Genomic DNA, 168407 nt, shown 5'->3' on the forward strand with positions numbered 1-168407 from the left:
CCCTCTTCCCCGCCTCTTCCGGCCTTCGCGCCAGCCTCCCCTCCCCGCGTCCCGCGCACATCCGCCGCACGCCCAAAGATTGGACATCGCGGCACTGTCACCAAAATTTCATTTAATTCATCCGATGATATGCCGTTAAGTTCATCGTCTTCGCCCGTTCCGGCCTGTCCATGTCCGCTCCCGCGCCACACCTGCACGCGACGCCTGGCGTCGGGGCGCTGATCGCCCAGCGCCAGCTGCGCGCCGTCTTCCAGCCCATCGTCGATTTCGAGGATGGCGCGATCCTCGGCTATGAAGGCCTCATTCGCGGGCCGGCCGGCTCGCCGCTCGAAACGCCCGCCGCCCTCTTCGCGCGCGCCGGCGACGAACAGTGCACCGCCTCGTTCGAACGCGCGGCCGCCCGCACCTGCATCGAAACGTTCGCCAGGCTCGACTGCCCCGGCAAGCTGTTCCTCAATTTCAGCGCCGACGCGCTGCGCCAGCTCACCGCCGCCGGCGACGCCGCGCTCGCCCTCTTCGACGGCCCGATCGACCCCACGCGCGTCGTGATCGAGCTCACCGAACAGAGCGCCATCCACGACTTGCGCAACTTTTCGCCCGTCGTCGAGACGCTGCGCGCGGCCGGCGCCCAGTTCGCGCTCGACGACTACGGCACGGCCAACGCCAGCCTCAACCTCTGGGTGCAGTTGCAACCCGATGTCGTGAAGATCGACCGCTTCTTCATCCACGACATCGCCCACGACGCGCTCAAGTTCGAAGCCGTGCGCGCCATGCAGCATTTCGCGCAGGCGAGCGGCGCACGGCTCGTGGCGGAAGGCATCGAGAACGCTGCCGACCTGATCGTGCTGCGCGACATGGGCATCGACTGCGGCCAGGGCTTTTTCTTCGGCCGCCCCAACGTGGAGCCGCTGCGCGTGCTCGCACGCGAAGCGCGCGAGGCGATTCGCGCGGACCATATCGCCGTGTTCCCCGAGGCCACGCGCAGTGCCGCCACGCAGCCCGCGGGCGGCGGCGCGCCCGCCAGCAAGATGCTCGTGCGCGCGCCCGCGCTGCCGCGCCAGGCGACCAACAACGATGTGCTCGACCTGTTCAACGGCCAACCCGACCTGCACGCGGTGGCCGTGGTGGAAGACGAAGCGCCTGTCGCGCTCATCAACCGGCGGGCGTTCATGGACCGCTATGCGCTGCCGTATCATCGCGAGCTGTTCGGCAAGAAGGCCTGCCTGCAATTCGCCAACGCGCAGCCGGTGCTGATCGAGCAGTCGATGACGGTCGAGCAGATGGCGACGCTGCTCGTAAGCGACGACCAGCGCTATCTCGCCGATGGCTTTGTCATCACCGATAACGGCCGCTACGCCGGCCTCGGCACCGGCGAGAGCCTCGTGCGCGCCGTGACGGAGGTGCGCATCCAGGCTGCGCGCTATGCGAACCCGCTCACCTTCCTGCCGGGCAATATCCCCATCAGCTCGCATATCGAGCGTCTGCTTTCGCACGACGCGGGCTTTCACGCGTGCTACGTCGACCTGAATCTGTTCAAGCCCTTCAACGATCAGTATGGGTATTGGCAAGGCGACGAGGTGCTGAAGTTCGCGGCGACAGTGCTCGCCGACGCCTGCGACCCCACACGCGACTTTCTCGGCCACGTGGGCGGCGACGACTTCCTGATCCTGTTCCAGAGCGAGACGTGGCGCGAGCGCGCGCGCCAGGCGATCGAAACGTTCAACGAGGGCGCGCAGCGCTTCTACGCACCGGGCGACCGCCTCGCGGGTGGCATTCACGGCGAGGATCGCCACGGCAACGCCACCTTCTTCACCTTCGTGACGATGGCGATAGGCTGCGTGCGCGTGGCACCTGGCGAGGGCGCGCAGCACAGCAGCGATGCCATCGCCTCGCTCGCGGCCCTCGCCAAGCGCCGCGCGAAACAGGAAGCGAGCGGGCTCGTCGTGATCGACGGCAGCGCGAGCGCCAACCTCCTCCCCACGCTCGGCTCGACATCAGGCGAAGCCGCCGGCGCGTCATAACGGCCTGAACCTCCCCTGCGGCAGCCCAGAATATGAATGGGCCGGCCGCGCGGCTCATGCCGCGCGCCGGCCCGTTTTACTTTCGTTGCCTGGTTGTTGCGCCGTCGCTAGATCGTCCCCATCAAGACCAGCACGACCACCACGACGACGATGATGCCGAGCGTGCCCGAAGGCGCATAGCCCCACGAGCGGCTATGCGGCCAAGCTGGGAACGCGCCAATGAGCAGCAGGATCAGAATAACCAGAAGCAGGGTGCCGAGCATGATGCCTCCGTATGTTGAATGTTGGCGTCCGCCTCTCCGCAACCGTCGTGCCCGCACTCGTTTAGCTAATTTTACTAAACATGAATGTTTGCGTTTATTTCATTGTTTACTGGTATTTACCTGGAATTCGAGGCGTAGATTCGGGTTTTTTGAACAGATTTTTACTATACAATCGCCGCACACCTGACCACACCCGGAACGCTCGCCGCGCCACCGCCAGCCAGGAATCATGGGGACAACCATTCGTGACGTCGCGCAAGCCGCCAACGTGTCGATCGGCACGGTGTCGCGCGCGTTGAAAAACCAGCCGGGCCTGTCCGAGGCGACGCGCGAGCGCATCGTCGAAGTCGCGCGCGCGCTCGGCTATGACTGCGCGCAACTGCGTCCGCGCATTCGCCGGCTCACCTTCCTGCTCCACCGCCAGCACAACAACTTCGCGGCCAGCCCGTTTTTCTCGCACGTGCTGCACGGCGTGGAAGACGCCTGCCGCGAACACGGCATCGTGCCCGCGCTGCTCACCGCCGGCCCCGCCGACGACACCGCCCAGCAGTTGCGCCTGCACGCGCCCGACGCCGTCGCCGTGGCGGGCTTCGTCGAGCCGGAAATGCTCGCCGCGCTCGTCGCCCTGCAACGCCCGCTCGTGCTGATCGACCTGTGGGCGCCGGGTCTGCGCTCAGTGAATATCGACAACGCGGCGGGTGCCGCGCTCGCCATGCGGCATCTGTTCGAGCTGGGACGGCGGCGCATTGCGTTCATCGGCGGCTCGCTCGCGCACTACAGCATCGCGCAGCGCGCGCTCGGCTACCGGCGCGCGTTCTTCGAGGCGGGCCTGCTGTTCGACCCGTCGCTCGAAACGACGATCGACGGCGGGCTCGATCCCGACACGGGTGCGTCGCTCGCCATGCAGCGTTTGATTGACGCGGCGCGCGCCGCATCGCGCCCGCCGCCCGACGCCCTCTTCGCCTACAACGACGCCGCCGCGCTCGCGGCCATGCGCGTGTGCCTCGCCAATGGCCTGCGCGTGCCCGAGGACATCGCCATCATCGGTTTCGACGATATCGCGGGCGCCACGCACGCCACGCCGCCGCTCTCGACGATCGCCGTCGACAAGGAAGCACTCGGGCGGCGCGGCGTCGAGCTGCTGCTCGAAGAAACGCCTGCCGCGAGCGAAATCCGTTTGCCGGTACAGCTCGTCGCGCGTGCGAGCACCCTGGGTGCGGCGTCATCGAATCTCGTCGCCCCGCACACCATCCGTCACGCAGCAAGCACGCCACAGAGCGCCTGACGCGCTGCTGAAACACGCTGAACACACATTGAAAATACGCTGAAGCCACGTCCAAGCCAGAAGAGAAAGCCATGACGATGACCGCCGACACCGCCTCCTCCGCCACCGCACATCCCGTCGCCGCGCCGGGCGTCGCGAGCTTTCGCGACCGCGGCTTCCTGCTCGGCCACGTCCAGGACACGCTGCGCTTCTACGCGCCGAACGTGCTCGATCCATCGGGCGGCTTTTTCCACTACCTCCGCGACGACGGCTCGATCTACAACGCGCACTCGCGACACCTCGTGAGTAGCTGCCGATACGTCTTCAACTATGCGATGGCGTATCGCGAGTTCGGCGATGCGCAGCACCTGGAGTACGCACGCCACGGCCTGCAGTTCCTGCGCGAGGGCCACTGGGACCCGCAACTGCAGGGCTACGACTGGGAGATCGACTGGCGCGACGGCAAGAAGCGCGTGCTCGACGCCACGCGCCACTGCTACGGCCTCGCGTTCGTGCTGCTCGCCTACGCGCATGCGGCGATGGCCGGCATCGAGGAAGCGCGGCCGATGATCGGCGCGACCTTCGATCTGATGGAACATCGCTTCTGGGACGGCGCGGCGGGCCTCTACGCCGACGAGGCGAGTGCCGACTGGATCGTCTCGGGCTATCGCGGCCAGAACGCCAACATGCACACGACCGAGGCGCTGCTCGCGGCCTACGAGGCGACCGGCCATCTCGTGTATCTCGACCGCGCCGAGCGCGTCGCCTCGAACATCACGCTGCGCCAGGCGAAGCTCTCGCAAGGGCTCGTGTGGGAACACTTTCACGCGGACTGGTCGGTGGACTGGCACTACAACGAGGAAGACAGCTCGAACATCTTCCGTCCGTGGGGCTTCCAGCCGGGCCACCAAACGGAGTGGGCGAAGCTGCTACTGCTGCTCGAACGTCACCGGCCGCTGCCCTGGCTGCTGCCGCGCGCAATCGAACTGTTCGACGCCGCCATGGCGCACGCCTGGGACAACGATCACGGCGGCCTCTACTACGGCTTCGGCCCGGACGGCACCGTGTGCGATCACGACAAGTACTTCTGGGTGCAGGCGGAAACCTTCGCCACGGCGGCGCTGCTCGGCAAGCGCACCGGCAACGAGCGCTTCTGGGACTGGTACGACGAAATCTGGCGCTACAGCTGGGCGAATTTCGTCGATCATCGTTACGGTGCGTGGTATCGCATCCTCACCTGCGACAACCGCAAGTACAGTGACGAGAAGAGCCCCGCCGGCAAGACCGACTATCACACCATGGGTGCGTGCTACGAAGCGCTGAACGCGCTGCCCGGACGCGGCATGGCGCCGGTCGCGGGCCGCGAGGAAGCGACCGCCGCCGCTGGTGGCATGACAGGCACGAGCGGCCAGAACTAAACAGAGGAACACGACGATGAGCACCTGCAGCACCGGCCCGGACTTTTCGTCCGGCTTCCCGGCCTTCATCTCGGCCGGCGACATCCTCACCGATCTCGTGCGCACCCCCGCGCCCGAGGGCACGCCGCACGCTTCGCAGCCCGGCTCACCGGGCATGGACTCGCACTGGCGCGCGCATCCTGGCGGCGCGGGCTGGAACGTCGCGCGCGCGGTCGCGCGCCTCGGGCTGCCCACGGCGAGCGTGGGGGCGCTCGGCGTCGACAACTTCTCGGACGAACTCTGGAACGCGAGCGTGGCCGCCGGTCTCGACATGCGCTTCATGCAACGCGTGGAGCGCGCGCCGCTGCTCGCGATCGTGCATCAGACGCATCCGCCCGCGTACTACTTCATCGGCGATAACAGCGCCGACCTCGCCTTCGATCCGGCGAAGCTGCCCGAAGGCTGGCGCGCGCACGCGAAGTGGGCGCACTTCGGCTGCATCAGCCTCGTGCGCCAGCCGCTCGGCGAAACGCTCGCCACGCTCGCCGCCGAGCTGCGTGCGGCCGGCGTGAAGATCAGCTTCGATCCGAACTACCGCAACCTCATGGCGCACGGCTACGAGCCGATCCTGCGCCGCATGGCCGCGCTCGCCGATCTGATCAAGGTCTCCGACGAAGACCTGCGCATGCTGTTCGCCGGCAAGAGCGAGGCCGAAGCCATCGAAGCCGTGCGCGCGCTCAATCCGGCCGCCACGCTGCTCGTCACGCGCGGCGCGCAGGCTGCCACGCTCTATGTGGGCAACGAGGTGATCGAGGCGGCGCCGCCGCGCGTCGAAGTGGCCGATACGGTGGGTGCCGGCGACGCGTCCATCGGCGGGCTGCTGTTCAGCCTCATGAGCGCGCCGCAGCGCGACTGGCGCCAGCATCTCGCCTTCGCGCTCGCAGCGGGCGCGGCCGCCTGCCGCCGGCCCGGCGCGCATTCGCCGACGCTCGACGAAGTCGTCGCGCTGCTCGCCGACTGAAGGCGCACGCGGCGCACTGCCGGACACCGCGCGGGGCTGACACGAAAGCGCCGCGCCGGCGTCATATGCGTGTCCCGCAGCCGCGCGGGCAACGTGCTAGCATGGAATTTCCCTCTTGTTGCGGGTCAGGCGCGACGTTCGCACGCCTCATTCCACGCGGCCCGTCGAGGGGTTTCCTTCCACGAGGAGCACGTTATGGAAGACGTCAGCTACACCAAGGGGATCTACACGGCGGTCGCCTCCGTGCGGCCCATGAACGCCGGCCAGTACCAGGGCCTGGTCTCCCTGGCGCGCGACGACGGCGAGGAACTCGAAAACGCGGTGTATGAAGTCGAAGCCGCATCGGGTACGCCGGAAGAGGCTCTCGAAGAAGCCAAGGCGCTGGCGCATCGCATTCTTGGCGAACTCGAACTGTAGATCGCCGCGGTGAACCCAGTGCCCACTCAGGGACTGCCGGCAGCGCTGCATGAGACGGGGGTGCTCTGCATGGGACCAGAGTCAGCGTTAAGGCGCCAACTCTGGTCGACAGCCCTGCATGGGACCAGAGTAAGCGCTAAAGCGCCAACTCTGGTCGACAGGAGGTTAGCCATGTCCGAACAGCTCTTTCTATACGGCGTCTACGCCATCCACGTGCATCCCCTCGAACTGCAGGGCGCTCGCTGGGACGCCGAGTATCAGATCACGCATCGCGACAAGGCCGTGCAGCCGTGGGTCACGGTCGGCGGCAACGCGGGCTTCGAAGCGCCCACGCAAGCCGTGGACGCGGCGCGCCGCCAGGCCATTGCCGATATCGAACACGGCGCGGGCATACCGAAGCCGCACGGGTTTCCGTAAGCCTTTCGTTCGACGCTGGTCCTGCCGCGTCTCACACCTGCTCTCGTAGCGCCAGCCGCGCGTCGCGCCTTGCCAGCACCCGTTGGCGTCTCCCCGCTTTGGCGTGCACTGTAGCCCCTTCGCCGCGCGCTCCACCTGCCCGCTTGTCCTGACCCTGCGGCATTGCTACGCTCTTCTCCTTACTTCAGATCCGCAGGGACCATCATGACGTCCGAGACGCCGGAGCGCTTCGCAAACCAGGAAGCTGCCCAGCAAGCCGAATCGGCACCCGAGGCTTCGCCCGGCGTGGACATGGCGGCCTGCAAGGCCGAAACGCCCGCGGGGCCGAGGCAAAAACCCAGACGCGGCACGCCGCGCAAGCTGACGATGGGCTCGCGCGAGGTGCTTGTCTACGGCATGCCGCAGGCCTGGGGCGACTTCTACCACACGGCGCTCACCATGCGCTGGCCCACGTTCTTTGCGTCGCTCGCGGCCCTCTTCCTGTTGATGAACGGCGTGTTCGCGTGCCTCTATCAGCTCGGCGCCGCCCCCATCGCCAACCAGTACCCGCAGGGCTTTCTCGGCGCGTTCTTCTTTAGCGTGGAGACGCTCGCCACCGTCGGCTATGGCGACATGCATCCGCAAACGCTCTACGCGCATATCGTCGCCACGCTGGAAATCTTCGTCGGCATGTCGGGTATCGCGTTGGCGACCGGCCTCGTATTTGCGCGTTTCTCGCGGCCGCGCGCGAAGATCATGTTCGCGAGCCAGGTGGTGGTGCACCCCATCGAAGGCCGCATGACGCTGATGGCGCGCGCCGCCAACGCCCGCCAGAACGTGATCGCCGAAGCGGGCGCGAAGCTGCGGCTCATCCGCATCGAGACCTCGTCGGACGGCTTTCGCGCGAGGCGCATCCACGACCTCAAGCTCGTGCGCGACCAGCATCCGCTGTTTACGCTGGGCTGGAATCTCATGCACGTGATCGACGAGTCGAGCCCGCTCTACGGTGTCACGCCCGAGACGCTGGCCGAGCAGCACGCCACGCTGCATGTCGTGATCGAGGGCTCCGACGAATCCACCGCACAGACCATGCAGGCGCGCTTTAGCTGGTCGGACCAGCAGATCCGCTGGGGCTACCGCTACGTCGACCTGATGAGCGACGCGGACGGCGTGAGCACGATGGACTACACGCACTTTCACGATGTCGTGCCGTTCGATCGGGCGAAGCCTTACGCACCTCGGACGCTCTGATGGATTAGCCCGAAGGCCGATCCAGACGGGCTTACGGCGGGGAAGGGAAAATCTCTCTCCAAATTCGCCCGACGCGGGTAGGCTCTCGCGCGAATAGACCGCAGCGCCGGAGAGTTAGCAATAAATTTCCGTCATTGGCGAGAAAAAATAGAGTCTCTTTCGCCGCTCTCTTCGGAGGGCGTACGACAGCAATAGCTTTGCATAGGACCGCAGTAAGCGCTGAAGCGCTAACTGCGGTCGATACATGGAGACTCCCCCAATGACCGCGCGCCCCGCGTTCGGCGACACGCCCTCGCCGCTTGATACGCCGCCCCTCGCTGATTACAAGCTCACCGACAACCTCACCGCCACGCGCGGCCGCATCTTCCTGACCGGCACCCAGGCGCTGATCCGCCTCGCGCTCATGCAGCGCGCGCTCGACCGCGCGCATGGCCTGAACACCGCGGGCTTTATCAGCGGCTATCGCGGCTCGCCGCTCGGCATGGTCGATCAGCAGGCATGGAAGGCGAAGAAACTGCTCGAAGCCGCCGACGTGCGCTTCCTGCCCGCCATCAACGAGGAGTTGGGCGGCACCGCCGTGCTCGGCACCCAGCGCGTGGAAGCGGACGCCGAGCGCACCGTCGAAGGCGTGTTCGCGATGTGGTACGGCAAGGGCCCGGGCGTCGATCGCGCCGGCGACGCGCTCAAGCACGGCAACGCCTACGGCTCGTCGCCGCACGGCGGCGTGCTCGTGGTGGCTGGCGACGACCACGGCTGCGTGTCGTCGTCCATGCCGCATCAGAGCGACTTCGCGCTGATGGCGTGGCACATGCCTGTCGTGAATCCGTCGAACATTGCGGACATGCTCGAATTCGGCCTGTATGGCTGGGCGCTCTCGCGCTACTCGGGCGCGTGGGTGGGCTACAAGGCGATTTCGGAAACGGTGGAGTCGGGCTCGACCGTCGATCTCGATGCAATCAAAACCGACTGGCAAGCGCCGGATTTGGCAACTGCGGGTTTTACGCCGCCGCCGGGCGGCCTGCACAACCGCTGGCCCGATCTGCCGAGTCTCGCCATCGAGCAGCGCCTCGCCGCCAAGCTCGACGCCGTGCGCCACTTCGCGCGCCTGAACAGCATCGACAAGTGGATCGCGCCGAGCCCGCACGCGAACGTGGGCATCGTCACCTGCGGCAAGGCGCACCTGGACCTGATGGAAACGCTGCGCCGTCTCGATCTCACCATCGAGGACCTGGATCGCGCGGGCGTGCGCATCTACAAGGTGGGCCTGTCGTTCCCGCTGGAGATGTCGCGTATCGACGCGTTCGTCTCGGGCCTCACCGACGTGCTCGTGATCGAAGAAAAAGGCCCGGTGATCGAGCAACAGATCAAGGACTACCTCTACAACCGCAAGGAAGGCGCACGCCCCACGGTGATCGGCAAGCACGCCGAAGACGGCACGCTGCTGCTCTCGGAGCTGGGCGAGCTGCGCCCCTCGCGCATCCTGCCTGTCTTCGCCGCGTGGCTCGCGAAGCACCGGCCCGCGCTCGACCGCCGCGAGCGCGTGGTCGATCTCGTCGCGCCGCAAATCCTCTCGAACGCCGCCGACGCCGTGCGCCGCACGCCCTACTTCTGCTCGGGCTGCCCGCACAACACGTCGACCAAGGTGCCCGAAGGTTCGATCGCGCAGGCCGGCATTGGCTGCCACTTCATGGCCTCGTGGATGGAGCGCGACACCACGGGCCTGATCCAGATGGGCGGTGAAGGCGTGGACTGGGCGGCACATTCGATGTTCACGAAGATGCCGCACGTGTTCCAGAATCTCGGCGACGGCACCTACTTTCATTCAGGCATCCTTGCGATTCGCCAGGCGGTGGCGACGAAGACCAACATCACCTACAAGATCCTCTACAACGACGCCGTGGCAATGACGGGCGGCCAGCCCGTGGACGGCAGCATTTCCGTGCCGCAGATCACGCGTCAGGTGGAGGCCGAAGGCGTCTCGCGCTTCGTGGTGGTGAGCGACGAGCCCGAGAAGTACGACGGTCATCACGGCCTGTTCCCGAAGGGCACGACGTTCCATCACCGCAGCGAGCTTGATACGGTCCAGCGCGAACTGCGCGAAACGCCGGGCGTGACCGTGCTGATCTACGACCAGACCTGCGCCGCCGAAAAGCGCCGCCGCCGCAAGAAAGGCGAATTCCCCGACCCGGACAAGCGCCTCTTCATCAACGAGGAAGTGTGCGAAGGCTGCGGCGATTGCGGCGTGCAGTCGAATTGTCTGTCGGTCGAACCTGTGGAAACGGAGCTTGGCCGCAAGCGCCGCATCGACCAGTCGTCGTGCAACAAGGACTACTCGTGCGTGAACGGCTTCTGCCCGAGCTTCGTGACCATCGAGGGCGGCAAGCTCAAGAAGGCCGCAGGCGCGGCGTTCGATCCGCAGGCGCTCGCGGCGCGCGTGAATGCGCTGCCGGTTCCGGCCACGCAGCTCGACAACGCGCCCTACGACATCCTCGTGACGGGCGTGGGCGGCACCGGTGTCGTAACGGTGGGCGCGCTCATCAGCATGGCCGCGCATCTGGAAGGCAAGAGCGCTTCGGTGCTCGACTTCATGGGCTTCGCGCAGAAGGGCGGCTCGGTGCTCTCGTTCGTGCGCTTCGCGGCGACCGACGCGCTGCTCAACCAGGTGCGCATCGACACGCAGCAGGCCGACCTGCTGCTCGCCTGCGACATGGTGGTGGGCGCCAGCGCCGACGCGCTGCAAACGGTGCGACACGACCGCACGCGCATCGTCGTGAACACGCATGAGATTCCGAACGCGTCGTTCGTGCAGAACCCAGAAGCGAACCTGCACGCCGATGCGCTGCTCGCGAAGATGCGGCACGCGGCGACGAATGGCGCAACGTCGGCGCAAGATCCGCTCTCAGCTTGCGACGCCCAGGCGCTCGCGCAGCGTTATCTCGGCGACACGATCGGCGCGAACATCGTGATGCTCGGCTTTGCGTGGCAACTTGGCCTCGTGCCGGTTTCGTTCGCGGCGCTCACGCGTGCCATCGAACTGAACAACGTGGCCGTGCAGGCGAACCTGTTCGCGTTCTCCATCGGCCGCATGGCCGCCGCCGACCCGGCCGCGCTCGAAGCGCTCGACACGCAACGTGCGGCAGCCGCGAAAGCCACGGCGCGCAAGCTCACGCAAACGCTCGACGAACTGATCGCCGACCGCGAAGCGCGTCTGCTCGCTTATGGCGGCGCGAGCTGCGTGAAGCGTTATCGCGCGCTGGTCGACGCCGCACGCAACGCCGACAAGCGTGCTGAGAAAACGCTCGCGCGCGCCGTCGCGACCACGTTCTATCGGCTGCTGGCCGTGAAGGACGAATACGAAGTCGCGCGCCTGCACGCCGACCCGGCGTTCCGCGCCGCGCTCGAAGCACAGTTCGAAGGCACGGCCGGCAGCGATTTCACCGTGAAGTTCAACCTCGCGCCGCCGCTCATCGCGCGCGAGAAGAACGGCCAGCCTCCGCGCAAGATGCAGTTCGGCCAGTGGCTGTGGAGCGCATTCGGGCTGCTGAAGAAGGGCCGCAGCGTGCGCGGCACGTGGCTCGATCCGTTCGGCAAGACGCTGGAGCGCCGCATGGAGCGCGCACTCGCCGGCGACTACGAGGCGACGCTGCGCGGTGCGTTCGCAAGCCTCACCGCCGAAAACGCAGACGACATTGCCAAGCTCGCCAATCTGCATCAACGTGTGCGTGGCTATGGGCACGTGAAGCTTGCGAACCTCGCGGCGGTGAAACGCAGCGAGCGCGAACTGGCGGCGCGCCTTGCCATCGACGTGAAGACGAGCACGGCAGTGCAAGAGGCACTCGCGTCGTTCAAGGGCGCGGGCGCGTTGCGCGGCATTCCGGTGGTCGTGGCGAAGTAAGCTGAGGTGAAGCTGGCAAGCGCGCGCCGTTCATCTGAATGGCGCGCGCTTTTTTTATGAATCAGGCGTCGAGCAAGTTCCGCACGCGCAGCACCTGGCTTTCGTCGACGGGAGCGAGCCCTCTACCGTCAACGCGCACGCCCGAGCCAAAGTGAACCGCGCGCAAGCGCGTCGCGCTCACGAATTGCGCAACGCGATCGACCCTCAGTCCCGCGCCCGCGAGCACCGTGCAATGCGTGTGCGCCGCACGCTGCACGAGCGTTTCGATTTGCGCCTGCGCGTCCAGCACCGAAGGCTTGCCGCCCGACGTGAGGACGTTCGTCACGGCGTCGAAACCGAGCAGCACGTCGAACGCTTCGTGCAGATCGCGCGCTTCGTCGAACGCGCGATGAAACGTGAGCGGCATGCCGTCGGCGGCGTCGATCGCGCGCTGCATTCCTTCGCGATCCACTTCATGCGAAGGCGTGAGCATCCCGATCACGACCGCATGCGCGCCCGCGAGCTTCGCGGCGCGCACGTCGCGCAGCATGACCTCGTAATCGTTCGAATCGTAAACAAATGACCGGCTGTGCGGCCGCACGATCACGTTCACGGGAATCGCCACCGCCGCGACCACGGCTTCGATCATGCCGATGCTCGGCGTGAGGCCGCCCTCGCCCATCGCGGTAACGAGTTCGAGACGATCCGCGCCGCCGCGCTCAGCGGCTTGCGCATCGGCGACAGTGGTCGCGATGACTTCCAGCAGAACCCGTTCATGTTGCATGTTTGCGCGCCATGTCGTGAAGAACACGACATGATCGCAGATGCACGCCTACTCGAACCAGTCGATATCGCCGCACAATACGCACAGGCGCTCGCCCACCTGCACCGCCATCGAAAGCGTCAAGCACGGCAGCGCCTCGTTGATCGACAGATACGGTCCGGTCACGTGCACGCGCCCCGGCGTCACGAGCGCCGAGCGGAAATACGGCCTGCGCAGCCAGCTCGCGCCTTGCGCGTCCTCCAGCGGCAAAAAGCGCGCATCGCGCTCCGCGCGATCGACGCGCAGCACCACGTTGCGGCCCGCCTGCCTGCCGTTCGAATCGAGCAGATAGCAGCGCGCCGCATGATCGAGCGCGAGGAAGTTCCAGCACACCTCCTCCAGCGGTTCGCCAGCCGAGAGCCGTTCGGCCGCGCGCTCGAACGCACGCTGATAAGGCGCCAGGCGATTCGTCTCGCCGCGTTCGCGCGTTTCGGTCTGCTGACGAAAACGCTCCGTCGCCTCGGCGATCACACCTTGCGCCTGGGCGGCGTCGGCGAGTCCGGGCGCTGGCCGCGCGAAGAAGAAGCCCTGCACGAAGTCCGCGTTGCACGCGAGCGCGAGCTGCGCCTCGTGTTCCGTCTCCACGCCTTCGATCAGCACGAGCTTGCCCGCGTCGTGCAGGAGCGCGACGAGCGCGGGCAGCGTTGCGGCCATGTCGGCGCGATGCTGCGCGTGCATGAGCATGATGCGGTCGAGCTTCACGATGTCGGGATTGAGCTGCCACACGCGGCCAATATCGACGTTGCCCGCGCCGAAGTCGTCGAGCGCCACGAGAAAGCCACGCTCGCGAAACGTCGCCACGGCCTGCGCGAGGGCGTCGAGGTCCGTCGCCTCGTCCTCCAGCACCTCCAGCACGACGCGCCGCGGCGCGATGTTCAGCCGCCGCAGGTTCGCGAGCAGCGCCGCCGAGTGATACGCCTCGATCAGCGTGCCCGGATGCACGTTGAGAAAGAGCCACTCGCGCTCCGCGCCGAGCAGCGCGAAGTTCTCCAGATGCAGCCCCTGGGCGAGCCGGTCCACCAACAGCGCTTCGCCCACGCGCGCGGCGTCGCCGAACACGTCGAGCGGCGAGACCGGGCGGTCGAGTGGATCGTGCGCGCGCAGCAGCCCTTCGTAGCCCACCGCACGCATGTGCGAGAGGCTGAACACCGGCTGGAACACGCTCGTGAGCGTGAGGTCGCCATGGTGTGCGCTGTAGCGCTGCAGCCCCGAAGTGACGCTGAGATCGAAGCCGTGGGGGGCCACGGCTGTTTTGTCCTGTTGCTCTGTGATCATGCCATCCTCTAGCGCGTAGGAAGGACGCTGCAGTCCGCACAGCCTCTGCACGGCCTGCGCTTTCCTCCATAGCCTGATTTTCGTTGCGTCACAGGAGGGATCAAGCAAGGTCCGTGCTCGCTCGCACTGCGATCTGGCACGCATCGGGAAATGCGTTCGCGCCCATCGCGTGCGCAGCGATTGGGCACGCCATGCACCACGCGAGACATCGCACGGCGCACCGATATCGTGCGCCTTTCCACGCGCCTTTGCTTTAATCGTGGCGCACACAAGGCGGACAAATTGCCGCATTTTCGGCAAATATCGGGCTTGCCACGCATTCGCCGTGCGCGCTTCGCGACGGCTTACAGACGCGTCGGGCTAAACTGTCCCTCGACCGGCGCGCCCCTCTCTAATGCGCGCCAGAACGCAGTGCCGCACCGCGCGTGAAAAGAGGCGTCCGTCCCCTCTTCAGCGCTTCCCCGCCTGTTCCGTTTGGCCCCCGCTACGTTTTTCGATGGACATCCTCTTCACCGTTCTCATTCTGCTGCTTGCTGTCGCCGTGTCCGGCGTCATCACGCGCACCGTGCCCCTCAAGCTGCCGTTGCCGCTCGTGCAGATCGGCATTGGCGCGCTTCTCACGTTTCCGCTCGTGAATCCGCACGTCACGTTCGATCCCGACATCTTCATGGCGCTGTTCATTCCACCGCTGCTGTTCGCGGATGGCTGGCGCATGCCCAAACGCGAGTTCTTCATGCAGCGCCGCGCGATCCTCATGCTCGCGCTCGGCCTCGTGCTGCTGACGGTCGTCGCCGTGGGCTATTTCGTGCACTGGCTCGTGCCGCAGATCTCGCTGCCCGTGGCATTCGCGCTCGCCGCCGTGCTCTCGCCCACCGACGCCGTCGCGCTCTCGGGCATCGCGGGCAAGGACCGCATTCCCGCGCAGCTCATGCACATCCTCGAAGGCGAAGCGCTGATGAACGACGCCTCGGGCCTCGTCGCGCTCAAGTTCGCCGTGGCGGCCGCGCTCACCGGCTATTTTTCGCTGCGCGCGGCGGCGCTCAGCTTCGTCCTGATCGCGGCGGGCGGTCTCGCGCTGGGGGCGGCGATCGGCTGGCTCTTCAGCTTTGTTTCGGAGCGCTTTCTCAACGTGAACGAAGACGGCGACCCCGCGCCCGGCGTCGTGCTCACCTTGCTGATTCCGTTCGCGGCGTATCTGTTCGCCGAGCACCTCGACGTGTCCGGCGTGCTCGCGGCCGTTTCCGCCGGCATGACGATGAACTACACGAGCATCGCGCACAAAGGACCGGTGTCGACACGCGTGCGCGCAACGAGCACCTGGTCGATGATCGAGTTCGTCTTCAACGGCATGGTGTTCACGCTGCTCGGCCTGCAGTTCCCGGGCATTCTCGGCAAGGCGCTGCTCGACGCGCACCACACGAGCAACGTGCAAATGCTGCGCCTCATCGGCTATATCGCCGCCGTGCTCGCAGCGCTCTACGCCATGCGCTTCGGCTGGGTGTGGCTGCTGCGCTGGGTGGCGAGCCGCCGCGCCGCGCGTCACGGCGTGACGAACGCGGTACCGGGTCTGCGCACCGTGGCGATCACGACGGTGGCGGGCGTGCGGGGCGCGGTGACGCTCGCGGGCGTGCTCTCGCTGCCTGTGGCGCTCGCCAACGGCAGCCCGCTGCCGGGGCGCGACAGCGCCATTTTCATTGCGACAGGTGTGATTCTCGCGTCTCTGCTGGTGGCGATCGTGGGCCTGCCGCTCTTGCTGCGCGGCGTGCGGCGCGGCGCGCAGGGACCGCACGCGGCCGAGGAGCGCGCGGCGCGCATCCAGGCGGCGCAAGCGGGAATCCGCGCCGTGGATGCGGTGCACGAAAAGGTGAGCGAGGATCTCGACGAATCGCAGGCCGCCTACGCCGCCGACACGACCGCGCGCGTGATGGACACCTACCGCCGGCGCCTCGCCTCGCTCGACGCCGACCGCGACCGCAGCGCGAACGCGCGCCGCGCTGACGCGCTGGAACTGGAAATGCGCCTCGCCGGCGTGCGCGCCGAACGCGCGACGCTGCTCAAGCTGCGCAACCTGATGCAGATCAACGACGAAACGCTGGCGAAGCTGATGCGCGAAGTCGATCTTTCGGAAACCGCGATGACGACGCGCGGGCGCAATCGCAACTGAGCGCGCGCCTCGCGCAGAGTAGAAAAACGGGAGAAAGAAAACGCGGCGCCGAGGACCGGCGCCGCATATCGCGCTAAGGCGGTGAGGCTTAAACCGCCGCTTCCTGCGCCGGTTTGCGGCGCAGCAGCGCGTAGAGAATGATCGCGCCGAACGTGGCGGTGCCGATGCCGCCCAGTCCGAAGCCGCCGAGCTTGAGCGAGAAGTCGCCCGCGCCGAGCACGAGCGTGACCGCAGCGACGATCAGATTGCGGTTGTCCGAGAAGTCCACCTTGTTGACGACCCAGATACGCGCGCCCGTCACGGCGATCAGACCGAACACGACGATCGAGACGCCGCCCAGCACCGGGCCCGGAATCGTCTGAATGACGGCGCCGAACTTCGGCGAGAAACCGAGCACGAGCGCGATGACCGCGGCGATCACAAACACGAGCGTCGAATAGATTTTCGTCACGGCCATCACGCCGATGTTTTCCGCGTAGGTCGTGACACCCGTGCCGCCCGCGAAGCCCGAGACAATCGTGGCGAGCCCGTCGCCGATGAACGCGCGGCCCACGTAGCGGTCGAGGTTGTAGCCCGTCATCGCGGAGACAGCCTTGATGTGGCCGAGGTTCTCCGCCACCAGAATCACGGCGATCGGCACGAGCAGCGTCATGGCGTGCGGGTCGAACACAGGCGCGGTGAACTTCGGCATGCCGAACCAGGCGGCGTTCCCGACGATCGAGAAGTCGATCGGCTTGCCCATGCCCATGCCGTTCGTGACGATCGCGTAGATCACATAGGCGATCAGGAGGCCGACGAGAATCAGCAAACGCTGCAGCGTGCCGCGCGTGAACACCGCCACGCCACCCACGCAGAGCACGGTGACGATGGCCATCCACGAGTCGAAGATCGAGCCGCTCACGCCCTTCACCGCGATGGGCGCGAGATTCAGCCCGATCACGCAGACAATCGCACCGGTCACCACCGGCGGCATGAGCGTTTCGATCCACTTGGTGCCGACAGCCGAGACGAGCAGGCCGATCAGCGTATAAGCCACGCCGCACGCGATGATGCCGCCGAGCGCGACCGGAATGTTGGGATTGGGTCCCTGCCCGCCGTAGCCCGTCACGGCGATCACGAGACCGATGAACGCGAAGCTCGAACCGAGATAGCTCGGCACGCGCCCGCCCACCACCACGAAGAACAGCAGCGTGCCGACACCCGACATGAAAATGCACAGGTTCGGGTCGAAGCCCATGAGCAGCGGCGCGAGCACGGTCGAGCCGAACATGGCGACGACGTGCTGCACGCCCATGGCGAACATCTGCGGCCAGGCCAGCCGCTCGTCGGGGGCCACGACGCTGCGGGCGTCACCCGTCTGCGCGCGCCAGCGGGGGAAATAGGAGTCGGACATGGGTTCCTCTTGTCGGCGTGATTTGCGGTTTTGGTTCTGGTTTTGATCGTTGGCGCGCACGCATCGATGCAACGGCCGCCCTTGATGCAGGTCAGGCGGGAGTGTACGGAGCCGCAATCGGCGTGGCAAGCCGGATGTCGGGCGTCCGAAACCACCGCGGCAGCCGTCGACGTGAGTTATGAAGTCAACATCGAATGGAGTTTCAGATTCCTCCTATATGGAGGGTGGGATGCCGGATTTAGACTGGCCTTGCTGCGTGACCCCCACGAGAGTTCATGCAGAGTTTGTAAGTTGTAAACTCTCCGACTTCCCCGCTCCTGCCCCCCGCTGGAGCGGTTTTTTTTGCCCGCGCAATTTGAGCCCTTCGCCCGTTCAGGCGAATGCGGCTTCCGCCAGTTCCCGCGCATAGTCGCGCACGTCTTCCGGCCAGGGCGCGCTAGCCGCTTCGAAGCGGCTACGCTCGCCCGCGTAAAGCGCGCGCAGCGCCTCCTCGTAATCCGGAAGATTGCCCGCCAGTGCAGTCATGAAGCGGTGCGCGGCTTCCTGGGCCGCGCGCACGCGTTCGCGTGCCTCACTCGCATGGCGCGCGGCGTCCACGAGTCGGCGCAGCACCACCGAGGCCCCGCCAGGCTGCGCGCCGAGCCAGTCCCAGTGGCGCGGCAACAGTGTCACCTCGCGCGCCACCACGCCAAGCTTCGGGCGGCCGCGGCCGCGCGGTGCGTCGTCCGGGGCTGCTTCGTCGACGACGTTCGGCGCGGCTGCACTTTCCGCACGGCTCGCCTGCGCGACGATGCGCGCCTCGATGTCCTGTTCCGTGCCGCGCAAATCGAATTCGACCGGGCGCGCGTCGCGGTCGTCGAAGACCAGCACCGGCGCGCCGTTTTCGTTCCCGTTTTCATTCACTTCGCGCTCGAGTGCCGCCTTGACCGCCAACGCCACCTGAAGCGGCGCGCCGCGCGCGATCAGGCGCGCGCCCGCAAATGCCGTACAGCCGTTCGCCACCACCATGGTGTTCTCCGTCTTGATATCCAATGATGAGCGAATATTATCCGGGTAAATTACATTACGCAATATCATCCGGGTAAAATTTGATTGCGGTCAGCCGGAGCGGCCTTCGACATCCGCACCGCGCGTGTCGTCGGTCGTAGCGGGCAGCCACGCCGCCACGCGGTTGCGGCCCGAGCGCTTGGCCGTGTAGAGCGCCGCGTCGGCGGCGTCGGTCAGCGCGCGCCAGTCGGCAAACGCGCTTTGGGTCGTGCAGGCCACGCCCACGCTCACGGTGAGCACACCGTTCGGGCTGCCGGCGTGCGGCACCGCCAGCGCCTCGATCGCGGCGCGCACCTTTTCGGCCAGCGCGAGCGCCTGGGCCTCGCCCGTTTCGGGCAGCAGCAGCACGAACTCCTCGCCGCCATAGCGCGCCGCACAGTCCGCCGCGCGGCGTGCGTGTGCGCCGAACGCGTGCGCGACGGCCGCGAGCGCGTCGTCGCCCGCGAGGTGGCCGTAGCGGTCGTTGTAGAGCTTGAAGCGGTCCACGTCGAGCAGCACGAGCGCGAGCGGGCTGCCCGAGCGGCGTGCGCGCGCCCATTCGTGGTCCGCGCGGGTTTCGAACGCGCGCCGGTTCGCGAGCGACGTGAGCGCGTCGGTGCCCGCCTGCACGCGCAACTCCGCCTCCACCGCGCCACGCTGGCGCAACTGGCGCGTGAACATCAACGCGAGCGCGATCAGCGAGATGTCGAGCATCGACGTGAGCGTGCCGATGATCCACGCGCGCACGCGCCATTCGCGGTAGATGTCGTCCGCCGCGACGGCGACACTGAACACGAGCGGATAACCCTCCACGCGCCGCAGCGCGAACCAGCGCCGCACGCTGTCTACCGGGCCGAGCGAAAAGAAACCGCTAGCCTGCGATCGCTGGAAACGCTGGAAGAGCACGGATTCCGCAACGCTTTTGCCGATCAGCGCCGGATCGTACGGGCGGCGCATGAGCAGCGTGCCGTCGGCGAGCGTGAGCGCCACCGCGCCGTTCGTGCCGATGTCCACGCCGCTGAAAAGCTGCCGGAAATAATCGAGCCGCATTGTGCCGACCACCACGCCCGCGAACGAGCCGTCGGGGTTCGAGAGACGGCGGCTCAATCCGATGGTCGCGTTGGCCGGCCCGTCGCGTGGAATGAACGGGTGGCTCACAAAGAGGCCCACGTGCGTCGAGTCGCGCTGCGCGATGAAATAGTCGCGGTCGGCCACATTGAGCGCGCGCGGCGGCACCGAGCGCGAATCGAACACCACGTCGCCCGCCGCGTTGGTGACGAAGATCGCGCCGAGATTCTTCGCCGTGGCCGAGCGGTCGAACAGCAGGTTCTGGCGGATGTCGGCGGGGAGCGAGGCGAGCCGCGGATCGTCGATGGCGTCGACGACGGCCTGCAGCGATAGGTCGTAGACGTCGAAATTGCGCGCCGTGTCGCGCTCGAAAAGCAGCGCCATATTGGAAGCGGAAGCACGGGCGCTCGCGAGCGCGTCGTGCCGCATCTGCGCCATGACCCATGCGGCGATCAGCGTCAGCGCTGCGGCCAGCGCGATGCCGATGGCAAGCACGGCGTTCGGTCGGCGGATCATCATCTCGGGCCTTCGGGGGCTGGCCTTGCAGTGGCGCCGGTTGCCGGGCGCTTGCCTGCGCCCGACCGTGGACGATGCCCGACGCCGCGCGCGCCGGGATGCAGTCGAGTGTATAACGGCCGGCGGGCGCATGTTGTGCGTATGCATTCATCCTCGCATGCCGCATCAGGCGTGGCTATGCGGGCAAGTCCGGTCGAGGGTGGCGTTTGGGGCGCGGCTCGATTTTTCGCCCTATTCTCCTGAATAAAGTGCGTTTCGAGAGGCGTGCGTTTTGTTAGTCTGGATTCCTCTGCTTTATGGCGAGTCTGCGTATGCGCTTGTCATGCGGCGTGGTCAGTTGTCGCGCACGCCAACGATGGCGCGCGCCTCGATCCACGCTCGCCACTGGCGGCCGAAGTCGAAAGCCGGGTCGATGTCGAACGCTTGCGCAAGCGCGTTGTCGAGCGTGGCGCCGTCGCGCAGCGCCACAATCGCCGCGTGCGCGGCGTGCGTGTGCACGAGCGCCGTGGGCCGCCATTGCGGCCGGACCACGAGCGCCCACGACGGCACATCCACACGCGCAGGCCAGACGCCGCCCGGCTGGTGTGCCCGCCAGATCGCCACGGCATCGAAGCGTAAAGCGAGCGCGGCGCAGGCGGGGTGCACCGCGAGACGCGCTCGCGCAAGGCGCTCTGCGCCGAGCGCTTGCCATTGCTGCGCGTTGATAGGCGTGGCGTTCGCTGCGTAGCTGGCTACGTGCAGCGCCCATTCGAGTCGCGCGACATCGCCGAAATACGCATAACGTGCGTCGGTCTCGTAACGCTCGATGAATTCGGGCAGTTGCGCGCCGAAGCGGTTCAGATCGGCATCGCGCGAAGGATGCGCGCGCGCATAGGCTAGCGCGAGTGCGTCGAACCAGGTCTCGCCGGTCAGGGCCGCGAGCACCGGATACGCGTTCGCGAGCGCAAGCCGCCGCGCCACGCGAGCGTTGCCGCGATACAGGCCCATGCGCTCGTGCAGCAGCGCGGCATCGGCGGGAAGCAGCTCGCGAGCGAGCGCCGCATCGCCCCTGGGATCGTCCAGTGCTGCGGTGAACGCCTGTTGCGTCGCTTCGAGCGTGTTGCGCACTGTCATGAGCGCAGCTCGGTTGCGTTGCGCGCGTGCTTCGCGAAGCGTTCGCGCGCGAGACGCGCCTCGTCGAGCAGCACTTCGAGCGCCGGCACCGCCGTGTCCCACTCGATGAGCGTGGGCGTCGCGCCAAAGCGCTCGAGCGCGGCCTCGAACAGCGACCAGACCGCCGGCGCGACGCGCGAACCGTGATCGTCGATCACGGCAGCGGGCGTCGCGCGATGCCCCGCCAGATGAATCTCTCCGACGATCTGCGGCGGCAGCATGGCCATGGCCGCCAGTGCATCCTCACCGTGGTTGCATTGATTCACGTAAAGATTGTTCACGTCGAGAAGCACGCCGCAGCCCGTGCGCTGCGCGAGCGCGGCGAGGAATTCGGCCTCGCCGTAGCTATCGTTGCGAAATCGTACGTAGGTCGAAACATTTTCGATCAGCACGGTACGGCGCAGCGCGTCCTGCATCTGCGAGACGCGCGCGCTCAAGTGATCGAGCGAGGCTTGCGTGAGCGGCATCGGCAGCAGATCGTGCAGCGCGCCTTGCGCGCTCGCGCCCCAGCAGAGATGCTCGGAGACAACAGCAGGCTCGATGCGCGCCACCAGCCGCGCGAGCCTCGCGAGATGCGCCGTATCGAGCGGCGCAGCCGAGCCGAGCCCGAGCCCCACGCCGTGCAGGCTCACCGGCAAATCGCGGCGCACGGTTTCGAGCACGTGCAGGTCGTAACCGCCTTCGCCGAAGTAGTTCTCGCTGTGGACTTCGATCCAGTCGACCGCAGGCGGCCCCGCCATGAAGGCCTCGTAATGCGCGTGACGCAGGCCAATGCCCACGCCACTCAGTGCATCTGGCGCGCTCATCTTGCGCGTCCCGCGTTGCGCGCCGCCTCAGCCGCGAGGCTCATTTTTCCGGCATGCCGCCAAGCTTCTCGCACGTGCCCTTCGGCATGGTCTTGAAGTCGCCCTTGTCGTGATCGACCTTGGCCTGGCCCGCGCAGTCGTGCACGCCGGTCTTGCTCGAACAGTCGTTCTGGCCGGCCTTGGCGACGCCGTAGCAATTCACGGTGTCGTCCGCCTGGGCCACGCCCGCGCCGGCCGTCGCAAGACCCGCGAGTGCGGCGGCGATCAGCGCCTGGCGGCCGAGAGAGTTCTTCATGGCGTTTCTCCTTGAATTTCGAAATGGGTTTCGCAGTAAGCGATCGGGATACGCAGCCGTCGCAACGCGCGGCCTTCGACGCCCTATTTTGCCTCACCGGGCCGCACCCGGCCCGTCCGAAGCGCCGCAGATCGACGGAATTATTGCAATATCAGTAATGATGTTTGCTGAATCGCGGTATTTTTCTTTGAAGAGCACTGCAATAAAGTGTCATCAACGGTTCGAACAACACGATTGTTACGGATCGACAACATAATTTTCGGAGGTTGTTACCATGAAGAATCTGATTGCTGCTGCACTCGCCGCTACCGTGCTCGCCGCTCCGGCCCTGTCGTTCGCACAAGCCGAACAAGCGCCCGTGACGCGCGCTCAAGTTCGCGCCGAACTGGTTCAGCTCGAAAAGGCCGGCTACCGCCCGAACCTGTCGAGCCCGTACTATCCGGAAGACCTGCAGGCTGCCCAGGCGCGCGTCGCCCAGCAAAACGGCGCAGCAGAAGCCACGGCCTACGGCGCATCGACGAACGGCAGCGCCCAAGCCGGCACCCGCGCACCGAACATCAAGCCGACCTACTTCGGCCAGTAATCGCGGCTCACACGTAGTGCCGGCGCACTACGCGAGCAACGCCTGGCGGGCCCGCTCTCCCGATTGGGAGAGAGCGGGCCCGCCGTGCATTTCTGCGCCGCGCGTGCAACGCGCGCGGCAGAAGTAAGCGGCACGCCCACGAAAACCTCCGCCGCCGGAAATCCGGTGGCTTTGCCCGGACTACGGTCCGGGCCTTTTTCCTCCCTCCCTCTCGCGACGCATGCGGCCCGCTTTTTAGCGCGGGCCGCGCGCGCAGGCGGCGCGCTCGCAGGGCCTAAAAGCCGTGGGTGACGAGCGAGAGCACGGAAAGATCGGGGTGCGTGCCGTCGATGATGCTGCGGCCCACATGCACCGCCTCTTCGGTGGCGTCCTGCTCGCTGCGCCAGGTTTCGTCGCCGTCCGCGTGATAAGTGACCGTGTGGCCCGGCTTCGCTGGATTCGCGCCGGGATGGCAAACGTAAGCCGTGTAGGTGTAGCGGTTCGCGCCTTCGTCGGTTGGCGTAGCGCTAACGTGAATCTCGAAGCCTTCGTAGTCGACCTGATGCATCGCAAGCGGCTGAGCGCTCATGGTGACCTCCGGGTGCCGCGGGTGAGCGGCTGCGGGCTATCCGGCCAATGGGTATGCGGCCAGGTGTTCGGTATTGATTCGGTATTGGGAAGTTTAGGCGATGGGTCCCGGGCGGGTGGCCTACTATTGCAGGGCGATCCACCACCCTGGGAGCTTAGACATGGCATCGAACACCGTCCGCCTGCATCGTGTGCTGCGCGCGCCGCCCGAGCGCATTTATCGCGCCTTTCTCGACGCCAGCGCGGTCGTGAAATGGCTGCCGCCCAACGGCTTCACCTGCACCGTTCATGAACTCGACGCGAAGGTCGGCGGCCGTTACCGGATGTCGTTCAAGAATTTCACGGCCGGCCACGGTCATTCGTTCGGCGGCGAATATCTCGAACTCGTGCCGAACGAGCGTTTGCGATACACCGGTGTGTTCGAGGATGAGCACCTGCCCGGCACCATGCAGACGACGGTGGAGCTGCGCGCGGTGTTTTTCGGCGCGGAAATGACTGTCGTGCAGGAAGGCATACCGGAGATCATTCCGGTCGAGGCGTGTTATCTGGGCTGGCAGGAGTCGCTGGCGTTGCTCGCGAAGCTCGTCGAAGCCGAAATCAACCAGTAAAGAAAAAGGGGCGCTCGCGCCCCTTTCTTTTCACCGCGTGCTGCTTCAACACCCGAGTGCGCAGCCGTCCTTGCGATGATCGGACGCGCCGGTCAATACACCCCGCTCCCAGTCGATGCGGATAGCCTGCGAACCGCCAATCGGCCCAGCAGCAGGCACGAGCTTAAAGCCGCGATCCGCGAGCACCGCGCGCGTGGTGGCGGGCAATGTCGATTCCATTTCCACGGTTCCCGTGCCTGGCCGCGGAAAGACACGCGGCAGATCCATCGCCGCCTGCATGTCGAGGCCGTAATGCAGCACCTTCGAGAGGAAGTGCGCGTGGCCCATGGCCTGATAGTGGCCGCCCATCACGCCGAAGCTCATCTGCACGCGGCCGTCGCACGCGACCATCCCGGGAATGATGGTGTGCAGCGGACGCTTGTGCGGCGCAATCGCGTTGGGGTGTCCTGGCTCGACCGAGAAGCTCATGCCGCGGTTGTGCAGCATCACGCCGGATTCCTTGCCCATCAGCCCGCTGCCGAAAGGATAGAACAACGAATTGATGAAGCTCACGCAGTTGCGGTCGCGATCGACTACGGTGATGTAGACCGTATCGCGGTGCTCGACCTGGGTGAGCGCGGCGGCGGGGTCCAGGACGCTTTCGAGGTCGATGCGGCTGCGCAGGCTGTCCACATAGTCGTCGGAAAGGAGGCGATCGACATCGACGCTGCCATGCCGCGGGTCGCCCAGCACGGCGTCGCGTACTGCGTAGGCGAGCTTCGCCGCCTCGATCTCGCGATGTAGACGGTCGGGGTCGAGCGGGCTGCCTTCGGCGTCGTATTTGTCGAGCAGGCGGAGCAACAGCAGCGCGATGACGCCCTGCCCTGCCGGCGGGCATTCGATCACGTCGTAGCCGCGGAATTTCGCGCGAATCGGTGTGACGTATTCGCCGCGGAATTCGGCGAAATCTTCCAGTGTGTGCAAGCCGCCATGCGCCTGAAGTTGCGCGACGAGATCGGCCGCAACGGCACCGCGATAGAACGCATCGCGGCCCGATTCGGCGATGGCGCGCAGCGTGTTCGCGAGGCGTGGCTGACGGTGAGTCGTGCCCGCGCGCGGCGCAGCGCCATCCACGAGCATGGTTGTGCGCGCTACGGCGTCGCGCGAAAGCGTTTCCACTTCCGCAGCCCAGTCGTGCGCGGTGCGCGGCGCGACCGCATAGCCTTCTTCAGCGAAGCGGATTGCCGGAGCCAGTACGTCGCGCAGCGGCAAGTGGCCGTGATCGCGATGGAGCGTGGTCCATGCGTCCACCGCGCCCGGCACCGTGACGGCGTGCGGCGAGTGACGCGTGATGGTTTCCACGCCCATGGCGCGCAGACGCTCGGCGCTTGCGGCATCGGGGGCCCAGCCGGAGCCGTCGTAGGCGATCACGTCATCCGTGCCGCCGCGCGAATAGAGCGCGAAACAGTCGCCGCCTATGCCCGTCGAACCGGGTTCGACCACGCACTGCACCGCGCACGCGGCAATCGCGGCATCCATGGCGTTGCCGCCGGCGGCGAGAATCTGGACGGCGGCGAGCGTGGCGCTCGGGTGCGAAGTCGCCGCCATGCCGTTGCGAGCCATGACGAGCGAGCGGCCCGGCGTTTCGAAGTTACGCATCGAAGCGTTCTCCTCTTTGGTGTCCTGACGATGTGTTATTTCAAGTGACGCAGCATTGCGGCTACTACCTACGCAGATGCAGGCATGGCAGTTCGCAACGTACGCTTCAAGAACGTCTGCGTGCGCGGATGCGAAGGCGCGGTGAAGATGCGCTCGGGCGGTCCCTCTTCGATCAACTCGCCCTGGTCGAGCACGACCACGCGATCGGCCACCTCGCGAGCAAAGCCCATTTCGTGCGTGACGACGACCATCGTCATGCCGTCTTCCGCAAGCTCCTTCATCACCTGCAGCACTTCGCCCACGGTTTCCGGATCAAGCGCGCTGGTGGGCTCGTCGAAGAGCAGAACTTTCGGCTGCATGGCAAGTGCGCGGGCGATGGCGATGCGTTGCTGCTGGCCGCCGGAAAGCTGCGACGGATAGTGGTCGGCGCGATCGGCAAGTCCTACGCGGGCGATCAGCGCTTTTGCCTGCTCGATCGCCTCTTCGCGCGGCATCTTCAGCACATGAATAGGCGCCTCGATCACGTTCTCGAGCGCCGTCATGTGTGGAAACAGATTGAAGCGCTGGAACACCATGCCGATATCGCGGCGCTGCCGGGCGAGCCGACGTGCGGAATCGCGCGCCAGCGTGCCGTTCGGGCGCTCGACAAAGCCGAGCAGATGGCCGTTCACGCGCACCCGCCCGCTGTCGTACGACTCGAGCAGATTGAGGCAGCGGATGAACGTGGTCTTGCCCGACCCCGACGAGCCGATCAGCACCACCACTTCCCCCTTCGCGACGCTCAACGAAATGCCGTTGAGCACCTTGGTCGAGCCGAACGACTTGTGAATGTCCGACGCCTCGATGACGATTTCGCGTGCTTCGTTCATGTCAACGCTCATGTCAACGCCCCCGCAGCAGTTTCATCGTTTGCGCGCCGAACAGACGCGTATTCGCAGCCGGCTTCGCCTCGCCACGGCCGAAGTGCGCTTCGAGCTGCCGCTGCACGAAACCCCAAAGCGTCGTGAGCGCGAGGAAGTAGATGCCGAGCACGAGATACAACTCGAACACGCGGAAGTTCACCGAGGTGATCATCTGCGTGCTGAGCAGCAGTTCCGGCACGCCGATCACGCTCACGAGCGTGGTGTTCTTGAGCATGACGTTGAACTCGTTGCCGAGCGGCGGCACGATGACACGGAACGCTTGCGGCAGCACGACACGGCGCATGAGCAGCACGGAAGACATGCCGAGCGAGCGCGACGCTTCATACTGCCCACGATCCACCGAACTCAAACCCGCGCGAATGATCTCCGCCTGATAGGCCGCCGAATTCATGCCGAGCGCAAGCACGGCTGCCTGAATGTTGCCGGGCAGCGAGATGATGCCGAAGTCGAGATCGTGAAAGTGAAAAATGTTCGCCGCGGCAAACGCGGTGTACAGAAACACGATCTGCATGAGCAACGGCGTGCCGCGCATGACCCAGATATAGCCGCGCGCGAGATACTGCACGGGCAAACTCGACGAAAGCCGCATGAGCGCAACGATCAGACCGAGCGTGGCACCGAACACGACCGCGCAGGCGCTGATCGAGAACGTGAGCCACAACCCGTGCAGATACGCCGGGCTCGGGTCCAGCAGGAATTTCCGGAAGATTTCCCAACTGAAATTCATGGCGTCACCCCGCGCTCACAGGCGATCGTTTTCGAGCTTCCAGGTCGCGAGCATCTTGCCGTAGCGATCGCTCTTGACGAGATCGGCCACGGCCTTCGCCACCGCTGGCGAAAGCGGCTCGCCCTTGCGCGCGCCAATGCCGGTCGCAATGCGATTGAAGCCCGGCACCGCCTCCTCGAACATGTCGCCCGAGACCTGCTGGAAATGCGCGGCGCTTTCCGCGGTGGTACCGTAGGCGTCGACCTGATTCAAGCGGAATGCCTGAAATGCATCGGCATCCGAACTATAGACAACGATGTTCATGGGCGGCTTGCCTGCAGTTTTGAGCTTCTCGTTCTCCTTGTCGAGCAGCGTGCTGATGGTCGTGCCGTTGAGTACCGCGACCTTCATGCCCGAAAGATCGTCGAGCGAGCGCACGTGGCGCGGGTTGCCGCGCGGCACCATGATGGACTGGCTCGAATACATGTAGTCGACGATGTCGACGATCTGGCGGCGCTCGGGCTTGTCGAAGAGCTGGCCGATCACGAGATCGCATTGACGCGCCTGCAGCGCCGGAATTTGCCCGCTGAACGACATGACCTTCCACTCGACCTTGAGATTGCCGAGCTGCTTTGCGACGTCATGCGCCACATCGACGGAGAAGCCGCGCGGCTGCTGATTCTCGTCGTAGGACGCGAGCGGCGGCGCATCCATGCTCGAACAGTAGGTGAGCGTACCGCCTTTCACGAGACCCAGATCGGCGGCCTGCGCCGCGGAAGCGCCGGCAACCTGCGCGAGAAGCGCGAAGCCTGCACAGGCGGCGAGACGAAGACGCTTGAACTGTTTTGCTGACATCGAGAGGCTCCTGGCTGAATGTGAGCTGCGTGAGGTACGACGACAGTTAGGACGCCGACGCGTTACGCTTGTGACGCGGGCGATTCTAGGAACTTGATGATCTGGGGAACGGTTGATTCGAGGTGCTCGCGCAGCGCCTGCTCGGCTTGCGCGGGGTCGCGGGTGCGCAGCGCGTCGATGAGGATCTGGTGGGCGTCGCGCGCGCGTTTGCGTCTGAAGGTCGCTTGCTCGATCCATAGGCGCATGGGGCCTTCGATCAGCGTGTAGAGCGAGTGAATCTGCTGGTAGAGGCGCGTGCGGCCACTGATTTCGCACAGGTATTCGTGGAACGCGCAGTGGCGTTGGACCCAGGTATCTGTGTCGCCTACGCAGGCGTCCATGTCTTCCAGCAGACGTTGGAGCTTGGTGAGATGCGCTTCGGTGCAGCGGGGGGCGGCTACGCGCATGGCCAGGCATTCGAGCGCGATGCGCATGTCGAAGATGTCCTGGACTTCTTCCACGGTCAAGCCGCGGACGATTGCGCCGCGGTTTGGGCGCTGGATGATCAGGCCTTCTGTGTGCAGTCTTTTTAACGCCGCTCGCACTGGCATGCGGCTCATTGAGAGTTCTTCGGCAACCGTCTCGGCGACGATGCGCTGCCCTGCAGCGTAGCGGCCTTCGATGATCGCTTCCAGCAGGAAGCGGTAGGCCTCCTCCTCGGCGGTTAAGGCCAGACCGGCAGTGCTGCGGACGTTGGTGGCAGGCATTTTTGTGCGCTTGATCCGTTTTGTGCGGTGCGGAAGGATGCCATTGCGGTTGCTGAGTCGTTGGGGCAGATTACTCCAAGTGGATTTGTGGATCCAGTCTTTCAAAAAAGATTTGCGGAGTGTGGCTGTAGAAGGCGTGAAGGCCACGAACCCTGTGGGTTCGTGGCCTTCTTTGTGGCTTGCGGGCTTTGGTCTGACGGGTGGATCAATCCGGGGTGATCACCAGCTTCTTGTCTTCCACAGTGATTCGGACGCGCTGGCCCGCTTCAAAGCCTGCGACTTCGAGCCATCGGCCGGATAGCTTGAGCCAGGGGTAAAGCGGCGGGTCATTTCTTGCCCGCGAGCTGGACCTGCGGTACCGCCAGGACTCCTGGATGGTTACGCGGCGCTCGGGATGTGCGTGCGATGCATTAAGATTGGCGTCAGCCATGGTCAACTCCTGTGTTGAGTTGGTTTTGGTCAGCGGGCTGTGAGTGCTGGTAACACTCATGGCCCGCGCTTCGCTTACTGCATTGAGACTCCTTCTACTTCCGTGCCTGTGCTAGCACGGTTTCCAACATTTGTGAGACAAACTGCTGTTTGGGCTTGGGGAGTTGTTCGATTGCGGCGATCTGACGTTGTAGGACAGACATTGATCTGTACCCGGCCACCGGCACGCCGAGCGGCTTGCCCAACAACTCATCGGCAGTGAACATCAACAGCTCCGCTAGCGTGGGCAACATGGACGCTGGAACGCGCGAACGCCCACCTTCGTAATGAGCAAGCGTTTGCTGGGCGATGCCGAGTGCTTCGGCCAATTGCTGTTGGGTCAGGCCGTGCGCTTTGCGCGCGCTGGCAATGCGCTCCCCGAGTTCGCGGAAGAATTGTTCATCTTTCATGTTCGGGCCTCGCGGACGAGCGTAATAGCCAACGCCGAATATATAAGGATGATTGGTTAGGTCATTCTATAGAGAATAGGAGTGCGAAATACTGGATTTCGCTTATCAAAATTTTCTTTTTATATTTGTTTGACTCAAGACAGATCGATGATGTGCGTCAGATCGCAGATCCGCTCTTGAATGAAAGCACATTGTGCGTACGGTTCCCGTTACTGCACGGCTCGCCCTCTACTGGGCAGGTTGCCTGAAGCGCAGAGGTCAACACCGGCGATGCTGGTTACGCGACGAAATCCAACGCATACAGTGTGATCGACATCACCATCACAATGCAGGTCCCACCTGTCCATTTGCGTGCGGGCCATCTCTTCCACGCTACTGCATTGAGAATGGCAAGAGAAATCGCTGGTGCCAGTAGATAGGTGATGAGAAAGGGCGAGACCCACCAAGGGGCAGCGCATTTTCCGAGTTCGTGGCAACCGGTAGCCACAGCATTCGGGTGCATAGTCCAATGGAAATACTTCAAGACATGTAGACACACCCACGTTAAGGCGAATCCAGAGAAGAACCCCACAAGGCTAACGAGACACCTTGTCAATTGCCCCCCCAAAAGAAGATATCTTTTGCCTCCAAGCCATGATCAACTGACGAACTGTGTCACTGTCAAGGCCACACCGCGGCGTAAAAACCAAAGTAATAAAGGACCGTGAAAGTGGCGCGCAGGGCTATCGAGGTGACGCGTGAGGATGCAACGGCATTAGCTTCTTTGAATCCAGCGATAGCCCATAGCAAGCCAGGCCCAACAACGAATGCGGCAATAGCTATGTAGCCCCAAGCCGACACGTTGCAGTGCTCGATATCCCAACACTCGTGCCAACTGGTACTAAATAGTGGCAGTGATAGTTGCCGCGACAATTTACTGAACCACAACGCTGACTGCCATGACAATAGAAGTCCGACAGACAGGTAAACGATCGATAGGGCGACACGCTTCACTTGATTTCCCAAAAGAGAATTTGCTTAGCCTTTCCCAAGTCTGCATACCACGCGGAAGATACACCCAGGGTAAAGCGCATGAAGGAATTCACACGACCCTCCATACCTGGGGACGTCAGCTTTTTCCCGTTCCATAGATCAATATGATCTCCCGTTGTTCGACCATTCTTGTCAGTTTTACGCGCCCAATATACCGAAAAAAATACAATCCCCGTACGGCCCCGAATTTTTTCTTGCCAGTCGCTCCGCGTGATGTCCTCCGGCGTCGGAAGACCGGCGAAGGGTTTCAGCTTTAGCCAGTGCGCCATTTCGCTAGCACGTAGCGCCGTACGCTTGCCATCGATGCGGATCTGTCCTTCGCCGAGGAAGGACTTCATCTCAACACCTACATTGTGCAACGTAATGCTTAGTCGAATCGCACATTGATTGTCGGCATATGGCGGCACCTCGCCGGTCTTTGAATCGCGGAATGGATCTTCCTCATCCGGATACGCTGACCAAAGCTCTTGGAATGAGACGGCCCTCAGCTGCACCTCCTTTATCGATCCCGGCGTCGAATTCGTCTGTACGTGTGTTTTCTTATTCGGCATTACTTCCACTCCTCGTATCTCAGGGCTTCGTCGCACCATGAATCGTGTAGGTATCGCAGCCGTGGTCGAGCAGATCGCCTTCGCGTACCGCATAGTAGATGCTCATCGCGACTCCTTCCGCTTACCCGTCTCGATCTGCCTGTTTCGCCAGTGCTTCGTCGCCCCAATAGACCGTGTACCGCTCTGCTTCCCTGGTAGCGATGCGGGGAAGAAGCCCGCTCGAATCAACGCGGCCGCTGTACGCGCCGCCGGAGTCCGTTTCGATGTAGTAGGGATACCCGGCGAGCGAGGCACGAGCCATAACCGCGCGCACCTGTTCGTCGCAATCCAATATCGATGTGGCGGCGCTCGATGTGCGGACAGAGCCTTTGCCAGTCAGTGCCGCCGCTTGTTCCCCGGTGAACGTCATGCTCATTCCGCGCTCCGCGTAGAACACGGGCGACGGTTCGCAACCGCATATGTTGATATCGCCGCTAAGTGCCCACGGCTTTCCGTTTGATGCAGTGCCCGGCCAGCGCGGCCCGCGTGGAGCAATGTAGCCTTCCTGTTTGCACGCGGAACAGTACGTCGACATACCAAGCGTCGCGATCTGAACGCTTGGCGGCGGATTGGAACAGGTGCAGTCATCTAGCCCCTGAGTAATCACCGCGCTCCCCGCGCGGTCTCCCCTCGCGAGAAAATAGCGAATCATGCGCGTTCACTCTCGCGCTTGATCAGGGCTTCCGTCACGGGTTCGTAGGTGTCGGGATGGGCGCCGCCGTCGCGCTCGGGGCTATGCGTGATGGTGCCGCCGTTATCGAGCGTGCTGCCGACGTAGGCGAGTTGTGCAAACCCGCGATTTTCTCTAAGAACGAGGCCGCTCGTAATGCGTGCGGTGGTAGCGTCCGGATAACAAATCAGATCGCCGATTTGCGCGATCCTTATGTCTTCGCCATTGCTGCGCCATTTGCCTCCGGGCTCGCGCAGGACCCCGCCGCGTGCGGTGGCGGAGCCGTATAGCGCGAACCGCCAGCATGGCTTGGGCGACGGCGGCAAGTAGAACGGATCGAATAGGCCTGCGGGCTTTTCACCTTCGGGAACAAACAGGCCGGATATTTCATCCTCCCATGGTGTGAACACGATGCGATCGCCGTTGCTGAGGTGACTGCCGACCAGCGCGGCGGACTTTCCGTCATCGACAAACAACGCGCCCGCACCGTCGATGATTGCCGCTTCGCTACCATCGTTATAGGTGACGACATCTGACACTAGTGCGGCTCTAAATCCGCAAATGACAAGACCTGAACTCGCGTGCGTGATGTAGCCGCCGCGCTCGGTGCGTGCGCCGATGGTTGCGAATGTGTACAACGTGCCATTGCGTTTTTCCTGTTCCGACATTTCCGTGGCTCCACGATGTTGGCGAAAACGGCCGGCCCGGCTTTGCGACCGGTGTCTAGACGGGCGAAATGTTTCGCCCGATCAAATGATCGTCAGGCCGAAAACGTGGAGATGAAATCGGATACGTCTGAAAAAATAGGGCTACACGCTGCCTATGATCCGGAGGACACCGGCTGGTGTATGCGGATTGATATTCGTTAATTCCGTCGGGTTGCACGACGGGGTTCGCCACTCTTTCGGGTGTGGCGGAATGGCTTCGACGGAGGTCCTCCATTAAGCGTGCCGTCACCATTCACGCTGTCGCACGAAGCGCGGAGGAGGATCGAACTCCCGACCTTCGCATTGCGAATACGAACAAGTCGACATTTCTTGAGATGGATTGAGATTGAGCACAATTCATAATCCATTGTATTACAAGGAAAATTCTCCGATCAACTGCACATTGGCGTTGATCGATATACCTCCACTGCCTCATAATTTGGTTACATGGCGGGTTACATGGTCGGTTACACGCCGCCCACACAACGAGGAGGTTGGATGGCGAAGGTCAATTTCACGGCGGCTCGTGTGGAAGCGCATCGCTGCGAACCCGGCAGATTCACCGAAAAGGGAAACCTCATAGAGCAGTCGTTTCTTTGGGACAGCAAGACTCCCGGGCTCGGCTTGCGGGCCACGGTTGCCGGAGCGAAGTCTTACATTTTCCAAAGCAAGATGCATGGTTCGACCGTACGGATCACGATCGGCGACCCGAGGAGTTGGACGATCGATCGAGCGCAGGAACGAGCGCGAAGCCTCCAGACGCTAATCGACAGCGGCATCGATCCGCGGGAACATGAGGCCGAGCAGAAGGCAGCGCACGAAGCGCGGCAGACAGCCAAGAAACGTCAAGACGTGACGGTCGGCGAAGCATGGAAACAGTACCTCGAGCACCTTCGCACGAAGATTTCCCCGAAGACGAAAAAACCTCGATCGGAAAGGTACATCATCGACCACATAAACCTTTCCTCGCCGGGCGGCGGCATCGCCAAACGCGGCGGCAAAGAAAAGGTACGGGGCCCGTTGGCGCCCCTCATGAAGCGCAAGATGTCGGAAATCACAGCCACGAGCATGGCCAAATGGCTCGAGGGCGAAATCCCGCGAGGACCGACAAATGCGGCTCACGCCTTCGGTCTTTTTAAAGCCTTCATTCGCTGGTGTGACACACACGAGACGTACGCAGGCATCATCCCGCACGACACCTACGCATCGCCCAAGGTCAAGGGCATCCTCCCTCGCAGCGCCGCGAAGGACGACTGCCTGCAGCGAGAACAGCTGTCCGTTTGGTTTAGCGCGGTACGTGGCATCGCGAATCCAGTCATCAGCGCATACCTTCAAGGCCTTCTGATCACGGGAGCCCGGCGGGAAGAGCTAGCCGCATTGCGCTGGGGTGACGTGGACTTTCGGTGGCGGAGTCTGACGATGAACGACAAAGTCGAAGGTACCGGCGGTCGAACTATTCCGCTCACTCCGTATTTGGCGAGCCTATTGCTGAATCTAAAGCGACTGAACGAAACCTGTCCTAACAAACGCCAGCGCGCGCGTCTCACACAACGGGGCGAGGAGTGGGAGCCGTCCGAGTGGGTATTCGCCAGCAAGACTGCGTCAGATGGGAAGATTGCAGAGCCGCGTCATGCGCATAATCGCGCGTTGGCGCCGACAGGCTTGCCACATGTCTCGCTCCACGGTCTGCGCCGATCGTTCGGTACGCTTTCAGAGTGGGTCGAGGTTCCTGTTGGCGTCGTCGCCCAAATCCAAGGACATAAGCCCTCGGCAATCGCCGAGAAACATTACCGACGCCGCCCTCTTGATCTTCTGCGAATGTGGCATGACAAAATTGAGGCGTGGATGTTAGAGCAAGCCCGGATCGAGTTTGAGTCGCGTAAGTAATGCCATGTAGAGCGTTCACCTGCGCGCAAGCGGCCGGCCCTAGCTGTCAAGCTAACAACGGCGGATATCGGCGCCTTCTGCAATCGTCGTCGCTCAAATAGCGCCAAGTGTTAGGCGGTGGGTTGAATTCCCGCCGCCTACGCGGCAACTCTAGGATCAAGCGAACATCTGCGCATACACGTTTTCGCCAAAAGGTGCTCCCCGGATTGTTCGGCGCACTTGCAAAGTTGAGGATCGAACTCCCGACCACAATACACCGAATGATCGACCGAACTCCAAAGAACGGATGCCCCCAAAAGTGCCCCCAACTGCAATTGGCTGCCGAACTCATGCTTTCCCGGCATAGTGCCTTCCATCCGTCGTGTCGACACACGGCATGGATTACGGCAGCAGCGCGCCGGGCTCCTGACTCCGGGCATCGTCGGAAAGATCAGGAGGCAGCTGAATGATTCACTCGACGCCTAGCGCCTTGAAAACCGCATCGACGGGGTCCGAGTAAAAGCTTGTTTGGAACTTCGCAAATAGCTCTCCGGGGACCGATGGGATGTCGGTCACGCTGGACATCGGCAGCAAGATCCGCTTTGCGCCGGCATCGAATGCTACTTGCAGGCTCTCTGCAAGATTTCGCGCCTGGGCGATCGTGCCGCCCAAGGTCATGTCGCCCATCACCGCCAACTGGCTCTGCAGTGGCTTGGCGAGCGCCGCCGAGCAAAACGCAATGAAGCTCGCGAGCGTCACCGCGTCCGGGGCGCCCGCGTTTTGGAGCTCGACTAGGTGCAGGTGAAAGTCGCGTTCCGTCGGATGAATCGAGACGCTGACACGGTTGGCGTTGGCTTTGAAGTAGTCGAACGCCACGCGAACATGCTCTCGCGACAGCGAGCCAGACACTGATAGCTTTCCACTGCCGGCCAACGCCTGAACCTCCATTCGGTAGACTCCGGGCATTTCGGCCTGGGCCATGGCGATGGTGTGCAACACGCCAGGTTGCAGGCGCCCCTCCGGAATGATGCCGCCGCCGGTCTGCTCGGGCACAGCGACAAACCGCTCCTGCATGTCCTCGAGATCGATGTAGGAGAAGTGAACGTCGTAGAACTCCATGCCGCCGATCTTTTTCAACTGCTCCTTGACCCGTCGACGCGTCTCCAAGGCGTATTCGAGACAGCGGCGCACCGTCTCCTTCTCGTATTCGCCATTGGGGCAAATCAGTTTGAGCAGGCCCGAGACCGTGCGACGGACGGCAATGGTGTCGCGCTGATTAAGGTTGTTGCCGAGCTTGAACCACTTGTCGATCGCGTCGGCAAAGCTTCGCTTGCGCATTTCGCGCACCCACTCCGCCAAGTAATCGACAATCAACCCGTATTGGTTCGTGAAAAACTCCGGCCGCATCTTGGGGATTTCCCAACCGGGCACATACGCATGAAAGCGGTCGAAGAAGGCGGAGTCAATCATTGCATCCGGGAACGGCGCGAGCAGATGGCTCGTCTTAACTAGCGACTCGATGCTTTGATTGATGTTGCCCACGAAGACCATGGACGCGCTCGCGTTGACCGAATCGCGGCCTCGGCTGAACGAACCGGAGGCCATGTAGTCCTTCATGATCTGGACGCCGTCTTGGTCTTTGAAGCTGATGCCCGCGACCTCGTCGAAGGCCACGACGTCCCATAACCCCACCAGCCCGACTTTGCGGGCGCTCATGTTGTAGAACAAGTTGGCCACTGTGGTCTGCCCGCCAGAGACGAGGATCGAATTCGGGCTGATTTCCTTGTAGATGTGGCTTTTCCCCGTGCCACGCGGCCCGAGCTCGCAAAGGTTGTAGTTGTTTTCCACCAGAGGGACCATGCGGGCCAGGAGGTGCCATTTGACCCGCTCCTTGAAGCATGTGGGCTCCATCCCCGTCGAGCGCAGCAACGTGTCGATCCATTGCTCTTCCGTGAAGTTCTTCCTCGCCGAAAACAACTCCTCCATGTCGAGGCTGGGCATTTGAATTGGCTTCAAGTCAGCCACGGCGAACGGCGACGACCTCTGATTTTCCTCAAAGTAGTAGCGCAGCGTCACGATGCACCAGATCCCGCCGACGAGCAGTTTCTCGTATTGGCGAACGTAGTGATCCGGCACCTCCGCGTTCTTGATGCCGAGGTTCGAGAGCAGCGCCTCGTACGCGTCGCGGCTTTCGTTGAGCTTCACGGTGACCTTGTCGATCACCTTGAACGACCCGAGCTCGCGAATCCTGCTCTTGACCTTCTCGGCCTCGTCGGGCCGCACGTAGTTCTCGGCCAGGATGCGCTTGACGCCGTCGAGCCCAACGCGAATCGTCTCCGGATCGTCGGAGGCGCAATACATTCCCAACAGGTATTCGAGCACGTAGACCGGGACGTTCGCACCCTCTTTAATCAGCTTCGTGAGGTCCTTGCGCACCACCCGCCCCGCGAAGTTCGCGTTCAGCAAGGTGTCGAGCGAGCGATCGCCAACCGTATCCACGGTCGCCTTGTCCACCAGGGGCTGTGAGCTTGGTTCTGCCATTGCTCTCTCTAAAAATCGTTGCTGAACGCCAAGTCAATCCGCACCGGCACGCGCCACGCCTCGGCTTTCGTCTTCGCGTCGCGCGCCACGAGAAAGTAGTCTTTCGTCCGATCGTGCGAGCCGGCCTGGATCGTGAGCATCACCGAGCGCTTGCGCTCGTCGAGCAGCGGCGAGGCGCTGTCGAACGTGATCGTCTGCTCGTCGCTCACCGGCGTGTCGCCGTCTCGAATAGAGAATATTAACGTGACAGGCAGCACGCGCTCCGAGATGGCCTCATTTTGAATGAACTCGAAACGCTGTTTGTTCGTCACCACACGGTTGCTCGACCCCAGAGGACTCACTTCCACTGACTTCGTGCGGACCTTCTCGGACTCGCTTTCCTTGACCACAACGACCGGAACGGCGATCTCCTGCGGCATCGCGCTGCCGTGCACAAACCGAGCGCCACCTGAAAAGTGAAAACGCCCGGCGGCTTTCGGCGCCCAAAAGTCGATGCTCCCCTCACCCGAGTCCGTGCCGGCCGTCCGCTCGGTGGAACCGCACCATGCCTTGGGCGTGCTCCCCATGCCGCGGCCGAGAATGTAGCGCTTCTTCGACTTGATGGCGCCCTCGGGTTCGGCACCAAGCACGGAGCGGTCCGCCTCTTCGAGCGCCGACTCCTGATACAAAAAGCCATGGTCCGCTGTCACGAGCACCGTCGAACCATTGAGGCTATTGACGATGAAGTTGACCGTGTCGGCCAGTTCTTTGATCGTCTGAGCCGTCGCCTCAAAGGCCTTCGTCTCGGTCGCGCGCTTGTCGCCGATCGCGTCGATGCGATCATGGTAAATGTAGACCAGCCGGTGCGGCTTGACGAACTCGCGACCGCGCTCTTTGCCTTTCTCCATCAGTTCGTCGCGGCCAATGGCCACGCCGTCGTGCTGCGCGAGAATGGCCGAGCGCTGTTCGAGCGTGGCCGACGGCTTCGCGTCCACCATCACGTCCAAGTTGGCATTCGACTTGTAGGCCAGGCGTTCGTGCGGCAAGAGACTCGCCATCCCAAGCGTTGTGTAGCTCGGCAACACGCCGAGCATCGCGTCGAGTCGCGCCTTCACTCGATTGCGCGAATTGAGGTCGCGCGTGAGCTCCTCGGCCGCCTCGTAGCGGAACGCGTCGGAAATGATCACAAAGACCCGCTTGGCGTTGTCGAATTCGGGCTGGACCATCCGAGAATAAAACGCCTGCTGATTGACCACGTCGGGCAGCGTCCAGGTGTTCAGCAAGCCACCATCGCCTTCAATCACTGACGCCCAGGCTGATGCCAACTGCCCAATGAACCACCCCGAATAGGCGTCCTCCATCCGATCGCGCAGCTCGTGCAGGAGCGCCCACCCCATCGGCTCGACTGATTCCGTCGCTCGCATAAACCACCGATACAGCTGGTCGAACCGGAAAATATCGGACCGGTAGGCGCGAAAAGCGGTCGACGCATCGGGGAAGCTGAACCCTGCGGCATGCGCCGCCTGCAACTCGAAGAAGCCGGCGGCCGCTTCCAACGCGTCGTAGCTCGCCGCAAGCGCTCGCGTCGAGTCGTTCGCGCCCGCCAGCAGAGGGTTGGCCCAGTGGCCGTCGCGCCGCCGGGCAATGAGCGCGCGAACGGAGTCCATGTTCGCGCCGCCGCCCGCGATGATGCGCGACTTGAGATCCGCAATGACGCGCTTTTCGACATCTTCGAACGTCATCGAGTCGATCAGATCTTCGGCGCCCATCGGGCGAATCAGATCCACCACCCGCAGGTCATCGGAGACGATCGCCGAAAGAGCGTCGTAGCTTCCATAGTTGGCCATGTCCGAGCGCCAGCGGTTCGCAAAGACCGTCGAATGGGCCGCAAGGGCGCGTTCGCGAATAAGCAAATGCTGCAACGGCGCCGGAGTTGAATGGACGTTGTTGCAAAAATCAGTCGCGAAAATCGCGTAGAGAAGGCTTCGCAGGCTGTGCGCGTCGGGCGTCGCCTCCCGGTATCCGAACTCCCGCTCCGTCAGCGCCCAAAACGCGTCCGACAGCTCGTTCGATTCAATTTCTGCAAGCGCCCTGGGGGTGGCGTCCAAGTCGCCCCCTTCGTTCGCGAGGCTCGCAAACACTTTCAGAAAGATGCTCGACGTCTCCGGCGTCTCGGCGCGAACGGCCACAGCGAGCATTTTGCGATCAAGGTCGTCCGCCGCGTCGGCTGGCTCCGTCCAACGCTTCAATCGATCCAGGCGATCACGAGCGCGCAGAAACTTTGCGCGCCGTTTCAGATGGCCGCGAAGCGCCTGCGTGGTGAGGCCGAGCTCGTCCAACTGCATGGAGGCGGTGTCCGCTCTAAAGGCCTTGCCCCGCAATCGGGCGTCCAACAACCAATCGGCCGAGGGCGCCGGCTCCGCAAACGGCGCGTAAAAGAGCCATTGCGCGCCACGTTCGCGTTCGATCGCAATCTTCGCCTGCAACGCCGACGCTTGGTCGAGCCGGACCACGCGAACGCCAGGCAAATCGAGCTCATCGACGTGCGCGGCGAACTCCCCGTCCGTGTCGTTCCAGAATACGAGCGAATGCCCCTCGGCAAAGAGCCGGGCCAGCGCCGGGAAGAATGCCAATTGTCCGCTACTCATCACTGGCACCGGAGATCAGTTTGACATCCGCGACCAAATCACCAAACTTCGCGTAGTTGGTCTTAACGCCGTCATCCAAGTCGATCGTTATGCGCATGTCGGCGTAGTGGCGCAGCTTTTCGTCATAGGCCAGCAACTCCGTCTGTTTCTTCCGCAACACGTCGATCTGCTTTTGAATCCTGTTGCGCACAGCGGTAGATGCTGCGGCTACCGCGTCCCTCTCGAGCATTTCCAATCGAGCCGTTAGCCGTGAGAACAGGGGAACAACATACTCGGATCTCAATCGAGAAAGCGTCCCTTCATTATAGCGGTGCATGTAAACAAGCGCCCTAAAGGCTCCCTGCCGGCCACTAGAAAATAGCCAGTAGATTGGGCGCCGCTTATACAGTTGCACGTGATCCTTGTAGAACTCATCAGCCAAATACCGTCTGACTGTTTCGTCCGCCGACTCCTCAGCCTTCTGGCCGAGATGTTTCGATAGCCAGTCCATATTTTCCGAAACGGAATCGCTGTCCCATATTATCGAAACAAATTCCTTGATTCGTTGCGCACAATCGTCTTCAAACCAAGGCATATCAGTGGCCGGCACAATGCCATCCGCGTCGGCAGAAAAAGCTTCATAGCGCTCGGGTTGGAATCCGGAATTCCCTGCACCTGCATACACCAGCCCATCGCGGCCCAAGCTATATCGCCCCATCATGCAACCGACGGCATAGGACACAAATTCTCGACAGTTCTCGGCTGGATCTGCGCGTGACAGGGTTATCTGTTCTTCCGGCACTTCAGTCGGAAGTTCACCCCTCAATGAATAAGCATCTACAAATAATTCATTGTTTAGCTCTTCAAGCTCCTTTGTGCGAGCAATCGCTCGCTGCTGATTCGCAGCATATTTTTGCCAAGCCTCTCGTAACGTCCTCGCTTCAAGGCTTTTCCTCACGAGCGGCGAAGCAGCGAAATCCCACGACACTTCGCGTGAATCCCAATCAGAGCGAGCGATCGAGATCAACTCGTCCGCCGCAGAAAGATCCATAGCCGCAAGTTTCCTTGGGAATGGTAGCGTGGAAAAATAGCCAACATGAAAATGAATTGTCGGATTGAGCACCTTACTCACAAAGTTATAGAAAACGTTATTCCCCATAAGCAAAAACAACCGCAAATCGGCATCCTTCTTGAAGATGGCCGGTGCGATAACGTTTGGTATAAACCCAACCCCATCGTAGCGAAAGGCATTTGAGGCCGACGTGACGTCAGACCAGCTTACGCACTCCTTAAAGTAATAATCCGTGCCCTGCGGACGAGACTTGACCTTGCCGTTCTCGTCCTTAAAGTTTCGGATCTCTTCACCGTCGTTTTCCCAGTTAACCACCCACTCACGGTTTCCATACCACTTCTTGAAATCACCGCCCTTCTGATGTGGGAACCATCTTTTACCGGACGTAGCTGCTTCGGCGCGCGACTTGACTCCGAAACCGATCCGATCAAAGCTCACCTCTTGCCACATCCTCAGAAAGCGATCGTTGTCCGCCGTGGCTAAGCTTTGCCTGGCGTCAACGAATTCGCCCATGGAGGGATTATCCGAGAAGATGTTGCGAATCTTGTCGCTTATCCAATAGGCAACGGGACTGCCCGGGATCTTGCGAAAATCAACGGTGGAGGCCTCAAACGTTTTCGCGGTGTGGAACGCTTGCTCCAATTCGCCATTCGAAGCGACGCTCCCTTGCTTGTCGAAAAGGCGTTTGTAGGCGCCTCGATAGCCGGGCTGCTGCTCCGTTCGGAACGTGAAAGCACAACTGCCAAAATCCGACCCAAACACCCCACGTCCGTTGTGCGAAAAGGTCTCGATAGCCACATTGTCGAAGAACCAACTTCGAAAACCCTCAAACGTGGACAAGAACATCCAATTTGGAATGGTAATCATGCCAACCGCGCCGCCCGGTGCCGCGAAGGCCACGTTACGGGCGATAAAACAGGCATAAAGGTCACCCTTTGCGTCCTTGTAGTGGGCTTCAACAAACTTCTTGAGCTGCCCGCTGTAATAGCGCGCCCCCATGTATGGTGGATTCGCAACAACGACATCGAATCGGTTGCCGAGAATGAGCGCTTGTCGCATGAGCGGTAAGAGATCTTCAGCATATGCCTTCGCATAGAGGTCTCCGCTGTCCATTGCCTTGCCCAGACCTGCTGCAACGGATCCCAATCGGGCATGCAGCTCACTGGGGATTTGAATCAAGGAGCCATGCACTTTCGCGCCTAAAAACAGGCGCGAAATCTCAACGATTTCCAGCTTTGAAATCCCAAAGGGCGCAAGATGGGTGGCGCTCTCATTCACGTCCAGTGCACCGCTTTCGTGCAGCGCCAAAACGTTGAGCTGTGGTGGGTTCTCTAAGAGTCGACGGTCGTCCGCTCGAGCCTTCATCAAGAGCGCGAAGCCCGCCAGCTGGGCTGCGCGATCGTCAATATCGATCCCGTGGAGGTTCTTTTCCAAAATAAGCCGAGGAATGTCTCTCGGGCGGTATCCGCGCTCTAAATAAATCGCCTTGAACAGGTCATAGGCCTCGACCAAGATATGCCCCGACCCACACGCGGGATCGATGAACTTGATGGTCTCCGGATTGAGCCGCCCGCCGTCTTCGGCAACGCGCGCAGCCACCAGAGCGTCGACGCTAGCTTGGACTTCCTCTGCCTGCTGCGGCGGATCCATCAAAAACGCCCACTCGGCCCGCGAGCTTGAGGTCGGGTTCGCCGCCGCCCATAGGCGCCCCAACGTGTTTTGCGCCAGGTATTTGACAATCCAGTTGGGTGTGAACAACTGGGTTGCGGCCGGGATGTCCTCATTCTTCACCACCTTGCCGATAACCTGATCTTTCTTCTCGCTGATGTAGAACTGATAGAGCCAGCCAACGGCTTCAATCTGCCCCCAATCCTCTTCAGGGACGCTCTCCACGAGCTTTGCCACGATCGAATCGGTGCGCAGCAAATTTTCGGGCAGCAAGAGCTCGGTCTCGTCGTCGATGCGTTCGAACAAAAACGGCATCGATCGCGACAAGTCATTACACTGCGCCACCAGCAACAGCTTGTAGAGCTCGTTGTCCTGTGTGCCAGCCAATTGCATCTCGCGTGCCGTTTGCTTGTTCAGCCCGGGCAGCGACACGTCGCTGGCATTGCGCAGAATTTCGGGCCCCCCGCCATCCCGGCTCGACAGCACGCGCCAGCCATGATCGAGGTATCCGTGGAGCTCCATGAAGCGCAAGGCGGCGAATCGATTGAACCAGGTGTAGGCCACTTCTTCCATTGCTTGCTCGAAGCCGCGACGCTCAATATGCCGCAGAAGCTTCTCGCGTTGCGCATTGACCTTCGCGGGCCACTCGCGCCCCTCGATGATGACCAAGTCGCCGCGCACGCTGGCTGGCGCAGCGCCCGCCGCCGAGATACCCAATAGATTCGCCCGCGCAGTGACGGCGGAGAGAAAATCGCGGCGCGCCTGAGGCGCATAGGCTTTGAGATTTGCTTTGTTCATGTGGTAGTTGAGCCTCGCATCCAGGCGTTACTGCAAACGCGCGCGGTGGCCCGCCGCGATGGCCGAGAGGAGCTCATGGCGGAGGCTTTCAATAAATTTCTCAACGTCGTCTGGGCTTTCGAGGTAGGTTTTGCCGCTCAGCTCGCTAGGACGCACAACTTTGATCGGACGCAGCGAAACAGCCGCGCTGGCCCCATTCGCGCCATTCGTTTTGTCACTTCCCTCCTCTGGTGCGCCATCAGCCAGCGGCTTGACCGCAGCCTTGCTTGTCTCGTTGAACTTGGCTGCGCGCGCGATCTTGTCCATCGCTTCGTCGAGAAGATCGCCGGCTCGCCCCTGCAAAAAGAGAATGCGCGGAATGCTGACCAAACCCGCCAACTGGGCCTTCAACGATTGAAGCGGACTGAGCGCCGCATTGCGCAGACTCGGGTCCGCCTGGGCGGCATCGAGTGCCTGCTGCGCCTCGCCAATCTTCTCGTCAATCGAGCGAAGCGCGCGCTCACGCCGCTCGCCCGCGATCGCATCGTTCACCTTCTCCACCGCCGCAACCAACCCTTCAATCCGACTGATCATCCCGTATGGCTCGGGGTTGCAGTGGATCATCTCCAATTCTGAGAGAGCGGCGGCCGCCTCCGGCACGTTGAGCAATGCCTCCTTGTTGTCGGAAAAGCTCGCAAGGGCATCGAGCAGGCGAGACCAGACGGGAACCTGGTTCTTGTAGAACCCAAGCACGTCATGCACGTCGTCGGCCAGATCTTGCCAGTCATTGCGAGCCTGCACGAGCGCGTCCAAAAATTCGAAGGGGTCGCGCAGCGCGAGTTGTCGATCGATCGCGATCAATGCCCGCACAATCTGCGTGCCGCCAGGGTAATCCTTGTGCTCGGCTTTGCCCCTCGCTCGCTCGAGGTCCGTTTTAAGCTGGGTCAGATGGCTGCGGAACTCCGCGACGAGCGCGTCTTCCTCCTCCGGCGGCATGGTCGCAAACATGTCGCGATGCAACTCACGCGCGGCGGTGCGCGTCAGAGCATCCGACGTCTTGCGCTTCAGGATCGAGACGGTTTTAAAGCGGGCCGCTTTCGTCAGTGGCTCGATCGCCCCCAAGGAGTCTAAATCAGCTCCCTCCATCACGAGCTTGATCTCGCCCGCCATGAACAGTCGAGCCACGAGCAGGACAATTTCCCACTCCGGCTTCCACCCCCAAGGCACCCCCGAGAAGCGGTCGATGACGTCGGAGAGGAGCACGCGGCTGCTCTTAGCGACCACGTCGAGGTATTGACGCATTTCCGCCAACGCCAAGGCATTGCCGTCCTCGCCGCCCAGCGCCATGCGTTGCTGGCCAACCGTGTCGGCCGTGAGAATCGCGCGAATTTCCGCGATCGGATCGGTTTGACGAACCTTGATGTAGCTGAGCTTCGAATAAGTGTTGGAAACCAAATAGTTCAGCATTTCGTCGAGCACAGCCGGCGGCGACTGCGGCTTGACCGACAGTCGCTGCCCCAACGCATAGAAGTCGCCCGTGCTCATCATGTCCGTCAATTGCACGAGGAGGCGCGCTCGCCGGTCACGGTTCTCGTCCTTTCGCTCGTAGAGAATTCGTTTGAGCGAAGCCGTCGCCGTGTCCGCCTTCGGCGCGATGTATTTCTCGATCTGCAAATACGTTTTGAGCTCGACATAGACCCGAGGGTCGTTGCTCATGCGCAGCAAAGCCCGACCGGAGCCCTCAGCGCTCCGTCCGATGCACCGCGCCTCGTGCATCATCTCGTAGTCGACCCCTACGGGAGAAATCACCTCGAAGGTGAGCGCGGCATTTGCCAACTTATAAGGAACGCTATCGAGCAGCCGGTTGAACTCGTAATCGCTCTTCGTTTCGCGATGTCGAACCTTCGTTTGACCCGCAAGAATCTCGTCAAACACGAGCTCGGCAACCAGCCGAGAGATTTCTGCTTCCGAGACGTTGACGGACTTGACCTCTTGTGAGACGTCACGCTCTTCGTTGGTCAGGAAAAACCACAGGTCGCCGTTTCGGCTCACCAGGTTTTGCCGCTCCAACCGCAAAAGCGAAGCCTCAATGTCCCGCTTGAACGCAAGCTTGTCCGCGTCGACGCGATTCAAGCAAAGCGTCGCGAGGTTGTCGATTGTGCCCTTCACCGCGTCCGCGTAGCGGATCAAGAACAACGTTCGAAGAAGCTTCCCGTCGAACTTCTCGAGCGCCGGATTGGACTCTGCTTGATCGATAGCGCGCTTGACCGAGGAATCCAGGAAGCTCTCGATTGCGGGATAGAAGTCGTAGAGAGGCACAAGTGCATCCGTCTCTTCATCGCGGTTGCGGTTGGCCGCCGTTTGAAACGCGTCGAGCATTGAGCGCTCGCCCCGAGCCAAGTGCCGTCCCGTTGCCCCAACCTTGCGTATCGACTCGAAGACTTTTTGCAGCAACTGAAATTGGTAAGGGGCGAATGGATAGTGAGTGGCGAAGTCCGCAGCATCGCGAAAGCGCCTAAAGGCCACCGCATGATCGGCAAACGAGACCTGGTTATTGATGATGTCGCCCTTCTCCTTCCAGAGCGCCTCAAGCTCGGCCCGCGCTTCCGGCTTCTTTTCGAGCAAGCGATGCGAAATGACCTCGTCCGTGTTCGAGCTGGACAGGGACAGTCGCGTGTGAAAGCGACCGGTAATTTTCGAGAAGTCATTGGTTCGCGCCTGATTGGCTTCACCCAAGGTCGCGTCGATGTCCTCTTGGCTTGTGACGATCACCCACGCCCGCCCCTTGCACTCCGTCCCGAGCTCTTCGACGATCGTCTGCAAGTTCAGCATCAATTGGGTGTTCTTTCCGATGAACTGCCCCACTTCATCGACCAAAAAGACGATACGATGCTTGGGTCCCTTCGCGTCCAAGTATTTGCGCACCAGGGCGGCAAACCCCTCAATGTTGATCTTGTAGGATTCGCGCGCGTTATCGAACCATTTCGCTGCCGACTCCGGCGACATATCCAACGCTTGGCTGAGCCCGGCAATCACATCGTCGCGCAGAAAATCCACCGCGTCACGTTCGTGCTCCCAGTCGTTGCCGTTCGCAGCCTTGAAGGCTTGTTTAAAGACGTCATAAGCGCCCTTGGAGATGAGATAGCGCTCCATCTCGGCCACATGCGGCGCATCCCCCGAAAGCCCTTGCATTTCGTTAAAGACACGCAAAAACACCTGCAAGATGGCGTCGCGATCTCCCTTGGAATCCGCCTTTGCATCAATGTTGAACAAGATCACATCGGTGTCGCCCGTGACAGCGCGCCGAATGTCGCTCACAAGCATGGGGTCTTTGATTTTTGAATCAAAAAATTCAATCGCTCGACGTGAGGGCTCGTCGCCAGGGTGGCTCGCTTCGAGGTTCGACAGCAGATACGACAAAATCTTAATGAAGTGCGACTTACCCGACCCGAAGAACCCCGACACCCAGACCCCCATCCTAGCAATGATGCTGGGGTCGTTCGGGTGGTCTGCTGTCGCGAGGTAGGCGTCGAAGAAACTGCGCAGGTATTGCGTGACCTCTTTGGTGGTCACATATTCGTCCAACTCCTGCCAGACGCTGGCTTCGTCGCGTTGGTCCGCTTTGATGACGCCGTTAATCGGCCGGTTAATTGGCTTTACAAAAAGCTCTTGGATTTTCATCGGTCCCTCGAAGCATTAGGGCACCAGGCTGAAAGCCCGGTAATAGTTGTCGTCGACAAGCGTGTTGAACAACCGGAGCGATTGCCCGTCGTATCGGCCCGGATAGAACATCAGCAACGGCGTGTTGCTCATGTGGGGGTGCAGCGCGGAAAGAAGCGTGTGAGTGCGTAGCATCGGATAAACGGCACCGACGCCTTTCACGATCAATAGGTCGAGGTCCTCGACGCTGAACTGCTCGACGATCCGCGCGGCGAGGCGATCCTCTTTGAGCACGGAGCGCAGCGACGTCAGCAGAGCGTCGTCGCCTTTGGTCCGTTGCATCTCGAACGCTTTATCCAACAAGCGGCGATCTTCGAGCAACCCAATCACGCACTCAAATAGATCCACCGTTGCAAAACGCAAATCGGGCGTTTGCTTACGAACGCCGGGCTCGATGACTTCTGCGAGCCAGCTGCGCACCTTCATTTCCTGATCAGGCGGGTAGTCAAAAATCCAGAATCCAATTTCGCCGCCCGCCCCTTCGTTTTCGAGCACATCGGCAGACAGCATGCGCGGCAGCACTTGATTCAATCGGTCGTCAAAATTGGCGCTCATGCAAGGTTCTCCAAGCGCGCGAGCGTTTCCGCATCGCCGAAGCGTTTGAGGTAAGCCTCGGCCCGAGGGTGCACCAAGGGCGGTGTCAGACCGCGCCGGCCGGTGGAATCGAGGTATTTGGCTTCGAAGAGGATGCGGACGATGACTTGAAAGAGCTTCTCGCGGGTTGACTCAGCCCACCGCGCGACCGCGTCATCGCGGTGCTCGCACTCAGCGAGGAAGCCGTCCCATCGGTGATGACTCAGATTCTTTTCGAGGTGCCGCAGATCCACCGCGTAGACATCGCGCATGAAGTCGCCCAGCAGCCGGCTGTGACGGATCGCCGCGGAGAGCAAAATCTGTCGGCAAAGCTCGATGTCGCCTTCGGCCACGAGTCGAATGCCCTCTTCGTCCAAGGTCTGGAGGCGACGGCGTATCAAGCGCGCTTGACGCTTGGCAGTGGCCGGCTTCTTCTGCAACAAATTCTCGTCGTTCAGGGCCGCTTCCCATTGCTCGTCGCTGGGTCGCGAAAGCAAAAGGGTCGCGATCCGCCGGCTCTCCGGAATCATCAGCGACCCGGCGGAGATTTCGGCGTTATAAATTCCCACAGCCGACTTCCTCAACAAAAGCCTCGGATGACGTGGGGTGCTTTGACCCCGCTGTCGGCTTTGCACATGGCCGATCGCTCCCGTTTTGATCACGCTTTCCATCCATCTTCTGGCTATCTCAGAATTCGCCCCATGCTGCGTCTGTTGCGTGCAGCTGCAGGCTTGAAGCGGCAATTATCGCGTACTTTCCGCTCGTACCCGAACAAAACCGGGACGGATTGCAGAGCTTGGCCGAGGTATTCTCCACTGCCGCAGCATCGCCGGACGAGCTTCACCGTAAACGGTCTACCGGGACCGGGAGACGACCAGGCATGCCTGGAACAGTGCAAGCTCTCAGTCCCGAGTACGAGCGACGAGGGGTGCCACAGGTCAGCGCATTGCTCGCGTTCGAACGCAGCGCCGCTTGAAAGGGCCGGCTCTCCATCAAACCCTAATATTCAGACTACCCAGAGCAAGTCTCGCGACCGTCTCTGCCGCATTCAAAATCGACGGCATAAATACGACGGTTTACACACAACGAATTTGTTGTGTGTAGGTGATCTCATGCTATCAAACTCAATCATTAGCACTGACCGGCAGGCCAGAGAGGTGGCTGCTGCCATCGAGCAGGTCAGCCGCGCCCTCCCCTCTGAACAGCCCCTTCTAAAATCCATCGTCGACGGCTTACCGCGCGCAGTGACTGATGGTGTCCGCGGCCTCGCTTCGCTGAGCCACCGAAATATTCGCTCACGAGTCTATTGGCACTAAGGTGACTTCGACGGAGGCTGTTTCGTCGCAATTGAGACTGATCCAGAAGGTTGGCGGGCCTTCGGACGGTAGCTCTGCGCCCGAGAGGATCGGATAGGCCAACCTGGCTTGCCGGCAGCCAAAGCGGATCATGTAGGCGAGCACCTGACGCACATCCGACTCGTCCACTCCCCAATCTGGACGCGCGGGCCGCAACTCCTTCCACTTGGCGTCGACGATGGCCTGCGGCGATCCAGCGCGCCGGTCGGTCTTCTCGGACCAAAGCTGGACATCGGGCATCAACCGAAACGCTTGTATGGCGCTGCCTGATCCGGGAGGCGCACCGATGGTAGGGCCAATTGTCGCTAGGCGCCGTACCGCGCCTTTAAGCTGCACGGCGATACCCTCGGGTGCGTTGGCGCGTTCGTGTCGGGCGACCCAGTGCTCGAAGAGGGTCTCCATGTTGAAAAGGAGTGCCGGGGCTGGTGACGAACCGGCCGCAAGTGATGGCGAAAGTACGTCAAGCAGAAGTTGCGCCCAGCGCAGGGCTTCGTTGTAGCGAGTGGTCTCCCGGGCGCGTTTTAGCTTGGCCACGCTCCCGGCGTCCATCCGGACCAAGGTGACGTCGCTGAAGAAGGCACGCGCTTCAAGCCACAGGCGTTCAGTGGAGCGCTTGCGCAGGTGCGGACGGCACCGCTCAATGGCCGCGAGGAGCGCTTGATTGTAGGGGTTATCAAGCGAGAGGTCGTCTCGGAAGCAACGCCAGAGTCCAGGGCGCGACGCCGCCAGACGCTCCGACTCGAAAAGCAGCAATCGGCCGCGCAGCACCGACTGGTCGTCCACCGTCTCAACGTAGCGTGTGAGCAGCCCGCCCTTGGCCACACGCAGAGCTTCCCGAAGGAAGCTGCGGATAAACAGGTCCAGCAGTGGCGCCCGGTCCGATGCCTGTGGCGCGAGGTCAATCGGAGAAATGGGCAGGTTCTCACCACACTGGAGCAGACGTAACAATGCACGACGCGCACGCGCTAGGCGCTCCGGTCGCGACCCGGTGCCCGCGAGGCTAGCGGCGTTGGCGCGTGTCTCACCCAATCCACCCCATACCTTGGGAAGGATCTCAAGCGTGGTGACCTCGGCCCCCGGCTTCGGGCTCGCACCATCCCCCAACCGGCCACTAGGCAGGCGCACCAAACCGCAGTGCATAGAGAGCGCGATGCGCTCGCCCTCGCGTACGCAGAAACCCCGTTGTACGCTGTTGAGTTTCACGAGGGTCAATGCTTCCGCCTCGGTCACCAGCAAAGGCTGATCCTCGTCACGTGAGAACTCGCTCGCGAGCTGACGCTGGCGTGCAACCTGTTCATCGGTAGCGACCCGCAGGCTCTCGCGTTCGAATACGGCCAGCGAAAATCTCGACATCGTGCTCTCGATCAAGCTGTACGGGCTGATGCGTCCGCGCCCGCTGGATTTGCGTCAGCCGCAGCGGAACCTAGCTCTTCTGACCTTTCGTCTTCAATTCTTTTGAACTCTTCGGGGTCTTCGAACTCCTCCTCGCCTTCTTCCTCCTCATCAGAAGAGACAGGCACTGGCAGGTCGCCGATAGCGGCGGCGAGCAACTCACCTCGCAGGTAACCGCGCCAGCTAGACGGGAGTCGCGTGATGACGCAAATACCGAATAAGTTTTCCGATCTCTGTCTTCATCTCAGCGCTTTGCTAGATAGCAACCCTGCGGAGGCGGTAAGACGAGCCCGAAAAATCGTAAGCGATCCATTATCGCCGTCCCTCTGAGTAGTGGACAGGCGCGTTGATTCGTGGAGTGGATATGCTGCGAATCAGTTCTGGGGGGACGGCATCCGCCAAGGCACGAGCGCCTCGTAGTCGTCGGCGGTCTTTGCCAGAGGCAGGCGCTCGAACAGCCAGGTCAGGTAACGGTATGGATCGATACCATTGGCCTTGCAGGTTTCAACGAGACTAAAGAGATTTGCGCTGGCATGTGCGCCGGCAACCGTATCTGCGAACAGGAAGCCCTTGCGTGCGACGACAAACGGGCGAATGGAATTTTCACAGAAATTGTTCGATGCCGGCCAGTCGCCGTTCTCGAGGTAACGCACAAGCTTCGGCCACTGCTCACGCAGATAGGTCAGTGCCCTGCCAAGCAGGCTCTGGGGCAGCACCCCTGTAGACTGCTCGATCATGAGATCCTTGATGACCTGGAGTACGCGGGCGCTATAGCGTTGACGCAGGCGATGACGCCGGTCTGCATTCCACGTTTTACTGCGTGCCTCGGCGGCAAACAACTTGCCAAACAGCTTGATGAAGCGTGTTGCAAGCAGATCCGGCGTACGTGCCGCCTTGGGAACATTTTCCTCGGCCTTGACGAAGTAACGTCTCGCGTGAACGAGGCAACCAAGGTGCACGAGCTTGTAGCGCTCGGCGATACCGTTATAAGCCTCGTAGCCATCGGTCATCAGCGCAGCGCCTTCCTGCACGCCGGCGAACAGCCTGTCAGCCAGCTTCGCCCCACGACCCGGCGTGTAGGTATAGCAACAGATCGGGATTCCCGTGCCCGTCATCTGACACCACAGGTAGCTCTTCGTCTGTGGCTTGCGCCCTTTCTCCTTGAGCACCTGGAAGGTCGTCTCGTCAGCGAGGATCACCGCTGACTCAAGCAGCGCGTCGCGCATCAGGTTGATCACCGGCTGCGTTGCGAGGCCGACCTTGACCATGCTGGCCGCGATCGTGTTGGACGAGATATCACCACCGAAGCGGCGAAGCAGGCCAGCCTGACGATACAGCGGCATGCCAAACTGGAATTTACCCGCCGCGATCCAGGCAAGTGCGGATTCGGTCAGGAGTCCTCGTGGGATGATACGCGGTGGCGCCGGTGTGACCTTGATGCCCAGATCACAACACGGGCATGCATACTTGACCCGCTGATGCTGGATCACGCGTAGCTGCTCAGGAATCACGTCGAGTTGTTCGCTGATTTCCACGCCAAACTCGACCAGGGCATGGCCGTCGTTGCTGCAGAAACGCTCGGCCTCCGGAAGTTCGTGCCGACGGATCACGCGGGGCAGACCGGGATCGAGGGGCTTTCGGTGGCCGCGCTTTTTGCGTGTATGCGCACCGACCTTCGTTTCGGGCGTATCTTCCTGGGCGGGTGCCGCATTCGCGCCCAGCGCCTCAGCTTCGTTGAACAGCCCGAACTGTTCCGGATCCCGTGCTTCGCTCTTTGCGCCAAACAGCTCACGCCGGTAGGCACGCAGCCGTTCCTCGGCCAGGTCGCGCTCCGCGCTCACCAGACGCAGCATGCTGCAGGTTTCCTCGTGCTCGCGCTCAAGGGTGGCATACGCCTCGCGCATGGCGAGTAACGCATTGAGTTCGTCAGCGGAGATCGTGATCTGGGCGGGCATGCCGGATTAGACCATGCATGCTCGCCCATGTTCAGCTCACGCGCAAATATTCCTCCCGTGGATATCCGCGGATCGAAGTGATGTCATCGCCATCGAGCAGCGCGTGCAGTGCCGCCGACGTCAATGCCACGACTTCGGTCTTCCTGTCGGGCCAGATAAAACGGCTTGTTTCAAGGCGCTTCGTCATCAGCCAGAAACCACTACCATCCCAACCGATGATCTTGACCCTGTCACGACGGCGGTTTCCGAAGATATAAAGAGAGGAGTCCATCGGGTTCAGATGCATGGCCTGCTCGACGAGAATCGACAGGCTGTTCATGCCGTAGCGGAAATCGACGGGATCGCGGTGCAGGTACACCCTCAGGTTTTCGTCGAAGCGGAACACGGCATCCTCCCGAGCATCTGGACTACGGTGGTCAGTTCCTCGACGCTTGCGTCCCCGATGTCAAACTCGACACCATTGGACAGGCGCACATGTAACGTGAGGACCATCACCGGCACCGCAGGTGGAATTGGAAGCGCCGACGGCACCGCAACGACGGGCACGAATGGCGAAAGTGCTGGAGTCTGCACCGTCGGCTTGGTCAAATCCAGGCGTCCGTCTGGTACGCTGTCGATCACCTCGCTCGCGGGCGGTGACAGTTCGTGCTCCCTGGCAATGGTGTCCTGCGGTGTCTGCGCGGTGTTTTTTTCACGGTCCAGCAGGTATTTCGTGATCCACTTGCGCAGCAGGTTGGCGTTCACCCCATGCTCCTGAGCCAGACGGGCAACCGACATGCCTGAGCACAGCGCCGCCTCGATGAGTGCGCGCTTGCCTTTCTCGTCGTACTGCCGCCGTCCGTCGCGGCTCTGACGCACTACTTTCAACTCTGAGTTTTTTTCGGCCACAGGTGTCCACCTCCAAAGTAGGTGGACACCTATGCTCCTCGCTCCTGCGGCTTACTGCCAGACGTCAAAGATGGATCGCTTACGAAAAATCGACCTTGATGGACCCGATCGTTTCAGTCTAATGAGCTTGCGGGCGGCGATTCTGGTTGATGGTGGAGCGTTAGTTGGGGAGCAGGAAGCAATTGAAGAAGGCCTCGCGTTATTTCGTGAGCTTCATGGCCAATTTCCCAAGGATGCTGACATCACCTACAACCTGGCAAACGGGATTGTCGTTGCTATAGGCAATCCGCCCCGCGACCAGGATTGGCTGGATCATCAGGAACGTACTCAGGAACAACGGGCCGAAGCGCGACGTTGCTATTGGCGAGTAGCACAAGACCAGAATGCGGATCCATCGGTGCGAACTCAGGCCTGGACCAACCTCGCCAACCAGTTCGGCAACAGCTATCGGCTTAGTGAAGCCCATGATGCGCGCCTCGCTGCACTCAAGATCGATCCGGAGAACGGGGTTGCTGCGAGTTCTGCGGCCCGTGACCTGCTTTGGCTATTTAAACAGGGCAACTGCTCGGACATGACGCGCGACGAGGCCATCATGCTGGCCAAAGTCGCGCATCGTCATCAGGATCGAATCATTCAGTACGCAGGCGCTCAGGCGGCGAACCAAATTGCAGCGTTCGCCAACGAACTTGGCGACCCGCCACAGCGATCACCCCACACAGATCCATTCATCAGTTGGGTGGAACACGAGCGCCTGACGCTCGCACCGGTCGTTGAACTTGTCGACCCCTCCTTGAGCAAGTTGGACTGGCTCGTGCTCCCCGGTATCTTGGAGCGCGGGTCTGGAACGAGCGGAAGGCCTCCGCCCGTGTTTGCCATGTTCAATGTGCTAAAGAGCGATTTTATTCTGGCGCGTGATTTGGCATGGCGAGCTATCGACGTAAGCGCTTGGCCGACGACGGGGCGATTTGCGGACACCCTCGACTATGCCACCTACGGCCCGGATACCTCTGCGCTTATCCTGGCACACCGTACGGCTTTGGACCTGCTCGACAAGGTTGCTGTAACCGCAAACCACTACTTCCAGTTCGGACAAGCACCGGACAAGGTGTACTTCGGCAAGCTGTGGCGAGGAGCCCATGACAAGACGACTGGCCGACCTCCACTTGCCAAAGCAGTTGACGCGACCATACACACCGGCGTCAGCGCCCTCTATGGCCTTGTGGAGCTTGCTGACGACTATGACAGCAAGACCGGAATCCTCCGTCCACAAAAGGACCTCCGCAACGCCGGCACTCACCGATTTGTAGTGTTGCATGATTTCGGCGACCCGACACATAGCAGACAAGCGCCGGAAGTGGAGCATCATCGCCGTGAGCAGTTCAATCAGGAAGTATTGCACGCCCTGCGCGTTGCCAGGTCGGCCATTCAGATGCTTGCACTTGCGATTTCGCAGCACGAACGAGGTCTCGCTCTACGGACAGGCGGTATTGTAGGATCGCTGACTGTCCATGATCACGATTGGATTCGAGGACGTGAGGATTGAGTGCAAAAGTAACGTCGAGATCGCGTCCTCGGGGAATTCGAACGTGGCGGGGTTACCGCCCGTGATCGAAACATGCAAAAAAATAGAGAGCATGCGACAAACGGCAGGTGTGCCGGATGTCGCAGCTGCCTATGCCGTACGTGCCTACCAAGGACGCGATCTTTTGGTTGCAGATCGCCCTTCAAGTTGGCTACCGAGGAGGAAATGGAGCACAACTGCATGGGGGTGATAGCAGGCCCCGGTCTCAGGCCAGATGTATGTTCACTTCTGAAGGCTCGAGAGGGCCAGGTCTTGCGATCTTCTCAAGCCGGTAGCCGTAGCTATAGGAGGGAAGAAGGCAAAAACCATTCTGCGGGCGAAGGTCCCCATGCAGGTCGGTGTCGAGCATCTCAAGCAACGGTTCAGCAAACGTGAGGCCGTGGCGTGTCGCAAGCTCGAGGAGTGCGTCGTTCAGGTCAATGCAAAGCGCACGCCGCCACAGCGGGGTCCGGGGCGAGACGAGCGTGCGGGCAGCGAGTAGCAGCAGTTCCACGGCCTTATGCCGGATCGAATCCGGACCCTGATCAGGTTTGGCCCGATCTGTTCCCATCGTGGTGTTCCGTATGGCGATTCCCGGCGTGCGCGAGCGTAGTGTGACATGGTGCGCCGCCTAAGCCAGGTGGAATTGGGAGCGTTGACACTGCATCGCACTCCTGCGGAAGCGCAGGGGAAACAGGCCGGTGCGGACGGGCTCAGGCGACAGGCTGCTGAACGGGCCTGGAGCGTCGCACGGCCTCCGGCAGGTCGTTCAGGCAGTAGACGATGTAGAACAGCGAGAAAAAGAACGTCCACAGCGGATTGAGCCGGTAGCTCGTGATCTGCCATTGATTCACGACTACGCTTTCGAGCGTTGCCTTTGCCCGGAATGCGAAGACGATCCACATCACGCCCATCGCGAGTGAGGTCAGTACCGACAGGCCGACAATGTCATCGGAATCGACCCAGCCGCCGAAGAACTTAAGAAAGAGCGTGGCGCTCAGCAGTGCCACCTGTGTCACTGAAACCCAGTGCGGGATGAGCTCCGCGCCGAGTGCTTCGTTGATGCGCTTCTCGCGCATCGAGAGGTACATGACCGGCCAGATGCCGAGACCGAAGATGCCGACGGTGACAAAGAGCGGGAACACCGTGTGGGCGGCATTCCGGACGTTTTGGGCTTGTTCCTGCATGACTGCTCCTTAATTGAAGTGTCTACTCTACAAGTAGCGGTGAGAAAAAGCCTGCCGTTGCGGTTCGTCACATCGACAGGAAATAGGGAATACAATAGATTGTCGAGTATAGACGACAAATCTAGACGTGTTTACAACGTCGAGAATCAGTCGTCAAGCGGGCATGCTGCACGCCATGACTACTAGGCGCTCACCTCCTCCCGCCGCCCGTCCGGCCCCGATCTCCGTTGCTCTCGGCAAGCGGATCAAGCAGTGCCGGCATGACGCCGAGAAATCGCAGGAGACACTCGCCTTTGAGGCGCACGTTGACCGCACCTACATCTCGTCGATCGAACGGGGCATTGCCAATCCGTCGGTGGAGACACTGGCGAACATCTGCTATTCGCTGGGCGTCACGCTTGCCGAGCTGTTCACGCCGCTCGACGGTGTATCTCTTAAGCCGACCGGTGAGCGCCGCGCGAACGCGGCGACCCCGCCCGAGATCAAACGTAGCCGCCTGCGCTGACCGGGGTGCGGATCGAGACGACGCCTTCAAGGGTGACGGCCAGCCTGACGGCCTGCGACTGATAGCGCGCCCGCCCGTTACCGTGCAGATCGATGCGTGCATTGAATCCTGCCAGTCTTGGCTCACTGCCCGCCGGATCGAGCATCAGTAGTGCGTGAGGTTCGAAGGTTCGGCCTTGCAGACGACCTTCCATGCCGACAGCCAGCGCGGCACGCCACTTGACGGGGTGTCGCTGACGCCAACCGATGATGACGGGGCGGCCTGCCGCCAGTTCGCGCGAGGTAAATCGCAGGATGGCGGGCGCCGGTCCCGCCCGCACCACCGGCTGTACGCCAAGGTTCAGTTCCCACACGAAGCTCTCCAGTTCCGAAAGCGTCAGCCCGTGCAGGTAATGCGGCCACGCGTGATCCCAGACTACACGCTCGTTTCCGCTAACGTGATACGGCACATCGACCGGATCGGACAGCTTGCCGAGCAGCGCGAGCGCCATGGCGACGTAGTGCAGCGTACTGCCGCCGTCCCAGTGACCTTGCCGGCTGAAGAGCGTACCTCCATGAGCAAGCGTCAGTTGCTGGCCGAGCCGCGATCCCGGATGAAATTTCTGGAGCAACATCTCAGTAATCGCCCGGCAAGAGAAACGTGGTGGCGGAGCGGTCCCACTCGGTTATTACCCAGACGACCTGCTGGTTCGGTAGGAGGTAGCTGGACAGGATGCGCAGCCCAGCGTCAATCGACAGCTCGTTCTGCTGGCGGTCGGACTCGGACAGCTCGCCCCAGTCGCCGCGAACGTGACGGGTCAGCAGGTCGATGATCGATACCTGCGCCCTCGCGATGACTTCCAGCGCGTCCGGCGTGGCAAAGATCCGGCCGAGCTTGAAGCGCGGACTGGCGTGGTAAATCGAAGGCAGATTCATGAGGGACTTCTCCTGAAAACGGGCGAGCACGTGCCGCCAGAACTGGCCGGATGTGCGCGATGAAAGGAAAGGAAGCCGGCGCGAGGCGCCGGGTATGAGTCGGCTGGTCGGGTTACGAATCGTCGGTGTCGGATGTCGACGCGACTCCAACGCCTAATTGGGCGAGCACCATCTCCGAGTGGGTCCGAAGCGCGGGCAGGATGTCGCCAGCCCCGGGCATCGACGCGAGCTTGCGTACTAACTCGCGTTTTTTATATTGCTCGTAGCAGAGGGCCGCAGCGATGCTGATGGCCGTAACGCCAGCCACGATGCCTAGCCCTCTTACGAGCGGGCCAGGGCGTAGCGGGAGATGGATGAAACGGATTGCGGGCATGGAGCCTCCAGATAAGGGACGAGCGTGGACCTCCGGCAGAACCGGATGTCAGGTCGTTGAAACAAGGGAGTGGATTGAGACGGGGGACGCAGGGTACGTCCGGGAACTACCGCACTTCTGAGGCAAGCGCGTTCGGGTAGTGCTTCGCGAGAATCACATTCATCTTCTCGACCAGCTCGAGCCTCTTGAACGTCAGGTGGCCGTTGCCGTTCTTGAACCAGCGCAGATGCAGATAGTCGTTCCCGGCTTCGGTATGCCGTTCATGCTGCGCGATCGAAACGAGGGAATATGCGCCGTGCCGGTGATCGGGCTCCGGCTTGCCGTCCAGCACGCAGAACACCCGGATCAGGTCGTCCAGCTCATTGGTGACACGGTGATTCGTGCTGCCCTGCGAGAGCAGGTATTTGACGATGATCCGCTTGCCGAACTTGAACGGCTGATTGGTCCTGTAATCCCACGACAGCCTGCGAAAGCACGCGAGTACGCCGCGCTCGAACATGTCGCCGCGCGCGCCGTACAGTTGCGTGAAGGTGGCTTCGATGTTGGCGGCGGTCAGCTCGGGCACGTCGCCGTCGGCAAGCTGCCTGTCCCACTGCTCGCGGGCCTGTGCGTCCATGAAGGTGCGCAGGCCCGATTCTGACAGCAGGTAATTCCAGCCACGCACGTCGATGACGCTCACGATGGCGGCTTCGGCTTCGTCGCGCTTTGCATAGTCTCCAGTAACGGTGGGTCTGCCACGACAGGCGTAGGCGTCGTCGAGCACAAGCCTCGGAAAGCCAAGATGCGCTGCCCTTGCAATCTGTTCGGCTTCGCTGAGCAGATCGAGGGCGGAGCGGATGCGATCGACGACGGCGACGCGCTGGTTGGCGAGGTTGGTGATGCTGATACTTTTGACGAGATCGGTTGCGGTGTCCATGAACCTCCTGCCGCTTGGGCTGGAACGCGTTGAAAGGAAAATGCCGGGCACGAGTCCCGGCGCTTATGCCGGTACGTTGCGTTCGGCGAGTTGACGGCGCAGCGCCACCGCCCGCGCTTGCGAGCAATTGAGGTATCGCCTGATGTCGGCCACAGTTGGTCGCACAAATCCGGCAGCGACTTCCAGGGCGAGCCGCGCCACGTCGTCATCGGTCGAGTCGGCAACCGGTAACGGCGTGACGGGACCGTCAGGGGACGCGTGACTGACTTCCTCGGTTTTGTGACTTGCCGCCTCGCTCGCGTGATTCGCGATGACCGCTGTTACTTCGGGCTGAGACGCGACAGGACCGTCTGCGACCGGCATGACTTCTGACGCAGTCACGCCATTGGCGGTGGTGACCGATACCGACGGCGACTGCCGAAGCGCGACCGTCCACAACAGGCAGGCGACGCCCTCGAGCACAGCTGCGAACGCCAGTCCCGAGAGCAGGTCGACGCGCGCAGTTGTCGTGCCGAGTAATGCTGCCAGCCGCGACGTGACCGGATCAGCGAGCAACGCGTCGCGCTGCGTGGTGACCCGGTCGCGCTCGGCCTCGATGCGTCGCACATCGTCAGCCTCCGCGTTGAGCGCATCAAGCCTCGCCGTGAGCATCGTGCGACGGCCATCCAGCGTTCGGCAGTCACCCGAGCAACGCCTGGCGTCGATAGTCGTGAGTTGCGCGATCACGGTTGCCCGATCTGCCATGACGACCGTGAGGCCGCGGCCGGTCATGACAACAGGCGCAGTTGTCACAGTCGACGCCCGCAGTGCTCCCGCATGCCGCTGAGCGAGCAGAAAGAAGCCTGCATGCCCATCGCACACGGCCACGAAACATGCGAGCCACAGGACGCTGCCCACGCTGCGTGCGACCGCCGACGCTCCACGTGTGAGGGCCGGCAGCAGGTGGGCGCTCACGACGAGCACGATGCCGAGTGCGATCCAGACAGCCCGTTCGGGCAACGTACCGCCACGCTGCAACCCGGCCTGAACCGAGAGGCTGACTGCCGTGCCCGTGGCGCCGACCGCGAGTGTGACCGCCCATCGGGACATGGCCGTCATGCCGCCGCTCCACCGAGCAGCACGGCCTTGCGCTCCAGCTTGTCGCGCAGTGTCGTGGGTGTTGTGGCGGATGCATCGGTCAAAGCCCCCTCCTTCGCATCCTCACGATCGGAGGGGATGTTGGGATAGAACTCTTCTGCGACCGCTGCCCGCTCGTCCGGACCATCCTCGAACGCGCCATTTGCAAACCCCGCGCGAGCCGCCGCATCGAGCGCTGCCTGATCGAATCCGGCGGCCCGCCGTCGCGCATCGAGTTCTTGCGCCTGGCGCAGCGCGTCTTCCAACGTGCTGCCTGAACGCACGCCCAGATCGACGTAGTAGATCGGACTCCGGTAGCTCTGCGTCGTCGACTTGCCGCGCAGCTTCAGTTCAAGCGGCAGGCAGGCGAGCAGGTTGCCGGACACGGCGCGGAAATAATGGAGCCTGGCCGAGAGAGCCCGGATCGAGTTGAAGGACGTGGTGCGGAGAATGAAACTCCCCATCTCGTCTTCGTCGCCAATGATCACGTTTAGCCGCGCATACGGCTTGCAGCCGCCTTGCTGACCGAACGCACAACCATCGGGCGACGGGCAGGACAGACTCTCGATGCCGTTCCCGTCCTTGCCGACGCGCCGGCACGCCTCACCATTTCCGACACACACCGGTCGCCCGGTATCGCGATCGAACAGGCTGTAGTCCGCGCGCAGGTTGAGGTCCGGATCATTGAACAGCACGCGAACCGGAATCGACCTCAGCTTGCCCGTCGTTGCCTTTCTCAGCGCCTGATCCGCAGGATGTAGCATCCAGCCATCCCGGTTCTGAACCTGCGTCGTGAGCGTGAACTGATCGTCCTTCTCCGGCAGTCGCTTGCCGTTCTTCTCGCAAATTTTGCCGATCGAGATGCGCCCTACAACAGGCGGCGTAATCGCTAAACCTTTAAGCATGGTGGTCCTCCGAATTGAAAGTGAAAGGGCAATGCGAAATCAGGTGGAGATGAGGAAGCGCCGGGAACCGGGTTTCGAGGTGGCGTACTGCGCCTCGAACTTGGGGTGATCGACGAGCAGGCGTTTCAGGTCAATGGTGGATGAATCCTTGCTGCGCCTGAACGACACTTCGCCGGTCTCGAACACCGCGCGGGTCGCTTCGCCCATCGCCTGCTGGATTTGCTGTTTGAGCTGTGCTTCAATCGCCTGACGAGCTTCAATCTCGTCCCTCACGGCAACAAGGTCGGCGAATACCGACGACAGACGCCGATCGTCTGTGAAGTCGACCGTACCGCCGTGCCCGGGATACAGGTGACGTAGCGTTCGATCAGCCGATTCCGAGCCATCGGACGGCGGCGGAGTATCCGTCTCGACGTAGTGCCAGAACCTCGCTTCGAGTTCGATCAGCCGGGCGATGAGCGCGTCATCGCGCTCGATCCGAAAGACCTCTAGCGCCTGGCCGCACAACAAAACAGCGACATGCGCGGCCTGCTTGCCGGTGACGGCCAGCTGGTGCTGCACCTGGAGTTGCACATATTCCGGTACCCCTTCCCGCCAGAGTCGCGCGCCGAATTCGCCCGCCGTTTTACACTCCAGAATGGAAACGTCACGCGCGCCGACGATTTCCCGGTCGAGATTCGCGAGCATGAAAGGAATCGTTGGATGCCTGAGCACCGCGTTGACCTTGCGCACGCGGTTGCCCGTCGTTTGCGTGTATACCGCCGCAACGATCGGCTCCAGTAGCGTTCCCCAGTAGGTCGGCGAGGTTGTGTCCGCCGGATCGGGACGCGGCAGACCGTCGGCACGCCCGGTCTTGTCGAGCCAGAGCTCAAGTGCGCTCATGTAGGGATTCAGGCCAACCGCTGCGGCGGCATCCGAACCGCCGATGCCCGTTCGACGAACGGCGAGCCAGTCGTCCCGGCTCAACTCCTGTGTCTTGACGAGCTTCAGCGCAGGCTTTCGCGCGCGTGGCCCTTCAGGCTGGATAGCACTCACGAGACCTCCAGAAATGGAACGACCCGGCAGGCGAACCTGGCCGGGCCGGGATTGAAAGACGCATAGAAGTTGCGCGACTACACGACAAGCCGGAGCACTTCATCCCACGCGCGCTGTTTGAGGTTGGCGCCCGCGCCGAACCACGCGGCATCGAGCCTGTGGTCGTCGCTGCGGGCGCGACGGTGGTGGTCCACGTACTCCGTTACCGCATTCAGCAATCCCCACGCAGTGCCAGAGGCGGACGCCAGATCCGCGCCCTTGCCACGTCCCGCGTAAAGCTGGCCGACCGCCTTGATCGCGCGTTCGTTGACGGCAAGCGCCTCACGATCCGCGACGTTGGCCGTGGGATAGGTCAGCACGCGCCGCAGGAACGCTTCGGCCGCAGCGTCGGAGACCTTGCGCTCAGCGAGCGCCTTGGTGCGCGCCATAAACGCATCCCACGACGACACCGCAATCCCCAATTGCCGTTTTACCGCCTGCGCATCGAATTGGCTGCGGTGACTGATCTTCACGGCGCCAACGTTGTCGCCAAGCGCGATTTGCAGGGTGTTGTTGCAGACCACGCGTACGCTGCAGAACTGCGCCGTGGTGGCGAGCGTGCCGTCACACGCAGTGGCAAGCAGCAGATAGCCGCTAACCTCGTCGCGGCCTTTAAGCGTGGCGGACTGGCCAGTGCGCGCAAGTGCCCAGAGTTTGCGCCCCTCCTTCAGGACTCCTGCTGTTTCGAGCTCGAAGCCCGAGGACTCGGTGAGATCGCGATAGAAATCCAGCACCTCGCGCGGTTGAACCACCTGATAGCGAGCGGACACGACGGACAGGGGGGCTTTGGTGTCAGAGCGGTAGAGGACCTTCTGTTCGGGAAACGCGTGGATCGAGCCGAGGTTTTTGCTGCCGGCGACGAAGCGCACTTCGGCTTCCTCGATACTCCAGTCCATGCCGGCGGCTTTGGCCCACACTTCGAGTGGCTGCTTCGGGGCAAGCTTTTGGCCGAGGCCATGCCACGGTTGCTGGCCCGTGTAGGCCATGGTCTGAACGAGATGCATGTTGACTCCTGGGTAGAAAACAAAGGCATAGAGCCCGGCACAGGGCCGGGCAGGAAGAGTGAAGATGATGGGTATGAAAGAGGCGGAACAGCTCAGTCGGAATGGACGGTGAAAGTGCGTCCGCAGGCAAGACATCGCCAGTTGTCGAGGACCTTCTGGTCGAGGGCTTCGCCTAGAGCCGCGCCCGTAGCACAGCCCGCGGCTCCAGCGACGAGTCCGGCGAGGATGGCGCCTGCGATGCTGCCGCAGACTGCGCCGACGGGGCCACCGATCACACCAAAGACCGCGCCTGCCTCTGCGCCCGAGAGTGCAGCAGCGATCGTGCTGGTTGCGCCCGCCGCAGCACCGACGGCGCCGAAAATCCGTCTCGCGATGTGGCGTTGCACTGTCCGGGGCGACTCGCACTGCGGACAGGGAAAATCGCCATCGGCAGAGCTCGCGCGAAAGCGCGGCGGTTCGTTGGCATCCGACTGAGGTAGTCGCAGCGGACCGTACGGCCCCCCTTCCTCCTCGTCGTCGAACGGGATGAACGGGGGACGGTCATGCATGCGTACTCGCCTCCTTGCGAACCCTGTCGACGTACTTGTGGAAACAGGTCGAGCAGAGTGCTCCGCCTGCAAAGGCGAGCGCGAACGCGGTCAGGTAATCAAAGGGAGAGGGATACAGCATCGCGAACTCCTGGAAGAGAACGCCGATGCAGGGCTGCACCGGCGAGCCACCGTAATGGCCGGGCTCGCAGCGGTCATATATGGCTCAGATTCTTTTGAATCGTCGGAAGGGCTGGTGAGTGGGCGTCACGGACGCGCAGCGCGGGAGGCGTGAGAGCGCTGTCGCCATCTGACACGATCGGGATGCCCAGGCCTGCTCCTGACTGGTAGTATTCAGGCCGACAGCGCCCTCTCTCGGGTCAGGACCATCATGGATTACCGCGTCAGCTACGAACACAGCCTCAAGGACAAACCTGATGAGTTCATCGTCCACGTTCCGTCACAGCTTGTGGAGGGAATACCAGCCAACCTGCCCCGCGCGCTCCTGCCGGAGTACATCACCGGCCTGATTCTGAAGCGCTCGCCGCAGATCGGGAAAATCCGGCATCTCCGGATTCTTTAACGAACGAAAATAAGCAGTACTTGGGTCGCGACGAGGAAAAGCACAGAACAACGTATGATCGAAGCCCGGAATCTCAGGATCATGCCGATAGGTGATCTTGACATCTATTATCGTTGCCATACCCGCGACACCACGTCGCGCAGCATTCACATCGATGGCGCAACGATCTACACACTGGATGTGCGCGGCAGTATAAAGCCGGCATTCGGAACCAACACCGTGGGTGCATTTGAGAGCACAGACAAGAGATCGCTCGTTGCGTGGATCGACCCTGTATCAGGTGAGTTCATCACTTGCGACCCAACAGTCTACGACTCATTTCTTGCCATTCCCGTCCTGACCATGATGGCAGTGTTCGCGACGGCTGCGTTCCATCTTCCATTGTTGGTAGTTGTTCCCCTTGCAGGCATTGGCGTCATCTGGGCGACAAGACGCATCTTCGCGGGACGTGGGAACAACGCGAAGCTGGAGTCTATGCTTCGCGAAGAATTCAGTAAACGACGAGATAAGATGCACTAGGAGGCTCTGCACGCACAATTGAACTCCGCGCAACTCACCTCTCATCGACACAGATCAAGAAAATTCAATGAAAAACAAAGTCTTCGATTGGCGAGCCCGTCAAAGTTGGCTGGCAAGCATCCAGCACTACGCCGATGATCTTCTGAGACCATCTATCCAGAGCTGGATCGCGCACAACAGACCGAAATGTTGGTCCGACGACATGTCATGGTTGCCGGATTCCGAAGACGTCGTCCCCGAATTCGTTTCGCGGTTCGCGACCTATTACGGCTACTTCAAAGGCTTTCATGGTTGTCGCCCGCTGACCTTGTCCAGCTACTACGAGCAGGGCCTGGTGGGTCAAGACAGTGCGGAACTGTTTGCGACTTTCCGCGAGATTTTTTCCGATGTTCCCCGAGACAAGGTAGACCGCGTTATCGAGGAGTTTGCGGATCGCGGTCTCCGGGAGCGGGGTGCAATCTGGTTTGTCGGCGACGATGCTTCGTTGATCGAAGACTGCGGACACTATGCCATTCAGGGTAGTGAGTTCCTGATGGCGCTGGCCGCAGCACTATGCGGTCCAGACGCTGGCGAAGACTACCGATTCCGCCTGCGCCAACATGGAGTTCCGACGATCCTGGAAGTAGACATGCCTGCATCGTTCGTTCCCCCTGAACAGCGGAATGAGGTTGCGGCAATGGTGCTTTCCGCATGGGGACAATCGGTAGCCCGTCGTCCGTTGGGTCTCGAAGTGGAGCCATGTTACGTCGTCCGCCGGGATATCCCTCCCGATTGCATCAAGTCGCATTATCATCCTCAACGCATACGCGATCCTCATCAAGGCTTTCGAACCTACCAGAACCCTGCGGTGACCTGCGACGTATGTGGATAGCAGCAAGTCGAAGAGGATGACAGAATGTCGGTATTGAGCTTTCTGACGAGCACAGCCAGCAACGCGATACTCGCTCCGATCGAACAAGCGTCGATTGACGTCTCGATTGCCAGCCTGCAATCCCGGATGGCGCAGCACTTTGCCCCCGGAATGATCAAGCAGCACTTTCGTTTCGGATCGTCAACACGGGGCACCATCTTGCCGCGCGCGATGGACGAGCAATCGGACATCGACTACATGATCGTTTTCAATGACGGCAATGCCACACCGCAGACGTACCTCAGCCGCCTGAGAACCTTTGTCGAAAAACGTTACCGCTCGTCGGAAATCTATCAATCCAACCCAACCATCGTTCTCGAACTGAATCACATCAAGTTCGACCTGGTGCCCGCGACTACGGCCTGGCTCAGTGGACTGCGAATCCCGAGCGGTCCGGACCGCTGGATGAGCACAGACCCCAAGGACTTCAACGGCGTACTCGAAGCGAAGAACAAGGCAAACAAGTCGCTGATCAAGCCGACCATCCGTTTATTCAAGTACTGGAACGCGGCCAGCGGGTACCCGTTCGAGTCTTACGCAATGGAGAAATGGGTGTGTGGTCTGAATTTTTGGGTGCAATCCAACCAGAAGGATTACTTCTTCGCCGTTTTCGACAGCCTGAGCACCAGCTGGTCGCAGCCGCAACGAGTGAATGACGAGATCAGCCGTGCGAAGAAGATCGTCGCCAACGTCAGACAGTTCGAGAAAAGTGACATGCAGTTGAAGGCAGAGACTGAAATCAGGCGGCTATTCCGACTCTAATCTGCCACACAGTCAGGAGAGCGACGCATATGTTCGAAGCGTGACGGTGCTCCACTCTCATCACTACCACGTCGATTGTCACGATACGAGCGATCACCGGGCGCGACTCGCTCTCCTGATCGCGCTGTCAAAGCTTGAGCAGCGCCTTGATCGAGATCCACTCTTCCGAAATCGACGGGTTCAATTTATCGAACGTCCCTGACGAAAGCGTGATGCCAGCCGTTGATTTCGCCGCTTCATACGACGTCAACGAATCGAGAGCCATCGCGGCAAACGTCGAGGCAGCGGGACGAGATTGAAACAATCGGTACACGTCGCCGTATGTCTTCTCGAATCGCATCCTCAACCACTCGAGTCGCAACCAGCGGGATACCAGCTGCTCGCTGAAGACCACCTGCGACGCTGCCAGAATCACGCCGAGATCGGACTGGCGATTAATTACACAGACGAGCCAGAGCACTGCATATACGAGAAGCTTGATGCGCTCGAAGCGCGCCATCGACAGAGCGATGGTTTTGCTGAAGAGGCTATTTTCCAGCAACTGCGCGGCGAGCCTCCTGTTCGGATCACGGGCATCATTGTTGTAGTAGCCGTCGGTCACTTCGTGACTAAGACTGATATCGAACGCGCGCCCGAAAAAGTCCTGACGACGTTTATCCTCAGCCCGGGGCATCAGATACAACCGGGAAACCTGACCCAGAACAAACAGGACGATGGCATCAATCAGAAAGCCGACCTGAACCCAATCGTAGATTCTCGAGTACACGCTCTTGTCGAGCAGCAGCGACAGAACCGACAAGACCGCGCCGACGTAGAACAGCCAGTCCGTCGCGGTATCGGCAAGCTCGACGTAATCGAAGTAGCGTTTTCGTATCGGATCTGCGTTGGACATTTTTGTTTCAGAGAAAGTGATCAATAACACCGGCAAGTCATGTCGCGCCGCGCCCACCCGGAATGTCCTCAAGCGGCCGTTCGTCCAATGCCATACCGTCGACGGGGAGCCGATGGTGGATGCTCGCCGCCGCCCGTCCATTTTCCCGTCGCCAGCCATTCCTCGAAATACCCCAGCCACTCGACGGCCCACGGAATGTACGTCTCCGACAACTTCATGCCCGTAGACCATTCACGCGCCTTCGGCCACCACAGGCAGAGTTTTGTTCCCGGCCCGTCATGCAAGTAAGTATGCGGCGGGCGCTTGCCGCTTGCGAGAGCACTCAGGTCGGGCTCCAGTACCAACAAATCCGGCACCTTGCGTCCGGCCTTCAGCCGAAGAAGGCATCGGTATCTGCGCGCATACGGTCCGGGGGAGACAACGAACACGAAGCGCAGCTCCTTGCCGGAACACAAGGTAAATGAACTGTCCGCCAGTTGCAGCGACGCGAGATCCAGCGCCCGTGCGGCGAGACTCGGTGGTGGCGGGACGCGGCGCATTCAGTCACCGTAGAAGGTGTGCGGCTTCGATCTGGCGATGACGGAAGATGGGGCCGCGCTGCCGCCGATGATTGCCACGCGCCCTGCTTTCCGGCCCGCTTCCCGTCGCGCCCGATCATCCTTGAGAATCTGCGCTCCCGCGCGATCCCCGAAAACAGCGACCACGATGTGAACGACGGCATCCAGGCCAGCGCTTGCTTCAATCGCGTCAACGAGCTTGCGCAGGTCCCGACAGATCCGGGCGTGCCACTCGTCAAATGCCCCCTGGCGTTCACGTGTATTCATGCTGCTCGCGAGGTTGTCGTAAGGCGACGACGGGTTCTGGAGGTACCAGACTTCCCGGCCACCGAAATCGCGTTCCCGCGTGAAGTACCGCGGCATCGCCTCGACGATATCAAGCAGAAGATCGAGCGGCGTGGAATGGGGTTTCGGAGCCAGATCGACGTACGCCGCCGCTGCGAGCGTAGTGATGAACACGGACGAGGGAGCGAAATCCTCGTGACCGCTCGCCTTCCCGAACGCTACGTTCCGATGTAGTTTGAGCAGCTGGACGAGGCGGCTCAGCAATCGCTCGAAAACCTCATCGGCCTTCGGAAGTGGGGAAATCGACTTGCGGACGGAGTCGGCCGCGAATCTCAGATGCTCGACGGCAGTGAAGACCGGCGCAATCGCTGCTGCACGCGCAAAGCTGCGGGTCAACCCGCGCGGATTCGTAGGTTCGTACGTCCGCAGCTGGCGATCTGGGACACGGCCATGCGTGTCGCCGTACGGAGCCCAGGATAGCGGATCGTCGACGACCGGCGTGATATCCGCGAACATGCTGCTTGCATATTCGAGCGTGACGCACCGTTCCCAGCGCTTGATCTTCAGACTGTGTGCGCTCGCATATCGTGACAGGACCGCATGCAGGTGGTTGATCAGCAACCCAGGACCACCGTCTCCGCCGTATCTCGACATGGCACGCTGATCGAGTCGGGCGACGAGATCGATGTCGAAGCCCTCACGCGATTCATCCGATGGCCTGAGCAACGTCCCCAATGCCCTTGAGCCATGGCCATGAATGTTCGTCGTCAGACCGGCGAACTCGTCACTCTCGGCAAGATACTCCGCGGTGCTGATGTAGGAGGACTCAAGCGCCAAAAGTTGCGTCGCCGTGGGCTCGTGCGAGCGCGCGATCGTATCAGCAAGGTGAAAGAACTGCGTTGCGGCACGATGCGAAAACGTAGGCAGCCGCTGCGGCACCTGCGACTTCGCTCCGCGACCTTCTTCCCTGCCGCCGCCCAAGGGGCTAATAGTCAGTGCTGGTGTACTCATTTTGCCGTCCTCCCGCTCTCGAATTAGCGCTTATGTTTCGCGGGATCGACCAGGGTGTAGGTCTGATGACGCCCGGGCGTAGGCGGCAGCGGACGGCCTCTCACCCCCGTCACTTCGGTGCGAGTCACGTTATTGCGGTACCGACCGGAGGACGGTGCCGGCGTCCCCGGTTTCAGTGCTTTCGGCATGATGCTCCTTCTGCTCAAGAGCTTCGCGCCGAATCCGACCACCGGACACGCACGCGAAAAGGCGTTCGGTCTTCTTGCCTTTTCGGTTCGGAAGTCCGACAATGAAAATACTGGACTTCAGAATTCCTGAAGTCAAGCATTTTTTTTATCGAACTTCTGAACGTCATGCCCACTCTAGGCGAAAAGATCCGCACGCTGCGGAAACGGCAAGGGCTCACGCTCGACCAGCTGGCCCTCCAGGTCAGCGCATCCAAATCATCGATCTGGGAGCTGGAGAACAAAGAGAAGGCGCGCCCGTCTGCCGACAGGATCGACGCAATCGCCCAAGCGCTCGGCGTCACCTCCGCGTTTCTGCTGGACGACACCAAGTCCGAGCCGTCGGTGAGCGTTGCCGACGACGCTTTCTTCCGAAAGTATCAGCAGTTGGACGAGCCCGTGAAACGGCAGCTCCAGGACATCCTCGACGTACTTGACCGAAAACGTGACTGATCAGCCTCTGTCGCCGCAGCGCGAAGCAATGAAACTGGTGCAGCTCTGGCGGGCTGTACATGGCGCAGCGTTTCCGATTCGGGCCGGCGAACTGGCCATTGAATGGTCGCGGCAGGTATCGCCGGCTCGCCCTATCGGCGAAGTTCTAGCCCAGGATCTCGACGGCTTCGAGGGCGGGCTGTTCTGGCTGCCCAAAAGGAAAGAATGGGTGATCCTGCACGCCCCTAACGAAGACGCCCCCGGGCGGGCGAACTTCACGATCGGCCATGAGTTCGGCCATTACGTGCTGCATCGCACGCGCGAGGATGCGTTCCGGTGCTCCCAGAGCGCGACGCTCGGACTGGCGGCGAAAGCCATCGAACGCGAGGCCGATCTGTTCGCCTCGTATCTGCTCATGCCGATCGATGATTTTCGAGAACAGGTAAAGGGAAAGCACATCACCCTTGACGTTCTCGGCGAATGTGCTGCCCGATACGGCGTTTCTTTGACGGCGGCCATTCTGAAGTGGATCGACTTCACCGAGCACTCCGCGATCATCGTTTTCGCCCGCGAAGGGATGCTTCACTGGTGGAAAGGCAGCACGAGCGCGAAGCGGTTCGGCTTCAGTCATCTTCAAGAAGGCATCGAACTTCCAATGCAATCGCTGGTTATGCAGCCGCGCTCGGCAACTTTTGTCGTCGACTCGCGTGACGGAGTCGAGCATGAACGCGGAATCTGGTTTCCCGACACGGGAACACGCGAGATGGTGGTGGTTTCAGATCGTTATGACATGAGCATTTCGCTGCTGATGCTCGACGGCCCGGCGTGGGACGCCGGTGACGATGAACTGTTAGCTCCACTCACGGGAACGCCCGGCTTCTGAGCGATGGCATTCTTTGCCGCCGGCAATACAGTGGCCCCCATCTCCCGCGACCATCTCGTCGGCTCCGCATCTTAAGGCTCGCCGTCCACAGACCGTAGCCTCTCGCCTTGGCCGTTCGTACCAGGCGGACTGACTACCGCTCGGCGCCTCACGCCCTTGATTACCGCTGAACCGCCCAAATGTCCGCAGCTTCGGCAGGCAACGCAGTAGCGCCGAATACTTCACGCTGCAGAAGAAGAACTCAAAGAGGTGTATATGGATTCAGCGCAGGACAAGATCACCGGCGAAATTGTCGAAGCCGAACAACTCTGGCTCATCCCCGAGGTCGACAAGGACCGGTACGTGTGCCGCGGGTGTGGAATCAAGCTCACGCCCGCCGCTTATCGGCCGGAGAACGTGGTCCGGCCATACTTCGCTGCGCGAGACGGCGATCACAAGCCGGGGTGCGATGTGGACGGGGAGAAAAAGCTCGTCACCAAGGGCAAGAAGAAACGCCTGAGCACGCCGAAGGAAGGGTTTCCAGCACCGTATCCGTCGAAGCTGGTCCTGCGCGATCTCCGGGCAATCACGGGCGAACCTGGCGGCGGCGACAATGACGCGACGGGAGGCGGAGGCACCAGACGGACAGGCGACGGCAACGGCGGCACATCAACGTCGAGCCGTCGGCGCGTCGCGAACACGATTCGCCCGATCTGCCGAAGCTTCATCAATTTCCCGTACGATCGGGATCTCGAACTGGAAGTGCCAAGCATCGACGCGACGAAATATCTGTCCGTATTCAAGAAGCTGAAATGGGACGAACTGGCTCGCTATCCGGACACCCGAATCTTCTATGCCGCCATTCGGTGGAGCAAGCCCCTCGAGACTGACGAATTTCTCGAAGTCACCGTTGATGCCGGCGAGCGCGATCAGGAAAAGGGGCTTGCCCGTGGTCATCGTGTTCGCGTCGAGTGGGCCGCCTGGAGCAAGGCGAAGCGCACATACGTGCGCAATGAGATCGAAGCCGCCCGCAAAGAAGCGATTACGGCGAAAGACAAAGGCACCAAGGAGAAGGGGTACCTGTTCTTTGTTGGTGAGCAAGACACCGACGACGCAACGCTGTTTCGTGTTACCGATCACCGGTTGATCTGTTGCCTGGTCGACGAAATCACATACCCGACGATAAGCAAATAGACCAGTTCACGCTCGCCAATAGTCGCGGCGTGGCCCGCGACTCGCTCAACACGACTACCCGGAGTCGCGCCCGATATCCGCACGGCTACCGCATGTTGCATGCATCGCCGGCTTTCAATCGCATGCGACTGGGGCGCAACCGCCGAAGACCGGCGTAAGTCCCAGAACGGGCCACGCGAAGTGATCTTCGATTTTGCGAACGACTGCGCAACGGGAATCCCGTAGTAAATTCAGTCGCGCTTCAGTCGTGCCGAATCGGCCTGCGACTGGCGCAGTCACGGGGTCGGTCGTGCGACGGACGAATCGGTTTCACAATAAGACTACCGCGCTGGCGAACGCTTCGTCGAACAAAAGGACACACGACACCACGGCGGACAGCGACGGGTACTAACAACGCCGATTCTCTCGAACGAGTGTTGAAAACAGTCGCCACGGCTTCGAACGACGGCGTCGATACAAACGGATGGCAATTGCGCTAGCGTGCCCGGGGGCGAGGTCTATGCAATGGGGCTACCGCTTCCCAGTTTCTGCCTCTCCCATGGCTAGCGATGCGCGAACGGCTGCTCAGAGAAGCTTTCACATCGATGCGAACATGCCAGATATCAGCGCTGGGGCCGATATCATCGCCCCCCAGCGCGCACACCTGACGACGCGGGACGAGCAGCACGCAGACTGCGTGCTGCCCATAATGGACTACTGATGTGAATCAATCTTCAGACCGCTTCGGGGAATCAGCTGCCAATGATGGTTCAATCGGCACCTCGCCAAACATCGATGCGACGTCGATTGAATCTGGCTTACCAAGCTTTTCCGTGTGGGATATCTTCTTAAGCACAAGATCGCGCGCATCATAGACAACCTCCCGCACCCTCGCCATGACTGCCTCGATGTATGCATCAATGCGGCGCTCTTCTTCTGAAATATCGCCCTCTCTCACACCGAGCCCCTGATTCAGACAAAAGTCGAGAAGCCCCAGGACCTTACCCATCCATTCGTTCAATTGAGTCAGGCCGATCCGATCTGCAGCGTCCCCCTTAGCCGTTGCCGCAGGGACATCTGCCATCTTCAGCGAATCGTTATACCGGTCGAGGTACTGCAGGCCTTCGTCAGCAGCGTGGGCAAAATCTTCAATCCAGAGACGGAGCCCGTCAAGCTCCGGACAATCAGCAAAGACGGACGATGCGTTCTCGTAACAAAGGAGAATCATCGTCAGCCCATACGCGGCATCGATTGACTGTTCGCCGTATGCCTTTTCTAGGGAACCAAACTCACCGCTACTGAGACAGTAATTACTAGCCATCAAGCTCTCCTGAGATACTATCCAATTACTCGTAATGCTGGCATTTCGTCTATCGCTCGGCGAATCCAATGCCCGACTCAAAGCACGCGACCTGAATATAGCAGTAAAGCCCGATAGAGTCCCATATCGGGCCGCTAGTGGGCTCCGATTGTCGCGTCCATGAGTAGCCGCGACCGAATCATTCAAAAGCCTTACATCGCCTTCTATACATTAGTCATGGCATCGTCAAATCCTGAGATGCCGACCGCGGCTACGCTACGGGATTGCACCAGGGAATATCGCCGGAATCGATGACTGCGCCAATCGACTGAGCAACACCGCCCATTCCGTTCTCTTTCTCATCCGCATCCATTCTCGGAGATACAGAGCCCTCACCCGCGCTATTCGAGAAGCGTGCCAGACATTCCTCAAAGTCTGCTACGGGCTTCGGCTTCACAAGCGGCAATGCGACTCCTGTCTTGCTGCGCTTTCTCCCCCTTCTCTTTGCTTCGATCTTCGGTGGCTGACTCTTCCAGAATGAACGATGTCCGTCGGGCTTGACCATGTCGATGTAGAAGTCCGCCTTCGTCACGTACGGTACAACTTTCTTCTCGAGATTCCTGAGCTTCTCCTCGTCGTTGTATCTGATGGACCCAATCCCTTCCTTTAGATAGTAGGACCGAAAGCAGCTATAGCTGCCGCCCATGCCACGTGTGATCGTCTCGTTCCAGTAGTGGCAAATCATCTCGGCAATGACAGCATGCTGGCAGACGACATCGCCGTTGAGTATGACGAGAACGTGAAAATGAGAAGTCTTGTCGAGACCGAATTCGAGCTTGATAGCGAAGCCCATACCCTTGCAGGCACCAGCCGGAAGCATCCTGCTTAGATCACGCTTGAGGAACCGTCTCAGTGCCCGTCGATGGCTTCTCACGTCCTCGTAGGTAATGGCATGTCCACCTGACAGCTCGGGATCGCAATAGTGCTTCCCGTATCCGAGATCAAAGCGCAACACTGAGAGATGATGGTTGGCATTGAGACAGGCGAGAACCAGCGACCACAGCGTATCCCTGTTACTGGCCGGTTGCCTCTCCAGCTTCTCAATCCAGTCCCGGAAAGCCTGGCTATTGCCTTTCCTGCGGATCTCGTCAACGACGTCGTTCAGAGGCTGAACGTATTGGATTAGCCTATTCGTGGCGCTCACCTTCCAATCGCCGCTATTCAGCCACTCATCGTTGGCCACCACCACGAATGGCGCACTCCCGTTGGTGAGGTGTATCTCGCGCGTCACGGCCTTATAGAAGAGATCGAAGTATCGATTGAATTGACCTATGCTCGGATAGGCATCTAGTACACGATCGAAGTCCATCTGCAGACACTTCAGGAAGCACTCACCAAGCTTGGTCATCTCAAGCCTAGACGTAGGCGGCGGCCTCAATCGACGATCAATCTTCACATCTTCCAGACGAAAGAGATCGCGCTTCGACCGAATGATGCCTTTGACGCACTCCGTAATTTGATGCGCGTCGCTTGCGATACTCCCGTCACTAGGACCGTATGAAGACTCAACCTTGCCATCTTTAAGGTCAAAGTGAAGCGTCTTGTAAGGATCGATCCTGAATGTGTCTTCGACACTTGGGTTGATGTTGTTCAGTCGGTTATCCGTCTTCATTACTCATCTCGATAGTTCATTAGTCACAGTCTCGTCGATCACGGAATCGACTCGACCTCGATCAGAAGCATGCTCGGTGACAGCGAGAGCGCTACTCCTCGAATCATTCAGATGAGTGATAAGAAATTACGGTAACTTGAACGAAAGGATTATCTCTACGTGACTGACCTATCTATTGATCGACATCTAAGGGATGCCTTTCGAGGGAGAAAAGATGGTACTGAAGAAAAGGGATACCGTGCGGGTGCTCAGGAGGGGATGAGGATACGGGTACGCTAACTTGAACGTGGTAGAAAGAACAAACAAAACACAACAACGATAGATCCGGAATTGATCATCAATGGAGGCATCGAGATAAAGACGTATTTAGCACACGAACACATGAAAAATAGGACTTTATTCGCTGTTTCAGCTTTGACGAGTTAGGGTGCAGACGGGGCGGCGGTGTTGACCACAAGACAGCATCACAGAGTACGGACGTGAGCACGAGGGCTGGCCCCTAGCCGGGGAGACAACCGCTGGAGACCATCTGCTTTTGAGATGCCGTTCGTCCTGGAGCATCCGGCTACGGCGCTAAGCACCACATCGCGCCTACGCGGGATGGATTTTTTTCGCCCGGCCAGCACTACATCGACACTTTTTTTGCATCTAAAGAGCAAAAAAAGCATGTTTTCATCCGACGTTGCTTTCTTTTTTTCAAATTGAAGCTTGCACGAGCGGCAGGACGCCTCCGCGTGCTCACCCAGGATGGCTCTCAGCCGCCCATATCTTCCAGCGATGCCGGACTACCCGGCCTCGTCCTGAGTCTGACCTTTCCCCCGGCCTTCGAGGAAGTGCGACGAAGAAGCAGTATCCGGGGGAGCAATACCGGCCGCAATCACGTATTTGGCTCGTACAACCGGACCTCCCGGCGTGCTCCTTATCCGCCTTCCTTCAATCAATCACCGTTGATTCTAGTCACGCGTGGACGGTGTGGTTCGAGCTGATATGTCGGCGATGGCTTAGGTCCATCATCGACCCGGAATTTGAAGTGATACCCATTAACCACGCCACCAGCACTGCTTCGTGTGGTTGTCGTTATTTCATAATTAATGTGAACCATGTCGGTGGGCTTACTCGATGATCCAACCTCCTTCCGTTTAATTGAGATATTCCCCCTTTCCTCCAGCCAGCTCAACACTTCCCTGTAACGCGGAACATCTCCCTTCAGGCCATACTTCGTGCAAAACACTCGAAGCCGGTTGGCCGGGTACTCCAGATTTGATTCATTCATCGTAAGCGAATCAAGAGCATACGGACCGCTCTGTATTTCCAACCGTTCCTTCAGCTTCTGAAGTACATGGTTTGCCATTTCCTTCATGGCCACTTCTGGATTGAATACCCTTCGGAATTGATCCAAGTACCATTCTGCCACACGCATGGCAGAAGTAACTGTGGCTTCCGGGATCAGCAACTCGCTGGAATCGCTATCGTCTCTTCCGTCAGAGCGGGTGAGCTTTCCATGCTCAAAAAAATGAAATAACGCAGCCAGGCGTGCAACGTGCTCAGAGTATCTATTGACAAATTCGCGCTCATGGACCAATTGCCCTCTGTCTGCAGTCTCCGCTTCCATCTCATTAAAATCTTTCTCCCAAGCTTGTTGCGCCGCCGGCGCAAAGTACAGGACCTTTCTATTCCGCTCCCTCAAGGCGATATCAGAATGAGCATGAGATAGCAGCGCAAGGACGCGCTCATTTAAGATCGCGATCCAATCGCTCTGTCTCAACTCGGAAGTGTTGATCATCCGCTTGCCATACGGCGTATCCGGCCTTGACAGAAGAACTCGCGACATGAATCCAATCCCCTTCGCCAGCTCGCCCTTGCGCTCCAGAAATCGGTCAAATACGATAGGCTGAACCATCAGCGAAATGGACAGGCGGGGGTCTTCAACAAAGAAGCTTTCCCGCGTGGTACGACCAACGACGTCGATCGCCTTGCCTTCCCATAGCTTGTCGAGGCTTGACATATCGGATTCACCCCGGGCACTCAGAATGCCCGCTGCCTCATCGGAGAACAGGCCCGCTGACGGCCAATTTTCCGCGAGGTTCTGTTCCAGTTCGCGAATGGGTATCTTCGAATAGAAAACACGCCGCAATCGGGCCTCACGATACTCGACGTCTTGCCGGTTCATCTCGGCAAGTTCTCGCTCCACTTCTTCCTGCTTGGCTCTTGCAGTTGCGGCAAGCTGATCTGCATCTGCCTTACCACTGATGGCGAGAGTATGTGACTTTCGGAGCAGCGTGCCAGAAGCCTTCTCCAATTCGCGCCTCTTTCGTGACCTTTCTCTGAGCTCATAGTCGTCTGCTTCTTTCTGCCGGGCATATTCCGCCCTCATCTTCCTGTCGTACACCTCGATGGAAGAGGTCACCACGCTATCCGCCCTGGATTTTCGCGACCCAGTATCAGTTACAGTGAGCATATAGAGCGAACACACCGACTTGTCTCCGATACCGCGGTCCACCCAGATCAGGTCCTGGCAGGCAAGCGACACGGCGGACAATACGGCCTGCACAGCAATCGGCACTGCAAGTTTGTCGTTCTTGCAGATCTCGATAACGGCGCCTCTGATCGTTTCAGGCAGTGACTGCCACGGAAACGTCTCGTCCTCAGGTTCGAAATCCGGGAACCGGGGTCTACTCTTGTTCTCGGCCCAGCTACCCATCCGGGCCACGACATCAGCGGGCTCGCTATTGGCGTCATTCTGGTGAGATTCTCGGATGCATGCATTCTCCAGCGACATCACTGCAGGCAGAGATTCTTCCTGCTTTTGACGAGAGTCCGCATTGTTCAGCTCCGGGGATTTGGCGAAGTCGTTTTCGTTGGCCATGTGCTACCTGAATTCGTATGACATCAGTAACTGCTAAAATGCGTCACTATCTCGCAGCGCGACATTTCCTCTAACGGCAACCGCCACGATAACTTGACTATTGGAAAACAGCTATGTCTGGACAGAATACGAAGAAGGAAACCTATGCCGAGCTGAAGGCACAGGCTGAGGTACTGCTGAAGAGGGCCGAGGAGATCAGAAAGCAGGAGCTGACCGAGATCATTGGGGAAATGAACGCGAAGATTGCCGAGTACGAGATCACCCCGGAACAACTGACATTCGGCTCCGGTTCGCACAAAAAGAAGGGCGGCGCGGTGAGTAAGTCGGGAGCACCTAAGTATAGAGATCCCAAGAGCGAGAAGACCTGGACGGGCAAAGGCATGAAGCCCCAGTGGTATAAAGACGCAATTGCCTCAGGCGTGAAGGAAGAGGATCTCCTGATCGACAAGCGCTAATCAAGCCCTCGCGTCGCCTTTATCGGGCTGCATCTACGAAGTTGCTGCCGACAAGAAGACGCAGCTAATTCCATGCGTCAACTGTGTCCTGCTTGAGCGAGAATGCACTCAAAGGTGCCGCGCCCTGGCGAACCAAGTGCACCTGCTCTGGCTAGCGGGTACGCACGACTGCTGCCCGCCAGCAACTCGGAACGCAGAATAGCGCCGGCACTCGGTTTCCCGCCGCACCACGGTAATAATCGCATCGATCGCAAGATGGGCGAATCGAACTGGCCTGATCACTCGCCAGCAATGTCGCCATTGAGCAGTCGCTTTACCGCCTCGACGGGCCAAAGTAGTCGACGATTCGGAAGCTTTGTCGGCCGCACCCCGTGATAACTGCCCGTTTCCGAGTAGCGCTTTCTGACCGACTGAGGCTCGACCGCCAGCACCGCAGCGAGCTCTTCCGTTGACAGGTGTTCCCTGTTCTCCGGAACAGGCATGGGCGATCGAGCCAGCGACTTCCCGCTGCCTGTCTGGACTGCGGCTCCCGCATCCTGAGCAGCGAGTCTGGCGGCGAGCGCATCAATGACCCTCGCGGATTGCGCCGCATACTCGACTATCTCCGCGGGAATGAAATCGACCTGACCAGCATTCGTCTTGTGGCCGTACAAGGCGCGACAAAGCCGAATCCACTCGGTCTCAATGTCCATGTCGTCACACCAGATCAGGAATTTGTGCGGCTTTAGTTCGACCGGCGTGACTTCGCCGTTTTCCTGATCATCTTCGCAGCGCCACGTCCACTTACGCCAGATTTGACGGGCGTCGGAAAAGCGCTCATTGCCGCCCCCCGTGAAGATTCGACCATCAAGCCCTACGCCGCCATTCGGAATCTCGGCGCAATCGGGCGGTGGATGAATCCCTGACACGATCAACGTCCCATCAATGGGCGTCCAGGTCGGCCGGTCGAGGTACTCCTTCAATACGGCATAAAGCTGCCTAGCGGCAGCGATGCGTTCTGGTGGTGTTCGGTCTTCCGTCATATCCCCGGCTTCGTAAGTTGATTCGCGGCGGCGATGGCCGCGAGCCGTGAATTTTATCGCGCCGCGAGTCGGTGATGGAATGACGTCGCGTCGCCGCATCTTGAGAAGAGCCCTACCATCGCAACATCCACGTCAGTAAGCCGTCGCGCAGCTTAGGGCTATAGGCTCCCATCCGAGAATTTCGTTGACAGCCGGGGCTCGCTGATCCAGCTTTAAAGGCATCGGCCGGTTTTCTCGCATCGCCGAAACTCCGTGCCCTTACGCCAGGGGGTGCCCATGCCGCTTACCGATCTGGAAATTCGCCGTGTAGCGCCGCGAGCAAAGACGTATCGGATCTCGGACGGTCGCGGAATGTATCTCGAAATCGCACCCACCGGAGGAAAGTACTGGCGCCTCAAATACCGTTTCCTCGACCGGGAGAAGCGGCTGGCGCTTGGCGTCTACCCTGACGTGACGCTCGCCCATGCTCGCCGCAAGCGCGAAGAGGCGCGTGCAATGTTGGCGGACGGTGTTGACCCAGGAGAGGCTAAGAAAGAGAAGAAGCGCATGGCCCGACTCAACGCGGCGGCGACATTCGAAGCAGTTGCGCTGGAGTGGTTCGAGACACAGGCTCCAGGTTGGGCGACCAGCCATTCCGAGAAGATCATGGGACGCTTGAAGAAGGACTTGTTCCCTTGGCTCGGCTCGCGGCCGATTGCGGACATCACTTCGCCGGAAGTATTCGAAGTGCTACGTCGGGCCGAATCGAGAGGGGCTCACGATACCGCGCATCGGCTCCATCAGAATTGCGGGCAGGTGTTCCGCTACGCAGTTGCGACCGGGCGCGCCGCCCGCGATGTCAGTGCCGACCTACGCGGCGCGCTGCGACCGAATCGGCATACTCATTTCGCGTCGATCACGGACCCCTCAAAGGTCGGCGAGATGCTCCGCGCATTTGATGGCTTTTCGGGCACGCTTGTGGTACGCGCTGCCCTGCGGTTAGCGCCGTTGTTGTTCGTACGCCCCGGCGAGCTGAGGCGGGCCGAATGGGCAGAGATTGACCTCGAGCGGGGCCAATGGCGCTTTATCGTGTCCAAGACGAAGACCGAGCATCTGGTGCCGCTTGCTACGCAGGCAGTCCAAATGTTAAGAGAATTGCAGGTGGTCACCGGCCAGTGGCGCTACGTATTCCCGGGCCGCGATCGCAGAAAACCGATGAGCGGTGCGGCTATCAATGCCGCGCTTCAACGACTCGGTTACGACACGAAAACGGAGATCACCGGCCATGGTTTTCGCGCAATGGCGCGCACGATTCTGCATGAGGGTCTCCGCTTCCCAGCCGACGTCATCGAGCACCAACTTGCCCACCGCGTACCCGGTGCGCTTGGCAACGCCTACAACCGCACCCGCTTTATCGAGGATCGGATCGCGATGATGCAGGCTTGGGCAGATTACCTGGACCGGCTTAAACTGGGTGAGATAGAGGGCCGAAGCGGCCGAGAAGCGTTTGAAGCACGCGAATTTTTGCGTCACCATGTGACAGCAATTGGTGGAGACGATGCCATGAGCACGATAACGGTCACCGCGCGGGGCCGCGTGACGTTCTCGAACGAGGTATTGCAGCACCTAGGCATCGAGCCCGGTGGGAAGGTGGAGCTGCACCTGCTGCCGAATGGCCGCGCCGAGTTGAGGGCCGCACGCACGAAGAGCTCCTTCCAGGATCTGCGGGGCATCCTGAAGAGCAGGACAAACGGCGCTCGCTTGAGCATTCGGCAAATCAACGAAGCGACGGCCGAAGCCGGCCTTGCATCGCCGGACAACGACAACAAGCGTGACGACAGCGCGCCTGACCCGCGCGAACCGTAAGCGGTCCCAAAGCTTGACCCGGCAGGGCGATCTATATGGATTGGCGTGTACCAAATCCGGTTACATGGCGGTTACATGAACCGCAAAAACAGAAAAGGGTTACAGGCAAATCACCTGTAACCCTTTGATTTTCTTGGTGGAGCGGATGAGGATCGAACTCACGACCTTCGCATTGCGAACGCGACGCTCTCCCAGCTGAGCTACCGCCCCAACGAACTACCGATTCTACACACACAAAATCCGTTTTGCCAAGCGTCAAATTTGACCCCAAGCAAAACTACTTCGACGGCGCTCCAGCGAGCACCCAGCCCACGACGGAATGGATATCCGCAGCGCTCATCCCCGGGTGAGACGGCATAGGAATAGCGCCCCAAACCCCAGCCCCACCGTCCCGCACCTTCTTCTCCAGCTTGGCCTGGGCCGCAGCATCGCCCTTGTACTTCGCAGCCACATCCTTAAACGAAGGCCCAACAAGCTTGCGATCCACCGCATGGCATCCCATGCAAGCATTCACCTGAGCCACCTTCAACCCATCCGCCACAGCAGCAAAAGCCGGCGAAGCGAGACCCAAACCAGCCCCAGCAACCACCACCCCAGCAGCAACCCCACCAACAAAACGCAGCATCACAAAGCCCCCGTATTCCCCGGCTTCGTAGCCGACGAATTAGTCACGGGCGCGGGCGGTTGGTGATCGATAGGCTGCGAGGTCACGCCCGCATCCGGCACCGCCCCGACCGTCGGCGCATCGGCAGCAGGAGCCGCCGCCGGTGCGCTGGGCGCAGCCGCCGTCGCCACCGCCGCCTGTTGCGGGTCGATGTACTGGTAGCACTTCACCACCTGCGCCACGCCCATCACCCCGGCCGTCGCGTTGGCGGCGATACTGCCTTCATTCGGCGTAACGAGCCCCATCAGATAGATCGTGCCGCGCTCGCTCACCACCTTGAAGTTGTTCGCGGAGATGTCCTTATAGGCAATCAGCTCCGCCTTCACGCGTCCTTCGAGGTAAGAGTCGTTTGCGCGCGAGGAGAACGAGCTAGCCGGCTGCACCGCCAGCTCGTTGACGATCGATGCGACGTTCGTCACGGCTCGCACAATGCTCTCGGCCTTCTGCTTCGAGGCGTCGTCGGGCACTTCACCCGTGAGCAGCACGCGCTGGTTGAACACCGCCACGTTCACATGCGCCGTATCGGGCAGTTGCTTGCTGAGATCAGCCAGCGCCTTCACCTGGATCTCGCGGTCTTCGGTTTGCGATCCCACCGTGCGGCGGTCGGTTGCCACCAGCGCCGTGCCGCCTGCCGCGCCCGCCAGCGCCAGGAAGCAGCCCTGCAGGCTTGCGCAGAGCGAGGCTGCGAAGCCGATCGTCAGCGTGGTCCGTGCCAGCGCGCGCGTCATGCCGTATCTGCTCATCAACTTCCCCTCTCTTCGTCTTACGGTGTCAGTCTTCGCCCAGCAGCATCGCGTCGATGCCGTCGCACAGGCAGTGGATAGTTAACAGATGCACTTCCTGAATACGCGCCGTCCGGTTGCTCGGCACGCACAGCTGGATGTCGGTATCGGCGAGCACGCCGTTCACGTCGCCGCCGCCCTTGCCGGTCAGCGCGATCACGACCATTTCGCGTTCGTGCGCTTCCTGAATGGCAGCCAGCACGTTCACGGAGTTGCCCGAGGTCGTGATGGCGAGCAGCACGTCGCCGGGCTGGCCGAGCGCACGCACCTGCTTCGCGAACACCTGCTCGTACGCATAGTCGTTGGCAACGGCGGTGAGCACCGAGGCGTCGGTGGTCAGCGCGAGCGCGGGCAGGCCCGGGCGTTCGCGCTCGAACCGGCCGATCAGTTCGGCGGCGCATTGCTGGGCGTTGGCGGCAGATCCGCCATTGCCGCATGCGAGGATCTTGTTGCTGTTCGCGAGCGCGGCGAACATCGTATCGACCGCGGCGGCAATCGGGACCGCCAGGGTTTCCATGGCCGCGAGCGTAATGGCTGCGCTATCGCGGAAGTGCTGTTGAATGCGTTCGACGGACATCGACTCTCTAATCTGTACTGCGTGTATCGCAAATTTCCGCGTGGTGCGGCGTGCCGCAAGTTTAGCGCACTCGAGGGCGTTCATTTTCACCCTTCTTTTTATTGCCTCAGTTTTAGCTCTCGTGTGCGTCTGCATGAAACGCGTCGCGCAGCCACACGAGCCGGCCGCTCTCGAACGCGATCACGTCGAAGCGGCACGCGGGCGGCGTTCGCGCTTGCGTGTCCGCTTTGCCGTTCGCATCGGCGGCGCGCCACGTCGTGAGAAAGTAGCGCGCCGCACGCAACACGCGCTGCTGCTTGCGCCACCCCACGCTCGCCGCCGCGCCGCCGAATTCCGGCCGCGCACGTGCACGCACTTCCACGAAAACCAGCGTACCGTCGCGCTCGCGCATCACGAGGTCGAGTTCGCCGCCGCGGCAATTCACGTTGCGCGCAACTAGCTCCAGGCGCTCGCGCCGCAAAAACGCTAACGCGTGCGCTTCGAAACGTGCGCCTGTCGCGCGGCGTTGGGCATTCGACCGTGCTCGCGCACAAAAGTTGTCTACGCGTGCGCGTTCGCTCGCGCCGCTTCCCTCGGGTGCGCTTGCGCCCGCGTGGCACAATGTCGGCCTCTTAGCTTGCATTCGCGTGTTCCGTGTCATGAAGTCCCTCTCGTCCCCCTTCGAACTCGCACAGGCCCAGCAGTATCCGGCCGCCACGCTGTACGTCGTGGCCACGCCCATCGGCAATGTCGCCGACATCACCTTGCGCGCGCTGCACGTGCTCGGTCTCGTCGATCGCATCGCCGCCGAAGACACGCGCAACACCGGCCAGCTCCTCGCGCGCTACGGTATTTCGAAGCCGCTCGTCGCCGTGCACGAGCACAACGAACGCGAGGCGGCGCAGCGCGTGATCGAATTTCTGCGCGCGGGCGAGCGCGTCGCCTGCGTTTCCGACGCGGGCACGCCAGGCATTTCCGATCCGGGCGCCAAGCTCGTGGATGCCGTGCGCGCCGCCGGCCTGAACGTCGTGCCGCTGCCGGGCGCGAGCGCGCTCGCAACGGCGCTTTCCGCTGCCGGCGACTGGGTGTCCACCTTCACGTTCCTCGGTTTTCTGCCGTCCAAGCCCAAGCAACGCGCGGGTGCATTGCAGCCGCTCGCCGCGCATACGCACGCGATGGTGTTTTACGAAGCCCCGCATCGCATCGTCGAAGCCGTGCAGTCGCTCGCCGATGCGTTCGGTCCCGAGCGCCGCATCCTCATCGCCCGCGAATTGACGAAGCTACACGAGTCGCTCTGGAGCGGCACCCTGGCCGAAGCGCCAACGTGGCTCGCAGCGGATGCGAACCGTCAGCGCGGCGAGTTCGTGTTGGTGGTAGAAGGCGCGAGCGAGCAGGCAGAAGGCGAAGCCGATCACGACGCGCTCTTGCGCGTGCTGCTTCAGGAAGTGCCGGTGAAGGGCGCGGCGAAGATCGCGGCGGCGCTCACGGGCGCGTCGCGCAATGCGCTCTACGCGCGGGCGCTGGAATTGAAGGGTGAAGGCGAGGAAGACGAAAACGACTGAGCCGCCAGCCAAGGCCGTCAAAAGCACGAGCCAGAAAAACCGAAGGGCCGCCCAAAAAGGCGGCCCTTCGCATATGCATCCAACGCTACCAGGCGGTTCAGTCTCAGGCGCGTCGCGGCGCACTCAGCGCCACACCCAGCCGAAAGCGCTTAGTGATCGATGTTCGAGTTCGCGGCAACCATCTCCGCTTGCGCGACCTTCGCTTCCTGACGCGAGAGGCCTTCGATGTTCACCTTCGCCGTACCCGCGTGCTGCACGCCAAGGAGCTTGGCAGCGGCATACGAGAGGTCGAGCACGCGGCCACGCGCGTACGGGCCACGGTCGTTGATCTTCACCACCACCCACTTCGACGTGCCGGGCACGCTCACGCGCACATACGAGCCGAGCGGCAGCGTGCGGTGCGCAGCAGTGAGCGCCTTCATGTTGAAGCGCTCGCCGCTTGCGGTGCGGCGGCCGTGGAACGCGCGGCCGTACCACGAGGCGCGGCCGGTCTCGTGAAACGAGTGGACGTCCGGGCCGTTCTCGTCGATTGCATCGGCGTTCGCGAGCGAGTTGTCCTTCGCGGTGCCTGATGCGGGCAGCGCAGCGAGCGCGGAGCCGTAGCCCTGCGGCGCGGTGAATGCGGCGTCCTTCGTGCGAAGGGCGTCGCTGGACGCCTGGTCCTGCTGGCCAGGCGGCATGGCGCAACCGGCCAGAATGGACACGGCTGCGAGACTCCCGAGTCGTCGTCGAGTCAGTCTAAGGTTCATAACATTGCCATCACGTTTTCGAAGCCCGTCCCGCGCCATGTGTGCGCGTTGTCGGAAAGGCTTCGGCGGTCGCGGGCATGGCTTCGCCATCGCTCGCCTGAAATGAAAAAGGCGAACGCGTGCCAATGCCCGGATGCAGCCCTAATAAGCCGCTAACCGCTAGTTATCTTTCACGTCTGGCGCAACCTGTCCCCGGCAGCCTGACCAGACCCCACATGCCGCCATCGAACGATGAAACTCGTTCAGGCGCGCCGGAAACTCTCGGCGCACAGGAACGGCGGCGTAGGCCCCACCCAGCGTCACGGCATGTAGGCCGTTGCAGGCGCGTGGCACCTGGCTGGGCAAGACGTGCGGCGTCGAACGGATCGACACCTGATTTGCCATCTTGTAAGGCAGCCTCTTTCGGCCAGCCTTCAACAACAGCACTGCTTGACGGCGATGTATGCGACCTCTTTTTTTACGAAGGTCACATCGCCCTTTGAAAGCACGAATTCCGTGCGTGATGGGTCGCATTATACCCAAAAGTTATTCCTGTCACGCCTCTGCCCCACAAATGTCCATGATTTTTCACTATTGGCGTAACAAAGCCGTTCGTCTTGCGCCGTCGCAGCCCTTGTCAGACAAGGGATTCCGGCCGACGCGAGCAGCGTCGGCGGCGCTTCCTGCACCCCGGTACAATCGATCCTTTGGTCGGGGCCACCGGCGCGCACCGTCGCTGTCGAAGCGTTGCTGCGCCCGCCCCGCGAGACACAAACCCCACGATCCCCGCATGAAAGTCACGCTGATTCCCGTCACGCCGTTCCAGCAAAATTGCTCGCTGCTCGTCGACGAAACGACGAACCGCGCCGCCGTCGTCGATCCGGGTGGCGACCTCGAACGCATCGAAGCCGAGATCGAGCGTCAGGGCGTGCAGCTGGAAAAGGTGCTGCTCACCCATGGCCACCTCGACCACTGCGCCGGCGCGAAGGCGCTCGCCGCGAAGTTCGGCGTGCCGATCGAAGGCCCGCAGGAAGACGAGCGCTTCTGGATCGACCAGTTGCCGCAGCAGAGCGTGCGCTTCGGCTTCGGTCACGCCGAGGCGTTCGAGCCCACGCGCTGGCTTCACGACGGCGACACGGTGCGCTTCGGCAGCGAGGAACTCGAGGTCTACCACTGCCCCGGGCACACGCCGGGTCACGTGATCTTCTTCAGCCGCAAGCACCGGGTCGCCACGGTCGGCGACGTGCTGTTCGCGGGTTCGATCGGCCGCACGGACTTTCCGCGCGGCAATCATGCGGACCTGATCCGTTCGATCCGCGAAAAGCTCTGGCCGCTCGGCGACGACGTCACGTTCGTGCCGGGCCATGGCCCGGTTTCGACATTTGGCGAGGAGCGCAGCTCCAACCCGTACGTTGCAGATGGCGTACCTGGATGAGAGTGAAAAGTACGATGAATCAAGCCGCTATTGAGGAAATTTACGTCAGCACCGACGTCGAGGCCGATGGTCCTATTCCCGGCCCACATTCGATGCTGAGTTTCGCTTCGGCGGCGTACACCGCCGACAAGCGTTTGATCGCCACGTTCTCGGCCAATCTCGAGATGCTCGAAGGCGCGGCGCCGCATCCGGTGCAGGCCGCCTGGTGGGAAACGCAGCCCGAGGCCTGGGCCGCGTGCCGCAAGGATCTGCAAGACCCGGCGGCGGCGCTCGTCGCCTATGTCGAATGGGTGGAGGCGCTGCCCGGCAAGCCGGTGTTCGTGGCAATGCCGGCGGGCTTCGATTTCACCTTCATGTTCTGGTACATGATGCGCTTCGCCGGGCGTTGCCCGTTCTCGTGGTCGGCGCTCGACATCAAGACGCTCGCCTTCGCGATGACAGGCCTGCCGTACCGCAAGTGCATCAAGCCGCGCTTTCCGAAGCACTGGTTCGACGATCATCCGCACACGCATGTCGCGCTCGACGACGCGATCGAGCAAGGCGCCCTCTTCTGCAACATGCTGGCCGACCTGCGAGCGCAGCACGCCGCGCTCGCCGCTGATGGGGACGACTCAGGGCAAAACGCCGCGAGCACTCCGGCAAATTAGGTAATCTCCCTCATCATTTGCGCTTCGCATTGCGCTCTGTTCTCCTGGCCACTAACATTCAGGAATACAGCGACGCAATGGAGGCGCAGTTGACACTCGATACGTTCTCTCAGAAGATCCTGCGCCTGCTGCAGCTCGACGCGCGCCGTTCGGTGCAGGAAATCTCCGACCAGGTGGGGCTCTCCAGCACGCCATGCTGGCGCCGTATCAAGGACATGGAACAGTCGGGCGTGATCCAGCGCTACACGGCGCTGCTCGATCGCGAAAAGCTTGGCCTGCACGTCTGCGCACTCGCGCATATCCATCTCACGCGCCACACCGAAGGCGGTGTCGAAGCCTTCGAGCGTGAGATCGCCACCTGTCCCGAAGTCACCGAGTGTTACAGCACCACGGGCGAATCGGACTACATCCTCAAGATCGTAGCGCCCGACATCAAGGCGTACGACACCTTCCTGCACGAGCGCATCTTCCGCATTCCCGCCGTGGCGCAGGTGCGCACGAGCGTCGTGCTGCGGGAGATCAAGTTCGATACGCAATTGCCGCTGTGACGCCAGGACGGCGCGGCGGCTTCTCTGCCGCGCCGTGCGCATTCCAACCGCGTGGCGCGATTCAATGCGCCTCGCGCGGTTTGTCGTGCACAGCCAGCGCGCCATGCGCATCGAGCGACTGCATGACGTCGAGCTTGCTCGCGCCGAGGCGCGCGCGCAGCGCTTCCAGGTCCACCGAGGTCATGCGGCGCGCGTCGTCCGCAGCGGCCAGCACCACCTGAATCTCAAGCCCCGTGCTCAAGTAGTGCAGCGTGATGCCTTCTACATGCACGTCATGCTCCGCCAGCGCGTTTCGCAGGCGCGCCGCCACGTCGTTGCGCGCAGGCAGGTTGGCCACGGAGCGCACGTGCATGTCGTCTTCGGGATCGACGTGAATCAGCGCGTCGAGCACGCGTGAATCGGTGAGCAGGCGCGCGCGCGCCGTCTCCGCGATGTAGTGCCCTTCCGAAACCGAAATCAGCGGATCGACGAGGATGTGCGCATCCACGAGCGCGAGGTCGCCGGTCTTGCGTGTGCGCATCTCGTGCACGTCGAGCACGCCCGGCGTGCCCATCAGCAGCGTGCGCAGGTCCGCGGCGGCGGCTTCGTCGAGCGCGCGGTCGGAGAGGTCCTGCAGCGCGTCCCAGCCGAACACCCAGCCCATGCGCGCGACCATGAAGCCGACAATGGCCGCCGCGATCGGATCGAGCAGCCGCACGCCCGCGAGGCTGCCCACAATGCCGATCGCCACGACGAGCGACGAAGCCGCGTCCGAGCGCGCATGCCACGCATTGGCGATCAGCATGGCCGAGCGCACGCGCTGCGCCTCGCGCAGCATGTAGCGAAAGAGCCCTTCCTTGGAAACCAGCACGAGGAGCGCCACGACCAGCGCGCTCACGTGTAGCGCCGGAATATCGCCGAGATTCATGATGCGCGTGCCGGCGCGCACCAGCATGCCGACGCCCACCGCAATCAATAATGCACCGAGGAATAACGACGCGACCGTCTCATAACGGCTGTGGCCGTAGTTATGATCGGCGTCCGGCTTTGCGCCGCTATGCCGGTTGGCCAGCAGCACGACGAAGTCGGAAACGATATCGGCCAGTGAATGAACGCCGTCGGCAATCAACGCCTGCGAATGCGAAAACACGCCGATGACGATTTGCAGCACCACCAGAACACTATTGACGGCAACGCTGACCCACGTGGTCCGGCGCGCGACCTCGTGTTTATCTGATAGCGGTGGGGTGGCCGAAGAAGTCATGCGCGGCGAGAGAGCAAATTAGGGAATAACCGCAATTGTAGCTACCGTATGCGTCGATTTTATGGATACCCCTAAAAATCTCTTTTAAATCAGATGCCTACAATACCAAGAAGCATTCTCATTCACGCCACGGATACGGCCGGTTCATCCCGGCGAGGCACAGAAAATCAAAAAGCCGCGCGTCCCCGGTCTGCGCGGCTTCTTGTTTTCGAGAATCAGGCGATACCTCGCCTGACTCCGCTCCTTCTTCCACTCATGCGCAGCGCGTTCAAACGCGCCGCTGACAAGTTGATTTACTTCTGGATCAGAAAACGATCGCGGTCTTGACCGGCGATCCAGCGCGGCGGCTTGCCGCGGCCCGACCACGTGCTGCCGCTGTCGGGATCGCGGTATTTCGGCGCGACGCTCGCACGCGAACGGCTGGCTGCCTTCGCGGCTTTGGCGTTGGCGCGGCCGCCACCGAGTTCTGCCAGGGTAATGCCGTAGTCGGCCATTTTTTGCTTGATTTCGTCGAGGACCTCGGCATATTCGCGAGCCTTCGCCTCTTCAATCTGCTTTTCCAGCTTTTCTCGCTGAGCGAGGAGTTCCTTGTAGGAAGACATAGGTGCCCTTGTGGTTTGATCTTAATGGCTACTGATCTCGCGCCAGTATGCCGATTGATAGATGCGTGCCTCGGAAATCGGTGGCGAGATTAACACAGAATTGAATGCCGGGATGCGTGTAAGCAATAAAATAATTAAAACCAGATTTCCAATCCGCGGCCTTCCAGCAAGCATCTAACTCATTGTCATTTCGTGCAAATCGGTATTTTTACTAAATCCCGCTTTTACCAGATAAATCTACATCTCATAATTAGCAGCGGATGAAAATTAAATGCATTGAAATAGGTCAAACATCTCATCGCATGACAACTTTGAGCCAATCAATGGGGACAGAAACCGCTTGCTGCGAAGCAACATAAAGCGACACGCTATATAGACCGGCGGATAACGCCCGCATGGGCGGAAAATCCCGTCATAGCGCATGGCGCTCAATGCAGTCTGCTAGCACCGCATGCAAGGATTGCAAATCAAGCGGCGGCGCATCGAAAACGAAGCGCGTGCGGGCGCCGTCGATCACGAGATCGGCGCCGTAGCGATCCACGCCTGCGAGATCCAGTCCGGCGCGCCGCGCGGGATGCGTTTCGAAAAAGCGGATCAGCGTGGTTTCTTCGGCGGGAGCGAGCGGCTCCAGCGTGTCCAGGTCGGCGCCGTCCATCCAGCCCATCGCGCCAAAGCCGCCGATATAGCGCAGCCGCTCGACGTGCATGACCCAGAAGGTGAAATCGCCGAGTGCGAGATAACGCGCGGCGTCCGGGTGGTAGCGCACGTAGCGCCGCGCCAGCGCCTCATTCGCTTCGTGGGCGGCCGCCTCGACCGCTTCGAAGCGGCCGAGCAGCGTGGCGCGCGGTGCATTCAGCACGTCGACGTCGCTCGCGTGCGCGACGAGAAAGCCCGCGCGCGGGTCATCGAGCAGATTGCGCGTGTGCTCGGCCAGGCGGCTGACCAGTATCACCGGACGGTGCCGCGCGTCGGGCGCGAACGGCAGCAGCGTGGGATACGGGAAACCGCGCGGCTCGCGCGAGTGCGTCGCGAGCGTGCCGGTGGGCGCCTGGTGCAGCAGATGCAGCGGGGCGTGAGCGGGAATCTTCAAGGGCGCGTCCTCGAGCGATGGATCCTCCCGATATTAGAGCAGCTGGCTCGGCAAACGCGCTCCAACAGGCCAGTCGCACCTTCGTTAGAATCATCGTTTGCTTTCAGGCGCCTTCCTGGTCCCTTCTCTTCCCTCTGCCCGGAATTCCCGTGTCCGACCGACCGACCGTTCCCGCCCTCGCCGTTGCGAGCCCAGCCGCCCATCATCGCGCGCTCCCCCCCGCCACGCGCCATCGCGCGCGCATCGCGACCATGGCGCTCTTTTTCGTCGCCGGCATGATGTACGCGTCGTGGGGCGTGCACGTGCCCACCGTGCGCGACAAGTTCCATCTGAGCCCGGCGCTGCTCTCCTACGCGCTCTTCGCTGTAGCGGGCGGCTCGATCGCCGCAATGACGACCATCGGCGGCTGGATCGCGCGCGTGGGGTCGCGCCGCGCCTGCCTCGCCGGCGGCCTGACGATGTCCGTGTGCGGCGCGCTGATCCTGGTGGTCCCTTATTACTGGATGCTGATCGTCGTGCTTGCCTTTTTCGGCGTGGGCATGGCCACGCTCGACGTCGCCATGAACGCCGAGGCGAGCGCCGTGGAAGAAGCCGTCGGCAAACCGATCATGTCCGGGCTGCACGGCATGTTCAGCCTGGGCGGCATGGCGGGCGCGGCGATTGGCGGCGCGCTGCTCGCGCGCGGTATGGCGCCGGCGCTGCATCTCTTTCTCGCTTCGGCGCTTGCGGCGCTCGTGCTCTTCGTCTCGTGCCCGGCCGTCCTGCCGCACGTGCCGCACGCCACGCACGGCGAGCACGCGAAAACCGGCAACCGCTGGCGCACGCCCGCACTCTGGGCACTCGGCGCCATCGCGCTCATCGCCCTGATCGCCGAAGGCGCGATGTACGACTGGGCTACGGTCTACATGCGCGACGTGGTGCTCTCCACGCCTGCGCTCGCCAGCGCGGCGTACGCGGCGTTCTCGGGCGGCATGGCCGCGGCGCGCTTCGCAGGCGACGCCGTGCGTGCGCGCTTTGGCGCGCCGCAGCTCGTGATGGCGAGCGCCTCGCTCGCGTGCGCTGGCATGATCGGCGCACTGCTGCTGCCGTACTCGTTCACCGCGCTCACGGGCTTCACGCTGATGGGCCTCGGCCTCGCCAACATGATGCCGGTGCTGTTCGCAGCCGCCGCGCGCGTGAAAGGCATTCACGCGGCCGAAGGGCTCGCGCACGTCGCGGGCATCGCGTATTTCGGCTTGCTGTTCGGGCCGGTGGTAATCGGCGGCATCACGCAGGTGACCAATCTCACGGTCGGGCTCGCCGTCGTGGCGTTGTGCGCGGCGCTCGTGGCGTTTGCGGGGCCGAAGGTGTTGCGGCGGCTGGGAATCTAAACGCGCATCGACGACCGCGTCACGCGCGACCCCAAACAAAAAAAAGCCCGCAGGCCGAAACCTGCGGGCTTTTCCAATCGCGTGAGCGAAATCGCTAAGCGCGACTTACATCTTCACGACGTCGAGCAGCGACTTCTTGCCCGACTTGTAGTTGTACAGCGAAATCACGCCGTGCTTGAGGTCGCCCTTCGAATCGAAGGTCGTCTCGCCAATCACGCCCTTGTAGTCCGTCGTCGGCATTTCGGCGAGGATCTTTGCCGGATCCGTCGAGTTCGCACGCTTCATTGCGTCGACGACGATGTACACAGCGTCATACGTGAACGGTGCGTAGATCTGGATCGGCTGGCCGAAGCGCTTCTCGAACTTGGTTTCGAATTCCTTGCCGCCCGGCATCTTTTCGAGCGCCATGCCCGCTTCCGAACACACGATGTTGTCGGTCGCGTCGCCGGCGAGGTCGGCCAGCTTGTCGGTACAGACGCCGTCACCCGCGAGCACCTTCGCGCGCAGGCCAAGCTGCTTGGCTTGCTTTGCGAACGGGCCGCCAGTGGCGTCCATGCCGCCGTACATGATCGCATCGGGGTTTTCGCCCTTGATCTTCGTGAGAATGGCGCGGAAGTCCACGGCCTTGTCGTTCGTCGCGTCATGCGACAGCACGTTCATGCCGAGCGACTTGGCGGTCTTCTCGAATTCGTTCGCGAGACCCTGACCATAAGCCGTCGAGTCGTCGACCACGGCAACAGTCTTGACCTTCAGGTTCTTCGCCGCGTAGTTCGCGAGCGCCGGGCCCTGCTGGGCGTCGGTCGCCACGACACGGTAGGTCGTCTTGAAGCCTTGTTGCGTGTAGGCCGGGTTCGTGGCCGACGGCGAGATCTGCACGATGCCTGCATCGCTGTAGATCTTCGATGCCGGGATCGACGTGCCCGAGTTCAGGTGGCCGACAACGGCAACGACCTTGTCGTCGACGAGCTTCTGAGCGACCTGGGTCGCCGTGCGCGGGTCAGCTGCGTCGTCTTGTGCGTCGAGCACGAGCGTGACCTTCTGGCCGCCGATCACGAGGCCCTTCGCGTTGATCTCTTCGACTGCGAGACGCGCTCCGTTTTCGTTGTCTTTGCCGAGGTGCGCAATCCCACCCGTAAGCGGTGCGACGTGGCCAATCTTGACCGTAACGTCTGCGCTCGCTGCCGTTGCGAACGACGCGAACATAATGGCCGCAGCGCTAATCGGCAACAGCTTGTGAAGCTTGATAGTCATGTAAGTCTCCAGTTTCGAACCCAAAAGCTACGTAATCGCCCAGTGCTCCCGCGCCCCGAACGTGTCGCTCCCCGTGCGGACGACCACGCAGGATGCATCCTTGATGCACCTGGCCAGCATGGCGAATGGCCCGTTCATGGCAGGCCGCCCATCCATACTTGCGCGCAAGTGTAGGTGATCAAATTAATTTGGGGGATTTTTTTCAGATATTGGTGCGAGTACCAATATGCGTGCTGCAAGAACAGTTCGAAACCCTGACCAATCGATCGCAAGCCTTATGTAATAAGGCATCCCGACTTTGGATCCAATTCTCGGGATATTCCCTGAGGGGTCCCGAGCGAATCGTTTTTGAGTTTATTTGACGGGAGTTATTGGTGTGTTAGCGCACGCGTTCCGGGAATACACCAGGACGCGTTGCGACGATATGAAAATCCCTCGCATTCGCGATAACGTTTGCGAGCCGCGCGTCCGTCGAGCACGCGCTTTTTTGCGCGTGCCGGTTCAAGTAAGCATTCGATTAATTTCGGACGCCGATACGTTGCAGACTCGCCTCTCATGCGGCCCGATGCCTCACGAGTCGTGACTGAGTTTGCCGAGCACGGCGCGCCATTCGGCATCGTTGCGGCACCAGCGCCATCGTGCCGACGAGCGCGTGAGGCGCCTCGCCGATGAACGTGCCACGGTGTCCGCCCGCTTCGGCGCCTTGCGCGACGATGGCATTCGCACCCGCGTCGCGCCACGCGAGGGCTTCGGCCACGTGCTTCGCCGTACCCATCACGTAGCTGCCCGCCGCGTGCAGGCGCGCGACATCGGCCTTGGATCGGCCTTGGGCAAGAGGCCGAACGTGAAGCTCACCACCGGCACGCGCAGCTCGATCACCCTGTCGAGTTGCGCGCGAAAGTCGGGCGCGTAACGTGCGAGCGACTCACCTGGCGGCAGGCCGTGCTGCGCCGCAACCGGATCGATCGCTTCGAGCGCGCGGCGCACGGTGGCTTCGTCGGGCTGCGCGGGGTCGAGCACGAACAGATTGACGCCGAAGGGCTTGTCCGTGAGCGCGCGAATCGCGGCCACTTCGCTCGCGATCTTTTCGGGCGCGAGCGCCGCCCCGCTTGTATGGCTGAATGAACGATGACGATGCGAATCGCTACCGACTCTAGCCAAAGGCCTCCTGCCCGAAAAATGAATAATCGAGATCATTACGATCCGCTTGCGAGAACGAGTTTTACGCTGCGGGCGCTGCAGAGGTTCAAGGGCCTATGGCAAACTGGCTCCCCGATTTCGCGATGCGCCGCGGGCAGTGTGCGAGCCGCTTGCCAGGCCACTGCGGCGCATTGCATGACTCATTGATGAAGACGGAGAAACAACATGAGCGTTTCGACCAAATGGATCGACATTCCCGCCGGCGATGACAGCTTCGGCGCGTACCTCGCGCTGCCCAAGGGCGGCAAGGGTCCGGGCATCGTCATCCTGCAGGAGATCTTCGGCGTGAACGGGCACATCCGCGACGTCGTCGAGCAATACGCGCTCGACGGCTACGTGGCGATCGCCCCTGACGTGTTCTGGCGCGCGGCCCCGCGCGTCGAGCTCGAATACGTCGGCGCGGACCGCGATCGCGGCATCGCGCTGATGCAAAAGACGGATGTCAACCTCGTGGTCGACGACATCGCCGCGACGGCGGCCGCGCTGCGCGCGCTGCCCGAGTGCACAGGCAAGGTCGCGGCGATCGGCTATTGCTTCGGCGGCCGTCTTGCCTACCTTGCGGCCGCCAGCGGCTCGGTGGATGCAGCGGTGTCCTACTACGGCGGCGGCATCCAGAATCAGCTCGATCTCGCCGACAAGGTCGCGAGGCCGATCCTCTTCCACTACGCCGAACTCGATCACGGCATTCCGCTTTCGGCGGTGGGCCAGGTGAAGGAGCGCTTCGCGGGCCGCCCGAACGCCGAATTCCACCTGTACCCGAACGCCGATCACGGCTTCAACTGCTCGGTGCGCGCCTCGTACAACCAGCATGCTTCGGCGCTCGCGCACGGCCGCACGCTGAGCTTCCTCGCCGAGCATCTGTAATACCCTTGTCTCGCGGGCGGCGGCGGTGGTTGCGTTGATGCCTTGCCGCCGCCCGTCTGTCGGTGCGCGCGCACGCCTTGATGCATCGATGCGCGCGCAACGACAAACCCAGCGGGCACACCACGCCGTGCCCGCTTACACTCCTTGCGTACGCTGCCGTATCGCCCCAGCCCGGCCCCAACCCGACGAAGAGGAGTGCGCGCCTTGCAGTCCGACTATCTGGAATACGACGCCATCGGCCTCGCCGATCTCGTGCGCCGCCGCGCGGTGAGCGCGCGCGAGCTGCTCGACACCGCCATCGCCCGCGCGGAAGCCACCAATCCCGCGATCAACGCCATCGTCCTCAAGGACTATGAAGCGGCGCGCGAGCGAGCGCTGCGCATCGAGGCGTCCGGCAACGGCGTGAACGCGCTGAGCGAAGGGCCGCTCGCGGGCGTGCCGTTTCTCGTGAAGGACCTCGGCGCGGCGGTGGCCGGGCTGCGCATGACGCTCGGCAGCCGCCATTACCGCCACTACATTCCCACCGCCGACGCGCCCGTGGTCGCGCGTTTTCGCGCCGCGGGCCTGAACATCTTCGGCAAGACGAGCGCCTCGGAACTCGGGCAGATGCCCTACACCGAACCCGAGCTGTTCGGCCCCTGCCGCAACCCGTGGAACCTCGATCACACGCCCGGCGGCTCGAGCGGCGGCGCGGCCGCCTCGGTCGCGGCGGGCATCGTGCCGCTTGCGCATGCGTCCGACGGTGGCGGGTCGATCCGCATTCCGGCGTCGTGCTGCGGACTGTTCGGCTTCAAGCCGTCGCGCGCGTTCCAGCCAGCGTCCGACGTGCCGCCGCCGCCCGGCGCGCTCGGCGTCGATCTCGCGGTGTCGCGCAGCGTGCGTGACAGCGCGCTGATGCTCGACCTGATCGCCGGCGACCCCGCGCTGCCTGCCGGCGCGCCCGGCACCTTCCTCGCCGCCGCGCGCACGCCGCTCGACGGATCGAAGCCGCTCGCCGTCGCGCTGCTAAGCGAACCGATGTTCGCGGACACGCTCTCGCCCGAAGTGCGCGGCGCGCTCGACGATGCCGCCGAACTGCTCGCCTCGCTCGGCCATCGCGTGGAACCGTTCTCGTTGCCCGTCAATTACGCGCAGGCACGCGAAGCGTTCCTCATGCTGTGGTCGGTGGTGGCCGAACAGTACGTGCTGCACGCGGACGACATCACGGGCACGAAGCCCCGCCGCCGGGAGTTCGAGATCGCAACATGGGCCATGGCGCACATCGGCCAAAAGCTCGGCGAGCGCGAGCTGCCCGCGGCGCTCGACGTGCAGCAGCGCATCACGGCGCAGCTCGCCGACCTGATGAAGCGCTACGACGTGCTGCTGTGCCCGACGCTCGCGGCGCCGCCGGTGAAGATCGGCGAACTGAAGCCGAGCCAAAGCGAGCGCATACAAATGCGCGCGGTCACGGCCATGCCGGTGGAAGTGCTGATGAGAAAGCTGCTGACCGAAGCCTCGAACAAGGCGTTCGCGTGGGCGGGCTGCACGGAGCTTTTCAACCTGACGGGCCAGCCGTCGATGTCGGTGCCGCTCGCGTGGAATGCTCGCGGACTGCCGATAGGCGTTCAGTTCGCGGCACGCGAGGGCAACGACGCGTTGCTGCTGCGCCTCGCGGCGCAACTGGAGGCGGCGCGCCCCTGGTTCAACCGCCGGCCGCCTTTGCTGCAGGCGCGGCTCTAGCGCGCCTGCGCTTGTATGACCGGCGTGCGCGGGCAGCCAGGCGTGTGGGGTCTACGCACTGCACCGCCCCCGCCGTTCCATCACGCCTTCTTGTTATAGGCGCTGCACCAGCCCTTGCCTGCGACCTGCTTGCCGCCGAACATCGGGCATGGCGCGAACGCGTCGGTGGTCTTGCCCTGGTAGAACGTGCAGTTGCTGCAGTCCTGGCCGGCGGCGTACTTCGCGAACTTAGCCTTGTCGACCTTGGTCGCGTCGAGCTTGTAGCCGAGCGCCTGGGAGGTGGGATCGGATTCGGCAGCCTTGGGCGCGTCGGCGAAGGCCTGGCGCGAAAGCGCGAGCGTCGAAGCGACGCCGATGCTCGAGATCAGAAAGCTGCGGCGGGACGATTTCATATGACTCACTCCAGTATTGTGGCGATTCGTTCGCTGGGTTTTCGCGCGGCGCTTGTGTGTGGCTCGTGCCGCGCATGCCTCTGAGCCGCTCTGGTGGCGGCGTCGCGAAGAAGCTTAACAACGAAGCAAGCCCCGGTGACGCTGCAATGCTGGAGATAAGTGAGCGGCATGATGCCGCTTAAGCGCAAGAAGGGCGCAAGAAAGGCCCAAAACCGGATCAATCGAACGAAGCCATCTCGCACACGCGCTGCGCGATCGCAAGCGAAGCCGTGAGCCCCGGCGACTCGATGCCGAACAGGTTCACGAGGCCGCGCACGCCGTGCGAAGCCGCGCCCTGGATCATGAAGTCGGCGGCGTGTTCGCCCGGCCCGGAGAGCTTCGGACGAATGCCCGCGTAGGCCGGCTGCAGCGCGCCGTCGGGCAGTGCGGGCCAGTAGGTGCGGATCTGCGCATAGAACGACTCGGCGCGGCGGGGATCGACGTCGTAATCGACCGCATCGATCCATTCGACGTCGGGGCCGAAGCGCGCCTGGCCGCCCAGATCGAGCGTGAGATGCACGCCGAGGCCTGCGTCATTGGGCATCGGGTAGATGAGACGCGAGAACGGCACGCGCCCCGAAACGCTGAAGTAATTGCCGCGCGCAAGATAGAACGGCGGCACGTGGCGCGCGTCGAGCCCGCGAATGCGCCTGGCAAGCTTCGTCGCATAAAGGCCCGCGCTATTGACGACGCAGGCGGCGCGAATGTCGATCGGCGCGTCGCCGCCCGTTCGCACCGTGAAGCCGCTGCCCAGCGCATCGATCGACTCGACCGGCGACTTCAGCGCGATCACGGCGCCGTCGCGCTCGGCGTCGCCTTGCAGCGCGAGCATGAGCTGATGGCTGTCGACGATGCCGGTTTGCGGCGAGTACACGGCCGCGACGCATTCGAGCGCCGGTTCGAGCGCGAGCGCCTCGCTCCCGCTGATGCGCGTGAGGTCGAACACGCCGTTTTCCTTGCCGCGCGCGCGAATCGCCTCGAGTTGCGGAATCTGGTTCGCCGCCGTGGCGACGAGCAGCTTGCCGCAGCGCGCGTGCGTGACATTGCGCGACGCGCAGTACTCGTAGAGCATTTCGCGCCCGCGCACGCACAACGTGGCCTTGAGCGAGCCGCGCGGGTAGTAGAGCCCGGCGTGAATGACCTCGCTATTGCGCGAACTGGTGCTGGTGCCGATGGCCTCGGCGGCTTCGAGCACGATCACCTCGCGCCCACGCGCGGCAAGCGCACGCGCTACGGCGAGGCCGACCACGCCCGCGCCGATCACCACGCATTCGATCTGGTCCATGTCCCTGCGTCCCGCCTTCGCAGCGCCAGCTGGCAAGCCAGCCGCACCGCGATCCTCTCTGCCATGGGGTCGGCAGCGCACAAAGCGCGCCACCGCGTGACAAAAATTGTACGCCGCCCGGCGGGGAGGCTACGCCAGACTCTCGCAAGGAACGAGCGGAAGGGAACAAAGCAGGGCTATCGCCGCGCACCTTCAGCGGAGGCGTCAGTTGGCGGCACTGCGAGCGTGGAAGAAGCCCGCCGTGGCCTGCTCGCGAGGCGCGGTATAGCCGCCCATCGCGTATTGCTGCGGATAAGCCGGCGAATTCGGGTCCAGACTCAGTTCGCCGTGAGCACGGGCGCTCGCCAGCTCGGCCTTCACTTCGGCGCGCGTTTTCGGGGCGTTGTTCGTGGCGACCGCCGCAACCGGAAGCGATTGAACAGCCGACGTCGGCGTATCGCCGCCAGCGAATGCGGGCGCGGTAGCAAGGACGGCGGCGGCGCTGACCAGCAGGACAGCAAGCGAAACGGACTTCTTCATGGCGATGCTCCTTCGAGGCGATGCCCGGCAAGCTTTGCAACCCATGCTGGCCAGCCGGCGGAATCCGAACGACGTGTTGGACACGTCCAAGCCAGTGTAAACACGGGCTATCGAAAAACCATCCCGATAAGCAACAAGTCAGCGTTGCAGCCACGACAACAATTCGCGAAAAATTTACCCCGACAAGCTTGTGGTTGTTGCGCCTCAATAACCAATCAGTCGGCGCACGATGGTTGAAGCGCGCCCGCCGCGTCCCCATCTCTCATGAACCGCTGCGGTCCGGCGTTTGCGAACCCGGTATAGGATCGATGGTCAGAACGTACCCGCCTCGCCGTAGCGTTGCCGACACTGTCGCCTCGCGCGGCGCCGTGCACGGAGCACCCATATGAAGTTGTGGAAATATTGCCTTGCCCTGCTGCTATCGGCCGCCCTCGCGGGAACGAGCGTGTGCGTGCTGGCGCAAGGAACGGCGCAGCCGGCTGCATCCGCCGCGGCCGCTGCGGCGCCCGCAACGGCGCCTGTCACCCAGGGCGCTGTCCAGTGGGAACTGCAGGTGATGCGCGACGGCCAGCAAATCGACGCGTTCAATGGCACGACCTCAATCGGCCAGGCGCACACCGACACGCATCACAAGGTCGTCTCGCACAACGTGGGCTGCAAGGATCAGCCGGCAGGCAGCATCGATCTGTCGCGCACGATCACCGTTTCGCCGCTGCAGGTGCGCGCGAACCTGGTCGTCCTGTCGATCGACGCGCAGGAAACGCTCGAAAACGACGCCGCGCCGAGTACGCCCGAAGGCTGCCGGCTGCCGCCGCAGCCGCGCCAGGTGAACGCGAGCCATCCGGGCCTGATCGTGCCCGATGGGCAGTGGGTGACCTGGCAGATCGTCGACCAGAACCCCTCGCTTGCGTACCGGGTGCGCGCAACGCTCGCGCCGCCGTCTGCACAGTGACCGCACAGATGCAATGCATGACCCGGCGTGACTCAATTCGTTAGATAAAAACGCATGCGAAATCCCGAACAACCGCTCATCGACACCTCGCAGAGCAAAGACTTCGTCGCCGTGAGCTGGAATCTGCACAAGGGCCGCTCGCCGCTGGGCTTCGAGGCCTGGGAGGCCATGCGGCGCTGGGTGCAGTCCACCCACGCCGACGCCTGGTTTCTCCAGGAAGCGATGGCCCGCCGCTTGCCGCAACCGGTGCTCGCCTCGGCCTTCGGCGCGCAGCTGGGCGACCCGCTCGACGACATCTGGCACTGCCAGGCCACCGAAATCGCCACCGCGCTCGAATTGCAGATCGCCCTCGGGCCCAATGTGTTCAAGCCTTCATGGCGGCACGGCAACGCGATTCTCTCGCCGCATCCGCTCGATCTGGGCGGACGCTGGGACATCTCCGCGCACCGCTTCGAGCGGCGCGGGCTGCTCGTTGCGCGCGCAAACGTAGCCGGACAGTCCGTCACGCTGCTATGCGCGCACCTTGCGCTCACGCGCAGTGCGCGGCTGCGGCAGATGAACTGGATCGCGCACTGGATCGTGAAGGAAGCGCCGCAGGGGCCGCTCGTACTGGCGGGCGACTTCAACGACTGGCGCAACGACTCCGTGCCGCTCTTTGCGGAGCATGGACTGCAGGAAGTCGCGACGCTGCTCGGCGAGCCGGCGCGCACCTTTCCGGCCTTCTCGCCGGCGCTCGCGCTCGACAAGATGTTCGTGCGCGGCCTGAAGCCCGTCGAGCTGATCCAGCCCGCCCAGGAGACCGCCTGGCTCTCCGATCACCTGCCGTACATGGCGCGCCTGCGGCTCGAAGAATGACGCGCTGAGCAGCGGCGCGCGGCGCACCCGAAGCATCCGCGCGACACTCCCCCGATCGCGGCCACCGGCGCGCGCAGGCCCGCGCTAATATGTCGCGTCGCGCGCGCCGCGCGTTTCGTCAGGTGTCCTCAGATGCATTACCTCGCCACGTTGCTGCAGATCGTTGTCGTCTATCTGTTTGCGCTCATCAGCCCCGGCCCGAACTTCTTCATGGTCACGCAGCTTTCGCTTGCCGGCCGGCGCGGCCTGGGCGTCGCTTCCGCGGCGGGCGTGGGCGTCGGCTCGACACTCTGGGCGGCGCTCGCCATGCTCGGCTTCGCCGCCGTGCTGCAGCACATTGGCTGGCTCTACAACGGCGTGCGCGTGGCGGGCGCGCTCTATCTCGTCTGGTTCGGGCTCAAGCTGCTGCGCTCTGGCGTGCGCCGCGAGCTGGCCGCCGCGGCGCACGCCGTCGTCGCACCGCCGCCTGCCGCCGACCGGCGCGCGTGGGTGCGCACCTGGCGCTCGGGACTCATCACCTGCCTCACGAACCCCAAGTCGTGCGTGTTCTGGACCAGCGTGTTCGCGGCCGTCTTTCCGGCGCATCCGCCGCTCTGGTTTTATGGCGTCGCGCTCGCCACGGTTGCCACGATGTCGTTCGGCTGGCATTGCAGCCTGGCCTTCCTGTTCGCCGACGACCGCACCCAGCGCGGCTACCGCCGCCTGCGCCGCCCTATCGACGCGTTTTGCGGCGCCGCGCTGATCGGGCTCGGCGTGAAGCTCGCGGCCGACCGCTAAGGGCGCGGTCATGCGCTTCACGCGCCGCGGCGCACCGTCGCATCACCGTTGCAGCGTCGAAACTGGCGCCATTACGCGCGCATCGGCGCCTAAAACCCGCGCCGAAACTGCCCCGCCAACAGGGTCAATGCTGCGGGCTGTCAGACCTTCCGGTATCATTTAGCCGAAAATTCGCACACGCCGATCGCGTTTTCGCGATCTGGCGCGTGTTGCCAGCGGCAGGAGAACCCGCTCTCGCGGGTCCTGGCAAGGTCCGCTCCGGCCCGCGAGGCCGGGCGAGGTTTGACCCGCCGCCACCTTTTGCCGTCGCCAGCAGACCCCAGCCGTCGCGTGTTGTGCCCGCGCGCGGATGCCAGCACACCGCCGCAGCGAGCCCCCCTCCCTTGCAGCGCAGGGGGACCCAACCCGGTCCTGGCGGATCGACAAGCAGGATCGACCGGGTCCTTGCGGCACGAGCGCGGTAAAATGGCGGATTGCGCCTCGTTCGCAGCGGGGCAAACTGGCAAAACAACAGGGACTTGCCTGCCGTGGCGTAAAGCCAGGCCGCCGGGTCCCGAGCATATCGTCAAAGCTACGCTGTACTGGACAGCAGGCCGGCAGGATCGCCGCAGTCAGGCGGCGCTTGTTTCGCACTTCAGGAACCATGAGCAAATTCACCGAAGAAACCGTTCTGAGCGTCCATCACTGGACCGACACGCTTTTCAGCTTCACCTGCACGCGCGACCAGGCCCTGCGTTTCGACAACGGCCAGTTCACCATGGTCGGCCTCGAAGTGGACGGCAAGCCGCTGATGCGCGCGTACTCGCTCGCGAGCGCGAACTACGAAGAGCATCTGGAGTTTCTCAGCATCAAGGTCCCGGACGGCCCGCTCACGTCGCGCCTGCAGCACCTGAAGATCGGCGACATGGTTCTGATCGGCAAGAAGCCCGTCGGCACGCTGGTGGCCGACAACCTGCTGCCCGGCAAGGTGCTGTGGCTGCTCTCGACCGGCACGGGCCTCGCCCCGTTCATGTCGATCATCAAGGACCCGGACATCTACGACCGCTTCGACAGGATCGTGCTCACGCACACCTGCCGTTTCGTCGACGAACTCGCGTACAAGGACTTCATCACCGAAGAACTGCGCGTGCATGAATACCTCGGCGAGATCGTGCGCGAGAAGCTGGTGTACTACCCGACCGTCACGCGCGAAGTGTTCGACAACCGCGGCCGGATCACCGAGCTGATCGACACGAAGAAGCTGTTCGAAGACCTGGATCTGCCGCCGTTCTCGCCGGAGCGCGACCGTATCATGCTCTGCGGCAGCACGCACATGCTGCGCGACACCGTCGAGCTGCTCGAAAAGGCCGGCCTCACGGAAGGCAGCAACAACCAGCCCGGACACTACGTGGTGGAAAAGGCGTTCGTCGGTTAAACGCCCGCGGCAGATCGCTCGCGACTCGAAGAACCGGAGCCTGGTGCTCCGGTTTTTTTTCGCCTGCGTATTTTTATTTGGCCCTTTATCTTGTTGCCAACGCGGTTACAGTTGTCACACAAATGCGATACCTTTCCTGTCAGTATTTTTCCTACATGACAAAGGCATGCGACCTCATGTTATACCTGAAGTTTTGCCGCTAACCCTTGCCCCGCCTGAAGTTTTTCTTTTTTTAAGATATTATCGCGGCGCAACATTGGATACACTGAAACGTGTCCAGGGCAGAGCCAGGTTGTTACTGGTTGTAAATTTCGTTACGCTGCGCCGTGCTGTTCGCCGTCACGCCGGGAGGCCAAATCCCGACGGATATCTGACAGCACGAACCGGTTCCTGAACGGGGGAATGATGGATACGTCGAGATACGCCGCGCTGAACGCGCGCACGCCCGCCGGCGATGCGCCGCGCGCCGCTCATGGCGTCGACGGCCTCGCCTTCCTCGCATGGTCCGCTGCCGCCGACGAGGCGGCCACCGTGGCCGCGCTCGAAGACCTCGACCGCACGCATCGGCAAATTGCCGCGCCTGCGCGCGGCGAAGGCCGGCGCACGAGCCGGGCGCTACCCCACGGCAGCGCCGCCCAGTCCATTCACGCCGACGAAGCCGCACGCCACCGGCTCGCGCGCGATCTGCACGACAGCGTTGGCGCGGAACTCGCCGCCACGCATTTCGCGCTCGCCAACGTCCACACCTGGCTGCCCGCCAACGCCCCGCCGCAATGCGCCGAGGCGCTCGCGCTCGTTGCCCGCTCGCTCGAAGCCGCCACCGGCGCGATGCGCCACGTGCTCGACGGCCTGCACGCGCCGCACCTCGACGCGGGCCTCGCTCCCGCGCTTTCGAGCTGGGTGCGCGGCTTCGCGGCGCGCACGGGCCTCGCCGCCCGCGTGGCCGGCGCCAGCGACGACGCTCGCCTCGCCCGCCTGCCCGCCGAGGCCGCGCTCGCCGTCTTCCGCGTAGCCCAGGAAGCGCTCGCCAACGTGGCGCGCCACGCGCAGGCCACGTGCGCCGAGGTGCGGCTCGAAAGCACGGCGCGCCATCTCACGCTCACCATTGCCGACGACGGCATCGGCCTCGCGCACGTCACAGGCCGCACGCGCCGCAAGCCGACAAACGGTCATGGCGACGACAACGCAGACAAGCGCACCGGCCACTACGGCCTCGCCGGCATGCGCGAGCGCTGCGCCGCCTTCGGCGGCTCGCTGCGCGCCGTCAAGGGTGGCATCGCGCGCGCGCATCACGACGACGCACAGCAGGAAGCCGCCCAGCACGGCACGACCGTGCGCGCGCGCTTCGCGTGGGACGCGTTGCTCGCCGTCTCCCATTCCGCCTCGCCCCTCCTCATGAAAGAAGGCGCCCGCTCATGACCCATCGCATCCTGCTCGTCGACGACCATGCCGTCGTGCGCCAGGGCGTTCGCCAGTTGCTGCTCGACCGTGGTATCGCCGCCGAGGTGATCGAGGCGCAAACGGGCGCCGAGGCGCTCGCCGCGATTGCGAAGCATGTGTGCGACGTGGTCCTGCTCGACATCTCGCTGCCGGACATGAACGGCGTGGAGGTGCTCAAGCGCGCCAAGAAAAAGGCGCCGCGCGTGCCGGTGCTGATGTTCTCGATGTATCGCGAGGATCAATACGCGGTGCGCGCGCTAAAGGCGGGCGCGGCTGGCTATCTCTCGAAGACGGTGGACGCCGCGCAGATGATCGCCGCGATCCAGCTGGTCGCCACGGGCCGCAAGTACGTAAGCCCGGCGATGGCCGATGCGCTCGCCGACTACGTGCTGGTGGACGGCGAGCAACTGCCCCACGAGAAGCTCTCCGACCGCGAATACCAGACGCTGTGCATGCTCGCGTCGGGCCAACGTCTCACCGACATCGCGCACGCGCTCTCGCTTTCTGTGAAGACGGTGAGCGTCTACCGCACGCGCCTGCTCGAAAAGATGAAGCTCACCAACAACGCCGAACTGACCTTCTATGTGATGAGCAACCGGCTCGTCGACCTCTCGCCTACCGTTAGCGCCTGAAAGACCGGCGCCCCTGCGGCATCAAGGCGGCCTTCTCGCCACAACCCGTTGATCCGGAAATGAATTTCGCCGTTTGCGCAGGTGCCGGCAAGGATCGCGCTCGGGCGTCCCGGATTACGGCGGAATCGTCCGCGTCAATCGAGCGTTCCCGACCCTGCTCGACCGGTCTCGCGCACAACATCCGCTAAAATTTAGGGTTTCCCCCAAAGACATCCGGCACGCGAAGCCGGCGAAGGCGGGCGTGGGTCAACCATGGGTCAAACACCGCGCCAGTTCCTCGCCATCGCGCGTTTTACGTGGAGTTCCCCGCCAAATGTCCCTCTTTCGCAAGAAGAACGTCGAGCACATGCTGCAGGCCAGCGCCCAGGGCGCCGGCCTGAAAAAAGCACTCAGCGCGCTCGACCTCACCTTTCTCGGCATCGGCGCGATCATCGGCACCGGCATTTTCGTGCTGACCGGCACGGGCGCCGTGCAGGCCGGCCCGGCGCTCATGATCTCGTTCCTGATCGCAGCTGTGGCCTGCTGCTTCGCCGCCCTCGCCTACGCCGAGTTCGCCTCGACCATTCCTGTGGCCGGCTCGATCTACACCTATTCGTACGCCACGCTCGGCGAGCTGGCCGCGTGGGTAATCGGCTGGGACCTGATGCTCGAGTACGGGCTTGCCACTTCCGCGGTTTCGGTGGGCTGGTCGGGCTACCTGCAGTCGCTGCTTTCCGGCTTCGGCCTCACGTTGCCCGCCGCGCTCTCAGCAGCGCCCGGCGCCGTGCCCGGCGTGCATACGCTCTTCAATCTGCCCGCCTTCCTTGTGATGATGGCGATCACGGCGCTGCTTTCCGTGGGCGTGCGCGAATCCACGCGCATCAACAACATCATGGTGGCGATCAAGGTGACCGTGGTGCTGCTCGTGATCGGCGTGGGCGTGTTCCACGTCACCCCCGCGAACTGGCATCCGTTCATGCCCAACGGCTGGCGCGGTGTGTTCGGCGCCGCGGCCGTGATGTTCTTCGCGTTCATCGGCTTCGACTCGGTTTCTTCCGCCGCCGAGGAAGTGAAGAACCCCAAGCGCGATCTGCCCATCGGCATCATCGCCTCGCTCGCCGTGTGCGCGGTGCTCTACGTCGCCGTGGCGGCAGTCGTGACCGGCATCGTGCCCTCGCAGCGGTTCGCCCATGTCGGCCACCCGGTCTCGTTCGCGCTCCAGGCGGTGGGCGAAAACTGGGTCGCGGGCTTCATCGATCTGGGCGCCGTGCTCGGCATGCTCACCGTGATCCTCGTGATGAGCTACGGCCAGACCCGCATCATCTACGCGATGTCGCGCGACGGTCTGCTGCCCGCAAAACTCTCGAAGGTGCATCCGCGCTTCGCCACACCGTTCTTCACGACCTGGCTCGTCGGCATTTTCTTTGGTCTGATCGGGGCGCTCGTGCCGCTGAACGTGCTCGCCGAGCTCATCAACATCGGCACGCTCGCCGCCTTCTCGATGGTGTCGATCGCCGTGCTCGTGCTGCGCAAGACGCACCCGCACCTGCCGCGCGCATTCCGCTGCCCGGGCGTGCCCGTGCTGCCGATTCTCGCGGTGGGTTCGTGTCTGTTCCTCATGATCAACCTCCAGCCGCTCACGTGGGTCGCGTTCCTGGTCTGGACCGGGTTCGGCCTCATCGTCTACTTCGGCTATTCGCGCCGCCATTCGCGTCTCGCGCACGCACCGCACGAGCGCGTCCATCACGACTAATGCGCGCGTGATCGTTCGATCGCTGCACTGCAACGCAACGGCCCGCCCCGAGTCATCGAGGCGGGCCGTTTTTTTCGCACGCTGCAAGCCTTCTGGAGGGTAAAACCCCGCGCAGCGAAATTCGGCAAATTGTGCTTTACTGTCCGGGCGTCACCCCCCAGGCTTCACTGAACAGCAAGGCACCAGCCGGACCCAGATTCCGCTCCACCCGCATTTGTTCGATCCGCCCGAACCGCCCCCGCGTTTTTTGCGTGGCGCTGTGCGTTGCGCGCGCAATGAGGCGCAATGCGTTAGACGGGCGAGTTTTGCTGCGGGCGGCTATGGCGGTCGATTCAGTGTGAAAAAGCGGGCCCAGGCAGGTCTCTATCCCATCACCTTGTATGGGACCGGAGCCACACGCAGCACCGTGCTCCGGTCGACATTGGAGACACATCAATGGCGATCAGTATTAGCCTCACGGTCAACGGCGCGCCCGTGACCGCCGAGGTCGAAGCTCACACGCTCCTCGTCCAGTTCCTGCGCGAACAGCAGCGTCTCACCGGCACGCACGTCGGCTGCGACACCGCACAATGCGGGGCCTGCACCGTCCACCTGAACGGCCGCGCGATCAAGTCGTGCAACCAGCTCGCGGTGCAGTGCGACGGCATGGAGGTGACGACGATCGAAGGCCTCGCGAAAAATGGCGCGTTGCATCCGATGCAGGCCGCGTTCCGCGAATGCCACGGCCTGCAATGCGGCTTCTGCACGCCCGGCATGGTGATGTGCGCAACCGCGCTCGCCGCCGTCAAGCCCGACCTCACCGAAGCGGACGTGCGCGAAGGACTCGACGGCAACTTCTGCCGCTGTACGGGCTATCACAACATCGTGAAGGCCGTGGTCGCGGGCGCGCAGGAAATGCGCGCCGGCGCCCCCGCAGCCGCCACGACCGCGTGACTCGGGAGGCCACCATGAACGCACCCGAACCCAATCGCATGATCGGCGCGCCCGTAAAGCGCAAGGAAGACTTCCGCTTCCTCACCGGCGCCGGCCAGTACACCGACGACGTCGTTCTGCCCGCGCAGACCTACGCCGTGTTTGTGCGCTCGCCGTACGCCCATGCGCGCATCAAGAGCATCGACATCAACGCCGCGAAGGCTTCGCCCGGCGTCGTGGCTGTCTTCACCGGCGCGGACCTCGCGGCGGAAAACGTGGGCGGCCTGCCGTGCGGCTGGCTCATCCACAGCATCGACGGCACGCCCATGAACGAGCCGCCGCATCCGGTGATCGCGCACGAGAAAGCGCGGCACGTGGGCGACCAGGTCGCGCTCGTGATCGCCGATTCGGTCAAGGCCGCAAAGGATGCCGCCGAACGGGTCGAAGTCGATTACGAAGAGCTGCCCGCCGCCGTCGATACGGCGCACGCCGCCGACGCGGGCCAGCCGCTCGTGCACGACGGCGTGCCGAACAACACCTGCTACACGTGGGGCCACGGCGACAAGGCCGCGACCGACGCCGCCTTCGCGCAGGCTGCGCACGTGACGACACTCGACATCGTCAACAACCGGCTCATACCGAACGCCATCGAGCCGCGCGCCGTGAACGCGAGCTATTCGCAGCACGACGACAGCTACACCGTGTACGTGTCGAACCAGAACCCGCACGTCGAGCGCCTGCTCATGGCCGCGTTCGTGCTCGGGCTGCCGGAAACGAAGCTGCGCATCGTCGCACCCGACGTGGGCGGCGGCTTCGGCTCGAAGATCTTTCTGTATGCCGAAGATGTCGCGCTCACGTGGGCCGCGAAGAAAATCCGCCGCCCGGTGAAGTGGACCGCCGAACGATCGGAGTCCTTCATTTCCGATGCGCACGGCCGCGACCACGTGACCAAAGCCGAACTCGCGCTCGACAAGGACGGCAAGTTCCTCGCCATGCGCGTGCACACCACGGCGAACATGGGCGCGTATCTCTCGACGTTCGCCTCGAGCGTGCCGACCATCCTCTACGCCACGCTGCTCGCGGGTCAGTACACCACGCCCGCGATCTACGCCGAAGTGAAGGCCGTGTTCACGAACACGGTGCCTGTCGATGCGTACCGCGGCGCGGGGCGCCCGGAGGCGACCTACGTGGTCGAACGCCTGGTGGAAACGGCCGCGCGCGAGATGAACCTCGACCCTGCCGAAATCCGCCGCCGCAACTTCATCACGAGCTTCCCGTATGCAACGCCCGTTGGCCTCACCTACGACACCGGCGACTACGAAGCGTGCCTCGGGCGCGCACTGGAACTCGCCGACGTGAAGGGCTTCGCCACGCGCCGCGACGCGTCGAAGGCGCGAGGCTTGCTGCGCGGCCTCGGCTATTCGTGCTACATCGAGGCGTGCGGGCTTGCGCCGTCGAACATCGCGGGTGCGCTCGGCGCGCGCGCGGGCCTCTTCGAAGCCGGTGAGGTCCGCGTGAACCCGACCGGTTCCGTCACCGTGTTCACGGGCTCGCACAGCCACGGGCAGGGCCACGAGACGACCTTTGCGCAAGTCGTGGCCGATCGCCTGGGCGTGCCGATCGAACAGGTCGAGATCGTTCACGGCGACACGGGCCGCATTCCGTTCGGCATGGGCACCTATGGCTCGCGCTCGATCTCGGTGGGCGGCTCGGCCATCGTGAAGGCGCTCGACAAGATCGAGGCGAAGGCGAAGAAGATCGCCGCGCACATGCTCGAAGCGGGCGTGGAGGACATCGAGTTCGCCGACGGCGTGTTCCGCGTGGCGGGCACCGATCGCACGAAGACCTTCGCTGAAATCTCGCTCGCCGCGTATGTGCCGCACAACTATCCGCTGGAGACGCTGGAGCCAGGCCTCGACGAAAGCGCGTTCTACGATCCGACCAACTTCACCTATCCGTCGGGCGCGTATCTGTGCGAGGTCGAAGTCGATCCCGAAACGGGCGAGACGCGCATCGAACGCTTCACCGCGGTGGACGATTTCGGCAACGTCATCAACCCGATGATCGTCGAAGGCCAGGTGCATGGGGGTCTCGGCCAGGGTATCGGCCAGGCGATGCTCGAACAGTGCGTGTACGACAACGAGAGCGGCCAGTTGCTCTCGGGCTCGTACATGGACTACGCGATGCCGCACGCGTCGGATGTGCCTTCGTTCACGGTGGAAACCGCGAAAGGCACGCCGTGCACGCACAATCCGCTTGGCGTGAAGGGTTGCGGCGAAGCCGGTGCGATCGGCTCGCCGCCCGCCGTCATCAACGCGATTCTGGACGCACTTGGCTCCCTGGGCGTGAAGGACCTGCAGATGCCGGCCACGCCGCATCGTGTATGGCAAGCGATCCAGGCCGCGCAGGCCCCTTCACAACCTTGAGCGGAGGCGCTCCATGTACGCATTCGACTATCAGCGCGCAAGCGACGCGCAAGGTGCCGTGAAAGCGCTCGCGGCCGACGCCGACGCCAAATTCCTGGGCGGTGGCCAGAGCCTGCTCGCGGCGATGAAGCTGCGGCTCGCGCAGCCCACCACGCTCGTGGACGTCACGCGCATTCCCGAGCTGAAAGCCGTGCAGGTGGACGGCAACGTGGTGAAGGTGGGCGCGGCCGTGTGCCATGCCGACGTCGCCGAAAACGCGCAGATCCGCAGCACGCTGCCGGCCCTCGCGGACCTCGCGGGCATGATCGGCGACCGCCAGGTGCGCGCGCTCGGCACGCTGGGCGGCTCGCTCGCCAACGACGATCCGGCCGCCGACTATCCGGCAGCGGTGCTCGCGCTGAACGCGACGGTGGTGACGGACCGGCGGCGCATCGCAGCGGACGACTTCTTCCTCGGCATGTACGAAACGGCGCTGGCGCCCGACGAGCTGATCGTGTCCGTCGAATTCCAGGTGCCCGAACGCGCGGCCTACGAGAAGTTTCGCAATCCTGCGTCGCACTTCGCGCTCGCGGGCGTGTTCGTCGCGAAGTACGCCGGTGAGACGCGTGTGGCGGTCACGGGCGCCGGGCCTTCGGTATTTCGCGCGAGCGCGCTGGAAAGCGCACTGAAGACGAACTTCGCGCCCGAAGCCGCACGCGCGGTGAAGATCCCCGCCGACGACCTCAACACCGACCTGCACGCGAGCGCGGAATATCGCGCGCACCTCATACCGGTGCTTGCGGCGCGCGCGGTGGCGAAGGCCAACGGCTAGGCTTGTCCCGAGGGCGAGCGCTTCCATGTGGACGTGGGAGCGCTCGCCGCCTTTGATTTCCGTTGGCAAAAAGCCCGAATGCAATCCGCCTCGATCGACGACACCCTGGCGCAACTTGAAGCGCGCGGCTACTTCGCGAGCCGCGAACTCGCCACGGCGCTCTTTCTTGCGCTGCGCATGGAACGGCCGCTGTTTCTCGAAGGCGAGCCGGGCGTGGGCAAGACCGAACTCGCAAAGGCCGCAGCGGCGATGCTCGGCACGACGGTTTTGCGCCTGCAATGCTACGAAGGACTCGACACGGCGAGCGCGCTTTACGAGTGGGACTATCCGCGCCAGATCATGGCGCTGCGTCTCGCCGAAGCCGCCGGTGAGACGCCTCGCAACGACACGCTCTATCGCGACGAATTTCTGCTCAAGCGCCCGCTGCTCCAGGCCCTGCAACCCGACCCGCACAACCCAGCCGCGCGCCGCGTACTGCTGATCGACGAAATCGACCGCGCCGACGAACCGTTCGAAGCCTTCCTGCTCGAACTCCTTTCGGATTTCCAGGTATCGATTCCCGAATACGGCACGGTGCGTGCGAGTACGCCGCCGCTCGTCGTGATCACGTCGAACCGCACGCGCGAGGTGCACGACGCGCTCAAGCGGCGCTGTCTTTATCAATGGCTCGGCTATCCGGACCGCGCGCGCGAACTCGCGATCGTGGCCGCGCGCGCGCCTGAAACCGCCCCGGAATTGCAGCATCGCGCCGTGGCGTTCGTGCACCAGTTGCGCACGATGGATCTCTTCAAAGCGCCCGGCATTGCGGAAACGATCGACTGGTGCCGCGCGCTTTGCGCGCTCGCCGTGACGGAACTCGATCCGCAGTCGGTGCAGGACACGCTAGGCGTGCTGCTGAAGTACCAGGACGACCTCGCGCAGCTCGACGCGCAACGCATCGCGCAAACGCTCGCGCTCGCGGAGTGAGGACGATGCCCTCCGCCTCATCGTCCCTTTCGTCCCTGTCGCCCGGAACCCACGCCACGTCGCCCGCCGCCATGCCCACGCTCGCGCCCGTGTTCGCGCGCAACATCGTGCATTTCGTGCGCGTGCTGCGCGGCGCAGGCCTGCCGATGTCGCCTTCGCGCGCCGTCGACGCGATCGAAGCGCTGCGCCACATCGACCTCGGCCGCCGCGACGACGTGCATGCGGCGCTCGCCGCGCTCCTTACGAGCGCGCCCGACGAGCGCGAGATCTTCGATGCCGCGTTCGCCCTTTTCTGGCGCGATCCGGATTTCGAAGGCAAGCTGCGCGCGCTCTTGCTGCCGAAGGTGCAAGGCGGCGTGCCGCCGCCGCGCCGCAACAACCGCCTCGCCGACGCGCTCGCGGCGCGTCCTGCCAATCGCCCCGGCGCGAAGCCACCGCCCTCGCACGAAGAACACGAGTTGCGCGCGCACGCCACGTTCAGCGCCGAAGAACGCCTGCGCCAGCGCGACTTCGACACGCTTTCCGCCGACGAATGGCGCGCGCTGCGCCACCTGATCCGCGCGCGCCGCCTGCCGCTCGCAACCGTTCGCACGCGGCGCCTGAAAGCGGCATCGCATGGCACGCATGCCGATTTACGCGCGAGCGCGCGCCACGCGGTGCGCGCGGGCGGCGACTGGACCGTGTGGAAATATCGCGCGCCCGTGGAACGCAAGCTGCCGCTCGTGCTGCTGCTCGACATTTCCGGCTCGATGAGCAGCTACTCGCGCGCGGTGCTCTACTTCTGCCACGCGTTGCTGCAATCGCGCGAACGCCTGCAGGTGTTCCTGTTCGGCACGCGCTTGACACACGCCACGCGCGCGCTGCGCGAACGCGACCCCGACGTCGCGCTCGCACAGCTCGCCACCCAGGTCGCGGACTGGTCGGGCGGCACGCGCATCGGCGCCACGCTCGCGGAGTTCAACCGCCGCTGGGCGCGCCGCATGCTCGGCGGCCGCGCGACGGTGCTGATCGTTACCGATGGGCTCGATCACGATGAATGCAGCCTGCTCGGCGAGGAGATGGCACGCCTGCACCGCTTCGCCCATCGCGTGGTCTGGCTCAATCCGCTCCTGCGTTACCGCGATTTCGCGCCCAAGGCGCGCGGCGTGCAGGCGATGCTGCCCCACGTCGACGCACACTATCCTGTCCACAATCTCGACAGCCTCGAAGCGTTCGCGCGCAGCCTGTGCGAAGCCGCGCCGATCGGGCATGCGCCTCGAACGATACAATCGGCACGCGCATTGCACACGTTGCAGGAGCGCCCGGCACAAGGAGAAACACGATGGAGCTGACCGAAAGCCACACGCTGCCGGTGCCGCAACAGCGCGCATGGGAAGCGCTAAACGACACGGCGATCCTCAAGGCGTGCATACCGGGCTGCGAAACCATTGACGCCGACGGTGAGAACGCCTACGCCGTCGCGCTGACCGCCGCGGTGGGCCCGGTGAAGGCGCGCTTCAAGGGACGCATGCAACTCGCCGATATCGACGCACCGAACAGCTATACGATCGTCTTCGAGGGCCAGGGCGGCGCAGCGGGCTTCGGCAAGGGCGACGCGCACGTGAAGCTCGAGTCAGCCGGCGACGAGTCGACCACGCTCACTTACACCGCGAACGCCCAGGTGGGCGGCAAGCTCGCGCAGATCGGCTCGCGGCTCGTGGACGGCGCGGCGCGCAAGATCGCCGGCGAGTTTTTCAAGCGTTTCGGGGAACAGCTGGGCGGCGAGGCGCAGCAAAATACCGACGAGGCGGCGGCACTTGCCGCGAGCGACACAGAAGGCCAGCCGGAAGGCGAAGGCGCAGAGGAAACACCGAAGAGGAAACGATCATGGACAGCGTGGATCTCGAAGTCCTGAAATCCGGCGTGCACTGGCTCGACGCAGGGCACCGCGCGCTGCTGGTGACAGTGGTGAAAACGTGGGGCTCGTCACCGCGCCCCGAGGGCGCGATGCTCGTGGTGCGCGGCGACGGCCTCGTGGTCGGCTCCGTTTCGGGCGGCTGCATCGAGGACGATCTCATCGACCGCGTGCGCCGCGAAGGCGTGACGATCGCCAGGCCCGAGGCTGTGAAGTACGGCATCACGGCGGAAGAGGCGCATCGTTTCGGACTGCCATGCGGCGGCACGATCCAGCTCGTGCTCGAACCGCTCTCGGAGGCCTCGGGCATTCGCGAACTGCTCGAAACCGTCGAGCGCGGCGAACTCGTTGCGCGCACACTCGATATGGCGACCGGCCGCGCCACGCTCGGCCCCGCGAAAGCGACCGATGGCGTGGACTTCGACGACGCGCGCCTGCTCACGATACACGGGCCGCGCTACCGCATGCTGGTGATCGGTGCGGGGCAGCTCTCGCGTTATCTCTGCCAGATCGCCGTGGGGCTCGATTACCAGGTGACCGTGTGCGACCCGCGCGAGGAATACACGGACACCTGGGACGTGCCCGGCACGGCGCTCGTGCGCACCATGCCCGACGACACAGTGCTCGACATGAAGCTCGACGAACGCTGCGCCGTGATCGCACTCACGCACGACCCCAAGCTCGACGACCTCGCGCTGATGGAAGCGCTCAAGACGCACGCGTTCTACGTGGGAGCGCTGGGCTCGCGGCGCAACAATGCGGCGCGGCGCGAGCGGCTCAAGGAGTTCGACCTGAGCGAAGCGGAGCTCGCGCGGCTGCATGGGCCGGTGGGCATTTACATCGGCAGCCGCACGCCGCCGGAAATCGCGGTGTCGATACTCGCGGAGGTCACGGCAGCGAAGAACGGCGTCTCGCTGCCGACCATTCTCCAGGTGGAAGGCGCCAAGGCCGCGCGCGAACAGGCTGCGGGAGCGGGATCGACGGCGGCAATATAGCGGTCGATGAGCGGCTGACGCCGCGCCTCGGCCCTCGAACTGCCCACCGGCGTCCACACGTGCACCGTGAGCGCGCGCTCGTGCGGTGCGGGCGGCCCGTCGAACACGGTCTGCGCGAGCCTGGGCGCCCGGCCTTTGGCCGAGTTCGCCGCGCCCGCCGCGCTCGCCACGAGCGCCGCCGCGCCGCCCTGTGCCGCCGCCGGATTCACGGCGAGGCGGCGCGCGCGCAAGGCGAGCAGCAGCAGGTTCCACCCCGCGAACATCAGAATGAGCCCGAGGCAGTATGGCACCGTACCTTTGTAGTGCGTGGGATAGGGCTGGTAGAGAAAGATGGCAATGGCGATCTGCAGCGCGCCGGCCGCCACCGCGAGACGCCATGTGCGATAGCGCACGACTCAGGCCGAGGCGATCTGCAGCAGGCCATCGGCAAGAAAGAGCGTGGCAAACACCATCGAAATAATGAACGACGCGTGCCGGTACCCCGAAAGCACGAGCGCCGCCGTGATACAAAAGCCGAAGCCCTTCACGTAGCGCAGCGTGCGCTGGCCGCCCATGCCGGTCCATGCCACCGCGAGCGTGGCCAGACCCTCGTTCAACAGCAGCCACGCGAACGGCGCGATCGGGAAGAACAGCACGCCGTCCAGCGCGTCGACGAAGAGCGCCGCGCCCACGAGCGCGCTCGCCACGCCCGCTGCCATCACACCGCGCCAGCGCTCGCGCAGATACTCCACGCCCAGCAGGATCATCATGAGCCGCACCATCGCCCGTCTCCGGCAGCCGCGTATGAACACGCATCGTACTGCGGTGCGGCGAGGGATCGCCCGAACGTGCGCGGCCCATGCCGTTTCGAGCGCCTGGCTACGCGCCCCCAAAAAAAACTGCGGGCCGCGACTTTCGTCGGCGGCCCGCAGCACGGGTTGCTTCATTGGGCGGCTCGCGCCGCCTCGCTTCACTTGAGCGTCACGGCATCAGCCGAACAGCTTCATCGCCTGCGCGAGCGTGTTGGTCACGCCCCACACGAGCGGCACCAGCACGTAGAGCCAGAAGACCGCCATCAGCGCCTTGTTCGATGAATTCGGGGCAGCTTGAGTAGACATTGCGCGTTCCTCCTTATTTACCGGCGGCGAGTTGCGTCTCGCTCATGTGATGCTTTGCGTCCACGCGGCGCACGAGCAAATTGCAGATGAAGCCGATCACGAGCAGCGAAGCCATGATGTGCACGGTCATCGTGTACGCGTCGGCCTTCGCCACGCCGTGCGCGACCTGATACGCACGCACGTAGTTCACGAGCACCGGGCCCGCCACGCCTGCCGCGGCCCACGCGGTGAGCAGACGGCCGTGAATGCCGCCCACGAACGCCGTGCCGAACATGTCCGCGAGATATGCGGGCACCGTCGAGAAGCCGCCGCCGTACATCGAGAGAATCAGGCAGAGCGCCAGCACGAAGAACACGATGTTCCCGCTCTGCGCGAACTGCGGCACTGCGTAATAGAGCACCGCGCCGAACACGAAGAAGATGAAGTAAGTGCTCTTGCGGCCCACCCAGTCGGAAGCCGAAGCCCACACGAAGCGCCCGCCCATGTTGAAGAGCGAGAGCAGGCCGACGAAGCCTGCCGCCGCGCCGGCGCTCACGGTGTCCTTGAAGCTTTCCTGGATCATGACCGAGGCCTGGCCCAGAATGCCGATGCCCGCCGTCACGTTGAGGAACAGCACGAGCCAGATCAGGTAGAACTGCGGCGTCTTGAGCGCCTGGTCGATATGCACATGCTGGTTCGACACGAGCTTTTTGGCCACGACGGGCGGCGTCCAGCCTGCGGGCTTCCAGTGCGGCGCGGGCACGCGGATGGTGATGGCGCCAATCGACATCGAGATGAAGTACGCCACGCCGAGCACCACGAAGGTCTGGGCGACGCCCACGCTCGTGTCGCTCGCGAAATGCTTCATCAGGTTGACGGAGAGCGGTGCGGCGATCATCGCGCCGCCGCCGAAGCCCATGATCGCAAGGCCCGTTGCCATGCCGCGGCGGTCGGGGAACCAGCGGATCAGCGTCGAAACCGGAGACACGTAGCCGAGCCCGAGGCCGATACCGCCAATCACGCCGTAGCCGAGATAGAGCAGCACGATCTGATGCAGATACACGCCGAGTGCGGAAACGAGGAAACCGCCGCCAAAGCAGCACGCGGCGGTAAACATCGTGCGGCGCGGGCCCACACGTTCGAGCCACTTGCCGCCAAACGCGGCGGAAAGCCCGAGAAATACGATGGCCAGCGAGAAAATCCAGCCAAGCGTGGTGAGCGACCAGTCATCGGACGCGGACTGCGTTATGCCGATCACCTTCGTGAGCGGCGCGTTGAACACGGAAAACGCGTAGGCCTGGCCGATGCACAGATGCACGGCCAGCGCCGCGGGCGGCACCATCCAGCGCGAAAAGCCCGGCGGGGCGACGGTCGCCTCTTTGGAAAAGAAGGGTGCGCTTTGCGCACCGCGCGTCGAATCTGCAACGCTGCTCATGGGATCTCCCGAATCGACCAGAGGTTGAGAGAGGGGGTCAACGCTCGCTCTGGTCGCATCCAAAATGGCTGTTGGTAGGCGTGGTCTTTCGTGCTCTTTTTGTGCGCAAACGCACAGAACACTTCATTGCCGCTTGACGGCTGCACGAACCTTAGTCCCCAAGCGCCGCCTTGGCAATATGAGGTAAACAGACATATGCCATACAGAGGTCCGCGCGCCGCTGCACTTCATCGATTGTTGCGTGCGCAGCAAATCGGCGGCAGCGCCGTATGACGCCAGGGAAAAGGATGCAGACGGGCATTTCGTTGCGCGGCCCAGCATTTAGACTCAATGCTCGATACAGGGCCCCCTGCGGGCTGTGTGCGGGCCATCCGCTTGACAAGCGGGTTGCATGACTTTTAAGTGGCAGAAGTAACGCTCATCCGCGACCCGACACCTGCCGAGCCCCCCATGCGCCTCGCTCTCGCTCTTTGCCTAGCCCTGCTCGGCCCCGCCACGGGAACCTTCGCCGCCGACTTGCGCCCTGGCGTGGCGCAACTCACACCGGTGCCCCTCGAAGCGGGCGCGCTGAATCCGGCAGGCAGCGGCGCGCAGGCGCCCTACACCAACGAAGCGGAAACGCAGACCTTCACCGTCAATGCGGACGGCTCGTACACCAAGCTCGACTCGCTCACGCTGCGCGTGAACACGGAGCCCGGCATTGCGCGCGCGGGCCAGTATTACGTGTGGTTCAACCGCGAGATGGCCCACGTGGAGGTGCTCGAAGCGTGGACCGAGGACGCCCAGGGCGGGCGTCACGACGTGCGCCCCGAACAGATCCGCGACGTGCAGGAAGTGCGCTCGTTCGACGCCCCGATGTTCCAGGACGTGCAGGACAAGGTGATCGTGTTCCCGGCCGTGGAGCCGGGCGCACGCGTGCATCTCACGTGGCGCAAGATCCAGCACGTGCCGCTCGTGCCCGGCTGGTTCAGCGACTTCACGCCGCCCGACCTCGCGCCCACGCACAACTTCCGCGTGATCTACGACCTGCCCGCGAAAGTACCGCTCTACGCCGACGCGCGCGGCTTCACCGTGCTGCCGCCCGCCACGCTGAACGGCCGCACGCGCTACGAGTACCGCTACGACAAGTCGAATTTCGAGCGCCTCGAATATGGCTCGGTCGCCTACGTGAGCTACGGCGACCGGCTGATGGTGTCCACCTTCCCCGACTATGCGGCCTTCGCGAAGGTCTATCGCGAGGCCGCAGCGGATCCCACCGCGCGCGACCCGGCCATCGTGCACCTGGCGCAGACGCTCACGGCGCACGACGACACCCCGCGCGCAAACGCGCAAACGCTCTACGACTGGGTGCGCCGCAACATCCGCTACGTGGCGATGAATATCGGGCGCGGCGAGATCGTGCCGCACCGCGCAACCGACGTGCTCGCGAACCGCTACGGCGACTGCAAGGACCACGTCGCGCTCTACGGTGCGCTGCTCGACGCCGTGGGCATCCGCAGTACGCCGGCGCTCGTGAACAGCGGCACGGTCTACACGCTGCCGAGCGTGCCGGGCTTCGGCGTGATCAATCACGTCATCACCTGGCTGCCCGATCTGCAGATGTTCGCGGATTCCACGGCGAGCAACATCGAGTTCGGCTATTTGCCGTCGACGGACATGGACCGCGAGGCCGTGCTTGCCGGCGACGGCACGCAGGTCCGCACGCCCCCGACTGCGACGACCACGCGCGAGAGCGATCTCGACATCACGGTCGCGCCCGACGGCTCGGCGCGCTTCATCTACCGCTTGCAAGCAGAGGGCTGGTCCGCCGAACAGACGCGCAGCGTGCTGCGCCTGCAAACGCCCGCGCAGCGCGAGGAGTCGCTGCAATGGGAGCTGCGCAACGCCAATCTGCGCGGCAACGCCACGCTCGCGTCCAGCCCGCTCGAGGCGACGGCGGGTCCGCTCGTGCTCACGCTCACGGGCACCTTCGACGGCTTCGTCGACCCTGAAATGACCACGCCCGTGCCCACGCTCACGAGCTTCGTGGGCGGGCTCGACGCGAATCTGCGCTACTGGCTCGGCGAATCGCGGCGCACGCAGCCCTTCGTGTGCCGCAACGTGGTGATGACCGAGCGCGCGCGCATCGTGCTGCCGGCGGGCATGCGCGTGCTCGACGTGCCCATCGCGCAGCACGCCGACAACCGTTTCATCGATTTCACTTCGCACTACGCGCTCGACCCGCAGGCGAATGTGCTGCGCGTCACGCGCACCGGTCAAACGCATTTCGCGAGCGATGTATGCAGCGCCGACGATTTCGCGCAGATGCGCCCCGCGTTCGAGACGATGGCGCGCGACCTGCGCGCGCAATTGATCGTCAAGCCGTCGGCGCAAGGCACTGCGCCGGATAGTCCGGCGAGCGCGCAGTGAGCCGGCGCACGACGTTCACACGGGCCAGAGCGGTCCTTCCTGCATCGCGCCGATCTGCTCGCGCAGTTCGAGAATGCGCTCTTCCCAGTAGCGCTGCGTGTTGAACCACGGGAAGGCGGCGGGAAACGCGGGATCGTGCCAGCGGCGCGCGAGCCAGGCCGAGTAGTGGATGAGACGCAGCGTGCGCAGCGCTTCGACGAGATGCAGCTCGCGCGGCTCGAATTCGCAGAAGTCCTCATAACCGGCGAGCAAATCCGCCATCGCACGCGAAGCGCCTGCGCGATCGCCGGGCAGCAGCAGCCACAAATCCTGGATAGCGGGACCCATGCGGCTGTCGTCGAAGTCCACGAAATGCGGGCCGGCGTCGGTCCAGAGCACGTTGCTCGGATGGCAATCGCCGTGCAGGCGCAACGAACGCACTTCGCCCGCGCGCTCGAATGCCGCCTCCACGCCTTCGAGCGCGAGCGTCACCGCGGTCTGCCACGCCTCGCGCACGTCCTCGGGCACGAAGCCATGATCGAGCAGATACGCGCGCGGCTCGTAGCCGTAGGTCTGAATGTCGAGCGTGGGGCGTGCCTGGTACGGCTCGATCGCGCCCACGGCGTGAATGCGGCCGATGAAACGGCCCAGCCATTCGAGCGTGTCGCTGCGGTCGAGATCAGGCGCGCGGCCGCCGCGCCGCTCGAAAAGCGAGAAGCGAAACCCGTCGAACTCGTGCAGCGTGCGCCCTTCGAAGGCGAGCGCAGGCACGGCCGGAATCTCGCGCGCGGCGAGTTCGGCGACGAATGCGTGCTCTTCGAGTATCGCCTCGTCGCTCCAGCGCTCCGGGCGATAGAACTTGGCGATGAGCGGCGGCCCGTCTTCCACGCCCACCTGGTACACGCGATTCTCGTAACTGTTGAGCGCGAGCATGCGGCCATCCGTGCGGCGGTTGGCAGGGATCAGCACGCCATCGACTGCGTCGAGCATGCATTCGGGCGTGAGGCGCGCGTAGGGCGCGGCTTGCTGGTCGCCGGGGTGGCTGGACTCGCCGGGACCGGAAGGTCCGCCCGGGATTGAAGAAGGATCGTGATTCATACCCGCAATTGTGCCTCTTGCGGGCACTGCCGGCGAGCGCGACGTATTCACGACGTGCACGGCAGACACGATGAACACAAACGCGGCGCACAACCCTGCGACGAGACGCAAGCGCGCCTCGTCAACGTGTCACAGGGCCCAGGCTCAGTGGATCTGCGCGCCGGCGGGCATGACGTGCTCGCCCGTATCGATCAGATCTTCGAGAAAAAAGGGCTCGGTGTTGAGCTGCGCCGACGAGCCAGGCTCCCCGGCATACCACGTCACCATCGCCATGTCGCCGAGAATGCGCATCACGATGCCGCGCGCGCCCTGCGGCACGGCGATATGAACGGTACGGACGATAGAACCGATTTGCATGATGTTTCCCCGTTACCTCGCTACCTTCGCCAGCTCCCTCGAAGGAAGACCGGTCGGCATGCTGACAAAAAAACCGATGCACACCATCGGTTGCGCGCGCATCCAAACCCGCCTCGGGCGACCCGCTCTTTCCGCGCGCTTAAGCACGGCCGGACCCTCGGCAACCCCATTGTTGCTTGTTTGAGCGCGTGAGCAAAGCGAAAAAATAGGGGGGTGTATCAACGGCGGCTAACAGACGCCGCCCTGTGCCGCCACGACCTCGCCCTGCTTCGCTCACGCAACTTACGAAAACCTGACTGTAACAGATGGTAAACCCCATTCTTCGCGCGCTTGCTAGGGCGGTCCCTGAAAAAGTACGCTGATGCCTGGTGACTGACGCTATAGTCCGTCCCAACCGTGCACCATAAAGGCCCGACGCAGCACAGGCAAAGACCTCACGCGCGCCACCATAGCCGGCCACGATACCGATAACCTAAACGCTCGCCTTCGCGGCCAGACCAGCCGCGCGAGCCACACTCCGCCACCAGCGAAGGAACCCGCCGTTCCATGTGGATCGTTCGACTCGCGCTCAAGCGCCCGTACACGTTCGTCGTGCTCGCGTTGCTGCTTTTGATCGTCGGGCCGCTGACGATCCTGCGCACGCCCACGGACATCTTCCCGAACATCGACATTCCGGTGCTCTCGGTGATCTGGACCTACACGGGTCTGCCCGCCGACGAGATGGAAAAGCGCATCGTGCTCAACTACGAGCGCGGCCTTTCCGTGGCTGTGAACGATATCGAGCACACCGAATCGACGTCGCTCAACGGCATTGCGGTCGTGAAGATCTTTTTCCAGCCGCATGCCAATATCCAGGAAGCGCTCGCCGAAGTCACGGCGCTGTCACAGGCGCAGTTGCGCTCGCTGCCGCCCGGCATCCAGCCGCCGTTCATCCTGCGCTACAACGCCTCGACGGTGCCGATCCTGCGCCTGTCGCTTTCCTCGCCGCAGCTGACCGAGCAGGAGTTGTTCGACTACGGCAACAACTTCCTCAAGACGCAGCTCGCGACCGTGCCGGGCGCCTCCGCGCCGCTGCCCTATGGCGGCAAGCAGCGGCAGATCATGGTCGACATCGACCAGCGCGCGCTGCAGCAGCACAATCTGTCGCCCATGGACGTGGTGAACGCGATCAGCGCGCAGAACCTCATCCTGCCTTCGGGGACGGCCAAAATAGGCGCAACCGAATATTCGGTGACGATGAATGCAAGCCCCGACAGCTTAGCGGGCCTGAACGACATTCCCGTGAAAACCACGGGCAGCGGCACGATCTACATTCGCGACGTGGCGCACGTGCGCGACGGCTACGTGCCGCAAACCAATATCGTGCGCGTGGACGGGCAGCGCGCCTCGCTCCTCACCATCAACAAGAGCGGCAATACGTCCACGCTCGAGATCGTGGACCGCATCAAGGAGATGATGCCGACGCTGCGCAATCTCGTGCCGAGCTCGCTCAATATCGATCCGGTCGCCGACCAGTCGGTCTTCGTGCGCGCCTCCGTGCAGGGCGTGCTGCGCGAAGCGCTCATCGCAGCGGCGCTCACGGCGCTCATGATCCTGCTGTTCCTCGGCAACTGGCGCGCCACGCTCATCATCGCGGTATCGATTCCGCTTTCGATGATCACCTCGGTCATCGTGCTCGCGGGGCTCGGCGAGACCATCAACATCATGACGCTGGGTGGGCTCGCGCTCGCGGTCGGCATTCTCGTTGACGACGCAACGGTCGCGATCGAGAACATCAGCCAGCAGCTGGAGCAAGGCAAGACGCTGGAACAGGCGATTCTCGATGGCGCGCATCAAATCGCGATTCCCACGCTCGTCTCCACGCTCTCCATCTGCATCGTGTTCGTGCCGATGTTCCTCCTCACGGGCGTGGCGCATTACCTCTTCATCCCGCTCGCGGAAGCCGTGGTGTTCGCGATGCTGGCGTCGTACTTCTTCTCGCGGACACTCGTGCCCACGCTCGCGAAGTACCTGATGCGCCATCATCACAAGGCCGCCGACCTGCATCACATGCATGGCACGACGCGCAACCCGTTCATGCGCGTGCATCTCGCGTTCGAACGCGGCTTCGAGGGGCTGCGCGAGCGCTATCGCGTGTTTCTCACGGCGCGGGTGAAACAGCCCGTGTGGTTCGTCGTAGCGTTTCTCGCTTGCTGTGGCGCGTCGCTGCTGCTCATGCCGTTCCTCGGGCGCGACTTCTTTCCGCAGGTCGATGCGGGCACCATCGCGCTGCACGTGCGCGCGAAAACCGGTATGCGCGTCGAGGAAACCGCCGTGCTCGTCGACCGTATCGACAAGCGCGTGCGCACGCTGATTCCGCCGGGCGAACTGCATTCGATCATCGACAACATCGGCCTGCCGGTCTCGGGCATCAACCTCTCGTACAGCAACACGGGCACCATCGGCACCTCCGACGCAGACGTGCTGATCTCGCTGAACGAGGACCATCACGCCACCGCCGGTTACGTGCGCCTCTTGCGGCGCACGCTCAACGACGAGTTCCCGGGCGTGCAGTTCGCCTTCCTGCCCGCCGACATCGTGAGCCAGACGCTGAACTTCGGCATGCCTTCGCCCATCGACGTGCAGATCGTGGGCCGCGACGTGGCCGGCAACCGCGCGTTCGCGGCGAAGCTGCTCGCGCGGCTGCGCGGCGTGCCTGGTTTCGCCGACGCGCGGATCCAGCAGCCCGCGGACCTGCCGCGCATCTTCATCGACGTGGACCGCACGCGCGCGCAGCAGGCGGGCTTCACGCAGAAGGACGTGGCGAGCGACCTGCTCATCACGCTCTCGGGCAGCCAGCAGACCACGCCCACGTTCTGGCTCAATCCGGTCAACGGCGTGAGCTACAACGTCGTGACCGAAGCCCCGCAATACACGATCGATTCGCTGCAATCGCTCGCCAACATTCCGCTCACCGCGAACGGGCGCAGTAACATACTGGGCTCGCTCGCGAGCATGCAGCGCGTGTCGGGCGACGCGGTGGTCACGCACTACAACGCGCAGACCACCATCGACATTTACGGCACCGCCGACGGGCGCGACCTGGGCGCCGTTTCCGACGACATCGCGAAGATCATCGACCAGACGCGCGGCGAACTGCCAAAGACGTCGAGCATCAAGCTGCGCGGCCAGGTACAGACGATGAACGATTCGTTCTCCGGATTGTTCGGCGGGCTCATCTTCGCAATCGTGCTCGTGTATCTGCTGATCGTCGTGAACTTCCAGTCGTGGCTCGATCCGTTCATCATCGTCACGGCGCTGCCGGGCGCGCTCGCGGGCATTGTCTGGATGCTGTTCCTCACGCACACCACGCTTTCCATTCCCGCGCTCACGGGCGCGATCATGTGTATCGGCATCGCCACGGCGAACTCCATTCTCGTCATCAGCTTCGCGCGCGAGCAGTTGCGTCTGCACGGCGACGCGGCGCGCGCCGCGATCGAGGCGGGCTACACGCGCTTTCGCCCGGTGCTCATGACCGCGCTCGCCATGGTGATCGGCATGGTGCCGATGGCCATCGGCCTTGGCGAAGGCGGCGAGCAGAACGCGCCGCTCGGGCGCGCCGTGATCGGCGGCCTCGCGGTGGGCACGCTCGCCACGCTGATCTTCGTACCCGTGGTGTTCTCGCTCATTTACCGCAGGCTCGGCGAGCGCCGCCAGCGCGCCAGTGAAAACGTGGTGCCCAAATCATGAATAACCTGTCATGACGAATCATTCGCAAACGCCTTCGCCGCAAGCGCCGCATGGTCCTCATAAACCGCGGCGCTGGCCCATCGTGCTCGCCGCGCTCGTCGTGCTCGGCCTCGCGGCGCAGGGCATCTGGTCGCGCCATAGCGCGCACGCGGCGCTCGAACGCGAGGCAACAACCGCGAGCACGCTTTCCGTGCAGGTGGTCACGCCGCAGCGCTCGGCGCGCGCGCTCGACCTCGTGCTGCCCGGCACCGTGCAGGCCTTTCTCGACACGCCGATCTACGCGCGCACGAGCGGTTATCTGCGCAAGTGGTACTTCGACATCGGCGCGCACGTGAAGGCGGGCCAACTGCTCGCCGAAATCGACGCTCCCGAAGTGGACGACCAGTTGCGTGCCGCGCGCGCCGATCTCGCCAACGCCGAAGCGAACTACGCGCTTGCGAAGACCACCGCCGACCGCTGGACACAGATGCTGCAAACGCGCTCGGTGGCGAAGCAGGACACCGACGAAAAAGTCGGCGACATGCTCGCGAAAAAGGCCACGCTCGATTCCGCGCGCTTCAACGTCTCGCGGCTCTCGCAACTGCAGTCGTACGAACGCGTGACCGCGCCCTTCGACGGCATCGTCACGGCGCGCAACGTGGACGTGGGCGCGCTCATCGACGCGGGCAACGGCGGCACCTCGCAAAGGGAGCTGTTCCATCTTGCGCAGGCCGACCGTCTGCGCGTGTACGCGAACGTGCCTCAGGCTTACGCGCAGCAGATCCGCGTGCAGCGGCACGCGTACCTCACGCTCAACGAGGCGCAGGGCAAGCACTTTCCTGGCATCGTCGCGCGCACGGCGGGCGCGGTCGATGCACAGCAGCGCACCATGCTGGTCGAGGTCGATGTGGACAACCGCAGCGGCGAGCTGCTGCCCGGCGCTTATGCGCAGGTCCACTTCGCGCTCGACGGCTCGGCCACGCCCGTCACCTTGCCCGGTAACGCCTTCCTGTTCCGCCCCGACGGCGTGAAAGTGGCGACCGTCGATGCGCAAAACCGCGTGAAGCTCGTGAAGGTCACGCTCGGCACCGACTTCGGTACGCGCGTGGCGGTGGCGGCGGGGCTCACGGGCGACGAGCGCGTGATCGTCAATCCGCAGGACGCGATCGTCGACGGCACGCCGGTGCGCATCGTGCAGCCGCACGGCGAGCACGAGGCCGGTCCGGCGCATGGCGCGAGCGGTGCGGGCAGCAACGCGCAAGCGCAGGGCGAATGATGAAGCACGCGCGTATTCGACTGTTCGCGTTGGCCATGCTTGCTGCGCTCGGCGGCTGCACGGTAGGCCCCGACTACGTGCGCCCGACCATGCCCGTGGCCGCGACGTTCAAGGAACTCGAAGGCACGGGCTGGACGATTGCGCAGCCCGCGGACAACGCGTCGCGCGGCGCGTGGTGGACGATCTACAAGGACGCCACGCTCGACGCACTCGAAGCCCAGGTCGAAAGCGCGAACCAGAACGTGCAGGCCGCGCAGGCGCACTTTCGCGCGGCGCGCGCGAACGTCGCGCAGCAGCGCTCGAGCTATTTCCCGCTCGTGACGGCGAGCGGCGACTTTTCGCGCTACCGCACCTCGCAGAATGTGCTGTACACGTCGAAGGCCGGTCAAACGATCAACGACTACTCCGTGGGCATCGACGCCACCTGGGAGCCCGACATCTGGGGCCGCGTCGCGCGCAACGTCGAGGCCGCGAAAGCGAGCGCGCAGGCGAGCGCCGCCGACATGCAGGCCGTGCTGCTCTCCATGCAGGCCGAACTCGCGACCGACTACTTCGAGCTGCGCGGCATCGACCGCGAACGCCAGCTGCTCGACGACACGATCAAGGCCTACCGAGAATCGCTCGAACTCACGCAGAACCGCTACGCGGGCGGCATCGCCACCGACGCCGATGTGGGCCAGGCGCAAACGCAGCTGCAGACCACCGAGGCGCAAGCGATCGATCTCGGCGTGCAGCGCGCGCAACTCGAGCATGCGATTGCGATTCTCATCGGCCAGTCGCCTTCCACGTTCACGCTCGCTGCCGCGCCGAAGCAGGACTACGCGGTGCGCGCAGTCGCGAGCCCGCCGGGCGTGCCATCGACGCTGCTCGAACGGCGCCCCGACATCGCGGCTGCCGAGCGACGCGTAGCCGCCGCGAACGCGCAGGTGGGCGTGGCGACGGCGGCGTTCTTCCCGAGCCTCATGCTCGCGGTCACGGGCGGGCTGGAGGCGACCAACTTCAGCCAGTGGCTCGTCGCGCCCGCGCGCTTCTGGGCGCTCGGGCCGACGCTCGCGGGCACGCTGATCGACTTCGGCGGCCGCGAGGCAGTGCGCGACGAAGCGCGCGCCCAATATGACGAGAATGTCGCGCAGTATCGCCAAACGGTGCTCGACGCCTTCGGCGAGGTCGAGGACAACCTCGCGGCGCTGCGCGTGCTGGAGCAGGAGGCAACGGCCCAGGACCGCGCGGTGGATGCCGCGCAGCGCACGCTCGTCACCATTAACAATCGCTATCTCGGCGGCGCGATCACGTATCTCGACGTGGTGGTCGCGCAAACCACGGCGCTCACCAACGAACGCCAGGCCGTGGCGATCTCGCGCCGGCGCATGGCGGCGAGCGTCGCGCTCGTGAAGGCGCTGGGCGGCGGCTGGAGCGCGGCGGATTTGCCGGGCGATGCGGCGCTAGTGCACCCGGACGATGCGCAAAAAGCGCAGCCCGCCAGCGGGCCGCACGGCGCTTCGGCGAGCGCACCGAGCGCCGCTCGCGGCGCACAGCCTGGCGCATCGCGCTCTCCGGGCTAAGCGGCCACGCGGTTGCACCAGGCACCCGGCCTGCGGCGCTCGACAACGCCAGTTGCCCAACAGGCGTATCGTTGCGCCTTCGCAATATTGCTGGAGATCCTGTCGTGACTGCATCACCGGGCGCCCCGCGCACCTCCGCGCCCACCGCCGTTCCGTACATCGAACGCGGCACCCCCGAATTCTGGCGCGCAAGCCTCGCGCTGCTGTTCGCCGGCTACGCCACCTTTTCGCTTCTCTACTGCGTGCAGCCGCTCCTGCCCGCATTCTCCGAAACCTTCGGCGTGAGCCCCGCGCAGAGCAGCCTCTCGCTCTCGCTCACTACGGCCGCGCTCGCCATCGCGATTTTCGTCGCGGGCTTCGTCTCCGAAGGCTGGAGCCGGCGCGGCATGATGACCGCGTCGCTGTGCGCCTCGTCGCTGCTCACGCTCGCCACCGCCTTCGTGCCGCACTGGCACCCGTTGCTCGTGCTGCGCACACTCCAGGGCATCGCGCTGGGCGGCGTGCCCGCCGTGGCCATGGCCTGGCTCGCCGAGGAAATGCACCCGGACGGCCTCGGCCTTTCGATGGGCCTCTACGTGGGCGGCACGGCTGTCGGCGGCATGGCGGGGCGCGTGATCACGGGCATCGTCACCGACCTGTTCGGCTGGCGTGCGGCCGTGGCCGTGATCGGCGTGCTCGGGCTCGCCTCCATGTTCGCGTTCCGCTCGCTCCTGCCGCCCTCGCGTCACTTCGTGCCGAAGAGCGGCCTGGGCTTCGCGCATCACCGCGCCGCGCTGCTGCGCCATTTCGCGCGGCCGGGCCTGCCCATGCTGTTCGCCATGGGCTTCGTGCTGATGGGCAGCTTCGTCACGCTCTACAACTACATCGGCTACCGGTTGATCGCGCCGCCTTATCACATGAGCCAGGCGGCCATCGGCGCGATTTTCCTCGTCTACCTGACCGGCGTGGTTGCCTCGCCGTGGTCGGGCCGCATGGCCGACACTTTCGGGCGCGCTCGCGTGCTAATCGCCAGTCTCGCGCTGATGCTCACGGGCGTCGTGCTCACGCTGTTCGCGCCGCTCACGGCGATTGCGGCGGGCATCGCCTGCTTGACGATCGGCTTCTTCGCGGGGCATGCGGTAGCGAGCGGCTGGGTTGGCCGGCTCGCGCGCGAAGCGAAGGGTCAGGCCGCTGCGCTTTACCTGCTCGCCTATTACCTCGGGTCGAGCGTGATGGGTTCGATCGGCGGACACTTCTGGGCCGGGGCGGGCTGGGGCGGCGTGGCCGGCCTCGTGATCGCGCTGCTGGTCGTGGGGCTCGCACTGGCGCTCACGTTGCGCAAAGCGGCCTGAGCCTGCGAAGTCGCCTGCGCGGCACAATCGAAAGGCATCCGTAATATTCAGACGACTCGCGATTTGCGGGGCGCGCGCATCGCACCGCAGCGGAACTCCGCCTCTGGCGGCCTTTTGCGGCGCGGCGCACGCTTCACGGGCACCCTTACGGCGCACGCGCGCGCCGCTGTGCTCGCCGCCCTCACCTATACTCGATTTCAGGCCCGGGGCCGCAGCGTCACGCGATTGGCATGACGACGAGAACGACAACCATTGCGAGCCTTCGTCGCGCATACGATAAGGAGACGAGCATGCAAGGTTATTTCACGATCGGCGATTTCGTGATGATCATCCCGATGGCCCTCGCTGGCGCGCTCTTTCTTGGCGCGGTGCCGTGCGCGACGGAATTCAGACACAACACGCTGCGCGTGATCGGCGCGCTGATCGGCGTGCTCGCGGCCGTTGCGCTCGTCGAGACGCTGCCGGCGCTGATGTAGCGTACGTTTGCCGTACGCTTCGTACGCACGGCGGCTCGTGATGCGCCGGCGCGAAGTGACGATGCAGCATCCTCAGGGCTCAAAGCGCCGCGGCTTGCGCGCACGCGCGCCACTCGCTCGCACCATCTCAGCCGGGATCGACGCCCGGCTGCACTCCCTTGAACTGACGCAACGCAGCGGCGAGATAATCCGTTCGCGCCGCCGCGCCTGCGGCCTCTTCCGCGTGCGCGAGCGCGGGCAGCGCTGTCCACGGCAACGTCGGATGCAGATGATGCTGGCGATGCAGATGGTGATTCATCAGCAGCACGCCCAGTGCGCGCGGCACGCGAAAATCCCGCGCGCGGCCCGGTTCGTCGAGCGCGACGCCGTAGTGCGGCAGGTTGTCGGCTAGCGATAGCCACAGTCCGCGCAGGTAGATCGCCGCGAGCAGCACGGGCCAAGCGTTGCCATAGAGGGCGAACGAAGCGCCATAGAGCGCCAGCGACGCAAGCCAGTCGCGCCGCGCGCGGCGGCGCCTCACGGGATCGGCGGCGTGGTTCTCGAAGAGCCGCTGCACCTGCACGCCTTCGCGGCCATGCGCGCCCACGCCGCGCGCAATGATGGCGCGCGCGAGCCGCGCCGGGACAAACGCCAAAAGTGGCAGCAGCAATTCGGCGAGGTACAGGCCGCCCATCAGCCGCCCGTAGTACGCCACGCGACGACGCCAGCGCGGGCCGCTCGCGTCGTGCGTGTCGTGCACATCGGGCCGGTCGAACGGCTCGCGCGTGAAGCGGTGATGCATCAGGTGTCCGAAACGCACGGCGTCGAACGGCATTGCCAGACCGATCGAGAGCGCGCGGGCGAGCCACTCGTTCACACGCCGGTCGCCCGCCAGTTGCCCGTGTATGCCTTCGTGGATGAGCCCCCAGTGGATCGGCGTGGCGAGCACGACGGGAGCGAGCGTCGCCAGCAGGGCGAGCGTCGGCCCGCCCGCTGCGTCCAGCAAAAGCGGCAATCCGATGAGTTCGTAGCAGAGCACCGTGAACGCGAACACGATCAGCGCGGCATTCGTGCGAGCCGCCGATGCAGGTGGTGGTCGGTTCGTTGGCCGCCTGGCGGGTTCAGCGCGCGTGGCGGACGGGGAAAGCGCTTCAGATTCGGCGCTCAAGGACTCCATGGTGTTTCCTCGCGGCAAAGTCTGCCGCGACGTTAGCAGGGCCACATGACAAAGCGAAGAACCGCGCGCCGTGCGGCCATGGCCGATGTGCGCCCGATCGTTCGCGCATAAAAAAACCGCCTCGCGAGGAGACGGTTCTTTGCGCAGGGAAGCGGGCCGCTCAGACGTGCTGATCGGTCGAGGGCTTCTCCCAGAGATTCACGCCGCCTTCGGTCGCATAGCGGTCGATCTCCGCGAGTTCTTCCTTCGAGAACGCCAGGTTCTTCAGCGCCGCGACGTTCTCGCGCACCTGATCCGCGCGGCTCGCACCGATTAGCGCCGAGGTCACACGGCCGCCGCGCAGCGTCCAGGCGATCGCCATCTGCGCGAGACTCTGGCCGCGGCGCAGCGCGAGTTCGTTGAGCTTGCGTACGTGTTCGATGTTCTGCGCGCTCAGGTGTTCGCTCTTGAGCGATCCGCCGCCCGGGCGGTTCACACGCGCGTCTTCGGGCACGCCGTTGAGGTACTTGTTCGTGAGCACGCCCTGCGCGAGCGGCGTGAACGCAATGCTGCCCGTGCCCAGGTCCTCGAGCGTGTCGAGCAGTTCTTCCTCGACCCAGCGGTTGAGCATGTTGTACGACGGCTGGTGAATGAGCAGCGGCACCTTGTACTCGGCGAGCAGCTTCGCCATTTCGCGGGTCTTCGCGGGCGAATACGACGAGATGCCGACATAGAGCGCCTTGCCCTGCTGCACGGCCGTGGCCAGCGCGCCCGCCGTTTCCTCGAGCGGCGTTTCCACGTCGAAGCGGTGCGAATAGAAGATGTCGACGTAGTCGAGGCCCATGCGCTGCAGGCTCTGGTCGAGGCTCGCAAGCACGTACTTGCGCGAGCCGCCGCCCTGGCCGTACGGGCCCGGCCACATGTCCCAGCCCGCCTTCGACGAGATCAGCAACTCGTCGCGGTACGGACGGAAATCGTCCTTGAAAATGCGGCCGAAGTTCGTTTCGGCGCTGCCGTACGGCGGGCCGTAGTTGTTCGCGAGGTCGAAGTGCGTAATGCCGAGATCGAACGCGGTGCGCAGGATATCGCGCTGGGTCGAGATCGGCGTGGTGTCGCCGAAGTTGTGCCACAGACCGAGCGACAGTGCGGGCAGCTTGAGCCCCGACTTGCCGCAAAAGCGGTACTGCATGTCCGAATAGCGTTCTGAGGCTGCTTCGTAAGCCATGGTCTGAATCCTCGGCGAAAACGGGTGGTGAGCGAAAGGATGGGCGCGACGCGCCGTGGGGCGCGCCGCTCGCGTGAGGCAGCTATGTTAGCCAATCCGCCCAAGCCGTGCAGATGTCCACTCTGCGGGAAAGGCGATGGACAGCGCGGAGCAGCGCGCGTCAGGCCGCCAGAAAAACCGCACCCTGGACGCGCCGCGGCCACTCGCCTACACTGCGGCGTCCATCCTTTGCGAGAGGTTGTTTCATGGCCAAAGCGATTTCGATCGCGCTCATCGCCTGTGGCGTCGTCCTGTTGTACTTCGGCGGCCAGTCGCTCCATTCGTTCGCGAACGACATGTCGCGCCTCTTCACCGGCGCGCCCACCAACCGCACGATTCTCCTGATTGGGGGCGGCATCGCTGCGACGCTCGCGGGCATCACCGGGCTCACGATGTCGGGGCGCCGGCGCTAGGCGAAAGCGCGGCTGCATCGGCTCAGAACTTCACCTCGGGCTTCGACGCCGAGCGCGTGCCCGGTAGCGGCACGTTGCTCGCGCCGTGATACGTGTACACGAGCGAAAACTTCACCTGATCGCTCTGGTTCTGCCCCGCCGAATGCAGCGTGTTGCAGTGGAAGAAAACCACATCGCCGGCGGCGAGCGTCGGAGCGATGGCGCGGTCGATCCATACCTTGTTCTCGGGCAGGTCGGCGCGGAAGAATTTTGCGGCGTTGAACTTGTCCGAGGTGAACGGCGCGTCGTGCGAGCCCGGCACGAACCACAGTCCGCCGTTTTCCATTTTCTCCGGCCCGAGCGCAAGCCAGACCGAAACGAGGTCGTCGCGCTCGAACGACCAGTAGCGCACGTCGCGGTGCCAGCCCGTGAGGCTGCCGTAGTGCGGGTGCTTCGTCATCATGCAGTTGTGATGCGCGCACGACAGGACCGGCTCCTCGCCGAAATACAGCTCCATCCACCCCGCGATTTCCGGCGACGTGGCCCACTCGCGATACAGCGCGTGACGCGAGTAGGCGTCGAGCAGGCGCCGCACTGTATGGCCGCCAGGGGCATCCTTCGATTCGGGTGCGCCGGGGTAGCGCAAATCGGCTTCGAATTCGAGCGGCGCGCTAGCCGCCTGCAACTGCTCCTGCGCCACCCGCTTGATCGCCTCGCAGCGCTCGGGCGAGACGAGCCCCGGCACGACCACGAAGCCGCGCTCGCGCAGCGCCTGCACCTGTTCTTTCTTTGAATGGACTGACATGGGACTTCCGTTATGCGATCTCGATGCGAGCAAGGGCCGCAGCCTGCGTTCGTCGCTTCGTTCAACGACACGGCCGCGGCGTCGGCGCGCGCCGACTCATCGATTGTAAAGCGTGCCGGCGTGGCGGGAAGGACCACGCCCTCACACGAGGTGGCTCCATATGCGCGCGGATCGAGCCGCACGCGAATGGCGCGCGCGCACCGCGATGAGGACAAAGGGCGGCATCGCGTGCATCAAAGACGCGCAGGGCCGGGTATTAACCGACTTTCTGCCGTCATGATTCGCGTGTAGCCTCTGGCGCATGTTGTTTCAGTTCGCCCAATTCTCATCGCACGGACGGATCGCCGTGAACGCCTTGCCACACAAGGCGCTCCAACAGAAGAATCCGTCGCGTCGCGTCTTACGCCGCGCCCTGCGGCCCGTCTCCCGTCCACCCAGATCGTGACGCCCTGGAAGACAGGCACGTTTGCTGCTCGACGCGAAGCGTCGCGCAAGGCGCACCTCGAACCCGATTGCTCAACTGCCATGCATACCCTCTTCGATACTCAACGCATGACCCACGCCGCCCACACAGCCCTGAAGGCGGCACGCCCCGCGCGCCGTCACCTGGTGCGCGCACTGCGACACCATGCCGCCCGCACCCGCGCGCTCACGCAACAAGTCCGCGAAGCGAAGCCCGTCGACAGCATGCGCACCTGGTTCCACTCGTTCTTCTCCGTGCTGCGTCTGCGCTCGGGCTCGCGACACTTCTCGCTGCGCACGCTGCTCTATCGCCCGAACGCGCCGCTGCGCACGCTCGCCGCGCCCTCCACGGTTCATGTGGCGCGCAGCACGCGCAAGCCGCGCCGCATGGGTGCGAGCAGCACGGGCTGGTTCGGCTTCGCGATGCGCTGAGCCTTACGCGCAGCCCGCGGCGCGCAATCCGCAGAAAACAAAAACCCCGCACGGGCTTGCGCCCTGCGGGGTTTTTCTTCGCACCGGCCGGCGCGAGGCCGGCTTTTGCGAACGCTTACGCGACGGCTGCGTTCACCGGCTCCGTGCCAGCGGCTTCGGCGAGAGTCAGCGCCTTGTCGGTCGCTTCCCACGAGAATTCCGGCTCTTCGCGGCCGAAGTGGCCGTAAGCGGCGGTCTTTTCGTAGATCGGGCGCAGCAGGTCGAGCATCTGGATGATGCCCTTCGGACGCAGGTCGAAGTGCTCGCGCACGAGCTTCGTGATGGTCGCGTCCGAAACCTTGCCGGTGCCGAACGTGTTGACCATGACCGAGGTCGGCTCAGCCACGCCGATTGCGTACGACACCTGGATCAGGCAGCGCGACGCGAGGCCAGCGGCCACGATGTTCTTCGCGACATAACGGCCAGCGTAGGCTGCCGACCGGTCCACCTTCGACGGATCCTTGCCCGAGAACGCGCCGCCGCCGTGCGGGGCTGCGCCGCCGTACGTATCGACGATGATCTTGCGGCCCGTGAGACCGCAATCGCCCTGCGGACCGCCGATCACGAAGCGACCGGTCGGGTTGACGAGGAACTTGATGTCGCCTTTGATCAGCTCGGCCGGCAGCACCGGCTTGATGACTTCTTCGATCACGGCTTCGCGCAGCGTGCCGAGGTCGATGTCCGGCGAGTGCTGCGTGGAGAGCACGACGGTGTCGATCGCGTGCGGCTTGCCGTCGACGTAGCGGATCGTGACCTGCGACTTCGCGTCCGGGCGCAGCCAGGGCAGACGGCCGTCGCGGCGCAGGTTCGACTGGCGCTCGACCAGACGGTGCGAAAGGTGAATCGGCAGCGGCATCAGTTCGGGCGTTTCGTCGCACGCATAGCCGAACATCAGGCCCTGGTCGCCGGCGCCCTGGTCGAGGTTGTTGTCGTGCGCGCGGTCCACGCCCTGGGCGATGTCCGGCGACTGCTTGTCGTAAGCGACGAGCACCGCGCAGCCGCGGTAGTCGATGCCGTAGTCGGTATTGTCGTAGCCGATGCGCTTGATCGTGTCGCGCGCGACCTGGATGTAGTCGACGTTGGCCGTCGTGGTGATTTCACCGGCGAGCACGACGAGACCCGTGTTGCAGAGCGTTTCCGCTGCAACGCGCGAGTACTTGTCTTGCGTGAGGATGGCGTCGAGGATCGCGTCCGAGATCTGGTCGGCGACCTTGTCCGGATGGCCTTCGGAAACCGATTCGGAGGTGAAGAAATAGTCGTTTGCCACGTGTCAGGCTCCTTATAGCTGGTGACGGTTGAGTTCACGTAGCCAGCTTCGGGAGCTTTGAAGCGGCGACGCTTTAGCGGAATTGCTGCCCGGCTGCCATGATTCGCGATCGATCACGCGTAGTTCACAGCCCACCGGCTTCGCCCCGCAAGTTGTCTATTAACTCGGCGAAGCCCTTATTATAGCGACTTCCTTAAATTGTCGCAGAGTCTCCCACGCGTGCCGTCCATCGCCCTCTCCACAGTTCGCAAGCCCTGCAGCGGAGTTGCCGCATGCTAGGCAAACTCGGCTCCCGTTTCGCCATCGGCTTGCTCAAGCTGTTCGCGATCCTGCCCTATGGCTTTGTCGCGCGTCTGGGCGACGGCCTCGGCTGGCTGCTCTACAAGATTCCGAGCCGGCGCAAGCGCGTCGTTCATACGAATCTGCGCCTGTGCTTCCCCGAGTGGAGCGACGAAAAGCGCGAGGAAGTGGCGGGGCTGCACTTCCGTCACGCCATTCGCAGCTACATGGAGCGCAGCGTGCAATGGTTCGCCTCGGCGAAGAAGCTCGAAAAAATCGTCGAGCTCGACAGCGAGATCGATCTCAGCGATCCGAACCTGCCGCCTACGCTCTTCCTCGGCCTGCATTTCGTGGGCATCGAGGCGGGCTCCATGTTCCTCAACTACTCGCTGCACCGGCCGTGCGGTTCGCTCTACCAGCCGTTCTCGAACCCTGAATTCGAAGCCGCGGCCAAGGCGGGACGCAGCCGTTTCGGCGCGGAAATGGTGAGCCGCGCGGACAGCGCGCGCGCCGTGCTGCGGTGGCTGCGCGACAAAAAGCCCGTGATGCTCGGCGCCGACATGGACTACGGCATGCGCAATTCCACGTTCGTGCCCTTCTTCGGCGTGCCGGCGTGCACGCTCACGGCGGTGGGGCGTTTGGCGAAGGTGGGTCATGCGCAGGTCGTACCGTTCATCGGCGAGGTGTTGCCCAATTACAAGGGTTATCGGCTGAAAGTGTTCAAACCTTGGGAAAATTACCCAACCGGCGACGACGATCTCGACGCGCGCCGCATGAACGCCTTCCTCGAAGAACAGATTCCGCGCATTCCCGAGCAGTACTACTGGGTCCACAAGCGCTTCAAGACACGCCCGCCGGGCGAGCCGAGCGTCTACCGCTGAACGTTGCGCACACGATCGAGGCCCGGGTTTTCGCCCGGGCCTCGCTTACAATAACGGCATGAAACTCAAATTCACCAAGATGCATGGCGCGGGCAACGACTTCGTCGTGCTCGACGGCTACAGCCAGGATCTCGCGCTCACGCCCGAGCGTGTGCGCGCGCTCGCCGACCGCCACTTCGGCATCGGCGCGGACCAGTTGCTGCTGGTCGAGAAGCCGACTGTGGAAGGCGTGGACTTCCGCTATCGCATCTTCAATTGCGACGGCGGCGAGGTCGAGCACTGCGGCAACGGCGCGCGCTGCTTCGTGAAATTCGTGCGCGACCGCAAGCTCACCGATTCGAACCGCGTGCGCGTGCAGGTACAGAAGGGCACGATCACGCTCGTCGTGCAGGAAAACGGTGAAGTCGTCGTCGACATGGACCGCCCCGAGTTCGAACCGGCGCTCGTGCCGTTCAACGCGAACGGCCTTGAAGGCCGCCGCGAAGGCAACGACACGCTCTGGCCGCTCGACGTGAGCGGCGCCCGGCGTTGGGTGTCGGTCGTCTCGATGGGCAACCCGCACGCGGTGCAGGTTGTGGAAGACGTCGAGGCGTACCCGGTGAAGGCCGAAGGCGCGGTCATCGAAACGCATGCGCGCTTCCCGAACAAAGTGAACGCCGGTTTCATGCAGATCGTTTCGCGCAACGAAGTGAAGCTGCGCGTATTCGAGCGCGGCGCAGGCGAAACGCTCGCGTGCGGCACGGGCGCGTGCGCGGCCGTGGCGGCGGGCATTCGCCGCGGGCTGCTCGACACGCCCGTGAAGGTGCATACCCACGGCGGCCTGCTGACCATCGCCTGGGACGGCGCGCGCAACGAATCCGCCGCGCTCACCATGGCGGGCCCGGCCGCCACGGTGTTCGAAGGCGAGATCGAGCTGGCCGACTAGCGCGCACCATCGGCCTGATGCGGCGCGCGCAACGAGAGAACGTCGCGCCGCACGAATACTCAAAAGCAATCAACCGCATGACAGACTGCGCGCCGCCGCGCGCGCCTCACAACTACAACGCGTCCACAACATGAACGATCGCGAAGTTGCCGACTATCTGCTCGCCCACCCCGATTTTTTCGTTGAGCATGCCGAACTGCTCGCGACGATCAAGCTAGGCAATCCGCACGGCAAGGCTGCCGTCTCGCTGCAGGAGCGCCAGATGGAAATGCTGCGCGAGAAGAACAAGCATCTCGAGCGGCGTCTTTCGGAGCTGCTGCGCTACGGCCACGAGAACGATTCGATCGCCGCGAAGTTCAACCGCTGGACCACGCGCATGATCGCCGAACGCGATCCGTATGCACTGCCGCGCTCGATCACGCAGAACCTGCGCGACGTGTTCGACATGCCGCAGGCCGCGCTGCGCGTGTGGGACGTGGCCGAGGCCTACAACCAGGCCGATTTCGCGCGCCATACCGGCGAGGAAGTGCGCATCTTCGCGAATAGTCTCGACACGCCGTACTGCGGCGCGAACACCGGCTTCGAGGCCGCGCAATGGCTCGACTCGAGCGACGGCGCCGCCGAATCGGTCGCGATCATCGCGCTGCGCGCCCCTGCTGTCGCCTCGAACGACGCGCCTAAGGGCGAAGCCTTCGGCCTGCTGGTAATGGGCTCGGCCGACCCGCGCCGCTTCCACGACGGCATGGCCACCGACTTTCTCACGCAGATCGGCGCACTCGCGAGCGCGGCGCTCTCGCGCCTGCTGCCGCACTGACACCCACCCAAGCCGCCCACCGTGAACCCAACCGACCCGATCGCCGACTACCTCGCGATGCTCGAACACGAGCGGCGGCTCTCGGAGCACACGCTGCGCGGCTACACGCATGAACTCGACGAGCTGAAGAAGCTCGCCAACGGCAAGCCGCTCGAAACGCTCACCCCCGCACAAGTGCGCGGCGCGGTGGCGCGCGCGCATGCGGGCGGCCTCTCGGCGCGCTCGATCGCGCACCGGCTATCGGCGTGGCGCGCCTTCTATCGCTGGCTCGCGGGACGCATCGAAATGGACGCGAATCCCGTGGCCGCCGTGCGTGCGCCCAAGCGCGCCAAAACACTGCCGAAGGCGCTCTCCGTCGACGACGCCGCGCATCTCATGGAAGCGCCTGCCATCGCCGGCGCGCAAGAAGGCGGCCCCGAGGCGTTGCGCGACCGCGCGATGCTCGAGTTGTTCTACTCGTCGGGGCTGCGTCTCGCCGAGCTCGTGGGACTCGACGTGCGTTACGTGAAGCGCGACGGCTACGAATCGGCGGGTTGGCTCAAGCGCGACGCCGCCGAAGTCGAGGTGCTGGGCAAGGGCAACCGTCACCGCATGGTGCCGGTCGGGCGCAAGGCGCTCGCCGCGCTCGACGCCTGGCTCGTCGCGCGCGGCGCCTTCGTGAAGCACGACGACGCCCCGCTCTTTCTCTCCGTGCGCGGCAACCGCATGGCGCCGGGCGTGGTGCGCGAGCGCGTGAAGCGCGCCGCCATTGCGGCGGGCATTCCCGCGAACGTGCATCCGCACGTGCTGCGTCACTCGTTCGCCACTCATCTGCTGCAGTCGAGCGGCGACCTGCGCGCCGTGCAGGAACTGCTCGGCCACGCGAGCATCTCGGCCACTCAGGTCTACACGTCACTCGACTTTCAGCATCTCGCGAAGGTCTACGACACCGCGCATCCGCGCGCCAAGAAGCGCGATTGATACGCCACGGCACTCGCGCGACGCTGCGCGATATAAGTGCCGTTACCCGGCATCGAACCCATCATGAATATCGTCACCCTCAAGCCGTCTAAAGAAAAATCCCTGCTGCGCCGCCATCCGTGGGTCTACGCGAACGCGATCGACCGCGTGGAAGGCAAGCCCACGCCAGGCGCTACCGTCATCGTGCGCTCCGCCGACGGCCGTTTTCTCGGGCGCGCCGCCTACAGCCCGCATTCGCAGATCCGCGCGCGCGTGTGGAGCTTCGACGAAAACGAGCCGATCGACCACGCGTTCTTCAAGCGACGCGTGCAGCGCGCCGTGGCCGACCGCCGGGCGATGGTGAGCGGCACGGGCGCGGTGCGCCTCATCTTCGGCGAGGCCGACGGCCTGCCTGGCCTGATCGTCGATCACTACATCGAGGATGGCGGAGACGGCCGCGGCCAGCTCGTCTGCCAGTTCATGGCGGCGGGCGTCGAGGCGTGGAAGGAGGCGATCGTCGCCGCGCTCACGTCGGCAACGGGCTGCCCGAACGTGTACGAGCGCTCAGACGTGTCGATCCGCGAGAAGGAAGGGCTCGAACAAATCACCGGCCTGCTTGCCGGCGACGAACCGCCCGCAACAATCATCACGAGCGAGAACGGCGTGCGCTATCACGTGGACGTGCGCAACGGGCACAAGACCGGCTTCTACGTGGATCAGCGCGACAACCGCGCGCTCGTGCAGACTTACGCGCGCGAGCGCGAGGTGCTCAACTGCTTCTGCTACACCGGCGGCTTCTCGCTCGCGGCCATGAAGGGCGGCGCGAAACGCGTGGTGTCGATCGATTCCTCGGGCGAAGCGCTCGCCACGGCGCAAAAAAACGTCGAGGCGAACGGCTTCGACTCCGCGCTCGCCACCTGGCTCGACGCCGACGCCTTCAAGACGCTGCGTCGCCTCTACGACGATGGCGAGCGCTTCGATCTCGTAGTGCTCGATCCGCCCAAGTTCGCGGCCTCGCGCGAGCACGTGGACCGCGCCGCACGCGCCTACAAGGACATCAATCTCACGGGTTTCAAGCTGCTGCGTCCGGGCGGTCTGCTGTTCACGTACTCGTGCTCGGGTGCGATCGATTCGGCGCTGTTCCAGAAGATCGTCGCGGGCGCCGCCGCCGACGCCAGAGTGGACGCGCGTATCCTCAAGCGCCTTGGCGCCGGTGTGGATCATCCGCTGCTCACGGCGTTCCCGGAGGGCGAATATCTGAAGGGCCTGCTGTTGCAAATCGCCTGAGACGGCCTTATTTAGGACGTTTCGGCGGCGCGCCGGAGCGCCTTTCGGACCAGTCGTTCGCGCCCCGGTTTCGGCTCGCGCCCCGGCCGCCGCATGCGGGCGCGGCGCAGATATGTTCCAATAGGAAGCTATGTTGTAACACTCGAAGGCAGCGACAGCACGAAGCGGCGCGCCTGAACGTACCCCTCGAACACCTACCAGGCAGACAGCATGGCAACCAGCATGATTCCCGTCACCATCCTGACCGGCTTTCTCGGCAGCGGCAAAACCACGCTGCTCAAGCGCATCCTGAACGAGAAGCACGGCATGAAGATCGCCGTGATCGAGAACGAGTTCGGCGAAGAGAACATCGACAACGAAATCCTCGTGCAGGACAGCTCCGAGCAGATCATCCAGATGAGCAACGGCTGCATCTGCTGCACGATTCGCGGCGACCTCGCGCGCGTGCTCGGCGACCTCGCGCAGCAAAAGCGCGACGGCAAACTGGACTTCGACCGTGTGGTGATCGAAACCACCGGCCTCGCGAATCCGGGCCCGGTCGCGCAGACGTTCTTCATGGATAACGAGATCGCCGACGAATTCCTGCTCGACGCGATCATCACGCTCGTGGACGCCAAGCACGGCAACCATCAGCTCGACGAGCACGAAGTGGTGCAGCGCCAGGTGGGTTTCGCCGACCGCCTCTTCATCACGAAGGCCGACCTCGTCGACGAGAAGGAACTCGCCGACCTGCGTCATCGCGTGCTGCACATGAACCCGAAGGCGCAGATCCGCCAGGTGAATTTCGGCGACGCCGACATCAAGGAAGTGTTCGACCTGCGCGGCTTCAACCTGAACGCCAAGCTCGAAATCGATCCTGACTTCCTCGCCGAAGACGATCACAATCATGCTCATCACGAGCATGACCACGATCACGCGCATGACCATGATCACGCCGATTGCGACCACGATCACGGCCAGTGCAGCCACGAAGGCCACGATCACGGCCACCACCATCACGCGCACCACGACGACAAGATCAAATCGTTCGTCTACCGCAGCGACCGTCCGTTCGATCCGAACCGCCTGGAAGACTTCCTTGGCGGCATCCTGCAGATCTACGGCGAGCGCCTCTTGCGCTACAAGGGCGTGCTCTACATGAAGGGCGTGGACCGCAAGGTGGTGTTCCAGGGCGTACACCAGATGATGGGCAGCGACCTGGCCTCCAAGTGGCTGCCGATCGAGAAGAAGGGCAGCAAGATGGTGTTCATCGGCATCGAGCTGCCGCAGGACCTCATCACCGACGGGCTTGACGCCTGCCTCGCCTGACCGATTGCCCCCGCTTTTCTAGATACGCCCGGCCCGCTGCCGGGCGTTTTCGTCTGGACTTTGTGCGCCGCGCCGAGTTTGCAGCCTGCGCAAAGACTTCCTTGCGGATTCGTGCGTCAAATAACGTACCCGACCATCGCTTTTTCACGATTGGCGCGTTATATTTTCTGGATATCGAGCGGTTCGCAAGCGGCCTGGCGACAGGCGGGCCACCGCAGGGAAGTCCCGCTTGCGGCACGAGTTTGCGGTTCGGTTACAATACGGCCCCACTGGAAGAGAGGTGCCCCGGAATCCAGCCGAGGGACGCCCCGCCGGCAGCGCATCGCGTCGCAGCGCGCAGTCGGTACGATATATGCCTCAGGAGCATCTGATGACCGGTTTCCAGAGGAGTTCGGCCCCGCAGCGGCGCTTCGGGCGTCACGACAGTTCATCGTCCGTGCCCGCCAGCGCGCATATAACGGCGCGGTAACTGCGCCTGGCAAAGTGGTAAAGGTTGGTAAAGGCCACCGCGGCCACTGCGGGCAACACAAAAGTGCAGGCAAGATGTGCCAGTTTTGCCTCACTCATTGAAGAAGCAAGCCAGATGACGACGAAACGACTCTTGACCGAAGCCGAAATCCTGAAGATGAGCGACAAGGATTACATGAACGAGGATCAGCTCGCCTTCTTCAAGAACCGGCTCGAACAGCTGCAGGCGGAAATCCTCCGCAATGCGGGCCAGACCACTGAGAATCTGCGCGAAACCGTGATCGTTCCCGATCCGGCCGACCGCGCGACGATCGAAGAAGAGCATGCGCTCGAGTTGCGCACGCGCGACCGCGAACGCAAGCTGCTCAAGAAGGTGCAGCAATCGCTCGCTCGCATCGATTCCGGCGACTACGGCTGGTGCGAAGAAACGGGCGAGCCGATCGGCGTCCCGCGTCTGCTCGCGCGTCCGACCGCCACGCTCTCGCTCGAAGCGCAAGAGCGCCGCGAACTGCGCCAGAAGCTGTTCGGCGATTGAGCTTTTTTCTGGCCGCGAAGTCCTGCTTGCGCGGCTAGCGACTTGCCTTCCCTGTCGAAGCGCACGGAGCACCGTGCGCTTTTTTCTTTTGCGCGCGCGCCGTTGCACGCCTCGCCGCTGTGCCGTTTTCTGCGCCTGCGGCCCTTGATATGCCCACCGCCGCCCTAAACTCCCTTTGATATGCGCTCGCGGCGCGCCCCAGGCGCGCGCTACGCACCCCGATTCAGGGCGGCGCCCAAAGCGCGCACAACGCGCGAGCACCGCGGCGCCCATCCGAAAGCGGCAGGCACACGACCTTCGCACCCAACCCGGCATCAACGGTAAAAAGGAACGCACATGGAGCAATTTCACGGCACGACGATCGTATCCGTGCGGCGCGGCGACAAGGTCGCGCTCGGCGGCGACGGTCAGGTCACCCTCGGCAACATCGTCATGAAGGGTGGCGCGAAGAAGGTCCGGCGCATTTATGGCGGCAAGGTCATGGTCGGCTTCGCCGGCGGCACCGCCGACGCGTTCTCGCTGCTCGACCGCTTCGAAGCCAAGCTCGAAAAGCATCAGGGCAACCTCACGCGCGCCGCCGTCGAACTCGCCAAGGACTGGCGCACCGACCGCATGCTGCGCCGCCTCGAAGCCATGCTGATCGCCGCCGACGCGACCACTACGCTCGTGATCACCGGCAACGGCGACGTGCTCGACCCCGAAGAAGGCATCTGCGCGATCGGTTCGGGCGGCGCGTATGCGCAGGCTGCGGCCCGCGCGCTCGTGGAGAACACCGAACTCTCGCCGCTCGAGATCGTCGAAAAGTCGCTCGCGATCGCGGGCGACATGTGCATCTACACGAATCACAACCGCGTGATCGAAACCATCGAATAACTCGCCAACCGACCGTACAGACGAGAAGGAATCAGGATGAGCACCATGACCCCCGCCGAGATCGTCTCGGAACTCGACAAGCACATCATCGGCCAGGCGAACGCGAAGAAGGCCGTGGCCGTCGCGCTGCGCAACCGCTGGCGCCGCCAGCAGGTCGCCGAGCCGCTGCGCCAGGAAATCACGCCGAAGAACATTCTCATGATCGGGCCGACGGGCGTCGGCAAGACCGAAATCGCGCGCCGTCTCGCGAAGCTCGCGGACGCGCCGTTCATCAAGATCGAAGCGACCAAGTTCACCGAAGTGGGCTACGTGGGCCGCGACGTGGACAGCATCGTGCGCGACCTCATGGAGATTTCGGTGAAGCAGACGCGCGAAACCGAAATGCGCAAGGTGCGCAGCAAGGCCACCGACCAGGCCGAAGACCGCATCCTCGACATCCTGCTGCCGAGCGCGCGTCCCGTGGGTTTCGGTTCGTCGGACGCCACGAGCCATGCCGAAGGCGGCGACAACGCCACGCGTCAGACCTTCCGCAAGCGCCTGCGCGAAGGCCAGCTCGACGACAAGGAAATCGAACTGGACGTCGAGCAGCCTCAAGTGGGCATGGACATCATGGGGCCCCCGGGCATGGAAGACATGACCGAGCAGATCCGCTCGATGTTCGCCAATCTGGGCGGCGGCAAGAAAACGCGCCGCAAGCTCAAGGTGAAGGAAGCGCTCAAGGTCCTCACCGACGAAGAAGCGGCGAAGATGCTCAACGACGAAGAGGTCAAGGCCAAGGCTGTACAGAACGTCGAGCAGAACGGCATCGTGTTCCTCGACGAAATCGACAAGATCGCCTCTCGCAACAACGAAGGCAGCGGCGGTGAAGTTTCGCGTCAGGGCGTGCAGCGCGATCTGCTGCCGCTCGTGGAAGGCACGACCATCAACACGAAATACGGGATGGTGAAGACCGATCACGTCCTGTTCATCGCGAGTGGCGCGTTCCATCTGTCGAAGCCGAGCGATCTGATTCCCGAACTCCAGGGCCGTTTCCCGATTCGCGTGGAACTCGACTCGCTCTCCGTGAAGGACTTCGAAGCGATTCTGGTCGCGACCGACGCGAGCCTCGTGAAGCAGTATCAGGCGCTGCTCGCAACCGAGGACGTGCAGCTCGATTTCGCCGAAGACGGTATTCGCCGCCTCGCGGAAATCGCCTTCTCCGTGAACGAGAAGACCGAGAACATCGGCGCGCGCCGTCTCTACACGGTGATCGAAAAGCTGCTGGAAGATGTGTCGTTCGCGGCCGGCAATCACGCGGGCCAGAGCGTGAGCATCGACGCAGCCTATGTCGACAAGGCGCTCGGTGAAGTGGCGCAGGACGAAGACCTGTCGCGTTACGTGCTCTAAGCGCAACGCATGGCGCATGAAAAAGGGACCCGCGGGGTCCCTTTTCTTTTGCCGCGCCCCGGCTGTATTTACTGGCGCACCGGGCGCTTCGCGAGCTTGCGCTGCAGCGTGCGCCGGTGCATGTTGAGCGCGCGCGCCGTGGCCGAGATGTTGCCGTTGTGCTCGGCCAGCACGCGCTGGATGTGCTCCCATTCGAGGCGCGCGACCGAGAGCGGCGCCGGGTGCTCGATGGCCTCTTCGGCCTGCATCGCGCTCGCATCGCTTTGGAGTGCCGAGAGAATCATCTCGACGTTGGCGGGCTTGGCCAGATAGTTGTCCGCGCCGTCCTTCACGGCTTGCACCGCCGTCGCGATGCTCGCGTAGCCCGTGAGCACGAGCATGCGTGCGTCCGGCTGCAGTTCGCGCAGCGGCGCGATGAGCGACAGGCCTGAGTCGTTGCCGAGATGCAGGTCCACGGTGATCTGCGAGAACTTCTGCTGGTTGGCGAAGCGAATCGCCTCTTCCGCATTGTGTGCCTGCTTCACCTCGAAGCCGCGCCGCGTGAGGCCGCGCGCGAGGATGTCGGAGAACACTTCGTCGTCGTCGATGACCAGAAAACTCATATCGCTCATGCCTAATTCTCCGTATTGTTACGCGGCGTCGGGCCGGATCGGCCCCTCGCCTGATTCAATCTCCGAACCCGCAGGCGCTGCGCCCTCCCGCGCCGGCGCCGCGCGGTTCGCCTGACCCGCCTTGACCTGCTTCGCCGGCAAGCGCAGCACCGCACGGGTGCCGCGCGCGCGGCGTGTACGCATGCCGCTGCCGGTTGCGGCGCCAGCCGACGTCTCGTCGCCCGCGCCGCTCACTTCGCCCGACGCGCTGCCGGGCGGCGTGACGTCGTTGAGCTCGATCGAGCCGCCAAGCCGCGCCGCCGACGAAAACGCCAGATACAGCCCGACGCCGTGACCGCCCTGGGTGCTGTCCACGGGCGCGGCGCCCAGCGAAGCGCGCAGCGATGACGGAATGCCGGACCCCGCATCGCAAACTTCGAAATCGACGTACCCGGCTCGCGCGGCCGCATAGGCGCGCAGCGTCACGAAATCGCGGCTGGCACGCGCGGCGTTATCGAGCAGGATGGTGAGGATCTGGCCAACGGCGACGGTGTCGTCGAGGGCGAAATCGCTCGTTCCATTGTCGAGGAGTTCGAACTTCACATGCGGATGGCGCAAGCGCCATTGCTCGACGAACGGCCCGAGCCATTCGCTCACGGCCTCGCGGGCGCCAGTGGACGATGCGCGGCTCCTCAGCCGTGCGAGCGCCGAGGTGCAAAGCGAGATCTGCTTGTCGAGCAGTTCGAGGTCCGCGAAATACGGTGCGAGGCCCTTGTCCGTGCGCGCGACGTCGCGAAGTTCCTCGGTGAGCATGGCAATGGTCGAGAGCGGCGTGCCGATCTCGTGCGCCACCGTGGCGGCCTGTACGCCCAGCGCCACGGCCCGCTCGTCGCGCAACAGGCGCTGCTGCGCGTCGCCGAGCGCGGTGTCGCGCTGACGCAGCGCGCGCGACATCCGCGCGACGAACCACACGATCAGGCACACGCTCACCATGAAGTTCACCCACATGCCCGCGCGATAGTAGTCGAACAGGTTGGCGGGATTGTCGAGATTGAGCGGAACGTTGTCGAAGCCGAGCAGCACGTAACAGGCCACCGCGAAGGCCGCGAGCCAGGCGGTGAGATACCACGGCAGCACGGCGGCCGCGATGGCGAGCGAGGGCAGGTAGAGCGAAACGAACGGATTGGTCGTGCCGCCGGAAAGAAAGAGCAGCGCAGAAAGCGCGCCGAGATCGACCCAGAGCTGGCCGAACAATTCGAGATTCGACTCGGGACGATCCTGCGTGACGCGCAGCCAGGTCACGCCGTTAAACGCCACTTCCATGGCGATCACGAACAGCATGGCGGGCAGCGGCAACTGCACGCCGATGAAGAGCTGCACGAACGCGATCGTGCAGAGCTGGCCGATGATGGCGAGACTGCGCAGCCAGAACAGATGGCTGAGATTGACGCGAGCACTGACGGTTATGCGATGCATGCTGTCAGTTTACCGGTTAAGACTTGTCTGATTCATCATCTTGAAAGGGTTTGCTTCAATCTATGTCATCCGCCGACCACATTTGCTTCGGCGCTTTCTGACAAGCAAGACGGAATAATGCAGACCTCGCACCCTGACGTACTCCAACCCGTGCGCAATCTCTTTCTCGATTTCATCGACGCGGTGGCCGCCGGTGGAACCGCCAGGGCGACCGATGCGTCCGCACACGAATTGCTGGCCGCCACGCACGCCGCGCTACGCGGCTTCGACGACGACACGCTCATGCTCATCGCCACTCGCGCACAGGATAGCGCCCTGGCGGAAGAAGCCGTGCGCCTGAGCGCCGCGATCGCCCGGCTCGCACCGGAGCGGGCCGCCGCGTGGTTCGCAGCCGGCCTCGCGCTGCAGTTTGCAAACCGTCACGCCGAAGCGGTAGAACCTTACCGTCACGCGCTGGCAATCGCGCGTACGTTTCCAAATCTGCGCAACAATCTTGCTACAGCATTGATGCAGATCAATTTTGGAGACCGCGAGATTCTGCCGCTGCTCGAAGAAACGGTCGCCGAAGAGCCCGACAACGTCAACGCCTGGATCAACCTTGCCCGCGTGTTCCCAACCGATGCCGACGCGGCGCGTCCACTCCGCGCAAGCCGCCGCGCGCTCGAACTCGCGCCGCAAAGCCCGCTCGTCCTGAACAACTATGCGATGGTCTGCAAGGAAACGCAGCAGTGGAACGAAGTTGAACGCGCCGCGCGCGCCGGCTGCCAGTATGCGCCCAACGACGCATCGCTACGCTTGAACCTGTCGATGACCCAGCTTCTGCGGGGTAACTTTGCCGAAGGCTGGCCCGGACACGAGATGCGCTGGAAGGGGTCGAGCGAGCTGGCTGCGGGCCGCCCGGTGTTCCCGAAGCCCGAGTGGCGAGGCGAGCCGCTCGCGGGTCGCACATTGCTGGTATGGGGCGAACAGGGCATGGGCGACCTGCTGCAATTCTGCCGCTACGTGCCCATGCTCGCCGAGCGCGTGCATCGCGAAGGCGGCCGGCTCGTCTGGAATTCGTTTCCGCAGATCGGCGCGCTGCTCGCGCGCAGCCTGGGCAGCCATTGCGACCTGTACTGCGCGGGTGGCCCCGTCGAAAACTTGCCGCCCTACGATTGCGAAGTCTCGCTGTTGAGCTTGCCACTCATATTCGGCACTGAGGAAGCGACGATCCCGGGCCCCACGGGTTATCTCAAGGCCGATCCCGCGGCGGCGGCGCACTGGCGCGCGCGCCTCGCGGGCGAAAAGCGCCTGAAGGTCGGGCTCGCGTGGACGGGCAGCCTCACGCACAAACGCAATCCGTTTCGTCGCGTCGGGCTCGAGCGGTATGCCCGGCATCTCGTCGGCATCGAGGGCGTGGCGTTTTACTCGCTGCAGCCCGGCGCGGAGCAGGACATCGCCGCGGCGCGCGAAACGGGCTTCGAGGTGACCGACTTCAGCGCGCAGTGGAAGACCTTCGACGACACGGCCGCGTTCGTCGACTCGCTCGACCTGGTGATTTCCGTGTGCACATCGAGCGCACACCTTGCGGGCGCGCTCGGCAAGCGCGCCTGGGTGCTGCTGGACGTGAATCCGCATTGGGTCTGGCTGCTGGATCGGCGAGACAGTCCGTGGTATCCGAATACCCGCCTGTACCGTCAAAAGACGTTCAGACAGTGGCAGCCCGTGCTCGACGAAGTGAGCGCCGATCTCGCGGCGCTCACGCACGATGCGCAACGCAGCGCGCAAGTCACGGCATAGCGCTCCCGCCCTTCGGCGCGGCTGCCGGAGCCGCCGCCGCCGCGAGGCATCCGGGGCAGAGGCAGCGCCCGCGCGGGTCCAGCTCGCTCGCGGGCAAGGCGGGCAGCGACTTGCACCAGCAATCGAAGGGTTCGGTGTTCCTGCCGCAGTCGAAGCTGTTGCCGCAGCGCGGGCAGCGGGCGCTTTTCATGCCGGTGGCGGACACGGCGGAGGCGGTCATGGCGCGCACTCCTCTCGAAGCCATGGGTTGGCGACAAGGAGATGATGCCACAGCCCGCGCGTGCGCCCTTCGGCAGGCTTTTCACGCCCGCCTTTCCCTGCCGATTTCGCCCCGTTTTACGGTGCTGCGGTGCGCTCGCGCCCGTGTTGCGCATGTGCCTCGCCGAGCGTCCGATGGGCGTCGTTTTCCCCGCCGTTTTCCCTGCTGCACCGCGCCAGTCCTGTACAATCCGGCCTGTTTCGACCGTTTTACGGCCGCGTTTTTCGTCCGCGGATCTTCGTCCGCGAGTTTCGTCCGTTTTTCGTCCAGTCTCCGCCGCCATGTCCGAGCCTATCGACCTTTCGCAGATCGCCCCCACCCTGAAAGCCGAAATTCTTGCCGAAGCGCTGCCTTACATTCGCCAGTACCACGGCAAGACCGTCGTCATCAAGTACGGCGGCAATGCCATGACCGAAGAGCGGCTCAAGCAGGGCTTCGCGCGCGACGTCATCCTGCTCAAGCTCGTGGGCATCAATCCGGTCATCGTGCACGGCGGCGGCCCGCAGATCGATACGGCGCTCAAGAAGATCGGCAAGCAAGGCACGTTCATCCAGGGCATGCGCGTGACCGATGAAGAAACCATGGAAGTCGTCGAGTGGGTGCTCGGCGGCGAGGTGCAGCAGGACATCGTCACGCTCATCAATCACTTCGGCGGCCACGCGGTCGGCCTGACCGGCAAGGACGGCGGCCTGATCCACGCCCGCAAGCTGATGATGCCGGACCGCGACAACCCCGGTCAGTACGTCGACATCGGCCAGGTGGGCGAAGTTGAGGCGATCAACCCGGCGGTCGTGAAGGCGCTCCAGGAGGACGCGTTCATTCCGGTGATCTCGCCGATCGGCTTCGGCGAAGACGGCCTCTCGTACAACATCAACGCCGACCTCGTGGCGGGCAAGCTCGCCGTGGTGCTCAACGCCGAAAAGCTCGTGATGATGACGAACATCCCCGGCGTGATGGACAAGGCGGGCAATCTGCTCACCGACCTCTCGGCGCGCGAGATCGACGCGCTCTTCGAAGACGGCACGATCTCGGGCGGCATGCTGCCGAAGATCTCGTCGGCACTCGACGCGGCCAAGAGCGGCGTGCGCTCGGTGCACATCATCGACGGCCGCATCGAGCACTCCGTGCTACTGGAAATTCTGACCGAACAGCCGTTCGGCACGATGATCCGCTCGCACTAAGCCCCTTCCTCGCGGCGGCGGCGCCGTGCCGCCGCCGCGTCTCACGTCCGCGATGACCGACTCCAGCCTTCATGCCAGGCGTGCCCGGCGCCGGCCGTGCCGCGTCGCCCGCACCTTGCGCGGCCCGAGCTATGGCGCCCCCGTCTGGCTCTTCGATCTCGACAACACGCTGCACAACGCGTCGCGCGCGATCTTCCCGGCCATCAATGCCGGAATGACGCAGTACATCATCGACGCGCTCGGCGTGAGCCGCGACGAAGCCAATCACCTGCGCACGAGCTACACGCACCGCTACGGCGCGACGCTGCTCGGCCTCACGCGCCATCATCCGATCGACCCGCACGACTTCCTCAAGGTCGTGCACACCTTCGACGACCTGCATGGCATGCTGCACGCCGAGCGCGGCCTCGCCCGCACGCTCGCGGCCCTCCCCGGACGCAAGATCGTTCTCACCAACGGCCCCGAGGACTATGCGCACGCGGTGCTCGCGGCGCTCGGCATCGAGCGGCTCTTCGAACGCGTGATCGCCATCGAAGGCATGCGCTCGCGCAGCCACTGGCGCGCCAAGCCCGACTGCGCGATGCTGCGCGGCACGCTGCGCCGGGCGGGCGTGGCGCTCGCCGATGCGATCCTGATCGAAGACACGCGCAGCCATCTCAAGCGCTACCGGCGCCTCGGCATCCGCACCGTATGGATCACCGGGCATTTGCCAGCGCACCTGCCGGCCACTGGCAGGCCTCACTATGTCGATCGTCGCATTCGTTCGCTAAAATCCCTGAAACCAGGCCTGCAGTCGGGACGCTCGAAGTAAAACGGGGGAGCGGACACCCAGAGGCCAACGCCAGGGACGATATCCATGCAGCCGACAGAAACGCGTGAAGCAGTCGAAGCAGCAGATTCGCCGGGCGCGGCCCGCCGCGCCCCCCGCCCGAAACCGGGCGAACGCCGTATCCACATTCTCCAGACGCTCGCCACCATGCTGGAGGCGCCGCGCGGCGAAAAAATCACCACCGCGGCGCTGGCCGCGCGCCTGGGGGTTTCCGAGGCCGCGCTGTATCGCCATTTCGCGAGCAAGGCCCAGATGTACGAGGGCCTGATCGATTTCATCGAGCAGACGCTCTTCGGGCTCATCAACCAGATCGTCGAAAAAGAGCCGAGCGGCGTCCTGCAAGCGCGTGCGATCGCCCTGATGCTCGTCAACTTCTCCACACGCAACGCAGGCATGACCCGCGTACTGACCTGCGAAGCCCTTGTGGGCGAGCATGAGCGCCTCGCCGAGCGCGTGAACCAGATGCTCGATCGCGTCGAGGCGTCGCTGCGCCAGTGCCTGCGCGTCGACCTCGCGCAGGAGGCCGAGCGCAAAGCGATTTCGGGGTCTGACCATGTCGGCGCGAAGCCTGCCTCCAAGGGATACGATCCAACGGTCCGTGCGAATCTGGTCGTGCGCTATGTGATCGGTTGCTGGCATCGCTATGCGCAAAGCGGTTTCACTCGTTCGCCGAGCGAGCACGCCGACGAGCAAATCCGCATCATTCTTCAATAGCGCGGCCGCGCGGCGTTTTTCCGTGGCGGCTGCTCGCATCGCTACAAGGAGAACCGCCGCATGAACCGTCCCGTTCCTCCTCTCGGCCTGCCGCCCATCCTGATGGGCCTCTCCGCCCATTGGGGCTGGCTCGTCGCGCGAGGCATCGCCGCGATCATCTTCGGCGTGCTCGCCTTCTCGCTGCCCGGCCTCACCGTGCTCACGCTCGCCATCGTCTGGGGCGCGTACGCCATCGTCGACGGCGCGTTCGCGCTCTTCTACGGTGCGCGCGGCGGCGGCACGCGGCGCTGGACCTACGTCATCATCGGTCTGATCGGCGTGATCGCCGGCCTCGTGGCGTTCTTCTGGCCCGGCGAGACCGCCATCGTCCTCGTGATGATCATCGGTGTGTGGGCGTTCTTCACGGGCATCTTCGAGATCGTCTACGCGATCCAGTACCGGCACGCCATCGCGCATCCGTGGGCGGTCGGCATTTCGGGGCTCCTCTCGGCCACGGTGGGCTTTTTCTTCGCGATGTTCCCCGGCGCGGGCGCGCTCTCGCTGGTCTGGGTGATCGCCGCCTATGCGGTCCTCTACGGCCTCTTGATGATCATCGCGGCCTTGCAGCTGCGGCGCTGGCGCAACGCTCATCCGTCCGCGCCGAGGAAGTGATAAGGCTTCGCAGCCTCGCGCGGTGCGCGGGCACGTGAAGCGACGGTGCAAATGCGCCGGGCGGCACCGGGCCGCCTTTCCCGTGCGCCGCGTCGCTTTGCACTTTTTCCGATATACTCTGCGTTCCTTTTGCAATACCCACGCGCCGATTTGCTGACTCGATTGCGGGCGCGTGAACTCCCAAGGCCCGGGCCCTGGAGTTCGATATAAATGCGGCTAAAGAGGTCGTCAGCTGCGCCAATCCTTTCGCACTCCGCGCCCGCCGACACCGTTTAGCCGCCCGAAAAACCAAGGCGGAACGAATGGAATCGATCGGCATCGTCGCTCCTCAAACACTGCATTTCGACGAGCCCCTGCAACTGCAGAACGGCACGGCGCTGGCCGGGTACGACCTCGTGGTCGAAACCTACGGCACACTCAACGCCGCGCGCAGCAATGCGGTGCTCGTCTGTCACGCGCTCAATGCATCGCACCACGTGGCGGGCGTCTACGAGGGCGACCCCAAAAATGTGGGCTGGTGGGACAACATGGTCGGCCCGGGCAAGCCACTCGACACCAACCGCTTCTTCGTGATCGGCGTGAACAATCTCGGCTCGTGCTTCGGCTCGACCGGCCCGATGAGCATCGACCCGGCCACAGGCCAGCCCTATGGCGCGAAGTTTCCGGTCGTGACCGTCGAGGACTGGGTGGACGCCCAGGCACGCGTGGCCGATCGCTTCGGCATCGAGAAGTTCGCCGCGGTGATGGGCGGCAGCCTTGGCGGCATGCAAGCGCTTGCATGGAGCCTGCGCTATCCGGATCGCCTCGGCCACTGCATCGTGGTCGCCTCCACGCCCAAGCTCTCGGCGCAGAACATCGCGTTCAACGAGGTAGCGCGCTCGGCCATCCTCTCGGATCCCGACTTCCATGGCGGCGACTACTACGCCCACAACGTGAAGCCGCGCCGCGGCCTGCGCGTGGCGCGGATGATCGGCCATATCACCTATCTCTCCGACGACGACATGGCCGAAAAATTCGGCCGGGCGCTGCGCCGTGCGGAAGGCGCCGAGAACGAATACAACTTCAACTTCGACGTGGAATTCGAAGTGGAGTCGTACTTGCGCTATCAAGGCGACAAGTTCGCCGACTACTTCGACGCCAACACCTACCTGCTGATCACGCGCGCGCTCGATTACTTCGATCCCGCCAAGGCGTATGACGGCGACCTCACTCGCGCACTCGCGCACACGAAGGCGAAATATCTCGTGGCGAGCTTCGCGACCGACTGGCGTTTCGCGCCCGCGCGCTCGCGCGAACTCGTGAAGGCGCTGCTCGATCACAAGCGCCAGGTGACCTACGCGGAAATCGACGCGCCGCATGGCCACGACGCCTTCCTGCTCGACGACGCGCGCTATCACAATGTGGTGCGCGCTTACTACGAACGTATTGCTGCTGAGGTGGGCGCATGAACCAGAGCGCTTTCGACAGTCTTTCCGCCCGTCCCGACTTTCGCACCATCGCGCGCTGGATCGAACCGCGCGCGAAGGTGCTCGACCTCGGCTGCGGCGACGGCTCGCTGCTCTCGCTCCTCACCGAAGAACTGGAGTGCACGGGCTACGGCATCGAGATCAACGACGCGGGCGTGCTGGCCTCGGTGAAGAACGGCATCAACGTGATCCAGCAGAATCTGGAAGACGGCCTGCGCCTGTTCGAGGACGCGAGCTTCGACTTCGCGATCCTCTCGCAAACGCTGCAGACCATTCACCAGACGGCCGCGATCCTGCGCGAGACGGCGCGCGTGGGCAAGGAGTGCATCGTCTCGTTTCCGAACTTCGGCTACTGGCCGCACCGGCTTTCGGTGCTGCGCGGGCGCATGCCGGTTTCGAAGTCGCTGCCCTACCAGTGGCATAACACGCCGAACGTGCGTGTTCTCACTGTGAAGGACTTCGAGGCGCTCGCGCCCGAGGTGGGCATCGAAATTCTCGACCGCGCCGTGCTCCATGGGGGTCAGACCGTTCGATGGGGTGTGAACTGGCGTGGTAGTCTTGCGGTCTATCGCGTGAGAAAAAAATGACGCCGTGCGCGGCGTCGCGTGTTTTTCTGCCCGACCGGTTCATCTGGAACCGCACCAAACACCGCCGCCGCTAACGACGACATGCAGAATCCGCCCCACGAGGCACCCGCTCTTACCGCTCACGAATCCCACCCCGGCTGGCGTGCGTATCTGAATACGCACATGCTGATCTGCGTGTTCCTCGGCTTTACCTCCGGGCTTCCGCTCTTCACGCTCGTCTATCTGGTGCAGGCGTGGCTGCGCTCGGAGGGCGTCAATCTCAAGGAGATCGGCCTCTTCGCGCTGATCCAGTTCCCGTACACCTGGAAGTTCGTCTGGGCGCCGCTCATGGACCGCTACGTGCCGCGCCTGCCCGGCTGGCGCCCGGGGCGTCGGCGTGGCTGGATGCTCGTCACGCAAATTCTCGTGGCGCTCGCCATCGGCACGCTCGGCTACGTATCGCCGAAAGATTCGATCTGGACCGTGGCCGCGCTCACCGCGCTGGTGGCGTTCTTCGGCGCGAGCCAGGACATCTCCATCGACGCCTACCGGCGCGAACTGCTCACCGACACGCAGCAGGGCCTCGGCAACGCCGTGCACGTGAACGCATACAAGATCGCGGCGCTCGTGCCGGGATCGCTCGCCTTGATCCTCTCCGACCACCTGCCGTGGAGCACCGTGTTCGTCGTGACGGCGGTATTCATGATCCCCGGCATGATCATGACGCTCGTCGTGAAAGAGCCCGAAGTGCATGGCGCGCCGCCCAGGAACCTGCGCGAAGCGATCGTGCAGCCGTTCGCCGAATTCGTGCGCCGCGACGGTCTCGCCGCGGCGCTGTTTGTGCTCGCCTTCATCTTCCTCTACAAGCTCGGCGACACGATGGCGACTACCCTGTCCACATCGTTCTTCCTCGACATCGGCTACTCGCGCACCGAGATCGGCGTGATCGCCAAGATGACGGCCTTCGGCGCGAGTCTCGCCGGCGGCATCGTCGGCGGCGTGGCGCTCGTGAAGATCGGCATTGGGCGCGGGCTGTGGATCTTCGGTTTCCTGCAGATGATTTCGACGCTCGGCTTCGCGTGGCTCGCACAGCTCGGCGCGGGCTCGACATCGCTCGCCGCCATCTACGATGCGGCGCTCGCCGTGAGCCACGCGGTTTCGTGGGCAGCAGGTCTCTTCGGCGCCAACGTGCAATTCACGCTCGACCCGCGCGCCGTTGCGCTCGCGCTCGTGTACGGCTTCGAAACCTTCGCAACGGGACTCACGCTCGCCGCGTTCACTGCCTATATTGCAAGCACGACGGACCCGCGCTACACCGCCACGCAGTTCGCACTCTTCACGAGCCTCGCCTCCGTGCCGCGCACACTGGCCTCCGCCGCGAGCGGCTACGTGGTCGCGAAGATCGGCTGGTTCGACTATTTCATCGTCTGCACGGTGCTCGCGGTACCGGGTATGCTCCTGCTCATTCGTATTGCCCCGTGGAGAGTCCGGTCGTGAGCACGCATGAGACCGTCGCGCAAAGCCCGCGTGCGCCGCAGCGCAGCGGCGAGCGCGCTCGTGCGCTCGTGCTGGCTCTTGCCGCGGCGTTGCCGGGTCTTTCCGCATGGAATGCCTGGGGTGCCGAGAATCCGGCCGCCACGAACGCGCCAGCGGCCGTGCCGGGCAACCCTGTCACGCCGCCAGCAGCCAGCGCCGCGAGCGGAAGCAATGCCGCAATAAACCCAACGAATAACGCGAACGGCACAGCAAACAGTGGCGCGAACGCGAGCGCCTCGCCGGGCAACCTCGCCCCCGGTGCGCCGAACACGGGCCGCGTGGTGCGCTTCGGCAATGCCGCCGTGTACCGCAATCTGATTCCTTCGCCGATGCTCGAAGCGCAGGCCACTGCCGAGTTCAATGAGATCGTGCGCGGCGCGGCCCATTCGAACCGCCTCTATGCCGAAAGCGATCCGCACGTGCAGCGCGTGCGGGCTTTCGTCGACCGGCTCGCGCCTTACTCGTTGAAGTGGAGCGATCGCGTCAAGAACTGGAAGTGGGAAGTGGCGGTGATCCGCTCGAACGACATCCGCATGTACGCCCTGCCGGGCGGCAAGATCGTCGTGTATGGCGGCTTGCTCGACCGCGTGAAGCTCAACGACAACGAGTTCGGCATGCTGCTCGGCCACGAGATCGCGCATGCGGTACGCGAGCACGTGCGCGAGCGCCTTGGCGAACAACAGGCCGCGCAGATCGAATCGGGCACCGTGCCGCAGCTATTCGGGCTCGCGGATCTCGGCGTGTTTCCGCTGGGCATCGGCTCACAGCTCGTGGAGATGCATTACGGCCGCGCCGACGAAACCGAAGCCGACGTGATCGGCAGCGATATCGCCTCGCGCGCGGGCTTCGATCCGCGCGCGGCGCTCACGCTCTGGGACAAACTCGCCGTGGCGACGCGCGCCGACCGCGACCAGGGCTTCATCTACGTGCATCCGTACACGCCGGCGCGGCGCGCCGATATCGCCAAACGCCTCGCCGACATGATGCCGCTCTACGCAAAGGCGATCGGCAAGCCGCTCGACGAGTTGCCCGACTACCAGGGCATCCCGGCCGTGCAGAAGCGCAAGGTGGTGTCGGCGCCCTGAAAGCGGCTTCGCAGCGCGCCAGGGTGAGCGTCAGCTCTTGACCTTGTAGTCGTAGTCGATGGTCAGTGGCGCGTGGTCGCTGAACTTGATGTCCTTAAAGATCGACGTCTTTTTCGCCTTGTGCGCAATGCCGGGCGTCGCGATCTGATAGTCGATACGCCACCCCACGTTCTTCGCATACGCCTGACCGCGATTGCTCCACCACGTGTATTGCTCGGGGCGCGGGTCGAGCGTGCGGAACACGTCCACGTAGCCCACGTCGTCGAAGAGGTTCGTGAGCCATGCGCGCTCTTCGGGCAGGCAGCCGGAGTTCTTCTGGTTGCCCTTCCAGTTCTTGATGTCGATTTCCTTGTGGACGATGTTCACGTCGCCGCACACGATCACTTCGCGCTCACGCTTGAGTTCCGCGAGATGCGGCATGAATTCGTCCATGAAGCGGTACTTCGCGGCCTGACGCTCGTCGCCGCTCGAACCCGAGGGCACGTACACCGAAATCACCGAGAGATTGCCGTAGCGCGTTTCCACATAGCGCCCTTCCGGGTCGAACTCCTCGCTGCCAAAGCCGATGATGACTTGGTCGGGCTCGTGGCGCGAATAGACGCCCGCGCCGCTATAGCCCTTCTTCACCGCATGCTGAAAGTAGCCCGTGAAGTCATGCGGCGCGAGGAATTCGGGCGTCATGTCGTCCTGCGAGCACTTGATTTCCTGCACGCAGAGCACGTCGGCCTTCTGTTCGCCGAACCATTCGAAAAAGCCCTTCTTCGCCGCCGAGCGGATGCCGTTCAGATTCGCGGTGATCACACGCAACATGTCTTCTTTCCTCTTGATTGTGCGTTGCCTCGCACGGCGCGCCGAAACGGAACTGCGCTGCGCCGCGCGAGGGAATACGGTCGGTCTCAGTCGATCTTGAGACCCTTGAGTTCGGCCTTGGCCGGCGGATATTCGAGCTTCAGACTTTCCATCAGGCGCAGCAGCAGCTCGCCCACCATGACGTTACGGTGCGACTTCGAATTCGCGGGAATCACGAACCACGGCGCGTATTCCGTAGAAGTGGCCGCGAGCGCGTCATGGTACGCGGCCTGATAGGCGTCCCAATGCTTGCGCGCTTCGAGATCCGATACGTCGAATTTCCAGTGCTTGGTGGGGTCGTCGATGCGCGCCTGGATGCGGCTTCGCTGCTCGTCCTTCGAGATATGCAGCATGCACTTGATAATCGACGTGCCGCTCTGCTCGAGCAGCGCCTCGAAATCGCGGATCTGGCGATAGCGTCGCTCGCATTCGGCCGAGTCGATCTGGCCAATCACGCGCGGCACGAGCACGTCCTCGTAGTGGCTGCGGTTGAAGATCGCAAGCTCCCCCGCCGCGGGCACCTGCAGGTGCACGCGCCAGAGAAAGTCGCGCGCAGCCTCGATGGACGTGGGCGCGCGAAACGGCACAATGCGCAGGCCGAGCGGATCGACCTCGTGAAACACACCACGGATCGTGCCGTCCTTGCCGCTCGTGTCCATGCCCTGCAGCACGAGCAGCACGCGATGGTCGCGCTGCGCGTGCAGACGCTCCTGCAACACGTCGAGCTTGTTGCCGATTTCGGCGAGGCGGTCGCGGTCGCCGTCCTTGCTGCCGCTCGAAAACGGCTTCGCGGCGGGGTCGAGCGCGCTGAGCGAGAACGTCTCCGTCTTCTTGTCGCTGAAGTACGGTACGCGGTAGTCGTCGAGACTCGGGACCTTGGACATGCGTTGTTCTCCTCTCTTTCGTGAATACAGATGGCTTCACGCCGTTGGACCCGTCTGAAGCGGCAAGGCGGCGCCGCACTGCTACGCACGACGCCGCCTCGCAAGCATGCCCGAATCAGGCCGGCACTTCACCCAAACTCGCCCAAACTCAGCCCAGCTTCTTCTTCAGCAGTTCGTTGACCTGCTGCGGGTTCGCCTTGCCCTTCGTGGCCTTCATGGCCTGGCCGATCAGCGCGTTGAACGCCTTTTCCTTGCCAGCGCGGAATTCTTCCACCGACTTCGGGTTCGCGGCGAGCACCTCGTCGATGATCGCTTCGAGCGCGCCGGTGTCCGAGATCTGCTTGAGGCCCTTCGCTTCGATGATGCGGTCGGCAGCGTCGTCGCCCGCGGCCTTCTCGTCCCACATCGCCTGGAACACTTCCTTGGCGATCTTGTTCGAGATCGTGCCGTCGGCGATGCGCGCGAGCAGCACGGCGAACTGCGCGGCCGAGACCGGCGAGGCGGCGATGTCGAGGCCTTCGCGGTTGAGCTGCGACGAGACCTCGCCCATCAGCCAGTTGGCGGCGGCCTTGGCTTGCGCCGCGCCCGCCTTCGCCACGACAGCTTCGAAGTAAGCCGCCATCGCCTTCGAAGACGTGAGCACGTTCGCGCCATACGGCGTCACGCCGTACTGCTCGACAAAGCGCGTTTGCATCGTCGCGGGCAGCTCGGGCAGCTCGCCCTTCACGCGCTCGACCCATGCGGCATCGATCACGAGCGGCATGAGGTCGGGGTCGGGGAAATAACGGTAATCGTGCGCGTCTTCCTTGCTGCGCATCGAACGCGTCTCGCGCTTGTCCGGGTCGTAGAGACGCGTTTCCTGCACCACCGTGCCGCCGTCTTCGATCAGCTCGATCTGGCGGCGCACTTCATACTGGATAGCCTCTTCGAGGAAGCGGAACGAGTTCAGGTTCTTGATCTCGGCGCGCGTGCCGAATTCCTTCTGGCCGACCGGACGCACAGAGACGTTCGCGTCGCAGCGGAACGAGCCTTCCTGCATGTTGCCGTCGCAAATGCCGAGCCACACGACGAGCGTGTGCAGCGACTTCGCGTACGCAACCGCTTCGGCGGCGCTGCGCATTTCGGGTTCCGTGACGATTTCGAGCAGCGGCGTGCCGGCGCGGTTCAGGTCGATGCCCGTCATGCCCGCGAAGTCTTCGTGCAGCGACTTGCCTGCATCTTCTTCGAGGTGCGCGCGCGTGAGGTTGACGGTCTTCTCGTACGCTTCCTTGCCGGCCTTTTCGTTGGCCGGAACCTGGATCGTGATACTCCCACCCTGCACGACCGGAATTTCGTACTGGCTGATCTGATAGCCCTTCGGCAGATCCGGGTAGAAGTAGTTCTTGCGCGCGAAGATGCTGCGCGGCGCGATCGTCGAGCCGATCGCGAGACCGAACTGGATCGCGCGCTCAACGGCGCCGCGATTCATCACCGGCAGCACGCCCGGCAGCGCGAGATCGACGGGGCACGCCTGCGAGTTGGGCGCGGCGCCGAACTGCGTCGATGCGCCGGAGAAGATCTTCGACGCCGTCGACAATTGCGCGTGCGTTTCGAGACCGATAACGACTTCCCATTGTGTTGCCATGTTCATGCCTCCCGCCGAGCCGCCTCAAGGGAGGCATGCGCCCCCCCGGGGGGCAACGAACGAAGTGAGTGTGGGGCCCCATTAGAGACCTCCGCCGGCGCCTTGCGATGCCAGTCGGTCGCGCGCTGGAAAGCGTCGGCGACCTGCAGCATGCGGGCCTCGTTGAAATAGTTGCCGACGATCTGCAGACCGACGGGTCGCTGCGCGTTCGCCCCCGCGCCGAAGCCGCACGGCACGCTCATGCCGGGCAGGCCCGCGAGACTCGTGGAAAGCGTGTAGATGTCCGCGAGGTACATCTGCAGCGGATCGTCGCCCTTGGCGCCGAGGTCCCATGCCACGCTCGGGGCGACCGGCCCCATGATCACGTCGCACTGCTTGAACGCTTCCTGGAAATCTTGCGCAATGATGCGGCGAATTTTCTGCGCCTGCAGGTAGTACGCGTCGTAGTAGCCATGCGAAAGCACGTAGGTGCCCACCAGAATGCGGCGTTTCACCTCAGGGCCGAAGCCCTCGGCGCGCGACTTCTTGTACATGTCGAGCAGATCGCGGTATTCGGCTGCACGGTGGCCGAAGCGCACGCCGTCGAAGCGCGAGAGGTTCGACGAGGCTTCCGCCGGGGCGATCACGTAATACACGGGAATCGACAGCTCGGTTTTCGGCAGCGTGACTTCCACGAGCGTGGCGCCCAGCGACTCGTACGTCTTCAGCGCGGCGTCGATGGCGGCGCGCACGTCGTCGGCAAGGCCCGCGCCGAAATATTCCTTCGGCAGGCCGATGCGCAGGCCCGCGAGCGGCTTGTCGGCGCTGGCGTCCTGGCTCCACGTCTGGCCGATAAAGCGCGTGTAGTCCTCGTGCGCGTGCGTGAGGCTGGTCGAGTCGCGCTCGTCGAAGCCGCCCATGGCATTCAGGAGCAGCGCGCAATCGGTGGCGCTGTGCGCGAACGGGCCGCCCTGGTCGAGCGACGAGGCGAACGCGATCATGCCGTAGCGCGACACGCGGCCGTAGGTCGGCTTGATGCCCGTGACACCCGTGAACGACGCCGGCTGGCGAATCGAGCCACCCGTGTCGGTGCCGGTGGCGGCGGGCGCGAGGCGCGCGGCGACAGCCGCGGCGGAGCCGCCCGACGAGCCGCCCGGTACGGCCTTCGTGTCCCACGGGTTCTTCACGGCGCCGAAATGCGAGTTCTCGTTGGACGAGCCCATCGCGAATTCGTCCATGTTGGTCTTGCCGAGGCAGACCATGCCCGCGCGCTCGAGCCGCTCGACCACGGTCGCGTCGAACGGGCTCACATAGTTTGCAAGCATTTTCGAGCCGGCGGTCGAACGCCAGCCGCGCGTGACGAACACGTCCTTGTGCGCGAGCGGAATGCCCGCGAGCGGGCCCGCGTGGCCCGAGTGCAGGAGCGCGTCGGCGGCCTTCGCCTGGGCGAGCGTCAATTCGGGATTGACGTCGACGAAAGCGTTCAGGTCTTGATGCGCATCAATCCGGCCCAAAAAGTGCTGGGCCAGCTCGACTGCGGAGCACTCCTTCGCAGCCAGCGCGGCGCGCAGTTCGGTCAAGCTTTTGTCATGCATTGCGTGATTCCTGGAAGAACGTCACGGCGTGGTCGAAATCAGATCGTTGCGCCGTCCGAAAGCGGCTCGATCGACGTTGGCAAACGTGTAGGCCACTTCTCGGAAAACCCCGGAAAACTCGGGAGTCCGTGCCTTTTCGAACTGTTCCGACGACTCGAAAGGTTTCGAAAATGGCGAAAAAATGCTGCGCGCTTACTCAATCACGCGCGGTACGAGGTAAAGTCCGTCCTGCACCGCGGGCGCGGGACGTTGCAGCGCTTCACGGTCGACGATTTCGGTCACGGCATCCTCGCGCAGACGCAGCGCGACGTCCTCGATCTGCTCGATCGGGTGGGCGAGCGGGGCAATGCCGGTCGTGTCCACGGCCTGCATCTGCTCGACGAGGCCGAAGAAGTCGTTCAGGCGTTCGAGCGTATTGCCGGCTTCGGCGTCGGCCAGTTCGAGGCGCGCAAGATGCGCGATGCGCTTCACATCGTTCAGGGTCAGGGCCATGCGGTCACCGGAAAAAGAGGCTGCGGCAGCGCGGAAATTCGGTGCTGCAACAGCGGTTTATCGCGCCGGATCCGGCTCTGGAGGAAAGCTTCGACGAGGTCAAAAACTGCCTTCCGGATCCTGCAAAACAGGCAAAATTATAAGGTATCATTACGCGTTCGACCCAAACCCGGACCGCCTTGCATCCGCCTTTCAGTTCTGTACGCAGCACAATGCGGCCAGACAAGATCAAACGGGCGGTGCAGCGAGGCTGCCTCCGGTAACCATCCCCGCAGTCTCAGGCCCCCTCGTGGCGCCCCTTGCGACGCCCTCCGCCGTATTTTGGAGTGCTCTCGCGGCGGAGCATGTCGCCCTGAGGCTGTTAATTTTTCCGCTGCCGCCCTCGCCCACGAAGCTGGAAGGACGGCCACAAGCGAGACAGGATTTTTGAATGTTCGGTTTTCTGCGTAGCTACTTCTCCAACGACCTGGCGATCGACCTCGGCACCGCCAACACCTTGATTTACATGCGCGGCAAGGGCATCGTCCTCGACGAACCCTCGGTCGTCTCCATTCGCCAGGAAGGCGGCCCGAACGGCAAGAAGACGATTCAGGCAGTCGGCAAGGAAGCCAAGCAGATGCTGGGCAAGGTCCCGGGCAACATCGAAGCCATCCGCCCGATGAAGGACGGCGTGATCGCCGACTTCACCGTCACCGAGCAGATGATCAAGCAGTTCATCAAGACGGCGCACGAGTCGCGCATGTTCTCGCCGTCGCCGCGCATCATCATCTGCGTGCCGTGCGGTTCGACCCAGGTCGAGCGCCGCGCGATCAAGGAAGCCGCGCACGGCGCGGGCGCCTCGCAGGTCTACCTCATCGAAGAACCGATGGCCGCCGCGATCGGCGCGGGCCTGCCGGTTTCGGAAGCTACCGGCTCGATGGTCGTCGACATCGGCGGCGGCACGACCGAAGTGGGCGTGATCTCGCTCGGCGGCATCGTCTACAAGGGCTCGGTGCGCGTGGGCGGCGACAAGTTCGACGAAGCGATCGTCAACTACATCCGCCGCAACTACGGCATGCTGATCGGCGAACAAACCGCCGAAGCCATCAAGAAGGAAATCGGCTCGGCCTTCCCGGGTTCCGAAGTCAAGGAAATGGAAGTGAAGGGCCGCAACCTGTCGGAAGGCATTCCGCGCAGCTTCACCATTTCGAGCAACGAAATTCTCGAAGCGCTCACCGACCCGCTTAACCAGATCGTCTCGTCGGTGAAGATCGCGCTCGAACAAACGCCGCCGGAACTGGGCGCCGACATCGCCGAGCGCGGCATGATGCTCACGGGCGGCGGCGCGCTGCTGCGCGACCTGGACCGCCTGCTCGCCGAAGAAACCGGTCTGCCGGTGCTCGTGGCCGAAGACCCGCTCACCTGCGTGGTGCGCGGCTCGGGCATGGCGCTCGAGCGCATGGACAAGCTTGGCAGCATCTTCTCGTACGAGTAAGCGCGCCGCGCACCGCTGCGCTCGCCCGCGGCGCGGTTTCGGCCTCGCCGCGCCACTGATGGCGTGGCGGCACGCGCGCCGCCACGGCGCCCGCAACGGGGCGTCCTTCGGGGCGCCGAAGTTTCACACTTCGTTGTGCCCTCCGTTACACCCTCTGTTTCACCGAACCGCACACGCCCCCGGCGCCGACCATGGAATACAGTCCGCCGCCCCTCTTTAGACAGGGCCCATCGGCACTCGCACGGCTGATCTTCTTCGTCGTGCTGTCGCTCGCGCTCCTCGTCTCCGATGCGCGTTTCAAGACGCTCGAAGTCGTGCGCGGCGTGCTCGGCGCAGGCCTCTACCCGCTGCAACGCGCGGCCCTCGTGCCGCGTGACTTCTTTATGGGCGCCGCCGATCTGGCCGTGACGAGTTCCACGCTGCGCACCGAAAACACCCAGCTGCACGCGCGCAATCTCCAGCTTTCGCAGCAGGCCAACGCGGCCGCTTCGCTCGCAGCCGAAAACGCGCACCTGCGCGCGCTTCTGCAGCTCTCACAGCGCATCGGCGCGCAAACCACGCCGGCGGACATCCAGTACGACACGCGCGACCCGTTCACGCAGAAGGTCGTGATCGGCGGCGGCTCGCAGCAGGGTATCCAGAACGGCTCGCCGGTATTGAGCGAGGACGGCGTGATCGGCCAGGTCACGCGCGTGTTCCCCATGCAGTCCGAAGTCACGCTCGTCACTGACAAAGACCAGGCCGTGCCGGTCGAAGTCGTGCGCACGGGTCTTCGCAGCGTGATCTACGGTACGGCGAAGGGCGACCTGCTCGATTTGCGCTTCGTGCCGATCAGCGCCGATCTGCAAGTCGGCGACGAACTCGTGACGAGCGGACTCGACGGCATCTATCCACAAGGACTGCCGGTCGCGAAGGTGTTGCGTGTGGACAAGCAGGCCGACACCGCGTTCGCACGCGTGGTCTGCCTGCCGCTCGCCGCCGTGCGCGGGGCGCGCCAGGTGCTCGTGCTGCACTATGTCCCGCAGGTGCCGCCCAACCCGATCGCCGCCGAAGAAGCCGCCGCAGCCGCCGAGGCGAAGGACGCGAAGAAGAAGCCCGCCAAGGCCGCGGACAAGAAGGGCGACAAAAAAGCCGACGACGCGAAGGCGAAACCCGCCGCCGCTGCATCGGCCGCGACGCCTGCCCCGGCGCAGCAGGCGAAGCCGGCAGCGAACGCAGCCGCAGCGGACACCAAGCCGGCGCAGAAAAAGCAGCCCGAGAGAAGGCCCAAGGAGAGCCTGCGGGAAGAGGCAGCGAAGGCCGTTGAGCAAGGGGGCCACTGATGCCGCGTCCGCAATACATTCTCCAGCCGGTCAATCCGTACTTCATCGTTTTCAGCCTTGCGGCGGCGTTCCTGCTGAACCTGCTGCCCTGGGGCAAGCAGCCCGGCGTGCCCGACTTCGTCGCGCTCGTGCTGCTGTTCTGGAACATTCACCAGCCGCGCAAGGTCGGCATGGGCGTCGCGTTCTTCCTCGGGCTCCTCATGGACGTCCACAACGCGAACCTGCTCGGCGAGCACGCGCTCGCGTACACGCTGCTTTCGTATGGCGCGATCACCATTCACCGCCGCGTGCTGTGGATGTCGATCGGCTTGCAGATGTTCGCCGTCACGCCCATGCTGGTCGGCGCGCAGGTCGTGCCGTTCGTGATCCGCCTGCTGATGGGCGCTTCGTTTCCTGGCTGGGGTTACCTCATCAGCGGCTTCGTCGAGGCCATTCTCTGGCCGATCGCGAGCGTGCTGCTGCTCCTGCCGCAGCGCCGCCCCGTCGATCCCGACGACACCCGGCCCATTTGAGCGGCGCGCCGCGCGCCGCTGGAAGACTCGCTTGACTACCTCTTACGCACCCCGGCCCGCCGTTCCTCGCGATTGGAACAGCGGGGCCTGGGTCTGACAGCATGACCGAATTCAAGGACACCCAGCAGCAGCTCACGAAGTTCCGCCTGCGCGTCGCGGCGGCGGGGCTGTTCGTGTTCGTCTGCTTCGGGCTGATCGCGTTCCGCTTCCTCTATCTGCAGGTCTGGAACCACAGCAAGTACTCGCTGCAGGCGGACGAAAACCGCATTTCCGTCGCGCCGATCGTGCCGAACCGCGGCATCATCACCGACCGCAACGGCGTCGTGCTCGCGAAGAACTACTCGGCGTACACGCTCGAAATCACGCCCTCGAAGCTCACCGACACGCTCGACGACACGATCGACCAGCTCTCGACCGTGATTCCGATCGATGCGCGCGACCGCCGCCGCTTCAAGAAGCTGCTCGAAGACTCGAAGAACTTCGAGAGCCTGCCGATCCGCACGCGCCTCACCGACGACGAAGTCGCGCGCTTCACCGCCCAGCGCTTCCGTTTCCCCGGCGTGGAAGTGCGCGCGCGGCTATTCCGCCAGTATCCGCTCGGGCCCACGGCCGCGCACGTGATCGGCTATATCGGCCGGATTTCACAGCGCGACCAGGAGCGCATCGACGACCTCTCCGACAAGAACGACAGCGATCCCGAGCACTACGACCCGCGTCTGGACGCGAACAACTACAACGGCACCGACTACATCGGCAAGATCGGCGTCGAGCAAAGTTACGAAACCGAGCTGCACGGCCTGACCGGCTTCGAGGAAGTGGAAGTGACGGCGGGCGGCCGCCCCGTGCGCACGCTCTCGCGCACCCAGGCCACGCCCGGCAACAACCTCGTGCTCTCGATCGACATCGGCCTGCAGCAGGTGGCCGAGCAGGCATTCGCGGGCAAGCGCGGCGCGCTCGTCGCGATCGAGCCTTCCACGGGCGACGTTCTTGCGTTCGTCTCGGCGCCGAGCTTCGACCCGAATTCGTTCGTGGATGGCATCGACCAGCAGACCTGGGACGAGCTCAACAACTCGCCCGATCACCCGCTGCTGAACCGACCGCTGCACGGCACCTACCCACCGGGCTCGACCTACAAGCCGTTCATGGCGCTCGCCGCGCTCACGCTGCACAAGCGCACGCCGCAGTGGGGCTTCTCTGACCCCGGCTACTACATGTTCGGCGGCCATCGCTTCAACAACGACGTGCGCTCGGGCCAGGGCTGGATCGACATGAACCGCGCGATCATGGTGTCGAACGACACCTACTTCTTCATGCTCGCGCACGACCTGGGTGTGGACAACATCGCGAACTTCATGAAGCCGCTCGGCTTCGGCCAGCTCACCGGCATCGACATCGCGGGCGAGGCGCGCGGCATCCTGCCCTCCACCGAATGGAAGCGCAAGGCGTACCGCAAGCCCGAGCAGCAGCGTTGGTACGAGGGCGAGACGGTCAGCCTGGGTATTGGCCAGGGCTACAACTCGTTCACGATCCTGCAGCTCGCGCACGCCACGGCCACGCTCGCCGACAACGGCATCCTGATGAAGCCCCACCTCGTGAAGGAGATCGAGAACCCGATCACGAAGCAGGAGCGCCTCACGGTGCCGAGCGAAAGCGGGCGCCTGAACGTGAGTCAGGCCGATATCGACGTGGTGAAGCGCGGCATGGAAAACGTGACGATGAATCCCTCGGGCACGGCCTACCAGGTGTTCCGCAACGCGCCGTACACCTCGGCGGGCAAGACCGGCACGGCGCAGGTCTTCTCGCTGCAGGGCGGCAAGTACAAGGCGCATGCGCTCGCCGAAAATCTGCGCGACCACGCGCTCTTCATCGCGTTCGCGCCAGCCGAGAAGCCGCAGATCGCCGTCGCGCTGATCGTCGAAAACGGCGGCTGGGGCGCGCAGGCCGCGGGCCCGATCGCTCGGCGCGTGCTTGATTACTACCTCGTCGATCGCCTGAAGCCGGGCGTCGCGCAGGCGGCCGTGAGCGCGGCAGCTTCGGCCACGGAGGACGCGTCCGCGCCCGTGATCGGCGCGCCGCCCGAGGCGGCGTCGGGCGCGGCCTCGGGCACGCCCGCCACGCCCGCCACACCCGTCATACCCGCCGCGCAGCCTGTGAGGGTCGCCGCCGGCTTCACGGCGCTGCCGATTCCCGGCGCGGCATCTGCGGCCGAGGCGGATTCGGCTGCGGCGGCGGCTTCGCAAGCCTCGGGCGCAGA

149 protein-coding genes, 1 tRNA gene and 2 pseudogenes are annotated in these 168407 nt (G+C 63.5%); 74 read left to right on the top strand and 78 right to left on the bottom strand.

Annotated elements, in window-relative coordinates:
* Positions 1 to 170 precede the first annotated feature (170 nt).
* Entirely contained in the window at positions 171 to 2021 is a 1851-nt protein-coding gene (locus M3I54_RS07110; protein ID WP_254334174.1) for a phosphodiesterase, read from the top strand.
* Between the two features lie 107 nt (positions 2022 to 2128).
* Here the strand turns inward: M3I54_RS07110 and M3I54_RS07115 are convergent, their stop codons facing one another.
* Complete coding sequence (locus M3I54_RS07115; RefSeq protein WP_035512102.1) at positions 2129 to 2284, bottom strand: DUF3309 family protein; 156 nt, start codon at positions 2282 to 2284, stop codon at positions 2129 to 2131.
* Positions 2285 to 2513: 229 nt separating this feature from the next.
* Between M3I54_RS07115 and M3I54_RS07120 the strand changes: the two genes are divergently transcribed.
* The 7 genes from M3I54_RS07120 to M3I54_RS07150 all read left to right on the top strand — a co-directional run bounded on the left by M3I54_RS07120 (position 2514) and on the right by M3I54_RS07150 (position 11925).
* Positions 2514 to 3569 carry a LacI family DNA-binding transcriptional regulator gene (locus M3I54_RS07120; RefSeq protein ID WP_254334176.1) on the top strand — a complete coding sequence of 352 codons (1056 nt, stop codon included), beginning with the start codon at positions 2514 to 2516 and terminating at the stop codon, positions 3567 to 3569.
* A gap of 71 nt (positions 3570 to 3640) precedes the next feature.
* Complete coding sequence (locus M3I54_RS07125; RefSeq protein WP_254334178.1) at positions 3641 to 4966, top strand: AGE family epimerase/isomerase; 1326 nt, start codon at positions 3641 to 3643, stop codon at positions 4964 to 4966.
* A gap of 16 nt (positions 4967 to 4982) precedes the next feature.
* A complete protein-coding gene (locus tag M3I54_RS07130; RefSeq protein ID WP_254334180.1) occupies positions 4983 to 5966 on the top strand; it encodes a carbohydrate kinase in 984 nt (327 codons plus the stop codon).
* A 195-nt stretch (positions 5967 to 6161) separates the two neighbouring features.
* Positions 6162 to 6383, top strand: coding sequence for a hypothetical protein (locus tag M3I54_RS07135; protein ID WP_028201740.1), 222 nt, complete (start codon positions 6162 to 6164; stop codon positions 6381 to 6383).
* 171 nt (positions 6384 to 6554) lie between these two features.
* Positions 6555 to 6800, top strand: a complete 246-nt coding sequence (locus M3I54_RS07140) for a hypothetical protein (protein WP_028201739.1) — start codon at positions 6555 to 6557, stop codon at positions 6798 to 6800.
* A gap of 291 nt (positions 6801 to 7091) precedes the next feature.
* Positions 7092 to 8030: an ion channel gene (locus M3I54_RS07145; RefSeq protein ID WP_254334449.1), complete on the top strand. Its 939-nt coding sequence runs from the start codon at positions 7092 to 7094 to the stop codon at positions 8028 to 8030.
* Positions 8031 to 8289: 259 nt separating this feature from the next.
* Positions 8290 to 11925, top strand: a complete 3636-nt coding sequence (locus M3I54_RS07150) for an indolepyruvate ferredoxin oxidoreductase family protein (RefSeq protein WP_254334182.1) — start codon at positions 8290 to 8292, stop codon at positions 11923 to 11925.
* 61 nt (positions 11926 to 11986) lie between these two features.
* On the opposite strand, the gene M3I54_RS07155 is transcribed toward M3I54_RS07150, so the two are convergent.
* Both M3I54_RS07155 and M3I54_RS07160 read right to left on the bottom strand, forming a co-directional pair.
* Positions 11987 to 12688, bottom strand: coding sequence for a copper homeostasis protein CutC (locus M3I54_RS07155; protein WP_254334183.1), 702 nt, complete (start codon positions 12686 to 12688; stop codon positions 11987 to 11989).
* Positions 12689 to 12736: 48 nt separating this feature from the next.
* Positions 12737 to 14002 carry an EAL domain-containing protein gene (locus M3I54_RS07160; protein ID WP_254334185.1) on the bottom strand — a complete coding sequence of 422 codons (1266 nt, stop codon included), beginning with the start codon at positions 14000 to 14002 and terminating at the stop codon, positions 12737 to 12739.
* A 496-nt stretch (positions 14003 to 14498) separates the two neighbouring features.
* Between M3I54_RS07160 and M3I54_RS07165 the strand changes: the two genes are divergently transcribed.
* Positions 14499 to 16166: a Na+/H+ antiporter gene (locus tag M3I54_RS07165; protein ID WP_254334187.1), complete on the top strand. Its 1668-nt coding sequence runs from the start codon at positions 14499 to 14501 to the stop codon at positions 16164 to 16166.
* Positions 16167 to 16254: 88 nt separating this feature from the next.
* Here the strand turns inward: M3I54_RS07165 and M3I54_RS07170 are convergent, their stop codons facing one another.
* The 6 genes from M3I54_RS07170 to M3I54_RS07195 all read right to left on the bottom strand — a co-directional run bounded on the left by M3I54_RS07170 (position 16255) and on the right by M3I54_RS07195 (position 22422).
* Positions 16255 to 17559, bottom strand: coding sequence for a solute carrier family 23 protein (locus M3I54_RS07170; RefSeq protein ID WP_254334189.1), 1305 nt, complete (start codon positions 17557 to 17559; stop codon positions 16255 to 16257).
* A gap of 372 nt (positions 17560 to 17931) precedes the next feature.
* Positions 17932 to 18567 carry a DUF2239 family protein gene (locus M3I54_RS07175; protein WP_254334191.1) on the bottom strand — a complete coding sequence of 212 codons (636 nt, stop codon included), beginning with the start codon at positions 18565 to 18567 and terminating at the stop codon, positions 17932 to 17934.
* A gap of 90 nt (positions 18568 to 18657) precedes the next feature.
* Positions 18658 to 20172 carry a sensor domain-containing diguanylate cyclase gene (locus M3I54_RS07180; RefSeq protein ID WP_254334192.1) on the bottom strand — a complete coding sequence of 505 codons (1515 nt, stop codon included), beginning with the start codon at positions 20170 to 20172 and terminating at the stop codon, positions 18658 to 18660.
* A 330-nt stretch (positions 20173 to 20502) separates the two neighbouring features.
* Positions 20503 to 21282, bottom strand: a complete 780-nt coding sequence (locus tag M3I54_RS07185) for a DNA-binding domain-containing protein (protein WP_254334194.1) — start codon at positions 21280 to 21282, stop codon at positions 20503 to 20505.
* Positions 21279 to 22127 (bottom strand): DUF692 family multinuclear iron-containing protein, encoded by an 849-nt coding sequence (locus M3I54_RS07190; RefSeq protein ID WP_254334196.1) that lies wholly within the window; start codon positions 22125 to 22127, stop codon positions 21279 to 21281. Before M3I54_RS07190 ends, M3I54_RS07185 begins: the two co-directional genes overlap by 4 nt.
* Before the next feature lie 40 nt (positions 22128 to 22167).
* A complete protein-coding gene (locus M3I54_RS07195; protein WP_028201731.1) occupies positions 22168 to 22422 on the bottom strand; it encodes a DUF2282 domain-containing protein in 255 nt (84 codons plus the stop codon).
* Between the two features lie 274 nt (positions 22423 to 22696).
* Here M3I54_RS07195 and M3I54_RS07200 point away from each other — a divergent pair, with 274 nt between their 5' ends.
* Positions 22697 to 23005: a DUF4148 domain-containing protein gene (locus tag M3I54_RS07200; protein ID WP_254334198.1), complete on the top strand. Its 309-nt coding sequence runs from the start codon at positions 22697 to 22699 to the stop codon at positions 23003 to 23005.
* A 274-nt stretch (positions 23006 to 23279) separates the two neighbouring features.
* Here the strand turns inward: M3I54_RS07200 and M3I54_RS07205 are convergent, their stop codons facing one another.
* Positions 23280 to 23573 (bottom strand): hypothetical protein, encoded by a 294-nt coding sequence (locus tag M3I54_RS07205; RefSeq protein WP_254334200.1) that lies wholly within the window; start codon positions 23571 to 23573, stop codon positions 23280 to 23282.
* A 160-nt stretch (positions 23574 to 23733) separates the two neighbouring features.
* Between M3I54_RS07205 and M3I54_RS07210 the strand changes: the two genes are divergently transcribed.
* The gene (locus M3I54_RS07210; RefSeq protein ID WP_254334202.1) at positions 23734 to 24180 is read left to right on the top strand and encodes an SRPBCC family protein; all 447 of its coding nucleotides are present in this window, start codon (positions 23734 to 23736) and stop codon (positions 24178 to 24180) included.
* Positions 24181 to 24225: 45 nt separating this feature from the next.
* Here the strand turns inward: M3I54_RS07210 and ggt are convergent, their stop codons facing one another.
* The 10 genes from ggt to M3I54_RS07260 all read right to left on the bottom strand — a co-directional run bounded on the left by ggt (position 24226) and on the right by M3I54_RS07260 (position 32886).
* Positions 24226 to 25818, bottom strand: coding sequence for a gamma-glutamyltransferase (ggt, locus tag M3I54_RS07215; protein WP_254334204.1), 1593 nt, complete (start codon positions 25816 to 25818; stop codon positions 24226 to 24228).
* 68 nt (positions 25819 to 25886) lie between these two features.
* On the bottom strand, positions 25887 to 26687 hold the full coding sequence (locus M3I54_RS07220; protein WP_254334206.1) for an amino acid ABC transporter ATP-binding protein: 801 nt from the start codon (positions 26685 to 26687) through the stop codon (positions 25887 to 25889).
* Positions 26688 to 26700: 13 nt separating this feature from the next.
* Positions 26701 to 27468 (bottom strand): amino acid ABC transporter permease, encoded by a 768-nt coding sequence (locus M3I54_RS07225; protein WP_254334208.1) that lies wholly within the window; start codon positions 27466 to 27468, stop codon positions 26701 to 26703.
* Positions 27469 to 27483: 15 nt separating this feature from the next.
* Positions 27484 to 28302: an ABC transporter substrate-binding protein gene (locus M3I54_RS07230; RefSeq protein WP_254334210.1), complete on the bottom strand. Its 819-nt coding sequence runs from the start codon at positions 28300 to 28302 to the stop codon at positions 27484 to 27486.
* Positions 28303 to 28364: 62 nt separating this feature from the next.
* Complete coding sequence (locus M3I54_RS07235; RefSeq protein WP_254334212.1) at positions 28365 to 29153, bottom strand: GntR family transcriptional regulator; 789 nt, start codon at positions 29151 to 29153, stop codon at positions 28365 to 28367.
* Between the two features lie 100 nt (positions 29154 to 29253).
* Positions 29254 to 29478, bottom strand: coding sequence for a SymE family type I addiction module toxin (locus tag M3I54_RS07240; protein ID WP_254334214.1), 225 nt, complete (start codon positions 29476 to 29478; stop codon positions 29254 to 29256).
* A gap of 94 nt (positions 29479 to 29572) precedes the next feature.
* Positions 29573 to 29926, bottom strand: a complete 354-nt coding sequence (locus M3I54_RS07245) for a helix-turn-helix domain-containing protein (protein ID WP_254334216.1) — start codon at positions 29924 to 29926, stop codon at positions 29573 to 29575.
* Positions 29927 to 30915: 989 nt separating this feature from the next.
* Entirely contained in the window at positions 30916 to 31509 is a 594-nt protein-coding gene (locus tag M3I54_RS07250) for a type VI secretion system amidase effector protein Tae4 (protein ID WP_254334218.1), read from the bottom strand.
* A gap of 121 nt (positions 31510 to 31630) precedes the next feature.
* On the bottom strand, positions 31631 to 31924 hold the full coding sequence (locus M3I54_RS07255; protein ID WP_254334220.1) for a hypothetical protein: 294 nt from the start codon (positions 31922 to 31924) through the stop codon (positions 31631 to 31633).
* A 272-nt stretch (positions 31925 to 32196) separates the two neighbouring features.
* Positions 32197 to 32886, bottom strand: a complete 690-nt coding sequence (locus M3I54_RS07260; RefSeq protein ID WP_254334222.1) for a PAAR domain-containing protein — start codon at positions 32884 to 32886, stop codon at positions 32197 to 32199.
* A 537-nt stretch (positions 32887 to 33423) separates the two neighbouring features.
* Between M3I54_RS07260 and M3I54_RS07265 the strand changes: the two genes are divergently transcribed.
* Entirely contained in the window at positions 33424 to 34812 is a 1389-nt protein-coding gene (locus M3I54_RS07265; RefSeq protein WP_254334225.1) for an integrase family protein, read from the top strand.
* 450 nt (positions 34813 to 35262) lie between these two features.
* Here the strand turns inward: M3I54_RS07265 and brxL are convergent, their stop codons facing one another.
* The 10 genes from brxL to M3I54_RS07315 form a co-directional block, all read right to left on the bottom strand.
* Entirely contained in the window at positions 35263 to 37332 is a 2070-nt protein-coding gene (gene brxL, locus M3I54_RS07270; RefSeq protein WP_254334227.1) for a protease Lon-related BREX system protein BrxL, read from the bottom strand.
* Between the two features lie 8 nt (positions 37333 to 37340).
* A complete protein-coding gene (gene pglZ / locus M3I54_RS07275) occupies positions 37341 to 39959 on the bottom strand; it encodes a BREX-1 system phosphatase PglZ type A (protein WP_254334229.1) in 2619 nt (872 codons plus the stop codon).
* Positions 39952 to 43476 carry a BREX-1 system adenine-specific DNA-methyltransferase PglX gene (pglX, locus tag M3I54_RS07280; RefSeq protein WP_254334231.1) on the bottom strand — a complete coding sequence of 1175 codons (3525 nt, stop codon included), beginning with the start codon at positions 43474 to 43476 and terminating at the stop codon, positions 39952 to 39954. Before pglX ends, pglZ begins: the two co-directional genes overlap by 8 nt.
* A gap of 27 nt (positions 43477 to 43503) precedes the next feature.
* A complete protein-coding gene (brxC, locus tag M3I54_RS07285) occupies positions 43504 to 47136 on the bottom strand; it encodes a BREX system P-loop protein BrxC (protein WP_254334233.1) in 3633 nt (1210 codons plus the stop codon).
* A 15-nt stretch (positions 47137 to 47151) separates the two neighbouring features.
* Positions 47152 to 47730, bottom strand: a complete 579-nt coding sequence (locus M3I54_RS07290) for a DUF1788 domain-containing protein (protein ID WP_254334235.1) — start codon at positions 47728 to 47730, stop codon at positions 47152 to 47154.
* Positions 47727 to 48419, bottom strand: coding sequence for a DUF1819 family protein (locus M3I54_RS07295; RefSeq protein ID WP_254334237.1), 693 nt, complete (start codon positions 48417 to 48419; stop codon positions 47727 to 47729). The genes M3I54_RS07290 and M3I54_RS07295 overlap by 4 nt, the downstream gene beginning before the upstream one ends.
* 624 nt (positions 48420 to 49043) lie before the next feature.
* The gene (locus M3I54_RS07300) at positions 49044 to 50456 is read right to left on the bottom strand and encodes an McrC family protein (RefSeq protein ID WP_254334240.1); all 1413 of its coding nucleotides are present in this window, start codon (positions 50454 to 50456) and stop codon (positions 49044 to 49046) included.
* A gap of 413 nt (positions 50457 to 50869) precedes the next feature.
* On the bottom strand, positions 50870 to 52450 hold the full coding sequence (locus tag M3I54_RS07305; protein ID WP_254334242.1) for an IS66 family transposase: 1581 nt from the start codon (positions 52448 to 52450) through the stop codon (positions 50870 to 50872).
* 31 nt (positions 52451 to 52481) lie between these two features.
* A complete protein-coding gene (gene tnpB / locus M3I54_RS07310) occupies positions 52482 to 52835 on the bottom strand; it encodes an IS66 family insertion sequence element accessory protein TnpB (RefSeq protein WP_254334244.1) in 354 nt (117 codons plus the stop codon).
* Positions 52811 to 53338: a transposase gene (locus M3I54_RS07315; protein ID WP_254334246.1), complete on the bottom strand. Its 528-nt coding sequence runs from the start codon at positions 53336 to 53338 to the stop codon at positions 52811 to 52813. Before M3I54_RS07315 ends, tnpB begins: the two co-directional genes overlap by 25 nt.
* A gap of 70 nt (positions 53339 to 53408) precedes the next feature.
* Between M3I54_RS07315 and M3I54_RS07320 the strand changes: the two genes are divergently transcribed.
* Positions 53409 to 54881 (top strand): LA2681 family HEPN domain-containing protein, encoded by a 1473-nt coding sequence (locus tag M3I54_RS07320; RefSeq protein WP_375542111.1) that lies wholly within the window; start codon positions 53409 to 53411, stop codon positions 54879 to 54881.
* 244 nt (positions 54882 to 55125) lie between these two features.
* On the opposite strand, the gene M3I54_RS07325 is transcribed toward M3I54_RS07320, so the two are convergent.
* Both M3I54_RS07325 and M3I54_RS07330 read right to left on the bottom strand, forming a co-directional pair.
* On the bottom strand, positions 55126 to 55470 hold the full coding sequence (locus tag M3I54_RS07325) for a hypothetical protein (protein WP_254334249.1): 345 nt from the start codon (positions 55468 to 55470) through the stop codon (positions 55126 to 55128).
* Positions 55471 to 55612: 142 nt separating this feature from the next.
* Positions 55613 to 56086: a hypothetical protein gene (locus M3I54_RS07330; protein ID WP_254334251.1), complete on the bottom strand. Its 474-nt coding sequence runs from the start codon at positions 56084 to 56086 to the stop codon at positions 55613 to 55615.
* A gap of 163 nt (positions 56087 to 56249) precedes the next feature.
* Between M3I54_RS07330 and M3I54_RS07335 the strand changes: the two genes are divergently transcribed.
* Entirely contained in the window at positions 56250 to 56591 is a 342-nt protein-coding gene (locus M3I54_RS07335; RefSeq protein ID WP_375542110.1) for a helix-turn-helix domain-containing protein, read from the top strand.
* Here the strand turns inward: M3I54_RS07335 and M3I54_RS07340 are convergent.
* The 8 genes from M3I54_RS07340 to M3I54_RS07375 all read right to left on the bottom strand — a co-directional run bounded on the left by M3I54_RS07340 (position 56569) and on the right by M3I54_RS07375 (position 63441).
* Positions 56569 to 57204, bottom strand: coding sequence for a hypothetical protein (locus tag M3I54_RS07340; protein ID WP_254334253.1), 636 nt, complete (start codon positions 57202 to 57204; stop codon positions 56569 to 56571). The genes M3I54_RS07335 and M3I54_RS07340 overlap by 23 nt on opposite strands.
* A 1-nt stretch (position 57205) precedes the next feature.
* Positions 57206 to 57505 (bottom strand): hypothetical protein, encoded by a 300-nt coding sequence (locus M3I54_RS07345; protein ID WP_254334255.1) that lies wholly within the window; start codon positions 57503 to 57505, stop codon positions 57206 to 57208.
* Positions 57506 to 57984: 479 nt separating this feature from the next.
* Positions 57985 to 58794 (bottom strand): DUF4942 domain-containing protein, encoded by an 810-nt coding sequence (locus tag M3I54_RS07350; RefSeq protein WP_254334257.1) that lies wholly within the window; start codon positions 58792 to 58794, stop codon positions 57985 to 57987.
* 63 nt (positions 58795 to 58857) lie between these two features.
* Complete coding sequence (locus M3I54_RS07355; RefSeq protein ID WP_254334259.1) at positions 58858 to 59892, bottom strand: hypothetical protein; 1035 nt, start codon at positions 59890 to 59892, stop codon at positions 58858 to 58860.
* The gene (locus M3I54_RS07360) at positions 59889 to 60815 is read right to left on the bottom strand and encodes a phage capsid protein (RefSeq protein WP_254334261.1); all 927 of its coding nucleotides are present in this window, start codon (positions 60813 to 60815) and stop codon (positions 59889 to 59891) included. The genes M3I54_RS07355 and M3I54_RS07360 overlap by 4 nt, the downstream gene beginning before the upstream one ends.
* A gap of 39 nt (positions 60816 to 60854) precedes the next feature.
* Complete coding sequence (locus M3I54_RS07365; protein WP_254334262.1) at positions 60855 to 61850, bottom strand: lambda-exonuclease family protein; 996 nt, start codon at positions 61848 to 61850, stop codon at positions 60855 to 60857.
* Positions 61851 to 61927: 77 nt separating this feature from the next.
* On the bottom strand, positions 61928 to 62893 hold the full coding sequence (locus M3I54_RS07370; RefSeq protein WP_254334263.1) for a DUF932 domain-containing protein: 966 nt from the start codon (positions 62891 to 62893) through the stop codon (positions 61928 to 61930).
* Between the two features lie 92 nt (positions 62894 to 62985).
* On the bottom strand, positions 62986 to 63441 hold the full coding sequence (locus M3I54_RS07375) for a hypothetical protein (protein ID WP_254334264.1): 456 nt from the start codon (positions 63439 to 63441) through the stop codon (positions 62986 to 62988).
* 370 nt (positions 63442 to 63811) lie between these two features.
* On the opposite strand from M3I54_RS07375, the gene M3I54_RS07380 reads away from it, so the two are divergent.
* The 4 genes from M3I54_RS07380 (at position 63812) to M3I54_RS07395 (ending at position 66194) form a co-directional block, all read left to right on the top strand.
* Entirely contained in the window at positions 63812 to 64003 is a 192-nt protein-coding gene (locus tag M3I54_RS07380) for a hypothetical protein (RefSeq protein ID WP_254334265.1), read from the top strand.
* Positions 64004 to 64057: 54 nt separating this feature from the next.
* Positions 64058 to 64522 (top strand): hypothetical protein, encoded by a 465-nt coding sequence (locus tag M3I54_RS07385; RefSeq protein ID WP_254334266.1) that lies wholly within the window; start codon positions 64058 to 64060, stop codon positions 64520 to 64522.
* A gap of 67 nt (positions 64523 to 64589) precedes the next feature.
* Positions 64590 to 65393 (top strand): hypothetical protein, encoded by an 804-nt coding sequence (locus M3I54_RS07390; RefSeq protein ID WP_254334268.1) that lies wholly within the window; start codon positions 64590 to 64592, stop codon positions 65391 to 65393.
* Positions 65394 to 65417: 24 nt separating this feature from the next.
* Positions 65418 to 66194 carry a nucleotidyltransferase gene (locus M3I54_RS07395; protein WP_254334270.1) on the top strand — a complete coding sequence of 259 codons (777 nt, stop codon included), beginning with the start codon at positions 65418 to 65420 and terminating at the stop codon, positions 66192 to 66194.
* Positions 66195 to 66321: 127 nt separating this feature from the next.
* Here the strand turns inward: M3I54_RS07395 and M3I54_RS07400 are convergent, their stop codons facing one another.
* The 3 genes from M3I54_RS07400 to M3I54_RS07410 form a co-directional block, all read right to left on the bottom strand.
* Complete coding sequence (locus M3I54_RS07400; RefSeq protein ID WP_254334272.1) at positions 66322 to 67086, bottom strand: hypothetical protein; 765 nt, start codon at positions 67084 to 67086, stop codon at positions 66322 to 66324.
* A gap of 68 nt (positions 67087 to 67154) precedes the next feature.
* A complete protein-coding gene (locus tag M3I54_RS07405; RefSeq protein ID WP_254334275.1) occupies positions 67155 to 67625 on the bottom strand; it encodes a hypothetical protein in 471 nt (156 codons plus the stop codon).
* A complete protein-coding gene (locus M3I54_RS07410; protein ID WP_254334277.1) occupies positions 67626 to 68939 on the bottom strand; it encodes a nucleotidyltransferase in 1314 nt (437 codons plus the stop codon).
* Between the two features lie 353 nt (positions 68940 to 69292).
* Between M3I54_RS07410 and M3I54_RS07415 the strand changes: the two genes are divergently transcribed.
* The 3 genes from M3I54_RS07415 (at position 69293) to M3I54_RS07425 (ending at position 71651) form a co-directional block, all read left to right on the top strand.
* Positions 69293 to 69616: a helix-turn-helix domain-containing protein gene (locus M3I54_RS07415; protein WP_254334279.1), complete on the top strand. Its 324-nt coding sequence runs from the start codon at positions 69293 to 69295 to the stop codon at positions 69614 to 69616.
* Positions 69597 to 70478, top strand: a complete 882-nt coding sequence (locus tag M3I54_RS07420; RefSeq protein WP_254334281.1) for an ImmA/IrrE family metallo-endopeptidase — start codon at positions 69597 to 69599, stop codon at positions 70476 to 70478. The genes M3I54_RS07415 and M3I54_RS07420 overlap by 20 nt, the downstream gene beginning before the upstream one ends.
* 255 nt (positions 70479 to 70733) lie before the next feature.
* On the top strand, positions 70734 to 71651 hold the full coding sequence (locus M3I54_RS07425; RefSeq protein WP_254334283.1) for a hypothetical protein: 918 nt from the start codon (positions 70734 to 70736) through the stop codon (positions 71649 to 71651).
* Between the two features lie 706 nt (positions 71652 to 72357).
* Here M3I54_RS07425 and M3I54_RS07430 read toward each other — a convergent pair.
* From M3I54_RS07430 to M3I54_RS07440, 3 genes are all read right to left on the bottom strand, one after another.
* Positions 72358 to 72951 (bottom strand): hypothetical protein, encoded by a 594-nt coding sequence (locus M3I54_RS07430; protein ID WP_254334286.1) that lies wholly within the window; start codon positions 72949 to 72951, stop codon positions 72358 to 72360.
* 250 nt (positions 72952 to 73201) lie between these two features.
* Positions 73202 to 74602, bottom strand: coding sequence for a hypothetical protein (locus tag M3I54_RS07435; RefSeq protein ID WP_254334288.1), 1401 nt, complete (start codon positions 74600 to 74602; stop codon positions 73202 to 73204).
* 937 nt (positions 74603 to 75539) lie between these two features.
* Complete coding sequence (locus M3I54_RS07440; protein ID WP_254334290.1) at positions 75540 to 77468, bottom strand: YfjI family protein; 1929 nt, start codon at positions 77466 to 77468, stop codon at positions 75540 to 75542.
* Positions 77469 to 77581: 113 nt separating this feature from the next.
* Here M3I54_RS07440 and M3I54_RS07445 point away from each other — a divergent pair, with 113 nt between their 5' ends.
* Positions 77582 to 77923, top strand: coding sequence for an H-NS family nucleoid-associated regulatory protein (locus M3I54_RS07445; RefSeq protein ID WP_254334292.1), 342 nt, complete (start codon positions 77582 to 77584; stop codon positions 77921 to 77923).
* Between the two features lie 278 nt (positions 77924 to 78201).
* Here the strand turns inward: M3I54_RS07445 and M3I54_RS07450 are convergent, their stop codons facing one another.
* Positions 78202 to 78945, bottom strand: coding sequence for a hypothetical protein (locus tag M3I54_RS07450; protein ID WP_254334294.1), 744 nt, complete (start codon positions 78943 to 78945; stop codon positions 78202 to 78204).
* Between the two features lie 276 nt (positions 78946 to 79221).
* On the opposite strand from M3I54_RS07450, the gene M3I54_RS07455 reads away from it, so the two are divergent.
* Positions 79222 to 80790 carry an integrase arm-type DNA-binding domain-containing protein gene (locus M3I54_RS07455; RefSeq protein WP_309249589.1) on the top strand — a complete coding sequence of 523 codons (1569 nt, stop codon included), beginning with the start codon at positions 79222 to 79224 and terminating at the stop codon, positions 80788 to 80790.
* A gap of 134 nt (positions 80791 to 80924) precedes the next feature.
* Here the strand turns inward: M3I54_RS07455 and M3I54_RS07460 are convergent.
* The 5 genes from M3I54_RS07460 to M3I54_RS07480 form a co-directional block, all read right to left on the bottom strand.
* Positions 80925 to 81000, bottom strand: a tRNA-Ala gene (locus M3I54_RS07460).
* A 67-nt stretch (positions 81001 to 81067) separates the two neighbouring features.
* Positions 81068 to 81415, bottom strand: coding sequence for a c-type cytochrome (locus tag M3I54_RS07465; RefSeq protein ID WP_254334296.1), 348 nt, complete (start codon positions 81413 to 81415; stop codon positions 81068 to 81070).
* Positions 81415 to 82197 (bottom strand): BON domain-containing protein, encoded by a 783-nt coding sequence (locus M3I54_RS07470; RefSeq protein ID WP_254334298.1) that lies wholly within the window; start codon positions 82195 to 82197, stop codon positions 81415 to 81417. The genes M3I54_RS07465 and M3I54_RS07470 overlap by 1 nt, the downstream gene beginning before the upstream one ends.
* Positions 82198 to 82225: 28 nt before the next feature.
* On the bottom strand, positions 82226 to 82813 hold the full coding sequence (locus M3I54_RS07475; RefSeq protein ID WP_254334300.1) for a phosphoheptose isomerase: 588 nt from the start codon (positions 82811 to 82813) through the stop codon (positions 82226 to 82228).
* 112 nt (positions 82814 to 82925) lie between these two features.
* The gene (locus M3I54_RS07480; protein ID WP_375542112.1) at positions 82926 to 83414 is read right to left on the bottom strand and encodes a YraN family protein; all 489 of its coding nucleotides are present in this window, start codon (positions 83412 to 83414) and stop codon (positions 82926 to 82928) included.
* A gap of 37 nt (positions 83415 to 83451) precedes the next feature.
* Here M3I54_RS07480 and rsmI point away from each other — a divergent pair, with 37 nt between their 5' ends.
* Positions 83452 to 84354, top strand: coding sequence for a 16S rRNA (cytidine(1402)-2'-O)-methyltransferase (gene rsmI / locus M3I54_RS07485; RefSeq protein ID WP_254334305.1), 903 nt, complete (start codon positions 83452 to 83454; stop codon positions 84352 to 84354).
* A 149-nt stretch (positions 84355 to 84503) separates the two neighbouring features.
* Here the strand turns inward: rsmI and M3I54_RS07490 are convergent, their stop codons facing one another.
* The gene (locus M3I54_RS07490) at positions 84504 to 85103 is read right to left on the bottom strand and encodes a septal ring lytic transglycosylase RlpA family protein (protein WP_254334307.1); all 600 of its coding nucleotides are present in this window, start codon (positions 85101 to 85103) and stop codon (positions 84504 to 84506) included.
* 769 nt (positions 85104 to 85872) lie between these two features.
* On the opposite strand from M3I54_RS07490, the gene M3I54_RS07495 reads away from it, so the two are divergent.
* The 3 genes from M3I54_RS07495 to M3I54_RS07505 all read left to right on the top strand — a co-directional run bounded on the left by M3I54_RS07495 (position 85873) and on the right by M3I54_RS07505 (position 87712).
* Positions 85873 to 86517 (top strand): MBL fold metallo-hydrolase, encoded by a 645-nt coding sequence (locus M3I54_RS07495; RefSeq protein ID WP_254334309.1) that lies wholly within the window; start codon positions 85873 to 85875, stop codon positions 86515 to 86517.
* Positions 86518 to 86531: 14 nt separating this feature from the next.
* Entirely contained in the window at positions 86532 to 87164 is a 633-nt protein-coding gene (locus M3I54_RS07500; RefSeq protein WP_254334312.1) for an exonuclease, read from the top strand.
* A 77-nt stretch (positions 87165 to 87241) separates the two neighbouring features.
* A complete protein-coding gene (locus M3I54_RS07505) occupies positions 87242 to 87712 on the top strand; it encodes an Lrp/AsnC family transcriptional regulator (RefSeq protein WP_174480071.1) in 471 nt (156 codons plus the stop codon).
* Between the two features lie 61 nt (positions 87713 to 87773).
* Here the strand turns inward: M3I54_RS07505 and M3I54_RS07510 are convergent, their stop codons facing one another.
* The 3 genes from M3I54_RS07510 to M3I54_RS07520 all read right to left on the bottom strand — a co-directional run bounded on the left by M3I54_RS07510 (position 87774) and on the right by M3I54_RS07520 (position 90647).
* Positions 87774 to 88955, bottom strand: a complete 1182-nt coding sequence (locus tag M3I54_RS07510; protein ID WP_254334314.1) for a cation diffusion facilitator family transporter — start codon at positions 88953 to 88955, stop codon at positions 87774 to 87776.
* 293 nt (positions 88956 to 89248) lie between these two features.
* On the bottom strand, positions 89249 to 89557 hold the full coding sequence (locus M3I54_RS07515; RefSeq protein ID WP_091993872.1) for an H-NS family nucleoid-associated regulatory protein: 309 nt from the start codon (positions 89555 to 89557) through the stop codon (positions 89249 to 89251).
* A gap of 412 nt (positions 89558 to 89969) precedes the next feature.
* Positions 89970 to 90647, bottom strand: a complete 678-nt coding sequence (locus tag M3I54_RS07520) for a HugZ family protein (RefSeq protein ID WP_254334316.1) — start codon at positions 90645 to 90647, stop codon at positions 89970 to 89972.
* A 251-nt stretch (positions 90648 to 90898) separates the two neighbouring features.
* Here M3I54_RS07520 and M3I54_RS07525 point away from each other — a divergent pair, with 251 nt between their 5' ends.
* The gene (locus M3I54_RS07525) at positions 90899 to 92017 is read left to right on the top strand and encodes an MFS transporter (RefSeq protein WP_375542113.1); all 1119 of its coding nucleotides are present in this window, start codon (positions 90899 to 90901) and stop codon (positions 92015 to 92017) included.
* A gap of 105 nt (positions 92018 to 92122) precedes the next feature.
* Here M3I54_RS07525 and M3I54_RS07530 read toward each other — a convergent pair whose 3' ends face one another.
* Complete coding sequence (locus tag M3I54_RS07530) at positions 92123 to 93268, bottom strand: branched-chain amino acid ABC transporter substrate-binding protein (RefSeq protein ID WP_254334320.1); 1146 nt, start codon at positions 93266 to 93268, stop codon at positions 92123 to 92125.
* Between the two features lie 619 nt (positions 93269 to 93887).
* A pseudogene (locus tag M3I54_RS07535) lies at positions 93888 to 94375 on the bottom strand (nitronate monooxygenase); the annotation flags it as partial.
* A 258-nt stretch (positions 94376 to 94633) separates the two neighbouring features.
* Between M3I54_RS07535 and M3I54_RS07540 the strand changes: the two are divergent.
* Positions 94634 to 95332: a dienelactone hydrolase family protein gene (locus M3I54_RS07540; protein ID WP_254334323.1), complete on the top strand. Its 699-nt coding sequence runs from the start codon at positions 94634 to 94636 to the stop codon at positions 95330 to 95332.
* Positions 95333 to 95536: 204 nt separating this feature from the next.
* A complete protein-coding gene (locus M3I54_RS07545; RefSeq protein WP_254334324.1) occupies positions 95537 to 97051 on the top strand; it encodes an amidase in 1515 nt (504 codons plus the stop codon).
* A gap of 80 nt (positions 97052 to 97131) precedes the next feature.
* Here the strand turns inward: M3I54_RS07545 and M3I54_RS07550 are convergent, their stop codons facing one another.
* From M3I54_RS07550 to M3I54_RS07560, 3 genes are all read right to left on the bottom strand, one after another.
* On the bottom strand, positions 97132 to 97443 hold the full coding sequence (locus tag M3I54_RS07550) for a high-potential iron-sulfur protein (RefSeq protein WP_254334326.1): 312 nt from the start codon (positions 97441 to 97443) through the stop codon (positions 97132 to 97134).
* 217 nt (positions 97444 to 97660) lie between these two features.
* The gene (locus M3I54_RS07555; protein ID WP_254334334.1) at positions 97661 to 98767 is read right to left on the bottom strand and encodes an NAD(P)/FAD-dependent oxidoreductase; all 1107 of its coding nucleotides are present in this window, start codon (positions 98765 to 98767) and stop codon (positions 97661 to 97663) included.
* A gap of 204 nt (positions 98768 to 98971) precedes the next feature.
* The gene (locus tag M3I54_RS07560; protein WP_254334335.1) at positions 98972 to 99286 is read right to left on the bottom strand and encodes a DUF4148 domain-containing protein; all 315 of its coding nucleotides are present in this window, start codon (positions 99284 to 99286) and stop codon (positions 98972 to 98974) included.
* Positions 99287 to 99677: 391 nt separating this feature from the next.
* On the opposite strand from M3I54_RS07560, the gene M3I54_RS07565 reads away from it, so the two are divergent.
* The 14 genes from M3I54_RS07565 to M3I54_RS07630 all read left to right on the top strand — a co-directional run bounded on the left by M3I54_RS07565 (position 99678) and on the right by M3I54_RS07630 (position 115092).
* Positions 99678 to 100238: a hypothetical protein gene (locus M3I54_RS07565; RefSeq protein ID WP_254334454.1), complete on the top strand. Its 561-nt coding sequence runs from the start codon at positions 99678 to 99680 to the stop codon at positions 100236 to 100238.
* A 54-nt stretch (positions 100239 to 100292) separates the two neighbouring features.
* Positions 100293 to 101093, top strand: coding sequence for an endonuclease/exonuclease/phosphatase family protein (locus M3I54_RS07570; RefSeq protein WP_254334339.1), 801 nt, complete (start codon positions 100293 to 100295; stop codon positions 101091 to 101093).
* Between the two features lie 132 nt (positions 101094 to 101225).
* Positions 101226 to 101870 carry a LysE family translocator gene (locus M3I54_RS07575; RefSeq protein ID WP_254334341.1) on the top strand — a complete coding sequence of 215 codons (645 nt, stop codon included), beginning with the start codon at positions 101226 to 101228 and terminating at the stop codon, positions 101868 to 101870.
* Positions 101871 to 102513: 643 nt separating this feature from the next.
* Positions 102514 to 103284: a ferredoxin--NADP reductase gene (locus M3I54_RS07580; RefSeq protein WP_254334343.1), complete on the top strand. Its 771-nt coding sequence runs from the start codon at positions 102514 to 102516 to the stop codon at positions 103282 to 103284.
* A gap of 402 nt (positions 103285 to 103686) precedes the next feature.
* The gene (locus M3I54_RS07585) at positions 103687 to 104703 is read left to right on the top strand and encodes a sensor histidine kinase (protein ID WP_254334346.1); all 1017 of its coding nucleotides are present in this window, start codon (positions 103687 to 103689) and stop codon (positions 104701 to 104703) included.
* The gene (gene rqpR, locus M3I54_RS07590; protein ID WP_254334356.1) at positions 104700 to 105356 is read left to right on the top strand and encodes a response regulator transcription factor RqpR; all 657 of its coding nucleotides are present in this window, start codon (positions 104700 to 104702) and stop codon (positions 105354 to 105356) included. The genes M3I54_RS07585 and rqpR overlap by 4 nt, the downstream gene beginning before the upstream one ends.
* Positions 105357 to 105669: 313 nt before the next feature.
* Positions 105670 to 107088: an amino acid permease gene (locus tag M3I54_RS07595; protein ID WP_254334358.1), complete on the top strand. Its 1419-nt coding sequence runs from the start codon at positions 105670 to 105672 to the stop codon at positions 107086 to 107088.
* A gap of 435 nt (positions 107089 to 107523) precedes the next feature.
* A complete protein-coding gene (locus M3I54_RS07600) occupies positions 107524 to 108021 on the top strand; it encodes a (2Fe-2S)-binding protein (RefSeq protein ID WP_254334360.1) in 498 nt (165 codons plus the stop codon).
* Between the two features lie 14 nt (positions 108022 to 108035).
* Positions 108036 to 110426, top strand: a complete 2391-nt coding sequence (locus M3I54_RS07605) for a xanthine dehydrogenase family protein molybdopterin-binding subunit (protein ID WP_254334362.1) — start codon at positions 108036 to 108038, stop codon at positions 110424 to 110426.
* Between the two features lie 13 nt (positions 110427 to 110439).
* Positions 110440 to 111237, top strand: a complete 798-nt coding sequence (locus tag M3I54_RS07610) for a xanthine dehydrogenase family protein subunit M (protein ID WP_254334365.1) — start codon at positions 110440 to 110442, stop codon at positions 111235 to 111237.
* A 78-nt stretch (positions 111238 to 111315) separates the two neighbouring features.
* Complete coding sequence (locus M3I54_RS07615; protein ID WP_254334367.1) at positions 111316 to 112203, top strand: MoxR family ATPase; 888 nt, start codon at positions 111316 to 111318, stop codon at positions 112201 to 112203.
* A 71-nt stretch (positions 112204 to 112274) separates the two neighbouring features.
* Complete coding sequence (locus M3I54_RS07620; protein ID WP_254334456.1) at positions 112275 to 113534, top strand: VWA domain-containing protein; 1260 nt, start codon at positions 112275 to 112277, stop codon at positions 113532 to 113534.
* Positions 113525 to 114097, top strand: coding sequence for a CoxG family protein (locus M3I54_RS07625; protein ID WP_254334369.1), 573 nt, complete (start codon positions 113525 to 113527; stop codon positions 114095 to 114097). Before M3I54_RS07620 ends, M3I54_RS07625 begins: the two co-directional genes overlap by 10 nt.
* On the top strand, positions 114070 to 115092 hold the full coding sequence (locus M3I54_RS07630; RefSeq protein ID WP_254334371.1) for an XdhC family protein: 1023 nt from the start codon (positions 114070 to 114072) through the stop codon (positions 115090 to 115092). Before M3I54_RS07625 ends, M3I54_RS07630 begins: the two co-directional genes overlap by 28 nt.
* Here M3I54_RS07630 and M3I54_RS07635 read toward each other — a convergent pair.
* The 3 genes and pseudogenes from M3I54_RS07635 to M3I54_RS07645 all read right to left on the bottom strand — a co-directional run.
* Positions 115074 to 115853, bottom strand: a pseudogene (locus M3I54_RS07635) (HdeD family acid-resistance protein); the annotation flags it as partial. The gene M3I54_RS07630 and the pseudogene M3I54_RS07635 overlap by 19 nt on opposite strands.
* 207 nt (positions 115854 to 116060) lie before the next feature.
* Positions 116061 to 116189 (bottom strand): DUF1145 domain-containing protein, encoded by a 129-nt coding sequence (locus M3I54_RS07640; RefSeq protein ID WP_254334373.1) that lies wholly within the window; start codon positions 116187 to 116189, stop codon positions 116061 to 116063.
* A gap of 13 nt (positions 116190 to 116202) precedes the next feature.
* Positions 116203 to 117603 carry an OFA family MFS transporter gene (locus tag M3I54_RS07645; protein ID WP_254334375.1) on the bottom strand — a complete coding sequence of 467 codons (1401 nt, stop codon included), beginning with the start codon at positions 117601 to 117603 and terminating at the stop codon, positions 116203 to 116205.
* 450 nt (positions 117604 to 118053) lie between these two features.
* Between M3I54_RS07645 and M3I54_RS07650 the strand changes: the two genes are divergently transcribed.
* Positions 118054 to 120012: a DUF3857 and transglutaminase domain-containing protein gene (locus M3I54_RS07650; protein WP_254334377.1), complete on the top strand. Its 1959-nt coding sequence runs from the start codon at positions 118054 to 118056 to the stop codon at positions 120010 to 120012.
* Between the two features lie 15 nt (positions 120013 to 120027).
* On the opposite strand, the gene M3I54_RS07655 is transcribed toward M3I54_RS07650, so the two are convergent.
* Together M3I54_RS07655 and M3I54_RS07660 are read right to left on the bottom strand one after the other, a co-directional pair.
* The gene (locus M3I54_RS07655; protein ID WP_254334458.1) at positions 120028 to 121098 is read right to left on the bottom strand and encodes a serine/threonine protein kinase; all 1071 of its coding nucleotides are present in this window, start codon (positions 121096 to 121098) and stop codon (positions 120028 to 120030) included.
* 135 nt (positions 121099 to 121233) lie between these two features.
* On the bottom strand, positions 121234 to 121446 hold the full coding sequence (locus tag M3I54_RS07660; protein ID WP_133188265.1) for a hypothetical protein: 213 nt from the start codon (positions 121444 to 121446) through the stop codon (positions 121234 to 121236).
* A 546-nt stretch (positions 121447 to 121992) separates the two neighbouring features.
* Here M3I54_RS07660 and M3I54_RS07665 point away from each other — a divergent pair.
* The 5 genes from M3I54_RS07665 to M3I54_RS07685 all read left to right on the top strand — a co-directional run bounded on the left by M3I54_RS07665 (position 121993) and on the right by M3I54_RS07685 (position 129799).
* Positions 121993 to 125175 (top strand): efflux RND transporter permease subunit, encoded by a 3183-nt coding sequence (locus M3I54_RS07665; protein ID WP_254334385.1) that lies wholly within the window; start codon positions 121993 to 121995, stop codon positions 125173 to 125175.
* A gap of 10 nt (positions 125176 to 125185) precedes the next feature.
* The gene (locus M3I54_RS07670; RefSeq protein WP_254334387.1) at positions 125186 to 126430 is read left to right on the top strand and encodes an efflux RND transporter periplasmic adaptor subunit; all 1245 of its coding nucleotides are present in this window, start codon (positions 125186 to 125188) and stop codon (positions 126428 to 126430) included.
* Positions 126430 to 127992 carry an efflux transporter outer membrane subunit gene (locus M3I54_RS07675; RefSeq protein ID WP_254334460.1) on the top strand — a complete coding sequence of 521 codons (1563 nt, stop codon included), beginning with the start codon at positions 126430 to 126432 and terminating at the stop codon, positions 127990 to 127992. The genes M3I54_RS07670 and M3I54_RS07675 overlap by 1 nt, the downstream gene beginning before the upstream one ends.
* A gap of 104 nt (positions 127993 to 128096) precedes the next feature.
* A complete protein-coding gene (locus tag M3I54_RS07680; protein WP_254334388.1) occupies positions 128097 to 129323 on the top strand; it encodes an MFS transporter in 1227 nt (408 codons plus the stop codon).
* A 290-nt stretch (positions 129324 to 129613) separates the two neighbouring features.
* Positions 129614 to 129799, top strand: a complete 186-nt coding sequence (locus M3I54_RS07685; RefSeq protein ID WP_254319485.1) for a hypothetical protein — start codon at positions 129614 to 129616, stop codon at positions 129797 to 129799.
* Between the two features lie 127 nt (positions 129800 to 129926).
* Here the strand turns inward: M3I54_RS07685 and M3I54_RS07690 are convergent, their stop codons facing one another.
* Entirely contained in the window at positions 129927 to 130955 is a 1029-nt protein-coding gene (locus M3I54_RS07690; RefSeq protein WP_254334389.1) for a fatty acid desaturase, read from the bottom strand.
* A 160-nt stretch (positions 130956 to 131115) separates the two neighbouring features.
* Positions 131116 to 132159, bottom strand: coding sequence for an L-glyceraldehyde 3-phosphate reductase (gene mgrA, locus M3I54_RS07695; RefSeq protein ID WP_254334390.1), 1044 nt, complete (start codon positions 132157 to 132159; stop codon positions 131116 to 131118).
* Positions 132160 to 132404: 245 nt separating this feature from the next.
* Here mgrA and M3I54_RS07700 point away from each other — a divergent pair, with 245 nt between their 5' ends.
* Positions 132405 to 132611: a DUF3185 family protein gene (locus tag M3I54_RS07700; RefSeq protein ID WP_201698297.1), complete on the top strand. Its 207-nt coding sequence runs from the start codon at positions 132405 to 132407 to the stop codon at positions 132609 to 132611.
* Positions 132612 to 132633: 22 nt separating this feature from the next.
* Here M3I54_RS07700 and M3I54_RS07705 read toward each other — a convergent pair whose 3' ends face one another.
* Positions 132634 to 133395 (bottom strand): phytanoyl-CoA dioxygenase family protein, encoded by a 762-nt coding sequence (locus tag M3I54_RS07705; protein WP_254334391.1) that lies wholly within the window; start codon positions 133393 to 133395, stop codon positions 132634 to 132636.
* A 525-nt stretch (positions 133396 to 133920) separates the two neighbouring features.
* Here M3I54_RS07705 and M3I54_RS07710 point away from each other — a divergent pair.
* Complete coding sequence (locus M3I54_RS07710) at positions 133921 to 134289, top strand: hypothetical protein (protein ID WP_254334392.1); 369 nt, start codon at positions 133921 to 133923, stop codon at positions 134287 to 134289.
* Positions 134290 to 134404: 115 nt separating this feature from the next.
* Here M3I54_RS07710 and metK read toward each other — a convergent pair whose 3' ends face one another.
* Positions 134405 to 135595: a methionine adenosyltransferase gene (gene metK, locus M3I54_RS07715; protein ID WP_254334400.1), complete on the bottom strand. Its 1191-nt coding sequence runs from the start codon at positions 135593 to 135595 to the stop codon at positions 134405 to 134407.
* A gap of 272 nt (positions 135596 to 135867) precedes the next feature.
* Here metK and M3I54_RS07720 point away from each other — a divergent pair, with 272 nt between their 5' ends.
* From M3I54_RS07720 to hslU, 9 genes are all read left to right on the top strand, one after another.
* Complete coding sequence (locus M3I54_RS07720) at positions 135868 to 136755, top strand: lipid A biosynthesis lauroyl acyltransferase (protein ID WP_254334402.1); 888 nt, start codon at positions 135868 to 135870, stop codon at positions 136753 to 136755.
* Positions 136756 to 136813: 58 nt separating this feature from the next.
* Positions 136814 to 137680: a diaminopimelate epimerase gene (gene dapF, locus M3I54_RS07725; RefSeq protein WP_254334405.1), complete on the top strand. Its 867-nt coding sequence runs from the start codon at positions 136814 to 136816 to the stop codon at positions 137678 to 137680.
* A gap of 130 nt (positions 137681 to 137810) precedes the next feature.
* On the top strand, positions 137811 to 138494 hold the full coding sequence (locus M3I54_RS07730; RefSeq protein ID WP_254334406.1) for a DUF484 family protein: 684 nt from the start codon (positions 137811 to 137813) through the stop codon (positions 138492 to 138494).
* Positions 138495 to 138551: 57 nt separating this feature from the next.
* On the top strand, positions 138552 to 139454 hold the full coding sequence (gene xerC, locus M3I54_RS07735) for a tyrosine recombinase XerC (RefSeq protein WP_254334462.1): 903 nt from the start codon (positions 138552 to 138554) through the stop codon (positions 139452 to 139454).
* A gap of 63 nt (positions 139455 to 139517) precedes the next feature.
* Entirely contained in the window at positions 139518 to 140720 is a 1203-nt protein-coding gene (locus tag M3I54_RS07740) for a class I SAM-dependent rRNA methyltransferase (RefSeq protein WP_254334407.1), read from the top strand.
* 222 nt (positions 140721 to 140942) lie between these two features.
* Positions 140943 to 142028 carry a GTP-binding protein gene (locus M3I54_RS07745; protein WP_254334463.1) on the top strand — a complete coding sequence of 362 codons (1086 nt, stop codon included), beginning with the start codon at positions 140943 to 140945 and terminating at the stop codon, positions 142026 to 142028.
* A gap of 583 nt (positions 142029 to 142611) precedes the next feature.
* Entirely contained in the window at positions 142612 to 143031 is a 420-nt protein-coding gene (gene dksA / locus M3I54_RS07750; RefSeq protein ID WP_254334408.1) for an RNA polymerase-binding protein DksA, read from the top strand.
* A gap of 336 nt (positions 143032 to 143367) precedes the next feature.
* Positions 143368 to 143904 (top strand): ATP-dependent protease subunit HslV, encoded by a 537-nt coding sequence (hslV, locus tag M3I54_RS07755; RefSeq protein WP_254334409.1) that lies wholly within the window; start codon positions 143368 to 143370, stop codon positions 143902 to 143904.
* 36 nt (positions 143905 to 143940) lie between these two features.
* Positions 143941 to 145290: an ATP-dependent protease ATPase subunit HslU gene (gene hslU, locus M3I54_RS07760; protein ID WP_254334410.1), complete on the top strand. Its 1350-nt coding sequence runs from the start codon at positions 143941 to 143943 to the stop codon at positions 145288 to 145290.
* Between the two features lie 68 nt (positions 145291 to 145358).
* Here hslU and M3I54_RS07765 read toward each other — a convergent pair whose 3' ends face one another.
* Together M3I54_RS07765 and M3I54_RS07770 are read right to left on the bottom strand one after the other, a co-directional pair.
* Complete coding sequence (locus M3I54_RS07765) at positions 145359 to 145901, bottom strand: response regulator transcription factor (RefSeq protein WP_254334412.1); 543 nt, start codon at positions 145899 to 145901, stop codon at positions 145359 to 145361.
* Between the two features lie 18 nt (positions 145902 to 145919).
* Complete coding sequence (locus tag M3I54_RS07770) at positions 145920 to 147356, bottom strand: ATP-binding protein (RefSeq protein ID WP_254334414.1); 1437 nt, start codon at positions 147354 to 147356, stop codon at positions 145920 to 145922.
* Between the two features lie 117 nt (positions 147357 to 147473).
* Here M3I54_RS07770 and M3I54_RS07775 point away from each other — a divergent pair, with 117 nt between their 5' ends.
* A complete protein-coding gene (locus M3I54_RS07775) occupies positions 147474 to 149135 on the top strand; it encodes a hypothetical protein (RefSeq protein WP_254334416.1) in 1662 nt (553 codons plus the stop codon).
* On the opposite strand, the gene M3I54_RS07780 is transcribed toward M3I54_RS07775, so the two are convergent.
* Positions 149125 to 149355, bottom strand: a complete 231-nt coding sequence (locus M3I54_RS07780; RefSeq protein WP_254334418.1) for a cysteine-rich CWC family protein — start codon at positions 149353 to 149355, stop codon at positions 149125 to 149127. The genes M3I54_RS07775 and M3I54_RS07780 overlap by 11 nt on opposite strands.
* Before the next feature lie 320 nt (positions 149356 to 149675).
* Between M3I54_RS07780 and argB the strand changes: the two genes are divergently transcribed.
* The 8 genes from argB (at position 149676) to M3I54_RS07820 (ending at position 157422) form a co-directional block, all read left to right on the top strand.
* Positions 149676 to 150575 carry an acetylglutamate kinase gene (gene argB / locus M3I54_RS07785; protein WP_254334420.1) on the top strand — a complete coding sequence of 300 codons (900 nt, stop codon included), beginning with the start codon at positions 149676 to 149678 and terminating at the stop codon, positions 150573 to 150575.
* Between the two features lie 52 nt (positions 150576 to 150627).
* Positions 150628 to 151386 carry a pyrimidine 5'-nucleotidase gene (locus M3I54_RS07790; protein WP_254334423.1) on the top strand — a complete coding sequence of 253 codons (759 nt, stop codon included), beginning with the start codon at positions 150628 to 150630 and terminating at the stop codon, positions 151384 to 151386.
* 45 nt (positions 151387 to 151431) lie between these two features.
* A complete protein-coding gene (slmA, locus tag M3I54_RS07795) occupies positions 151432 to 152118 on the top strand; it encodes a nucleoid occlusion factor SlmA (protein WP_254334425.1) in 687 nt (228 codons plus the stop codon).
* A 60-nt stretch (positions 152119 to 152178) separates the two neighbouring features.
* Positions 152179 to 152769: an HdeD family acid-resistance protein gene (locus tag M3I54_RS07800; protein ID WP_254334427.1), complete on the top strand. Its 591-nt coding sequence runs from the start codon at positions 152179 to 152181 to the stop codon at positions 152767 to 152769.
* Positions 152770 to 153071: 302 nt separating this feature from the next.
* Positions 153072 to 154217 carry a homoserine O-acetyltransferase gene (locus M3I54_RS07805; RefSeq protein ID WP_254334430.1) on the top strand — a complete coding sequence of 382 codons (1146 nt, stop codon included), beginning with the start codon at positions 153072 to 153074 and terminating at the stop codon, positions 154215 to 154217.
* Positions 154214 to 154822, top strand: a complete 609-nt coding sequence (metW, locus tag M3I54_RS07810; RefSeq protein WP_112170109.1) for a methionine biosynthesis protein MetW — start codon at positions 154214 to 154216, stop codon at positions 154820 to 154822. The genes M3I54_RS07805 and metW overlap by 4 nt, the downstream gene beginning before the upstream one ends.
* 81 nt (positions 154823 to 154903) lie before the next feature.
* Positions 154904 to 156298, top strand: a complete 1395-nt coding sequence (locus M3I54_RS07815; RefSeq protein ID WP_254334432.1) for an AmpG family muropeptide MFS transporter — start codon at positions 154904 to 154906, stop codon at positions 156296 to 156298.
* Complete coding sequence (locus M3I54_RS07820) at positions 156295 to 157422, top strand: M48 family metallopeptidase (protein WP_254334434.1); 1128 nt, start codon at positions 156295 to 156297, stop codon at positions 157420 to 157422. The genes M3I54_RS07815 and M3I54_RS07820 overlap by 4 nt, the downstream gene beginning before the upstream one ends.
* A 30-nt stretch (positions 157423 to 157452) precedes the next feature.
* Here the strand turns inward: M3I54_RS07820 and M3I54_RS07825 are convergent, their stop codons facing one another.
* The 5 genes from M3I54_RS07825 to gatC form a co-directional block, all read right to left on the bottom strand.
* Positions 157453 to 158232, bottom strand: a complete 780-nt coding sequence (locus M3I54_RS07825; protein WP_254334436.1) for an exodeoxyribonuclease III — start codon at positions 158230 to 158232, stop codon at positions 157453 to 157455.
* Positions 158233 to 158318: 86 nt separating this feature from the next.
* Positions 158319 to 159155 (bottom strand): PPK2 family polyphosphate kinase, encoded by an 837-nt coding sequence (locus M3I54_RS07830; protein ID WP_254334438.1) that lies wholly within the window; start codon positions 159153 to 159155, stop codon positions 158319 to 158321.
* A 148-nt stretch (positions 159156 to 159303) separates the two neighbouring features.
* The gene (gene gatB / locus M3I54_RS07835; protein ID WP_254334440.1) at positions 159304 to 160779 is read right to left on the bottom strand and encodes an Asp-tRNA(Asn)/Glu-tRNA(Gln) amidotransferase subunit GatB; all 1476 of its coding nucleotides are present in this window, start codon (positions 160777 to 160779) and stop codon (positions 159304 to 159306) included.
* A gap of 2 nt (positions 160780 to 160781) precedes the next feature.
* Positions 160782 to 162353 (bottom strand): Asp-tRNA(Asn)/Glu-tRNA(Gln) amidotransferase subunit GatA, encoded by a 1572-nt coding sequence (gene gatA, locus M3I54_RS07840; protein WP_254334442.1) that lies wholly within the window; start codon positions 162351 to 162353, stop codon positions 160782 to 160784.
* Between the two features lie 192 nt (positions 162354 to 162545).
* A complete protein-coding gene (gene gatC / locus M3I54_RS07845; protein WP_028203206.1) occupies positions 162546 to 162845 on the bottom strand; it encodes an Asp-tRNA(Asn)/Glu-tRNA(Gln) amidotransferase subunit GatC in 300 nt (99 codons plus the stop codon).
* 430 nt (positions 162846 to 163275) lie between these two features.
* Between gatC and M3I54_RS07850 the strand changes: the two genes are divergently transcribed.
* The 4 genes from M3I54_RS07850 to mrdA all read left to right on the top strand — a co-directional run.
* Positions 163276 to 164319 carry a rod shape-determining protein gene (locus tag M3I54_RS07850; RefSeq protein ID WP_004189550.1) on the top strand — a complete coding sequence of 348 codons (1044 nt, stop codon included), beginning with the start codon at positions 163276 to 163278 and terminating at the stop codon, positions 164317 to 164319.
* 191 nt (positions 164320 to 164510) lie between these two features.
* Complete coding sequence (mreC, locus tag M3I54_RS07855) at positions 164511 to 165641, top strand: rod shape-determining protein MreC (RefSeq protein WP_254334444.1); 1131 nt, start codon at positions 164511 to 164513, stop codon at positions 165639 to 165641.
* Positions 165641 to 166153 carry a rod shape-determining protein MreD gene (mreD, locus tag M3I54_RS07860; protein WP_254334446.1) on the top strand — a complete coding sequence of 171 codons (513 nt, stop codon included), beginning with the start codon at positions 165641 to 165643 and terminating at the stop codon, positions 166151 to 166153. The genes mreC and mreD overlap by 1 nt, the downstream gene beginning before the upstream one ends.
* A 101-nt stretch (positions 166154 to 166254) precedes the next feature.
* A partial coding sequence (gene mrdA / locus M3I54_RS07865) for a penicillin-binding protein 2 (RefSeq protein WP_254334448.1) occupies positions 166255 to 168407 on the top strand: 2153 nt, incomplete at its 3' end.

This window comes from Paraburkholderia sp. CNPSo 3274, from assembly GCF_024206475.1.
Classification (GTDB): domain Bacteria; phylum Pseudomonadota; class Gammaproteobacteria; order Burkholderiales; family Burkholderiaceae; genus Paraburkholderia.

What these genes read in the sequence shown, in the direction of transcription:
- M3I54_RS07525 (WP_375542113.1), top strand. Translation starts at nt 90,899, where the DNA reads ATGGCGCTCTTTTTCGTCGCCGGCATGATGTACGCGTCGTGGGGCGTG.
- gatA (WP_254334442.1), bottom strand. Translation starts at nt 162,353, where the DNA reads ATGCATGACAAAAGCTTGACCGAACTGCGCGCCGCGCTGGCTGCGAAG.
- M3I54_RS07780 (WP_254334418.1), bottom strand. Translation starts at nt 149,355, where the DNA reads ATGACCGCCTCCGCCGTGTCCGCCACCGGCATGAAAAGCGCCCGCTGC.
- M3I54_RS07765 (WP_254334412.1), bottom strand. Translation starts at nt 145,901, where the DNA reads ATGAGCGATATGAGTTTTCTGGTCATCGACGACGACGAAGTGTTCTCC.
- M3I54_RS07355 (WP_254334259.1), bottom strand. Translation starts at nt 59,892, where the DNA reads ATGACGGCCATGTCCCGATGGGCGGTCACACTCGCGGTCGGCGCCACG.
- M3I54_RS07650 (WP_254334377.1), top strand. Translation starts at nt 118,054, where the DNA reads ATGCGCCTCGCTCTCGCTCTTTGCCTAGCCCTGCTCGGCCCCGCCACG.
- argB (WP_254334420.1), top strand. Translation starts at nt 149,676, where the DNA reads ATGTCCGAGCCTATCGACCTTTCGCAGATCGCCCCCACCCTGAAAGCC.
- pglX (WP_254334231.1), bottom strand. Translation starts at nt 43,476, where the DNA reads ATGAACAAAGCAAATCTCAAAGCCTATGCGCCTCAGGCGCGCCGCGAT.
- M3I54_RS07505 (WP_174480071.1), top strand. Translation starts at nt 87,242, where the DNA reads ATGGAGGCGCAGTTGACACTCGATACGTTCTCTCAGAAGATCCTGCGC.
- M3I54_RS07495 (WP_254334309.1), top strand. Translation starts at nt 85,873, where the DNA reads ATGAAAGTCACGCTGATTCCCGTCACGCCGTTCCAGCAAAATTGCTCG.
- M3I54_RS07615 (WP_254334367.1), top strand. Translation starts at nt 111,316, where the DNA reads ATGCAATCCGCCTCGATCGACGACACCCTGGCGCAACTTGAAGCGCGC.
- dapF (WP_254334405.1), top strand. Translation starts at nt 136,814, where the DNA reads ATGAAACTCAAATTCACCAAGATGCATGGCGCGGGCAACGACTTCGTC.
- M3I54_RS07395 (WP_254334270.1), top strand. Translation starts at nt 65,418, where the DNA reads ATGTCGGTATTGAGCTTTCTGACGAGCACAGCCAGCAACGCGATACTC.
- M3I54_RS07175 (WP_254334191.1), bottom strand. Translation starts at nt 18,567, where the DNA reads ATGGTGGTGGCGAACGGCTGTACGGCATTTGCGGGCGCGCGCCTGATC.
- M3I54_RS07710 (WP_254334392.1), top strand. Translation starts at nt 133,921, where the DNA reads ATGCATACCCTCTTCGATACTCAACGCATGACCCACGCCGCCCACACA.
- M3I54_RS07185 (WP_254334194.1), bottom strand. Translation starts at nt 21,282, where the DNA reads ATGACAGTGCGCAACACGCTCGAAGCGACGCAACAGGCGTTCACCGCA.
- pglZ (WP_254334229.1), bottom strand. Translation starts at nt 39,959, where the DNA reads ATGAGTAGCGGACAATTGGCATTCTTCCCGGCGCTGGCCCGGCTCTTT.
- M3I54_RS07685 (WP_254319485.1), top strand. Translation starts at nt 129,614, where the DNA reads ATGCAAGGTTATTTCACGATCGGCGATTTCGTGATGATCATCCCGATG.
- M3I54_RS07265 (WP_254334225.1), top strand. Translation starts at nt 33,424, where the DNA reads ATGGCGAAGGTCAATTTCACGGCGGCTCGTGTGGAAGCGCATCGCTGC.
- M3I54_RS07210 (WP_254334202.1), top strand. Translation starts at nt 23,734, where the DNA reads ATGGCATCGAACACCGTCCGCCTGCATCGTGTGCTGCGCGCGCCGCCC.
- M3I54_RS07500 (WP_254334312.1), top strand. Translation starts at nt 86,532, where the DNA reads ATGAATCAAGCCGCTATTGAGGAAATTTACGTCAGCACCGACGTCGAG.
- M3I54_RS07190 (WP_254334196.1), bottom strand. Translation starts at nt 22,127, where the DNA reads ATGAGCGCGCCAGATGCACTGAGTGGCGTGGGCATTGGCCTGCGTCAC.
- M3I54_RS07435 (WP_254334288.1), bottom strand. Translation starts at nt 74,602, where the DNA reads ATGAAGACGGATAACCGACTGAACAACATCAACCCAAGTGTCGAAGAC.
- M3I54_RS07690 (WP_254334389.1), bottom strand. Translation starts at nt 130,955, where the DNA reads ATGGAGTCCTTGAGCGCCGAATCTGAAGCGCTTTCCCCGTCCGCCACG.
- M3I54_RS07345 (WP_254334255.1), bottom strand. Translation starts at nt 57,505, where the DNA reads ATGAATCTGCCTTCGATTTACCACGCCAGTCCGCGCTTCAAGCTCGGC.
- slmA (WP_254334425.1), top strand. Translation starts at nt 151,432, where the DNA reads ATGCAGCCGACAGAAACGCGTGAAGCAGTCGAAGCAGCAGATTCGCCG.
- M3I54_RS07555 (WP_254334334.1), bottom strand. Translation starts at nt 98,767, where the DNA reads ATGGACCAGATCGAATGCGTGGTGATCGGCGCGGGCGTGGTCGGCCTC.
- M3I54_RS07665 (WP_254334385.1), top strand. Translation starts at nt 121,993, where the DNA reads ATGTGGATCGTTCGACTCGCGCTCAAGCGCCCGTACACGTTCGTCGTG.
- M3I54_RS07580 (WP_254334343.1), top strand. Translation starts at nt 102,514, where the DNA reads ATGAGCAAATTCACCGAAGAAACCGTTCTGAGCGTCCATCACTGGACC.
- M3I54_RS07110 (WP_254334174.1), top strand. Translation starts at nt 171, where the DNA reads ATGTCCGCTCCCGCGCCACACCTGCACGCGACGCCTGGCGTCGGGGCG.
- mgrA (WP_254334390.1), bottom strand. Translation starts at nt 132,159, where the DNA reads ATGGCTTACGAAGCAGCCTCAGAACGCTATTCGGACATGCAGTACCGC.
- gatC (WP_028203206.1), bottom strand. Translation starts at nt 162,845, where the DNA reads ATGGCCCTGACCCTGAACGATGTGAAGCGCATCGCGCATCTTGCGCGC.
- M3I54_RS07385 (WP_254334266.1), top strand. Translation starts at nt 64,058, where the DNA reads ATGATCGAAGCCCGGAATCTCAGGATCATGCCGATAGGTGATCTTGAC.
- M3I54_RS07620 (WP_254334456.1), top strand. Translation starts at nt 112,275, where the DNA reads ATGCCCACGCTCGCGCCCGTGTTCGCGCGCAACATCGTGCATTTCGTG.
- M3I54_RS07775 (WP_254334416.1), top strand. Translation starts at nt 147,474, where the DNA reads ATGCAGACCTCGCACCCTGACGTACTCCAACCCGTGCGCAATCTCTTT.
- M3I54_RS07645 (WP_254334375.1), bottom strand. Translation starts at nt 117,603, where the DNA reads ATGAGCAGCGTTGCAGATTCGACGCGCGGTGCGCAAAGCGCACCCTTC.
- M3I54_RS07130 (WP_254334180.1), top strand. Translation starts at nt 4,983, where the DNA reads ATGAGCACCTGCAGCACCGGCCCGGACTTTTCGTCCGGCTTCCCGGCC.
- M3I54_RS07430 (WP_254334286.1), bottom strand. Translation starts at nt 72,951, where the DNA reads ATGGCTAGTAATTACTGTCTCAGTAGCGGTGAGTTTGGTTCCCTAGAA.
- M3I54_RS07450 (WP_254334294.1), bottom strand. Translation starts at nt 78,945, where the DNA reads ATGACGGAAGACCGAACACCACCAGAACGCATCGCTGCCGCTAGGCAG.
- M3I54_RS07465 (WP_254334296.1), bottom strand. Translation starts at nt 81,415, where the DNA reads ATGCTGCGTTTTGTTGGTGGGGTTGCTGCTGGGGTGGTGGTTGCTGGG.
- M3I54_RS07320 (WP_375542111.1), top strand. Translation starts at nt 53,409, where the DNA reads ATGGATCGCTTACGAAAAATCGACCTTGATGGACCCGATCGTTTCAGT.
- xerC (WP_254334462.1), top strand. Translation starts at nt 138,552, where the DNA reads ATGCTCGAACACGAGCGGCGGCTCTCGGAGCACACGCTGCGCGGCTAC.
- M3I54_RS07700 (WP_201698297.1), top strand. Translation starts at nt 132,405, where the DNA reads ATGGCCAAAGCGATTTCGATCGCGCTCATCGCCTGTGGCGTCGTCCTG.
- M3I54_RS07160 (WP_254334185.1), bottom strand. Translation starts at nt 14,002, where the DNA reads ATGATCACAGAGCAACAGGACAAAACAGCCGTGGCCCCCCACGGCTTC.
- mreD (WP_254334446.1), top strand. Translation starts at nt 165,641, where the DNA reads ATGCCGCGTCCGCAATACATTCTCCAGCCGGTCAATCCGTACTTCATC.
- M3I54_RS07850 (WP_004189550.1), top strand. Translation starts at nt 163,276, where the DNA reads ATGTTCGGTTTTCTGCGTAGCTACTTCTCCAACGACCTGGCGATCGAC.
- M3I54_RS07605 (WP_254334362.1), top strand. Translation starts at nt 108,036, where the DNA reads ATGAACGCACCCGAACCCAATCGCATGATCGGCGCGCCCGTAAAGCGC.
- M3I54_RS07400 (WP_254334272.1), bottom strand. Translation starts at nt 67,086, where the DNA reads ATGTCCAACGCAGATCCGATACGAAAACGCTACTTCGATTACGTCGAG.
- M3I54_RS07335 (WP_375542110.1), top strand. Translation starts at nt 56,250, where the DNA reads ATGCTGCACGCCATGACTACTAGGCGCTCACCTCCTCCCGCCGCCCGT.
- M3I54_RS07170 (WP_254334189.1), bottom strand. Translation starts at nt 17,559, where the DNA reads ATGTCCGACTCCTATTTCCCCCGCTGGCGCGCGCAGACGGGTGACGCC.
- M3I54_RS07510 (WP_254334314.1), bottom strand. Translation starts at nt 88,955, where the DNA reads ATGACTTCTTCGGCCACCCCACCGCTATCAGATAAACACGAGGTCGCG.
- M3I54_RS07260 (WP_254334222.1), bottom strand. Translation starts at nt 32,886, where the DNA reads ATGTCGGAACAGGAAAAACGCAATGGCACGTTGTACACATTCGCAACC.
- hslV (WP_254334409.1), top strand. Translation starts at nt 143,368, where the DNA reads ATGGAGCAATTTCACGGCACGACGATCGTATCCGTGCGGCGCGGCGAC.
- M3I54_RS07135 (WP_028201740.1), top strand. Translation starts at nt 6,162, where the DNA reads ATGGAAGACGTCAGCTACACCAAGGGGATCTACACGGCGGTCGCCTCC.
- M3I54_RS07145 (WP_254334449.1), top strand. Translation starts at nt 7,092, where the DNA reads ATGGCGGCCTGCAAGGCCGAAACGCCCGCGGGGCCGAGGCAAAAACCC.
- M3I54_RS07515 (WP_091993872.1), bottom strand. Translation starts at nt 89,557, where the DNA reads ATGTCTTCCTACAAGGAACTCCTCGCTCAGCGAGAAAAGCTGGAAAAG.
- M3I54_RS07115 (WP_035512102.1), bottom strand. Translation starts at nt 2,284, where the DNA reads ATGCTCGGCACCCTGCTTCTGGTTATTCTGATCCTGCTGCTCATTGGC.
- brxC (WP_254334233.1), bottom strand. Translation starts at nt 47,136, where the DNA reads ATGAAAATCCAAGAGCTTTTTGTAAAGCCAATTAACCGGCCGATTAAC.
- M3I54_RS07380 (WP_254334265.1), top strand. Translation starts at nt 63,812, where the DNA reads ATGGATTACCGCGTCAGCTACGAACACAGCCTCAAGGACAAACCTGAT.
- M3I54_RS07640 (WP_254334373.1), bottom strand. Translation starts at nt 116,189, where the DNA reads ATGTCTACTCAAGCTGCCCCGAATTCATCGAACAAGGCGCTGATGGCG.
- M3I54_RS07325 (WP_254334249.1), bottom strand. Translation starts at nt 55,470, where the DNA reads ATGGGAACAGATCGGGCCAAACCTGATCAGGGTCCGGATTCGATCCGG.
- M3I54_RS07610 (WP_254334365.1), top strand. Translation starts at nt 110,440, where the DNA reads ATGTACGCATTCGACTATCAGCGCGCAAGCGACGCGCAAGGTGCCGTG.
- M3I54_RS07455 (WP_309249589.1), top strand. Translation starts at nt 79,222, where the DNA reads ATGCCGCTTACCGATCTGGAAATTCGCCGTGTAGCGCCGCGAGCAAAG.
- M3I54_RS07790 (WP_254334423.1), top strand. Translation starts at nt 150,628, where the DNA reads ATGACCGACTCCAGCCTTCATGCCAGGCGTGCCCGGCGCCGGCCGTGC.
- M3I54_RS07200 (WP_254334198.1), top strand. Translation starts at nt 22,697, where the DNA reads ATGAAGAATCTGATTGCTGCTGCACTCGCCGCTACCGTGCTCGCCGCT.
- M3I54_RS07295 (WP_254334237.1), bottom strand. Translation starts at nt 48,419, where the DNA reads ATGGAAAGCGTGATCAAAACGGGAGCGATCGGCCATGTGCAAAGCCGA.
- M3I54_RS07125 (WP_254334178.1), top strand. Translation starts at nt 3,641, where the DNA reads ATGACGATGACCGCCGACACCGCCTCCTCCGCCACCGCACATCCCGTC.
- M3I54_RS07220 (WP_254334206.1), bottom strand. Translation starts at nt 26,687, where the DNA reads ATGAACGAAGCACGCGAAATCGTCATCGAGGCGTCGGACATTCACAAG.
- M3I54_RS07675 (WP_254334460.1), top strand. Translation starts at nt 126,430, where the DNA reads ATGAAGCACGCGCGTATTCGACTGTTCGCGTTGGCCATGCTTGCTGCG.
- M3I54_RS07705 (WP_254334391.1), bottom strand. Translation starts at nt 133,395, where the DNA reads ATGTCAGTCCATTCAAAGAAAGAACAGGTGCAGGCGCTGCGCGAGCGC.
- M3I54_RS07390 (WP_254334268.1), top strand. Translation starts at nt 64,590, where the DNA reads ATGAAAAACAAAGTCTTCGATTGGCGAGCCCGTCAAAGTTGGCTGGCA.
- hslU (WP_254334410.1), top strand. Translation starts at nt 143,941, where the DNA reads ATGAGCACCATGACCCCCGCCGAGATCGTCTCGGAACTCGACAAGCAC.
- M3I54_RS07575 (WP_254334341.1), top strand. Translation starts at nt 101,226, where the DNA reads ATGCATTACCTCGCCACGTTGCTGCAGATCGTTGTCGTCTATCTGTTT.
- dksA (WP_254334408.1), top strand. Translation starts at nt 142,612, where the DNA reads ATGACGACGAAACGACTCTTGACCGAAGCCGAAATCCTGAAGATGAGC.
- M3I54_RS07600 (WP_254334360.1), top strand. Translation starts at nt 107,524, where the DNA reads ATGGCGATCAGTATTAGCCTCACGGTCAACGGCGCGCCCGTGACCGCC.
- M3I54_RS07370 (WP_254334263.1), bottom strand. Translation starts at nt 62,893, where the DNA reads ATGCATCTCGTTCAGACCATGGCCTACACGGGCCAGCAACCGTGGCAT.
- M3I54_RS07595 (WP_254334358.1), top strand. Translation starts at nt 105,670, where the DNA reads ATGTCCCTCTTTCGCAAGAAGAACGTCGAGCACATGCTGCAGGCCAGC.
- M3I54_RS07720 (WP_254334402.1), top strand. Translation starts at nt 135,868, where the DNA reads ATGCTAGGCAAACTCGGCTCCCGTTTCGCCATCGGCTTGCTCAAGCTG.
- M3I54_RS07630 (WP_254334371.1), top strand. Translation starts at nt 114,070, where the DNA reads ATGGACAGCGTGGATCTCGAAGTCCTGAAATCCGGCGTGCACTGGCTC.
- M3I54_RS07440 (WP_254334290.1), bottom strand. Translation starts at nt 77,468, where the DNA reads ATGGCCAACGAAAACGACTTCGCCAAATCCCCGGAGCTGAACAATGCG.
- M3I54_RS07425 (WP_254334283.1), top strand. Translation starts at nt 70,734, where the DNA reads ATGGATTCAGCGCAGGACAAGATCACCGGCGAAATTGTCGAAGCCGAA.
- M3I54_RS07245 (WP_254334216.1), bottom strand. Translation starts at nt 29,926, where the DNA reads ATGAAAGATGAACAATTCTTCCGCGAACTCGGGGAGCGCATTGCCAGC.
- M3I54_RS07490 (WP_254334307.1), bottom strand. Translation starts at nt 85,103, where the DNA reads ATGAACCTTAGACTGACTCGACGACGACTCGGGAGTCTCGCAGCCGTG.
- M3I54_RS07800 (WP_254334427.1), top strand. Translation starts at nt 152,179, where the DNA reads ATGAACCGTCCCGTTCCTCCTCTCGGCCTGCCGCCCATCCTGATGGGC.
- M3I54_RS07470 (WP_254334298.1), bottom strand. Translation starts at nt 82,197, where the DNA reads ATGAGCAGATACGGCATGACGCGCGCGCTGGCACGGACCACGCTGACG.
- M3I54_RS07330 (WP_254334251.1), bottom strand. Translation starts at nt 56,086, where the DNA reads ATGCAGGAACAAGCCCAAAACGTCCGGAATGCCGCCCACACGGTGTTC.
- M3I54_RS07745 (WP_254334463.1), top strand. Translation starts at nt 140,943, where the DNA reads ATGATTCCCGTCACCATCCTGACCGGCTTTCTCGGCAGCGGCAAAACC.
- M3I54_RS07475 (WP_254334300.1), bottom strand. Translation starts at nt 82,813, where the DNA reads ATGTCCGTCGAACGCATTCAACAGCACTTCCGCGATAGCGCAGCCATT.
- M3I54_RS07585 (WP_254334346.1), top strand. Translation starts at nt 103,687, where the DNA reads ATGATGGATACGTCGAGATACGCCGCGCTGAACGCGCGCACGCCCGCC.
- M3I54_RS07140 (WP_028201739.1), top strand. Translation starts at nt 6,555, where the DNA reads ATGTCCGAACAGCTCTTTCTATACGGCGTCTACGCCATCCACGTGCAT.
- M3I54_RS07240 (WP_254334214.1), bottom strand. Translation starts at nt 29,478, where the DNA reads ATGGCTGACGCCAATCTTAATGCATCGCACGCACATCCCGAGCGCCGC.
- M3I54_RS07305 (WP_254334242.1), bottom strand. Translation starts at nt 52,450, where the DNA reads ATGCCCGCCCAGATCACGATCTCCGCTGACGAACTCAATGCGTTACTC.
- M3I54_RS07155 (WP_254334183.1), bottom strand. Translation starts at nt 12,688, where the DNA reads ATGCAACATGAACGGGTTCTGCTGGAAGTCATCGCGACCACTGTCGCC.
- M3I54_RS07405 (WP_254334275.1), bottom strand. Translation starts at nt 67,625, where the DNA reads ATGCGCCGCGTCCCGCCACCACCGAGTCTCGCCGCACGGGCGCTGGAT.
- M3I54_RS07205 (WP_254334200.1), bottom strand. Translation starts at nt 23,573, where the DNA reads ATGAGCGCTCAGCCGCTTGCGATGCATCAGGTCGACTACGAAGGCTTC.
- M3I54_RS07670 (WP_254334387.1), top strand. Translation starts at nt 125,186, where the DNA reads ATGACGAATCATTCGCAAACGCCTTCGCCGCAAGCGCCGCATGGTCCT.
- M3I54_RS07250 (WP_254334218.1), bottom strand. Translation starts at nt 31,509, where the DNA reads ATGCCGAATAAGAAAACACACGTACAGACGAATTCGACGCCGGGATCG.
- gatB (WP_254334440.1), bottom strand. Translation starts at nt 160,779, where the DNA reads ATGGCAACACAATGGGAAGTCGTTATCGGTCTCGAAACGCACGCGCAA.
- M3I54_RS07195 (WP_028201731.1), bottom strand. Translation starts at nt 22,422, where the DNA reads ATGAAGAACTCTCTCGGCCGCCAGGCGCTGATCGCCGCCGCACTCGCG.
- M3I54_RS07410 (WP_254334277.1), bottom strand. Translation starts at nt 68,939, where the DNA reads ATGAGTACACCAGCACTGACTATTAGCCCCTTGGGCGGCGGCAGGGAA.
- M3I54_RS07350 (WP_254334257.1), bottom strand. Translation starts at nt 58,794, where the DNA reads ATGGACACCGCAACCGATCTCGTCAAAAGTATCAGCATCACCAACCTC.
- M3I54_RS07825 (WP_254334436.1), bottom strand. Translation starts at nt 158,232, where the DNA reads ATGTTGCGTGTGATCACCGCGAATCTGAACGGCATCCGCTCGGCGGCG.
- M3I54_RS07230 (WP_254334210.1), bottom strand. Translation starts at nt 28,302, where the DNA reads ATGTCAGCAAAACAGTTCAAGCGTCTTCGTCTCGCCGCCTGTGCAGGC.
- M3I54_RS07740 (WP_254334407.1), top strand. Translation starts at nt 139,518, where the DNA reads ATGAATATCGTCACCCTCAAGCCGTCTAAAGAAAAATCCCTGCTGCGC.
- ggt (WP_254334204.1), bottom strand. Translation starts at nt 25,818, where the DNA reads ATGCGTAACTTCGAAACGCCGGGCCGCTCGCTCGTCATGGCTCGCAAC.
- brxL (WP_254334227.1), bottom strand. Translation starts at nt 37,332, where the DNA reads ATGGCAGAACCAAGCTCACAGCCCCTGGTGGACAAGGCGACCGTGGAT.
- metW (WP_112170109.1), top strand. Translation starts at nt 154,214, where the DNA reads ATGAACCAGAGCGCTTTCGACAGTCTTTCCGCCCGTCCCGACTTTCGC.
- M3I54_RS07530 (WP_254334320.1), bottom strand. Translation starts at nt 93,268, where the DNA reads ATGACTATCAAGCTTCACAAGCTGTTGCCGATTAGCGCTGCGGCCATT.
- M3I54_RS07660 (WP_133188265.1), bottom strand. Translation starts at nt 121,446, where the DNA reads ATGCAAATCGGTTCTATCGTCCGTACCGTTCATATCGCCGTGCCGCAG.
- M3I54_RS07150 (WP_254334182.1), top strand. Translation starts at nt 8,290, where the DNA reads ATGACCGCGCGCCCCGCGTTCGGCGACACGCCCTCGCCGCTTGATACG.
- M3I54_RS07180 (WP_254334192.1), bottom strand. Translation starts at nt 20,172, where the DNA reads ATGATGATCCGCCGACCGAACGCCGTGCTTGCCATCGGCATCGCGCTG.
- M3I54_RS07730 (WP_254334406.1), top strand. Translation starts at nt 137,811, where the DNA reads ATGAACGATCGCGAAGTTGCCGACTATCTGCTCGCCCACCCCGATTTT.
- M3I54_RS07805 (WP_254334430.1), top strand. Translation starts at nt 153,072, where the DNA reads ATGGAATCGATCGGCATCGTCGCTCCTCAAACACTGCATTTCGACGAG.
- M3I54_RS07815 (WP_254334432.1), top strand. Translation starts at nt 154,904, where the DNA reads ATGCAGAATCCGCCCCACGAGGCACCCGCTCTTACCGCTCACGAATCC.
- M3I54_RS07255 (WP_254334220.1), bottom strand. Translation starts at nt 31,924, where the DNA reads ATGAGCATGACGTTCACCGGGGAACAAGCGGCGGCACTGACTGGCAAA.
- M3I54_RS07360 (WP_254334261.1), bottom strand. Translation starts at nt 60,815, where the DNA reads ATGCTTAAAGGTTTAGCGATTACGCCGCCTGTTGTAGGGCGCATCTCG.
- M3I54_RS07165 (WP_254334187.1), top strand. Translation starts at nt 14,499, where the DNA reads ATGGACATCCTCTTCACCGTTCTCATTCTGCTGCTTGCTGTCGCCGTG.
- mreC (WP_254334444.1), top strand. Translation starts at nt 164,511, where the DNA reads ATGGAATACAGTCCGCCGCCCCTCTTTAGACAGGGCCCATCGGCACTC.
- M3I54_RS07830 (WP_254334438.1), bottom strand. Translation starts at nt 159,155, where the DNA reads ATGTCCAAGGTCCCGAGTCTCGACGACTACCGCGTACCGTACTTCAGC.
- M3I54_RS07340 (WP_254334253.1), bottom strand. Translation starts at nt 57,204, where the DNA reads ATGTTGCTCCAGAAATTTCATCCGGGATCGCGGCTCGGCCAGCAACTG.
- M3I54_RS07560 (WP_254334335.1), bottom strand. Translation starts at nt 99,286, where the DNA reads ATGAAGAAGTCCGTTTCGCTTGCTGTCCTGCTGGTCAGCGCCGCCGCC.
- M3I54_RS07570 (WP_254334339.1), top strand. Translation starts at nt 100,293, where the DNA reads ATGCGAAATCCCGAACAACCGCTCATCGACACCTCGCAGAGCAAAGAC.
- M3I54_RS07415 (WP_254334279.1), top strand. Translation starts at nt 69,293, where the DNA reads ATGCCCACTCTAGGCGAAAAGATCCGCACGCTGCGGAAACGGCAAGGG.
- M3I54_RS07540 (WP_254334323.1), top strand. Translation starts at nt 94,634, where the DNA reads ATGAGCGTTTCGACCAAATGGATCGACATTCCCGCCGGCGATGACAGC.
- M3I54_RS07625 (WP_254334369.1), top strand. Translation starts at nt 113,525, where the DNA reads ATGGAGCTGACCGAAAGCCACACGCTGCCGGTGCCGCAACAGCGCGCA.
- M3I54_RS07290 (WP_254334235.1), bottom strand. Translation starts at nt 47,730, where the DNA reads ATGAGCGCCAATTTTGACGACCGATTGAATCAAGTGCTGCCGCGCATG.
- M3I54_RS07120 (WP_254334176.1), top strand. Translation starts at nt 2,514, where the DNA reads ATGGGGACAACCATTCGTGACGTCGCGCAAGCCGCCAACGTGTCGATC.
- rqpR (WP_254334356.1), top strand. Translation starts at nt 104,700, where the DNA reads ATGACCCATCGCATCCTGCTCGTCGACGACCATGCCGTCGTGCGCCAG.
- M3I54_RS07300 (WP_254334240.1), bottom strand. Translation starts at nt 50,456, where the DNA reads ATGTCGAGATTTTCGCTGGCCGTATTCGAACGCGAGAGCCTGCGGGTC.
- rsmI (WP_254334305.1), top strand. Translation starts at nt 83,452, where the DNA reads ATGAAGTCCCTCTCGTCCCCCTTCGAACTCGCACAGGCCCAGCAGTAT.
- M3I54_RS07445 (WP_254334292.1), top strand. Translation starts at nt 77,582, where the DNA reads ATGTCTGGACAGAATACGAAGAAGGAAACCTATGCCGAGCTGAAGGCA.
- M3I54_RS07375 (WP_254334264.1), bottom strand. Translation starts at nt 63,441, where the DNA reads ATGCATGACCGTCCCCCGTTCATCCCGTTCGACGACGAGGAGGAAGGG.
- M3I54_RS07550 (WP_254334326.1), bottom strand. Translation starts at nt 97,443, where the DNA reads ATGAAATCGTCCCGCCGCAGCTTTCTGATCTCGAGCATCGGCGTCGCT.
- M3I54_RS07770 (WP_254334414.1), bottom strand. Translation starts at nt 147,356, where the DNA reads ATGCATCGCATAACCGTCAGTGCTCGCGTCAATCTCAGCCATCTGTTC.
- M3I54_RS07225 (WP_254334208.1), bottom strand. Translation starts at nt 27,468, where the DNA reads ATGAATTTCAGTTGGGAAATCTTCCGGAAATTCCTGCTGGACCCGAGC.